The organism is Cupriavidus sp. 05N39 (assembly GCF_056397325.1).
In genome coordinates this window covers 1-221,167 of record NZ_JBFTNE010000001.1, presented here as the reverse complement: position 1 = coordinate 221,167, position 221,167 = coordinate 1, and the positions used below count along the sequence as shown (strand labels likewise).

General features: G+C 66.5%; 189 protein-coding genes. 107 read left to right on the top strand and 82 right to left on the bottom strand.

Annotated features, from left to right (window positions below; all coding sequences use genetic code 11):
* Nucleotides 1–240 precede the first annotated feature (240 nt).
* The 10 genes from AC1DN0_RS00945 to AC1DN0_RS00900 all read left to right on the top strand — a co-directional run bounded on the left by AC1DN0_RS00945 (nucleotide 241) and on the right by AC1DN0_RS00900 (nucleotide 11,730).
* Nucleotides 241–1,839, top strand: coding sequence for an exonuclease domain-containing protein (locus tag AC1DN0_RS00945; protein ID WP_441633318.1), 1,599 nt, complete (start codon nucleotides 241–243; stop codon nucleotides 1,837–1,839).
* 25 nt (nucleotides 1,840–1,864) lie between these two features.
* Entirely contained in the window at nucleotides 1,865–2,269 is a 405-nt protein-coding gene (locus tag AC1DN0_RS00940) for an SRPBCC family protein (RefSeq protein WP_441633316.1), read from the top strand.
* A gap of 285 nt (nucleotides 2,270–2,554) precedes the next feature.
* A complete protein-coding gene (locus AC1DN0_RS00935; protein WP_441633314.1) occupies nucleotides 2,555–4,072 on the top strand; it encodes an amidase in 1,518 nt (505 codons plus the stop codon).
* A 49-nt stretch (nucleotides 4,073–4,121) separates the two neighbouring features.
* The gene (locus AC1DN0_RS00930; RefSeq protein ID WP_035860456.1) at nucleotides 4,122–5,462 is read left to right on the top strand and encodes an MFS transporter; all 1,341 of its coding nucleotides are present in this window, start codon (nucleotides 4,122–4,124) and stop codon (nucleotides 5,460–5,462) included.
* A gap of 77 nt (nucleotides 5,463–5,539) precedes the next feature.
* Nucleotides 5,540–5,971 carry a hypothetical protein gene (locus tag AC1DN0_RS00925; RefSeq protein ID WP_441633312.1) on the top strand — a complete coding sequence of 144 codons (432 nt, stop codon included), beginning with the start codon at nucleotides 5,540–5,542 and terminating at the stop codon, nucleotides 5,969–5,971.
* A gap of 488 nt (nucleotides 5,972–6,459) precedes the next feature.
* Entirely contained in the window at nucleotides 6,460–7,455 is a 996-nt protein-coding gene (locus AC1DN0_RS00920) for an ABC transporter substrate-binding protein (RefSeq protein WP_441633310.1), read from the top strand.
* 75 nt (nucleotides 7,456–7,530) lie between these two features.
* Entirely contained in the window at nucleotides 7,531–8,568 is a 1,038-nt protein-coding gene (locus AC1DN0_RS00915) for an aromatic ring-hydroxylating dioxygenase subunit alpha (RefSeq protein WP_477145473.1), read from the top strand.
* Between the two features lie 62 nt (nucleotides 8,569–8,630).
* A complete protein-coding gene (locus AC1DN0_RS00910; RefSeq protein ID WP_441633323.1) occupies nucleotides 8,631–9,485 on the top strand; it encodes an ABC transporter ATP-binding protein in 855 nt (284 codons plus the stop codon).
* 14 nt (nucleotides 9,486–9,499) lie between these two features.
* Complete coding sequence (locus AC1DN0_RS00905; protein WP_441633306.1) at nucleotides 9,500–10,294, top strand: ABC transporter permease; 795 nt, start codon at nucleotides 9,500–9,502, stop codon at nucleotides 10,292–10,294.
* Nucleotides 10,291–11,730, top strand: a complete 1,440-nt coding sequence (locus AC1DN0_RS00900) for an amidohydrolase family protein (RefSeq protein WP_441633304.1) — start codon at nucleotides 10,291–10,293, stop codon at nucleotides 11,728–11,730. Before AC1DN0_RS00905 ends, AC1DN0_RS00900 begins: the two co-directional genes overlap by 4 nt.
* Before the next feature lie 13 nt (nucleotides 11,731–11,743).
* On the opposite strand, the gene AC1DN0_RS00895 is transcribed toward AC1DN0_RS00900, so the two are convergent.
* Nucleotides 11,744–12,931, bottom strand: a complete 1,188-nt coding sequence (locus tag AC1DN0_RS00895; RefSeq protein WP_441633302.1) for a citrate synthase family protein — start codon at nucleotides 12,929–12,931, stop codon at nucleotides 11,744–11,746.
* 125 nt (nucleotides 12,932–13,056) lie between these two features.
* Here AC1DN0_RS00895 and AC1DN0_RS00890 point away from each other — a divergent pair, with 125 nt between their 5' ends.
* Nucleotides 13,057–14,469 carry a CoA transferase gene (locus AC1DN0_RS00890; RefSeq protein WP_441633300.1) on the top strand — a complete coding sequence of 471 codons (1,413 nt, stop codon included), beginning with the start codon at nucleotides 13,057–13,059 and terminating at the stop codon, nucleotides 14,467–14,469.
* Nucleotides 14,470–14,479: 10 nt separating this feature from the next.
* On the opposite strand, the gene AC1DN0_RS00885 is transcribed toward AC1DN0_RS00890, so the two are convergent.
* Together AC1DN0_RS00885 and AC1DN0_RS00880 are read right to left on the bottom strand one after the other, a co-directional pair.
* Nucleotides 14,480–15,121, bottom strand: coding sequence for a LysE family translocator (locus tag AC1DN0_RS00885; RefSeq protein WP_441633298.1), 642 nt, complete (start codon nucleotides 15,119–15,121; stop codon nucleotides 14,480–14,482).
* A gap of 94 nt (nucleotides 15,122–15,215) precedes the next feature.
* Nucleotides 15,216–16,208, bottom strand: a complete 993-nt coding sequence (locus AC1DN0_RS00880; RefSeq protein WP_441633296.1) for a Bug family tripartite tricarboxylate transporter substrate binding protein — start codon at nucleotides 16,206–16,208, stop codon at nucleotides 15,216–15,218.
* A gap of 252 nt (nucleotides 16,209–16,460) precedes the next feature.
* Here AC1DN0_RS00880 and AC1DN0_RS00875 point away from each other — a divergent pair, with 252 nt between their 5' ends.
* Together AC1DN0_RS00875 and AC1DN0_RS00870 are read left to right on the top strand one after the other, a co-directional pair.
* Nucleotides 16,461–17,762 (top strand): MASE1 domain-containing protein, encoded by a 1,302-nt coding sequence (locus AC1DN0_RS00875; RefSeq protein WP_441633294.1) that lies wholly within the window; start codon nucleotides 16,461–16,463, stop codon nucleotides 17,760–17,762.
* Complete coding sequence (locus AC1DN0_RS00870; RefSeq protein WP_477101864.1) at nucleotides 17,759–18,985, top strand: alpha/beta fold hydrolase; 1,227 nt, start codon at nucleotides 17,759–17,761, stop codon at nucleotides 18,983–18,985. Before AC1DN0_RS00875 ends, AC1DN0_RS00870 begins: the two co-directional genes overlap by 4 nt.
* On the opposite strand, the gene AC1DN0_RS00865 is transcribed toward AC1DN0_RS00870, so the two are convergent.
* The 3 genes from AC1DN0_RS00865 to AC1DN0_RS00855 form a co-directional block, all read right to left on the bottom strand.
* Nucleotides 18,982–21,351 (bottom strand): patatin-like phospholipase family protein, encoded by a 2,370-nt coding sequence (locus AC1DN0_RS00865; protein WP_441633290.1) that lies wholly within the window; start codon nucleotides 21,349–21,351, stop codon nucleotides 18,982–18,984. The genes AC1DN0_RS00870 and AC1DN0_RS00865 overlap by 4 nt on opposite strands.
* Before the next feature lie 273 nt (nucleotides 21,352–21,624).
* Nucleotides 21,625–22,605 (bottom strand): pyridoxamine 5'-phosphate oxidase family protein, encoded by a 981-nt coding sequence (locus AC1DN0_RS00860; RefSeq protein ID WP_441633288.1) that lies wholly within the window; start codon nucleotides 22,603–22,605, stop codon nucleotides 21,625–21,627.
* A 65-nt stretch (nucleotides 22,606–22,670) separates the two neighbouring features.
* Entirely contained in the window at nucleotides 22,671–23,339 is a 669-nt protein-coding gene (locus AC1DN0_RS00855; protein WP_441633286.1) for a glutathione S-transferase family protein, read from the bottom strand.
* Nucleotides 23,340–23,450: 111 nt separating this feature from the next.
* Here AC1DN0_RS00855 and AC1DN0_RS00850 point away from each other — a divergent pair, with 111 nt between their 5' ends.
* Nucleotides 23,451–24,341: a LysR family transcriptional regulator gene (locus AC1DN0_RS00850; protein ID WP_441633284.1), complete on the top strand. Its 891-nt coding sequence runs from the start codon at nucleotides 23,451–23,453 to the stop codon at nucleotides 24,339–24,341.
* Between the two features lie 25 nt (nucleotides 24,342–24,366).
* Here AC1DN0_RS00850 and AC1DN0_RS00845 read toward each other — a convergent pair whose 3' ends face one another.
* The 6 genes from AC1DN0_RS00845 to AC1DN0_RS00820 all read right to left on the bottom strand — a co-directional run bounded on the left by AC1DN0_RS00845 (nucleotide 24,367) and on the right by AC1DN0_RS00820 (nucleotide 32,224).
* Nucleotides 24,367–25,287, bottom strand: coding sequence for a Bug family tripartite tricarboxylate transporter substrate binding protein (locus AC1DN0_RS00845; RefSeq protein WP_477143291.1), 921 nt, complete (start codon nucleotides 25,285–25,287; stop codon nucleotides 24,367–24,369).
* Between the two features lie 71 nt (nucleotides 25,288–25,358).
* Complete coding sequence (locus AC1DN0_RS00840) at nucleotides 25,359–26,708, bottom strand: DUF1254 domain-containing protein (RefSeq protein ID WP_441633283.1); 1,350 nt, start codon at nucleotides 26,706–26,708, stop codon at nucleotides 25,359–25,361.
* Between the two features lie 12 nt (nucleotides 26,709–26,720).
* Nucleotides 26,721–28,022, bottom strand: a complete 1,302-nt coding sequence (locus AC1DN0_RS00835) for a DUF1254 domain-containing protein (RefSeq protein ID WP_477111159.1) — start codon at nucleotides 28,020–28,022, stop codon at nucleotides 26,721–26,723.
* 26 nt (nucleotides 28,023–28,048) lie between these two features.
* Nucleotides 28,049–29,071, bottom strand: a complete 1,023-nt coding sequence (locus AC1DN0_RS00830; protein ID WP_441633281.1) for a Bug family tripartite tricarboxylate transporter substrate binding protein — start codon at nucleotides 29,069–29,071, stop codon at nucleotides 28,049–28,051.
* Between the two features lie 101 nt (nucleotides 29,072–29,172).
* The gene (locus AC1DN0_RS00825) at nucleotides 29,173–31,329 is read right to left on the bottom strand and encodes an acetate--CoA ligase family protein (protein WP_441633279.1); all 2,157 of its coding nucleotides are present in this window, start codon (nucleotides 31,327–31,329) and stop codon (nucleotides 29,173–29,175) included.
* An 88-nt stretch (nucleotides 31,330–31,417) separates the two neighbouring features.
* Nucleotides 31,418–32,224 carry an IclR family transcriptional regulator gene (locus AC1DN0_RS00820; RefSeq protein ID WP_441633277.1) on the bottom strand — a complete coding sequence of 269 codons (807 nt, stop codon included), beginning with the start codon at nucleotides 32,222–32,224 and terminating at the stop codon, nucleotides 31,418–31,420.
* A 157-nt stretch (nucleotides 32,225–32,381) separates the two neighbouring features.
* Here AC1DN0_RS00820 and AC1DN0_RS00815 point away from each other — a divergent pair, with 157 nt between their 5' ends.
* The 3 genes from AC1DN0_RS00815 to AC1DN0_RS00805 all read left to right on the top strand — a co-directional run bounded on the left by AC1DN0_RS00815 (nucleotide 32,382) and on the right by AC1DN0_RS00805 (nucleotide 35,078).
* Nucleotides 32,382–33,074 carry a TetR/AcrR family transcriptional regulator gene (locus AC1DN0_RS00815; protein WP_441633275.1) on the top strand — a complete coding sequence of 231 codons (693 nt, stop codon included), beginning with the start codon at nucleotides 32,382–32,384 and terminating at the stop codon, nucleotides 33,072–33,074.
* 119 nt (nucleotides 33,075–33,193) lie between these two features.
* Nucleotides 33,194–34,192: a Bug family tripartite tricarboxylate transporter substrate binding protein gene (locus AC1DN0_RS00810; RefSeq protein ID WP_477111157.1), complete on the top strand. Its 999-nt coding sequence runs from the start codon at nucleotides 33,194–33,196 to the stop codon at nucleotides 34,190–34,192.
* A 178-nt stretch (nucleotides 34,193–34,370) separates the two neighbouring features.
* Entirely contained in the window at nucleotides 34,371–35,078 is a 708-nt protein-coding gene (locus AC1DN0_RS00805; RefSeq protein ID WP_441633271.1) for a histidine phosphatase family protein, read from the top strand.
* 1,314 nt (nucleotides 35,079–36,392) lie between these two features.
* Here AC1DN0_RS00805 and AC1DN0_RS00800 read toward each other — a convergent pair.
* From AC1DN0_RS00800 to AC1DN0_RS00790, 3 genes are all read right to left on the bottom strand, one after another.
* A complete protein-coding gene (locus tag AC1DN0_RS00800; protein ID WP_477145472.1) occupies nucleotides 36,393–37,571 on the bottom strand; it encodes an acetyl-CoA C-acetyltransferase in 1,179 nt (392 codons plus the stop codon).
* Between the two features lie 174 nt (nucleotides 37,572–37,745).
* Nucleotides 37,746–38,207: a PaaI family thioesterase gene (locus tag AC1DN0_RS00795; RefSeq protein WP_477111156.1), complete on the bottom strand. Its 462-nt coding sequence runs from the start codon at nucleotides 38,205–38,207 to the stop codon at nucleotides 37,746–37,748.
* Nucleotides 38,208–38,222: 15 nt separating this feature from the next.
* Nucleotides 38,223–39,197: an NAD(P)H-dependent flavin oxidoreductase gene (locus tag AC1DN0_RS00790; protein WP_441633265.1), complete on the bottom strand. Its 975-nt coding sequence runs from the start codon at nucleotides 39,195–39,197 to the stop codon at nucleotides 38,223–38,225.
* Between the two features lie 183 nt (nucleotides 39,198–39,380).
* On the opposite strand from AC1DN0_RS00790, the gene AC1DN0_RS00785 reads away from it, so the two are divergent.
* The 10 genes from AC1DN0_RS00785 (at nucleotide 39,381) to AC1DN0_RS00740 (ending at nucleotide 49,719) form a co-directional block, all read left to right on the top strand.
* A complete protein-coding gene (locus AC1DN0_RS00785; protein ID WP_441633263.1) occupies nucleotides 39,381–40,268 on the top strand; it encodes a crotonase/enoyl-CoA hydratase family protein in 888 nt (295 codons plus the stop codon).
* A 37-nt stretch (nucleotides 40,269–40,305) separates the two neighbouring features.
* Entirely contained in the window at nucleotides 40,306–40,977 is a 672-nt protein-coding gene (locus AC1DN0_RS00780) for a nitroreductase (protein WP_441633261.1), read from the top strand.
* A 142-nt stretch (nucleotides 40,978–41,119) separates the two neighbouring features.
* The gene (locus tag AC1DN0_RS00775) at nucleotides 41,120–42,124 is read left to right on the top strand and encodes a 4-hydroxyproline epimerase (RefSeq protein WP_477101855.1); all 1,005 of its coding nucleotides are present in this window, start codon (nucleotides 41,120–41,122) and stop codon (nucleotides 42,122–42,124) included.
* The gene (locus AC1DN0_RS00770) at nucleotides 42,121–43,290 is read left to right on the top strand and encodes an NAD(P)/FAD-dependent oxidoreductase (protein ID WP_441637699.1); all 1,170 of its coding nucleotides are present in this window, start codon (nucleotides 42,121–42,123) and stop codon (nucleotides 43,288–43,290) included. The genes AC1DN0_RS00775 and AC1DN0_RS00770 overlap by 4 nt, the downstream gene beginning before the upstream one ends.
* Nucleotides 43,268–43,531 (top strand): (2Fe-2S)-binding protein, encoded by a 264-nt coding sequence (locus AC1DN0_RS00765; protein ID WP_477145471.1) that lies wholly within the window; start codon nucleotides 43,268–43,270, stop codon nucleotides 43,529–43,531. Before AC1DN0_RS00770 ends, AC1DN0_RS00765 begins: the two co-directional genes overlap by 23 nt.
* On the top strand, nucleotides 43,528–44,829 hold the full coding sequence (locus AC1DN0_RS00760) for an FAD-dependent oxidoreductase (protein ID WP_477111155.1): 1,302 nt from the start codon (nucleotides 43,528–43,530) through the stop codon (nucleotides 44,827–44,829). The genes AC1DN0_RS00765 and AC1DN0_RS00760 overlap by 4 nt, the downstream gene beginning before the upstream one ends.
* A 95-nt stretch (nucleotides 44,830–44,924) precedes the next feature.
* A complete protein-coding gene (locus AC1DN0_RS00755) occupies nucleotides 44,925–45,794 on the top strand; it encodes a helix-turn-helix domain-containing protein (RefSeq protein ID WP_441636155.1) in 870 nt (289 codons plus the stop codon).
* Between the two features lie 195 nt (nucleotides 45,795–45,989).
* On the top strand, nucleotides 45,990–46,916 hold the full coding sequence (locus tag AC1DN0_RS00750; RefSeq protein WP_441636153.1) for a dihydrodipicolinate synthase family protein: 927 nt from the start codon (nucleotides 45,990–45,992) through the stop codon (nucleotides 46,914–46,916).
* A gap of 109 nt (nucleotides 46,917–47,025) precedes the next feature.
* Nucleotides 47,026–48,600, top strand: coding sequence for an APC family permease (locus tag AC1DN0_RS00745; RefSeq protein ID WP_441636151.1), 1,575 nt, complete (start codon nucleotides 47,026–47,028; stop codon nucleotides 48,598–48,600).
* Between the two features lie 48 nt (nucleotides 48,601–48,648).
* Nucleotides 48,649–49,719, top strand: a complete 1,071-nt coding sequence (locus AC1DN0_RS00740) for an Ldh family oxidoreductase (RefSeq protein WP_441636149.1) — start codon at nucleotides 48,649–48,651, stop codon at nucleotides 49,717–49,719.
* Between the two features lie 6 nt (nucleotides 49,720–49,725).
* On the opposite strand, the gene AC1DN0_RS00735 is transcribed toward AC1DN0_RS00740, so the two are convergent.
* Entirely contained in the window at nucleotides 49,726–52,488 is a 2,763-nt protein-coding gene (locus AC1DN0_RS00735; RefSeq protein WP_477111154.1) for a winged helix-turn-helix domain-containing protein, read from the bottom strand.
* 171 nt (nucleotides 52,489–52,659) lie between these two features.
* On the bottom strand, nucleotides 52,660–54,204 hold the full coding sequence (locus AC1DN0_RS00730) for an AMP-binding protein (protein WP_441636145.1): 1,545 nt from the start codon (nucleotides 54,202–54,204) through the stop codon (nucleotides 52,660–52,662).
* A gap of 268 nt (nucleotides 54,205–54,472) precedes the next feature.
* Between AC1DN0_RS00730 and AC1DN0_RS00725 the strand changes: the two genes are divergently transcribed.
* Both AC1DN0_RS00725 and AC1DN0_RS00720 read left to right on the top strand, forming a co-directional pair.
* Nucleotides 54,473–55,618 (top strand): acyl-CoA dehydrogenase family protein, encoded by a 1,146-nt coding sequence (locus AC1DN0_RS00725; protein WP_477145470.1) that lies wholly within the window; start codon nucleotides 54,473–54,475, stop codon nucleotides 55,616–55,618.
* Between the two features lie 46 nt (nucleotides 55,619–55,664).
* Complete coding sequence (locus AC1DN0_RS00720) at nucleotides 55,665–56,900, top strand: acyl-CoA dehydrogenase family protein (protein WP_441636141.1); 1,236 nt, start codon at nucleotides 55,665–55,667, stop codon at nucleotides 56,898–56,900.
* A gap of 385 nt (nucleotides 56,901–57,285) precedes the next feature.
* Here the strand turns inward: AC1DN0_RS00720 and AC1DN0_RS00715 are convergent, their stop codons facing one another.
* The 4 genes from AC1DN0_RS00715 to AC1DN0_RS00700 form a co-directional block, all read right to left on the bottom strand.
* Entirely contained in the window at nucleotides 57,286–58,863 is a 1,578-nt protein-coding gene (locus AC1DN0_RS00715) for a fatty acid--CoA ligase (protein ID WP_441636158.1), read from the bottom strand.
* Between the two features lie 59 nt (nucleotides 58,864–58,922).
* Nucleotides 58,923–59,705, bottom strand: a complete 783-nt coding sequence (locus tag AC1DN0_RS00710; RefSeq protein WP_045235399.1) for an SDR family NAD(P)-dependent oxidoreductase — start codon at nucleotides 59,703–59,705, stop codon at nucleotides 58,923–58,925.
* Between the two features lie 321 nt (nucleotides 59,706–60,026).
* On the bottom strand, nucleotides 60,027–60,272 hold the full coding sequence (locus AC1DN0_RS00705; RefSeq protein ID WP_441636139.1) for a GlsB/YeaQ/YmgE family stress response membrane protein: 246 nt from the start codon (nucleotides 60,270–60,272) through the stop codon (nucleotides 60,027–60,029).
* A 30-nt stretch (nucleotides 60,273–60,302) separates the two neighbouring features.
* On the bottom strand, nucleotides 60,303–60,707 hold the full coding sequence (locus tag AC1DN0_RS00700) for a hypothetical protein (RefSeq protein WP_447431580.1): 405 nt from the start codon (nucleotides 60,705–60,707) through the stop codon (nucleotides 60,303–60,305).
* A gap of 325 nt (nucleotides 60,708–61,032) precedes the next feature.
* Here AC1DN0_RS00700 and AC1DN0_RS00695 point away from each other — a divergent pair, with 325 nt between their 5' ends.
* A complete protein-coding gene (locus AC1DN0_RS00695) occupies nucleotides 61,033–63,342 on the top strand; it encodes a mechanosensitive ion channel family protein (protein WP_477111153.1) in 2,310 nt (769 codons plus the stop codon).
* A gap of 327 nt (nucleotides 63,343–63,669) precedes the next feature.
* A complete protein-coding gene (locus tag AC1DN0_RS00690; RefSeq protein ID WP_441636867.1) occupies nucleotides 63,670–64,830 on the top strand; it encodes a helix-turn-helix transcriptional regulator in 1,161 nt (386 codons plus the stop codon).
* Nucleotides 64,831–64,849: 19 nt separating this feature from the next.
* On the opposite strand, the gene AC1DN0_RS00685 is transcribed toward AC1DN0_RS00690, so the two are convergent.
* Nucleotides 64,850–65,740 (bottom strand): LysR family transcriptional regulator, encoded by an 891-nt coding sequence (locus AC1DN0_RS00685; RefSeq protein ID WP_441636865.1) that lies wholly within the window; start codon nucleotides 65,738–65,740, stop codon nucleotides 64,850–64,852.
* Between the two features lie 146 nt (nucleotides 65,741–65,886).
* Here AC1DN0_RS00685 and AC1DN0_RS00680 point away from each other — a divergent pair, with 146 nt between their 5' ends.
* The 5 genes from AC1DN0_RS00680 to AC1DN0_RS00660 all read left to right on the top strand — a co-directional run bounded on the left by AC1DN0_RS00680 (nucleotide 65,887) and on the right by AC1DN0_RS00660 (nucleotide 70,932).
* Nucleotides 65,887–67,095: a CaiB/BaiF CoA transferase family protein gene (locus AC1DN0_RS00680; protein WP_441636863.1), complete on the top strand. Its 1,209-nt coding sequence runs from the start codon at nucleotides 65,887–65,889 to the stop codon at nucleotides 67,093–67,095.
* A 70-nt stretch (nucleotides 67,096–67,165) separates the two neighbouring features.
* Complete coding sequence (locus AC1DN0_RS00675) at nucleotides 67,166–67,627, top strand: MaoC family dehydratase (protein ID WP_035863165.1); 462 nt, start codon at nucleotides 67,166–67,168, stop codon at nucleotides 67,625–67,627.
* Between the two features lie 53 nt (nucleotides 67,628–67,680).
* Complete coding sequence (locus AC1DN0_RS00670) at nucleotides 67,681–68,718, top strand: Bug family tripartite tricarboxylate transporter substrate binding protein (protein ID WP_441636861.1); 1,038 nt, start codon at nucleotides 67,681–67,683, stop codon at nucleotides 68,716–68,718.
* 46 nt (nucleotides 68,719–68,764) lie between these two features.
* The gene (locus AC1DN0_RS00665; RefSeq protein WP_035863167.1) at nucleotides 68,765–69,925 is read left to right on the top strand and encodes an acyl-CoA dehydrogenase family protein; all 1,161 of its coding nucleotides are present in this window, start codon (nucleotides 68,765–68,767) and stop codon (nucleotides 69,923–69,925) included.
* A gap of 14 nt (nucleotides 69,926–69,939) precedes the next feature.
* Entirely contained in the window at nucleotides 69,940–70,932 is a 993-nt protein-coding gene (locus tag AC1DN0_RS00660; protein ID WP_477145469.1) for an acyl-CoA dehydrogenase family protein, read from the top strand.
* Between the two features lie 23 nt (nucleotides 70,933–70,955).
* Here AC1DN0_RS00660 and AC1DN0_RS00655 read toward each other — a convergent pair whose 3' ends face one another.
* Complete coding sequence (locus AC1DN0_RS00655) at nucleotides 70,956–71,630, bottom strand: TetR/AcrR family transcriptional regulator (RefSeq protein WP_441636856.1); 675 nt, start codon at nucleotides 71,628–71,630, stop codon at nucleotides 70,956–70,958.
* Between the two features lie 101 nt (nucleotides 71,631–71,731).
* Between AC1DN0_RS00655 and AC1DN0_RS00650 the strand changes: the two genes are divergently transcribed.
* Nucleotides 71,732–73,162, top strand: coding sequence for a protoporphyrinogen/coproporphyrinogen oxidase (locus tag AC1DN0_RS00650; protein WP_477111152.1), 1,431 nt, complete (start codon nucleotides 71,732–71,734; stop codon nucleotides 73,160–73,162).
* 49 nt (nucleotides 73,163–73,211) lie between these two features.
* Here the strand turns inward: AC1DN0_RS00650 and AC1DN0_RS00645 are convergent, their stop codons facing one another.
* The 8 genes from AC1DN0_RS00645 to AC1DN0_RS00610 all read right to left on the bottom strand — a co-directional run bounded on the left by AC1DN0_RS00645 (nucleotide 73,212) and on the right by AC1DN0_RS00610 (nucleotide 84,799).
* On the bottom strand, nucleotides 73,212–74,738 hold the full coding sequence (locus AC1DN0_RS00645; RefSeq protein WP_477145468.1) for a SpoVR family protein: 1,527 nt from the start codon (nucleotides 74,736–74,738) through the stop codon (nucleotides 73,212–73,214).
* Between the two features lie 187 nt (nucleotides 74,739–74,925).
* The gene (locus AC1DN0_RS00640; protein ID WP_477145467.1) at nucleotides 74,926–76,203 is read right to left on the bottom strand and encodes a YeaH/YhbH family protein; all 1,278 of its coding nucleotides are present in this window, start codon (nucleotides 76,201–76,203) and stop codon (nucleotides 74,926–74,928) included.
* Between the two features lie 37 nt (nucleotides 76,204–76,240).
* A complete protein-coding gene (locus AC1DN0_RS00635) occupies nucleotides 76,241–78,163 on the bottom strand; it encodes a PrkA family serine protein kinase (protein WP_477145466.1) in 1,923 nt (640 codons plus the stop codon).
* Nucleotides 78,164–78,589: 426 nt separating this feature from the next.
* The gene (locus tag AC1DN0_RS00630) at nucleotides 78,590–79,750 is read right to left on the bottom strand and encodes an acyl-CoA dehydrogenase family protein (protein WP_441630970.1); all 1,161 of its coding nucleotides are present in this window, start codon (nucleotides 79,748–79,750) and stop codon (nucleotides 78,590–78,592) included.
* Between the two features lie 194 nt (nucleotides 79,751–79,944).
* Nucleotides 79,945–80,931, bottom strand: coding sequence for a Bug family tripartite tricarboxylate transporter substrate binding protein (locus AC1DN0_RS00625; protein WP_441630949.1), 987 nt, complete (start codon nucleotides 80,929–80,931; stop codon nucleotides 79,945–79,947).
* A 20-nt stretch (nucleotides 80,932–80,951) separates the two neighbouring features.
* Nucleotides 80,952–82,706 (bottom strand): long-chain fatty acid--CoA ligase, encoded by a 1,755-nt coding sequence (locus AC1DN0_RS00620; protein WP_477145465.1) that lies wholly within the window; start codon nucleotides 82,704–82,706, stop codon nucleotides 80,952–80,954.
* A gap of 45 nt (nucleotides 82,707–82,751) precedes the next feature.
* Nucleotides 82,752–83,744 carry a tripartite tricarboxylate transporter substrate binding protein gene (locus tag AC1DN0_RS00615; RefSeq protein ID WP_441630945.1) on the bottom strand — a complete coding sequence of 331 codons (993 nt, stop codon included), beginning with the start codon at nucleotides 83,742–83,744 and terminating at the stop codon, nucleotides 82,752–82,754.
* A 50-nt stretch (nucleotides 83,745–83,794) separates the two neighbouring features.
* On the bottom strand, nucleotides 83,795–84,799 hold the full coding sequence (locus AC1DN0_RS00610; protein ID WP_477145464.1) for a tripartite tricarboxylate transporter substrate binding protein: 1,005 nt from the start codon (nucleotides 84,797–84,799) through the stop codon (nucleotides 83,795–83,797).
* A 324-nt stretch (nucleotides 84,800–85,123) separates the two neighbouring features.
* On the opposite strand from AC1DN0_RS00610, the gene AC1DN0_RS00605 reads away from it, so the two are divergent.
* The gene (locus AC1DN0_RS00605) at nucleotides 85,124–86,287 is read left to right on the top strand and encodes an AraC family transcriptional regulator (protein WP_477145475.1); all 1,164 of its coding nucleotides are present in this window, start codon (nucleotides 85,124–85,126) and stop codon (nucleotides 86,285–86,287) included.
* 185 nt (nucleotides 86,288–86,472) lie between these two features.
* On the opposite strand, the gene AC1DN0_RS00600 is transcribed toward AC1DN0_RS00605, so the two are convergent.
* From AC1DN0_RS00600 to AC1DN0_RS00570, 7 genes are all read right to left on the bottom strand, one after another.
* Nucleotides 86,473–86,907: a universal stress protein gene (locus tag AC1DN0_RS00600; protein WP_045235416.1), complete on the bottom strand. Its 435-nt coding sequence runs from the start codon at nucleotides 86,905–86,907 to the stop codon at nucleotides 86,473–86,475.
* 35 nt (nucleotides 86,908–86,942) lie between these two features.
* Entirely contained in the window at nucleotides 86,943–87,161 is a 219-nt protein-coding gene (locus tag AC1DN0_RS00595) for an HP1242/YdcH family protein (protein ID WP_441630966.1), read from the bottom strand.
* A gap of 133 nt (nucleotides 87,162–87,294) precedes the next feature.
* The gene (locus tag AC1DN0_RS00590) at nucleotides 87,295–88,539 is read right to left on the bottom strand and encodes a CaiB/BaiF CoA transferase family protein (RefSeq protein ID WP_441630941.1); all 1,245 of its coding nucleotides are present in this window, start codon (nucleotides 88,537–88,539) and stop codon (nucleotides 87,295–87,297) included.
* Complete coding sequence (locus AC1DN0_RS00585; protein WP_477111150.1) at nucleotides 88,536–89,399, bottom strand: MaoC/PaaZ C-terminal domain-containing protein; 864 nt, start codon at nucleotides 89,397–89,399, stop codon at nucleotides 88,536–88,538. The genes AC1DN0_RS00590 and AC1DN0_RS00585 overlap by 4 nt, the downstream gene beginning before the upstream one ends.
* A 4-nt stretch (nucleotides 89,400–89,403) precedes the next feature.
* On the bottom strand, nucleotides 89,404–90,318 hold the full coding sequence (locus AC1DN0_RS00580; protein ID WP_035863195.1) for an SDR family NAD(P)-dependent oxidoreductase: 915 nt from the start codon (nucleotides 90,316–90,318) through the stop codon (nucleotides 89,404–89,406).
* Nucleotides 90,319–90,400: 82 nt separating this feature from the next.
* Nucleotides 90,401–91,357: a tripartite tricarboxylate transporter substrate binding protein gene (locus AC1DN0_RS00575; RefSeq protein ID WP_441630936.1), complete on the bottom strand. Its 957-nt coding sequence runs from the start codon at nucleotides 91,355–91,357 to the stop codon at nucleotides 90,401–90,403.
* Between the two features lie 100 nt (nucleotides 91,358–91,457).
* Complete coding sequence (locus tag AC1DN0_RS00570; protein ID WP_477145463.1) at nucleotides 91,458–92,444, bottom strand: Bug family tripartite tricarboxylate transporter substrate binding protein; 987 nt, start codon at nucleotides 92,442–92,444, stop codon at nucleotides 91,458–91,460.
* Between the two features lie 192 nt (nucleotides 92,445–92,636).
* On the opposite strand from AC1DN0_RS00570, the gene AC1DN0_RS00565 reads away from it, so the two are divergent.
* Nucleotides 92,637–93,539 carry a LysR family transcriptional regulator gene (locus AC1DN0_RS00565; RefSeq protein WP_477145462.1) on the top strand — a complete coding sequence of 301 codons (903 nt, stop codon included), beginning with the start codon at nucleotides 92,637–92,639 and terminating at the stop codon, nucleotides 93,537–93,539.
* 55 nt (nucleotides 93,540–93,594) lie between these two features.
* Here AC1DN0_RS00565 and dinD read toward each other — a convergent pair whose 3' ends face one another.
* The 4 genes from dinD to AC1DN0_RS00545 form a co-directional block, all read right to left on the bottom strand.
* Nucleotides 93,595–94,149: a DNA damage-inducible protein D gene (gene dinD / locus AC1DN0_RS00560; protein ID WP_441630964.1), complete on the bottom strand. Its 555-nt coding sequence runs from the start codon at nucleotides 94,147–94,149 to the stop codon at nucleotides 93,595–93,597.
* A 204-nt stretch (nucleotides 94,150–94,353) separates the two neighbouring features.
* A complete protein-coding gene (locus AC1DN0_RS00555; RefSeq protein ID WP_441630962.1) occupies nucleotides 94,354–95,682 on the bottom strand; it encodes a TldD/PmbA family protein in 1,329 nt (442 codons plus the stop codon).
* The gene (locus AC1DN0_RS00550; RefSeq protein WP_441630932.1) at nucleotides 95,682–97,115 is read right to left on the bottom strand and encodes a TldD/PmbA family protein; all 1,434 of its coding nucleotides are present in this window, start codon (nucleotides 97,113–97,115) and stop codon (nucleotides 95,682–95,684) included. The genes AC1DN0_RS00555 and AC1DN0_RS00550 overlap by 1 nt, the downstream gene beginning before the upstream one ends.
* Before the next feature lie 195 nt (nucleotides 97,116–97,310).
* Nucleotides 97,311–98,282: a tripartite tricarboxylate transporter substrate-binding protein gene (locus AC1DN0_RS00545; protein WP_441630960.1), complete on the bottom strand. Its 972-nt coding sequence runs from the start codon at nucleotides 98,280–98,282 to the stop codon at nucleotides 97,311–97,313.
* Nucleotides 98,283–98,816: 534 nt separating this feature from the next.
* On the opposite strand from AC1DN0_RS00545, the gene AC1DN0_RS00540 reads away from it, so the two are divergent.
* The 7 genes from AC1DN0_RS00540 to AC1DN0_RS00510 all read left to right on the top strand — a co-directional run bounded on the left by AC1DN0_RS00540 (nucleotide 98,817) and on the right by AC1DN0_RS00510 (nucleotide 106,122).
* Nucleotides 98,817–99,986 carry an acyl-CoA dehydrogenase family protein gene (locus tag AC1DN0_RS00540; protein ID WP_477145461.1) on the top strand — a complete coding sequence of 390 codons (1,170 nt, stop codon included), beginning with the start codon at nucleotides 98,817–98,819 and terminating at the stop codon, nucleotides 99,984–99,986.
* Nucleotides 99,987–99,997: 11 nt separating this feature from the next.
* The gene (locus AC1DN0_RS00535; RefSeq protein WP_441630928.1) at nucleotides 99,998–101,197 is read left to right on the top strand and encodes a CaiB/BaiF CoA transferase family protein; all 1,200 of its coding nucleotides are present in this window, start codon (nucleotides 99,998–100,000) and stop codon (nucleotides 101,195–101,197) included.
* 128 nt (nucleotides 101,198–101,325) lie between these two features.
* Nucleotides 101,326–102,708, top strand: a complete 1,383-nt coding sequence (locus AC1DN0_RS00530; RefSeq protein ID WP_441630926.1) for an MmgE/PrpD family protein — start codon at nucleotides 101,326–101,328, stop codon at nucleotides 102,706–102,708.
* A gap of 26 nt (nucleotides 102,709–102,734) precedes the next feature.
* Entirely contained in the window at nucleotides 102,735–103,583 is an 849-nt protein-coding gene (locus AC1DN0_RS00525) for an HpcH/HpaI aldolase/citrate lyase family protein (protein WP_441630924.1), read from the top strand.
* Nucleotides 103,580–104,434 (top strand): HTD2 family dehydratase, encoded by an 855-nt coding sequence (locus AC1DN0_RS00520; protein ID WP_441630922.1) that lies wholly within the window; start codon nucleotides 103,580–103,582, stop codon nucleotides 104,432–104,434. Before AC1DN0_RS00525 ends, AC1DN0_RS00520 begins: the two co-directional genes overlap by 4 nt.
* A 76-nt stretch (nucleotides 104,435–104,510) precedes the next feature.
* The gene (locus tag AC1DN0_RS00515; protein ID WP_441630920.1) at nucleotides 104,511–105,518 is read left to right on the top strand and encodes a tripartite tricarboxylate transporter substrate binding protein; all 1,008 of its coding nucleotides are present in this window, start codon (nucleotides 104,511–104,513) and stop codon (nucleotides 105,516–105,518) included.
* An 88-nt stretch (nucleotides 105,519–105,606) separates the two neighbouring features.
* Nucleotides 105,607–106,122: a MaoC family dehydratase gene (locus tag AC1DN0_RS00510; RefSeq protein ID WP_477145460.1), complete on the top strand. Its 516-nt coding sequence runs from the start codon at nucleotides 105,607–105,609 to the stop codon at nucleotides 106,120–106,122.
* 82 nt (nucleotides 106,123–106,204) lie between these two features.
* Here AC1DN0_RS00510 and AC1DN0_RS00505 read toward each other — a convergent pair whose 3' ends face one another.
* The 3 genes from AC1DN0_RS00505 to AC1DN0_RS00495 all read right to left on the bottom strand — a co-directional run bounded on the left by AC1DN0_RS00505 (nucleotide 106,205) and on the right by AC1DN0_RS00495 (nucleotide 109,851).
* On the bottom strand, nucleotides 106,205–107,170 hold the full coding sequence (locus AC1DN0_RS00505; protein WP_441630917.1) for a Bug family tripartite tricarboxylate transporter substrate binding protein: 966 nt from the start codon (nucleotides 107,168–107,170) through the stop codon (nucleotides 106,205–106,207).
* A gap of 110 nt (nucleotides 107,171–107,280) precedes the next feature.
* On the bottom strand, nucleotides 107,281–108,825 hold the full coding sequence (locus AC1DN0_RS00500) for a class I adenylate-forming enzyme family protein (protein WP_441630915.1): 1,545 nt from the start codon (nucleotides 108,823–108,825) through the stop codon (nucleotides 107,281–107,283).
* Between the two features lie 57 nt (nucleotides 108,826–108,882).
* On the bottom strand, nucleotides 108,883–109,851 hold the full coding sequence (locus AC1DN0_RS00495) for a tripartite tricarboxylate transporter substrate binding protein (protein ID WP_477111149.1): 969 nt from the start codon (nucleotides 109,849–109,851) through the stop codon (nucleotides 108,883–108,885).
* 266 nt (nucleotides 109,852–110,117) lie between these two features.
* Between AC1DN0_RS00495 and AC1DN0_RS00490 the strand changes: the two genes are divergently transcribed.
* Nucleotides 110,118–111,326, top strand: coding sequence for an acyl-CoA dehydrogenase family protein (locus AC1DN0_RS00490; protein WP_441630911.1), 1,209 nt, complete (start codon nucleotides 110,118–110,120; stop codon nucleotides 111,324–111,326).
* A 58-nt stretch (nucleotides 111,327–111,384) separates the two neighbouring features.
* Complete coding sequence (locus tag AC1DN0_RS00485; RefSeq protein WP_441630909.1) at nucleotides 111,385–112,512, top strand: acyl-CoA dehydrogenase family protein; 1,128 nt, start codon at nucleotides 111,385–111,387, stop codon at nucleotides 112,510–112,512.
* Between the two features lie 570 nt (nucleotides 112,513–113,082).
* Here AC1DN0_RS00485 and AC1DN0_RS00480 read toward each other — a convergent pair.
* The 4 genes from AC1DN0_RS00480 to AC1DN0_RS00465 all read right to left on the bottom strand — a co-directional run bounded on the left by AC1DN0_RS00480 (nucleotide 113,083) and on the right by AC1DN0_RS00465 (nucleotide 118,707).
* Nucleotides 113,083–114,621: an acetolactate synthase large subunit gene (locus AC1DN0_RS00480; protein ID WP_477145474.1), complete on the bottom strand. Its 1,539-nt coding sequence runs from the start codon at nucleotides 114,619–114,621 to the stop codon at nucleotides 113,083–113,085.
* 100 nt (nucleotides 114,622–114,721) lie between these two features.
* Nucleotides 114,722–115,501: a GntR family transcriptional regulator gene (locus AC1DN0_RS00475; protein ID WP_441630907.1), complete on the bottom strand. Its 780-nt coding sequence runs from the start codon at nucleotides 115,499–115,501 to the stop codon at nucleotides 114,722–114,724.
* 187 nt (nucleotides 115,502–115,688) lie between these two features.
* Nucleotides 115,689–116,570, bottom strand: coding sequence for a DUF535 family protein (locus tag AC1DN0_RS00470; protein ID WP_441630956.1), 882 nt, complete (start codon nucleotides 116,568–116,570; stop codon nucleotides 115,689–115,691).
* Nucleotides 116,571–117,216: 646 nt separating this feature from the next.
* A complete protein-coding gene (locus AC1DN0_RS00465) occupies nucleotides 117,217–118,707 on the bottom strand; it encodes an SLC13 family permease (RefSeq protein ID WP_441630905.1) in 1,491 nt (496 codons plus the stop codon).
* Nucleotides 118,708–118,861: 154 nt separating this feature from the next.
* On the opposite strand from AC1DN0_RS00465, the gene AC1DN0_RS00460 reads away from it, so the two are divergent.
* Nucleotides 118,862–119,647: an AraC family transcriptional regulator gene (locus AC1DN0_RS00460; protein ID WP_441630903.1), complete on the top strand. Its 786-nt coding sequence runs from the start codon at nucleotides 118,862–118,864 to the stop codon at nucleotides 119,645–119,647.
* A 45-nt stretch (nucleotides 119,648–119,692) separates the two neighbouring features.
* Here AC1DN0_RS00460 and AC1DN0_RS00455 read toward each other — a convergent pair whose 3' ends face one another.
* Nucleotides 119,693–120,166: a MarR family winged helix-turn-helix transcriptional regulator gene (locus tag AC1DN0_RS00455; protein WP_441630901.1), complete on the bottom strand. Its 474-nt coding sequence runs from the start codon at nucleotides 120,164–120,166 to the stop codon at nucleotides 119,693–119,695.
* 1 nt (nucleotide 120,167) lies between these two features.
* Between AC1DN0_RS00455 and AC1DN0_RS00450 the strand changes: the two genes are divergently transcribed.
* From AC1DN0_RS00450 to AC1DN0_RS00440, 3 genes are read left to right on the top strand one after another with little or no spacing between them, the layout of a single operon-like run.
* The gene (locus tag AC1DN0_RS00450; RefSeq protein WP_441630899.1) at nucleotides 120,168–120,476 is read left to right on the top strand and encodes an FUSC family protein; all 309 of its coding nucleotides are present in this window, start codon (nucleotides 120,168–120,170) and stop codon (nucleotides 120,474–120,476) included.
* 28 nt (nucleotides 120,477–120,504) lie between these two features.
* A complete protein-coding gene (locus tag AC1DN0_RS00445) occupies nucleotides 120,505–121,020 on the top strand; it encodes a MarR family winged helix-turn-helix transcriptional regulator (RefSeq protein WP_441630898.1) in 516 nt (171 codons plus the stop codon).
* Nucleotides 121,017–121,790 (top strand): DNA alkylation repair protein, encoded by a 774-nt coding sequence (locus tag AC1DN0_RS00440; protein ID WP_441630896.1) that lies wholly within the window; start codon nucleotides 121,017–121,019, stop codon nucleotides 121,788–121,790. Before AC1DN0_RS00445 ends, AC1DN0_RS00440 begins: the two co-directional genes overlap by 4 nt.
* 200 nt (nucleotides 121,791–121,990) lie before the next feature.
* On the opposite strand, the gene AC1DN0_RS00435 is transcribed toward AC1DN0_RS00440, so the two are convergent.
* The 3 genes from AC1DN0_RS00435 to AC1DN0_RS00425 all read right to left on the bottom strand — a co-directional run bounded on the left by AC1DN0_RS00435 (nucleotide 121,991) and on the right by AC1DN0_RS00425 (nucleotide 127,662).
* Entirely contained in the window at nucleotides 121,991–125,113 is a 3,123-nt protein-coding gene (locus AC1DN0_RS00435) for an efflux RND transporter permease subunit (RefSeq protein ID WP_477145459.1), read from the bottom strand.
* 13 nt (nucleotides 125,114–125,126) lie between these two features.
* Nucleotides 125,127–126,338, bottom strand: coding sequence for an efflux RND transporter periplasmic adaptor subunit (locus tag AC1DN0_RS00430; RefSeq protein WP_441630954.1), 1,212 nt, complete (start codon nucleotides 126,336–126,338; stop codon nucleotides 125,127–125,129).
* Nucleotides 126,339–126,399: 61 nt separating this feature from the next.
* Nucleotides 126,400–127,662, bottom strand: a complete 1,263-nt coding sequence (locus tag AC1DN0_RS00425; protein ID WP_477101876.1) for a TolC family protein — start codon at nucleotides 127,660–127,662, stop codon at nucleotides 126,400–126,402.
* A gap of 509 nt (nucleotides 127,663–128,171) precedes the next feature.
* Here AC1DN0_RS00425 and AC1DN0_RS00420 point away from each other — a divergent pair.
* Nucleotides 128,172–128,936 (top strand): sulfite exporter TauE/SafE family protein, encoded by a 765-nt coding sequence (locus AC1DN0_RS00420; protein WP_441637219.1) that lies wholly within the window; start codon nucleotides 128,172–128,174, stop codon nucleotides 128,934–128,936.
* 23 nt (nucleotides 128,937–128,959) lie between these two features.
* On the opposite strand, the gene AC1DN0_RS00415 is transcribed toward AC1DN0_RS00420, so the two are convergent.
* On the bottom strand, nucleotides 128,960–129,445 hold the full coding sequence (locus AC1DN0_RS00415) for a GFA family protein (protein WP_441637221.1): 486 nt from the start codon (nucleotides 129,443–129,445) through the stop codon (nucleotides 128,960–128,962).
* Nucleotides 129,446–130,063: 618 nt separating this feature from the next.
* On the opposite strand from AC1DN0_RS00415, the gene AC1DN0_RS00410 reads away from it, so the two are divergent.
* From AC1DN0_RS00410 to AC1DN0_RS00400, 3 genes are all read left to right on the top strand, one after another.
* Nucleotides 130,064–130,936, top strand: coding sequence for a hypothetical protein (locus AC1DN0_RS00410; RefSeq protein ID WP_441637222.1), 873 nt, complete (start codon nucleotides 130,064–130,066; stop codon nucleotides 130,934–130,936).
* A gap of 243 nt (nucleotides 130,937–131,179) precedes the next feature.
* Nucleotides 131,180–131,800 carry an N-acetyltransferase gene (locus tag AC1DN0_RS00405; protein ID WP_441637224.1) on the top strand — a complete coding sequence of 207 codons (621 nt, stop codon included), beginning with the start codon at nucleotides 131,180–131,182 and terminating at the stop codon, nucleotides 131,798–131,800.
* Between the two features lie 222 nt (nucleotides 131,801–132,022).
* Complete coding sequence (locus tag AC1DN0_RS00400; protein ID WP_477145458.1) at nucleotides 132,023–132,673, top strand: HAD domain-containing protein; 651 nt, start codon at nucleotides 132,023–132,025, stop codon at nucleotides 132,671–132,673.
* A 77-nt stretch (nucleotides 132,674–132,750) separates the two neighbouring features.
* Here AC1DN0_RS00400 and AC1DN0_RS00395 read toward each other — a convergent pair whose 3' ends face one another.
* From AC1DN0_RS00395 to AC1DN0_RS00370, 6 genes are all read right to left on the bottom strand, one after another.
* Nucleotides 132,751–133,629: a DMT family transporter gene (locus AC1DN0_RS00395; RefSeq protein ID WP_441637228.1), complete on the bottom strand. Its 879-nt coding sequence runs from the start codon at nucleotides 133,627–133,629 to the stop codon at nucleotides 132,751–132,753.
* A 402-nt stretch (nucleotides 133,630–134,031) separates the two neighbouring features.
* The gene (locus tag AC1DN0_RS00390) at nucleotides 134,032–134,610 is read right to left on the bottom strand and encodes a hypothetical protein (protein WP_441637230.1); all 579 of its coding nucleotides are present in this window, start codon (nucleotides 134,608–134,610) and stop codon (nucleotides 134,032–134,034) included.
* Nucleotides 134,607–135,242, bottom strand: a complete 636-nt coding sequence (locus AC1DN0_RS00385; RefSeq protein ID WP_477111148.1) for an SCO family protein — start codon at nucleotides 135,240–135,242, stop codon at nucleotides 134,607–134,609. The genes AC1DN0_RS00390 and AC1DN0_RS00385 overlap by 4 nt, the downstream gene beginning before the upstream one ends.
* A complete protein-coding gene (locus AC1DN0_RS00380) occupies nucleotides 135,239–135,841 on the bottom strand; it encodes a c-type cytochrome (RefSeq protein WP_441637439.1) in 603 nt (200 codons plus the stop codon). The genes AC1DN0_RS00385 and AC1DN0_RS00380 overlap by 4 nt, the downstream gene beginning before the upstream one ends.
* Nucleotides 135,838–136,578: a cbb3-type cytochrome c oxidase subunit II gene (locus AC1DN0_RS00375; protein ID WP_441637441.1), complete on the bottom strand. Its 741-nt coding sequence runs from the start codon at nucleotides 136,576–136,578 to the stop codon at nucleotides 135,838–135,840. Before AC1DN0_RS00375 ends, AC1DN0_RS00380 begins: the two co-directional genes overlap by 4 nt.
* Nucleotides 136,579–136,580: 2 nt before the next feature.
* Nucleotides 136,581–138,227 carry a cbb3-type cytochrome c oxidase subunit I gene (locus tag AC1DN0_RS00370; RefSeq protein ID WP_441637443.1) on the bottom strand — a complete coding sequence of 549 codons (1,647 nt, stop codon included), beginning with the start codon at nucleotides 138,225–138,227 and terminating at the stop codon, nucleotides 136,581–136,583.
* Nucleotides 138,228–138,535: 308 nt separating this feature from the next.
* On the opposite strand from AC1DN0_RS00370, the gene AC1DN0_RS00365 reads away from it, so the two are divergent.
* The 4 genes from AC1DN0_RS00365 to AC1DN0_RS00350 all read left to right on the top strand — a co-directional run bounded on the left by AC1DN0_RS00365 (nucleotide 138,536) and on the right by AC1DN0_RS00350 (nucleotide 142,888).
* Nucleotides 138,536–139,969, top strand: coding sequence for an aminotransferase-like domain-containing protein (locus tag AC1DN0_RS00365; RefSeq protein WP_477143493.1), 1,434 nt, complete (start codon nucleotides 138,536–138,538; stop codon nucleotides 139,967–139,969).
* A gap of 1,300 nt (nucleotides 139,970–141,269) precedes the next feature.
* Nucleotides 141,270–141,473 carry a SlyX family protein gene (locus AC1DN0_RS00360; protein ID WP_045236516.1) on the top strand — a complete coding sequence of 68 codons (204 nt, stop codon included), beginning with the start codon at nucleotides 141,270–141,272 and terminating at the stop codon, nucleotides 141,471–141,473.
* Between the two features lie 120 nt (nucleotides 141,474–141,593).
* Nucleotides 141,594–142,187: a DUF1439 domain-containing protein gene (locus tag AC1DN0_RS00355; protein ID WP_441637445.1), complete on the top strand. Its 594-nt coding sequence runs from the start codon at nucleotides 141,594–141,596 to the stop codon at nucleotides 142,185–142,187.
* Nucleotides 142,188–142,357: 170 nt separating this feature from the next.
* Nucleotides 142,358–142,888, top strand: coding sequence for a fumarate hydratase (locus AC1DN0_RS00350; protein ID WP_441637447.1), 531 nt, complete (start codon nucleotides 142,358–142,360; stop codon nucleotides 142,886–142,888).
* Nucleotides 142,889–143,299: 411 nt separating this feature from the next.
* On the opposite strand, the gene AC1DN0_RS00345 is transcribed toward AC1DN0_RS00350, so the two are convergent.
* Together AC1DN0_RS00345 and AC1DN0_RS00340 are read right to left on the bottom strand one after the other, a co-directional pair.
* Nucleotides 143,300–143,917, bottom strand: coding sequence for a DUF938 domain-containing protein (locus tag AC1DN0_RS00345; protein ID WP_441637449.1), 618 nt, complete (start codon nucleotides 143,915–143,917; stop codon nucleotides 143,300–143,302).
* 277 nt (nucleotides 143,918–144,194) lie between these two features.
* Nucleotides 144,195–146,216, bottom strand: a complete 2,022-nt coding sequence (locus AC1DN0_RS00340) for a PhoX family protein (protein ID WP_441637451.1) — start codon at nucleotides 146,214–146,216, stop codon at nucleotides 144,195–144,197.
* Nucleotides 146,217–146,538: 322 nt separating this feature from the next.
* Between AC1DN0_RS00340 and AC1DN0_RS00335 the strand changes: the two genes are divergently transcribed.
* Both AC1DN0_RS00335 and AC1DN0_RS00330 read left to right on the top strand, forming a co-directional pair.
* A complete protein-coding gene (locus AC1DN0_RS00335; protein ID WP_477101874.1) occupies nucleotides 146,539–147,150 on the top strand; it encodes an IMPACT family protein in 612 nt (203 codons plus the stop codon).
* Nucleotides 147,147–147,524 carry a 2Fe-2S iron-sulfur cluster-binding protein gene (locus AC1DN0_RS00330; RefSeq protein ID WP_441637355.1) on the top strand — a complete coding sequence of 126 codons (378 nt, stop codon included), beginning with the start codon at nucleotides 147,147–147,149 and terminating at the stop codon, nucleotides 147,522–147,524. The genes AC1DN0_RS00335 and AC1DN0_RS00330 overlap by 4 nt, the downstream gene beginning before the upstream one ends.
* Here AC1DN0_RS00330 and AC1DN0_RS00325 read toward each other — a convergent pair.
* The 4 genes from AC1DN0_RS00325 to AC1DN0_RS00310 all read right to left on the bottom strand — a co-directional run bounded on the left by AC1DN0_RS00325 (nucleotide 147,521) and on the right by AC1DN0_RS00310 (nucleotide 151,121).
* The gene (locus tag AC1DN0_RS00325) at nucleotides 147,521–148,630 is read right to left on the bottom strand and encodes an extracellular catalytic domain type 1 short-chain-length polyhydroxyalkanoate depolymerase (protein WP_441637357.1); all 1,110 of its coding nucleotides are present in this window, start codon (nucleotides 148,628–148,630) and stop codon (nucleotides 147,521–147,523) included. The genes AC1DN0_RS00330 and AC1DN0_RS00325 overlap by 4 nt on opposite strands.
* A 142-nt stretch (nucleotides 148,631–148,772) precedes the next feature.
* Entirely contained in the window at nucleotides 148,773–149,528 is a 756-nt protein-coding gene (locus AC1DN0_RS00320; protein ID WP_441637359.1) for a sulfite exporter TauE/SafE family protein, read from the bottom strand.
* A 7-nt stretch (nucleotides 149,529–149,535) separates the two neighbouring features.
* Nucleotides 149,536–149,910: an antibiotic biosynthesis monooxygenase family protein gene (locus AC1DN0_RS00315; protein WP_441637361.1), complete on the bottom strand. Its 375-nt coding sequence runs from the start codon at nucleotides 149,908–149,910 to the stop codon at nucleotides 149,536–149,538.
* A gap of 53 nt (nucleotides 149,911–149,963) precedes the next feature.
* Nucleotides 149,964–151,121, bottom strand: coding sequence for a cytochrome P450 family protein (locus tag AC1DN0_RS00310; protein WP_441637363.1), 1,158 nt, complete (start codon nucleotides 151,119–151,121; stop codon nucleotides 149,964–149,966).
* A gap of 91 nt (nucleotides 151,122–151,212) precedes the next feature.
* On the opposite strand from AC1DN0_RS00310, the gene AC1DN0_RS00305 reads away from it, so the two are divergent.
* Together AC1DN0_RS00305 and AC1DN0_RS00300 are read left to right on the top strand one after the other, a co-directional pair.
* A complete protein-coding gene (locus tag AC1DN0_RS00305; RefSeq protein ID WP_441637365.1) occupies nucleotides 151,213–151,902 on the top strand; it encodes an ArsR/SmtB family transcription factor in 690 nt (229 codons plus the stop codon).
* A gap of 85 nt (nucleotides 151,903–151,987) precedes the next feature.
* Entirely contained in the window at nucleotides 151,988–152,497 is a 510-nt protein-coding gene (locus AC1DN0_RS00300; protein ID WP_441637367.1) for a DUF6630 family protein, read from the top strand.
* A 52-nt stretch (nucleotides 152,498–152,549) separates the two neighbouring features.
* Here the strand turns inward: AC1DN0_RS00300 and AC1DN0_RS00295 are convergent, their stop codons facing one another.
* Nucleotides 152,550–153,479: a LysR family transcriptional regulator gene (locus AC1DN0_RS00295; RefSeq protein ID WP_045236505.1), complete on the bottom strand. Its 930-nt coding sequence runs from the start codon at nucleotides 153,477–153,479 to the stop codon at nucleotides 152,550–152,552.
* Nucleotides 153,480–153,703: 224 nt separating this feature from the next.
* Here AC1DN0_RS00295 and AC1DN0_RS00290 point away from each other — a divergent pair, with 224 nt between their 5' ends.
* The 3 genes from AC1DN0_RS00290 (at nucleotide 153,704) to AC1DN0_RS00280 (ending at nucleotide 156,482) form a co-directional block, all read left to right on the top strand.
* Complete coding sequence (locus tag AC1DN0_RS00290; RefSeq protein WP_477101815.1) at nucleotides 153,704–154,330, top strand: TetR/AcrR family transcriptional regulator; 627 nt, start codon at nucleotides 153,704–153,706, stop codon at nucleotides 154,328–154,330.
* Nucleotides 154,331–154,422: 92 nt separating this feature from the next.
* Nucleotides 154,423–155,817, top strand: a complete 1,395-nt coding sequence (locus AC1DN0_RS00285) for a carotenoid oxygenase family protein (RefSeq protein WP_441634338.1) — start codon at nucleotides 154,423–154,425, stop codon at nucleotides 155,815–155,817.
* Between the two features lie 92 nt (nucleotides 155,818–155,909).
* Nucleotides 155,910–156,482 carry a hypothetical protein gene (locus AC1DN0_RS00280; protein WP_441634340.1) on the top strand — a complete coding sequence of 191 codons (573 nt, stop codon included), beginning with the start codon at nucleotides 155,910–155,912 and terminating at the stop codon, nucleotides 156,480–156,482.
* Between the two features lie 181 nt (nucleotides 156,483–156,663).
* Here the strand turns inward: AC1DN0_RS00280 and AC1DN0_RS00275 are convergent, their stop codons facing one another.
* On the bottom strand, nucleotides 156,664–159,705 hold the full coding sequence (locus AC1DN0_RS00275) for an ATP-binding protein (protein ID WP_441634342.1): 3,042 nt from the start codon (nucleotides 159,703–159,705) through the stop codon (nucleotides 156,664–156,666).
* Nucleotides 159,706–159,736: 31 nt separating this feature from the next.
* Nucleotides 159,737–160,402 (bottom strand): response regulator, encoded by a 666-nt coding sequence (locus AC1DN0_RS00270; RefSeq protein WP_441634383.1) that lies wholly within the window; start codon nucleotides 160,400–160,402, stop codon nucleotides 159,737–159,739.
* A gap of 427 nt (nucleotides 160,403–160,829) precedes the next feature.
* On the opposite strand from AC1DN0_RS00270, the gene AC1DN0_RS00265 reads away from it, so the two are divergent.
* The 12 genes from AC1DN0_RS00265 (at nucleotide 160,830) to AC1DN0_RS00210 (ending at nucleotide 176,882) form a co-directional block, all read left to right on the top strand.
* The gene (locus tag AC1DN0_RS00265) at nucleotides 160,830–162,017 is read left to right on the top strand and encodes an EAL domain-containing response regulator (protein WP_441634344.1); all 1,188 of its coding nucleotides are present in this window, start codon (nucleotides 160,830–160,832) and stop codon (nucleotides 162,015–162,017) included.
* 523 nt (nucleotides 162,018–162,540) lie between these two features.
* Nucleotides 162,541–163,191 carry a response regulator gene (locus AC1DN0_RS00260; RefSeq protein WP_441634346.1) on the top strand — a complete coding sequence of 217 codons (651 nt, stop codon included), beginning with the start codon at nucleotides 162,541–162,543 and terminating at the stop codon, nucleotides 163,189–163,191.
* Nucleotides 163,192–163,420: 229 nt separating this feature from the next.
* Complete coding sequence (locus AC1DN0_RS00255) at nucleotides 163,421–163,972, top strand: fimbrial protein (RefSeq protein WP_441634348.1); 552 nt, start codon at nucleotides 163,421–163,423, stop codon at nucleotides 163,970–163,972.
* A gap of 112 nt (nucleotides 163,973–164,084) precedes the next feature.
* The gene (locus AC1DN0_RS00250; protein WP_441634350.1) at nucleotides 164,085–164,861 is read left to right on the top strand and encodes a fimbria/pilus periplasmic chaperone; all 777 of its coding nucleotides are present in this window, start codon (nucleotides 164,085–164,087) and stop codon (nucleotides 164,859–164,861) included.
* Between the two features lie 219 nt (nucleotides 164,862–165,080).
* The gene (locus tag AC1DN0_RS00245; RefSeq protein WP_441634352.1) at nucleotides 165,081–167,657 is read left to right on the top strand and encodes a fimbria/pilus outer membrane usher protein; all 2,577 of its coding nucleotides are present in this window, start codon (nucleotides 165,081–165,083) and stop codon (nucleotides 167,655–167,657) included.
* 733 nt (nucleotides 167,658–168,390) lie between these two features.
* Entirely contained in the window at nucleotides 168,391–168,990 is a 600-nt protein-coding gene (locus AC1DN0_RS00240) for a fimbrial protein (RefSeq protein WP_477145457.1), read from the top strand.
* 82 nt (nucleotides 168,991–169,072) lie between these two features.
* Nucleotides 169,073–170,185, top strand: coding sequence for a fimbrial protein (locus AC1DN0_RS00235; protein WP_477145456.1), 1,113 nt, complete (start codon nucleotides 169,073–169,075; stop codon nucleotides 170,183–170,185).
* An 84-nt stretch (nucleotides 170,186–170,269) separates the two neighbouring features.
* Nucleotides 170,270–171,301, top strand: coding sequence for a fimbrial protein (locus AC1DN0_RS00230; protein ID WP_477145455.1), 1,032 nt, complete (start codon nucleotides 170,270–170,272; stop codon nucleotides 171,299–171,301).
* An 87-nt stretch (nucleotides 171,302–171,388) separates the two neighbouring features.
* On the top strand, nucleotides 171,389–171,754 hold the full coding sequence (locus AC1DN0_RS00225) for a hypothetical protein (RefSeq protein ID WP_441634360.1): 366 nt from the start codon (nucleotides 171,389–171,391) through the stop codon (nucleotides 171,752–171,754).
* Nucleotides 171,755–172,181: 427 nt separating this feature from the next.
* Nucleotides 172,182–173,867 (top strand): ShlB/FhaC/HecB family hemolysin secretion/activation protein, encoded by a 1,686-nt coding sequence (locus tag AC1DN0_RS00220; protein ID WP_441634362.1) that lies wholly within the window; start codon nucleotides 172,182–172,184, stop codon nucleotides 173,865–173,867.
* Between the two features lie 157 nt (nucleotides 173,868–174,024).
* On the top strand, nucleotides 174,025–176,118 hold the full coding sequence (locus AC1DN0_RS00215; protein WP_477145454.1) for a filamentous hemagglutinin N-terminal domain-containing protein: 2,094 nt from the start codon (nucleotides 174,025–174,027) through the stop codon (nucleotides 176,116–176,118).
* 176 nt (nucleotides 176,119–176,294) lie between these two features.
* Nucleotides 176,295–176,882, top strand: coding sequence for a DMP19 family protein (locus AC1DN0_RS00210; RefSeq protein WP_441634366.1), 588 nt, complete (start codon nucleotides 176,295–176,297; stop codon nucleotides 176,880–176,882).
* Between the two features lie 167 nt (nucleotides 176,883–177,049).
* Here the strand turns inward: AC1DN0_RS00210 and AC1DN0_RS00205 are convergent, their stop codons facing one another.
* The 3 genes from AC1DN0_RS00205 to AC1DN0_RS00195 all read right to left on the bottom strand — a co-directional run bounded on the left by AC1DN0_RS00205 (nucleotide 177,050) and on the right by AC1DN0_RS00195 (nucleotide 180,473).
* Nucleotides 177,050–177,397: a hypothetical protein gene (locus AC1DN0_RS00205; RefSeq protein ID WP_441634368.1), complete on the bottom strand. Its 348-nt coding sequence runs from the start codon at nucleotides 177,395–177,397 to the stop codon at nucleotides 177,050–177,052.
* Between the two features lie 955 nt (nucleotides 177,398–178,352).
* Nucleotides 178,353–179,438 (bottom strand): Zn-dependent alcohol dehydrogenase, encoded by a 1,086-nt coding sequence (locus tag AC1DN0_RS00200; protein ID WP_441634370.1) that lies wholly within the window; start codon nucleotides 179,436–179,438, stop codon nucleotides 178,353–178,355.
* A gap of 144 nt (nucleotides 179,439–179,582) precedes the next feature.
* Nucleotides 179,583–180,473 (bottom strand): mechanosensitive ion channel family protein, encoded by an 891-nt coding sequence (locus AC1DN0_RS00195; protein WP_441634372.1) that lies wholly within the window; start codon nucleotides 180,471–180,473, stop codon nucleotides 179,583–179,585.
* A 255-nt stretch (nucleotides 180,474–180,728) separates the two neighbouring features.
* Between AC1DN0_RS00195 and AC1DN0_RS00190 the strand changes: the two genes are divergently transcribed.
* Together AC1DN0_RS00190 and AC1DN0_RS00185 are read left to right on the top strand one after the other, a co-directional pair.
* On the top strand, nucleotides 180,729–182,261 hold the full coding sequence (locus AC1DN0_RS00190; protein ID WP_441634374.1) for an amino acid permease: 1,533 nt from the start codon (nucleotides 180,729–180,731) through the stop codon (nucleotides 182,259–182,261).
* An 82-nt stretch (nucleotides 182,262–182,343) separates the two neighbouring features.
* Nucleotides 182,344–184,014: an amidohydrolase gene (locus AC1DN0_RS00185; RefSeq protein WP_441634375.1), complete on the top strand. Its 1,671-nt coding sequence runs from the start codon at nucleotides 182,344–182,346 to the stop codon at nucleotides 184,012–184,014.
* Here AC1DN0_RS00185 and AC1DN0_RS00180 read toward each other — a convergent pair.
* The 3 genes from AC1DN0_RS00180 to AC1DN0_RS00170 are packed head-to-tail and all read right to left on the bottom strand — an operon-like array spanning nucleotide 183,923 to nucleotide 186,345.
* Nucleotides 183,923–184,741 (bottom strand): amino acid ABC transporter permease, encoded by an 819-nt coding sequence (locus AC1DN0_RS00180; RefSeq protein WP_477145453.1) that lies wholly within the window; start codon nucleotides 184,739–184,741, stop codon nucleotides 183,923–183,925. The two genes, AC1DN0_RS00185 and AC1DN0_RS00180, sit on opposite strands and share 92 nt — an antisense overlap.
* A complete protein-coding gene (locus tag AC1DN0_RS00175) occupies nucleotides 184,734–185,474 on the bottom strand; it encodes an amino acid ABC transporter permease (RefSeq protein ID WP_441634379.1) in 741 nt (246 codons plus the stop codon). Before AC1DN0_RS00175 ends, AC1DN0_RS00180 begins: the two co-directional genes overlap by 8 nt.
* 40 nt (nucleotides 185,475–185,514) lie before the next feature.
* Complete coding sequence (locus AC1DN0_RS00170) at nucleotides 185,515–186,345, bottom strand: ABC transporter substrate-binding protein (protein WP_441634381.1); 831 nt, start codon at nucleotides 186,343–186,345, stop codon at nucleotides 185,515–185,517.
* Between the two features lie 1,170 nt (nucleotides 186,346–187,515).
* Between AC1DN0_RS00170 and AC1DN0_RS00165 the strand changes: the two genes are divergently transcribed.
* From AC1DN0_RS00165 to trhA, 11 genes are all read left to right on the top strand, one after another.
* Nucleotides 187,516–189,999, top strand: coding sequence for a type VI secretion system Vgr family protein (locus tag AC1DN0_RS00165; protein ID WP_477111144.1), 2,484 nt, complete (start codon nucleotides 187,516–187,518; stop codon nucleotides 189,997–189,999).
* Between the two features lie 16 nt (nucleotides 190,000–190,015).
* Nucleotides 190,016–190,912, top strand: a complete 897-nt coding sequence (locus AC1DN0_RS00160; protein WP_477111143.1) for a DUF4123 domain-containing protein — start codon at nucleotides 190,016–190,018, stop codon at nucleotides 190,910–190,912.
* A gap of 175 nt (nucleotides 190,913–191,087) precedes the next feature.
* On the top strand, nucleotides 191,088–191,552 hold the full coding sequence (gene yiaA, locus AC1DN0_RS00155; protein ID WP_477145452.1) for an inner membrane protein YiaA: 465 nt from the start codon (nucleotides 191,088–191,090) through the stop codon (nucleotides 191,550–191,552).
* Between the two features lie 73 nt (nucleotides 191,553–191,625).
* A complete protein-coding gene (locus AC1DN0_RS00150) occupies nucleotides 191,626–192,372 on the top strand; it encodes a DUF3304 domain-containing protein (protein ID WP_441634290.1) in 747 nt (248 codons plus the stop codon).
* Complete coding sequence (locus AC1DN0_RS00145; protein ID WP_477145451.1) at nucleotides 192,369–193,313, top strand: DUF3304 domain-containing protein; 945 nt, start codon at nucleotides 192,369–192,371, stop codon at nucleotides 193,311–193,313. Before AC1DN0_RS00150 ends, AC1DN0_RS00145 begins: the two co-directional genes overlap by 4 nt.
* Nucleotides 193,310–194,245 (top strand): DUF3304 domain-containing protein, encoded by a 936-nt coding sequence (locus AC1DN0_RS00140; RefSeq protein ID WP_441634286.1) that lies wholly within the window; start codon nucleotides 193,310–193,312, stop codon nucleotides 194,243–194,245. Before AC1DN0_RS00145 ends, AC1DN0_RS00140 begins: the two co-directional genes overlap by 4 nt.
* Nucleotides 194,242–194,715: a phospholipase effector Tle1 domain-containing protein gene (locus tag AC1DN0_RS00135; RefSeq protein WP_441634284.1), complete on the top strand. Its 474-nt coding sequence runs from the start codon at nucleotides 194,242–194,244 to the stop codon at nucleotides 194,713–194,715. The genes AC1DN0_RS00140 and AC1DN0_RS00135 overlap by 4 nt, the downstream gene beginning before the upstream one ends.
* A gap of 96 nt (nucleotides 194,716–194,811) precedes the next feature.
* Nucleotides 194,812–196,659, top strand: coding sequence for a phospholipase effector Tle1 domain-containing protein (locus tag AC1DN0_RS00130; protein ID WP_441634282.1), 1,848 nt, complete (start codon nucleotides 194,812–194,814; stop codon nucleotides 196,657–196,659).
* Between the two features lie 70 nt (nucleotides 196,660–196,729).
* Nucleotides 196,730–197,011: a PAAR domain-containing protein gene (locus AC1DN0_RS00125; protein WP_441634280.1), complete on the top strand. Its 282-nt coding sequence runs from the start codon at nucleotides 196,730–196,732 to the stop codon at nucleotides 197,009–197,011.
* 1 nt (nucleotide 197,012) lies between these two features.
* A complete protein-coding gene (icmH, locus tag AC1DN0_RS00120; protein ID WP_441634278.1) occupies nucleotides 197,013–197,993 on the top strand; it encodes a type IVB secretion system protein IcmH/DotU in 981 nt (326 codons plus the stop codon).
* A gap of 136 nt (nucleotides 197,994–198,129) precedes the next feature.
* Nucleotides 198,130–198,747, top strand: a complete 618-nt coding sequence (gene trhA, locus AC1DN0_RS00115; protein WP_441634276.1) for a PAQR family membrane homeostasis protein TrhA — start codon at nucleotides 198,130–198,132, stop codon at nucleotides 198,745–198,747.
* On the opposite strand, the gene AC1DN0_RS00110 is transcribed toward trhA, so the two are convergent.
* Nucleotides 198,744–199,244 carry a GNAT family N-acetyltransferase gene (locus AC1DN0_RS00110; protein WP_441634274.1) on the bottom strand — a complete coding sequence of 167 codons (501 nt, stop codon included), beginning with the start codon at nucleotides 199,242–199,244 and terminating at the stop codon, nucleotides 198,744–198,746. The two genes, trhA and AC1DN0_RS00110, sit on opposite strands and share 4 nt — an antisense overlap.
* A gap of 406 nt (nucleotides 199,245–199,650) precedes the next feature.
* On the opposite strand from AC1DN0_RS00110, the gene AC1DN0_RS00105 reads away from it, so the two are divergent.
* Nucleotides 199,651–199,893 (top strand): antitoxin, encoded by a 243-nt coding sequence (locus tag AC1DN0_RS00105; RefSeq protein WP_441634272.1) that lies wholly within the window; start codon nucleotides 199,651–199,653, stop codon nucleotides 199,891–199,893.
* On the top strand, nucleotides 199,893–200,294 hold the full coding sequence (locus tag AC1DN0_RS00100; RefSeq protein ID WP_441634270.1) for a type II toxin-antitoxin system VapC family toxin: 402 nt from the start codon (nucleotides 199,893–199,895) through the stop codon (nucleotides 200,292–200,294). Before AC1DN0_RS00105 ends, AC1DN0_RS00100 begins: the two co-directional genes overlap by 1 nt.
* Before the next feature lie 40 nt (nucleotides 200,295–200,334).
* Here the strand turns inward: AC1DN0_RS00100 and AC1DN0_RS00095 are convergent, their stop codons facing one another.
* Nucleotides 200,335–202,779 (bottom strand): penicillin acylase family protein, encoded by a 2,445-nt coding sequence (locus tag AC1DN0_RS00095; RefSeq protein WP_477145450.1) that lies wholly within the window; start codon nucleotides 202,777–202,779, stop codon nucleotides 200,335–200,337.
* A gap of 298 nt (nucleotides 202,780–203,077) precedes the next feature.
* On the opposite strand from AC1DN0_RS00095, the gene AC1DN0_RS00090 reads away from it, so the two are divergent.
* From AC1DN0_RS00090 to AC1DN0_RS00065, 6 genes are all read left to right on the top strand, one after another.
* Nucleotides 203,078–203,941: an IclR family transcriptional regulator gene (locus tag AC1DN0_RS00090; RefSeq protein ID WP_477145449.1), complete on the top strand. Its 864-nt coding sequence runs from the start codon at nucleotides 203,078–203,080 to the stop codon at nucleotides 203,939–203,941.
* Nucleotides 203,942–203,944: 3 nt separating this feature from the next.
* A complete protein-coding gene (locus tag AC1DN0_RS00085) occupies nucleotides 203,945–205,000 on the top strand; it encodes a cyclase family protein (protein ID WP_441634262.1) in 1,056 nt (351 codons plus the stop codon).
* A 99-nt stretch (nucleotides 205,001–205,099) separates the two neighbouring features.
* The gene (locus AC1DN0_RS00080; RefSeq protein WP_441634260.1) at nucleotides 205,100–206,350 is read left to right on the top strand and encodes an ABC transporter substrate-binding protein; all 1,251 of its coding nucleotides are present in this window, start codon (nucleotides 205,100–205,102) and stop codon (nucleotides 206,348–206,350) included.
* 42 nt (nucleotides 206,351–206,392) lie between these two features.
* A complete protein-coding gene (locus tag AC1DN0_RS00075) occupies nucleotides 206,393–207,535 on the top strand; it encodes a thiolase family protein (RefSeq protein ID WP_477101794.1) in 1,143 nt (380 codons plus the stop codon).
* Nucleotides 207,536–207,683: 148 nt separating this feature from the next.
* Complete coding sequence (locus AC1DN0_RS00070) at nucleotides 207,684–208,043, top strand: Zn-ribbon domain-containing OB-fold protein (RefSeq protein WP_441634256.1); 360 nt, start codon at nucleotides 207,684–207,686, stop codon at nucleotides 208,041–208,043.
* A 97-nt stretch (nucleotides 208,044–208,140) separates the two neighbouring features.
* A complete protein-coding gene (locus AC1DN0_RS00065) occupies nucleotides 208,141–210,246 on the top strand; it encodes an acetate--CoA ligase family protein (RefSeq protein ID WP_441634254.1) in 2,106 nt (701 codons plus the stop codon).
* A 36-nt stretch (nucleotides 210,247–210,282) separates the two neighbouring features.
* On the opposite strand, the gene AC1DN0_RS00060 is transcribed toward AC1DN0_RS00065, so the two are convergent.
* The 5 genes from AC1DN0_RS00060 to AC1DN0_RS00040 form a co-directional block, all read right to left on the bottom strand.
* Entirely contained in the window at nucleotides 210,283–211,845 is a 1,563-nt protein-coding gene (locus tag AC1DN0_RS00060) for a sulfite reductase subunit alpha (RefSeq protein WP_441634298.1), read from the bottom strand.
* Between the two features lie 125 nt (nucleotides 211,846–211,970).
* Nucleotides 211,971–212,978 carry an FAD:protein FMN transferase gene (locus AC1DN0_RS00055; RefSeq protein WP_441634252.1) on the bottom strand — a complete coding sequence of 336 codons (1,008 nt, stop codon included), beginning with the start codon at nucleotides 212,976–212,978 and terminating at the stop codon, nucleotides 211,971–211,973.
* 122 nt (nucleotides 212,979–213,100) lie between these two features.
* Complete coding sequence (locus AC1DN0_RS00050) at nucleotides 213,101–213,925, bottom strand: DUF4198 domain-containing protein (RefSeq protein WP_441634250.1); 825 nt, start codon at nucleotides 213,923–213,925, stop codon at nucleotides 213,101–213,103.
* A gap of 26 nt (nucleotides 213,926–213,951) precedes the next feature.
* Nucleotides 213,952–214,476 carry a DUF2271 domain-containing protein gene (locus tag AC1DN0_RS00045; protein ID WP_441634248.1) on the bottom strand — a complete coding sequence of 175 codons (525 nt, stop codon included), beginning with the start codon at nucleotides 214,474–214,476 and terminating at the stop codon, nucleotides 213,952–213,954.
* Between the two features lie 73 nt (nucleotides 214,477–214,549).
* Complete coding sequence (locus AC1DN0_RS00040) at nucleotides 214,550–215,185, bottom strand: PepSY-associated TM helix domain-containing protein (protein ID WP_045236487.1); 636 nt, start codon at nucleotides 215,183–215,185, stop codon at nucleotides 214,550–214,552.
* Between the two features lie 284 nt (nucleotides 215,186–215,469).
* Between AC1DN0_RS00040 and AC1DN0_RS00035 the strand changes: the two genes are divergently transcribed.
* The 7 genes from AC1DN0_RS00035 (at nucleotide 215,470) to AC1DN0_RS00005 (ending at nucleotide 220,887) form a co-directional block, all read left to right on the top strand.
* Complete coding sequence (locus AC1DN0_RS00035; RefSeq protein ID WP_441634245.1) at nucleotides 215,470–215,793, top strand: metalloregulator ArsR/SmtB family transcription factor; 324 nt, start codon at nucleotides 215,470–215,472, stop codon at nucleotides 215,791–215,793.
* A gap of 8 nt (nucleotides 215,794–215,801) precedes the next feature.
* The gene (locus tag AC1DN0_RS00030) at nucleotides 215,802–216,236 is read left to right on the top strand and encodes a YeeE/YedE family protein (RefSeq protein WP_441634243.1); all 435 of its coding nucleotides are present in this window, start codon (nucleotides 215,802–215,804) and stop codon (nucleotides 216,234–216,236) included.
* A 1-nt stretch (nucleotide 216,237) separates the two neighbouring features.
* On the top strand, nucleotides 216,238–216,669 hold the full coding sequence (locus AC1DN0_RS00025) for a DUF6691 family protein (RefSeq protein WP_441634241.1): 432 nt from the start codon (nucleotides 216,238–216,240) through the stop codon (nucleotides 216,667–216,669).
* A gap of 148 nt (nucleotides 216,670–216,817) precedes the next feature.
* The gene (locus AC1DN0_RS00020; RefSeq protein ID WP_477101792.1) at nucleotides 216,818–217,636 is read left to right on the top strand and encodes a c-type cytochrome; all 819 of its coding nucleotides are present in this window, start codon (nucleotides 216,818–216,820) and stop codon (nucleotides 217,634–217,636) included.
* A 219-nt stretch (nucleotides 217,637–217,855) separates the two neighbouring features.
* Complete coding sequence (locus tag AC1DN0_RS00015) at nucleotides 217,856–219,412, top strand: methyl-accepting chemotaxis protein (RefSeq protein WP_477101791.1); 1,557 nt, start codon at nucleotides 217,856–217,858, stop codon at nucleotides 219,410–219,412.
* 664 nt (nucleotides 219,413–220,076) lie between these two features.
* Nucleotides 220,077–220,523, top strand: coding sequence for a ferric iron uptake transcriptional regulator (gene fur, locus AC1DN0_RS00010; protein ID WP_276286337.1), 447 nt, complete (start codon nucleotides 220,077–220,079; stop codon nucleotides 220,521–220,523).
* A 97-nt stretch (nucleotides 220,524–220,620) separates the two neighbouring features.
* Nucleotides 220,621–220,887 (top strand): hypothetical protein, encoded by a 267-nt coding sequence (locus AC1DN0_RS00005; protein ID WP_441634296.1) that lies wholly within the window; start codon nucleotides 220,621–220,623, stop codon nucleotides 220,885–220,887.
* Nucleotides 220,888–221,167: the final 280 nt, after the last annotated feature.

Sequence of the window (221,167 nt, the reverse complement as noted above, 5' to 3'; positions counted from 1 at the left end):
ACTTCAGTTCGCCGCGCCTTTCGCGCCGCCAACCACCCTGCCAACCCCGCAACCCTTGTCCCGCCTGCTTTGCAGCGCGGTAGTTGTGTTGCGAGGGGGCGAATCTTAAGGGAGCCCCTCGGCCATGGCAAGCGTTTTCTGAAATTTCTTCAGAGCGGTTTGTGACGCTGTGATGAAGCCGGCTGCCGAGCCCCGGCGCAGGGCAGCTTCCGCGTGGCTGCAATCTATTAGAATCAACGGATGCCTGACCTCTCCATCTACCAGCCCTCGCGCCAGCCGGCCAACACGCCCTGGCACCTGGATGCGCAAGCGCTGGCCGACGCACTCTCCCGCCCCATCGTCTTTGTCGACCTGGAAACAACCGGCGCCGACGCCACCCGGGACCGCATCACCGAGATCGGCGTGGTGGAAGTGGGGCCGGACGGTATTGTCGAATGGGATACCCTGGTCGATCCCGGGATCGGCATCCCACCCTTCATCCAGCAACTGACGGGTATCACCGATGCCATGGTGCGCGGCAAGCCAAGCTTCGAGTCGCTGGCGGAGAGCCTGGCGGAGCGGCTGCAGGGCAAGCTCTTCGTCGCCCATAACGCACGCTTCGACTATGGCTTTCTCAAGAATGAATTCCGCCGCGTTGGCGTGACGTTCCGCGCCGACGTATTGTGCACCGTGCGCCTCTCGCGCTCGCTGTTTCCGTCGGTGGCGCGGCACGGCCTGGATGCCTTGATCGCCCGGTTCGAATTGCAGCCCAAGGGCCGGCACCGGGCCCTGGCCGATGCCGAACTGCTGTGGCAGTTCTGGCAGAAGATCCACGAGCTCTATACGGTCGATCTGGTCGAATCGGCGGTGCGGTCCCTGGTCAAGCGCGCAAGCCTGCCCGCCGGCCTGGAGGAAACCGCCCTGGATGACGTGCCCGATACCGCCGGTGTGTATCTCTTCTACGGCGACCAGGATATGCCTCTCTATATAGGGAAGAGCATCCACCTGCGCCAGCGCATTGGCGCGCACTTTTCCAGCGATCATCGCGCCGCCCTGGAAATGCGGCTGGCGCGCGCCGTGCGCCGGGTGGAGTGGCGGGAGACTGGTGGCGAAGCGGGAGCGCTGCTGCTGGAAGCGCACCTGATCAAGACGCTGCAACCACTGCACAACCAGAAGCTGCGGCAGACTGCAGGGTTGTTTTCCTGGGAACTGGCGCCCGGGCTGAGCGCGCCTATGCTGCGCTCGGATCGCGACACGGATTTCAGCCGCCACCCTAACTTATATGGCGCCTTTCCCAGCCGGGCGAGCGCCGAGGCGCGCCTGGCCGAACTGGCGCAAGCCCATCAGCTTTGCCAAGCCGCGCTCGCCCTGGAAAAGACGGTGCGGCGGGGCCTGCCCTGCTTCGCCCGCCAGCTGCACCGTTGCCTGGGGGCATGCACGGGCGACGAATCGCTGGCGTCGCACCGCGAGCGTGCCGTGATGGCCCTGGCGGACCTGTCGCTGCGGCCCTGGCCTTTCGCGGGTGCCGTGGCGTGGCGCGAGCAGGATGGCGCCAAGGCGTGGTGGCATGTGCTCGAGGACTGGTGCTACCTGGGCACCGTGTCCACGCTGGATGAAGCAGCCGGCCTGTTGTGCGCGCCCGCACGCTTCGACCCGGACACCTACCAGATCCTGGCGCCCAGGCTGGCGGCTTTGCTGGCCAGCGCCGTGCCGCTGGAACACGTCCGGCAATTCGAGCTTCAGGCGCCCTCGATGCCGCGGCGCGAAACGCAGCGGACAGCCCCCGTATCCCCAACCGGCACACGCCGGCGCCGGCCATCCAGCCCGGACCAGCAAACCCTGTCSTTCTTCGAGCACTAGTAGTACCCCAAGGCGGAGCGAGACCATGGCCAAGCAAAGCGACTATCTCAGCCTCGGCATCGATATCGATCTGCCTGCCGCCACCGTCTCCGCCTTCCTTGCGGTCCCCGAGAACTATCCCCGCTGGGCCAGCGGGCTAGGGGAGCTGTCGCAGCAGGCGGATGGCACCTGGTCAACGCTCACGCCCCAAGGCCCGATGCAGGTCCGGTTCACGCCCCCCAACCCCTATGGCGTCGCCGACCACTATGTGCAGCCGGCGCAGGGCGAGGAAATCTATATCCCGATGCGCGTGATCGCCAATGGCGACGGGGCCACCCTGCTGTTTACCTTGCTGCGCAGTCCGGGCGTCAGCGATGCCCAACTGCAAGCGGACGCGGAGTGGGTCCGGCGCGACCTTGCCGCATTGAAGGCGTTGCTCGAACAGCGGTAGTGCTCCTGGCCGGCTATCCTCAAACCGCTCAAGCCAAAACGGTATACCAAAATCGCAAAAGACGCGCCCTATCAAGGTGCGCATCCTCCGCGCGGACTCGCTTTCCAGCGCCGAATTTGTGCCGCTTTCTGTTGCATTGCACCAGAAAGCGGCGGTTCGCGGCGGTCTGAATATTTGCCTTGCCCTCTGCAAATCAATGAATATAGTATACCGAATTCGCGGAATCCCGACAGCCCCCAATCCCGTGCCTCGTTGGCAAGGGACCCCACAAAACGGAGCGCCAGCGTGACGCGGCAAGATATTCCAACGACCGATGTCCAGCAGCCAGAAGGGTGTTTCCTGCCCTTGTGGGAAGCCGCCGAGCTACTGGCCAAAGGCCATGCCAGCGCGCAAGACCTAGTGAACTGGTGCGAAGCCGCCTATACCGCCTCGCACCACGAGATCAACGCCATCATCCTGGCGGATTTCCCCAACGCCCGCGCCGCGGCCAAGGCCAGCGACGAACGCCGCCGTCGTGGAGCGCCGCTTGGCGATCTGGACGGCATCCCCTTCTCCATCAAGGAGTCCTTCGACGTAGCCGGCTGGCCCACCACATGCGGCAGCCCGGCCCAGCGCGGCAACATCGCGGCCAACGACTCCGCTGTCGTCGAGCGTTTGCGCGCGGCCGGCGCCGTACTGCTGGGCAAGACCAATGTGCCGATCGGGCTGCGCGACTGGCAAAGCTACAACGCCGTCTACGGCACCACCCGCAACCCGCATGATCCGGGCCGCACCCCTGGTGGCTCGTCCGGCGGCAGCGCCGCGGCGGTCTGCGCTGGCATGAGCTTCTTCGACGTGGGCTCCGACATCGGCTCCTCGCTGCGCAACCCGGCGCATTACTGCGGCGTGTTCTCCCACAAGAGCAGCCACGGGCTGGTGCCGCTACGCGGCCACGGCATCGGCCACGGCTATGGTGAGCAGGAGATCAACGTGGCGGGCCCGGTCGCGCGCAGTGCGCGGGATCTCGAACTGCTGCTGCACGCACTCGCGGGGCCGGACGGCAGCGACGCACTGGCCTATCGCCTGGCGTTGCCGCCCTGTGACAAGCACACGCTGGCCGACTTCCGCGTCGCCGTGCTATCCAGCCATCCGCTTTGCGAGGCCGACACGGAAGTCAGCGACGAGATCGAAAGGCTGGGACGCTGGCTGGAGAGCCAGGGCGCGCAGGTACGGTGGAATGCCCGCCCGGACTTCGATGCCGCAGCCCTGTGGCACGCCTATGTGCTGATGCTGCGGGCGACGACGTCGATCCATATGGATGACACCAGCTTCGACACCGCGCTGGCCCATGCCGCCGGCGCCGCGCCCGAAGACCATAGCTATGCGACGCTGCAATTCACGGGCGCCGGCATCCGGCATCGGCAATGGCTTCAACTGCAGCAGGCTCGGGCCACCTTCGCGCAGTCCTGGCAACGTTTCTTCGGCGAGGTGGACGTGCTGCTTTGTCCGGCCGCCGCCACCACGGCCTTTGCCCTGGACGAGGCGGGCGAGCCGTGGCAGCGCACGCTCCAGGTCAACGGCCGGGCGCAACCGCTCACCAGCCAGTTGTTCTGGGCCGGGCACTCCGGCCTGTGCGGCCTGCCCTCGACGGTGGCACCGGTCGGCCCGGGCCGCGGCGGCCTGCCGGTGGGGGTGCAGATCGTCGCCGGACGCTTCGCCGACCTGACCTCGCTGCGTTTTGCCCAGTTGCTCGAAGCAGCGGGTTTTGCCTTCCGGCCACCGCCGGTCCAGTCCCTCAAGGTGCCACGCGCCCCGGCGCGATAACAAAACCAACGCACCGCCCCCCAATTCGAAACGATTCGAAGGAGAGATCATGTTCGCCTGGTTCAAGGATTTATCGACAATGGAGCGCAAGGGCTTTTACGGCGCGTTCCTCGGTCATGCGGTCGACGTGTTCGACTTCATGATCTACTCCTTCCTGATTTCGACCCTGCTGACCCAGTGGGGCATGAGCAAGTCGACCGCCGGCGCCATCGTCACGTGGACCCTGGTGTCTTCGCTGGTGGGCGCCATCGGTGCGGGCATCCTGGCCGACCGCTACGGCCGGGTGCGTGTGCTGCGCTGGACCATCGTGGTGTTCGCCGTGGCCTGCTTCCTGTGCGGACTGGCCAGCACGCCCGAGCAGTTGCTGGTCTTCCGGATGCTGCAGGGCCTGGGCTTTGGTGGCGAATCCTCTCTGTGCATGGTGCTGGTGACGGAGATGATCCGCAACCCCGCGCACCGCGGCAAGTATTCCGGCTTCACCGCCAGCAGCTATTCCTTCGGCTGGGGCGCGGCGGCGATTGCCTACGCCATCACCTTCAGCCTGTTCCCGGCTGAAACCGCCTGGCGCGTCTGTTTCTTCCTGGGCATCCTGCCGGCGCTGGTGGTGATCTACCTGCGCCGCAACCTGGAAGAGCCGGAGGTCTTCATCAAGAGCCAGGCCGAACGCGCCGCGGGCGGTGCGGCCGATGCCCCTTCCGCATGGCAGCAACTGGCGCGCCTGGGCCGCCGGCCGTTGCTGGGCAAGACGCTGTTGTGCAGCCTGTTGTCGGGCGGCATGCTCGGCGCCTACTATGCGATTGCCACCTGGCTGCCAACGTTCCTCAAGACCGAGCGCGGGCTTTCCGTGTTTGGCACGAGTTCCTACCTGGCGATGACCATCTTTGGCTCCCTGGTGGGTTATGTGGCGGGCGCCTATGCCACCGACCGCTGGGGCCGCCGCCTGACCTACATCGCCTTTGCCGCGGGCGCCTTCGTCATGGCGCTGGTCTATATGGTGATCCCGGTTTCAAACACGTCGATGCTGTTCCTGGGTTTCCCGCTCGGCGTGCTGATGCAAGGCGTGTTCGCCGGCATCGGCGCCACCATCTCGGAGTCTTATCCCAACGACATCCGCGCCACGGGCTATGGGGTGTCATACAACATAGGGCGCGTGATCGGTTCGCTCTTCCCGCTGACGGTGGGATGGCTGAGCACCGGCCGTACCTCGCTGCCGCTGGCCATCGCCATCGTCGCCGGCGTGGGCTACATGATGGTGATGGGCGCCGCCTTGCTGCTGCCGGAAACCAGGGGCATGGATCTCGGCCAGGCCGGAGGCGGCGACAACCCGCACGAGCCGTCCGCGGACGCGGACAAGATCGTGCTGGCGCCTTCTGTGGGCAAACCCGCATAAGCGGCGCCGGGTTGCTTGCGGCGGGGCGGGGCGCTGGGATAGTCTGCGCAGAGGGGGTTGCCCCCTCTGGAGCCGCCATGTCCGCTGTCCGCCGTCTCGCCGCCTCTCCTCGTTTCCTGCTGACACCATTGGCCGCCATCGCCCTGGGCGGCTGCGCGAGCGTCGAAGAATCCGCCATGCAGCGCGTGCTGGCTTCCTGGAAGTCGGCGCCGATCGAGCAGGCCAAGGCCCAGTGGGGCCCCCCGCAGGCGGTGCAGGCCGTGCCGGGCGGCACCGCTTACCTGTGGACCGAGGAAGTGCCGCCGGCTCGCGCGCCGGGCAGCGGCCCGCGCGATGCGCGCGCGCCCACGTCGCCCGAACCATTGCAGACGCCAGGCCAGTGCCAGCGCCGCCTGATCGCCGGCCCCAACGGCATGGTCATTGGCGGCGACTGGTCAGGCAACGCCTGCTGCCTCACCACCATGGTCGGCCGCTGCGGCGCGCTGGTCAGGAACAGTACCGGCAGCTGAGCAGCGGCCGCGCGCGGCGCACACCGATCTGGTGCATGCATCGCACCGCGCATGACCCAACATGCACCATGGCTATCCGGCGGCGCCAGCCAGCATGTGCAGTCTCTTGCCGTGGGTGTTGGCACAGCTCTTGCTGAACAACCTGTCGAGTAGAAGCGGTTAACGCCGACGCGTTCCCCAAGCGGGCAAATGCGTACCGGCGTGGGACATTGCTCTCGCGACCATTTGGTCGCACGCCCAGTTGCCTCGCCAGGCGAGACATCCGGGCGTTTGGATCCGGTCACAAGGCCGGGACGAGAGAAAAGAGAGCGCCCACGATGTCCCTCATCCTCAAGCCCTTATTCCATTGCGCAGGCGCATTGCGCGGCAATCCCTCCGCTCGCGTTGCGCCAGCGCATGACCATGCGCGGCGCACGCTCGCCGGTGCCACCCCGCCTGTTGCAGCCCTCGCCAGCATTTGCCCCACACCTGTCCGCCAAGGAGCCCCCATGAAGACGCCCTCCCCATTGCGCCGCCTGTTGATCGCCGGCGCTTGCGCCATGCTCACGTTCGCGGCCGTCCCCGCCACCGCGCTGGCCGCCGACAAGGTGACCTTCCTCACTTCCTGGTATGCCCAGGCCGAACACGGCGGCTTCTACCAGGCCGTGGCCAAGGGCATCTACAAGAAATACGACCTGGATGTCACCGTCCGCATGGGCGGCCCGCAGGTCAACGGCATGCAGATCCTCACCAGCGGGCAGGCCGATTTCCTGATGGGCTACGACTTGCAGGTGTTGAAGGGCGTGGAGCAAGGCGTGCCCGTGACCACCGTAGCAACCTCCTTCCAGACCGACCTGCAAGGCATGATGACCCATGAGGACGTCAAAAGCCTGGCAGACCTGAAAACCCGCACGGTGCTGGTTTCCACCTCCGGACGCACCACGTGGTGGCCGTGGCTCAAGGGCAAGTACAAGCTCGAAGAATCCCAGTCCCGCGTCTACACGTTCAATCTGCAGCCCTTCTTCGCCGACCCGCATTCGGCGCAGCAGGCCTATGCCTCGTCAGAGGTGTTCTCGGCCAGCAAGGCCGGCGCCAAGACGCGCTTCTTCCTGTTTGCCGACGATGGCTATCCGCCCTATGGCACCACCATTGTCACCATGCGGAAAACCGTCAAGGAGAAGCCGGACGTCATTGCCCGCTTCGTCAAGGCGACCATGGAAGGCTGGAAAAGCTACCTCGCGGACCCCGCCCCTGCCAATGCGCTGATCAAGCAGGAGAACCCGAACATGAAGGACGACCAGCTCGCCTGGGGCGTGGACAAGCTCAAGGAGTACCGCATGGTGAGCGGCGGCGACGCGGCCCGCTACGGCATCGGCGTGATGACCGATGCGCGCTGGCAGAAGACGCGCGACTTCATGGTCGGCGCCGGCCTGCTCAAAGCCGATACCGACTGGAAGCAAGCCTACACCACGCAGTTCGTGAAGGACCTGAAGATCATGCCCTGATGCCGTGATGCCGTAACGCACTGCGCGGCACCGCTGTCCGAGATCAAAGATCACCCCCCATACAAGGATTCTGCAATGCTGGTCACTCAACAACCCGTCCTGCGCCGCTTCTGGTACGCCCTGATGCCYATCGCCATGCTCGACGACGGCCCCAGGCCCTTCACCCTGCTGGGCGAAAACCTGGTGCTGTGGAAAGGTGCCGACGGCAAGCCCGCTGCCCTGCAGAACCGTTGCTGCCACCGCACCGCCCGTCTCTCCAAGGGCTGGGTCAACGACCGCGGCGACATCGTCTGCGGCTACCACGGCTGGGAATACAACTGCGCCGGCGCCTGCGTGCGGATTCCGCAGGCGCCGGATAACGCCATCCCGTCTGGCGCGAAGGTGCAGGCCTATCACGCGCAGGAAAAGTATGGCTACGTCTGGGTGGCGCTGGAAGATCCGCTGCAGCCCATCCCCGATTTTCCGGAGGATGGCGATCCCGCTTACCGCCGCATCTTCCAGTTCTACGAGAAATGGAACACCAGCCCGCTGCGCGTGATGGAGAACGCCTTCGACAACTCGCACTTCAGCTTCGTGCACCGCGCCAACTTCGGCCTGTCCGAACAGCCCAAGCCCGAGAAGTACGACTTGCAGGCACGCGAATGGGGCTTCGAGGCCGAGACGCTGGTGCCGATCCGCAACATCGATGCCGGCCACCGCGTTACCGGCACCACCGAGCCGATCACGCACCGGCATATGTTCAACCGCTGGGACCTGCCCTTCACGCGTCGCTTTGGTTGCATCTATCCGGCCAGCGGGCGCCACCACATCATCTACAACTGCGCCACGCCGATCGACGACAAGAGCGTGATGCTGTCGCAATGGCTGTACCGCAACGACAGCGAGGAAGACTGCTCGACCCAGGAACTGATCGACTGGGATGCGCCCATCGTCGGCGAGGACCGCGAGATCCTGGAAGCCACCGACTACGACGCCTGCGTCGACACGCGCCGCCGCGTTGAATTCCACATGGAGTCCGACAAGCCCGGCCTGTTGATGCGCAAGATGCTGATGGCGCTGTTCACGCAGCACGGTGAGAAGGAAGCGTTCCGCATTCCCGTGGTACGCGGCTGAACCGGGTAGCCCCGCACAGACTCAATACGGAGACCGTCATGAGCGCCCTCTTTCGCAGTGCCATGCAGACCCCAGGCCCGGGCCCCGGTGGCATCGTGTCCGGCATCGCCCGCGATGCCGGCGCGCCCCTGCTGCTCGCCAACCAGGTCGAGAAGACCTACCCCAACGGCACCGTGGCGCTGGAACGCGTCAGGCTGGCGATCAAGCCCGGCGAGTTCGTCTCGCTGCTGGGCCCGTCCGGCTGCGGCAAGAGCACCTTGCTCAAGCTGTTTGCCGGGCTGGAAACGCCCTCGGCGGGACATCTGCGCTGGTGGGGCAATCCTGCCCTGCCCACCGCCTCCGATGCCGCCGGGCGCACGCTGGCGATGGTGTTTCAGGAAGCCACCCTGATGCCGTGGGCGCGCGTGGCCGACAACGTGCGGCTGCCGCTGGACCTGGCACGCATGCCGCGCGCCGAGGCCGGCGAGCGCGTCCAGCGCGCACTGGCGCTGGTGGGACTGGGCCGCTTCGGCACGGTCTATCCGCGCGAATTGTCCGGCGGCATGCAGATGCGCGTGTCGATCGCGCGGGCACTGGCGACCAACCCCGATCTGCTGCTGATGGACGAACCCTTCGGCGCGCTCGACGAGTTCACCCGCAACAGGCTCGATGCAGACCTGCGCGCGCTGTGGGCAGAACGCGGCCTCACCGTGGTCTTCGTCACGCATAGCATCTACGAGGCGGTCTACCTGTCGAGCCGGGTGGTGGTCATGGCGGCGCGTCCGGGCCGGGTGATCGCCGATGTGACGATCGAAGGCCCCGAGACGCGCGACGAAGCCTTCCGCGTCTCGCCCGCCTTCATGCAGTACTGCGCGCAGTTGTCGGCGCTGCTCACGCAGGCCAACACCGGCATCGATCCGGACGCACACCCGCGATAACCAGGAGCCCCTCCATGAATCCCCCGCTACTGTCGCGCCCCGCCGTACAGCGCGTGGCCGCCCCGCTTGCCGTCGGCGCGCTGCTATTGCTGGCGTGGCAAGGCATCTGCACGGCGCTCGCCGTCCCCGCCTACCTGGTGCCCACGCCCGCCGCCATCGGCCATGCGCTGGTGGAAGACTGGAGCCTGCTGTCCGGCTCGCTGTGGGTGACGCTGCGCATCACGATGCTGGCGTTCGCGCTGGCGGTGGTGGCCGGTACCGCCGCGGCCTTTGTGTTCGTGCAAAGCCGGCTGATCGAGGCCAGCCTGTTTCCCTATGCCATCCTGCTGCAGGTAACACCGGTGGTGGCGATCGCGCCACTGATCATCATCTGGGTCAAGGAGCCGACGCTGGCGCTGGTGATCTGCGCCACCATGGTGGCGGTGTTCCCCATCATCTCCAACACGGTGCTGGGCCTGCGCAGTGTCAACCCCGGGCTGCTCAACCTGTTCCGCATCAACCGCGCGAGCCGCTGGGACACCCTGCGCCGGCTGCGCATCCCGAGCGCGCTGCCGTACTTCTTCGGCGGGCTGCGCATTTCGTGCGGGCTGGCATTGATCGGCGCGGTGGTGGCGGAATTCGTGGCGGGCACCGGGGGCACCGGCGCGGGCCTGGCTTACCAGATCCTGCAAGCGGGTTTCGCCCTCAATATCCCGCGCCTGTTCGCCGCCCTGTTCCTGATCACGGTGACGGGCGTCGCGCTGTTTGGCGCAATGGTGGTGATATCGCGCATGGCGCTGTCCCACTGGCACGAAAGCGAGCTCGCATGAAGCCGAACCCCACCATCCTGATCCGCAACGCCACCGCCATCCTCACCGGCCTTGCCGGCGCGGGCGAGCGCCATGCCGGGCCGGACCTGCGCGTGGCCGGCTGCACCATCGAAGCCATCGGCCGGCTCGACCCGCGCCCCGGCGAGCAGGTCATCGACGCCACGGATTGCGTGATCTACCCGGCTTGGGTCAACACCCATCATCATCTGTTCCAGTCGCTGCTCAAGGGGGATCCGCCGGGGCTGGACCTGACGCTCACGCCCTGGCTGGGCGCCACGCCCTACCGCTTCCGCGGCGCCTTCGACGAAGCGTCCTTCCGGCTTGCGGCCCGCATCGGCCTGGTGGAACTGGTGCGCAGCGGCTGCGGCACCGTCGCCGATCACAACTATCTCTACTATCCGGGCATGCCCTACGACAGCTCGGCCATCCTGTTCGAGGAGGCCGAGGCGCTGGGACTGCGCTTTGTCCTGTGCCGCGGCGGCGCAACCCGCACGAGGCAGCTCGAAATCGACCTGCCGCAGGCGCTCCGCCCCGAAACGCTCGACCAGTTCCTGGGCGATTGCGAGCGGCTCACCGCGCGCTACCACCAGGCCGCGCCGGACGCGATGCGCCGCGTGGTGATGGCACCCACCACGCCGCTCTACTCGATGTCGCCCAACGAATTGCGCACCAGCGCGCGCACCGCGCGCCAGCTGGGCATCCGCCTGCACAGCCATTTGTCGGAGACAGTGGAGTACCAGAACGCCGCGTGGGAAAAATACCAGACCACGCCGGTGGCCTTCTGCGGCGAGCACGAATGGCTGGGGCCCGATGTGTGGTTCGCCCATCTGGTCAAGCTGGGCGCCGGCGAAATCCGCCAGCTCGGTGCCACCGGCACGGGCATTGCGCACTGCCCGCAGAGCAATGGCCGGCTGGGCAGCGGCATCGCCGATATCCCGGCGCTGGAAGCCGCAGGCGTGCCAGTGTCGATCGGCGTGGACGGTGCCGCCTCCAACGAAGCGGCCGACATGATTTCGGAAACACATGCCGCCTGGCTGCTGCAGCGCGCGCGGCGTGGCCACGGCGCGCTGCCGCGCGCCGAAGGAGGCAGCCATGAGGGCGGCGCCGATGCCGCGCGCGTGGAGGACGTGGTGCGCTGGGGCACGGCCGGCGGTGCGGCCGTGCTTGGCCTGGATGCGGTCGGCACGCTGCAGCCGGGCAAGGCGGCCGACCTTGCCGTCTACCGCCTCGACGACCCGCGCTGCTTCGGCTTGCACGATCCGGCCATCGCGCCGGTGGCCAGCGGCGGGAGGCCGGCGCTGCGCGCGCTGCTGGTGGGCGGGCGCGTGGTGGCAGAGCACGACGCGATTCCGGGCCTCGACCTTGCGGAGCTTGGCGCGCAGGCGCGCGAGGCGGTGCGGCGCTTGCAACAGCGCGCGGCGGAGCTTGCCGCCTGACAGGAGGCGGCGTTCACGCCGGAGCCGGACGCGGGCCGACATAGGCCGCGCGCGGCCGGATCAGCTCGTCATCGGAGCGCTGCTCCAATCCGTGCGCGATCCAGCCGACCGAACGCCCGAGCGCAAACAGGCCGAAGGCCGCGCCGGGCGGAAGGCCCAGATGCCTGCGCAGCGCCACCAGCGCGAAATCGATCGATGGCCGCTGCCCCACCAGGGAAAAAGCGACGTCGATCAGTGCCTGCCATTCGGGATGATGCGGGAGTATCCGCGACAGCAGGCCAATGGCCCGGATATCGCCGGCAGGATAGAGGTGATGGCCAAAACCCGGCAGGCCCTCGCCGCGGGCGAGCCGCTCGCGCAGCTTTGCGGCGGGCCGGAGGTCGCCCAGCTCATCCCAGAGTGCCTCCACGCGCGCCGTTGCACCGCCGTGCCGGCCGCCGGTCAGCGCGGCCAGGCCAGCCACCACCGAAGCGCGCAGGCTGGCGCCGGTGGACGCCACGCAGCGGGCCGTGAAGCTCGACGCGTTCAGCTCATGGTCGGCGCATAGCACCAGCGCCATGCGGATCAGCGCCGCACCCTCGTCGTCCACCTGCCAGGCACTGGCGCACTGCCGGTGCACGGGGGTGCTGGCGGGCGCCGTGCCCAGCAGGCAGGCGGCCAGCAGCCGCACCAGGACGCCGCAGCCCGCGGCAAGCCGCTCCGGCGATGCCTGCCACTGCGCGGTGGGGTCGTCCTCGCTGGCGATGGTGAACAGGGGCAACAGCGCCTCCTCGCAGCGTTGGCCGGCGAAGGCCGCCTGCATCGCGGCAAGGTGCGCCGGCGGCGATGGCGGCACGGCGCCAAAGGCGGCCTCCACAGGACATTGCCAAAGCCGCGCCGCCACCGCTTCCACCGTGTCGGATGCGGCGAGCGCCACGGCATTGTTGCCGCGGTAGTAAAGCTGCCCGTCCTCGATCAGCGTGATCCGCGATTCCAGCACCGGCAAACCCCAGTTCAACGTGGCCTTGGCCACTTCGCGGGGCTTGCGGCCGCGCGTGCGCTGGCCCGCCAGGCGCTCCACGTCCTCCGCGAGATAGCGGCTTTCGCGATGGGTTTCCCCGTCGTGCGCGTGCAGCAGGCCGCGGCTGACATAGGCGTAGAGCGTCTGGCGGGACACGCCAAGCGCGGCGGCGGCTTCGCCGGAACTCAGGTAGCGGGACATGGCGGTCCAAGTGGAAAGGAGCAACTAGTTGATTAAGATAATCAATATTGACTATTAAGACAAGAAGCCTATCCTGCAAAGCACTTAGCCGCTGACCCACCACCGAACGACAAGCGAGAGCCGTCATGCCAAACCCCGAATACTCCCCGCCATCGGCCCCGAACACGGCGAAAGCAGGCACCAACTTCCTGGGCGAGATCTGGCAGGGCATGCACGGTGACGCCGCCTGGCCCGAGCACGTCGCCATGACCGGTACGGGCAACCTGCCGTCGGTCTTTCCGGTCACCCCCCTGGCCACGGCGGCCGTCGGCGCCGCCGGGCTCGCCGTTGCCGGATTGATCCACCAGGCGCACGGACGGATGCCGCGGGTCGAGGCGGACCAGCGGCTGGCATCGCTGTGGTTCGGCACTTCGCTGCGGCCGCAAGGCTGGGAACTGCCGCCGCAATGGGATGCCGTGGCCGGCGACTACAGGGCGGCCGACGGCTGGATCCGGCTGCACACCAACGCCCCGCATCACCGCGACGCCGCCCTCGCGGTGCTCGGCGTGCCGGCCGACAAGGCGGCGGTCGCTCGGGCCGTCGCGCAATGGGAAGCCAGCGCCCTGGAAACCGCCATCGTCGGCAACGGCGGGTGTTCGGCAGCGATGCGTACGCAGGCGGAATGGGTGGCACATCCGCAGGGAAGGGCCGTCAACAGCGAACCGCTCCTGCACTGGACGACCCACGCCACCGGCGACCGGCCGGACTGGGCCATTGCGCCGGACCGCCCCTTGCGCGGCATTCGCGTGCTGGACCTGACCCGGATCCTGGCCGGCCCCGTCGCCACCCGCTTCCTGGCCGGATTTGGCGCCGATGTTCTCCGCATCGATCCGCCCGGCTGGGAAGAGCCCGGCACGGTTCCGGAAGTCGTTCCCGGCAAGCGTTGTGCCCGGCTCGACCTGAAAAACGCGGCGGACCGGCATGTGCTTGAGCGGCTGCTAAGCCAGGCCGACGTACTCGTGCACGGCTACCGGCGCGAGGCTCTGGCGCGTCTTGGCCTGGACGCGCGGCGGCGCAGGGAGATCAATCCCGGACTGGTAGACGTGTCGCTCGATGCATATGGGTGGACCGGTCCGTGGACAGGCCGGCGCGGCTTCGACAGCCTGGTGCAGATGAGCACCGGCATTGCCGATGCGGGCATGCGCGCCGCGGGGCTGGACCGCCCCGGGCCGCTGCCCGTGCAGGCGATCGATCACGCGACTGGCTACCTGATGGCGGCAGCGGCAGTGCGCGGTCTGGCGCAGCGCATCGCCACAGGCGCCGGCTGCGAAGTGCGGGCATCGCTGGCGCGCACCGCGCATCTGCTGGTGTCGGGTAGCGCCACGCAGGGCGAAGCAGCGGCGCTGGCAGCCGAAACGCCTGCCGATCTGGCGAACACCGTGGAGGAAACCGCATGGGGACCGGCGCTACGCATCAAGCCGCCGGTCATGGTGCAGGGCGCACCGATGCACTGGGAGCGTCCGGCGGGGCGGCTGGGCACCTCGCCTGCGCAGTGGTAGCGGGCGTCTCTCAGGCAGCCTTGCTGCGCAGCCGGAGCATGCCCAGGCCAAGGGCGACAAAAGCGCCACCGGAAATACGGTTGAACAGCCGCACGCGGCGGACATCGGAAAAACCGCGCTTCATGCCGCGCGCCACCAGCACATAAAAGGTATGCGACAGCAAGGTGCAGACGGAGAAGGTCGCGGTCAGTACCAGGAACTGCTCCAGCACCGGTGCGTTGCGCGTCAGGAACTGCGGGAACAGTGCCGAGAAGAACAGGATGCTCTTCGGATTGGTCACGGCCACGAGCACGCCGTGGCCGAAGAGCCGCATCGACGCACGCAAGCCCGTGGCCTGGCCGGGCCGGTCGACCACGGCGAACGCATTCGCGCCGCTGCGCCACTGCTTCACGCCGAGATAGATGAGGTAAGCCGCGCCGAGCACTTTCAAGGCGATAAATGCCGCGGCGGAACTGGTCAGCACCACGCCGAGGCCGGCCATGGCGACCGCCGACACCATGAACACCCCGGCGGCATTGCCAAAGGAGCCGAGCATGGCTCGCGATGGTCCCACCGACACGGAATTGGACACCGCCAGCAGCACCGCCGGGCCAGGCGTAAACGCCATGAACAGCGAGACGCCGCAAAAGACAAGCCAGTTGGACAAATGCATTTCCGCTCCTTGAAAGAGCTCCGGATGTTAAACCGGAATTCGCGCAACCGCATTCACCCCGACCGGCGTAGTGTCTTGGAGCGGCCACCTGCGCTTAGTCGATCTTCGCGCCCGAAGTCTTGATCACCTGTCCCCAGCGCTTCTGCTCCGCGGCAATGGTCTGCCCGAATGCGTCCGGGCCCTGCCAGGCTGCCTCGGCGCCTTGCTGCTCCAGCTTGGCGCGGGTGTCGGCCTCGCCCAGTACCGTCTGCAGCGCGCCCGACAGCCTGGCCACCACGTCCTTGGGCGTGCCGGCCGGCGCCAGCATGCCGTAGAAACCCACCACCTCGAAGTTCTTCAGCCCGGCCTCTTCCATGGTCGGCACATCGGGCAACGCGGGAGAACGGTGCTTCGAGGTCACCGCCAGCGCCCGCACCTTGCCGGCCTTGATGTACTGCGTGAAAAGCGGGATCGAATCGGCCATCATCTGCGCCTGGCCGCCCATCACGTCGGTCAGGGCCGGGGCGCTGCCCTTGTAGGGAATGTGGACAATGAACGTGCCGGAGGCCTGCTTGAACATCTCCGGCATCAAATGCGAGATGCCGCCGTTGCCACCTGAGGCAAAATTGAGCTTGCCCGGATTGGCGCGCGCGTAGGCGATGAACTCCTTGAGGTTGCGCGCCGGCACATTGTTATTGACCACCATCACCAGCGGAATCAGCGCGGTGCGGGCCACGGGTGCGAAATCCTGGGGCATGGCGTACGGCAGCTTGGGATAAAGCGAGCCGTTGATGGCCATCTGGCCGGTATTTGCCAGCAATAGCGTGTAGCCATCCGGTGCCGCCTTGGCGACAGCGTCCGAGCCGATATTGCCGGCCGCGCCGGCTTTATAGTCCAGCACCACCGACTGGCCCAGGATAGGCTGGAGCTTTTCGGCCAGGATGCGCGCGTGGGTGTCGACCGGGCCGCCCGGCGGAAAGCCCACCACCAGGCGGATCGGCTTTTCCGGCCAGGCGGCGGCGGCGGGAGCCGCGCCCAGAGCCAGTGGCAATGCGGCGCAGGCCAGCAGGCCGGGCAGGAATCCCATATTTAGTGTGTACTTTGTCATTTCGTCATTTCTCCTCGTATATATTGCGGCCTTGCCTTGCACGGCATCGACCGCCGCCGGCGCCGGCCTGGCTCGTGACCGGACACCCGATATTGTGACGTTTTTATTACATCAGGCCATGCCAGAGACCCTTGCCCGGGCTTATGATGCCCCTGCCCAGCCGCACCGGCAGGTCAGCCAACGTGCAGCCGGCATACCAGCCGATGGCCTGGCGCCGCATCAGAGCCAGGGACTCAGCCAAGGAAAGCCAACGTGAATCCAACCAACCGAGCGACCAATCGGGCCGTCGTCCTGTTTTTGTGGGCGGCGCTTTACTTCTGCTCCGGCTATATCTCGCACAAGCTCAATGGCCCGTTCTCAGCCACCGGCTATATCTGGCTGCCGGCCGGCGTGACCGTGGCCGCATTCATGCTGACGCCGATGCCGCGCTGGCTGGCGGTGGGGCTGGCCTTCTTTGCCGCGCAGATGCTGCTGGGCTGGGTGGAGGGACGCGACACCTTGCGGCTGATCCTGTTCTCGCTCGACGAAATCGGCAGTGCCGCGCTGGCGGTGGCGCTGGTCAGGCGCACGCACTTCTCGCTGGAAGGGCTGGCCTTCGTGCGCGGGCTGCTGATCGCCGGGGTGGTCAGCAGCGCCGTCAGCGCCGCGATCGGCGCGGGCTGGTTCACGATCATGCAGGACGTGCCGTTCTGGCGCACCGCGCGCGTGTGGGGCGCCGCCGACCTGGTGGGCGTGCTGATCGTCACGCCGGTACTGGCCGGCTGGTCGCGTTTTCGCGCCATGCGCTCAGGCGGCATGAGCGGCGGCGATTTCCTGTTCGGCCTGGGCGCCTTTGCCGCGCTGGTGCTGACCACCTTCTTTATCTTCGACAGGGAGATCCTGGCGCCGGTACCGAGAGGCGTGCTCTTTGCGCTGACCTATATCCCGTTGTTCTTCGCCGCGGTGGTGACGCTGCTGTGGGGAGGCCGGGGCGGTTCGGTGGCGGTGGCGATCCTGGCGCTCTTCGTGCTGGTCAATACCGGCCAGGGCGATGGCCCGTTCGCGGAAAGCGCGGCTCACCACGGCCGCTCCCTGCTCGAAGCCCAGCTCTACCTGGCCGTGGCGGCGTTGCTGACGCTCCTGATCAGCACGCTGCGCACCAGCCGGGAGCAGCTGCACGCGCAATCGGCACGGCGCCAGAACGATGTCACGCTGGCCCTGGCAGCCAGCAACCAGTTGGTCTACTGCCTGGACCCGCGCAGCGGCACGCTGCGCTGGAGCGGCGACGTGGAACGCACGCTGGGGGTACGCGAGGATACCTTCGCCAGCCTCGACGACGTGCTGGCCCACGTGCACCCCGACGACCGTGCCCAGGTACGCAGCCGCTGGCTGCGCGAGAGCGACGGCGAGAACCGCACCGACCTGCAGTTTCGCCTGATGCTGCCGGCCGGCGACTGCACCATGGTGCTCGATATGAGCGGCCCGCTGCTGGACGGCGACGAGTCCGTGGCCGTCATCGCCGGCGCATGGCGCCTGCAGGGCGCGGCCATCTTCGAGGAGCGCGACGCAGCATGACGGCTCCCAAGAGCGGCGGCACCGGTGCCCTGCTCATCCACGGCCTGGGCGGCACGCAGTTCGACCTCGGCCCGATGCACAAGGCCCTGCGGCGCGCCGGGGTGGAAACCCACGCGGTGACGCTGCCCGGCCACGCCGGCCGACCCGAGGACCTGGTGCCGGTGCGCGCCGAGCAATGGCTCGACACGGTCACGCAGGCCTACGACGAACTGGCCGCGCAATACGAGACATTCCATGTCATGGGCATGTGCCTGGGCGGCCTGCTGGCCCTGGCACTGGCCGAGCGCCGCCAGCACCGCAAGGGCCGGCTGGTGGCACTGGCCGCGCCGGTATATATCGACGGCTGGTCTACCCCCTGGTACCGCGCGCTGCGGCACGTGGTCTACCACATCCCCACGCTGCCCGCGCGCATGCGGGTGGAGGAAGATGAACCGTTCGGCATCAAGAACGATCTGGTGCGCGCCATCGTCAAGGCCAAGTTCGAGCGCGGCGACAACTTCCACTACCGCTGGGTGCCGCTGGCCTGCATCCGCCAGGTCGACCGGCTGCGCGGCTGGGTGCTGCGCGGCGCCCACCGCATCGCCTGCCCCACGCTGGTGGTGAATGCCCGCGAGGACGAGCTGACCAGCCTGCGCTCCGCCGACTTCCTGGACTCGGCGGTCCCCGACGTGCGCAAGGTGGTGGTGGAAAACAGCTATCACATGATCTGCGTGGACAACGACCGCGAGCAGGTGGTCAGCAGCGTGCTGGAGTTCCTCGGGTTCGATCCGGCGCAGGCGCGCCGCCCCGCGCGCGCCAGGGTCGAAGTGCCGATGAGCGAGGAAGCCGTCGCCGCGGTGGTCAACGAATACCTGCAGGCCCTTACCAGCGGCCACTTCGAGGCCATCTTCCCGCTGCTGGAGCCCGGCGTGCGCTGGCGTCACCACGGCGAGCATCCGCTGGCAGGCAGCTACGACGACCGCGACGCGGTGATCGGCATGTTCGCCAGGCTGCAGGCGCTGGCCGGCAAGACGGTGCGCATCGCCGTCACCGCGCCGCCGCGCATCGAGGGCAGTACCGCGGAAATCGACCTGGAGGCCTCCTCGGTCATGGACGGCGAAGCGCGCCACAGCCAGGGCACGCAAACCCTGCGCATGCGCAATGGCCGCATTTCGGCGGTGACTTTCCGGCCAAGCGATAGCACCGTAGCCGCCGCCGAAGCGCTGCCCGCGCCCGCGGGCTAGAACACGCGGCCCAGCTGCAGGTAGAGGTTCCACACGCCCTGCGGCGCCGCGGCAAAGCCGAAGTACAGCGGGCCGATCACGCTATTGCCGCCGATAAACAGGCTGGCACTGGTCTTGAACGGCCCGTTGCCGAAATTCCGGCGCCGCAGCCAGACATCGCCCGCCTCTAGGCTGGCGCCCACCACGGTGGTGCGCAGGCCCGGCAGGATGAACTCCCGCAAGTCGTTCAGGTAGGTCACGCGGCCGTACAGCAGGTAGTTGCCGGAAAACTGGTCTTGCGCATAGGCGGAAAGATGCTGGAAACCGCCCAGCGTAAAGCCCAGGCCGCCGCTGAAGCTGCTGTCGCTGCGATGGTCGCCATAGGTAACCGCGGCCTCGGCTGCCAGGTTCAGGGTGTGGCGGCCATAGCTGGTGGCCCACAGTGCCTTCGCATGGGCATCGTTGAAACGGTTGTCGGCGCCGCCGAAAGCCAGCTCGTTGGTCGCCAGCAGGTAGTAGCCTGTGCGCGGGAAGAGCGGATCGTCGAGCTGGTCGATGGTGAGCTGGGCACGCACGGTGGGCTGGCGCACACGGGCGTAGGGGAACAGCCGGCTGTTGCCGATGGGCAGGTTATAGACGGGCGAGTAGTAGACCTGTTGGTAGTTCACGCCCGCCCGGAACTCGCCCAGCCGGCCCAGCGGCACGCCCAGGTCCAGGCCCGCGACGGCGGTCTCGATCTGGTAGGCGGTGATCGGCTGGGTATTGCGGTTGGGCGCGCTGTCGCCATAGAGATCGATGTGCTTGCGCCCGTATTCCGCGTAGGGAGCGAGATAGAAGCCGAGCCGGTCGAATACCGGCTGGCGCAACTCGGTGTGCCACCTGGCCTGCTTGCTGCCCAGCACGATGTCATTGCGCCACTCCAGCCCGCCTTGCGTGAGCCACGGATAGCGATGCCCCAGTTGCAGGTTGAACACGCCCTGGCCATTGAAGGTGGTGGACACGCCAAAGCCGAACAGCAGGAACTGCGGACCCCAGGATTTCTGCTGCGCGTCGACCTTCAGCACATTGCGGCCATCCTCGGTGACGAGCTCCTGCGTCACGCTTTCGAAATCGCCCGATGTGGAGAGCTGCGCCATCTCGCGGTTAAGCGTGACCCCGTCGTAGTTGTCGCCCTCGTTCACGCCCAGGTATTTGCGAATGAAACTTGGCGGGATGCGGCCTTGCGACTGGATCTGGATGGCATCGATACGCACCGGACCCGCCATCGTCCCGGCTCCCTTGCGGGCCGCCAGGTGGGCCTGCCAGGCGTCGGCCGGCATCGCCAGCGACGCCAGCCGGGGCTCGGCCGCCAGCACCGCGTTCCAGCCGCCCTGGATGCCATCGTTGGCGCGCGAGAAGTCGGTGAAGGAAAGGTCGCCCAGCTGGGGCTCGATCAGCACGTCGCCCCGCCTGAGCTGCCCCTTCTGCGCACCCACGTTCTGGTTCATCAGGATGGTGACCATCTGTTGCGTCACCGCCGCCGGCGAGTCCAGGCTGTCGGGGTCGTCCAGCGGCGAAGCGATATTGACCGCGATGACCACATCCGCGCCCATGTCGCGCGCCAGTTGCACCGGCAGGTTGCTGACCAGCCCGCCGTCGACCAGCGTGCGCCCGTTCACCTTGATCGGCGCGAACAATCCCGGCACCGCCACGCTGGCGCGGATGGCGCGCGGCAGCGAGCCATGGTCGAGCACCACCGGGGCCCCCGTGCCCAGGTCGGTGGCAATGGTGCGAAACGGCGTCGGCAGCTTGTCGAAGCTGGCTTCGGCCGGCACCTGCACCGTCCAGTTCTGCAGCAGCGCCAGCAGGCGGTTGCCCTGCACCAGGCCGGTGGGCAGCTTGATCTTGCCGTCGCCGTAGCCGGCCGAGATCCCGATCGGGTATTGCAGGTCGTCCTCGCGCTGCGATTGCGGCAGTTCGGCACGCTCGTTGCGGTCGAAAGCGATATCGCTCAGGTTGATATGCGACAACCGCGCCTCCAGCTCGTCGGCCGACAAGCCGCTGGCGTACAAGCCGCCCACCACCGCGCCCATGCTGGTGGCGGCGATGCAGTCGATCGGCACCTGCATCTTCTCGAGCGCCTTGATCACGCCGATATGCGCATAGCCGCGCGCGCCGCCCCCGGACAGCACCAGGCACACGCGCGGGCGATGGCCCGGCGCGGGCGCGTCGGCAACGCCGGGTATGGCGGCGGATTCGACGGCATGTTCGGCGACATGCCCGGCGGCCGGAGCGGACTGCGGCGCCACGGCGAGCGCCGCGGCCAGGGCCAGCAGCACCGGGAGCACCGGATAACCGCGCACCAGCGAGCGCAGGCGGCAGGCAACGCGTGAAAGATAGCGGGACATGGACAAACCGCGGCAAAACGGGACAAGACGGTGAAATCGCCGCGCAGATGTGGCGGGGAAGGACGTCACGATAGGGCAATTGCCCGAGCTTGAACAGCAGCGCATGCACCGGGAAAGTGCCGCGATTCCAACACTTGCGCCAGCACCCGCCTCGCTGCCGCGCGGCAGCAAGGCGGAGTGCGCCCCGGCGCACAGCCTGGCAAGGGCGTCAAATGTATGCCGGATACAACAAAAGGAGCCGCTGGCAAGCCCGCCAGGGCCCCGTGCGCCGCCTCAGTGCTCCGCCGCAGCCTCCCAGCTGCCGGTTTGCGCCACCCACGGCGACATAGCCTCGAACTGCCAGCGCAGCGGCAGCACCCCCGAGCGCCTCACCACGCGCTCCACATGCAGGCGCACCAGCCGCTCGGCACCGTCAAAGCGCTCGACCTCCGGGCCTTCCCAGACGATTTCGCTGTGCCCGCTCAGGTGCAGCAGGCCGCCGCGCTCGAAATCCGGTACCAGCAGCCCGGCGCGCGGGTTGGCCACAAGGTTGCCAACGGTATTGAAGTAGTTGTTGCCGTTGAAATCCGGAAAGGTCACGGTCCGGGCGCCGTCGACCCGGACAAAGCCCGGCTTGCCGCCCCGGTGCGACACGTCCGCCCCGCCGCTGTGGCCAGACGCGGCATCGTGATGATGGGTGGCGATAAAGATCGTGTCGGCAGCGCGCAGCGCCTCCACAGCCTTGGTATCCAGGGCGTCGCCGTGCCACACGGCAGCGGTCCCGCTCTCGTCCGCGCCGGCCTCGCGCCAGTGCCGCAGCTGGATGTAGCGCGGGCAATTGCCGAAGCTCTGCTCCACCGCCACCGTCAGGCCGGTCTCGTCCTCCGCCGCAATGCGGCCGTTCATGCGGTTGCGGCGGCGCGTATGCAGCTCGATGCCGAGCAGGCCGATGTGGGCGCCGGCGCCCAGGGCATGCGCCAGCGGATCGTCCGCCAGCGGCCGCGCGGCAATGCGCAGGTGGTCGGGATCCGGCGCCTGCATAAAGCCCGGCGCGCCGCTCAGCACGGTGGCCCAGGGCATGCCCGCGGCGTCCACGGCCCCCACCACCACGAACGGCAACTGGGCGAAGAACAGGCGATGCTGCTCGGGCATGGCGGGCCGGACCACTCGCCGTCCGGCCACCTCCATCTTCTCGCGGCTGCCGGCGCGCTGCTGCACGGCCTGCTCCCCGGCATGAAAAGGCGATTCGGCATGCGGCCATCCTTGCAGGTCCATTTCATCCTCCTTTGCGGTGCGGTGCGGTGCGGGGCGGGGCGGGGCGGGGCGGGGCGGGGCGGCGCCTAAGCGACAGCCGCGAGGCCCACCGCCGAAACAGGCATCGGCACGAACCCCGGCAGCGCCTCCATCCTGTGCAGCCAGGCGCCCAGCGCGGGATACGGCGCCAGCGAGACATTGCCCTCCTCGGCACGCGCGATATAACTGTAGGCGGCCACATCGGCCAGCGTGGGCGACGCGCCGGCGAGGAACGGCGCCGCGGCCAGGATCGGCTCCATCACCGCGAACAGCCGCTGCGCGCGCGCAATGGCGTCATCGGCCGCCACCGGGGCACCGAACAAGGTTGCCAGCCGTGCCCGGGCAGGCCCGAAGGCGATCTCGCCCGCCGCCACCGACAGCCAGCGCTGCACCGCTGCCGCGCCCACCGGATCGCGCGGCAGCCAGCGGCCGTCGTCGTAGCGCATGGCCAGGTAGACCAGGATGGCATTGGAGTCGGCCAGCACGGTACCGTTGTCGTCGAGCACCGGAACCTGGCCAAAGGGGTTGAGCTTGAGAAAGGGCTCGCGGCGATGCTCGCCGCCCCGCAGGTCAACCTCCACGAGGCGGTACGGCAGTCCCAGCAGCGACAGCAGCAGGCGCACCCGGTGTGCGTGGCCGGACAGAGACATGTGATAGAGCACCAGCGGCTCGGCGGGGGGAGCGATCGTGGTGCTATCTGGGGGCGTGGCGGACATCTCGGTTCCTGGTGGTTGGGGGGATGAAGGTCATTCTGGGCGCCTTCCAGGATGCAATAAATGGGGCAGAATGCAGTTGACTACTCCATAAACCGTAGTAATGTGACACGCATGGACAAACTCCGCGCCATGCAGACTTTCGTCAAGGTGGTCGACGAAGGCAGCCTCACCGCTGCCGCCAGCGCCCTGCACACTTCCCTGCCGGCGGTGGTGCGCACGCTCGCCGCGCTGGAGGCGGAACTGCAGGTCCGGCTGCTCAACCGCACCACGCGCCGCCAGTCGCTCACCGACGAAGGGCGCACCTACCTGGATAGCTGCCGCCGCATCCTCGCCACCATCGACGAAGCCGAGGCCGTGCTGAGCGCGCGCCATGTCGAGCCGACCGGACAACTGGTACTGACCGCGCCGGTGCTGTTCGGCCAGATGCACGTGGCGCCGGCGGTAACCCGCTTTGTGCAGCGCTACCCCGCGGTGCACTGCCGGATGGAGTTCAGCGATCGCGTGGTCAACCTGCTGGAGGAACAGATCGACGTGGGCGTGCGCATCGGCCCGCTCGCGGACTCGACGCTGGTGGCCCGGCAGGTCGGCCGCATCCGCCGCGTGGTGGTAGCCACCCCGGACTTCCTGCGCGAGCATGGCGTGCCCGCCCACCCCGACGCACTGAGCCATGCCAGTTGCGTGCGCTTCATCGGCAATGCGGCGCACTGGTGGACTTTCCAGCAGGAAGGCCGCCCCTTCTACGTCGCCGTCAGCGGCAATCTCGAATTCAACCAGACGGCGCCCGCGGTGGCGGCCTGCGCCGCCGGCGCGGGCTTCGGGAATTTCCTGTCTTACCAGGTGGCGCCGCTGGTGGCCGAGGGAAAGCTGCGCATCGTGCTGGAAGCATTCGAGCAGCCGCCCTGGCCGCTGTCGCTGATCTATCCGAACGCGCGGCTGCTGCCGGCGCGCACGCGCGTTTTCGTGGACTGGATGAAGGACGAGCTGAGCCCGCAGTTCGGCTGAGGCGACAGCGCGTCCACGCCACGCCTTATTCGAGCTTGATCCCCGCCGACCTGATCAGCGGCCCCCACTTCGCCACCTCGGCATCGATAAACCGCGCGAACGAAGCACTGTCGCCCGCCTCCGGCTGCAACCCCAACCCGAGCAGCTTGCTGCGCATCTGCGCATCGGCCAGCACCGCGTTGGCATCGCGGTTGAGTTGCTGCACCACGGCCGCCGGCGTGCCGGCGGGCGCCATCAGGCCGAACCAGCCGTATCCGACCACGCCGGGAAATCCCTGCTCGCCAAACGTGGGCGCGTCCGGATAGACCGGCGTGCGCTGCTCCGCGGACACCGCGATCACGCGCAGCTTGCCGGCCTTGATAAACGGCAGCGCGGTGGTGATGGCGGTCAGCGTGGCATCGACCCGGCCGGCCAGCAGCTCGGTGTAGGCGGTGGAGTCGCCCCGGTAATGTACGTTGAGGCTCTTGAATTTCGCCTGGGCCGCAAAGAGTTCGGCGGTCAGGTGCGGGCCCGAGCCGACGCCCGGCGAGGCGAAAGTCACGCCGTCCTTCTTCTCGCGCGCCATGCGCACAAAGTCGGCCACCGTGCGCACCGGCGAATCGGCGTTGACGATCAGGAAGACCGGCCCCAGCACGCGCGGCCCCACGGCGACGAAATCCTTGTGGATGTCGTAGTGCTGCGAGAGTCCCGCGGCGGCATTGATGGCAAACGGCGCCGCCACCCACAGCAGCGTGTAGCCGTCCGGCGTAGCGCGGGCGAGCTGCTCGTTGGCCACGCGCGTGCCGGCGGCGGGCTTGTTCTCCACCACGAACTGTTGCTTGTACTTCCGGCTGAGCCCTTCGCCGAGCAAACGCGCCGAGATGTCGTTGGAACCACCGGGGCCGTAGGGCGAAATCAGGCGCACCGGGCGCGACGGATAGTCCTCGGCATGCAGCGGCGTCAGCATGGTGCCGCCCGCCGCGAACACCAAGGCGTTGCACGCCGCCTTGAGCACGCGCCGCCTTTGCGGATCCGGCTTCATGATGGCTCCCCGGCCGAACCCGCGCCAGCCAGCGGACGGATTGGCGGATAGACGAAGGTCTTGTCGAGATGCGCGGGCTGCGGCACGTACAGCCGCAGCGTCACGTAGAACGGGCCCGCGGGCGCCGGCAGCCAGTTGCCCTCGGCTGCGGGATCGGCCGGCGGCGACGCCGACAGGCGCAGCCGCAGGCTGCCGTCGGCGTCGTAGCGCAGGCTCGGCGAGCGGTCGCCCAGCGAGTAGCGTCCGAGCGCGTTGTCCACCAGCATGCAGTCGGTCTTGTCGTACATGGTGAGCGACCAGAACGCGCCTACCTGTGGCAGCGCATCCGCGGCAAAGGCCAGTTCGTAGCCGGCGCGGCCATCCAGCGGTGCGCCCTCGCTGTCGCGATCGGCCATGACGTACATCGCCTCTTCCACGCCAAGCGCGCCAATATAGTTGCGCGCTACCAGCGCGCGCTCGGCAAAGCGCGCGCCGAACGATTCGCGGATTTCCACCGGCAGGGTCCAGCCACCGCCAAGCTCGGAGGGCAGCGGCGCCGCCAGTTCGGCGAGCACCTCCTTGATCGCGGTGCCCAAACGCGCCAGCACGGCGTCCCCAGGCGCGGACCCGCCGCAATCCGCGCCGATGCCGGACTGCGCGAAGCCTGCCACCAGCGCGGCTTCGGCCGCCGGCGGCGGACTCTCGCGCAACGCCTGGTTGACCACTTCAGCGTAGCGACGCGGATCGCCCAGGTGCTCGCCCGGCTGCATGCCGACATCGAAGGGCCGCGCGGCGGGCGCGCCTTCGAGCGTGCTCAGGCGAAACTGGTCCTGCAGCGCGTGCACGGCCGGCAGGTCGGCCTCGCCGTCCACCAGCACGCGGCCGAGCAGCCAGACCGCGTCGGTCGGGCAGGCGATTGCGGTGGCACCCGCCGGCACGTCGCCGTGCCAGCGCGGACCATGCAGCAGGAAGCGCCCGCGCCCGTTGCCGGTGGTGCGGGTGCCGATGTAGCCGAAGGGGTTGGTATAGAAGTCGAGCAGTCCGAGCACGTAGTAGCGCCCTGCGCTGTCGGGCACGTCCAGCAGCAGCGGCCCTTGCGACAGGTCGAGCCAGGCGTTGCTGTAAAGCGTGTCGTTGTTGGGCGTGACCACCTGGCGATGCTGCGGGCCGAGCAACTGGCGGGTGTGGATGAAATGATTGATCCAGCGCACCGTGGCATCGGGCTGCGGCGCGGCGAAGGCACCCGCGCTGTTGCGGCGCGGACAGGTGGCGGCACGCATGCGCGCCATCTCGTAGAGTGGCAGCGTGTAGCGCACCGCATCATGGGCGGGAGTGGCGGTTCCGGTACGGGTCATGGTGGCTTCCATTGCAGGCTCCTATCAGTCGATGCGGCGCACGGCCGGGATGGTGTACTGGCCGTCCAGGAACGACCGGGCCGGATGGTAGAGCCGCAGGATCAGGTAGAACGGCCCCGCGGGCGCGGGCAGCCAGTTGTCCTCCTGCAGCGGGCGCGCATGCGAGATGGGAAGCACCAGGCTGCCGTCCGCCTCCATGCGCAGGCCCGGCGTGCGATCCCCCACCGCGTAGCGCCCGATCTCGTTGGCGCTGAAATAGCGGTCCTCGCCATACAGCGATACCGACCAGAATGCCTGCGCGGGCGGCACCATGCCGGGTGCGAAGCGCAGTTCGTAGCGGTGACGGCCATCGAGCGGCTGGCCATCGGCGTCGAAATCGGCCATGGCGTAGATCGCCTCGTCGGCACGCAGGGCGCCGAGCCCCTTCATCGCGGTGCAGGCGCGCTGCAGCCAGTCGTCGCCGTACATGCCGAGCTTCAGGCTGTAGCCCCAGCTCTTGCGGCCCTGGCTGCGCGTATGCGCCTCGATCACCGCCATGGCCTGCGCGTAGGCGCTCTCCAGCCCGGCCACCACGGCCGGGCGCAATGCCGCCAGGTCGGTCTCGTCTTCCAGCCGGATGCCCGCTTTGCGCAGCAGGGTCAGCAGGCCGAGTTCCTCCGCCGCCGGCGGAAACTCGCGCAGCGCATTGAAAAGGTTGTGGAAGAAGTCCAGCGCGGGCCGGCCGCTGTCGCGCCATTGCGCCACGCAGCGCGGGCGCGCGGCGCCCGGCGTGCGGGTGAGCGCGAAGCCCTGCTCGAAAGCACGCGCCGCCGGCAGGTCCTGCGGCCCCTGCACCAGCACGCGGCCGAGCAGCCAGACCAGCGAGCTGGGGCATTGCACCGCGTGCTTGCCGCTGGCCTGCTCGCCCGGGCCGGTCAGCTCGATCTCGCCGCCTTCGGCAGCGACGTTACGCGGGCCCAGGTTCTCGAAGTTGTTGGTGTGGACGTCGAGCAGCTCGATCACGTAGTAGCGCCCCGCGTCGGGCAGCGGCGGAATGCGCAGCGTCACCGGGCCCTCGGCCAGGTTGATCCACCCGCAGAAGTACAGCAGGTCGTTGGCCGGGGTGACGATGTCGCGGTCCTCGTGCGTCCACTGGCGCTCGCTGGCCGACAGGGCATTCATCGGCGCGCGGCCGTAGCCCGTGGCCGCGTCGACCGAGGTCTGCAGGCGGCAGGTACGCAGCGTTTCGATCAGCGCGTAGCCATAGATCGCGAGCGGAAAGGCCGCGCCGGCGACGAGGGCCTGCTGCGGGCTGGCGTGGGTTGCCGGGGCGAGGGGCGGATTCATGTTCATGCGTTTGGCTCCTGACGATGTTATTCGAGCGCGGCACCGCTCGTCTTGACGAGGGCGGCCCAGGCGCGGATGTCTTGCTGCATTTGCGCGGCAAAGGCGGCGCGCGGCTGCTGGGTGAAGCGCATGCCCAGCGTTGCGGCCTGCGCCTGCATGGCGGGCTCGGCCATGATGGCGTCGACGGCGTGCTCCAGCCGGTCGACGATGGCCGCCGGCGTGCGGGCCGGCGCGAACAGCGCGAACCAGCTATCGATGCGGAACGGCACGCCGGACTCGGCGAAGGTCGGCACGTCGGGCAGCGCCACCGAGCGCTCCGATCCGGTGACCGCCAGCGCCCTGACCTTGCCGCTGCGGATCAGCGGCAAGGTGCCGGCCAGGTCGGACATGGCCACCGGCAGCGTGCCGCCCATCACGTCGGTCAGCATCGGGCTGACACCCTTGTACGGGATATGGCGCAGATGGATGCCGCTGCTCACGTTCAGGCTCTCGCCGGCCAGGTGGCCGCCAGAGCCGGGTCCCCAGGAGCCATAGGCCAGGTCCGCGCCGGGACGCCTGGCCTGCGCGATCAGCGCCGGCAGGTCCTTGCCCGTGAAGGCCGGGCCCGCCACCAGCACATTGCCGCCGTAGGCGAGGCGCCCCACCGGCACGAAATCGCGCACGGGATCGTAGGGCAGCCGGGGGAAGATCGCCGGCGCGATCGCATGCGTGGCGGAGATGCCCAGCAATAGCGTGTAGCCGTCCGGTGCGGCGCGCGCGACCTGCGCGGAGCCGATGGTGCCCGTGGCGCCCGCCACGTTCTCCACCAGCACGGTGCCGCCCAGCGCGGTCGAAAGCCTGGCGGCCACCAGCCGCCCGATCACGTCGGTGCCGCCGCCTGGCGGGAAAGGCACGACGAGGCGGATCGGCCGGTCGGGGAATTTGCCGGATTCCGCTGGCGCCGCATGCGCCGGTGCGGCGGTGAACGCGATCAGCATGGCGCAGGCGCCGATGGTGCGGGGAATGCTGGACGCCGGCGCGCATGCGGCCCTTGCTGCTTGCAAATGCATGATGGTTGTCTCCTGTTTTTGTCCGAGCCCATCCGCGCGCCCGGTCTGTGCCGGTCTGTGGTTGCGCGGTGGCGGTACGTTGCCTTGCTACGCCATCTCGCTCACGCCGGTGCGCCAGCCGGCAGCAAGGTGATCACGGCATCCGCCGCGACCGGCCCTTCGGCGCCGACGATGAAAGGATTGATTTCCAGCGTATCGAGCCGGGGCCCGAGCGCGGCGGCCAACTGCGATACCCGCACCAGCAAGCCGGCAGCCTGCGCCAGCGGCAGCACAGGGTTGCCGCGATGGCCCGCGAACAGCACCGCCGCGCGGCTTTGCTCCAGCATGGCAAGCGCGCGCTCCGGCGACAGCGGTGCGAGGCCGAAGGCCATCTGCCGGAAAATCTCCACGGCGGTGCCGCCGATGCCGGCCAGCACCACCAGCCCGAACACCGGATCGCGCCGCACGCCCACCATCAGCTCGCCCCAGCCGCGCACCATGCGCGCCACCAGCACGCCCTCGAAGGGCAAGGTGGCATCGGCCCGGGCCAGTGCCGCCTGCATCTGCGCAAAGGCCTGGCGCACGGCGCCGGCGTCCGTCAGGTTGAGGGCCACGCCGCCCACGTCGCTCTTGTGCAGCACCTGCGCCGAGCACAGCTTCACAACGACCGGGTAGCCGACGCGCTGCGCCAGGGCCACGGCCTCGTCGGCATTGCGGGCCAGGCCGTGCGGCGCCACCGGCACGCCGGCGTCCGCCAGCAGGCGCATGGATTCGAACTCGGACAGTGCGCTGGCGTCTTCCGGCACATCGCGCAACAGCGGAGCCATTGACACAACACGCTCGGTGGCCGACGGGCTTGCGGCCGCCGCCTCCAACGCCGCCGCGCGGGCCAGCGCGGCCACGGCCTCGATGGCGTGGGCCGGCTCGCGAAACACCAGGCAGCCGTGCGCTTCCAGCCAGGCGCGCTTGTCGTCGTCGACCACGCCGGACAGCAGCAGCGGCGCGGCGCGCTGGTCCTCGTGCAGCACGCCGATGGTGCGCTGGAGTTCTTCCCACAGGCGCGGTGCGTTGGCGCCGCCGGCCAGGAAAGCCACCACGCAGCCGTACTCGCCGCAGGTAGCCACGCCGGCCATCGCATCGAGCAGCACGGCGGGCTGGGCTACCACCTGGCCCGTGACATCGATCGGATTGGCGGTGCTGGCAAAGGGAATGCTCTTGCGCAGCGCCTGCGCGGCCGCCTCCGGCATGGGTGGCATCGGCATGCCGAGTTCCTCGGCGCGATCGGCCATCATGATGCCGACTCCGCCAGACACCGTGAGGATGGCCACCGGCGTCACGGCGTCCGCGACCAGGCCGCCCGGGCTGCTCCAGCGCGCCGGCCGCCGCCCGCGCGACAAGGTGTAGCCGAGCCGGAAGAAATCTTCCAGCGTATGGGCGCGGTGCACGCCGTATTCGTCGAACACGGCCTGGTAGACCGCATCCTCGCCGGCCAGGCTGGCCGTGTGCGATTGCGCCGAGCGCGCGCCGGCCTCGGTGGTGCCCACCTTGGTGATCACCACCGGCTTGCCGGCGGCGCGGGCGGCGGCCAGCGCCTGGCGCAGACGGTGGCCGTCGCGGCAGCCTTCCATATAGGCCAGGATCACGCGCGTGTCGTCGTCCTGCGCCATCCATTCGATCACGTCGGCCACTTGCAGCCCGGCCTCGTTGCCGGTGGTCACCCAGTGGCTCAGCCCCAGCCCGGCCTCGCGCGCCAGCGCGAAGGCATAGGCGCCGAACGCGCCGCTCTGGCTGACCAGGCCCACATCCCCCACCGGCGGCGCGCCGGTCAGCGGGATCGGCGAGAAGGTGGCGAACAGGCGCGCGCGCAGGTTCATCGCGCCCAGGCAATTGGGGCCCAGCAGTGCCACGCGGTGCCGGCGCGCGCTGTCGGCCAGCGCGAGCTGCATGGCCTGGCCTTCCTCGCCCACTTCGGCAAAGCCCGAGGTAAAGAAGATCGCGGCGCGCGTACCGTTCTGCGCCAGTTGCGCCATCACAGACTCCGTCGCCACGGCCGGCACGGCCACGATGGCAAGGTCGACGGGCTCGCCGATGGCGGCCATCGACGGGTACGCGGGCAAGCCCTGGATCTCGCCGGCGCTGGGGTGCACGGGATAGATGCGCCCGGCATAGCCAAGCTCGCGCAGCAGGCGGATGGGCATGCCGCCCACTTTGTCGGGCTGCGTGGACGCGCCGATGACCGCGACCGAACGCGGTTTCAGCAGGGAATCTAGATCGGGCATGGCTTAGTCTCCGGGTTGCCTTGAAGGCTTGATTCAGGATGGACGCCTGTACCGGCGCTGCCTGTGTGTCGTCTGGCGCGCGGCGCGGCTATTGCCGCAGCCCGGTCACCGATTCGATCGAACGCGTCATCTCCATCAGCATCGGCGCGATTTTTTTCTCCAGCATGCCGCGCCGCAATTGCGACGCCGCAACGGCGCAGTTGAACAGCAGCGGGCGGTTCAGGTAGACGATGCGCGAATACACGCCAACGCCATGCACGCCGCTGCCCGCGTCGCCTAAGTTGATGGCGAAGCCGCGCTTGGGGTAATGGGCTACGTTGTGGCAAACAGTGTCGTAGCAGGCCGCGTATTCCTCGGGACGCTCGCGCTGCGCGGCTTGCATCAGGGTTTCGAATTCCGCCTTGGACAAGGTGCTCAGGAAGGCGCGGCCCATGCCGGTGCTCAGCACCGAGCGCACCGCGCCCACGCCAGGGCGTGCGGGCGTGCCCTCGTTATGCGTGCAGGTCAGCAGGTAGGTCACGTCGAGCCGGTGCGCCACGCCCATCGACACCGCGCCCTCGATGCGGTCCGCCAGCGCCTGCATCAGCGGTCGCGCCACATGGCGCACCTGCAGGCCGGCCAGGTAGGGGTAGCCCAGCGCCAGCACCTGGGCGCCGACGAAGTACTTGTCCAGTTTGGGGTCCCAGTCCAGGTAGCCCAGTTCGAACAAGGTGCGGCAGATGCGCGACACCGTGGCGCGGGGCAGTTGCAGGCGTTCGGATAGTTCGCCGTTGCCCAGCGGCCGCGGCTCGTCGATGAAGCAGCGCAGCAGGGCAAACCCCTTGGCCAGCAGCCCGCCGAAAGAGGGGTCGTCTTTCCTGCGCTCGGCAATGAATTGTTCGACCGGCGTGTTCATCTTGTCTCCTTGCACTGTAGTGTGGGTGCGGTTTTTTTCTGTGTCAAAGATCGGAATTGATTTCCATATATTGGAAATATAGTCCTGCTCTTGACGAAACGCAGTGGTAACCATATGGTTCACAAAACCGAATCCGAATTCTCATACGGAATTTGCCATGCCTATCTCGTCCTCTGCAGCGTCCCCCGCCAAGCCCTCCAAGGGGACATCCGCGTTCCCCACCGTAGCCACCCCTTCGATCCTGCAGCCGCCGCGCCAGCGGCGTGCCCGCGAGACGGAACAAGCACTGCTCGATGCGGGCCGCGAGTTGCTGGCACAGCGGGATTTCACGGCGGTTTCCGTGGCGCAGATCGCCTCCGCCTGCGAAGTCTCCGTGGGCGCCTTCTACGGCCGCTTCCGCGACAAGCAAGCGTTCTTCGAGTCGCTGCGTACGCTGGTGATGCGGGAAACCGGAGAATCCGTGTCGCGTTACCTGCGCGTGGAGCGCTGGGAGGAAGTGTCCACCGACGTCATGCTCGAAAAAATCATGCGTTACGTGGTGCTGGGCTGCCACGCCAATCGCGGTGTGATCAAGGCTTCGCTCAAGCATGCCTCGATCCGTCCGGAGGAATGGCTGCCGCACCGGGAAAGCGGCCAGGCGGTGGTGGAGCGCATGGTGGCCCTGCTGGTGCCGCGCCTGCCGATGCCGCCCGAGCAGGCCGAACTGCGTGTGCGCTTTGCCATGCAGGCCGTGTTCAGCATCGTGGTCAATGCCATCCTCAACGATGCCGGCCCGCTGCCGCTCGACGACGAGCGCCTCCCTGGCGAAATGACCCGGCTCGTGGCCGGCTACCTGGCAATGCCCGGCTGACGCCACAACGCTCAGCTGGCATGCCGCCCCGCCCATGACTCCCGCCTGAAAGACTTCCACGGCGCGCGCACTCGCTCGGAGCGCGCGCCGGATCCAATAAAAACCCGAGGAGACAAACCATGACATTACGCAGCCCGTTCTGCGGGAAAGCTGCTGCCCTGCTCGCGTGCGCGTGCGCGGCACTGCTGCCGCTGGCCGCGCAAGCCCAGGCCGGCTACCCCAACAAACCCCTGCACCTGATCGTGCCCTACCCCGCCGGCGGCCTGACCGACACGCTCTCGCGCACGCTGGCGGAAGGCCTGGGCAAGCGGCTGGGTCAGACCGTGGTGGTAGTGAACAAAGGCGGCGCCGGCGGCATCATCGGCACCGACTATGTAGCCAAGTCCGCACCCGATGGCTACACGCTGCTGCTGACGATCCCCGGCCCCATCACCGCCAACCTGGCCCTTTACAAGAAGCTGCCCTACGATCCGCGCACCGACCTGCGGCAGGTATCCGACGTGGCGACGGCGCGCACGGTGCTGGCCGTCAACGGCGCGCTGCCGGTGAAGACGGTGGCCGAGCTGATCGCCTATGCCAGGAAGGAACCCGGCAAGCTGCGCATGGGCTCGTGGGGACCCGGCACCCAGCCGCACACCATCCAGGCCTACCTGGACAAGACCTACGGCATCGATATCCTGCACGTGCCCTATCGCGGCGAGGGTCCCATGGTGACGGACCTGCTGGCGGGCCAGGTCAATGTGACGGTCGGCTCGGTGACGTCGCTGAAGCAGCACTTCGCCAGCGGCAAGCTGCGCCCGCTGGCCGTCACCGGCAGCCGGCGCGCCAAGGCGCTGCCTGACGTGCCGACCTTTGCCGAGGCCGGCTACCCCGACGAGCCGTACAAGCTGGTCGGCCCCATCACGCTGCTGGCGCCCTCGCGCACGCCGAACGATATCGTCGAGCGCCTGGGCCGCGAGGTAAGCGCGCTGGTGAAATCGCCGGAGATCAGCCAGCGTATCGAGGACATGGGCGCCGAGCCGATCGGCAACCTGCCCGCCGAGGCCGTGAGCGCCTACAAGGCCTACCTGCCGGGGGTGCTCAAGCTGACCGCCGATACCGGGGTGACGCTGGATTAACGCCGGCCGGCGGCGGGATAATGCAGCGCGGAAATGGCCGCTATGAATCCGCCGGTGCTTCCCTTGGCCGCCATGCCCCGCGCCCATACAATGCCTGCTTCTCGCGCGGCGCCACCGCGCCGCGTGCCGATTCCCGCATTACCGCTTCCGGCGGTGCCTTCCGGCGCCGACATCACGCATGGCAACGCTCTTCCTGGTACGGCACGGTCAGGCCTCATTCGGCGCCGCCAACTACGACTGCCTCTCCGACACCGGACGGCAGCAAGCCCGCTGGCTGGGCGAGTATTTCCGCGAGCGCGGTATCTCGTTCAAGCGAGTGGTGGCCGGTTCGCTGGTGCGCCAGCAGGACACGGCGATGGAGATCCTGGCCGGCATGGGGGCTGGCGATGTGCCGGTCCAGACGGACCGGGGCGCGGTCACCACGGGCATCGAAACCCACCCCGGACTTAACGAATACGATGGCGAAGCGCTGTATCGCAGCCATACCGGTGGGGCGGATCATCGGACCCATCAGAATACGGATTACAACGACTACTGGCGGACGTTTCGCGCGGCGTATCAGGCGTGGACGATGGATCAGCTGGCGGGCATGCCGGAGTCGTGGGCTGAGTTTGGGCGGCGGATTCGCGATGGTTTGTTGCATGCGACGGACGGGGCTTCGCGAGAGGATGCGGTGTTGGTTGTTAGTTCTGGCGGGGCTATCGGGCGGGCTACCGCGGATTTGCTGGGTGCGCCGGCGCAGACTGCGATTGAGTTGAATCTGCAGTTTCGGAATACGGCTTTTTGCGAGATTATTTCTGGGCGTGGGATGCTGCGGTTGCTGAGTTTTAATGGTTTGCCGCATTTGGATCGGGTTGATCGGCGGGATGCCATTACGTTTGCTTGAGGGGTGGGTGGGGTGGTTTGCTGTTGGGGGTGGTGTTTTTTGAGCGGCGTTGGTTGTTGCACCCAACAGCGTACGACATCCCCCTGCGGGGGACGCCGGTCACTCTTCTTTGCCTCGGCAAAGAAGACTAACGAGAAGAAAGCACGACCCTGCCGGGGGCAGAGCAATCAGGCTTATGTGGGGCCGGTGGTTGCGTCGTACGGCCCTGAGTGTTGGCTAGTGTGTTCTACCGGCTTGAAGGGCAGCGCAATGGCCTGACCCATGGTTTTCGTGGTGAGGCCCCTGACCTCGTATGCGGTGCCCATTCCCGCATCTGCCGTTCGCGAGGCCAAAGGTCGCGATCCTGCCAGCCTTGCCGGTTTCGTGGTTTTGTCTCGGAGGGCGCGCGCGGTGACAGGCGAGCGCGGCCCTCGCGGACCTGGCCGTGGTGCATACCACGAATGATCAGGCGGCGATGTGGGCCTTCGCTGTTTCTTTTTGCGGCGTTGGTTGTTGCACCCAACAGCGTACGACATCCCCCTGCGGGGGACGCCGGTCACTCTTCTTTGCCTCGGCAAAGAAGACTAACGAGAAGAAAGCCGACCCTGCCGGGGGCAGAGCAATCAGGCTTATGTGGGCCGGTGGTTGCGTCGTACGGCCCTGAGTGTTGGCTAGCGTGTTCTACCGGCTTGAAGGGCATCGCAATGGCCTGACCCATGGGTTTCATGGTGGGGCCCCTGACCTCGTGCGCGGTGCCCACTCCCCCATCTGCCGTTCGCGAGGCCAAAGGTCGCGATCCTGCCAGCCCCGCTGGTTTCGTGGTTTTGTCTCTGGCGGCGAGCGCCCGGCCATTTGAGGCCCTGCCGTACCGGCGCTGACAGCTCCTTGCTATCAACTCCCTTGGTATCGTGGTGGGCATCGTGGCCCGGTTCGCGAGGGGGTGCTGCCATCAGGCGCTTGCCCTGTGAGACAAAACCACGAAACCAGCCACACCCGAAACGGCGCAGCCCCTCGCACCGCGAACGGCAGATGGGGGAATGGGCACCGCATACGAGGTCGGGGGCCCCACCACGAAACCCATGGGTCAGGCCATTGCGATACCCTGCAAGCCGGTACGGCAGATGCCAGCAGAACCGCTGGCCATACGACGAAACCAGCACCCTGCGCACCCGCGATTGCTCTGCCCCCGGCAGGGTCGGCTTTCTTCTCGTTAGTCTTCTTTGCCGAAGCAAAGAAGAGTGACCGGCGTCCCCCGCAGGGGGATGTCGTACGCTCTTGGGTGCAACAACCAACGCCGCAAAAAGAAGCAGCGAAGGCAACCCAACAGCCAACAACCTACAGCCGCTCAACAATAGTCACATTAGCCATCCCACCACCCTCACACATCGTCTGCAACCCATACCGCTTACCCTGCGCATGCAGCGCATGCACAAGCGTAGTCATCAGCTTCGCCCCCGACCCCCCAAGCGGATGCCCCAACGCAATCGCCCCGCCATTCACATTCATCCGCGCCGGATCCGCACCCGTGGTCCGCAGCCACGCCAGCGGCACCGGCGCAAACGCCTCATTGATCTCGAACAGATCGATATCACCGATCTTCATGCCGGCCTTCTCCAGCGCCCGCAACGTAGCCGGCAACGGCGCTTCCAGCATGATCACAGGATCATGGCCCAGCACCGACATATGGTGAATGCGTGCCAGCGGCTTGACGCCCAGCTTCTTCAGCCCCGCTTCGCTGACCACCATCAGCCCGGCCGCGCCATCGCAGATCTGGCTGGCGCTGGCGGCGGTAACGGTGCCGCCTTCCTCGATCAGCTTGACGCTGGAGATGGACTCCAGGCTCGCTTCAAAGCGGATGCCTTCATCCACCGTGTGCAACTCGCCATTGCTGCTGCCATCAGCGGCGCGCACCGCCACCGGCACGATTTCGTCCTTGAAGCGCCCCGCCTGCGTAGCGGCGATGGCACGGCGATGGCTTTCCAGCGCGTAGCGGTCGAGATCGTCGCGCGTGAGGCCGTACTTGCGCGACATCATCTCGGCGCCGGTGAACTGGCTGAACTTCACGCCGGGATAGCGCTCCTGCATGGCCGGGCTCATCGAACTGCCAAAGCCGTTCTTGAACGGCAGCGTGGACGGCAGGCCCATCGGCACGCGCGTCATGCTTTCCACGCCGGCGGCGATGACGATGTCCATGGTGCCCGACATCACCGCCTGCGCGGCGAAGTGCAGGGCTTGTTGCGACGAGCCGCACTGGCGGTCGACCGAGGTGCCGGGCACGCTTTCCRGCAGGCGCGAGGCCAGCACGGCATTGCGCGCCACATTGCCAGCCTGTTCGCCGGCCTGCCCCACGCAGCCCATGATCACGTCGTCGATCAGCGCCGGGTCCGCGCCGCTGCGTTCCACCAGCGCGTTCAGTACCTGCGCGGCGAGATCGGCCGGATGCCAGCCCGCCAGCTTGCCGCCCTTGCGCCCGCCCGCGGTCCGCGCGGCCGCTACGATGTATGCCTCTGCCATGTGTTCTCCTCTTATCGTTGCAGGCGGTTCCGCCCGTGGTGGCCGCGCGCCGGGAATGGCACGGCAAGCCTCGCTAACCTGTTGCGGATTCTGGCGCAGCAGCCGGGCGCCCGGCGTCGTCGGAAGCGACGATTGCGCGGTGCCGGCGATCGCGCCAGCGCCGGTTGCCGCTCTTCAGGTGCGGAGCGCCAGCACCGAGAAAATGGCCGTGGCGCGCAGCAGGCAGCGCTCGCCGGCCATCACGCGGCAATGGCCGAAGCGCAGCCGCGAACCCATCTTGTCGAACTCGACATGCGCCTCGATCCACTCGCCGAGGCGGGCGGCATCGAAATAGTCCAGGCTGAGATTGACGGTCACGGCGGGCGGCATGCGCTCGCCCTCCATCAGCATCATCATGCCGATGGCGGTATCGGCCAGCGTGGCCAGCATGCCGCCATGCGGGATGCCGAGCGGGTTGAGGTGATGCTTGCCGATGCGCACGCCCACCGCGCGCTGCCCGCTGTCCACGTAGAGCTGGCCGAGATGGGCAAGAAAGCCGCCACTGGGACGCATGGCCTTGAAGCCCGGCGGGACCGCGTCGGCAGCGTCGGCGGCATCGGCACCAGCGGCGCCGGAAGATTGGTTGGATTCAGCCATGCCAGTCCCGCCGCCTCACGCCGCGAAATAGCGCGACGCCACGCCGAGCTGCTCGCGGCATTCGGCCACCATGCGCTCGATCAGCTCGGCACAGGTCGGGATATCGTCGATCAGGCCCACGCACTGGCCGGCGCTGATGATGCCGCCATCGGTCTCGCCGGCGGCGAGCGCGGCCTTGCCGCGCACGCCCGCCACCAGGTGCTTGACGTCCTCGAACTGGGCGCCGCCGGGCTGGCGTTCGATGGTGACGACTTCATCGGAGACCGCGTTCTTGAGCACGCGCGCCGTGTTGTGCAGCGTGCGGAAGATCAGGTTGGTGTCGCGCTCGCTCGCGTCCACCAGCGCCTGCTTGACGTTGTAGTGGATCGGCGCCTCGCGGGTGGCGCAGAAGCGCGTGCCCATGTTGACGCCTTCGGCGCCCAGCACCAGTGCCGCGGCCATGCCCCGCCCGTCGGCGATGCCGCCGGAAGCGATCACCGGAATGCCCAGCCGGCGCGCCGCCAGCGGGATCAGCACCATGCCCGGCACGTCGTCCTCGCCGGGATGGCCCGCGCACTCGAAACCGTCGATCGACACCGCGTCCACACCCAGGCGCTCGGCCGACAGCGCATGGCGGATCGCCACGCATTTGTGGATCACCTTGATGCCGGCGGCCTTGGCGCGCGCGATATGCTCCCTGGGATTGTTGCCGGCGGTTTCCAGCACCTTGATGCCGCTTTCGATGATCACGTCGAGGTAGCGCGCGTACGGCGGCGGGTTGATCGAGGGCAGCAGCGTCAGGTTGACGCCGAAGGGCTGGTCGGTCAGCTCGCGGGTGCGGCGGATCTCGGCGGCCAGGGCCTCGGGCGTGGGCTGGGTCAGCGCGGTCAGCACGCCGAGCCCGCCGGCGTTGGATACCGCGGCGGCCATCTCGGCATAGCCTACCCACTGCATGCCGCCCTGGATGATCGGGTAACGGGTGCCCAGCAATTCGGTAATGCGCGTCTTCATGAGGTTCCTTCTCGCTTCTTGTCTTTCAGGTTCTTTGCCTTGCCTGCCATGCCTGCGCCGCCAGGCCTCCTGGCGCCAGTCTACGGCGGGGCGGTGGCGGCGACCTCGTCGGATTCGACGATTRCAGGCGCACGATTCTGCACTACCTTAACTACCAACCCTTTCGAGCAGCCAAGGCCAGCCATGAGCAATTCCAGTTCCACGACTCCTCCCAGCTTCGAAACCCTGCAATACGCCGTCGACCGGGGTGTCGCCACCATCACCCTGCACCGCCCGGACAAGCTCAATGCCTTCACCGCGCAGATGATGCAGGAGCTGATCGATGCCTTCGACGCCACCGACGCCGACGACAACGTCCGCGCGGTGATCGTTACCGGCTCCGGGCGCGCCTTCTGCGCCGGCGCCGACCTGTCCTCGGGCGGCTCCACCTTCGACTACGAAAAGCGCTACGGCGCCAGCAAGGAAGCGGCGCACCGCGACGGCGGCGGGCGCGTGGCGCTACGTATCTTCCGCAGCCTCAAGCCGGTGATCGCCGCGGTCAACGGGCCCGCGGTGGGCATCGGCGTGACCATGCAACTGCCGATGGATATCCGCCTGGCCTCCACCGACGCCAAGTTCGGCTTTGTGTTCGCGCGCCGCGGCATCACGCCGGAGGCGGCATCGTCGTGGTTCCTGTCGCGCGTGGTCGGCATCTCGACGGCGCTTGAGTGGTGCTATACCGGCCGCGTGTTCTCGGCGCAGGAAGCGCTGGAGCGCGGGCTGGTGCGCTCGCTGCACGCGCCCGAAGACCTGCTGCCGGCCGCGCAGGCGCTGGCCCGCGAGATCGCGGACAATGCCGCGCCGGTATCCGTCGCCATCTCGCGCCAGCTGATCTGGCGCATGGCGGGCGCCAGCCACCCGATGGAAGCGCACCGCCTGGACAGCCGCGCGATCCAGTCGCGCGGCCAGTCGGCGGACGTCAAGGAGGGCGTCAGCGCCTTCCTGGAGAAACGCCCGGCCAGCTTTCCGGAGCGCGTGTCGCAGGACATGCCGGACTTCTTCGACTGGGGCAGCGAACCGCCCTTTATCTGATGCCGTCGATCCACCGCCGAGCCCCAAGGAAAACAGCGTGAAAGTCAGCATGGCAGTCCAGACCCGCAAATCGGTACGCGGCTTCCTTCCCGCGCCGGTACCGCCGGAGATCATCCGCGACGTGCTGGAGCAGGCCGCGCGCGCGCCGTCGGGCGGCAACCTGCAACCCTGGCACCTGCACGTGGTGGGCGGCGAGCCGCTGGAGCGGCTCAAGGCCACCATGCGCGAGCGCATCGCCGGCATGCCCGGCGGCGAAGGGAGCGAGTACGACATCTACCCGCGCGAGCTGGTCTCGCCCTATCGCGAGCGCCGCTTCCAGGTGGGCGAGGACCTCTATCGCTGCCTGGGCATCCCGCGCGAGAACAAGCGGGCGCGCATGGCCCAGTTTGCCAATAATTTCACGTTCTTCGGCGCGCCGCTGGCCTTGTTCTGCACCGTGGACCGCCGCATGGGCCCGCCGCAATGGTCGGACCTGGGCATGTACCTGCAAACGGTGATGCTGCTGCTACGCGAGCATGGGCTGGACAGCTGCGCGCAGGAATGCTGGGCGATCTACCCGGAAACCATCTCGGGTTTTCTCGCCATTCCGCCCGAACGCATGCTGTTTACCGGCATGGCGATTGGCTATGAAGACACGGAAGCACCGGTCAACCAGCTGCGCGCCACGCGCGCGCCGCTCGCCGAGTTCACCGAGTTCATCGGTATCTGAGGCCCCTGCGGCAAGCAGTGGGCAGCGGCTTGCCACTATGCCGATTTCGTCATCGCCGCTGGGGAAAGGCGACAAGCCGGCAGGGGGCGGCCATGCCACGCTGTAGGGGTCATCCACACTTGGCCCCCTGGGCATTCCCGCCATGCATCCCAGCGCCCCGCCTTCCACCGCAAGCTCCACGGTGTCTTCACCGCCCGCTCCCCGCCAGATCAGGGTGATCGACTCCCACACCGGCGGCGAACCCACCCGGCTGGTCATCGACGGTTTCCCCGATCCGGGCAGCGGCGGCATGGCCGCGCGGCTGGAGCGGCTCGCGCGCGAGCACGACCGCTGGCGCGCCGCCACCGTGCTGGAGCCGCGCGGCAGCGACGTGATGGTCGGCGCGCTGCTGTGCCCGCCGGTTTCCGCCGGTGCCTGCGCGGGCGTGATCTTCTTCAACAACAGCGGCTACCTGGGCATGTGCGGCCACGGCACCATCGGGCTGGTGGCCTCGCTGGCGCATCTCGGGCGCATCGCGCCGGGCCGGCACAGCATCGATACGCCGGTGGGCACGGTGGAGGCCACGCTGCATGAGGACGGCACGGTCGGTGTGCGCAACGTGCCCGCCTGGCGCTACCGGCATGCGGTGGCCGTCGACGTGCCGGGCCACGGCCGTGTCTCCGGCGACATCGCCTGGGGCGGCAACTGGTTCTTCCTGATCGAAGCCCATGGCCAGCGCATCGAGCGCAACAACCTGGAGGCGCTGACCGCATTCGCATGGGCCGTGCGGCAGGCGCTCGAACAGGCGGGCATCGCGGCACCGGACGGCGCGCCGGTCGACCATATCGAACTGTTCTGCACGCCCGACGATGCCGATGAAGCCGACAGCCGCAATTTCGTGCTGTGCCCAGGCAAGGCGTACGACCGCTCTCCCTGCGGCACCGGCACCAGCGCCAAGCTCGCCTGCCTGGCAGCGGACGGCAAGCTCGCGCCCGGCGCACCCTGGCGCCAGGCCAGCGTGACCGGCAGCCGCTTCGTGGCGCACTATGCGCCCGCCGATGAACCCGGCCGCATCATCCCGACCATCCACGGCCGCGCGCATGTGTATGCCGAGACCACGCTGCTGATCGCGCACGACGATCCCTTCGCCTGGGGCATCGGCGCATGAGGCCCGCGCAGGCTTGCGGCGATGTCATCGTGATCGGCGCCGGGATCGTCGGCGCGGCCTGCGCCTTCGAACTGGCCGGGCACGGGCTGGATGTCTGCGTGCTGGACAGCCGCGCAGGCGGCGCCACCCACGCCGGCATGGGCCATCTGGTGATGATGGACGACACCGCCGCCGAGCGTGACCTGTGCGCCTGCTCGCTCAGGCTCTGGCGGGAGCTCGCCCGCGACATGCCGGCCAGCTGCGCCTATCGCCAGTGCGGCACGCTGTGGGTGGCCAGCGACGCCGCGGAAATGGACCTGGCCCGCCAGCGGCAAGACGCGCTGCTGGCGCAGGGCATCCCGTGCGCCACGCTGGATGCCGGCGAACTGGCGTGCCAGGAGCCGATGCTGAGCTCGGGCTTGGCGGGCGCGCTCAAGGTCGCGGGCGATGCCATCGTCTACGCCCCGGCCGTGGCGTCATGGCTGCTCGCGCAGAGGGCATCGCGGATAAACGTTCTGCACGCCACGGTGAGCGCGGTGGAGGCAAACCATGTCACCCTGGAAGACGGCAGGCGGCTGACCGCCACCGCGGTCGTCGTCGCCAACGGCATCCAGGCCACGCAACTGCTGCCCGCGCTGCCGATCCGCGCCAGGAAGGGACATCTCGTCATTACCGACCGCTACCCGGCCTGCGTGAACCATCAACTGGTCGAACTCGGCTATGCCGCGAGCGCGCACCACAGCGACGGGACCTCGGTTGCCTTCAATGTGCAGCCGCGCCCCACGGGCCAGTTGCTGATCGGCTCGTCGCGCCAGTTCGACAGCCTCGACACGGCCGTGGATAACCAGGTCATGGCCCGCATGCTCCAGCGCGCCGCCGCCTACCTGCCCGCCCTCGCCGGCATGAACGCGATCCGCTGCTGGACCGGCTTTCGCGCCGCCACGCCCGACGGGCTGCCCATCGTCGGCGCCCACCCCGGTCAGCCGGGCCTGTGGCTGGCGGTGGGCCACGAGGGGCTGGGCGTGACCACCGCGCCCGGCAGCGCGCGCCTGCTGGCGGCGCTGCTGCTAGGCCAGCGGGTCCCGATAGATCCGGCGCCATTTTCCTTCAGCCGCTTCGCCGCAGCCACGGAGACCGCTCCTGGCCCTGGCACGGAGAATACGCATGAAACGCAACCGGGCCGCTAACCCGACCGTGAACGTCCTCCTGGATGGCAGCGCGCTGCGGGTGCCGGCGGGCATCTCCGTGGCGGCGGCCATGGCCTATAGCGACCGTCCGTTCACCCGCCGCTCCTGTGGCTGCGAGCAGCGCGCGCCGTTTTGCGGCATGGGCGTTTGCCAGGAATGCCGCATGACCATCGACGGCCGGCGCCGGCTGGCGTGCCAGACCACGTGCCGGGATGGCATGGTGCTGGAGCGCACGCCATGAGCGCGCGGCACATGGGCACCGGGCAAGCACTTGCCGCTTGCCAGCGCCGCTACGACGTATTGATCGTCGGCGCCGGGCCCGCCGGCATGGCGGCGGCGCGCGCGGCGGCCGGGAGCGGCTGCAGCGTCGCGCTCATTGACGACAACCCGGCGCCCGGCGGGCAGATCTGGCGCGATGGGCCAGGCGTGCGGCTGCCATCGCAGGCGCGCAGCCTGCGCCACGCCATCGCCGCGCACGGCCGCATCGCGCTGTACGCCTCGACGCGCGTGATCGCGGCGCCTGCGTCCCACACGCTGCTGGTCGAGAACGACGAGCGCGCCATGCACCTGCAATTCCGCAACCTGATCCTGTGCACCGGGGCGCGCGAACTGCTGCTGCCTTTTCCCGGCTGGACCCTGCCCGGCGTGACCGGAGCGGGCGGGTTGCAGGCCCTGGTCAAGGCGGGCGCGCCGGTCAGGGGCGAGCGCATCGTCATTGCCGGCAGCGGGCCACTGCTGCTGGCGACGGCCGCCACGGCGCGACGGCACGGCGCGCATGTCGCGCGCGTCGCCGAGCAGGCACCGCTGTCACGCCTGACGCGCTTCGCCGGCGCGCTGTGGCGCTGGCCGTCCAAGGCGGCACAGGCCGTCGCCCTGCTGGATGGCCACTATCGGGCGGGCTCCCATGTGGTGGAGGCACTGGGCGACGAGCGCCTGCGCGCGGTGCGCATCCGCCAGGGCGGCCGTACCGTGGCGCTTGCCTGCGACCGGCTGGCGTGCGGCTTCGGGCTGGTGCCGAATACCGGGCTGGCCGCGCTGCTGGGCTGCCCGCTCGACCCCGTATCGGATGCGATTGCCGTCGATGCGCTCCAGCGCACCGGCATGCACCACGTCTATGCGGCGGGCGAATGCACTGGTATCGGCGGCGGCGAGCTGGCCCTGCTCGAAGGCAGGATCGCCGGCTACGCGGCAGCGGGCGCCGACGACCGGGCTGGCGCGCTGGCGGCAACGCGCGCCCGCTGGCATGCGTTCGCGGAACAGGTGCGGACCACGTTCGCGCTCGACCCCGCGCTCAAGACCCTGGCCCGCGCCGACACACCGCTGTGCCGCTGCGAGGATGTGCCGCTATCGGCCATCCAGGCGTATCCGGATGCCTGGATGGCCAGGATGCAGACCCGCTGCGGCATGGGCGCCTGCCAGGGACGCGTCTGCGCCACGGCCGGGCGGGTCCTGTTCGGCTGGACGCAGCCCACGCCGCGCCCGCCGCTGTCTCCCGCCCGGATCGGCACATTGATGCTGGACGAGAACGGGCGAAGCTGACAGGCTGTGCCAACGCGGCTTGGAGCGCCCACCGGTAGATCCGTGGATCGACGCACACGGAAGTCCGATGAAGTAAGAAGCCATCAGGAGACAATATGCCGCCATCGCCCACCCTCTCCGCCGCCCCCTTCCCGGCCCGGCAACCCTCGCCGGCACCGGCGAGCCAGCACGAGGCCGGCAACATCGCCCACCTCGCCGACATCTGCGCGGGCATATCGAAGCAGCGCCCGCGCGACATGGCCACCCTGCTCGATACCCTCTCGCTGATCACGCCGTTGCTGAACGCCATCCCCAACGTGGTGTTCTTCATCAAGGACCGCCAGGCGCGCTACCTGGTCGCCAACCTGACGCTGGCTACCCGCTGCGGCTTCAAGCGGATCGAACCCCTGCTTGGCAAGACGTCGGCCGAGGTCTTTCCCGCCCATCTTGGCCAGCGCTACACGGAGCAGGACCGGCGCGTCCTGGATACCGGCTGCGCCATTGCGCAGCAGCTTGAGCTCCATCTCTATCCCGCGCGCGATGCGGGCTGGTGCATGACCTGCAAGCACCCCCTGCTGGATCGCGACGGCCGCATCATCGGCATGGCCGGCATCTCCCACGACCTGCAGTGCGCCAGGGACACGCATCCGGCCTACCAGCGGCTGGCGGCGGTGGACACCTATATCCGCGAGCACTACATGCGCCCCATCCTGCTGTCCGAACTGACCGGGCTGACCGGCCTGTCGGCGGCGCAACTGGAGCGCTACTGCAAGCGCATCTTCCACCTGACGCCGCGTCAAATGATCCACAAGGCGAGGCTGGAGCGCGCGTCCGAGCTGCTGTCCACCGATATGCCGATCACCGACATCGCGCTCGAGTGCGGCTATACCGATCACAGCGCCTTCACCCGGCAGTTCAAGGCCCTGACCGGACTCACGCCGCGGCAGGTCAGGCCGCCGGCCGGCAAGCCCGGCGCGCACGATTGAACGGGGAGCGCGCAACGGGCCGCTCCCGTCAAGCCCGCTTGCGCGGCCTCGCCCGATGCGGGCTCGTATTGTGCCGATTTCGTCTACCTGCTTTGCGGAAAGTCTCAAGCCCGAACGGCGCGCAACTGCGAACCTGAAGGCTGGTGGCCAGGTGATGCCCTGCCGGCACACCCCACGCACACAAAAGGAGACGATATGAGCCGCAACGCCATCCACTGGACCGGTGTATTCCCCGCCGTCAGCACGCAGTTCAAGGCCGACTACTCGCTGGATATCGAAGCCACCCACAAGGTGATGCGCAACCTGGTCGCCGACGGGGTCTCCGGCCTGGTGGTGTGCGGCACCGTGGGCGAGAACACATCGATGTCCACCCTGGAAAAGCTTGCCGTCATCGAAGCGGCGAAAGACGCCGCCAGGGGCCGCATCCCGGTCATCGCGGGCATTGCCGAATTCACCACCGCCTTCGCCCGGGACATGGTGAACGAAGCGGCGCGGGTCGGCGTCGACGGCGTGATGGTAATGCCGGCGCTGGTCTACTCCGCCAAGCCGCACGAAGCCGCCGCGCACTTCCGCGACATCGCCACCGCCACGGACCTGCCGGTCATGCTCTACAACAACCCGCTGGTCTACCGCAGCGACATCACGCCGGACATCCTGGTCTCGCTCGCCGATTGCGAGAACATCGTCTGCTTCAAGGATTCCTCCGGCGATACGCGCCGCTTCATCGACCTGCGCAACGCCGTGGGCGACCGCTTCGTGCTGTTCGCCGGGCTGGACGACGTGGTGCTGGAGAGCATTGCCGTGGGGGCCGAGGGCTGGATCTCGGGCATGTCCAACGCCTTCCCGAAGGAAGGCGAGACGCTGTTCCGCCTGGCCCGCCAACGGCGCTTCGACGAGGCGCTGGCGCTGTACCGCTGGTTCATGCCGCTGCTGCACCTGGACTCGCGCCCGGACCTGGTCCAGTGCATCAAGCTGTGCGAGGAACTCGCCGGGCGCGGGAGCGCCGTCACGCGGCCTCCGCGCTTGCCGCTGCAAGGCGAGGCACTGGAACAGGTGATGACGGTGGTCGCGCAGGCCATGGCCACGCGCCCGGTGCTGCCGGACGTCGGCCTGCGGGCCTGAGACTGCGCCGCCGGCCCGCGCGGCCGCCATCCGCCCGCCCGCCGCCCGCGTTCGCGGGCGGATGGCCGCATCGTCCGGACGGCCATCACCCGATGACCAAGGAGTCCCCATGTCTCCAGTGCAAGGCAAGTTCAAGCGGCAGCTCACCCTGACCGATCTCACCTTTATCGGCCTGGGTGCGATCTTCGGGTCGGGATGGCTGTTCGCCGCCAGCCACGTATCCGCCATCGCCGGGCCGGCCGGCATCGTCTCCTGGCTGCTGGGCGGCTTTGCCGTGCTGCTGCTCGGCATCGTCTACTGCGAGCTGGGCGCGGCGCTGCCGCGCGCGGGCGGCATCATCCGCTACCCGGTTTTTTCCCACGGCGAGCTGATGGGCTATCTGATGGGCCTGATCACGCTGATCGCCTTCTCCAGCCTGATCGCCATCGAAGTCGTGGCCGCGCGCCAGTATGCGGCGGCCTGGTTCCCCTTCCTGAGCCAGCCGGGATCGAGCGATCCCACCCCGCTCGGCTGGGCGGCGCAGTTCGCGATGCTGTGCCTGTTCTTCGTGCTCAACTACTACAGCGTCAAGACCTTCGCGCGCGCCAACAACATCGTCAGCGTGTTCAAGTTCGTGGTGCCGCTGCTGGTCATCGTGGTGCTGTTCACGCATTTCAAGCCGGCCAACCTGCAGATGCATGGCTTCGCGCCGTTCGGGCTGTCCGGCATCCAGGCCGCCGTTTCCGCCGGGGGCATCATCTTTGCCTACCTCGGGCTGACGCCGATCATCTCGGTGGCCAGCGAAGTCCGCTCGCCACAGCGCACCATTCCCATCGCGCTGATCCTGTCGGTATTGCTGTCCACCCTGATCTACGTGCTGCTGCAGATCGCCTTCCTCGGCGGCGTGCCGACCGAGACGCTGTCGGATGGCTGGCGTGGCGTCGGCAAGGCGTTCGCGCTGCCTTACCGCGATATCGCGCTGGCGCTCGGCGTGGGCTGGCTGGCCTTCCTGGTGGTCTCGGACGCGGTGATCTCGCCCAGCGGCACCGGCAATATCTACATGAACGCCACGCCCCGCGTGGTCTACGGCTGGGCGCGCGGCGGCACCTTTTTCAAGCTGTTCTCCCGTATCGATGCGCCCTCGGGTATTCCGCGGCCGGCCTTGTGGCTGACCTTCGCGCTGTCCGTGTTCTGGACCCTGCCCTTTCCCTCGTGGGAGGCCATGATCAACGTGGTGTCGGCCGCGCTGGTGCTGAGCTATGCGGTCGCGCCCGTCACGGTGGCCGCATTGCGCCGCAACGCGCCCGGCCTGCACCGGCCGTTCCGGGTCCGGTGGCTGGCGGTGCTCGGCCCGCTCTCGTTCATCATCGCCGCGCTGATCGTGTACTGGTCCGGCTGGGGCACGGTGTCCTGGCTGCTGGGACTGCAGATCGCCATGTTCGTGGTCTACCTGCTTTGCAGGCGCGCGGTACCCACCCATCGCCTGAGCCTGGCGCAACAGGTGAAGTCCTCGCTGTGGCTGATCGCCTTTTATGTGCTGATCATCGTGGCCTCCTACCTGGGTTCCTTCGGCGGCATCGGCGCGATCGGCCATCCGTGGGACACCGCACTGGTGGCGCTTATCGCGCTGGGGATCTATGGCTGGGGAGCCCGCACCGGCATACCTTCCGCGCTGATGGATCTCGGCGCTGACGATGACGAATAGCGCTTGCCTCAACCTCAACCTCAACCCCCACCTCAACCCGGAGCCCCGATGAACGATCCCGTCGCCCCACCGCAGCACAGGCAGGCGCGCGGCACTGCCACCGAGCGCCTCTCCCTGCGCGAAGTCCGCGCGCTGGCCATCGCCGTGCTGCGGCATCACGGGTTCAGCGATCCGCATGTCGAGGCCGTGGCCGATACGCTGGTCGCCGGCGAGCGCGACGGCTGCGCTTCCCATGGCCTCTACCGGCTGCTCGGCTGCATCGCCACGCTCAAGGCCGGCAAGGTGTCGCCGGACGCCATGCCCAAGCTGCACGAGATGGCGCCCGCGCTGCTGCGGGCCGATGCCATGCGCGGCTTCTCGCAGGTGGCCTACAAGACGGCGCTGCCGCACCTGATCGGCAAGGCCCGCTCGCAGGGCATCGCGGCGCTGGGCATCAACCGCTGCGTGCATTTCTCCGCCTTGTGGGCGGACATCGAACCGCTGACCGACGCCGGCCTGGTCGCCCTGGCCTGCACGCCCAGCCATGCCTGGGTCACGCCCGCGGGCGGCAGCAAGCCGCTGTTCGGCACCAATCCGCTGGCCTTCGGCTGGCCGCGCGCCGGCCAGCCCGCTTTCATCTTCGACTTCGCCACCAGTGCGGTGGCGCGCGGCGAGATCGAACTGCATCGCCGCGCGGGCAAGCCGATCCCCGAGGGCTGGGGCATCGATGCCGACGGGAAATCCTGTACCGATGCCGCCACCGTGCTGGACCACGGCGCCATGCTGACCTTCGGCGGCCACAAGGGCGCAGCCCTCGCCGCCATGGTCGAACTGCTCGCCGGTCCGCTGATCGCCGACATGACCAGCATGGATTCGCTGGCCTACGATGCGGGCACGAAGTCGTCGCCGATGGGGGGCGAGCTGATCATCGCCATCGATCCCGCGCGCTTTCTAGGCGCGCAGTGCGAGGCGGAGCTGGCGCGGGCGGAAAGCCTGTTCGAGGCGATGCTCGGACAAGGGGCGCGGCTGCCTTCGCAGCGCCGCTATCGGGCGCGCGAAGCCAGCCTGCGCCATGGCGTGCTCATCCCGCGCGCGCTGTATGACGACGTCGTGGCCCTGCTTCCGCGCAGCGCGGCCTGAGGATCGCTACAGCAAACCCAGCTGCCGCGCGATAGCCACCGCCTGCGTGCGGTTGCTGGCGCGCAGCTTGGCGCTGATATTGCGCAGGTGGGTGCGCACTGTGGTCTCCGAGACAAAGAGCCGGTCAGCCATCGCCACATTGGAGAAGCCCTCGGCCAGCAGCTGCAGCACCTTCTGCTCCTTGGGCGTGAGCGGCTCCAGCAGGCCGTGGCGGGCCTGCATGGCGGCGGGGTCGGCTGGCTCCGGGGCGCCGCCGCAAGCCTGCAGCAACCGCTCGACGTAGCCCGCGGACAGCGCGCTGCCCTGGCGCACGCAGGCCTCGCCCACCAGCCGCCGGATCTCGGCGCTCTCGTCGGCGAAGATGCGGATAAAGCCTTCCGCCGCCCCGAAGCGCAGTGCCTCGCCCATCGTCAGCAGCGCTCGCGCGGCATCGCCGCTGCGCTGGCAGGCCAGCGCCAGCAGGATGCGCAGCTTGAGCGCGCGCCGCATCAGTTGCGCCCGCTCGGCGGCAGCGAGTTCTTTCTCGATCGCCTCGCGCGTGGCGGCCGAGGGCTCGGTGAACAGTGCCAGCCGCAGCCGCCCCATGGGCACGTCTTCCACGTCGTTGGCAAAGGAACTGACGGCGCTGACGCCGGGCCGCGCCCGCCACAGTGCCGGGTCCGCCGCATGCAGCAGCGCCTCCTCCGCCGCATGCTGGTTGCCCTGCAGCAGGGCCAGCCGGGCGCGCTCCAGCATGGCGCCCAGCACCAGCCGCGGCAGGCCGCGATGATGGCCGAGGTGCTCGAGCGCGGCCAGCCATTCGTGCGCGCCGTCCACGTCGCCACGATCGCAGGCGATGCGGGCCAGCACGGTATGGCCGGTGATGATCTGGTCGGGCAGGCCGAGGTCGCGCGCCAGCGGTACGTACACATTAAGCAGGCGCTCCGCGCGCTCGCGCTCGTTGATCTCGTAGAGCGCTTCGGCCAGCAGGATGCCGGCCATGGCGTTGCCGTTGGTGGGACCATAGCGGTTCGGCAGCATGGTGCTGGCGGCAATGCGGAAACGCGCCAGCGCTTGCTGCAGGCGCCCCTGGCGCAGGTCGATCAGCCCCTCCACCGATTCCGAGAAAATCTTGTTGAAATTGCTGTCGGAACCGCGCACCACCTGGCGGGCCACGCCCAGCAGCCGGCGCGCCTCGCGGTAGTCGCCGGTCACCGCGGCCATGCGCGCCATCGAGGTGGCAAGGATGGAATCCGGGAACGGGTAGCCCATCGGCAGCGGCAGGGGATCATCGCGGCTGTAGGCGCGCGCCTCGTCGAAGCGGTCCATCATGTTCAGCAGCATATGGCGCAGCGCGCGCACGTGGGCCAGCAGGTCGCCCTCGGCGCCGGCCAGCGGGATGGTCTGCAGCAGCGCGATGGCGTCCGCCGGTCCGCGCGTAAACGACAAGGCCCAGACATGGGCGATCTGCAGCTTGGGCCACGCCGCCAGCGCGTCGGCCGGCACGGCGTCCAGCCAGCGCGTCAGCAGGCGCATGCGCCCCTGCGCCAGCAGGTCGTCCACGGAGCCCGCCAGCAGCGGCAGCGCGTGGCCGACCGCGCCGGCCGCCAGCGCATGTTCGATGGCGGGCACAGGGCGGCCCTGCGCCTCGTACCAGCGCGAGGCGGCCATCTGCAGCGCCGGCACCTCGTCCGGCATGCCCTGCTGGAGTTGCGCGCGCAGGAAGCTGGAGAACAGGCTGTGATAACGGTACCAGCGCGCATTGGGTTGGGCGGGACGCTCGGCGCCGCCGTGGCGTTCGCCGTCCAGCGGCATCAGGAACAGGTTGGCCCGCTCCAGCCAGGCGAGGATTTCCTCGCTGTCGGCGGTGCCGCAGACGGCGTCGCACAGCGGCCCGCTGAGCTGGTCGAGGATGGAGGTGCGCAGCAGGAAAGCGCGCACCGCATCGGGCAGGTGCAGGTAGACGTCCTCGACGAGGTAATCGGCAACGGCTGCGTTGGAGCCGGAAAAGCCGGCGATGAAGGCGTCCGGCTGGCCGCGCCGCTCCAGCGCCACCGAGGCCAGCCACAGCGCCGTGGCCCAGCCTTCGGTACGGCGGTGCAGCGTGGAGATGGCCGCGGGTTGCAGCGCCAGGCCGCGCGCGCGGCGCAGGAAATGATCGGTTTCGTCGGCGGTAAAGCGCAGCTGGGCAGGCTCGATCTCCAGCAGTTCGCCGCGCGCGCGCAGGCGTGCCAGCCCGGAATCCGGCACCCAGCGCGTGCCGACCACCAGCCGGCCGCCAGGCGGCAATTGCTCCACCACCTGCCAGACCAGGCCGGCAACGGCGGGATTCTGCAAGGCCTCGAAGTCGTCCAGGAACAGGGTAAAGGGGCGGTCGTGGCCCGCCATGCGGTCGATCAGCGCCAGAGCCTGCTCGCCCACCGGCCGAGGCGCCGGCTGGCTGGCGGCGAGCGGCGCGCCCCCCTTGCGCAGCACCAGCTCGAAAGCGGCTTCCAGCGAGCCGAGAAACCGCGTGGCGTCGTTGTCCGCGCGGTCCAGCGTGAGCCAGGCGGTGGCAACGCCGTCGGCATCCAGCCGCGCGCGGCATTGCAGCATGGCGGTGGTCTTGCCGAAACCGGCCGGCGCGCGCACCAGCACCAGCTTGACGAAGCCGGCCGCGCACACCGCGTCGCAAATGGCGCGGCGTTCCACCTGGAACGGGGTCAGCATGGGCGGGCGCAGCTTTGCCACCAGCGTGGCCGCGCGGGCGGCGCCCCCGTGGCCCGCGCTGGTCTCCTCGATTATTGCCATTCGCCGTGTCTTCCTGTTGGCGGCGGCATCCGCGCCGGGCGGATGCCGCGCGATCGGCACCGGCTTATGGTTGCCGGCTGCTGGCGCCACATGCGCCAGGGATCGAACGGCTGATTATGGCGTAAACGACCGCCTGGCACCCGGCGCACCCATGCGCGCCGGTGCCGCTGCCTAGACGAGCTTGTTCTCCCGTCCCGCCCAGTAGCGCTCGCGCAGCAGCCGCTTGAGCAGCTTGCCGGTCGGCAGCCGCGGCAGTTCGTCGGCAAAGTCCACCGAGCGCGGGCACTTGATGGGCGAAAGGTGCGTGCGGCAAAAGGCAAGCAATTCGTCGGCCAGCGCCGGGCTGGCGTGCGCCATGTCGAGTGGCTGCACCACCGCTTTGACTTCCTCCCCGAAGTCCTCGTTGGGCACGCCGATCACCGCCACGTCCATCACCTTGGGATGGGTCATCAGCAGGTTCTCGGCCTCCTGCGGATAGATGTTGACGCCGCCGGAGATGATCATGTTGGCTTTGCGGTCGGTCAGGTAGAGATAGCCGTCCTCGTCCACGTAGCCGACATCGCCCAGCGTGGTCCAGCCCGCATGCACGGGGTGGCGCGACTGCACGGTCTTCTCGGGATCGTTGTGATAGACAAAGCTGCGCCCCTCGGCGAAGTAGATGATGCCCGGCTCGCCCGGCGGCAACACGGCGCCGCTGTCGTCGCAGATACGCAACTCGCCCACCGACGCGCGGCCCACCGTGCCCTTGTGGCTGAGCCAGTCGGCGGAACCGACCGCGGTGGACCCGTTGCCCTCCGTGCCGGCGTAGTACTCCCAGATGATCGGGCCCCACCATTCGATCATCTGCTCCTTGACGGCCACCGGACAGGGCGCGGCGGCATGCACGGCAAAGCGCAACGAGGAAACATCGTGGCGCTGGCGCACCGCCCCGGACAGCTTGAGCATGCGCGAGAACATCGTCGGCACGACCTGGGTGTGTGTGATGCGGTGCGCGGCCACCAGCCGCAGGAATGCTTCCGCGTCGAAATGCTCCATCACCACCGAGGTGCCGCCGAGTTGCTGCACCGCCATGTTGTAGCGCAGCGGCGCCGCATGATAGAGCGGTGCGGGCGAGAGGTAGCGCATGTCCGGGCCGAACTGGTAGAGCGACTGGCACATCAGCGCCAGCCTGCCCGGCACGTCGATCTGCGGGTTGGCCGGCGGCGTGAATACGCCCTTGGGGCGGCCGGTGGTGCCGGAGGAGTACAGCATGTCCGTGCCCGCGCATTCGTCCTCGATGCGCCAGCCGGGGTATTGCGCCAGGGTGGTCTCATAAGCGATGAAGCCGGGCACGGCGCCGTCCATCATCAGGCGCGCGCCCAGGCCCGGCGCTTTGGCCGCCAGCCCCTGCGCCACCGCGGCCTGCGCGTGGGAGGTGACGAGCATCCTGGCGCCGCTGTCGGCCACGATGTGCGCCGCGTCGTCCACATTGAGCCGCGTGCTGATACAGACGTAGATCAGCCCCGAGCGCTGCGCGCCCCAGCACAGCTCGAACAGGCGCGGATGGTTCTCCAGCAGGAAGGCCACGCGGTCGCCGGGCTGCAAGCCGTGATCGCGGAACAAGCGCGCCACCTGGTTGGAGCGCTCGTCAAGCTCGCGGTAGGTGACGACGGTGCCGCCCGCCATGATGATGGCCGGCTTGTCCGGGGTGCGCTGCGCGTGAACATGCGGGTGCATGACTGACCCTCCTGGAAGTGGGTGTGGCAGAACTGGCTGACTGGATGGATGCCGCGGAATCCGGCATGGAATACGACGACCCACATTGTCCGGACACGCGGCCGTCCCGGGCATCGTCCGAAGCGACGAACGCGCCTTGACGCGGTGCCGCAATCGATGCGCAGGCGCGCTTGCGCGCCGGGGACGATTCGTCGCATCGGACGATGCAGCGCCGCAGCCGCTTCGCATAATGGCAGGTGCCCTAAAGCAACCGCGCCGAGGACCCACAGTGGATTTCCAATTCAGCGAAGAACAATCAATGCTGCGCGACACGCTCGCGCGCTACCTGGCCGATCACTACGACTTCGAAACGCGCCAGGCGGCGCTCCGCTCGCCGGCCGGCTGGCGGCCCGCATGCTGGAAGGCGCTGGCGCAGGAACTGGGCCTGCTCGGCGCGGCGTTCCCGGAAYGCTTCGGCGGGCTGGGCGGCGGCGCCATCGAACACATGATCGTGATGGAGCAGTTTGGCCGCCACCTGGTGGTAGAGCCCTACCTGTCAACCGTAGTGCTTGGCGGCGGCGCCTTGCTGCATGGCAGCGAAACGCTGGCGGCCAACTGGCTGCCCGCCATCATCGGCGGCGAAGCCACGGTAGCCTGGGCGCACGGCGAACCGCGCAGCCGCTATTGCCTGCACGACGTCGCGACCAGCGCCACGCGTGGCGAAGGCGGCTGGCGCCTGAGCGGGCACAAGGCCGTGGCGGTGGCCGCGCCGTGGGCCACGCACCTGGTGGTCAGCGCGCGCACCGCCGGCCAGCGCCGCGACCGCGCCGGCATCAGCTTGTTCTGGATCGAACGCAACGCGCCGGGCGTGACGCTGCTGGAATACCCCACGGTGGACGGCTCGCGCGCCGCCGACATCCTGCTCGACAACGTCTTCGTGCCGGACAGCGCCCGGCTGGGCGCCGAGGGCGACGCGCTGGCGCTGATCGAGCGCCTGAGCGACGACGCCGCCGTGGCGCTGTGCGCCGAAGCCGGCGGCGCGATGAGCCGGATGCTCGCCGATACGGTCGACTACGCGCGCCAGCGCAAGCAGTTCGGCGTGCCGATCGCCACCTTCCAGGTGCTGCAGCACCGCATGGCCGACATGTATGTGCAGCTCGAACAAACCGTGGCGCTGACCCAGGTCGCCGCCATGCAGGCAGGCGCCGATCCCACACAGCGCGCGCTTGCCGCCAGCGCCGCCAAGGCGCAGGCCGGACAGGCCGGCAAGTTCGTGGGCCAGGCCGCGGTGCAGATCCACGGTGGCATGGGCGTGACCGAAGAGCTTGCCGTCGGGCATTACTTCAAGCGCGTCACCGCCATCGACCTGCAGTTTGGCTCGGCCGAACATCACCTGCGCCGCTACGCCGACCTGCTGTATCCGGCTGCCGCGTGAGCGCACGCATCCCTGCCCGCACCGACGAACATCCCGAGGCCCACCGATGAATCTCGATTTCTCCCCGCAAGAACTGCAGTTCCGCGACGAGGTCCGCGCCTGGATCACCGAGGCCTTCGACCCCGGCCTCAAGGCCCTGATGGCGCGCACCAAGAATGGCTACCTCGACAAGGAAGGCCAGGTGCGCTGGCAGAAGAAACTGTTCGAGCGCGGCTGGGCCGCGCCCAACTGGCCCGAGGAATACGGCGGCCCCGGCTGGACGCCGGCGCAGCGCTACCTGTTCCAGGCCGAGACCGCCGCCGCCGGCTGCCCGACCGTATCGCCGATGGGCCTGAAGATGGTGGCGCCGGTGATCATGAAATACGGCAGCCCCGAGCAGAAGGCGCGTTTCCTGCCGCCCATCCTGCGCTCCGACATCTGGTGGTGCCAGGGCTACTCCGAACCCAACTCCGGCTCCGACCTGGCCTCCCTGCAGATGCGCGCCGAGCGCGGGCGCGATCAGGACGGCGAGCACTATGTCCTCAACGGCTCCAAGATCTGGACCACGCACGCGCAATGGGCCGACTGGATGTTCTGCCTGGTACGCACCAGCCGCGACGCACGCCGCCAGGACGGCATCTCCTTCGTGCTGGTGGACATGCGCACGCCCGGCATCACCGTGGCGCCGCTGCCCACGCTGGACGGCCCGGTCGCGGGCCAGCAGGAAGTCAACCAGGTCTTCTTTGAAAACGTGCGCGTGCCGGTCGAAAACCGCATCGGCGAAGAAGGCCTCGGCTGGACCTACGCCAAGTACCTGCTCGAATTCGAACGCGGCGGCAGCTATGGTCCGATGCTGCGCCAGCAACTGACCAAGGTAGCGCGCATCGCGGCGAACGAACCCGGCGAAGATGGCGGCCGCCTGCTCGACGATCCCGGCTTCCGCCGCAAACTGGCCGAGCTGCATGTACGCGCCGCCGCGCTGGAAGCGAACGAGCTGCGGCTGTTCTCCAGCGTAGCGTCGGGCACCTCGATCGGCGCCGCCTCCAGCATGCTCAAGCTGGCAGGCACCGAAACCATCCAGGCCATCAGCGAACTGGCGGTGGAAGCCGCCGGACCTTACGCGCTGCCCTTCGTGCAGGACGGATGGGCGGAACAGCAGGGACGCCCCGCGGGGCCGCAGATAGGCCCCGACTACGCCGCACCGCTCGCGCCGCGCTACTTCAACTATCGCAAGGCATCGATCTACGCCGGCTCCAACGAAATCCAGCGCAACATCATCGCGAAGCTGGTGCTGGGGCTCTAAGGTTGAGAGCCTCGGCAGCAATCGCATGAACGGCGGACACGAGCCACCGGAAGCAAATCCGGTGGCCTCTCCAGCGCGACGACATAACGAGCGCCCGCCCTCTCCCCCGACCCCTCTCCCGCAGGCGGGAGAGGGGAGCGAACCGGCGGACCGATCGATATCACCACGCGAAAATTCGGTGTAGCCGTGCGGAGCGCCCCCAAGGGCGGGCCGCACCCCAGCGCGATGCGAAGCGAGCCGTGAAGGTGTACCAGGCCGTATGGGGCGCCTTGTTTGCCTACTTTCTTGGCAAGACAAGAAAGTAGGTCGCCCCCCGCAGGGGGGTGAAACCGCCTTTGACTTTAGGCTTTTAGGTTTTCAGGGCTTTTAAAGCTAACCCCCCCCCTCAATTAACCCTCCGCTCAAACCCCTCCCAATAAGGCTCCCTCAACTTCCTCCTCAACAACTTCCCCGACGGATTCCGCGGCAACGCATCCACAAACTCAATACTCTTGGGAATCTTGAACCCAGCCAACCGCTCCCGCGCCCAAGCCACAATGCCATCGCGGTCAGCAACCTGCCCCGCCTTTAGCACGACAATCGCCTTGACCGCCTCGCCCCACTTCTCGTCGGGCACCCCGATCACCGCCACGTCGGCCACCTGCGGGTGGCCATAGATGGCACTCTCCACCTCAGCCGGATAGACGTTCTCCCCCCCGCTGATGATCATGTCCTTGACCCGGTCGTGGATATAAACATAACCCTCGGCGTCGAGATAGCCCGCATCGCCGGTCCGCAACCACCCGTCCGCATCGATCGTCCGCGCAGTCTCATCAGGCTGCTTCCAGTACCCCGCCATATTCTGCGGCGACCGGATCATCAGTTCCCCGACTTCCCCGGGCGGCAACCGCCGGCCCTCCCAGTCCACCACCACTACCTCGACATCGGGCAAAGGCTTGCCCGCGGCCCGCATACGCGGCACATCCTCGGTCGTATGGTCCTCCGGTGGCAACGCCACCACCGTGCCGGTGGTTTCGGTCATCCCGTACTGTTGCGCGAAGCCGCACCCGAATACCTCGATGCCTTCACGCAGCAACGCCGCGGGAATCGGAGCAGCCCCGTACAGCAAGGTCTTCAGGCGGGAGTAATCGATGCTGCGCGCGCGCGGATCGCGCAATACGAACTGCATCGCGGCAGGCACCAGGAACAGCTTGCTGACACGCTCGCGCTCGAAGAAATCCAGCACCGCGGCAGGATCGAAATCGCGCGCGACCACGCCCTTGGCCCCCGCCAGCAAGCTGCGCAACCCCCAGCCGGACCCACCGATATGCGCGACCGGCATCGCCACCAGCGAGACATCGTCATCCGTCCAGCGCGACCAAGGGATATCCTCGCGCTCGCTCGCCTCGGTGCCGGCGGTGAGGTTGCGATGGGTCAGCATGGCGCCCTTGGGGCGGCCCGTGGTGCCGGAGGTGTAAAGCTGCAGCACCACGTCGTGCGCGGCAGGCTGGTGCGCCGGCGGCACGGGTGCATGCGCGTCGCGCCACGCGGCATAGGCGGGCCAGTCCGCCTGGCCGCCTTCCATGGCGATCACGCCGCGCACCAGCGGCAACGCCGGCAGCAGCTTGCGCACCAGTTCCACCGATTCCGGCCCGGCGAACAACAGCGCGGCATCGGAGTGGCCGACGATATAGCCGACCTCCGGGGGCGCCAGGCGCCAGCTTGCCGGCGCCATCACGGCGCCGATCTTGGCGGCGCCCAGCAGCAACTCGAAATAGTGATCGCAGTTCTTGCCGATATAGCCGATACGGTCCCCCGGCCCGATGCCCGCGGCCAGCAGCGCCTGGGCGACGCTGTCGGTGTGGCGGTCGAACTCGCGGTACGTCGTGAGCCTGCCCTCGAAGGCATAGGCCACGGCATCGGGCCGCCGCTGCGCGAAGTGACGCAACGCGTGCGGCAATGTCGTCAGGTAACTGAAATCCATCAGCGCCTCCTTCTCTCGGTCCTGCTGCATGCGCGCGTCCTTTTCCTTGGGGTGAGAGATCAGCGCGGCGCCATGCGGATGGCGCCGTCGAGCCTTACCGATTCGCCGTTGAAATAGCTGTTGCGGCACATCTCCAGCGCGAGCGAGGCAAACTCTTCCGGCGCGCCGAGCCGCTTCGGAAACGGCACCGAGGCGGCCAGCGCTGCCTTGACGTGCTCCTGCGCGCCTTGCAGCAGCGGCGTATTGAAGATGCCGGGCATGATGGTGTTGACGCGAATGCCTTCGCCGGACAGGTCGCGCGCAATGGGCAGGGTCATGCCGACCACGCCGGCCTTGGAGGCGGAGTACGCGGCCTGGCCCATCTGCCCGTCCTGCGCCGCCACCGAGGCGGTGTTGATGATGACGCCGCGATCGCCGTCGCGCGCGTCCAGTGTCAGCATGCCGGCGGCCGAACGCGCGAGGCAGCGGAAGGATCCGATCAGGTTGATCTGGATGATGCGCTCGAACGCATCCGAGGCAAAGAAGCGGATCTGGTCCGGCGCTTCCTTGGCCCGCGATGCGGTCTTGATGGCGTTGCCGGTGCCGGCGCAGTTGACCAGGATACGTTCCTGGCCCAGCGCCGCGCGTGCCTTGGCGAAGCCGGCTTCGACCTCGGCCTCCGAGGTCACGTTGACCTGGCAGAACACGCCGCCCAGTTCGCGTGCCACGGCTTCGCCCTTTTCCGCATTCATGTCGAACAGCGCGACGCGCACGCCGTGCGCCGCCAGCGCGCGCGCGGTGGCTTCGCCCAGGCCCGAGGCGCCACCCGTGATGACTGCCGTTACCGTTGCATCGAGTTCCATCTCTTCTCCACGTTTTCCCGTATCTGCTGAATCATTCCCGTCGGCGCGCGGCGATGCGCGGGCGGTGGAATGCCTGCGTCCGGCAGACCGCGAAGCGGCCCGGCCAGCGTGGTATGGAGATTCGGGGATGGCGGCGCGGCACGCATCGTCGGAAGCGACGAATGCATGAAAACACACCGGACGCCGCATGGCAGCGCCCATGCCGTCGCGCACGGGATGCTCCCGTGCGCAACGGCTTGCTGCGGCCTTGCGAATGGACGAACGGACGAATGGACGAGTTAATGAACTGACGAGCCGACGGACGCGCGTGTGCCCCGGAACCTAGCGCCTCGTCGCCAGGTGATACAGCAGCAACAGGATGACCGCGCCCACCACGGCACCGATAAAGCCGGCCGACTGTCCAGTCCGGTACCAGCCCAGCGCTTGCCCGAGGAACGTCGCGGCCAGCGAGCCGACAACGCCCAGGCCGGCGGTGAGGAAGAAGCCGCTCGGTCCGCGGCCCGGCGTTAGCATGCGCGCAACCAGCCCGGCGAGAAAGCCGATTAGAACGACCCAGATCAAGTGCATGTCATGCCCCCCGGCAGCGATGTTCGTTGCTCACTTGCATGCCTTGCCGTGATCCGCATGGAAGCCTTGCGCGGTAGCATCGGCTTCACTCATGTAGGCGCCGCTCTTGGTCTTGCCATAGTACTTCGTGCCGGGGCAGTGATAGACCTTGGAACTCTTGTTGACCCATACCTGACCGGGCCCGCCACCCGGTGCGGCGGCACCGGACGCGGCGGCAGCGGGCGCGGCCGGCTTGGCCATCGGTGCGGTGGTGGCGGGCGCGGCAGGCTTGGCCATCGGCGGGGCGGCCGCGGGAGCGGCCGGAGCCGCCGGCGCGGCCTGGGCACGCGCCAGGTGCGGGATCGAGACGAAGAGCGCGGCGGCCAGCAGCATGGGCAAGCCGACGCGCCGGCTGAACATGGCGGGCGAGACGGTGACGGCTTTCATAGCATTCATGACAGGCTCCTGCGGTAACAATGCCAATGGGACAAGGAAACGACAGGGCTGCAGACAGCCGCAACCCGACCGACACGCAATACCTCACTCAACGGCCCGCATCGCCACTGCGTTGACCGCGAGCCCGGCACCGCACGCGTGCCCCGGCTTTGGGAGGGATCGGCCACACGTACGATGTGCCTCTGAATGCCCATGACGGCAAAGCGCTGGCCGAACAGGGGTGCGGTATCCGCGATGCGCTACAGTGTCAGGCATTCCCCGGCTAGGACCGGCAGCCCTCTACGTGCATGCGATGACGCTCCTGAACAGGTCCCCGAAAACGCCAATGGCCACCACCCGCGCCAGTGGCGCCGCACTGGTTCCGCTGCTGCTTGGGCTGTGGCTCGCGCTGGCCGGCGCCTTGCTGGCGCGCCCGGCGCTCGCGGCGCCGCCCGGACTGGCCACGCTGGCGGCAGCCGTCAAGGCCGACGCCGCGCCGGCCTCGCACCCCGCCGCCAGCGAGCCGCTTGCCCAGTCGCTTGATCAGGTCATCACCACGTTGCAGAGCGACAAGGATCGCAAGGCCCTGGTGGAGCAGTTGCAGACGCTGCGCCAGGGTGTCGATGCGGCCAGCGCGGCGTCGGCGCCGCAGCCGGGCCTGCTCGGGGCGATTGCCGAGGCGGTGGACCACCTCGACGCGACACTGGGCAAGGACAAGGGGCCATGGCATTACTGGCGCTGGCGGATCGATTTCGCCGGCGAGGAGTGGCAGGCCGCGCTGACCGTCAACGGGACCCGCTCGCCGTGGCAATCGGCGCGGGAGTTCTGCACGGTGCTCTCGGCCTGGTTCCTGGCCGGATGGCTGCTGCTGGAGGTCGTCAGGCGGGTGCGCCACCGGCGCATCCGGCCGGCCGTGCGCCACGAGTTGCCGACAGTACCGTCCTGGATGGACGTCGGGCTGTACATGTTGCGCAGGGTGGCGCCGTGGGTCGCGGCCTTCGCCCTGGCGATGCTGCTCTCCAGCAGCATGTTCGAGCGCTCGCCCGCCAGCGTGGCCGGCATGGTGATCGCTTATTCGGTGGTGGCGGGAGCCGTGATGGGTGCGGTGTGCCAGGTCATCTTCGCGCTGTTCAGGTCCGCGCATCGCTCCCACGCGGTGCATGACCTGCTGCTGCACTCGCGCGGGCTGCTGTTCGCCACCGGCGTCCTGGCGGCACTGGGCGACGTCACCAACGACGCCCGGGTGATCGCCTCGCTCGGCACCAACCTCTCGGCGCTGATCTCCACCGTGGCCAATATCGCCGCGGCGCTGCTGATCGCCTGTTTCACGCTGCGCTTTCGCCGGCAGATCGGCCAGATCATCGGCAACCGGCCGCTCGCCTTCCGCCAGGAACATCCCGCCATCATGGATCTGTTGCGCCTGGTGGGCTCGACCTGGCACCTGCCGGTGCTGGCGGTGGTGGTGGCCTCGGTGGCCGGCACAGTGCTGGCCACCGGCCACGCCGACATCTTCCTGCGGCGCACGGTGGGCTCGGTAGCGTTGTTCGTCGCCGCGCTGCTGCTGACGCTCATCACCGGCCGCTCGCCCAAGGCCGCGCACCGCGCGCCACGCTTTCGCGACCGCCAGCGCTCGGCCTACCTGGCGCGTTTCGGGCGCTTCGCCGTGGCGCTGGTACGGGTGGTGATCTGGTTCGCCTACTTCGAACTGGCCAGCCGCATCTGGGGCATATCGCTGCTCTCGCTGATCGAGTCGACGCCGGTCGGCAAGCGCATCGGCGAGGCGGTGTTCAGCGTGACCAGCACGGTGCTGATGTCCTGGCTGCTGTGGCTGCTGATCGATACGGCCATCACGCAAACGCTGACGCCTGCCTATGGCCGCGGGCAGGCGCCCAGCCTGCGGGCCAAGACCATCCTGCCGCTGGTGCGCAATGCCTTGTTCGTGGCGCTGCTGGTCATCACGCTGATCGTGGTGCTGGCCAACCTCGGCGTCAATGTGACACCGCTGCTGGCCGGCGCCGGCGTGGTCGGCCTGGCGATCGGCTTCGGCGCGCAGAGCCTGGTGCAGGATCTGATCACCGGATTGTTTATCGTGGTGGAAGACTCCATCGCGATCGGCGATTCGGTGGAACTGCCCGACCATGCCGGCACGGTGGAGGCCATGACCATCCGCACCGTGAAGCTGCGCGACGGCAAGGGCGCGCTTCACGTGCTGCCGTACAGCCAGATCAAGGCCATCAAGAACATGTCGCGCGGCTATGCCTATGCCGTGTTCAACATCGGCGTGGCCTATGGCAGCGATCTCGATCGCGCCATCGAACTGATCCGCGAGACCGGCAACGAAGTAGCACGCGATTTCCGTTACGCCCGCAACCTGCTGTCCGGCCTCGATATCCTTGGCCTCGATCGCTTCGACCCCGGCGGGTCGGTGGTGCTGGCCCAGTTCAAGACCCGGCCGCTGACCCAGGCGGAAATCACGCGCGCCTTCAACCTCCGGCTCAAACGCAAGTTTGACCAGCACGGCATCAGCATGGCCACCCAACGGGTGACGGTGCAGGTCGAAGGCGGAACACTCGCCGCTGGCCAGGCAGTTCAGGCCGATGACCTGGCAGCTGGTGCCGCCGCCGCCCGCACGCCAGGCGCGCCCGCCGCCGGCTGAGCCTGCGACGGGATGCACAAGACGCACGCAGAAACGGGTACGCCTTGCCGGCCCGTGTGCCGGGCGGCGGTATTTCAGCGCTGAAATATTTTGAAATAATCGGCAAAACAACAGCTTATACAACACTGCCGTTTGCGAAGTTATGCTCGGATACGCATAATGCCGCCAGCGGTAACGCAGAGAAACGGCGCCCTGTAAAACGGGCGACCCGATCCTGTCCGGTGGCGCACGCCACATCGGAGCCGGCCATCGCGAGCCAGCCGTACCAGCTGGCCAGGAAAAAGCGCAAAGCGGAATCGGGCGAAAGCCACCGGGGAGAAAAACAATATGGGCTACCATCCATCGGCGGACGAAGACTTCCATCGTCTGATCGATTCGATCTATGAGTCGGCGCTTGATGTCACCGCCATGCCTGCCGCGCTCGGCCTCTTCTCCAGCTACACCGACACCGACAGCCCGCATTACCTGGTATGGGACAAGTTGTCCGGGCAGGCACGCCTCGGCGTCACCCCGCACGGCTGCTTCTCGGCGCAAGGCACGCATGTCCCGGAGGGCCTGCACGCGCTGGCGAACCTGCCGGCGCGCACGCTCGCCGTCGCCCACGCGGGCGAAGGCGAGGACGAAGCACCCTGGCGAGCGCCGGCGCATGGCGCCGACCTGGAGCAAGGCATCCGCCTGCTCGATACCGCCGAGGTCTGCGTGCTGATGGGCGGCACCGGCCGCGACGGCCGGCAGGGCGCCGGTTTCGGTGGCACGGACGCCTCGGCCTGCCGCAGCCGGCGTCTGGCGCGCGTGCTGCCGCACTGGGCACGCGCCGCGCGCATGCAGCAGCGCAACTTCGAACTGAGCGGCCTGGCCGCCCTTGGCCTGGCCGGGCTCGATTCGCTCGACTTCGGCGTGATGGTGCTGCAGGCCGACATGCGTGTGCGCTACGCCAATATCTGGGCCGAAGCGCTGGTGCAGGCCGACAGCCAGCTGGCGCTGGAAAGCGGCGTGCTCACCGCCCACGATCCCAACCTGCACGTCACGCTGCACAAGCTGCTGGAGCGCGCCATGCATCCCCGCAGTGGCGAGGCGGCGGCCGGCTCGTGGATGCATATCACTTCGGGCGGCCAGCCCGTGCCCATCATCGTGCTGCCGCTGGTGGCGCGCCAGCCGGTGGAAGGCCCGTGGCAACTGCCGTTCGCCATGGTGCTGATGGGCAATTCGGAATCGCGCTCGGTGCTCGACACCTCGGTGCTGACCTCGCTGTTCGGCCTGTCGCGCAAGGAAAGCATCGTCGCCATCCGCCTTGCGGCCGGCGAAACCCTCAACGAAATCGCCGAACGCGAGTTTGTTTCTCCGCATACGGTACGCGTGCATATCCGCGACATCCTGCGCAAGACCGGCACCCACCGCCAAAGCGAACTGGTGCGCCTGCTACACCTGCTGCCGGGCGTGGCGCTGGAACGCGCCGGCACGCCGCGTGGCGGCCGGGTGTCCATCTGATCCAGGCCACGAGCCCGGCCTAGCCGGCCGCGGCGCGGGCTACCTCCAGCAGGCGCTGCACCTGGCGATCGTCGCTGTCGGTGGGCGTGGCCAGCGCAATGCCGATGCGCGCGGCCGGCCGCGGACTGGTCAGCCGCAGGAAACGCACGCGTCGGTTGGTATAGCGCGCCGCCACGCTGGGCACCAGCGCCACCCCCAGGCCGCTCTCCACCAGGCTGACGATGGTCTGCACCTGCACCGCCTCTTGCGTCACACGCGGCACGAAGCCCGCTTGCTGGCAAAGCATCATGGCCACCGCCTGGAGGTTTGGCACATCCGCGATCGGATGCATGATGAAGGGCTCGCCAGCGAGTGCCTTGAGCGCGATCGCATCGCTCGCGGCAAAGCGGCTGTCGGCCGGCACCGCGGCCACGAATTCGTCGGTCTCCAGCGGCATGAGCGTATAGCCGCCACTGCTCAGGATGGGAAAGCGCACCAGCCCGGCATCGAGCTGATGGCGCTCCAGCCGGTCCAGGATCGCCGCCGAGGTGGATTCATGCAGGATCAGCTCGATGCCAGGGTGGGCCGCGCGGAACGCCGGGATCAGCCTGGGCAGCAAGGCATAGGTAGCCGATCCGACAAAGCCCACGCGCAACGCGCCGCGTTCGCCATGCGCCGCGGCCAGCGCCGCCGCACGCGCCTGGGCCACGTGGAACAGCGCGCGCCGGGCATCGTGCAGCGCGGCCTCGCCGGCCTGGGTCAGCCGCACCCCGCGCGAAGTGCGCACGAACAGCGGCGTGCCGAGCGAATCCTCCAGCTTGCGGATCGAAATGGATAGTGGCGGCTGCGCCATGTGCAGGCGCTCGGCCGCGCGATGGAAGTTCCCGGTCTCGGCCAGGGCAACGAACTGCTGAATTTGACGAAGGTCCACGTTGATATCCGCTGAATATCGGATCCTAAAAATCTAATATTAGACGCAAACCATTGCCCTGTTCTACCCTGTGACCATCGGCATTCGCACGGCCACACCCGGCCGCAAGCGGCAACCGGCACAAGAACAGACAGGAGACCCCAGGCATGTTGCCCCTCTCAGGCATCCGCGTGATCGACCTATCCACGGTCGTGATGGGCCCGTACGCCAGCCAGTGGCTGGCCGACCTCGGCGCCGAAGTGATCAAGGTGGAACCCCCCGAAGGCGATTCCACGCGGCGCACCGGCCCCGCCGCCGAAGACGGCATGTCGGCCATCTTCCTGGGCGTGAACCGCAGCAAGAAGAGCGTGGCGCTCAATCTCAAGCTGCCCGCGGCCCAGGCCGCGCTGGAGCGCCTGCTGGCGAGCGCCGATGTGTTCGTGCACAGCATGCGCCCGCAGAAGCTGGGCGGTCTGGGGCTGGAACCCGCCGCCGTGATGGCGCGCCATCCGCGCCTGGTCTACGTCAGCTTGCTGGGCTTTGCCGAGGAGGGTCCCTATGGCGGCCGCCCGGCCTACGACGACATCATCCAGGGCTTGTCCGGCAACGCCGCGCTGATGGCGGCGCAAACCGGCACTGTGCGCTATTTCCCCACCATCGCGGCCGACAAGACCAGTGGCCTGGTGGCGGCGCTGTCGATCTCGGCCGCCCTTGCCGGGCGCGAGCGCCAGGGCGGCAAGGGCACGCTGGTGGAAGTGCCGATGTTCGAGTCGATGGTGGCCTTCAACCTGGTCGAACATCTGTACGGCCAGCATTTCGAACCGCCGCGCGGGCCTGCCGGCTATCCGCGCGTGCTGGCGCCACTGCGCCGGCCGTACCAGACCGCCGACGGCCACGTCTGCATGATGCCGTACACCGATGCGCACTGGCGTGACTTCTTTACCGCCGCGGGCCGTCCCGACCTGGCGGCCGACGCGCGTTTCACCGGCATCGCCGCGCGCACGCAGCATATCGAAACGCTGTACGAACTGACCGGCGAAATCGTGCGCGCGCGCACCACCGACGCCTGGCTGGCGCTGTGCGAAACGCTGCAGATCCCGGTCGCGCGCGTCAACCAGCTCGCCGAACTGGTGGACGACCCGCACCTGCGCGCCACCGGCTTCTTCGACATGCTGGACGACCCGGCCATGGGCACGCTGCGCTTTCCCGGCGCACCGGTGCGGTTCGACGGTGAACGCGCGGCGCCGGCACTGCCGCCGCGCCTGGGGGAGCACACCCGCGGACTGCTCGGCGAGGCGGGCCTGACCACCCAGCAGATCGACGAGCTGGGACGGGACGGCGCAGCCTATTGCGCGCCCCCGGCCGCCGACGCCTAACCCCTGCCCCATTCCCGCTCCTAACATAAAGGAAGCCGGCCGCCGATGGCGGCCCTCACCAGGAGACGCCGTGCCCCATACCCAACTTCCCCGCCTCGGCCAGGGCTTTTATTGGCAGGACATCAAGGAAGGCCAGGCCTTCCAGACCTTTCGCCGCACCGTGACCGAGACCGACCTGGTCAACTTCATCTCGGTCACCGGCATGCTGGAGGCCATCTTTATCGAAGCGGGCTACGACGGCGGCGCCATTCATGGCCGGCCCGTGCCCGCCGCGCTGACCTACGCGATGATCGAGGGCTTCATCCTGCAGACCATGATCCAGGGCACCGGGCTGGCCATGCTGGAGCTGACCCAGAAAATCCTGGCCCCGGTGGTGGTAGGCGACACGATCTGGGCCACCGTCACCGTGACGGGCATCCGCCCGACCTCGCGCAACGGCCGCGCCGTGGTGGACTCGGACATCGAGGTCTTTAACCAGCGCCATGAACGCGTCATGACCTATTCCGCCCGGCGCCTGCTGGCCGGCCGCTAGCCCGTTGGCCCAGTTAGCCCGCGGCGCGAGCCGCCAACACCGGAGGAGACTGCATGCCAGGACAAGGCAAGAAGAAAAACGACAAGACGGATAAAGGGACCAGCGCGGCGATTCGCCGCCGCAGCCGCAGGCTCGCCCTGCTGGCCCCAGCGATCCTGGTGCTCGGCGCATTCGCAACCCCTGCCCGCGCCGCCGGCTATCCCGCCCACCCCGTCAAGCTGGTGGTGCCGTTTCCGCCGGGCGGGCCCACCGACCTGGTGTCGCGCGTCATCGCCAGGAAGATGTCGGAGGAACTGGGCCAGCAGGTGATCGTGGACAACCGGCCCGGCGCCAATGGCAATATCGCCGCGGAGCTGGTCGCCAAATCGCCGGCGGATGGCTACACGGTGCTCTACAACACCTCGTCGATCGCGCTAAGCCCGGCGTTGTACAAGCATCTGTCCTACGACGTGCGGCGCGACTTCGCCCCGGTGGCGATGACGGCGATGGTGCCGCTGGTGCTGGAGGTCAACGCCCAGGTACCGGCCACCAACCTGGCCGAGTTCATCCAGTACCTGAAAGCCAACCCCGGCAAGCTGACCTACGGCTCGGCCGGCAACGGCAACGTGACCCACCTCGCGGCTTTCCTGTTCCTGCAGGCCAACGGCCTGTCGGCGGTGCACGCGCCCTACAAGGGCAGCGCGCCGGCGCTGACCGACCTGGCCGGCGGCCAGGTGCAGTTCATGACCGACACCATCAACTCCTCGCTGCCGTTTATCCGCGACAAGCGCATGAAGGCGCTCGCGGTGACCAGCATCACGCGCAGCGCGCAACTGCCCGATGTGCCGACCGTGGCCGAGACCGTGATGCCTGGCTTTGAGGTGGGCGCCTGGCAAGGCATGCTGGTGCCGGCCAGGACGCCGCCCGAGATCGTGCAAAAACTCAACGCCGCCACGCTCAAGGCGCTGGCCGCGCCGGACGTGCGCGCCAGCCTGGCCGCGCAGGGCGCCGAGCCGCGCGGCAACAGCCCCGAAGCCTACGGGAAGTACCTGGCGCAGGAAATCACGCGCTGGCAAAAGGTGGTGAAGGACTCCGGCGTGACGCTGGAATGATCCGCCCCTTCCCCATCGCGCGCACCGCCTGTCACGGAGAACCGTCTTGACTTCCCTGCTGAGTACCTTCCAACTCACCGCCCTGCCACCGGCGGCTGCCGCCTTCCGGCGCGAGGTGAAAGCCTTCCTCGCCGAACATCTGCCCGAACTGCCGCCCGAGAAGCGCGCGCGCTCCTGGATGGGCTTCAACGCCGGTTTCAGCCGCGCGCTCGCGGGCCGCGGCTGGGTGGGCATCACCTTGCCCGCGCAATACGGCGGCGCCGGACTCGATCCGTTCTCGCGCTTCGTGCTGGTGGAGGAACTGCTGGCCTGCGGCGCCCCGGTTTCGGCCCACTGGATTGCCGACCGCCAAAGCGGGCCGCTGATCCTGCGCTACGGCAGCGACGAGCAGAAAGCCTTCTACCTGCCCCGCATCTGCAAGGGCGAGGCCTTCTTCTGCATCGGCATGAGCGAGCCCAACTCCGGCTCCGACCTCGCCAGCGTGGCCACCCGCGCCGTGCCCGAGCCGGACGGCGGCTGGCGCCTGAACGGCCGCAAGATCTGGACGACCAATGCCGACCGCTGCCACTACATGCTGGCGCTGGTGCGCACCTCCGGCAATGCCGAGGACCGCCAGCGCGGTTTGTCGCAGGTCATCGTCGACCTGTCCGCGCCAGGCGTCACGGTGCGCCCGATTCATGACCTGGCGGGCGATGCGCACTTCTCCGAAGTCAGCTTCGAGGACGTGATGCTGCCCGCGCAGGCACTGGTCGGCCGCGAAGGCAGCGGCTGGGAACAGGTCAACGCGGAGCTGGCCTTCGAGCGCAGCGGGCCGGAACGGCTGTATTCCAGCGTGGTGCTGCTCGATACCTGGATCGCGGCGCTGCGGCGCGTGCCGGAGGCGCGGCGCGACACCGTCACCATCGGCCGGCTGGCGGCCAGGCTGGCGGTGCTGCGCGCCATGTCGCTGGCGGTCACGGCCCGGCTCGCCGCTGGCGAAAGCCCGGTGGTGGAAGCCGCGCTGGTCAAGGACCTTGGCACGGAGTTCGAACAGTCCATCCCCGCGCTGGCCGAAGCCGCGCTGGGCGCCGACCCGCAACTCGCCGCCGATCCCGGCCTGTACCGCACCCTGGCCTATGTCAGCCAGGTCGCACCATCCTATTCGCTGCGCGGTGGCACGCGCGAGATCCTGCGCGGCATGATCGCCCGGGGCCTTGGCCTGCGCTGAACCGGAGTTCCAACATGCATAACGCTTACTCGGACGCGCTCGATACCGTGCTGCGCGACTGCTGCACGCCCGCCGCAGTCCGCGCCGTGGAACGCGGCGAAGATCACCAGCCGCTATGGCAGGCGCTGCAAGACAGCGGCTTTGCCGACTGCCTGCTGCCGGAGGACGCCGGCGGCGCCGGCCTGCCGCTGGACGACCTGGCGCCGGTGTTGTTTACGCTGGGCCGTCATGCGGTGCCCTTGCCGCTGGGCCAGACGCTGTTCGCCCGCGCGCTGCTGCATGCCGCCGGGCTGGCGGTGCCGCCCGAGCCCATCGCGCTCGCGAGCTTCGACAGCGGCGCGGATACCGCGCTGGTACCCGGGGGCGCGCAGGCGGCGTGGTTCCTGGTGCAGGAAGACACGCACTGCGTGCTGCTGCCGCGCGCCCAGGCACAGGCCAGCGCGACCGGCGTCCATGCGGACCTCGCCGTGAGCCTGCCGCGCCCCCCGCGCGATGGCTTGCCCGCCTTCACGCTGCCGGCCGGTGCCCTGCGCCAGACCGGCGCCTGCCTGCATGCCGCGCAACTGGCTGGCGCGATGTCGCATGTATTCGAGATGACGCTGCAATATGCCAACGACCGCCAGCAGTTCGGCCGCGCCATTGGCAAGTTCCAGGCCATCCAGCACCAGATCAGCATCATGGCCGAGCACGTCACCGCCGCGCGCATGGCCGCGCAGATCGCCTGCGCCGCCGGTGGCTGGCGGCCGGACCCGCTGCGCGCGGCCATCGGCAAGCTCAACGCCAGCGAGGCCGTCACGCCGGTGGCTGCCATCGCGCACGCCGTGCAYGGCGCCATCGGCATCACCGAKGAATACGACCTGCAACTCTATACGCGCCGCCTGCATGCCTGGCGGCTGGCAGACGGGTCGGAAACGTACTGGGCGCGGGTGGTGGGTGAACTGGTGTGCGGCCAGGCCGGGCCAGGGGTGGTGGATACGGTGCGTGGCTGGAGTACCGACGCGGCCTGAACCGCAGAGCCGGCCAGGCCGGCCTAGCCGGCTTCCGGCTCGCGCTGCAGCAGGCCCCAGCACTGGCGAACGAGTTCGTCCTCCAGCGCAGGGCTGCCGAGCAGGGGCGAGCGCTCCAGCGAGGCCGCCCGCACCACGCCGAACAAGGCGCGGGTCAGCGCAAACATCTGGGCCGGGGCAGGCACCCGCAGCGCGCCCATGCCGAGCGCCTGCAGTTGCGCGCCAATCCGTTCGCTGGCCATGCGCAGCGCCGCCACGGCGTCTTCGTCGCGGTCGTGGCGCCAGGCCAGGCGGGCCAGCGCGCGGGTGTGGTCATCGTACCCGCCGAAACTGAGCACATAAGCCTGTACATAGGCGCGCAGCGCGGCGCGGGCGGCTTCCTTCCCGGACATGCCCGCCGTGGCCGGCACCGCCGCCATGCGCTCGGCCAGCATCGTTTCCAGCGCGATCATGGCGGCGTCGCGCTGTTGCTCGATCAAGGCCCGGAGGATGGCCGCGCGGTCGGCGAAGTACTGGTAGAGCGAGCCGACCGATACGCCCGCCAGGGCGGCGATCTGCTCGGTGGTAGGTTCGGGCTGGCCACGCATCTCGTGTTCCGCGAACAATTTCGCCGCGGCCTGCAAGATGGCTTGCACGGTATGTTGCGCGCGCTGCTGCGAGGGCTGGCGGCGCTTGGGCGGTTCGGTGGCGGCGGGCATGATGGAATCTGAGCGGAAAGCGAATTGGCCGGCATGCGGTAAGCCGCTAGATTGTCGCACGCTGCCCGTCACGCACGGGCCATCGAGACAGGTCCCAGATCATGCATGCCGCTTCCTCGCCGTCACCCGTTCCACCAACATCGACAGAGCCGGCTTACGCCCCCGGCGTGCACCGCGCGCCTACCGCGATCGTAGCCGGCGCCGGCATTGCCGGCCTGTGCGCGGCGGATGCACTCGCGCGTGCCGGCGTGCAGGTGCGCGTGTTCGAAGCCGCCCAGGAGGCTGGCGGCCGCATGCGCACTGAAACCTTCGGACGGCATGTGATCGAATGCGGCGCGCAGTTCCTGTCCACTGGCTATACGGTGCTAGCGGCACTGGCGCGGCAGCTAGGCCTGGCTGGCGGYCTGCGCGCAGCCAGCCAGGTCAACGCGGTGATACGGCAAGGCCGCCCGTGCCGCGTGCGCGCGCAGAGCATGCTGGACCCGCTGCGCAGCGGCCTGCTGGGACTGCCAGCCTGGCTGCGCCTGGGGCTGGCGCTGGGCCGTGAAGGCCGCGCACTGCGCACGCTGCCGCTCAACGACCTGGGCCAATGGGCTCGCTACGACGAGGAATCCGCCAGCGAGTGGCTTGACCGCCGTGGCTGCGGCGAAGCGCTCGCCTACGTCACGGAGCCGTTGCTGCAAGGCTTCTATTTCCTCACGCCGGAAACATCGTCCGCGGCGCTGATGCTGCTGGCCAGCGGCTTCGGCGCGCGCCGCTGCAGCACCACCTCGCTGGCCGGCGGCATGCAGAGCCTGCCGCGCGCGCTGGCGGGCCCGCTACGTGTGGAAACAGGACGGCGTGTCGATGCCATCCGCCAGCAAGACACCGGCGTGGTAGTGAGCGGTGCGGGCTTCGAAGCCCGCGCCGACTTTGTCGTGTGCGCGTTACCGGCACCATTCGCCCGGCAAGCCTGGCCGGGCGCGGACGCGCTGGAGCGCCGCCTGCTCGCCACCGGCTACAGCCGCACCATCAACCTGTCGCTGCTCGCGCGGCCTGATTTCCGTGTGCCGCGGGCCCTGGCGGGCACCTATGGCGTGCTGGTGCCGCGTGCCGAGCGCCGCCATGTGGCCGCACTGGCACTGGATGCGGGAAAGCACCACCTTGGCGACCCCGCCAACGGACACGGACAGGTGATCCAGGTCATGCTGGAAGACCGCCCCGCCGCCGACCGGCTGGGCGCAAGCGATGCGCAAATCCTCGCCGACGTGCTGCCCGAGGTCGAGCGCCACCTGCCGGGGATTTCACGTCAGATAGAGGACTGCCTGGTCACGCGCTGGGCGCAGGCGATGCCCGCCGTGCCGGTCGGCCGCGCCGCCGATGTGCGGGCGTACCGCAGCCGTCCGCCTGCACCACGGCAACGGGTCTTCCTGGCGGGGGACTATATGAACGCGCCCTTCACGGAGGCTGCCGCGGCGACCGGGCACTGGGCCGCGGAGGCCATCATGCGGACGCTTCAGGCGGCGGCACGGGCCGGCGCGCGGCCGGCGTGACGCCGCGCGCGGACAACCGACAGCAGCCGCCCGCGCGGTAACGAAGCGATCAAGCGGCCTTGCGATGCCGGCGTTCCGGCTTGCATTCGTACTTGGATTCGCGGCGGCCGTCTTCGTAGGCCACCTCCAGCCGCACCGTGAAACCCCACAGCCGCGTGACGTGGCGGATCACCTCATCGAAGTTCTGCGCCAGCGGACGGCGGTCGTTCTGCAGGTGGCGCAGCGTCAGCGAGCGGTCGCCGCCCACATCCACGTTGGTGATCTGGATATTGGGCTCCATGTTCGACAAGTCGTACTGGTTGGCCAGCAACTGCCGGATATTCCGGTAGCCCTCGTCGTCATGGATGGCGGTCACGCGCAGCTTGCCTTCGCGGTCGTCGTCGAGCACGGAGAACAGCTTGAGCTCACGGATCACGCGCGGCGACAGGAACTGCAGCAGGAAGCTCTCGTCCTTGAAGTTGCGCATGGCGAAATCGAGCGTCTTGCGCCAGTCGCTGCCGGCGAATTCCGGAGCCCAGCGATAGTCTTCCTCGGTCGGGTTCTCGCACATGCGGCGCAGGTCCTGGAACATCAGGAAACCCACGGTGTRCGGGTTGAGGCCGCTGTAGTACGGGCTGTTGTACGGCGGCTGGTAAATCACGTTGGTGTGCGCCTGCAGCAATTCCATCATGAAGGCGTCGTTGACCAGGCCTTCTTCATATAGCTGGTGCAGGATGGTGTAGTGCCAGAACGTGGCCCAGCCTTCGTTCATGACCTTGGTCTGGCGCTGCGGATAGAAGTACTGCGCGATCTTGCGCACGATGCGCACGATCTCGCGCTGCCAGGGCGCGAGCTTGGGCGCATTCTTCTCGATGAAGTAGAGCAGGTTTTCCTGCGGCTCCGGCGGGAAGGGCACATCGCGCTCCAGCCCTTCATCGTCTTCGAGCGCGTGCGCGCGGTGCTTGGGCAGGGTGCGCCACAGGTCGTTGACCTGCGTCTGCAGGTAATTCTCCCGCTCGGTCTGGCGCGCCTGCTCCTCGGCAATGGATAGCTTCTTGGGGCGCTTGTAGCGATCCACGCCGTAGTTCTGCAGCGCGTGGCAGGAATCCAGCAACTGTTCCACTTCCTGCTCGCCGTAACGCTGCTCGCATTCGGCTACATAGTTCTTGGCGAACAGCAGGTAGTCGATGATGGCGTCCGCATTGGTCCAGGTGCGGAACAGGTAGTTGCCCTTGAAGAAGGAGTTGTGGCCATAGCAGGCGTGCGCGATTGTCAGCGCCTGCATTGGCATGGTGTTCTCCTCCATCAGGTAGGCAATGCAGGGATTCGAGTTGATCACGATCTCGTAGGCCAGCCCCATATGCCCGCGCTGGTAGCTGCGCTCCGACGCCAGGAAATGCTTGCCATACGACCAGTGGTTGTAGCCGACGGGCAGCCCGGACGACGCGTACGCGTCGAGCATCTGCTCGGCGGTAATGATCTCGACCTGATTGGGATAGGTGTCCAGGCCGAAATCGCCGGCAATGCGGGCGATTTCGCGGTCATAGCGCTGGATCAGCTCGAAGGTCCACTCCGAGCCGGTGGAGAGATATGCCATTTACGACCCCCGTTGCGGGTGAAGCCCATGCCCGCGTGTCAGTCTCAAAACGACCTTGGGTTGTTCCCCTCTCCCGCGAGCGGGAGAGGGGCCGGGGAAGAGGGCGGGTGCATCGACGAAGCGTCCGCGCCTGAAAACCATCCCTCTCCCCTACCTCTCCCCAGAGGGGAGAGGGGGAAAACCTGCCTCAGCGGCTCRACGGCCAGGCCGCTTTCTTCTGGAACAGGTCATGCAGCACGGGATAGATCTCGTCCGGCCCGATGATGCGCTGCATGGCGAAGTTCTCGTAGCGCTCCTTCACCGCCAGATACTCTTCCCAGAGATTCTGCGGTTCCTCCGAAGCCACCTCCACATAGGCGTAATACTGCACCAGCGGCAGGATGGACTCGCGCAGCAAGCGCCCGCACAACTCCGAATCGCCCGCCCAGTTGTCGCCGTCCGACGCCTGGGCGCAGTAGATATTCCACTGGCTGGCGGGGTAGCGGTCGTGGATCACCTCGACCATCAGCTTGAGCGCGCTGGATACAACCGTACCACCGGATTCGCGCGAATGGAAGAAATCCTCCTCGTTGACTTCCTTCGCCACCGTGTGATGGCGAATGAACACCACGTCGATGCGATCGTAGTTGCGCTTSAGGAAYAGRTACAGMAGCATGAAGAAGCGCTTGGCSAGRTCCTTGCGGCTCTCGTCCATSGARCCSGASACGTCCATCAGGCAGAACATCACCGCCTGCGCCTGCGGCCGCTTCTTCAGCACGCGGTTGTTGTACCGCAGGTCGAGCTTCTCGATAAAGGGCACGCGTTCCACGCAGGAGCGCAGGTGGCGCATCTCCTTCATCAGTTCCAGCGCGCGTGCCGAATAAGGGCCGTCCTGCTCCAGCACCTCGCCATATTCCTGCTCCAGCAGCACGAGTTTTTTCTGGTAGGGGCTCGACAAGGCGATGCGCCGCCCGAGCGAGCTTCGCATCGTGCGCAGGATGGACAGATTGGAAGGGGTACCGTCGATGGAGAAGCCAGCCCTGACCTTGCGGACCTCGGCGATCTTGGCGAGGTGGCGCTTGGCCATGTCCGGCAGCGCCATGTCCTCGAAAAAGAAGTTGAGGAAATCCTCGCGCGACAGGGTGAAGACGAAATCATCCTCGCCTTCGCCCGAATCGCTCGCCTTGGAGCCGCCTCCACCGCCGCCTTGCTGCTGGCGGTCGAAGCTATCCCCCCGGACAAATTTCTTGTTGCCCGGATGGATCCACTCCCGCCGGCCGCCCTGGCCGTGGTGGAAGGCAGGTTCGGAGATGTCCTTGACCGGAATGGACACCTGCCCGCTTTGCTCGATGTCCATGATCTTCCGGCCGGACACCGCCTTCGCTACCGCCTGGCGTATCTGCTCGCGGTAGCGTTTGATGAAGCGTTGCTGGTTGACGGCACTCTTGTTGCCGCCGTTCTCGCGCCGATCGATGACCGTGGCCATATGCTTGCCCTCTTGGAGAGGCCTCGTCCAGGCGCCGTTACGATGATTTTCTTACGCGCAAATACCACTCCACAAGTAAGCGGACCTGCTTCGCCGTGTAGCCTTTCTCAACCATGCGGTTGACGAAATTCGCGTGCTTGTCCTGGTCCTCGCGAGAGGACTTGGCGTTGAACGAGATCACGGGCAGCAAGTCTTCGGTGGTGGAGAACATGCGCTTCTCGATCACCATGCGCAACTTCTCGTAGCTGGTCCACGCGGGGTTCTTGCCCGCGTTGTTGGCCCGCGCCCGCAGCACGAAGTTGACGATCTCGTTGCGGAAGTCCTTGGGGTTGGATATCCCCGCGGGTTTTTCCACTTTCTCCAGCTCGTCGTTCAGCGCATTGCGGTCGAGAATCTCGCCGGTGTTCGGGTCGCGATATTCCTGGTCCTGGATCCACAGGTCGGCAAACACCACGTAGCGGTCGAAGATGTTCTGGCCGTATTCGGAGTACGACTCCAGGTAAGCAGTCTGGATCTCCTTGCCGATGAAATCCACGAACGGCGCGGTCAGATACTCCTTGATGTAAGACCGCAGCTTGGCCTCCTGTTCCGGCGGGAACTGCTCGCGCTCGATCTGTTGCTCGAGCACATAGAGCAGGTGCACCGGATTGGCGGCCACCTCGGTGTTGTCGAAATTGAAGACCTTGGACAAGACCTTGAAGGCAAAGCGCGTGGACAAGCCGTTCATGCCTTCGTCGATGCCGGCGTAGTCGCGGTACTCCTGGTACGACTTGGCCTTTGGGTCGACGTCCTTCAGGCTCTCGCCGTCATAGACGCGCATCTTGGAGAAGATGTTCGAATTCTCCGGCTCCTTGATGCGGGTGAGCACGGCGAACTGTCCCATCATCTTCAAGGTGTTGGGCGCGCAGGGCGCGGCCGACAGCGAACTGCTGCGCAGCAGCTTGTCATAGATCTTCACCTCGTCCGACACGCGCAGGCAGTACGGCACCTTGACGATGTAGATCCGGTCGAGGAAAGCCTCGTTGTTCTTGTCCGCCTTGAAGGTCGTCCACTCGGCCTCGTTCGAGTGCGCCAGGATGACGCCGTCGAAGGGGATCGCGCCGAAGCCTTCGGTACCCTTGTAGTTTCCTTCCTGGGTGGCGGTCAGCAACGGGTGCAGGACCTTGATAGGCGCCTTGAACATTTCGAYGAACTCGAGCAACCCGCGGTTGGCCAGGCAGAGGCCTCCGGAGTACGAGTAAGCATCTGGATCGTCCTGCGGGAAATCTTCCAGCTTGCGGATATCGACCTTACCGACCAGCGAGGAGATGTCCTGGTTGTTTTCATCGCCGGGCTCCGTCTTCGAGATCGCGATCTGCGAGAGCACCGAGGGACGCAGCTTGACCACACGGAAGCGCGTGATGTCACCGTTGAACTCGTGCAGGCGCTTGACGGCCCATGGCGAGGCGATGGTGTTGAGATAACGCACCGGGATGCCATAGTCCTCTTCCAGAATCTTGCCGTCCTCCTCGGGCGAGAACAGCCCGAGCGGCGATTCATGGATCGGCGAGCCCTTCAATGCGTAGATGGGAACCTGCTCCATCAGCGCCTTGAGTTTTTCCGCCAGCGAGGACTTGCCACCGCCCGGAGGCCCGAGCAGGTAGAGGATCTGCTTGCGTTCCTCGAGACCCTGGGCGGCATGCTTGAAGAACGCGACGATCTGCTCGATCGTGTCTTCCATGCCGTAGAACTCGCGGAAGGCCGGATAGATCCTGATGACCTTGTTGAAGAACAGGCGGGACAGCCGAGGATCGTGGTGGGTGTCCACCAGTTCAGGCTGACCGATGGCGGCGAGCATGCGCTCGGCCGCGGTCGCATAGGCGGAAGGATCCTTCTTGCAGATATCCAGATACTCCTGGATGCTGTATTCCTCTTCCTTGCGAGCTTCGAAGCGTGTGGCGTAGTGGCCGAAAATGTCCATACCTCACTCCCGTCAGAGTCCCGTCCGAGGCGATGGTAGATCTACTACATCTACTACAACTCAAGATTCCGCGGCAGCGCTTGCGGCTCCGCCACCCCGGCTTGGCGGTGCTGCCATGTTGCGAAATCTTTACTTAATCATAGTCAAATAACGGCAGGAACTGAGACTCGGTTGACGAACTTTGCAACTGTGCAACGGATCCGCTCGACTCACCGTACCACCACCCCAGGCCCCGCTCGCGACGGGCATTTGAACCATGTCTTGTGACACACATTACACCTTTCCTGTACTCCCTGCACAGTTGGTTTTGTAACGAGAAGCACGCATCGATACCTCCAACCCTCGCTGCGCCGGGCTTTGCGGGCAGCCTACTTCCAACGTCCTACGGCATTGGCATGAGTGGCTGCCCGCATGGCCCCTCGCGCATCAAAGCGTGCGCGCCACCAGCTCCTTCATGATCTCGTTGGAGCCGCCGTAAATCTTGCTGACCCGCGCGTTCGCATACATGCGGGCGATCGGGTATTCGAGCATATAGCCGTACCCGCCATGCAGCTGCAGGCATTCGTCGATGATTTCGCAGTTCTTCTGCGAGCACCACCACTTCGCCATCGCCGCGGTGGGGGCATCGAGTTCGCCGGCGAGCAACCGCACCATGCAATCATCGACGAAGGTTGCGGCGATGGTTGCCTCGGTCTTGCACTCCGCGAGCTTGAAGCGCGTGTTTTGCATATCGATCAGCGGTTTTCCGAACACCTGCCGCTCGCGTACGTAGTCGGTCGTGAGTTCGATGGCGCGCTGCATGCTCGCCACCGCACCGAGCGCGATGATCATGCGCTCCTGCGGCAGTTGCTGCATCAATTGATAAAAACCCTGCCCCTCCACTTCGCCCAGCAGGTTATCCACCGGCACGCAGACATCGTCGAAGAACAGCTCGGCGGTGTCCTGGCCCTTCTGTCCGATTTTTTCAAGGATACGTCCACGCCTGAAGCCGGGCAGGTCCCGGGTCTCGACCATGATGAGAGAGACGCCGCGCGCGCCGGCTTCGGGATCCGTCTTGGCCACCACGCAGATCAGGTCGGCGTGGTAGCCGTTGGTGATAAAGGTTTTTGCACCGTTGATGCGATAGATGTCTCCGTTCTGGGTCTTTTCACGCACCGCTCGGGTGCGTACCGACTTCAGATCGGAGCCCGCGCCGGGCTCCGACATGGCGATGGCGGCCACCATGGCGCCTGACGCCATCTGGGGCAGCCATTTGCGCTTCTGCGCCTCGGTACCGTAGTTGAGCAAGTAATGGGCCACGATGCCACTGTGCACGCCGTTGCCCAGGCTGGTGGCGATGGCACGCGCCATTTCGATACAGATCACCGCCTCGTGCGCAAAGTTCCCACCGCCGCCGCCGTACTCTTCCGGAATGCTGGCGCACAGCAGGCCGACTTCGCCCGCGCGGTTCCAGACTTCGCGGTCGATGTAGCCGCGTTCGGCCCAGCGGGCTTCGTTCGGCACCAGCTCGCGCTCGACGAAGCGGCGCACGGTGTCCTGGAACATGCCCAGCTCTTCATTCATCCAGGGCACCTTGCGGGCTGCCATCGCCATGTTCTTGTCGGTATTTCCCATGATGTCTCCTTGATGGATATTGCGTTGCGCGGCACGAACGAGGGTCCGCGCTGCCTGTTGCCTTCCTTTCTTCAAGCCGGTACGAGCCGTGTTGCGTTGCAGTTCCGCCTGCCCGGTCTCGCGGTCAATCAGCGCATATGTGTTGAAGGCGGCATAAATCCGCTGCCTCAGTCGAGCTGGATGTGCGCGTCGCGCACGATGCGGGCCCACTTGGGGGTATCCGTCGCGACCAACGCCGCCAGCTCTTCGGAAGAGGACCCGACCGGCTGCAGCCCCATCGCCGAGAGCTTCTGCGAGACTTCGGGCAGGCGCACAATGCGGCCGATCTCGGTCGAGAGCCGATTGACCACGTCGCGCGGCGTATTGGCCGGCAGGAACACCGAGAACCAGCCGCTTGGCTCAAACCCGGCGAAACCGGCCTCCGCGAAGGTCGGCACGGCCGCCAGCGATTTGTAGCGCTGGGTGCCGGTGATGGCGAGAATCCTGAACTTCCCGCTATTCAGATGGCTGTTGGCGGAGGTCACGTCGACGAAGGCCGAATCCACCTGCCCGCCAAGCACGTCGCTCATCAGCGGCGCGGCGCCCTTGTATGGAATGTGCGTCAGCTCCAGCCCCGCCTGCATCTTCAACAGCTCGCCGTGCAGGTGCGAGGAAGTGCCGTTGCCGTAGGAGCCGTAGCTGAGCTTGCCGGATTTGGCCAGGGCGACGAACTCGGCCAATGTATTGGCCGGCACCCGGTTGGGCACCACGAACAGGTCGGAGGACCTGGCAATCAGCGAGACCGGCGCGAAATCGCGCGTCACGTCATAGGGAATGCGCTTGTACAGGCTGGGCGACTGGATCATGGCGGTAATGCCGAGCAGCACCGTGTAGCCGTCTGGTGGCGCCTTGGCCACGATGTCGTTGCCGAGCATGCCGCTGGCGCCGGGCTTGTTGTCGACCACGACCGGCTGGCCCCAGGCCTCGGTCAGGCGCTGGCCGATCATGCGCGCGATAGTGTCGGTGCCGCCGCCGGCGGGATAAGGCACCACCATGCGAATGGGCCGTGCCGGATAGTTGCCCTGCGCCAGTGCCGGCCATTGCCATCCGGCCAGCAGCACGCCGCTGCCCAGTGCTGCCGCYTGGCCCAGCCAGTTGCGTCTCGTTGCTTTCATGCTGTCTCCTCTTGTAGCGTTCAGGCCGCGCGTCCGGCGGCTTCCGGTTGCGGCGGCGGGTCCTGATCTTGTCCCTGCTCCTGCTCCTGCTCCTGCAGCGCCCGCCACTGGATCTTGCCGGTGGCGGACTTGGGCAGGGCATCGACGAAAGTGACGATGCGCGGCACCTTGTAGGCGGCCAGGCGCTCGCGGCACCACGCCATGATCTGCTCGGCGCTGGCCTCGGGCGTGCCGCGCGCGCCCGGCTTGAGCGCCACCACCGCCTTCACGGTCTCGCCCCGGCGCGCATCGCGCGCGGCGATCACGCAGGCTTCGTGGATGGCTGGATGCCCGTAGAGCAGGTTCTCCACCTCGGCCGGCCAGACCTTGAAGCCGGACGCATTGATCATGCGCTTGAGCCGGTCGCGCATGAAGAAGTAGCCTTCGGCATCCATGAAACCCAGGTCACCGGTGCGCAGGAAGCGCTTGCCATCGATCTCGACGAACGATTCGGCATCGGCCTGCGGGTTGCGCCAGTAGCCGCGCATCACCTGCGCGCMGTGGGTCACGATCTCGCCCAGTTCGCCCTGCGGCAACTCGGCCAGCGTGTGTGGGTCGATCACGCGCGCGTCCACGCCGAAGGTGGCGATGCCCAGGCATTCGCGCTTGGGCCGGTGGCGCGGGTTGGACAGCAGGAAGGCGGCGGTTTCGGTCAGGCCGTAAGCCTCCACGTAGGGCAGCCCGAAGCGCTCCTGCAGCATGGTCGCCACGGCGTCGGGCATGGCGGCGCCGCCGCCGCCCAGGTAGGCGAGGCTGGAAAGATCGCGCTCGGCGATGCCGGGCTGCGCGAAGAAGTCCACCAGCATGGCGGGTGGGGCGCCCCACGTGGAAACCTGGTAGCGCTCGATCAGGTCTGCTGCCAGCGCGCGATCCCAGCGCGGCAGCAGCACAATGGTGGCGCCCAGGTAAAGCGGTGCATGGATGCCGTTCTGCATCCCGAGCAGGTGGAACATCGGCGCGACCGACAGTGACACGCCTTCCGGGCTGGCGCCACGCCACAACTGCGAGCCCACCGCAGCGCTCATCAGCGATCCGTGCGTATGCATGCAGCCCTTCGGGTTGCCGGTGGTGCCGGATGTATAGGCCAGCATGCACAGGGTGTCGTAGCCAGCCTGGTGCTCGCGCGGGACATGGCCCGCGGCGTCGGCCTGCGTCCACTGCGCCAGCGTGGCGTTTTCCGGCACGGATGCGGGCAGCGGGGCGCGCTCGTAAAGCCAGGCGGGTATGCCGTCGGTGCCGCAGGCGCTGTCGAGCATGTCGCCGTACTGGTGCACGATCACATGCGGCAGCCTGGCGCCATGCAGCGGCGCGATGCGCGGATACAGCTCGGCCGCGACGAAGGCCGCCACCGCGCCGCTGTCCTCCACCACATGCTCCAGTTCGCCGGTCAGCCACATCGGGTTGGCAGGCACCACCACGGCCTCGGCGCGCAGGATGGCGTAGTACGCCACGATGAACTGGGGGCAGTTCTGGCTGAACAGCACCACCCGGTCGCCCGGCGCCACTCCAACTTGCTGCAGGTAGCCGGCCATGCGTTCGATCTGCGTGTGCAGGCTGGCGTAGGTGATGGGGGTATGGAGGTACTGGATCGCGGTCTTGCCGGGATAGCGCCGGGCGGCGACCTCGACGTTATAAACCAGGCTGGTGCGTGGAACGCGCACCTCGGCCGGCATGCCGGGCGGCCAGAAGGGAGAGCGGTAGGCCGGGGAGGGAGAAGCGCAAGCAACTTGATTCATGGCGAACACAAAGTAAGGAAATCGCCGGCCGCCGCCGGCGCGGCTCTAGTCAAGGCGGATATTCCGGGTGCGGATGACCTTGCCCCAGCGCGCGTAGTCGCTGCGCATGGTGTCGCCGAAGGCGTCCGGCGTGCTGCCCATGAGCACCACGCCCATCTCGCTCATGCGGCCGCGCACGGCGGGCATCGCCAGCACGCGGTTGACGTCGGCGGAGAACTTCTCCACCACCGGGCGCGGCGCGGCGGCCGGCAGCAACAGCCCGAACCAGCCCATCGCATCCATGCCCGCGATGCCGCACTCGCGGAAGGTCGGCACGTCTGGCAATTGCGGTGCGCGCGCCGGCCCGGTCACCGCGAGCGCGCGCAGCCGTCCGGTGGCGGTGTGCGGGCGGGCGCCCATGACGGAGATGATGGCGGCAGGCACCTGGCCGCCAAGCAGGTCGTTCAGCTCGGGCGCCTCGCCTTTGTAGGACACATGGGTCATGTCGAGCCCGGCGGCGTCGTTGAAGACTTCCCCGAAGAGATGGCCGCTGGAGCCGGTGCCGAAGGAGCCGTAGTTGAATTGCTTCGGCCTGGACTTCACCAGCGCGATGAACTCGGCCAGCGTGGTGGCGGGCACCGAGTTGTGCACCGCGAATACCAGGCTGGTAGTGCCAAGGTTGGACACCGGCGCAAAATCGCGCACCGGGTCGAAAGGCGCCTTGGCGTACAGGCTCGGCGCCTGGACCAGGGTGGTGATGGTCAGCAGCGCGGTATGGCCGTCGGCATCGGCCTTGGCCACCGCGTCGGCACCAATCATGCCGCTGGCGCCGGGGCGGTTTTCCACCACGATGGGACGCTGCCACATCTTGCCGAGCGGCTCGGCAATGGCGCGCGCCAGCACATCGGTGGCACCGCCCGCCGGATAGGGCACGACCAGCCGCACCGGCTTGGCCGGGAAGCTATCTGCGCGGGCCGGGCGCAAGCCTAGCCCGAGGCCACCGGCGGCGAGGGCGCCGGCTCCGATCTGCTGCAATGCCTTGCGGCGCTTGTGCTGCATCGCTGCTCCTGTCAGGTCGGTTCCAGAGGGGACCGGAGAATGCCGCCGGCTCAGTCGAGCCGGATATTGAGTTTGCGGATCACGCCGGCCCAGTAAGCCTGGTCGGCACGCGCCACCTCGGTGAACTCCTGCGGCCGCGACCCTTTCACGATCAAGCCGAGGTCGGTCATGCGCTGCTGGATATCGGGGCTGGCCAGGATGGCGTTCACATCCGCCGAAACCTTGTCCACGATGGGCCGGGGCGTGCCGGCCGGGGCGAACAGGCCGAACCAGCCGGGGCCGTCGAGGCCGCGGTAGCCCAGTTCCTGGAAGGTCGGCACATCCGGCAGCAGGGGCGCGCGAGTGTTGCCCACCACCGCCAGCGCGCGCAGTTTGCCGGTCCGCAAGTGCGGCTTGATTCCCATCACGGAAATCGTGCCCAGCGACACCTGGCCACCCAGCAGATCGTTGAGCAGCGGCGCCTCGCCTTTGTATGGCACATGGACCATGTCCAGGCCGGCCGTGCCGGTGAACACCTCCATATAGAGATGGGCACCGCTGCCGGTGCCGTAGGTGCCGTAGGAATAAGCCTTGGGACGGCTCTTCGCCAACTGCACCATCTCGGCAAGGTTGCCTGGCATGGACGAGTTGGCAGCCACCACGAGGTGCGTGGTCGCCAGTTCCGACACGGCGGTCAGGTCGCGCACGGGGTCGAAGGGCGGCTTGGCGTACTGGCTGGGCAATTGCACCACGCTGGTCAGCGTCAGCAACAGCGTGTAGCCGTCGGGAGCGGCCTTGACCACCGCGTCGGCGCCGATCATGCCGCTGGCGCCGGGGCGGTTCTCCACCACCACCGTGCGTTGCCACTGCTGGCCGAGCGGAGCGGCAATGGCGCGCGCGAGCACATCGGTGGCGCCACCGGCCGGATACGGCACGACCAGACGCACGGGCCGGGCCGGATAGCCGGACGCCCCGGTGCCTTGCGCGAGCGCGCTGGCCAGCCCGGYGAAGCCGCCACCCGCGGCCAGCGAGGCCGCGCCAAACCGCAACAGGGTCCTGCGACGTTCTGACTGCATCCTGCCTCCCATCGTTGAAGCGCCCGCCACGCCCCAATGGCCTGGTGCCGGCAAGAGATGAGATTGCGCGATGCTGCACTGCGTGGACAATGACCATTCGGCCCAAAATGATTGGCCGAATCGCTCAGGAAAAAGCCTGCCTTTGGTAAATCCGGATTGTGCAGGTGCGCCGCTTCGGGCTAACTGGCGAGCATGGCCGGCAGAGAACCGGCACCGAACCGGTACATGACGGGCAACGATCCGTCCGTGCGCCTGGCGCGCTGCGGTGCAGCGAAGGCGCGGATGGCCGGACTGACCGGGGCGTCCAACGAGGACAAGGAGACCATGCATATCGCCGTACTCAGAGCGCCCGCGCCGTCATCGATGCCGGTGCCGCTCGGCTCCCGCCCGGCCGGCGCGATGGCCGCGCGACTGCCGCGCGTGCACGAGGCGCCGCGCGCCGGCCAGCCGCCCGCACGCCATACCATCGCGGTCCTGCAAGTGCACCAGATCATTCAGGGGGCAAGGCGCCTGGGCTGCGACATCGACGCCTTGCTGCGCCGCGCGGCCATCTCGCCGGCCTTGCTGCAATCGCCCAGCGCGCGCGTGACCCAGGGCCAGTTTGCCGCGCTGATGCGATCCATGCGCCGCGTCATGCGCGACGAATTCTGGGGATTGCTCAGCCGACCGGTGGCGCCGGGCGTGTTCGCGCAGGCCTGCCAGGCACTGATCCATTGCGCCACGCTGGAAGACGCCCTGCACGCCGGCCTGCACCAGTACCGCCTGCACCTGGACGATTTCGTCCCGCGGTTGCAGCAGCGCGGCGGCGTCGCCACCCTGCTGCTGCTGCCGCGCGCGCCCGCCACGCCCTGCCGGCACTACGCGGAATCCACGTTTGCCTTCCAGGCCTACGGCGTGGCCAACTGGCTGGCGGCGCAGCGCATCCCGCTCGCCGGCGTGGACATGGCCGCGTCAGCCACGGGCCAGACTGGCGGACAGTCCCGCCTGACGGACACCGAACGGGTCTTCAACACGCGGGTCCGCTACGGCCAGCCGTACACCGCACTGCACTTCGATGCCGGCCGGCTGCGCCTGCCGGTAGTACAGGACGCGGGCAGCCTGCGGGAGTTCCTCCATGACACGCCGCGCAACCTGCTGACCCGCTACCGCGACGACTCCTGCCTGGCCGAGCGTATCCGCCGCCACCTGCGCTGCCACCTGGACGGCGAGTTGCCCTCGCTGGAGCAGATGGCCGAGACGCTGCGCCTGACGCCGCAAACGCTGCGCCGCCGCCTGCGCGACGAAGGCCGCGGCTACCAGAGCATTAAGGACAGCCTGCGCCGCGATGCCGCCATTGCCTTCCTGGAACACACGGACTTGCCGCTGCAGCAGGTGGCGCTGCGCGTAGGATTCTCCGAGCCCAGCACCTTCCACCGGGCATTCAAGAAATGGACCGGCGTGGCGCCGGGGGAATACCGGCAGCGGCAGATGATGGAATGCGCGGCCTGAGCCGCCGGGAGATGGCCTTATGGCGGAGCGCCCGATGGTCCGCGCAGGGGGATAGCGTGAACGAGGGGGAGGTGGTGGCGGTGGTGGGGGGAGTAGCGGCGCCAGGTTGCACAAGGGCGGTCCGCTGGCATTGACCTTCCGATACGCTGCGTCTCACCCGCAAGCGGGCGAGACGCAAGCCGCCCTCAGCGGAACACCACCACCGGGATATCGCTATGTGTCAGCACTTTCTGGGTCTCGCTGCCGAGCAGCAGGCCGCTGATGCCGCGCCGTCCATGCGAGGCCATGAAGATAACGTCGCAACCCAGCTCCGTCGCCGTGGCGATGATGCCCCGATAGGGCGCGGCCGCAATGGAGGTGGCACCTGTACACGGTACGCCCGCCTGCGCCGCGGCGGCTTCGATCTTCGCCAGTTCCTCGCGCGCTGCCGCCTCGATGCGATGCTCGAAAACCGATCTCTTCTCATGGCCCGCGTCGCTGGACTGCAGGAAGGGATATTCCTCCAGGCAAATGTAGGGCGTCAGTTTGGCGCCGGTCGTCCGTGCAAACTCGATGGCCGCCGGGGTTGCCTTTTGCGAGAGTTCCGACCCGTCAACGGGAAGCAGGATGTGTTTGAACATGTGATGGCCTTTGGTTGGCGGAGATGGAATTGGCGTCAGGAAGCCGAAGCTTTGCGCAGTATGACGTAGAGCTGGTCCTTCAAGTGTAGCTTCTCCTTCTTGAGGACTTCGATGGCGACGCCGTCGGCGGGCACCACGCCCGCCTCCATGTTCTTGATCTCCTGGTCCAGCTCGTTGTGGCGGGAAAACAGCCGCGCGAAGTGGGCGTCTTGTGTTTTGAGGATGGATATCTGGTCGCGGAATTCCGGGAACATGGGCCTCACCTTGGGTGGGAGTTGGAAGGCTTGCAATTCAGGAACATTCTGCCGGGAACCGGGCACGCCCGGCTTGATATGGATCATGTCCGGTGGACAAGCAACCGGCGGCAACGCCGGCCCGCGCTGCCCCTCAAACCACGCCTTTCCCCCGCAACGCCTTGATCCTCTCGGCCGACATCCCGAGAATCTCGCCTAGCACCGCCTCGGTATGCTCTCCCAGCCGCGGCGGCGCCGAGTCGTACCGCACCGGGGTAGCCGACAGCCGTAGCGGGCTCTTCACCGTGGGGCACACACCGCCGTCGCTGCGCAGCATATCCACCTGCAGTTCGCGATACCGGACCTGCGGATCTTCAAGCACCTGCGCATAGTCGTTGATCGGCCCGCAAGGAATCCCCTCGCGCTCCAGTGCTTCCACCCATTGCGCGGTAGTGCCCGTGCGCATATGGGCCTCCAGCAGCGGCACCAGCATGTCGCGATTGACGATGCGGCCCGTACCGGTGGTGAAGCGTTCGTCCTGGGCCAGGTCCGGGCGCCGCACACCGCGGCAATATCCCTGCCACTGCCCGTCGTTGCCGGCCGCCACGATCATGTACCCGTCGGCAGTGGCAAACACGTGATACGGCACCATGTTGGCGTGCGCGTTGCCGAAGCGCTGCGGCGTCTTGCCGGTGATCTTCTGCGCAAGGATGGGCGTGGCGCCGACCGCGACCACCGCATCGAGCAGCGCCATGTCGATACGCTGGCCTTCGCCGGTACGCTCCGCATGGCGCAGTGCGGCCAGCACGGCCACGGTGGCATACATGCCGGTGAGCATATCCACCACCGCCACGCCAACCTTCTGCGGCCCGCCGCCGGGCAGGTCGTCGCGTTCGCCGGTAATGCTCATCAGCCCGCCGATGCCCTGGAAGATGAAGTCGTAGCCCGGCTTGTGCGCGCTCGGGCCTTCCTGCCCGTAGCCGGTGATGGAGCAATAGACCAGCGACGGGTTGATGGCCTTGAGGCTGTCGTAGTCGAGCCCGTAGCGCTTCAGGTCGCCGACCTTGTAGTTCTCCAGCACGATCTGCGATTTCGCCGCCAGCTCGCGCACGATGGCCTGCCCTTCGGCGCTGGCGATATCGAGCGTGACCGAGCGCTTGCCGCGGTTGGCGCCGGCGTAATAGCTCGCATCGCGCGAGGGTTTTCCCTCCCCATCCGGCAGCCAGGGCGGGCCCCAGGAACGGGTGTCGTCGCCCACGCCGGGGCGCTCCACCTTGATCACCTCGGCGCCGAGATCCGCCAGGTTCTGCGCGCACCACGGGCCGGCCAGGATGCGGGAGAGGTCCAGCACGCGCACGCCGTCAAGCGCGCTCTTCATTGTTGTTGTCGTTGTCGTCATGCACGGAACTCCGCTACGCCGTTGCTGAGCACGGTGACGTCGCGCGCGGGCACCCGAGCGTCGAACAGCACGCGGCCGGCGCCTTCGCGCCACATGCGCACTTCGAGGGTTTCGCCGGGGAATACCGGCCGGGAGAAGCGCACGTTGAGCTCGAGCAGGCGGTCGCCATCGCCATCGGCAAGGGTATCGACCAGCGCACGGGCGGCAACGCCATAGGTGCACAGCCCATGCAGGATGGGCTTGTCGAAGCCGGCGGCGCGCGCCACTTCGGGATCGGCGTGCAGCGGGTTGGGATCGGCATTGAGGCGGTAGAGCAGCGCGGCTTGCGGCAGGATCGCCAGGCTGCGCTGCGCGTCCGGTGCGCGTGCCGGCGCCGCAGGAAGCGCCTCGGGCGCGGTATCGCCCTGGCCGAAGCCGCCATCGGCGCGGCAGAACGTGGTGTGGTTCACGGTAGCCAGTTCGGCACCGGTGGCGTCGTCCACCAGCGTGCGTTCCACGATCACCAGCGCGCCCTTGTCGGCGCCCTTGTCGATCACATGCGTCACCCGTGCGCGGGCGCGCACGGTACCGGCCGCCGGCAGCGGACGATGCAGGCGCAGGCGCTGTTCGCCGTGCACGATGCGGACCCAGTCGATGCCGCTCTTCGGGTCCTGCATCCAGAAGCCAGGGTAGGCCAGCACCACGGCCTGCGTGGGAAACGCCTTGAGCCGCGCCTCGTAGACGTAGCGCAACTGGCGCGGATCGGTGGGTTGTTCGCCCAGGCCAAGGCCCAGCGCGTAGAGGATGGAATCCTTCTCGCCGTAGGTCTGCCTGACCTCCGGAAAGTCCCAGTTCTTGATGCGTTCGTAGTCGAGCGGCATGGCGTCAGATCGGGTCCCAGTTGATCACGTCGGGCGAGCGTTCGAGCTTGAAAAAGCTGTTGCGCATGGCGGGGATGGCGATCTCGGCGATGGATTCCGGGGTCCAGCCTTCGCTCATATGCACCGAGCGCACCGGACGCGGCTGRCTCATCAGCATGATCTCGTTGGCGCGCACGGCAAAGATCTGCGCATTGACTTCATGCGCGGCATCGCTGGCGAGAAAGGCGGCCATCGGCGCGACCTTGTTGGCTTCCATCTTTTGCAGCTTGAGCACGCGGGCTTTCTCTTCCGGGGTCTCGGAAGGAATCGAGCTGGTCATGCGGCTCCACGCAAACGGCGCGATGCAGTTCGAGCGCACGTTGAAGCGGGCCATATCCAGCGCGATCGACTTGGACAGCGCGGCAATGCCAAGCTTGGCGGCCGAATAATTGGCCTGGCCCAGGTTGCCGATCAGGCCGGAGGTGGAGGTCATGTGCACGTAGGCGCCACTTTCCTGGTCCTTGAAGTGGTTGGCGGCGGCGCGGCTGACAAAGAAAGTGCCGTTGAGGTGGACGTCGATCACCGAGCGCCATTCCTCTTCGTTCATCTTGAAGAACATGCGGTCGCGCAGGTTGCCGGCGTTGTTGACCACGGCGTCGATGCGGCCGAAGTTGTCGATCGCGCATTGCACGATGGCGTTGGCGCCCTGCCAGCTCGACACGCTGTCGGTATTGGCCACCGCGATGCCGCCGGCGGCAACGATCTCGTCGACCACGCGCTGCGCGGGTCCGGCATCGCCGCCTTCGCCGGTGAGCGATACGCCGATGTCGTTGACCACCACCTTGGCGCCCGCCTTGGCCAGTTCCAGCGCGACGCCGCGCCCGATGCCACCGCCCGCGCCGGTCACCAGCGCTACCTTGCCTGCCATCATTCCACTCATGCTTTGACTCCTGTCTACAGATTTGTACGGATTTGCTCGGCGGCCTGGCGCTCGCCAGGCCGGGTATTCAGTAGCTCACGTTTCACTCCAGCCGCGCGCCGGACTCCTTCACCACCTTGCTCCAGCGCGCGATCTCGGCATCGATATGCGCGCCCAGCGCGGCCGGCGTGGAGCCCACCGGCTCGTAGCCGTTGGCCGCCAGGTTGGCGCGCAGTTCGGGCTGGGCCAGCACCGCCGCGATCTCCTGGCTGAGCCGGTCGATAATCGCTGGCGGCGTGCCGGCCGGCGCCAGCACTGCGTACCAGCCGTTGATGTCGAAGCCCGGCACGCCGGCCTCCGCCAGCGTGGGCACCTCGGGCGCCAGCGTGGCGCGCCTGGCGCTGGTCACGGCCAGCGCTTTCAGGCGCCCGCTGCGGATATGCGGCATCGAGGTGGAGATGCTGTCGAAAGTCAGCTGCACCTCGCCCGCCAGCATGGCGTTGACCACCTGGGCGCTGCCCTTGTACGGCACATGGGTCATCTTGACGCCGGCCAGGCTGTCGAACAGTTCGCCGGCCAGGTGGCCGGTGTTGCCGTTGCCGGCGGAAGCAAAGGTGAGCTGTCCCGGCGCCGCCCTGGCCGCGGCGATCAGCTCCGGTACCGTCCTGGCTTTCAAGGAGGGGCTGCCGGCCAGGATCAGCGGCAGGTTGGCCACCAGCGACACCGGCGCGAAATCCTTGCGCGTGTCGTACGGCAGCTTGGGATAGAGGCTGGCGTTGATGGCATGCGCGGCCAGCACCAGGATCAGCGTATTGCCATCCGGCCTGGCGCGCGCGAGTTGCTGGCTGGCGATGGTGCCGCCGGCGCCCGGCCGGTAGTCGAGCACCACCGGCTGCCCGAGGCGCTCCTGCAGCTTGGCCGCCACCGGGCGCGCCAGCAGGTCGGCGCTGCCGCCCGGCGGATAGGGGATCAGCAGCTGGATCGGCTTGCTGGGCCAGGTGTCGGCGAGGGCAGCCGCGCTGGCGCCCAGCAGGGCCGCCGCGAAGGGGGCGATCAGCATGCCCCGGAGCCATGACCTGCGGTGGCGCGCTTTCGATGTTTCCATCATGCCTTGTCCCCTTGTTGTGTCGTGATCATGCGCGCCGTTCCGCGGCACGCCTTCATTGCTGCGGAATGCCCGTATCCTTGACCACCTTGGCCCAGCGCACCCGCTCCGCGTCGATAAACTTGCCGAAATGCTCGGGTGTGTCGCCGCCCGRCACACCGCCCAGTTCGGCCAGGCGGGTCTTGACTTCGGGCTCGGCCAGGATGCCGGCCACCATCTTCTGCAAGCGCGTGACAACTGCCGGCGGCGTGCCGGCCGGCGCCACCAGCCCGAACCATGCGGTCACCTGGAAATCGTCCAGCCCGGCCTCCTTCATGGTCGGCACGTCGGGCAACTCGGCCACGCGGGTGGCGCTGGTTACGGCCAGCGCGCGCAGCTTGCCGGACTGGATATGCGGCAGGGAGCTGGGCAGGTTGTCCACCATCATGGTCACCTGGCCGGCGATCAGGTCGGCCACGGCCGGAGCGGCACCCTTGTACGGCACATGGATGATGTCGATGCCGGTGCGTTTCTTGAACAGCTCGCCGGACAGATGCACCGACTGGCCGGTGCCCGAAGAGGCGAACGACAACTTGCCCGGCTGGGACTTCGCCAGCGCCACCAGCTCGGCCACGTTGCGGGCGGGCACCTTGGCGTTGACCACCAGCACATTGGGCACCGATACCACCATGGTGACCGGCGTGAAGTCCTCGGCACGGTAGGGAAGTTGCTTGTACAGGCCGTAGTTGATGGCATTGGGGCCGATATTGCCCATCATCAGGGTGTAGCCGTCCGGCGCGGCCTGGCGCAGCGCCTGCACGCCGACGATGCCGGCGGCGCCGGCCCGGTTCTCCACCACCACGGGCTGGCCCAGGATCTCGCCCAGCCGCTTGCCGACGAGGCGCGAGGCGATATCGGTGGTGCCGCCCGCCGCCGCGGGCACGATCAGGCGCACGGGCTTGTCGGGATACTCGGCGGCGGCAACGCCGGCGCTCATGAATGCCAGGCCCAGCATGGCGGCCAGGGCCGCCCGCCTGCGTGCGCTGTAGCGCCGAACTGTCATTTGTCGTCCTCCTGGGCGGCTTGCGGCGGCGCGGGAATTCCGCCCCGCTCGTACGGGCCTATCCGGTATTCGCCCGCGCAATACGGACGAAGCGGCCTTTCTGGTTCTATTGCCACCGCGAATACGATAAATTGATGGCGGGGACATTGCTATTCACGATTCACAATAGAGGCCTTTGGCCCAGCGAAACACATGCATTACGACCTGACCGACCTGCGCCTCTTCCTCAACGTAGGTGAGACCGACAACCTGACSCGSGCSGCCGACCGCAGCTTCCTTTCCCTGCCYGCCGCCAGCACSCGCATCAAGCAGCTGGAAGAAGCCTTTCAGACCCAGTTGCTGATCCGCCAGGTCAAGGGCGTGCGGCTGACGCCCGCCGGCGACGCGTTGCTGCGCCATGCGCGGGAAGTGTTCCGCGAACTGGAATGCCTGCACTCGGACCTGCGCCCCTACGCCAAGGGCGTCAAGGGCCGCGTGCGCCTGCTGGCCAACACCACCGCCACCAACTCCTTCCTCGCCACCGCGCTGTCGCGCTTCCTGGCCGAGAACCCGGACGTGGACATCGAACTGGAAGAGCAGCTTTCCCAGGCCATCGTCTCGTCCATCAGCGCCGGTGCGGCGGACCTTGGCATCGTCGCCGGCGAGGTAGCCACCAATGACCTCGAAGTCATGCAGCTATGCAGCGACGAGCTGATCGTGATCGCGCCGGTCAACCACCCGCTGCCGCAATTCACCAGCCTGCATTTCGCCGACCTGCTGGATACCTGCCGCTTTGTCGGCCTCAACCAGTTCAGCGCGATCCAGTCTTTCCTGGACCGGATCGCCAGCGGCATGGGCAAGCGCATCAGCCTGCGGATCCAGTTGGGCAGCTTCGACGCGGTGTGCCGGATGGTGGAAGCGGGCGCTGGGATCGCCATCGTGCCCAACAGCTGCGCGCGACGCTATGCAAGCCGCAAGGTGCTGCGGTTTATCCCGCTGGAAGATGAATGGGCGAAGCGCGACCTGCGCCTGGTGCGGCGGCCGGGAAGGGAACTGCCGCAGTTTGCGGAGACGCTGATCCAGTATTTGACGGAGGCGGCGCGGGAGCCGGTTTGACAAAGGAGCGGCCAGCCTGGGACGGTCCCGTCATATCGGGCATCGATACCTCAGATCATTCTTTGACCTTCTTCTTCCTGTCGCGCTCTAGCTGCTTGATGCTTTCCTTGGGTGTCGGCAGGGCTTCCGGCATGGTGCCACCCAACTCGGCAATGGTCTGGCGCACTTTCTTGCCAACCTCGAAATGCGTCTGCTTGGCCTGTTGCTTGCCACGCACCAGGTCTCGCCGCAGCTTGTCATCAGTCTGCGTGGCGCGGAATAGATTCGCCGCAAGTTCGGTGCTACCCATGTGGTCGAGAATCTTCTGGCTCTTCTTCAAGCCCTTGATGGCGTGAATGTCCTTGGCCGCTTTGCCACCATACAGCCCCTTGTGGCCATGATCCTGAAAGATCGCGTAGTCCAGGGGCGTCTCGACACCCGCGTCCCTGGCCGCCGCCGCCAAGTGCTTGTTGTGAGCGGCTAGCTCGTTACGGATCGCCAGCCGCTTCTCATCTTCAGTCAGCCGCGCGAAGGCCTCGTCGTCGCGAAGTTCCTGGCGACGGGTCTGCAAGGCAAAATAGGTCTGGCCATTCGCGATGACCGGCTTGCCGGGGTCACCGTTCTGGACGATCAGGTAGCAGGCATAGCGCGAGAGGCGGATGTCGGCGATCTGTCGCCTGGCCCCCAGCCGATCCCGACCATTTCGAGGACATCCTCGAAATGGTTCGCCACCGGCTGGCCGCTGTTGCGGCAGGCCTCTGTGTCAGCGACTTACCACGCCATGGTGAATCGGCCCTTCTAACGCTGAGCAGCCAGCACGCCGGCTCCCACTCGCTCAGAGCGTCAACGTTAGTTTTCCAGTCAGTGCGCCAGGGAGCAGGGCGGAGTCGGTTTGCCGCTCACCATACGTACTGCTCGACACCCGCAACTGCCGCTCGCTCGTCAGCGCCTCCAGATGCTCGCCCAGGAAGCTGTAGATGCTGTCGTCGAACCGCATCGTGCCCAGCGGCGCCTGGATGCGGCCATCCTCCACCCAGAACGTCGCGAAGCGTGTCATGCCGGTCATGCGGCCCGCCGGCGCATCGGACCAGTTCAGGTACCAGAGATTGCCGATATAAAGACCCGTGCCCAGGGCCGCCAGCACGTCGGCCTGGGCCAGTTCGCCAGCGTCCATCGCAAGGGATAGCGGCGTTTCGCGGGCACTGGCGCAATTGGCAGCCAGATCGTACTCGCGCGCGCTGCGCGGATAGACCAGCCGGCCGGCAGGTTGTCCCGCGCGTACCAGCGTGACATCGCTGCGCGGAATGCCTTCTGGCCCGAAGGCGGGCGCCAGCATGCCACTCGCCCGCTCGTCCAGATCCAGCAGCCGGCTAAGTTGGGCGCCGCCGTCGTACAGGCGTTGCAGCGGACTTTCCTTCTGCGCCAGCGCGCGGGCCGAGAAGCCGCCCCAGGAGAGCATGCCCACCACCTCCTCGAGCGCGGCGGGGGCCAGATAAGCGCGGTAGTCGCCCGGCGACAGGACGCGCCGCGGCTTGCCCAGGTGTTCCAGTTGCCGGCGCGCATCCGCAAAGCGGCTGGCAAACTCCGCCGCGTCCCAGCGCGCGCCCGCGTAGTCGGCCTTTACCGCCTGACCGTTGGCATGGAACAGGCTCCAGTCGAAATGGAAGCCCTGCGCGGCATGCCAGCCGAAGGCGCCGAAGCTGTTGGCAAAGCCCCGGTACAGCGGGCCGGCGGCATAGATGCCCACCAGGTCGAGCCCATGCGCGGCTGCCTCGATCTGCGCCAGTACCTCCGAACTGTCTGGCGGCGCTGCCGCATTGGCCAGCACGCGCTGCCACGGGTCGCGCTCCAGCAGCAGGTAGGGGTCGGGCTGCAACTGGGCAATTGCCTCGCGCAGTTGCAGCAGCCCATCGGCAAGGCGCTGGCGATCGGTCGCCGGCTCGCCGGACAGCGCGATGCCGATGTCGGCATGACGGCCATCGCGAACCAGCTTGAGGCTCGCCGTGGCTTGCCGCACCTGCCCGGCCTGGCGCACCCGCGCCCGGTTGAAGCGAATGAACTCGGACGCCTCGGCGCTGTACCACAGGGTGAAGGCTTCACCCTCGCCCAGCGCGGCGCGCACATCTTCGGCAAGCGCCGCGAACAACGATTCCGCATCCGCCATCACGCGGCCCCTCCAAAGACTTCCACTTGCCGGAACACGCAGGCCGGCGATGCATGACCGACGCGCACCACCTGGTTGGGCTCGCCCTTGCCGCAGTAAGGCGTGCCATGCACCTCGAAGGTACTGGCGTCGCCCACGGCGGCCAGGCTGCGCCAGAAGTTGGCGGAAACGCCACGATAGTTCGGGTTCTTGACCACGCCCTTGAGCTCGCCGTCTTCGATCAGGCGCCCCCATTCGCAGCCGAACTGGAACTTGTTGCGCGCATCGTCGATGGACCATGAGCGGTTGGACGACATCAGGATGCCGCGCTCGATGCCGCCGACCAGTTGCGCCATGGTGCGGTCGCCCGGCTCCAGGTTGAGGTTGGCCATGCGGTCGATGGGCGGCCGGTTCCAGTTGCAGGCCCGGCTGTTGGCCACGCCCGGCAACCCGCTGCGCCACTGCGACAGCGCGCCGCCGAGCGGACGCAGCAGCAAGCCATCGCGGATCAGGAATTCCTTTTGCGCGGGCTGGCCCTCGTCGTCGTGGCCGTAGCTGGCCAGTTCCTCGGGGATGCCGGGGTCGAAGCTGATATTGAGCAGGGGCGAGCCATATTGATAACGGCCGAAGTCCTCCAGCCCGATAAAGCTGGCGCCGGCATAGTTGCGCTCGTCCCCGAGGATGCGGTCCAGTTCCAGCGGATGGCCGATGGATTCGTGGATCTGCAGCATCATCTGGTCCGGCATCAGCAACAGGTCGGTGGCGCCGCTGGGGGCGTTGGGTGCCAGCAGCAACTGCAGCGCCTCGTCCGCTACACGAGATGCGGCGCCGGCAAAGCCGAGACGCGCCATGACCTCGGCGCCGCCCTGCTGGCCGCTGCCGAAGCCGCCGAAGCTGCGGGTCTGGCTGTCGCCGCCGTCGAAAGCGGTCACGCTGATACCGGGATAGACAAAGCGCAGCGCCTGCCATTGCTCGGCGCCCGCGCTATTGAGGTAAAGCTGCTCGTGGCGCTGGTGATCGAGATAAACGATCCAGTTCACCAGGCGCGAATCGGCGGGCACGGTAGCGGAGACCTCCGCCAGCAGCGCGAAGCGCTCGGCGAGACCGGGGAATTGGCCGTGCAGGCCGGGGGATTCGTAGCGGGCGTGGCCTGTCGGCGGTTCCAGTCCGCGCAGGTCGACCAGGCCGTGCGCGGCGATTCGCCGGGCGAGCGCTTCGGCGCTGTCGAGCGCGCCCTGCAGCCCGGCCAGGCTGAGATCGCTGGTGGCGGCGTAGGCTTCCACGCCATCCAGGCGCACGCTGAGCATGGCGCCCATGTCCTGCGTCAAGGAGGGCGGTTCGGCGATCCCGCGCCGCAGCATGCAATGCTCGCCGGTCTGCCTGACAAGGCGCAGCGAGTGAAACCCGGCGCGGGTGGTCAGCGCGGCGAAGTTCTGTCTGGCGCGTTCGAACAAAGAGGGCTCCGGGAACGGTTGCGGGCGAGCCAGTACTGGCCTGATCTGCTTCCAGACCGCAGCAAACGCTGACTCAGGGATCGGGAAATATTACTACCTTTGCACCGATCCGCCCCCCCCCCGCCTGCACTCGGCAACCCCATCACGATGCACGCGCCCAGCGCGATGGTCGGTCGCGCACACCGCCTCGTCTTGTCAATCCGCCTTCACCCCCGCCGCCTTGATAATCGGCGACCATTTCTCGATCTCCGACTTCAGCCACGTACGCAGCCCTTCCGGCGTTTGCTTATCCTCCGGCACGATCTCGGCCCCCAGATCGGCGAGCCGCGCGGCCACCGCCGGGTCCTTCAACGCGGTGCGCAGCGCCCCGTTGAGCCGGTCGATGACCGCCGGCGGCGTGCCGCGCGGCGCGTAGATGCCGTGCCAGACCTTGACCTCGAAGCCCTTGATCCCGCTTTCCGCCAGCGTCGCGGTGTCAGGCAATGCCTTGATGCGCGAGGTGGTGGTGACGCCGTAGAGCCTGACCTTGTCGGCCTTGATTTGCGGCAGCGTCTGGGTGGTCTGGTCGCACAGGATATCGACCTGGCTGCCCAGCAGGGCCGTCATCGCTGGCGCGGTGCCCTGGTAGGGAATCGCGGTGAGCTCAACCCCGATGGCTTTCTGGAACAGCATGCCGCAAAGCTGCGAGACGGCGCCAAGCCCGGCATTGGCCAGGTTGACCTTGCCCTGGTTCTGGCGGATGTACGTGATCAGTTCCGGCAGCGTCCTGGCCGGCAGGTCATGACGGCCAAGCAGGGTCATGGGCACGTCGGCCACCTGGCCGACGAAGCTGAAATCCGTCAACGGCTTGTAGGATAGCTTGCTGTACAGCGCCGGCGCGGTGGCCATGCCATTGTGGTGGATCAGGATGGTGTAGCCGTCCGGCGCGGCCTTGGCCACGTAGGCGGCGGACACGGTGCCGCCCGCGCCAAGGCGGTTCTCCACCACCACGCTCTGGCCCAGGGTCTTCGACATGGCCGCGGCCATGGTGCGCGCCACCACGTCGGTGGGGCCGCCCGCCGCAAAGGGCACCACCATGGTAATTGGCTTGGCGGGATAGGCATCGGTGGCGCGCGCCGGGGAAGGCAGCGTGAGCGTGACCGCCGCGCCCAGCGCGGCCAGCGCCATCCAGCGCCAGGGCGCCACTTTTGCGCGGGTCCGCAATGCATTCCCGCCACCAGCCTGCCACGCTTGACCCTGTTTCTTGCTACCTGCCATGGTTTTTGTCTCCTTGGACTAAGTTGGCCGGCTGATGCCGGCTCGCGCTCGCCTGCGTCGGCCCGAGGGCGGGCACGCGCGGCGTTGTGTTTGCAGGCAAGCGTGGCGACAAAGCGATGCGCACGCAATACGGATTTGCCTAAGGGTGGGCAAGGCAGGCCGGAAGGCGCCGGCGCCGTGGCGCCGCCGGGCAAGCGCGGGTGCCAGAAAGCGCACACAGCGGCTTATCCCCGCGCCCTCCTGTCGCTGTCCTGCCCCTTTATGACCCCCTGGCCATCCGCTTCCGGGGGCGCTAAGCCGCTCTTTCGCAAATCCGAATTACCGCGCGGCAGGCCCTCGGGAATAATGGCCGCAAGCTGAATCCAGTATCGTCCGTCGTCCGTCGCGTCCGTCGCGTCCGTCATTCCGCTGACTTCCATCATTTCCACAACGGGGCCCCATTTCATGTTCGCAGAACAATCGCACGACCAGCCGTATCCCGACATCCGCGAGGCCGTGCGCGCACTGTGCGCCGGCTTCGACTCCGCCTACTGGCAACGCGTGGAGGAGCAGAATGCCTTCCCTGAAGAATTCGTCATCGCGCTGACCAAGGCCGGCTGGCTGTCGGCGCTGATCCCCGAGGAATTCGGCGGCTCGGGCCTGCCGCTGACCGCGGCGTCCGTCATCATGGAAGAAATCAACCGCAACGGCGGCAATTCCGGCGCCTGCCACGGCCAGATGTATGTGATGGGTTGCCTGCTGCGCCACGGCTCAGAGGCGCAGAAGCAGCGCTGGCTGCCCGGCATCGCTTCGGGCGAGCTGCGCATGCAGTCGATGGCGGTGACCGAGCCCACCACCGGCACCGACACCACCAAGCYCAAGACCACCGCTGTCAAGAAAGGCGACCGCTACGTCATCAACGGCCAGAAGGTGTGGATCTCGCGGGTGCAACATTCGGACCTGATGCTGCTGCTGGCGCGCACCACGCCGCTGGACCAGGTCAAGCGCAAGTCGGAAGGGCTGTCGGTGTTCGTGGTGGACCTGCGTGAAGCCATCGGCAAGGGCCTGACCGTGCGGCCCATCCGCAATATGGTCAACCACGAGACCAACGAACTGTTCTTCGACAACCTGGAGATCCCCGCCGAGAACCTGATCGGCGAGGAAGGCAAGGGGCTCAAGTACATCCTTGACGGCCTGAACGCCGAGCGCATCCTGATCGCTTCCGAATGCGTGGGCGACGGCTACTGGTTTATCGAGCGCGCCAGCGGCTATGCGCGCGAGCGCATCGTGTTCGACCGCCCCATCGGCCAGAACCAGGGCATCCAGTTCCCCATCGCGCGTGCCTATGTCAACGTGGAGGCCGCCAGCCTGATGCGCTACAAGGCCGCCGCGCTGTTCGACGCCGGCAAGGCCTGCGGCAAGGAGGCCAATATCTCCAAGCTGCTGGCGGCCGATGCCTCGTGGGAAGCGGCCAACGTCTGCCTGCAGACGCACGGCGGCTTCGGCTTCGCCGCCGAATACGATATCGAGCGCAAGTTCCGCGAGACGCGCCTGTACCAGGTGGCGCCGATCTCCACCAACCTGATCCTGTCGTATGTGGCCGAGCACGTGCTCGACCTGCCGCGTTCGTTCTGAGGCCCACGCATATGCTCGCTTCGCACCAGGGCATCCGCCCGCTGGACGGCATTCGCGTCGTCTCCCTCGAACATGCCGTGGCCGCGCCCTTTGCCACGCGCCAGCTGGCCGATCTCGGCGCGCGCGTGGTCAAGGTGGAGCGCCCCGGCGTGGGTGATTTCGCGCGCGGCTACGACGAGACCGTCAATGGCCAGGCTTCGCACTTCGTCTGGCTCAACCGCGGCAAGGAGAGCCTGACGCTCGACCTCAAGCAGGACGAGGCGCAATCCGTGCTGCACCGCCTGCTGGCCGATGCCGACGTGCTGGTGCAGAACCTGGCTCCCGGCGCGGCAGCGCGCATGGGACTGGATTTCGATACGCTGCACCCGCGCTACGGCAAGCTGATCGTCTGCGATATCTCGGGCTACGGCGATGCCGGGCCCTATCGCGACAAGAAGGCGTACGACCTGCTGATCCAGGCCGCCGCCGGGCTGATCGGCATCACGGGCAGCGCGGACGAACCATCGCGCGCGGGCATTTCGATTGCCGACATCGCGGCCGGCATGTACGCCTACAGCGGCATCCTCTCCGCGCTGCTGCAGCGCGGGCGCACGGGCCAGGGCCTGCGCGTGGAAGTAACCATGCTGGAGGCGCTGACCGAGTGGATGAACTACGCGCTGTACTTCGGCCACTACGGCGGCAACGCTCCGGCGCGCTTCGGCGCCTCGCATCCGGCCATCGCGCCTTACGGCGTGCACCGCACCGGCGACGGCGGCAGCGTGATCTTCGGGCTGCAGAACGAGCGCGAATGGCAGGCCTTCTGCAACAAGGTGCTGGCGCAGCCCGAATTGCTAAAGGACGAGCGTTTCTCCTCCAACTCGGGGCGCGTGAAGAATCGCGGCGAACTGACCGCGCTGATCGAGGCACGCTTCGCGCCAATGACGGTGACGCAGGTGGAAGCGCTGCTCGACGAAGCGCAGATCGCCAACGCGCCGATGAACGACATCGAGGCCGTGTGGAACCACCCGCAACTGGCGGCACGCGGGCGCTGGCGCGAAGTGGCCAGCCCCGGCGGCCCCATCGGCGCGCTGCTGCCGCCGGCCAACCTGTCGGGTGTGGAACCGGTGATGGGCGACGTGCCGGCGCTCGGCGCGCATAGCGCGGTCATCCTGGCGGAGCTGGGCTACGGCGCGGACGAAATCGCCAGGATGGCGGACAGCAAGACGATTTGAGCCTCGGAACCAGGCCATGACGTCTGCGCACAATTTCGCGCAGGCGTGGCTCCCCTCTCCCGCTGGTGTGGGAAAGGGGAGGAAAACAGAAAGACGAACAACCACCCCGAACACCGTCCGGAGCCGGCATGAGCCAAGCCACTGACCACCCCTACCCTACCCGCCAGCTGTGCGAGTTCCTGGCCCGCTTCACGCTGGCCGACGTGCCCGCCGAAGTGGTGGAGCGCACCAAGGACCTCTTCCTCGACTGGATTGCCTCGGCCATCGCCGGCAAGGACGCTCCCGCCGTGCGCAAGCTGCAGGAGTTCGTCGCCGCCATGGGCCCGCAGCAGGGCCCGGCCGAAGTGCTGGTGGACCGCCGCCGCACTTCGCCCTACTTCGCCGCGCTGATCAACGGCGCGTCCTCGCACGTGGTGGAGCAGGACGACGTGCACAACAGCTCGGTGCTGCATCCCGCCGCCGTGGTGTTCCCCGCGGTGATCGCCGCCGCCCAGACTGAAGGCAAGAGCGGCGCGGACGTGCTGCTGGCCTCCATCGCCGGCTACGAAGCGGGCATCCGCATCGGCGAATTCATGGGCCGTTCGCACTATCGCGTGTTCCACACCACCGGCACCGTCGGCACGCTGGCGGCGGCCGCGGCCGTGGCCAAGCTCTACGGCATGGATGCCGAGGGCATCAACCAGGCGCTCGGCTCGGCCGGCACCCAGGCCGCCGGCCTGTGGGAATTCCTGCGCGACGCCGCGGACTCAAAGCAACTGCACACCGCCAAGGCCGCCGCCGACGGCCTGATGTCCGCGTGGATCGCGCGCGCGGGCTTCACCGGCGCCAGGCGTATCCTGGAAGGCCCGCAGGGCATGGCCGCCGGGATGTCCAGCGACGCCAACCCGGCCGCGCTGACCGACGGCCTGGGCAAGCGCTGGGCCACCGCCGAAACCTCCTTCAAGTTCTTCGCCTCGTGCCGCCACACGCACCCGGCGGCCGATGCCCTCAAGGACCTGATGCTGCGCGAGGCACTCCGCGCGGACCAGATCGCCGGCGTGACCGCGCACGTGCACCAGGGCGCCATCGACGTGCTTGGCCCGGTGACCGATCCCAAGACCATCCACCAGGCCAAGTTCTCCATGGGTACGGTACTGGGACTGGTGGCGGTGCACGCGCACGCCGGCCTGGGCGAATTCGAGGACCATGCGCTGCAGGACGCAAAGGTAGCCGCCTTCCGCGACAAGGTGGAGATGGTGCTGGACGACGAGATCAATGCCGCTTACCCGCGCCAGTGGATCGGCCGCGTTACGGTGAAGACCACCGACGGCCGCACGCTGGCGGGCCGCGTGGATGTGCCGAAGGGCGATCCGGGCAATACGCTGTCGCGCCCGGAACTCGAAGCCAAGGCGCTGCAGCTGGGCGCCTTCCGCCACGGCGCGGGCGAGGCCGAGATGCGTGCGATCATTGCCCGCGTGTGGGCGCTGGAAAAACAGGCGAACGTCAACGACTGGCTGCCCGTCACCAAGTAACGCCCCATCCTGACGAGACCCGCTTCATGTCCACCGCCATCACCTACCTGTTCGTGCCGGGCGACCGGCCCGAACGCTTCGACAAAGCGGCCGCCGCCGCGCCAGACGCGCTGATCCTCGATCTCGAGGATGCCGTGCATCCGGACGCCAAGCCAGCCGCGCGCACGGCCATTACCTCGTGGTTGCTTGAACGTGGCGCACAGGCGCAGGCCTATGTGCGCATCAACGACACCAGCTCCGCCGCCTTCGCCGCCGATATGGACTGGCTGCGCGCGCTGCCGTCCGACGCGCCGCTGGCGGGCCTGCTGGTGCCCAAGGCCGAAGACCCGGCCGCGCTTGGCGAGATCGCCCGGGCGCTGGCGCAGGTCAACCCGCAAGGCCGCATCGTGGCGATCATCGAAAGCGCGCGCGGGCTGCACGGCATCGACGCGGTCGCCACCGCGCGCGGCGTGTCGCGGCTGGCTTTCGGCTCCCTGGACTTCGCCGTGGACCTCGGCTGCGCCCATACGCGTGAAGCCTTGCTGATGGCGCGCTCGCGCATCGTGCTGGCCTCGCGCGTGGCGGCACTGCCGCCGCCCGTGGACGGCGTCACCACCGCGCTCAAGGACGAAGCCGTGCTGGCCGACGACGTGGCGCACGCGCGCGCGCTCGGCTTTGCCGCCAAGCTGTGCATCCACCCCGCCCAGCTTGCCGCGGTGCGCGCTGGCTTCCTGCCCACGGCGGAGCAACTGGACTGGGCGCAGCGCGTGCTGGCCGCCACCGCCAGTGGCAGCCACGCGGTACAGGTCGACGGCAAGATGGTCGACCGCCCCGTCATCGAACAGGCCCGGCGCATCCTCGCGCTGGCAAACCACCCCGCAGCGAACCAGCCATGACCCAACTCGAAACCCTGCGCGCCTGGATCGGCCGCAGTGAAAGCCGCACCGAGACCCTTGCCCCCGAGCCCGTGATCGGCCTCGCGGCCACCCTGGACCTCGATGGCGAAGCGCTGGTACGCGGCCCGTTGTCGCCGCTGTGGCACTGGCTCTACTTCCTGCCGCGCGCGCCGCAGCGCGAGCTCGGGCGGGACGGCCACCCGGCGCTGGGCGGCTTTATGCCGCCGGTGCCGCTGCCGCGCCGCATGTGGGCCGGCGGCGAGCTGGATTTCCACAAGCCGCTGCGGGTGGGCGATACCGTCACCCGCACGTCCACTGTGCGCAATGTCGAGCACAAGAGCGGGCGCAGCGGCGAGCTGTGGTTCGTCACCGTGGAACATGCGCTGACGGTCGACGGCGAGACCGCGCTGAGCGAGCGTCACGACCTGGTCTACCGCGCCATGCCGGAACCGGGACAGCCGCTGCCGCCGCGCCCGCGCCTGGCGCATCAGGCCCAGTGGCAGCGCCAGTTGCGCGCCGACCCGGTCATGCTGTTCCGCTTCTCGGCGCTCACCTTCAACGGCCACCGCATCCACTACGACCACGACTATGTGCGCGACGTGGAAGGCTACCCCGGCCTGGTCGTGCACGGCCCGCTGCAGGCCATGCTCACGCTGGACCTGCTGGCGCGCGAGATGCCCGGCGCCACGGTGCGCCGCTTCGGCTTCCGCGGGCTGGCGCCGATGTTCGATCACGACCTGGTGACCGTAGGCGGCACGCTCGATGCCGCCACACCTGGCAAGGTCACGCTGTGGACCGGCGACGATGCCGGCGGCCAGTCGATGGAGGCATGGGCCGTGGTGGAGAACTGACCGGCACGCAGGCGAAGGACAGCAGGACATCTACAACATCGGGGTAACGGGGAACCACATCAACAGGAGAATTCCGATGCATGCAGTCCGCAACACCCGGTCCCACATCCGGCGCAGAATCCGGCACATCGCCAGCGCCGCCCTCGTCCTGTGCGGCGCCACGCCTGCGCTCGCGCAGCCAGCGCAGCAAGCCCAGTCCTACCCCACCCGCCCGGTGACGCTGATCGTGCCCTACGCGCCCGGCGGCACCACCGACGTGGTGGTGCGCCAGTTCGCCGTGGCCTTGCAAAAGGCGCTGGGCCAGACCGTGGTGGTCGACAACAAGCCCGGCGTGGCCGGCACCATGGGCGCGCTCGCGCTCAGGCAGGCGAAGCCCGACGGCTATACGCTCTCGATGATGCCGGTGACCGTATTCCGCCAGCCCTTCATCCAGAAGACCGCCTTCGATCCGGCACACGATTTCACCTACCTCTCGCGCATCACCGGCTACACCTTCGGCGTGGTGGTGCGGGCCGATTCACCGTGGAAGAACTGGAGCGATTTCCTGCGCGACGCGCGCGCCCGGCCGGGCACCGTCAGCTACGGCTCGCCGGGCCAGTTCAGCTCGCCGCATATCACCATGATCGAGCTGGTCACCAAGGAGAAGCTGACGGTCAACCACGTCCCGTTCAAGGGCGATGCCGATTGCCTGAACTCTCTGATGGGCAACCATGTGCAGCTTTGCGCAGCCGGCAGTTCCGCCGGCACGCTGGTCGATGCGGGCAAGCTGCGCTGGATCAACCTGTGGACGGCGCAACGCTCGCCGCGCTGGCCCGACGCCCCTACGCTGCGCGAGCTGGGCTACGACATCGTCTCCAACTCGCCCTACGGCGTGGCCGGCCCGAAAGGCATGGACCCGAAAGTGGTCGGCATCCTGCAGGATGCGCTGCGGCGGGCTGCCGAAGACCCGCAGCACCTTGCCGCGCTAAAGCGGCAGGATCAGGACCTGATGTACCTGGACAGCGCCGGCTACACCCGCTTTGCCATGCAGCAGATCGCACAGGAGAAAGCGCTGGTGGAACGGCTGGGCATCAAGCCCGATTGATCCATCGCCCTCGCCGCGCCAGGCCGTGGCGCAGCGCGGGTTCTTCTGCTTGCGCGCTTCTTCGCGCCACCAACCCCGACACCAACCGATGACCATCAAGCCCTCCGCAGCGAACCCCGAAGCTGCCAGCTTCGACCCGCGCAGCCACCGCATGTGCGAACAACGCTATTTCGAAGATTTCGTGCCCGGCGAACGCTTTGTGCTTCCCTCGCGCACCATGACCGAGGCGCTGTTCGCCGCCTTCCAGCTGGCTAGCGGCGACAACCATCCCGTGCATTACGACGCGGAGTACTGCCGCGCCCACGGCATGCCGCACATGCTGGCGCACGGCTACCAGGTACTGATCCAGACCGCGGCGGGCGCCGGGCTGTTCCCGCACATGGTGGAAGAGTCGTTGAAGGGCTTTCTCGACCAGAGCAGCCGCTTCCTGCATCCGGTCTACGCGGGAGACACGCTGTACAGCACGCTGGAAGTCAGCGAACTCGCGCCGAACCGCCCCACTGGCGTGCTGACCTTGCGCTCGACGGTACACAACCAGCACGGCGTGCTGGTGCTCGACGGCGTGCAGCGCTACCTGCTGCGCAAGCGCGCACCGGCCGCCTGAACGGCGCCGGGAAAAAAAGGGTTCATTCGACCGCTGCCGTAGCTCCCCTCTCCCACAATTCGGGGAGGGGAACCATCCGGCCTCAATCCACCTGGATATTCGCCGTCTTCACCACCCCGCCCCACAGCTTCAGTTCGCGCTGGATACGATCGGCCAGCGGCTTCGGCCCGGTGATATTGAGGTCATAGCCGCCCTGCGTCATGCGCTGCTGAAAGGCAGGATCATCGCCGATGGCCTTTTGCGCCTTGACCAGCTTGTCCACCACGTCGGCGGGCATTTTCTGCGGGCCGATCAGCGCGTACCAGCCGGTCAGGTCGTAATTCTTCATGCCGGACTCGACCATCGTCGGCACCGTCGGCAGCGCCGCGTTGCGCGTCTTCGACGTCACCGCCAGCGCGCGCACCTTGCCGCCCTGGATATAGCCGATGGCGGTGCCCGTGATATCGAACATGAACGTGACCTTGCCGCCGATCACATCGGCCATCGCAGGCGAATTGCCCTTGTACGGCACATGCAGCATCTTGACCCCGCTCATCTGCGCCAGCCACTCGGCCGACAAGTGGTTCGAGGCGCCGACACCGGCCGAGCCGAAGCTCACGCCCTCGGGATGCTTGCGCGCGTACTCGACCAGCTCGCCTACGTCCTTCGCCGGGAAGTCCTTGTTGATCAGCAATACGTTGGTGTAATCGGTGATCAGGCCGATGTAGGTGAAATCCTTGTTCGGGTTGAAGTTCACCGACTTCTGGATCAGCGGCGTCATGGTCATGGTCGGGCTGGCCACGAAGTAGAGCGTGTAGCCGTCCGGCGTCGCGCGCGCGGTCAGGTCCGCGGCGATGGCGCCGCTGGCGCCGGCGCGGTTGTCCACCACCACCGGCTGCTTGAGCGCGCGGCCCAGGTAATCGGCATAGATGCGCGCGGCGGTATCGACCGGACCGCCAGGGGCGTAGCCCACGATCAGCTTCACGGGCCGCGTGGGATAGCTGTCCGCCATTGCCGTGCCTTGCACCAGCGCCAGCAGCGCGCCAGCCATCATCATCCATCGTTTCATCTGTCTCCTCCTTGTTGTGTGTTCTGCCAGCCCCCGGTTTGCCGGGGCGCTGGCGGCTAGTACGCTTCGACCCGCGGCGAAGCGGTGGCGGCGGCACCGGCCGCCGCAGGTCATGCCGCTACGGCGCCGCCGTCCAGCATGGCGCGCAGCGGCTGCTTCAGGAGCTTGCCGCTGGCGGTGGTGGGAATGGTCTCGATCACGCGGATCTGCGCGGGCCGCTTGTACGGCGCCAGGCTTTCCCGCAGGTAGGCTTCCAGGGCGGCGAGGTCCAGTTTCACGCCCGGTTGCGTTTCAACAAAGGCCACGACTTCTTCGTTGCCGTCGGCTGCCGCGCGCCCGACCACGGCGGACTGGCGCACGCCGGGGAAGGCATTGATGACGGACTCCACCTCGATCGGGTAGACGTTGAAGCCCGAGCGGATGATCAGGTCCTTGGAGCGGCCCACGATAAACAACGCGCCGTCTTCACCGAGGAAACCGAGATCTCCGGTGTTGAGCCAGCCGCCCGGCAGCAGCGCCTCGGCGGTCTGCTCCGCGTTGCGGAAATAGCCGCGCATCACGCCGGGGCCGCGCACGCGGATCTGGCCGCGTTCGCCGGCGGGCATCGGCTCGCCCTGCTCGTTGGTGATGTTGATCTCCACGCCTTCGACGATGTAGCCGGCCGAGCAATCGGCGCGCGGCGCATCCATGCGGGTGATGAACAGCGAACCGGCGTATTCGGTGATGCCGTAGCCGTGATGCAGCGGCTGGCCGAACCATGCCTCGGTGTCGCGCTTGAGGGTCGGGTCCAGCGGCGCGCCGCCGGTATAGAGATAGCGCAGGCGGGGAAACGCCGCGGCGCCGCTCTCCAGCGACGACTCCCGCGCCACCGCCATGATGCGCGTGAACATGGTCGGCACGCCTTGCAGCATGGTGACACCGGGCGATGCCAGCGCGGCGAAGACATCGGCGGCATCGAAGCGGGGGCGCATCACCAGGCTGGCGCCGGCGTACAGCGTGGCCATCAGCACGGTGGCGATGCCGAAGATGTGCGACAGCGGCAGCGCGCAGTAGGCGATATCGTCCGGCCCCAGGTTGCGCGAGGTTGCCGAGATCCGCGCGAAGACCGTCAGGCCGGCGTGCGGCACCATCACGCCCTTGGGCGCGCCGGTAGTGCCGGAGGTGTAGATCAGCGTGGCAACGTCGCGCGCCTGGGCGGCATCCACGCGCGCGGGCACCTGTTCGGCGCGCAGGCTGGCGAAGTCCGGATCGAGCGCGGCGCAACCGGTGGGCTGCGCCCCAAGCCGCCTGCCGTGGGCGGCGGCCACATCGGAGACATGGTTGGTAAAGAACGTCAGCAGCGGCTCGGCATGAGCGCGGATGCCGTCGATCTCGCGCGGCGAAAGCCGCGCGTTGACCTGGATCGGCCAGGCGTGCAGTGCGCTGCAGGCGAACAGCATCACCACCATCTCGGCGCAGTTCTCGCCCACCACCATCACGCGGTCGCCCTGCCCTACGCCTTGCGCGGCGAGCCAGTCGCGCGTGGCCGTGATGCGCTCCCACAGCGCGCCGTAGCTGAGCACGCCGCCGGTCTCGTACAGGCAGGGAGCCTGGGGCGATTGCTCGGCCCAGTGCCGGGGGATGTCATGGATGAACTCGGGACGGAAGGAGGACATGATGCGAGTGATGATGAGGTTGGAACCGGACGGACCCGGAAGAGACGCAGAGCAAGCTCACTGATCCAGGTGGATGTGAGCCGACTTGATCAGGCCGTCCCACTTCTGGTACTGGGTGCGCATATACGTACCGAACTGCGCCGGCGTGGAAGGAAAGGGCACGGTGCCCTGGCTTGCCAGCCGCGCCGCCAGCTCGGGCTGCGCGAGCGCAGCCACGATCTCGGCGTTGAGGCGGTCGACCACGGCCGCCGGCGTATTGGCGGGCGCCACCACACCGAACCACGCGGTCAGCTCGTAGCCGGGCACGCCGGCCGCCGCCAGCGTCGGCACGCCGGGCAACTGCCCGGACGGCGTGGCGGCGGTGACCGCCAGCGCCCGCACGCGGCCATCGCGCACATAGGGCAAGGCGGTGGAAATGCTGTCGAACATCATGGTGAGGCGCCCGCCGATGAGGTCGGTCATGGCCGGTGCGCTGCCCTTGTACGGCACATGCTCGATGCGCACGCCCGCCAGGTGGGTGAACAGTTCACCGGCGAGGTGCGAGGACGAACCGTTGCCGAAGGAGCCGTAGCTCAGCTTGCCGGGCTCGCGCCGCGCCAGCGCCAGCAGTTCGGCCACATTGCGCGCGGGCACCGCGGGGTGCACCACCAGTACGTTGGGCAGGTAGGCCACCGAGGCCACCGGCGCGAAATCCTTGAGCGGGTCGTAGCCGGGCTTGTCGTAGAGGCTCTTGTTCACGGCCAGCGAGCCGAAGGTGCCGAACAGCAGGGTGTAGCCGTCGGCCGGCGCGCGCGCCACCGCCACGGCGGCGATATTGCCGCCCGCGCCAGGCCGGTTCTCGATGACCACCGGCTGGCCCAGCCGTACTGAAAGTGCGTGGCTGACCTCGCGAGCCAGCAGGTCCGTGGCGCCACCCGGCGGGAAGGGCACGACCAGCCGCACCGGTTTGTCCGGATAGGCCGCAAACGCGCTCGCGGTGGCGGCAAGCCATCCGCAGAGCACGAACCATTTTGTCCAGCGTGACATCGCCCGTCTCCTCGGCGTTGATTGTGTTTTTGCTGCGATGGAACTGCGCCAGTGTGAGCCAGGCGCCGGTGGCGTGCTATTTGGATTTGGCTAAGGCCGTGTTCTGCCCGGCACGTGCGCCTGCGCAGGGCCGGCATCGGTTAGGAAGCGCAAAAGGACGGCTTTGTCATTCCGGAAGAAGCGAACGTCCGCCCCCCCATAGAATCGCAGCATCGTATCGAAGTGGCGGCCGGCGGCCAGCCTTTCCCAACCGAGGGGACAAGCAGATGGATTTGCGTTTCAACGCGGCGGAACAAGCGTTCCGCGAAGAGGTTCGGGGTTTTGTGCAGGGCAGCCTGCCCGCGGATATCCGGGACAAGGTGCTGGCCCACCAGCGCGTCGAGAAGGACGACTACGTGCGCTGGCACCGCATCCTGCACGCGCAGGGCTGGGGCGCGCCGACCTGGCCCACGGAATGGGGCGGCACGGGCTGGAACGCGCTGCAGCGTCTGATCTTCGAGATTGAGGCCTTCCGCGCGGGGGCGCCGCGCCTGCTGCCCTTCGGCCTGACCATGATCGGGCCGGTGCTGATGAAATATGCCAGCCAGGAACATAAGGAACGCTTCCTGCCGCGCATCCCCACGGTCGAGGATTTCTGGTGCCAGGGCTACTCCGAGCCCGGCTCCGGTTCCGACCTGGCCTCGCTCAAGACCCGCGCCGTGCGCCAGGGCGACCGCTACATCGTCAACGGCCAGAAAACCTGGACCACGATGGCGCACTTTGCCGACTGGATCTTCTGCCTGGTACGCACCGACACCGAAGCCAAGCCGCAGGAAGGCATCTCGATGCTGCTGATCGACATGAAGACGCCGGGCGTGACGGTGCGCCCGATCGTCACGCTCGACGGCGGCCACGACGTCAACGAAGTCTGGTTCGAGGACGTGGAAGTGCCCGTGGGCAACCTGCTGGGCGAGGAAAACCGCGGCTGGACCTACGCCAAATACCTGCTGGGCCACGAGCGCACCGGCATTGCCGGCATCGGCCACTGCAACCGCGAACTGCGCCAGCTCAAGCATTACGCCGCGCAAGCCACCGATGGCGCCGGCCGCCCGCTGATCGACGATGTACGCATGCGCGACAAGATCGCCCGCATCGAGATGGACATCATGGCGCTGGAAATGCTGCTGCTGCGCGTCGCCACGCAAGACGCGGGCCGCGGCCCCGGCCCGGAAGCCTCCATCGTCAAGATCCGCGGCTCCGAGATCCAGCAGGACCTGGCCATGCTGCAGATGGAAGTAGCCGGCCCCAATGCCTGGCCGTATTCGCCGCGCTGGCTCGAAGCCGGCGAAGCGCCGCCGGCCGATGCGCCGCTGCACGCCCCGGCGTGGGCCGCGCCCGCCGCCTCGACGTACTTCGACATGCGCAAGACATCGATCTACGGCGGCACCACGGAAGTACAAAAGAACATCATCTCCAAGATGATCCTGGGCTTCTGAAGCCACGGAAGACGTCAGAGACTCCGCAAAACCCGGGATTCAAGGAACAGGCACAGCCATGGACTTTAACTACAGCGAAGAGCAGCAGATGCTGGCGGACAGCCTGCGCCGCTTCATCGACACCGAATACACCTTCGACAAACGCCGCAAGAACGCCCGCGGCGGCGGCAGCTTCGACCGCGCCACCTGGGCACAGCTTGCCGAGATGGGTGTGCTGGGCCTGACCGTGCCCGGCGAGTACGGCGGCTTTGGCGAAAGCGCCGCAAGCCAGCTCGTGGTGCAGCGCGAACTCGGGCGCGGCCTGGTGCTGGAACCAGTCACGCCCACTGCCGTGATGTCCGCCGCCGTGCTGAACGCCTACGGCAGCCAAGCCCAGAAAGACGAATGGCTGCCCGCGATCGCCACCGGCGAACGCGTCGTCACCCTCGCCTACCTGGAGCCCACCACCCGCTACCGCCCCGAGACCGCGCGCGCCGGCGCCGAGCGCAAGGGCGACGGCTATGTACTCAACGGCAACAAGAGCCTGGCCTGGCACGGCGAAGCCGCCGACGCCTTCCTGCTCACCGCGCGCATCGCCGGCAGCAACGAACTGGCGCTGTTCCTGGTCCCGCGCGACGCCACCGGACTCACGGTGCGCGGCTACCCCACCATGGACGGCCTGCGCGCCGCCGACCTTGCCTTGCAGAACGTCGCGGTAGACGCCACCGCGCTGGTAGGAGACGCGGCCGACGGCCTGGCCGCCCTGCTCCACGGCATCGACCACGGCATTGCCGCGCTCTGCGCGGAAGCCGCCGGCGCGATGGAAAAACTGATCGAAATCACCGGCGAATACCTGCGCACGCGGCAGCAGTTCGGCAAACCGCTGGCGGCGTTCCAGGCCCTGCAGCACCGGATGGCCGACATGCTGGTACAGAAAGAACTGGCGCTGTCGATGGCGTATGTGGCAGCGCAAGCGCTGGACGAAAGCGACCCCGCGCAACGGCGGCGAATGCTGAGCGCCGCGAAGGTAACTGTGGCCAAGGCCGGGAGAATTGTCGGCCAGCAAGCGGTGCAGCTACACGGCGGCATGGGGATGACGGATGAGCTGGAGGTAGGGGATTACTTCAAGCGATTGACGATGATCGATCCGCTGCTGGGAGACAGTGATTACCACGTGCAGCGATATGGAGAAGTAATGACAGCATGAGGAATTGAACTGGATTTCATTAAAAAAATCCAGTTCAACTGCCCAGAAAAAAATGCAGGCCAAACGGCGCAACGATTATCCGTCCGGCCCTGCGGCAATCACGTCTCCGGCAGAAAAACGCATCAAAGCCTCGCAAGCCCCCCTCATCCCCGCAACGGGAAACAGGACCCAACGGGCGCGAATAAAGGCGAGGAAGCCAGGTCACAAGTCGGTGTAGCCGTGTGGAGCGCCCCCAAGGGCGGGCCACACCCCAACGCGATGCGAAGCGAGCCGTCAAGGTGTCCAGGCCGTATGGGGCGCCTCGTCGGCAGGCAAAAAGAGYGGAAAAGAGGGACCCATGTTTGAGTATCGCCTTAAGGCGATGCGAGTTTGGGTCCCGGCCGCTCTTTTTGTCTGCCGACGAGGGGGGGGTCGCCCCATCCGGCGCGCTTCTTTGCCTACTTTCTTGGCAAGACAAGAAAGTAGGTCGCCTCCCCGAAGGGGAGGTGAAACTGCCTTTGACTTTAAGCCTTTAAGCCTTTAAGCCTTTAAGCCTTTGAACTTAATCAGTTGAATTTGAATTTCAAACCCTCAAATCACCAACTCAATCAAAAACGGCCCCGACCGCGCATTCGCCATACTAAACAACTCCGCAAACCGCCCCATATCCTCAGCCCGCGCAGCCTCCACCCCCATCCCATTAGCCAACTGCACCCAGTTCAGATCCGGATTCCCGATATCCAGCATATCGAGCGCAGTCTTCCCCGGACTAGCCCCGACCCCGGCCAGCYCCCCCAGCAAAATCGCATACTTCCGGTTAGCCAGGATCACCACGGTAACGTCGAGCTTCTCGCGCGCCATGGTCCACAGCGATTGCAGCGTATACATGCCGGAACCGTCAGCCTGCAACGCAACCACCCGGCGTCCGGGCGCCGCCACCGCGGCACCGGTGGCCAACGGCAGGCCATCGCCGATCGCACCGCCGGTGAGCTGCAACCAGTCATGGGGCGCGGCATGCACGGTGCCCGGATAGAAAGCACGCCCAAAGCTGACGCTCTCTTCCACCACGATGGCTTGCTCGGGCAACAACGCAGTCAATGTCTGCGCCACGGCTTCGGAAGTCACCGCGCCCTTGGCGATCTCGTGCGAGGACACGGAGGCCGGCAGCGAAACCGCCGGCGCACCCAGTTCGTCGGCAAGGCGCGCGAGCGCTTCCGCCAGGTCTTGTTCCGGACGCGCCAGCACATGGATTTCCGCATCTTCCGGGTAGGGCCGCGGCGACTTGCCCGGGTAAGCGAAGAAGGTAACCGGCGGCGGCGCGCCTACCAGGATCACATTGCGGATGCCGGCCAGCTTGGCGAGCGATGCGTCGCCGGAGTACGGCACCCGGTCCACATTGAAGCGGCCGCGGCCGCGCGTCACGCGCGCGTTGGACATCGGCGTGATCAGGCGGGCGTCGGTGGCGGCGGCAATGCGGTGCGCGTCGGCCAGCGCGGCTTCGCGCAGCGCGGTGCCGGCCAGCACGATCAGCGTGGGCTGGCCCGAGCGCAACACGCGCGCGGCTTGCCCGATGGCATCCGGGGAGACCTTGGGCAGGGGAATCGGCGCCAGCGGCGCGGCCACCTTGCCGCCGGCATCCCAGCAGACGTCGGACGGCAGGATCAGGCTGGCCACCCCGCCCGGCGCGGCGCATGCGGCCTGTACCGCAGTGGCGGCATCCGCACCTACCGAAGCGGCATGCGTGGCAGTACGGGTCCAGACCGAGACGGGACGCGCCCAGCCTTCGGTGTCGGCGGTCAGCGGCGCGTCGAGCGGGCGATGGTAGGTGGCCTGGTCGCCAACGATATTGATCACCGGCGTCTGCGCGCGGCGCGCGTTGTGCAGGTTGGCCAGGCCATTGGCCAGGCCCGGGCCGCAATGCAGCAGCGTGGCGGCCGGCTTGTCCGCCATGCGGGCGTAGCCGTCGGCCGCGCCCGTCACCACGCCTTCGAACAGGCCCAGCACACAACGCATGCCGGGAATCCGGTCGAGCGCGGCGACGAAATGCATCTCGCTGGTGCCTGGATTGGCAAAGCAGGTGTCCACGCCGCAGGCCAGCAGCGTCCTGACCAGGCTCTCGGCGCCGTTCATCTCGCCCTGCCCGTTGTCTGCCTGGCGGGCATGGTTCCCTTGGTTGCGGTCGGTAGTCTGCATCTTGTTGATTTCCAGTTGGCAGGTAATTGAGTTGGCATCAGCATTGCGCGCCCGGCGCAAGCAGGTCGAAATCCAGGCACACGAACTCGCTCGGGAATTCGATGCGCGCGTAGTAGACGATCACGCTGTCGACGCAGGCGTAGCGCCGCAGCTCGGCCACCGGCGCGCCAACCGGCAAGGCCAGCCGGGCGGCCGATTCCGCGCCCGCCGCGATGATTGACAGGCGCTGCCTGGCGGCTGTGACCTTCAGTTGCGGGAAGCGGTCGAGCACCGGCACCGATGGGCCGTGGCGGAAGGCTTCGGGGTTACGCGCGAACACGCTGGCTTCGATGAAAACCTCGCCCAGCGCAAAGGGGCGCTGCTCGATCCGGTGCAGCCGGCGCAGGAAGTGATAGCCCGGCGCACGCGCCGCGCGGCAGGGCATGCCGAGGTCTTCCGGCAACGGCACGGTGCCGACGGATTCCGACAGCGCTTCGGTATCGAGCTGCTCGCCAACCGCAACCACCTGGTCCCAGCTGACTGGCAGCTTCAGCGCGCGGCGCTCACGGCAGCTTGCCTTGACGAAGGTGCCACGCCCGCGCTCGCGGGTCAGAAGGCCTTCCTCGTCCAGCAGCGAGAGTGCGTGGTGCATGGTCATGCGCGCCACGCCAAACTCGCGGCAGAGTTGTTCAAGCGACGGAATGCGCGCGCCCTGGCGCCATTCGCCGCTTTCGATATGGCGGCGGAAGATAGTGGCAAGCTGCAGGTAGACCGGCTGACGGCTGCGGGAAAGGAGATCGCTGTTGACAGGCAAGGCGGTGAAAGCTGGGTTCGGCATCTGCGGTGACGGCGGGCATGGCGCCAGCGCGCCGCCGCTATATGGAAGCGACCTACTTTAATAAGGTCTATAAACCTAGACTACTGGGGTTTACTGCAAGACGGACGAAAAAAAAGCGCGGGACGAAATCCCGCGCTGCCTGCATTTTTCTGGTTTGCATCCCCGGCGGGCCTGTCGCCCCCCTCTTTTACGCCGCGAGCGCCTCGGGGCCTGCCGGCGCAATGACTTGCGTCAGGACCGGCGCCGGCGTCATGGCCGGTACCGCGCCGGGCGCCGCGAGCCAGTCGCGCACCGTCGCCTGGATGGACTCGACCTGTGCCAGCTTGCGCCTGTAGGCCGAGCGCTTCTTGGACGGCAGCTCCATCACATCGCGGCGCGGCTGGCTGACCGGCATCGCGACATTGCCGCAGGCCAGCGGCTCGCCGCCCGACTCCATCCAGAACCCTTCGTAGTCGCAGAGGATCTCGCGTGGGGTATGGCGCTGGCGCCCCACATGGTTGTTCCTGCAAACGCCCACGATGCGTTGCACGTCCAGCGCGGCGGCAAAGGCGAGCAGTGCCTCCATCACCACATCCTTGGGACGCAGGCCTTCGCAGGCCTTGGTCGCTTCGCGGATCAGGTCGCGGCTGTTTTCGCCCATGGGCCCTTGCAGCCCGCCCACGAAGATCTCCGGCCCGGTCTTGCCTTGCACCAGATAGAAACTAAGCTGGCTCAGGCAGACGCCAGTGGCCGTATCGCGCCAGTAGAAAGCCAGTTCGCCTTCCTTGGGATTGGGCCCGGAGTCGGCCAGGTGCAGTGCGTACCGCCCTTCGCCCACCGGGCATTCGAGGCCGCCGCCCAGGTAGATCCGCTCGTTAAGCGCCAATGGCACCAGCGTATTCAAAATCCGGTAGTGCTCCAGCACGATACGCATGCGCTCGCGGAAACGCAGCCCATATGCGCCGAGCGGACGATATGGACGCTCCAGCAGTGCGGGCCTGGCGAGGGCGACGCGCTGCATCAGCGCGCAGGAACTCACCGCTTGTAGCCAGCTGCGTACCGCCTTATGGCGGAATGCCGAGCTTCCAATCAGCTTGATACGCCTGAGCCACCACTTTCTGCCGCCCGGCGGGTGGCAGAAAGCCGACAGCGCAGCGAGAGCCCCCAGATAACGAAAATAGAAAAAAGGTCCGAGATCCAGAAAGAATCCCTTGGCACTAAGCCCCGATAGCCATTGAAGGCTCGAGATTGGTCCTTGCACGACTTGACGCTCTCCTGTTACCCAATGCAGCAAAGCCGGTGCCCGGTCTTGTGGTGCGCTGCCCTTGCGATCGACACGTCCGCGCTTGCCAGGCGGCAAGCTGCGGCCCTGCCGGGCCCGGATCACGAGGCATGGCCGGCGGCCTGGCAGAGCCTCCGGGTAAACGTATCGCCTCGTAATACTTCGTAACGAATAGTAATACTTCCGGTTGACATGAACACAAGTCATTACCGGCAGAGAGCAAAAAAAACCAGCCGACGCCGGCCGGCCATGCCCTGGGGAATGGCATAGGTCGGGCGTTCGGCGCACCGGCCGGCGTTCCGCGGCGAATTACGAGCGAGCGGCTACGGACAGGCCGACGCGCGGCCGGCCCCCGTGGGCAAAGGCCCGAATCCCGGCTTGCCCGGCGATCCGGGTTAACCAGATGTCGAAGGGCGGAATCATGTCTCAGAGGGCACAAGCTTGCTGGCGGCGCTCACGGCAGGTAGCCCAGCACCCGCCACCAGAAATAGTCCAGYGGCAACAGCACCAGCAAGGTCAGCGCGGCCAGTGCCAGGCACAGCCGGGTGCCCTCGCGCAGCCCTACCCCGCCGAGCTGCATCGCAATCACGATGGGCGGCGACTGGTAGGGGAAAAACACCGTCGAAAACACCGGTACCTGCAGCATCAGCACTGCTTCGAGCGACAAACCCGTGGCCTGCGCCAGTTGCCTGGCCAGCGGCGTCAGCACCGCCGGCAAGCCGGGCAGCGTCGTCATCAGGCCCAGRCTCGCCCCGACCGCGCCCAGCGCGGCCACGTTGGCAGCGGTATGTCCCGGCGAGAGCGGCAGCCAGCGCAGCAGCGCCGCGCTGATGGCCGTCCCCAGCCCGGTCGACTCCACCACGGCGCCCAGGCCAAGGAAGCCTGCTACATAGATGAGGGGCGTGAGATGCACCTGCTCGGCCAGCATGCGCGAGGACACCAGGCCCACGCCAGGCAGCAGGCAGACGATGCATGCAGCCAGCGAGATCCAGGCAGGCGAGATGCCGTGCAGGGTATCCGTGGCAAACCCCGCCACGGCCAGCGCCAGGATCGCCGCCAGCAGCTTTTCCTGGCGGCTCGGCGCGCCCGCTTCCTGGTGGGGCAGTGCCGCGATCGGCCCGTGCTCCGGAAACATCCGGCATACCAGCCAGACCAGCATGAAGGTCTTCAGCACGCCAAGGATGGGAAAATGCAGCAACAGGTAGCTGCCGTAGCTTAGGTTGACGCCATACAGCGAACTCGCCGCGCCGAGCAGCACGCTATTCGGGATATTGGCCGGCAGGATGGTGGTGGGCGGCATATAGCTGGCCGCCGCCACGGTCAGCACCATGCCGATGCGGCCGTTGGAGCCCGGCGCGAAGCCGAGCCGGTCAGCCAGCGCCAGCACGATCGGCATCAGAAGCAGGACACGCCCGGTGGTCGATGGCATCAGGAATGCCAGCCCCACCGCGCTCAGCGCCACGGTGCCGATCACCTGCCGGTAGCTGCCCACCCGGCCGCGGAAAATAATAGCCGCCAGCCGCTGCGCCAGCCCGGTCTGGCGCAAGGCCACCCCGGTTACGGCGCCGCCGAACATCAGCCACCACGCGGTGGAGGCGAAGCCCGAGAACACGACGGAAGCCGGCGCCACATGCAGCAGGATGGCGCACAGGAAGAACAGCAGGGTGGTGGCCGGCTCCGGCAACACGCCAAGCGCCCAGCAGCACACCGTCGACAGCACCAGCGCGGCCGCCAGCACGAGCGCGTCGGGTGCGCCGGTGGCGCGTCCCGCCAGCCACACCGCCGCCACGCACAGGGCAATGACCGTGGCGGCGCGCACGCTGTCCGATAGCTTGCCGGCCGGCGCGGTACCGGCGCCCGCCTTTGGCGCGGAAGCCGCCTGCCCGGCGAGACTGGCGGGAAGAGTGGCGGGGGGCGACAAGCCAGGCCGGCTGCTATTGCTCATGCTAAGGAACTCCGTGGTGCCGATGCGATGAGCGTCATCGTAGGGCGGCACGAAGTGGCTGGGTTACACTTCTCGGGCAATTTCTTACGAATTTCAGCCACCGCCGCGAAGCGCGGCCAATGCGGACATCGGCGGCGACAAGGAGCAACACCGGATGCCACGCACCACCTACCAGCCTGTCCCGCTGACAGAGCCCACCGCCGGGCAGCCGGTCATCGTGCACCTGCGCCTGCCACCACCCAACGCGATCATTCGCCGCCACCGGCATTCGTGGGGGCAGGTCTCCTGTCCCCTGCGCGGCAGCATGCGCGTGACCGCGGCGGGGACCACCTGGGTGGTGCCGACCATGCGCGCGGTATGGATACCGCCGGACGTGGAACATGAAGTGGTCACGCTGGGCGAGGCCGCGCTCCACGCCTGCTATGTGCTGCCGGCGGCGTCGCCGCTGTCGCTCGCCACGTGCTCAGTCCTGGAAGTGTCGCCACTGATGCGCCACCTGATGATGGCCCTGACCGAAGCCGCCAGCCTGTCCGAGCGGCGGCGCCATCTGAGCGCCGCCCTGCTGATCGAGGAACTGCGTGCCGCCCCCACCCTCTGGCCGGGGCTCGCGCTGCCGACCGACCGCCGCCTCAAGGCACTGTGCGACGCCCTGATGGAGCAGCCCGGTTCGGCATTGAGCCTGGCGCAATGGGCAGAACTGACGGGCGCCAGCGAACGTACCCTGGCGCGCCTGTTCCGCACCGAGCTGCGCACCAGCTTTGCCGCGTGGCGCCAGCAGCTGCGGCTTGCGCACGCCGTCGACCTGATGAGCCGGGGCAAGCCGCTGGCGCATGTGGCATCCGAGACCGGCTATGCCAATGCCGGTGCGTTCTCCACCATGTTCCGGCGCGCGCTGGGCAAGGCGCCCCGGGACTTCATGGCGCGCAGGTCCGGCGAGTAGCACGCGGCGAAGCCACCCTGAGCACCTCGCTGGCTGCCCGGCCGCTCAGGAACCGCCCCGCTCCTCCCCCGCATCCGGGGCTGGCACCGTGGCATCGTGCGCGGCCAGCTTGAGCATGGCGTGCGCCGCCTTGCCCAGTGCATCACGCTCGCCGTCATCCAGCGCGGCGGCCAGGGCCTCCTCCAGCCACACGGTGCGGGCGTGCATATCGTTGGCCAGCACATCGCCGCCCTTGGGCGTCAGCGAGATCAGGATTTCCCTCCGGTCGGCTTCATTCCTCTCGCGCTGGATCCAGCCCGCCTGTTCCAGCTCGGCGATCAGCCGGGTGAGGGACTGGGGCGCAAGGCGCTCTTCAGCGGCCAGGCGCGACACGGGGACCGAGCCCGTCCGTTTCAGCGTACGCAGCAGGCTGATTGCCGCGAGGCTTGCCGATCCGTCCGGGCGCTCCGCGCGCAACCGGCGGCCGAGCGCCAGGACGCCGCGCACGATCAGGCCAACTTGCTGGTTTTTCTCCGTCAAGATGACGCAGCGCGTGGCCGGAACCATCCTCGGCGTGATCGGCGCGGCCCTGCTGCTGGGCCATCAGCTCCCTTCCCGGGTCGTCGCTTTCAACGCTGGATGGCTGGCGGGCATCCGGCCGTTGCTGCGGCTGCGCAACTACCTCGTCTATTCGGCCGCGATGACCCCGCTGATGGTCATGATCATGGGGGCAAGCCGGCCCGCCGATGGCGGAATGCTGACGGACCGCGTGGCGGCCACGGTGATCGGCGCCGGCATTGTGCTGCTGGTCGACCGGATGGCAGCCAAGGCAAGCGCACTTGTCACTTAGTTAGGCGCCATAATAATATGGCGCCACTATGAATACGCTCGAACAGAAATACCTGGCCCTGCTGGACGCAGCCAGACGACGCCAACTACCCGATCTGGACAGCATCCGGCTGTGCTTCCAGGCACTGTCGCTGGCGTCCGCGATCGACCGCGACTGCGCGGCGCTGCTGGCACCGCATGGGCTGTCCGAAGGCCGTTTCGTGCTGTTGTTCTTGCTGGACGCGGCCAAGGACGGACTGGCGCCCAACGTGCTCGCCGGGCAGGCTGGCGTGACTCGCGCCACCATCACCGGCCTGCTCGATGGGCTGGAGCGCGAGGCGCTGATCGAACGCCACGCCGACAGCATGGACAGGCGCGCGCTGACCATCCGGCTGACCCCCAGGGGCAAGCAAGTCGCCAGGAACGTGTTCGACGAACACGGCCGCTGGATCGCCAGCCTGTTTGGCGACTTGTCCGCACAGGAGCGCAAGCTGCTCGCCGGGCTGCTGAACAAGGTCTCCGCGGGCATTGCCAGCCGCAGCGCCATGCCGGGGGATCCTGCATGACGCAACCGACAACACGCAAGGGCGCCAGCCGGGCGGCGGACATTCCACCCGACATCCTGGCCGCGCTGGAGCGTGGCGAACTGCAAAGCGCCACGCTGGCCGAAGGCCTGGCGTTGAATCAGGCCACGCTGTTGCGAGCCGTGCTTCCAGAGCTCTCGCCACCCGCCATCCGGCAGGCCGAAGCCGCCTGCCAGCTTGGCATCCTCAAGCGCATGGCCAGCATCGGCACCGTTTTGTTCGAAGAGCTTGGCCCCGTGGGCATCGCACGCTGCCAGGCGCATCCATCGGACACCGTGCGCGGCTGGGCCTGCTTCATGGCCGGCATGCAGCCGGGACCGGACTTGAGCCAGCGGCTCGCGGCCATCCGGCCGCTGGCCGACGACCCGCATTTCGGCGTGCGCGAATGGGCCTGGATGGCCATGCGGCCGCATCTCGCCGCTGACCTCGATGCCAGCATCGCCCTGCTGGCCGCCTGGACCGCCGCACCGTCGGAAAGGCTGCGCCGTTTTGCCAGCGAAGCGTTGCGCCCGCGCGGCGTGTGGTGCGCGCACATCGCCGCGCTGAAGAAGAATCCGGCGCAAGCCCTGCCGCTCCTGGAACCGTTGAAGGCCGACACCTCGGCCTATGTACAGGACTCGGTGGCCAACTGGCTCAACGACGCTGCCAAGGATAGTCCAGACTGGGTCCGCGCACTGTGCCTGCACTGGCAGCAAGGCGAACCGGCGGCCGCCACCCGCCGCATTTGCAGCCGCGCGATGCGCAACCTGTAATGGCAGCAAGCGCCTGTCCGGCCATCTGATTGAACGCTCCGCGCCAACACCAGCCCGGCTGGCCATTGAACGCCTTCACCACGCGAGCGGCTTGCGGAGCGTCTCGCGGGCAGCATCGGCCGAGCGAAAGCCGATAAAAAAAACCCGCCACCAGGGTGACGGGTTTTTCGAGGCCGCGGGCGGCCGGAGCCGCCCGTCGATCAGGCCGGCATCGAATCCGAAAGCCGGTTATCGCTCCCGTTGCCGTTTTCTTCATCCGGCCAGGTGCGTCCCACCATCCACTCATACAGCGTGGGCAGCACGATCAGCGTCAGCATGGTGGCAGTGATCAGCCCGCCAATGATGACGATGGCGAGCGGGCGCTGGGTTTCCGAGCCGATGGCGCGCGAGATGGCCATCGGGAACAAGCCCAGCATGGCCAGCAACGCGGTCATCAGCACCGTGCGCAGGCGGTCCATCGAACCGGTCAGCACGGCCTGGCGCACCGGCATGCCTTCGTCGCGCAACTGGTTGAAGTAGGTCACCATCACCACGCCGTTGAGCACGGCCTGGCCGAACAGCGCGATAAAGCCGATCGCCGCCGACACCGACAGCGGAATGCCGGTGAGGAACAGTGCGAACACGCCGCCGATCAGCGCGAACGGGATGTTCGAGATGATCAGCGTGGCGCTCTTGAACGACTTGAAGGCGTTGAACAGCAGCAGGAAGATCACCAGCACCGACAGCGGCACCACGATCGACAGGCGCGCCATGGCGCGTTCCTGGTTTTCGAACTCGCCGGACCAGCTGATCTTGACGTCGTCGGCCTTGACGTTCTTGGCCACCAGCGCCTGCATGTCCTTCACCACGCTGCCCATGTCGCGGTCGTGGATGAAGATGCCGATGGAGGTGGTGCGCTGGCCGTTCTCGCGGCTGATGTTCATCGCGCCGGAAGCGGCACGGAAGTGCACCAGCTGCGACAGCGGCACCTGCGCGCCGTCGGCGGTCTGCATGAAGATATTCGGCAGGTTGGGCAGCTCGCGCTCGTTCGGCTTGAGGCGCACCGCCACGCTGAAGTGCTTCTCGCCTTCCCACAGCTCGGTGGCTGCCTTGCCGGCCAGCGCGGTTTCCATCAGGTCCTGCACGTCGGCCACGTTGATGCCGTAGCGCGCGGCCTGGGCGCGGTCGAAGTCCAGCACGTACTGCGGCAGCTCGCCGTCACGGTCGATAAAGGCGCGCATCACACCCTTGACCGACTGCACATTGGCGAGGATCTGGTCGGCCACGCGCTTGTTCTGCTGCAGGCTGTCGCTCTGCACCTTGATCACGATCTGGCCCTTGATCTGGGAGATGCTCTCAAGAATGTTGTCGCGCACCGGCTGCGAGAAATTGGGCTCGATGCCGGGCAGCTGGCGCAGATTGTGGTTGATCTCGTTGATGATCTTGCGCTTGTCGTAGCCCGCGCGCCATTGCTTGTCGTTCTTCAGGTCGACCAGGATTTCAACGGTGTTGATCAGCTTGGGATCGGTGCCATCGTCGGGGCGGCCCACCTTGGAGATGGTGGTATTCACCTCGGGCGTCTGGCGAATGACGCCGCGCAACCGCTTGGCCTGTTCGCGCGCTTCGTTGGTCGAAACCGAAGCCGGCAGGTCGAAGCTGACCCACATCGAGCCTTCGTCCAACTCGGGCAGGAACTCGCTGCCGAGGAACTTGCCCACGCCGACGGTAGCCACCAGCAAACCCAGGGCAACGCCCACCACGGTGCGCTTGTGGTCCAGCGCCCAGGCCAGCATCGGCTCGTAGAGACGCTTGCTGTGGCGCACCATGAAGTTGTCTTCGTGGGCGATGTTCTTCGTGAGCAGCAGGTGGCACAGCAGCGGCACCAGCGTCAGCGAGATGATCAGCGAGCCGACCAGCGCCCCCGTGACGGTGTAGGCCATGGGCGCGAAAATCTTGCCCTCGTGGCGCTGCAGGGTAAAGATCGGGATGTGCGCGGCGATGATGATGATCATCGAGAACACTGTCGGGCGGCCCACTTCGGTGGTGGCTTGCAGGATCGCGTGCAGGCGCGCGCGGCTGTCCTTGATCTGCGCTTCCTTCAACTCGCCCAGCCGCTTGAAGATGTTCTCCACCACGATCACCGCGCCGTCGACGATGATACCGAAGTCCATCGCGCCGAGCGAAAGCAGGTTGGCCGGGATGCCCACCCAGGTCAGGCCGATGAAGGTGGACAGCATCGCCAGCGGGATCACGATTGCCACGATGGCCGCGGCGCGCACATTGGCCAGGAACAGGTACAGCACCGCCATCACCAGCAGCGCGCCTTCGACCAGGTTGCCGAACACGGTGTGCAAGGTCTTGTCGATCAGCGTGGAGCGGTCGTAGTAGGGCACGATCTTCACGCCCTTGGGCAGGATCGTGCTGTCGAGCAGGTCGATCTTCTTTTTGAGCGCTTCCAGCACCAGCGAGGGGTTCTCGCCCTTGCGCATCACCACGATGCCCGAGACGATGTCATCTTCGTCGTCCTGGCCCATCAGGCCCTGGGGCGGCGCGGAGCCGATGCGCACATCGGCGATGTCCTTGACCAGGATCGGCGTGCCGTTCACTTCCGACACCACCACGTTGGCAATATCGGCCGAGGTGTAGAAGCTGCCCAGCGAGCGCAGCAGGTACTGCTGTCGGCCGTGCGCGACGGCGCCGCCGCCGGCGTTGGAGTTGGCGCGCTGCAGGGCGGTGAAGAGCTGCGACAGCGAGATCTTCGCGTCGCGCATCCTCGCCAGGTTGGGGTTCACCTCGTACTGCTTGATGGTGCCGCCAATGGTGACCAGATCCGCCACGCCGGGAACCTGGCGCAGATTTTTCTCCACCACCCAGTCCTGCAGCGTGCGCAGTTCCTGCGCGGTGTAGCCCTTGCCGGTCAGGCGGAAACGGAAGATTTCGCCGATGGCGGTGGACAGCGGCGCCAGGTCGGGCTGCACGCCGTCTGGCAGGTCGACCCCGCGCAGGCGCTCGATCACCTGCTGGCGGGCCACCACGTCGGTGGCCTTGTCGTTGAAGGTGACCATCAGGAAGGACAGGCCGAACTGGGTGTGCGAAAACACCCGCACGGAATTCGGCGTGCCGGCCAGCGCGGTTTCGATCGGGATCGTGACCTGGCGTTCGACTTCCTCGGCGGCACGGCCCGGGTACAGCGTGATGACGTTGACCTGGATGTCGGAGACATCCGGGAAGGCTTCGATCGGCAGGTTCTTGAAGGCCGCCAGGCCACCCCCGATGAAGATGGCAAGGCCGARCCAGACGAACAGCTTCTGGTGCAGCGCGAAATGGACGATACGCGAAATCATGTGGCGGTCTTCCTCACTGCTTCGCGCTGGCGCTGCTGGCTTCGCTGGCGCGGGCCGCGTTGACCGCGGTGGCGTCGCGCAAGATGTCCTGCAGGTACAGGTTGCCTTCGATCACCACCATGTCGCCATCCTTGAGGCCTTCGACCACTTCGGTGATGCCGGGCAACGACACGCCCAGCTTGACGAGACGGCGCTCGAAATGGTTCTGCGCGGTGCGCACGAACACGTAGCTGCGGTTGTCGGCCAGGAACACGGCCTTCGACGGCACGCTGATGCCCTGGAACGAGGCAGCCTGCAGCTTGGCGGTGACGAACATCTCGGCCTTCAGGCGGCGGTCCTGGTTGGGCACTGACAGTCGCACCTTGATGCTGCGCGCGGCGGGGTCGACGTAGTCGGCCACCTTGATCACCTTGCCGGCGAAGGTCTCGCCGGGGTAAGCGCTGGAGACGAGCTGCACGGTCACGCCGGGCTTGAACAGCGCCAGGTCGGACTCGGCGGCATCGACCTGCGCCCACAGCTCGCTGGGATCGGTCACCAGGAACAGCGGCGCGGTGGGCTGCTGGTCGGGACGCAGTTCCATGCCGACATTGATATTGCGCTCGACCAGCAGGCCATCGATGGGCGTGCGCAAGGCAAAGCGGTTGCTCGCGCCCTCGCCCTGCGCAGCGGCGCCGTACTGGCGCAGCGCGGCCTGGGTGCGCTGCAGGTCAGCGCTGGCACGGGCGGCGTCGGCCTGGGTCTGCTCCAGTTCCTTCTGCGCCACGATGCCGGCGTTGTACAACTCGCGCTGGCGCGCCAGCGCCTTGCCGGCGTAGGCGGAATCGGCGGCGGCCTTGCGGGCATCGGCCTGGGCGATGCCGAAGTCGGTCGAAGTCAGCGTGGCCAGCGACTGCCCGGCCTTCACATTGCTTCCCGGCTGCACCAGTACCTCGGTCACGCGGCCGGCAAACGGCGTCGTCACGCGCACGGTGCGGTCCTCGTTCCACACCAGGCGGCCGGGCAGGCTCAGCATGCGCTCGCCGCCGCTCTTGACGGCCTGGCCCGTAATGCCGGGCAGCGTCCTGACCGTGGCGGGGAATTCAATCGTATTGCCGCTGACCTTGGGCTCGTCGTTGGGGGGCGGGGCTTCCTGCTTGCCGCAGGCGGCCAGTGCCAGGGCAACCAGCGAAAACGCGGCCAGCCGCGCGGCAACGCCGTGGCGGGCCGTGGCACGGGCGGGGGACATCGAGGCAGGCGTAGCGGTCATCGAGGCGGACATCGAAGCGGACATCGGAACAGACACGGAATTAAGGACGCGGCACATCGGTACGAACCTGGGAATTGGGTGAGGACTGCAGGGCGGCGCGATAAGCCGCCAGGGATTTGGCGAATTCGCCTTGGGCGGTGACGGCATCCAGGCGCGTCTGGCGCAGCGCCCGGCGCGAATCGAGCAGGTCGAGCACGCTGCTGGCGCCCTTGGAGTAAGCGAACTCGGCACTGCCGGCAACGCTTTCCGCGGTCGGGACCACGCCTTCCATCATCTGCTTGAGCGACAGGCGCGCGGCTTCGAGCTGGTTTCGCGAGCGCTCCAGTTCGTTCTGCGCTTCGAGCAGCACGCGGTTGCGATCGTCCAGCGCGGCGTAGTAATCCACCTCCGCGCGGCGGGCTTCACCGCCAAAGCTGTGGCGCACGTAGAGCGGGATCGACACGAACACGCCGAAGCTGTTACCGCTGCCGGTCTGGTTGGAGGGCGAGGTGGGGTAGTGCTCAGCCTGCGCGCCAACGGTAACGTCGGGCACGCGGCCGGCGCGGGCCAGATCGCGCGCGCTGGCGGCGGCGGCCAGGCGGGCCTCGGCCGCGGTCACGTCGGGGCGGCGCTGCACGGTATCGGCATCGGGTTCCGGCACCGGCACATCGAGGGCAGGCCAATCGGCCACCAGGCGGTTGCTGGCCAGCGTGCCGGGCACGCCGATCGCCTGCGCCAGCGCAGCCTTGTCGCTCGCATGGTCGGCCATGGCGCTGCGCATGTCGGTCTGGGCGCGCATCACATCAAGCTGCAGCTTGCTGACATCCGCGCGCGAGACGTCGCCCGCCTTCAGCCGCGACTCATTGGCTTGCTGGGTGCGGCCATAGAGGGCCAGGGTCTCGGTGAGTACGGCGACGCGTTCCTGGCTCACCAGCGCTTCATAGAATGCCTGCTCGACAGCGCTGGTTTGCTGGGTGATCACGGCCTGCAGCACTTCGCCGGCAGCGCGGTTGTTGGCGCGCGCGGTATCCGCGCGCAATCCGCCCTTGTTGGCCGTCTCGATGGTCTGGTCCACGCGCAGGGTCGAATCGACCGTCTTGCTGCGCGGGCTGCCCGCGCCGACGCCGAGGTGGGGGTTGATATTGGCCACACCCAGGCTGAGCACCGGGTTCGGCCGCTGCGAGGCAATCTGGATATCGGCCTGGCTGGCCTCCTCGCCGCGCCGCGCCGCGATGATGTCGCGGTTGCAGCGCATCGCATCCAGGCGCACCTGGGCAATGGTCAGCGCTGCCTTGGACGGCGGCGCAACGCAGGGGCCATCCATTGGCAGGGGCGCACTTTGCGGCACATCCGAGCCGGCCATGGCAGCGCCCGCTGCGGCACTGAAGAGGCTGATCAGCAGGAAACGAGGAATGGAAAAAGACACGATCAATCTGGCTCGGTTCGACTTTAGTGTGCGGTAAACGACCATGCCCGCCGATCGGTGCACCGAGATAGCGAATATTCACGTATCTCCGTGGAACCGGCCGCGTTCTTGCCGGTATCCGGCGGTGGCAAAAGATCTTCCGAGCGCATTCAAACTGAACTGCATTACAAACGGCTTTCACGGAAGCAAATAAAACTGACGAAAGCACCGGAACATGGCAATTTCGAGGGAAAACCCTGACAAAGCCGTCGTATAGAGCACAAATCCAGCCACACCGCCGACGCTCGCCAAACCCACGTATCATTGCGCGCTTTCCGCTGCTCTTTTCCCTGTTCCGGCGGCCCGGCGGACGTTATCACGCCCCCATGCAGTGCACGCTCTTTGCGCCCCCCCAGCTTTCCATCCTCATGCCTGACCATTCCCTGCTGTCTTCCGCACTGATCTTTGGCCTCGGTGGCTTGCTGGGCGCCGTCGGCGGGCTATTCGGCATCGGCGGCGGCCTGATCGCCATTCCTGCGCTGGGGCTGCTCTACGGCATGGACCAGCAACTGGCGCAGGGCACCGCGCTGGTCATGATCGCGCCCAATGTGGTGATCGGCTTCTGGCAATACCGCCGGCGCGCGGACATCGCCCTGCGCACGGCGGCCGTACTCGGGCTGTCGGCGGTCGTGGCCACTTATGCCTCCGCGCGCCTCGCCACCGCCATCGATGCCGTGCTGCTGCGCCGCATCTTTGCCTGCTTCATGATCGGGCTGGCGCTTTATTTCCTGTGGCGCCTGCTGCCGGGGCGCGCTGCCACGGTGCAGCAAAGCCGCCTGTCACCGCGCTGGATTCCGGCGCTCGGCGCGGTGGGCGGCGCATTTTCCGGGTTCTTCAGTGTCGGCGGCGGCGTGGTGGCCGCACCTGCCCTGGTGGGACTGTTCGGCTACCGGCAGGCGGCGGCGCAAGGCCTTGCGCTGGCGCTGGTCACGCCCGGCGCGGTGGTGGCACTGGCCACCTACGCCCACGCCGGCCATGTCGACTGGGCCAGCGGCATGCCGCTCTCCCTCGGCGGCATGCTGACCATCTCGTGGGGCGTGGCGCTGGCCCACCGCATGCCGGAACGGCGGCTGCGCGCGCTGTTCGCCGTGTGCCTGATCGCCACCGCCGCAATCATGCTGGCGCGCGGCTGACAGCCGCCCGGTCAAGCGCCCGTCTAGCCTTGCAACCCCTTGCGCCGGTGCCACTCCGCCAGCGACTCGGCAGGCCAGGTACCGCAATGCACATGGCCCCTCCCCTTGGGCACATCAACCCAGGGCGCGGCATAGTCCAGCGCGGCTTCCACCACCTCCGGCGGCCTGGGCAGCGGCGTGTCGATCGCCGACGCGTGCGGATGCACAAGTTCCGGCCAGCGCGGATCCCACAGCCATAGTGCGCTGCCGCATTTCAGGCAAAAATGCCGCCCCGCCTGCGAGCGCCGCGCACGCTGGCCCGGCTCGCGTATCACGGCGTGATAGATACCGATATGCTTCTTGCCGCGAACCTTCAGGGTGCTCGCGTCGCCGCCCAGATTGATGGCATAGCCGCCGCTGCCAGCCGTCTTGCGGCAGATCGAACAGTGACAGTGCATGAAGGGATAGGGCGAGTCCGACTCCAGGCTGAAGCTGACCGCGCCGCAATGACAGGAACCTTCGAGATGCATGAGATCTCCCGTGAGTTCGGGGAGCATTCATTCTAGGCGGCAGGCGCCGGTCCGGAAGCGATGCGCAGGGCGGCTGGCTGGACAAGGCCGTCCCGATATGGCATAAGAGATGTTGCTGCCTGTAAACACACAGCGCTCCTGGCAGAATTTCCTACCCTTCATCCGAGACCACATGCTCCTCGTCCCGCACCTCAACGCAATCCGCCGGCATGCCATGCATGCCGCGGCCCTGCGTGCGTGCTCGGCACGGGGCGGCGTGCGCTCGTGCCGCGCCACAACGGCCGCGGCCTACTTCCATGGTTTCGCCGCCGTGCTTCTCTTGGCCGTGCGGGGAAACCAGGACTCACCAGCCCGGTCCTGACTTTCCCCGCACGGCACTTTGCCTGAGGGCGCCATCGTGCCCCTTGTCCAACGTGCAACCTGGGAGAAAGCCAATGTCTTCGTCTTCGATCTATCACAAGACCCTTTGTGCGATAGGCACCGTCGTCGCCGTCTACCTTCTCATCAATCTCTGATTGAGCACGGGGCACCGGCAAAGCCGTTGCCCCGTCATGGCCTTGCACGCCATTCCACTGCCGCGGCACGTCCGCGGCATTCATCACGCACGCCCATATCGCCATGGAGCTCACGAAGAATTTTGTCAAAGCCAAGCGCCCCTGCGCCGATGGCTACCGCTGGTTCGTCCGTAACCGCCAGGACGGCAGCGACTACCAGCGCCTGCTCGACGCCCTCGTCGAAGCCGGCCGCGTCGACGACGCCTGCTGGCTGCTGACGCAGTTCGGCCCCACCGATGCCGTACTGGCCGTGGATGCCATCGACGCAGAGGCCGTGGTCTTTGCCGGCTCGCTGCTGGTGCGCGGCGGCATCGACGTGGAGACCACGGTCAGGGCAGGCGGTGCCATCCAGGCCGGCGGCGGCATCCGCGCGGGCCGCGCCATCGTGGCCGGCGCGGACATCGTGGCCGCGGGTGGCATCCATTGCGGCGGCGTGCTGGAAACCGCCGGCGATATCAAGGCCGCATGGGGCATCGACGTGCTCGACGCCATCACTGGCGGCGGCAACCTGAAGGCGGGCTGGGATGTGCTTTGCGGCGGCAAGATCTCGCTGTCCGGCTGCGCGCTGGTTGGCCACGACCTGATTGCGCAGGCCGCCATCCATTGCGGCAAGAGCATTCGCGCCGGCGGCACGCTCGATGCGCGCCACACCATTCGCGCCGGCCACGGCATCGAGTGCGGCGCCTCGATCCGCTCCGGGATGCATCTCGAAGCGGGCTGGGGCATCAAGGCGCAAGAGGCCATCCTCGCCGAATGCGCCATCAAGGCCGGCGAGGGCCTGCAGGCGCGGGACGAAATCCGCGCGGGCGCGGGCTATGGCGTGTACGCCGGACTGGATGTGAGGGTCGATGCCTGGCCGGCGAGCGCGAAGGTGCTTGCCGCGGCGAAGCCCGAGGGTCTGGTGAGCGGCTGGTGGGAGGAACCCGCCATGCGCTGAGATGCCGCCGCGCGCGCACGGCCCTGCGTGACGCGGCGTCCCGCCTGAATCCCTTCCTTGATCCTTTCTCCGGAGGTAAAGCGATGTTCTACAAAGTCTTGCTGATCCTGGTCTTCTTCATGGTCGTGGTGTTTGCCCTGGCACGGGGCTTCCAGCACATGCCCGTTTAGCGCCTGCGCTACCTGGACCGATGATGAACCCCCATGCACCCCGCCCGGGGCGCATGGCAGCGAGGAGATTGCCATGGCCATCATGGCCCCAGTCATGACCTTCCCGTGGCTCGCGCGCAAGCTGGAACTGCGCATCGATGTCAGCCACCGTCCCGCCGAGCTCAACCAGGAGTTCGGCTCCATCTACGGCCGCCTCCACCGGCCGGGCGACCGCCTGCACGATATCCCGGAGGTCGCCACGGACTCGCCCGGACTCGTGATCCGCTATCGCGAGGCCGACGGCGAGTACTACGTCTATGTGGAAGACGTCGCACGCAAGCGGCTGGCCGGCTACACCGTCTTCAACCGGCTGATCGAGGTAGGCCGGAGCGCCGATCCCCACCTGCGCGCACCGCACTCCAAATACGAGACGGCCTACCAGCGGCGCGGGCTGGCCACCGCAATCTACCGGTGGGGACTCGATGCGGGCCTCTGCCTGATGAGCGGCGCGCGGCAGTCGCCCGGCGCCAACGCGCTGTGGCACGCGCTGTCCCGGCACTATGAGCTGGGCTATGTGGATTTGCGCTGCAAGACCCTGACCTATCTCGGGCGCACGGTCAGCAGCCAGGTTCACGACGACCTGCACACGCGCATGATCCTGCTGGGCAAGGGCTGGAGCGTCGAGCGGCTGTCCGCGGCCACCGGCATGCTGTAGCGCAAGGTGTGCGGCTTCGTGAAAACCGGCTGCCGGAAGTGGATCGCCCCGCCAAGTTGTTTCTTGCCGAAACATATCGGTCGGGCGAATCGCTGATTTTTACCAAGTCGCATCTCAAGTTACAGATATGTTGCAACTTAGGCATTCCGTGCCTCTCCAGATTTCCGTGGTTGCGTCGTAATCTTCAAACGTGCCAACCAGGCGCTGCAACCAAAGGAAATCATGTCAGAACGCCTCATCATGCTCGACGTCCCCGGTGTCCTCTATTCGAGCCGCTCCGAGGCTCGGCTGGGCGGAATCCCCGATACGGGTACCCTGCGCGACGTCCGCTTCTTCGATCCCGTCGCCCTCGGTTTTGTGCGGCGGCTGTTCGGCCTGGCCGGTGCCCGCGTGGTGATCTCCGAGGCATGGCGCCGCGGCGTTCCCGCCGCCATCCTGCAGCAACTGGATCTCCAGGTCGAGGGCATGACGCCCGATGTGCCCGGCGGCCACGCCGCGCGCATCGCGGCTTACTTTGCGCACCGCCCGGCACCGCCGGCCTTCGCCATCCTGACCTGCGACACCGCATCGATGCAAGGCGAGCAATACGCGCACCTGCGTCCCCACGCGGTAGCGGTGAACCCCGCCGAGGGACTGACGCCCGCCAACTTCAGGCAGGCGCTCGATATCCTCGGTGTGGCGTGCCCGTCCACCCTCTGCCTCGACACACAGCCCGACGCTGGCCTGGAAGCCCGGCTGCAACGGCTGCGCCGCCTGGCCCGCGAAGCGCCCGCGCGTTTCGAGGTGGGCACCGTCGCCGGACCGCTGTTCCAGGCCGTGCCCGAGCTGGTCTTGCCAACGCAACGCCCGGAGACGATGCTGGCGCACGCCTGATACGCTGCCCCGCTTCGCAAAGCCGGCCCCGGCCCGCTGCGCGCCTTCAGGCGCGTTTGCGGCCGGGGCCGGTTTCGTTACCGGGCGCGCGCTTGTTCGCCGGCTTGTTCGCTGAACACCAGCACCAGCCCGAGCACGATCGCCACCATGCCCCCCATGCTCAACGCGGCAAGGCGATTACCCAGGAACAGGTAATCCATCAGCGCGGTCACGGCCGGCACCAGGTAGAACAGGCTGGTGACGTTGACCAGGCTGCCCGCCTGGATCAGCTTGTAGAGCAGCAGCGTGGCGCCTACCGAAATCACCAGCGCCAGCCACGCGAGCGACAACACAAAGCCGGCCGCCGGCATCACGTCCATCGGCTGGAACGGCACGAACAACAGGCACAGCGCCAACCCCGCGCAGTACTGCAAGGGCAGCACGTCGAGCGGCGCCTGCCGGATGGTCTTCTGCAGGATGGCGCCGATCGTCATGCAGGCCAGTGCCGCCAGCGCGAAGCCCATGCCCGGCGCCGAAAAACGCGCCATGCCGATGCCCTGCCAGACCACCAGCACCAGTCCGCCCAGCGCCACGGCAAGGCCGGCCAGGCGGCGCGCTGAAAAGCGCCGCTCCACCAGCAGCAGGGTCAGGATCGGCTGCACGCCCAGCACCGTTGCCAGCACGCCAGGCGTAATGCCGCGCGCCAGCGCCAGCAGGTAGCAGATCGAGTACGCACCGGTCAGCAGCAGCCCCGCCGCTATCACTTGCAGCCGCGTGCCCGCCGCGGGCAACCAGCGGCGGCGCCATGCCGCGAGTACCAGAAGAACGGCCAGCGCGAGCGCGAAGCGCGCGACCAGCAGGGCAAAAGCGGAAGCATATTCAAGCCCCAGGCGCGCGAAGATCGCGCCGCTGCTCCATAACAGCACGAAGAGCGTGGTCGAGCCATACGCGCTCAGGGCGGTTTTGTTCAAAGCCATGAAATTCACCTGTCACGGGAAATCGATCGGCTCCGGCGCGCCCCGGCGTCACGCAGGCGCGAATTGCGCCCTGGCGCCAGTCAGGGAAAAGGCCGGAGCAGGATAAGACCGGAAAAAGCCGGAAAAGACAGGGCTGCGGATCAGCCCAGCACGGCAACGGGCGGCGGCGCAAGGCCAGCCCCCGCGCGCGGCGGCGAGGTGACAGGAGGAGCGAAAGCGGCGGCACACGGCCGGACCGCACCCGGAAGGGTGGCGATGGCGGCAAAAGCGTTGTGCGCGGCGTGGATCATGATGGTCCGTTGAAGATGGGATACCTGGCCCGCAGGCCGAAGGATGCCGCAACATTACACCATGCCAAAGCGCAAGACAACGCCGCCTGCTTGCCGGTTGCCGGTTGCCGGGCTATGCGGCTGGCTCGGGATCCACCGCCAGCCGGCTGGCGATCGCGAACAGCCACACCGCCAGCAAGGCCAGCGCCCACAGCACCAGCGCCCGGCCCGCAACCAGTTGCTCGTCGATCAGGTAGGTGCTGCATAGTTGCGCATCCGCCTCCTGGTACAGCAAGCCGGCAGTCAGCATCATCCACACGCCGTTGATGACAAAGAAGCCCTGCAGCACGGGGCCGGCAGCCTGCCAGGAAGCGCGCGCCAGCAAACCCGCGAGCACCATGCCCGCGACCTTGGCCATGCCAGCCGGGGCCGACAGCGTGGCCTCGTCAAGCGCCACCGGCAGCATCCAGTAGCTGGCGATGCACCACGCTGCCAGCAGGCCCGGCAGGCCGGCGGCATTCCATGGAGCCAGCCAATCCGCCAGCCGCCGGCCGGCGCAGCGCGCGGCCCACCAGCCCAGCAGCGCGAGCAAGGGCAATTCCAGCCCCATATGCCTGGCCATGGTGGCCTCAAGCCACGGCCGGAACAACGCGGCCAGCGCCAGCAGCACGCCGGGCAGGCAGGGTAGCCAGCCGCGCGCCGGCGCCTTCACAGCCAGCTCCGCAGTACGTCGGCCAGCGCCAGGTCCGGCCGCTCCACATCGTAGGCGGCAGCCAGCCGGCCGTCCCCGTCGACCAGGAACAGCGCGGCATTGTGCGAGTAGCCGCCCAGGCCATCGGGCAGCACGACGATGCCGAAGGCGTCGAGCAGGCTGCGCAGGCGCGCAGGTTCGGCCACCGTGGCAAAGGTCCAGAGCGCCGGATCTGCACGCAGGGTGCGTGCATAGGCGCGCAGCACAGCGGGCTGGTCATGCACCGGGTCGAAGCTCAGCGTCAGCAGGCGCACGCTGTCCTGCAAGCGGCGCTCGCGCAATTGCTGCTGCAGCCACGCCTGCCCCGAAGCACTGGTGCGGCAAACCGCCGTGCACTGCGTATAGACGAAGGTCACCAGCGTGAGCGGAGCACCGCCCTTGGCCGCCGCCGCGCCGCCGAATGCGTGGCGCGCGCCGGCCTGGTCGAGCAGCACCAGCGCCGGCAGTTCGCGCGGTGCGCGGGCAAGATCAAGGCGGCGCGCGCCATCGGCGCTGACCGTGCGCAAGCCGCGCGTGGTGGCGAACACCGCCGCGCCGGCCGCCGCCAGCACCAGCGCCACCATCAGCAGCGTCTTGCCCCACGCGCGCGTCATGGCTTGGCGGCACCTCCCGCCCGGATGAATGCCTGCAGCGCCTCGCCGCCGTGCCAGGGCTCCTTTTGCGCGGTGGAAGCGGCGCGCGCCGCCGCTACCTGCGCGGCCTCCACCGGCGCGGCGCCGTTGCCCCACTGGCCGCGGATATGCGTGGCCAGCGCCGCGATCTCCGCGTCGGAGAACTGTTCGCCGAAGGCGGGCATGGCGCCGTTATAGGTGGTACCGAGCACGTCCAGCGGGCCGGTCATGCCGTGCAGCAGGATCTGCGCGAGCTGGTCCGGCTCGCCCGTGACCCAGGGCGAGCCGGCCAGCGGCGGGAACACGCCGGGAATGCCTTGCCCGCTGGCCTGGTGGCAAGCCTGGCAATTGGCCGCGAACAACTGCTTGCCGTCGGCCACGGTGCCCTGCCCTGCCGGCGCCGCCAGCGCGGCGACGTCGCGCCGGTCGCCCAGCGCGGCGCTGCCGTCGGCCCGCTCGATGGCGATGTAGCTGACGGCCCAGACCAGCAGGCCGCACACCAGTGCCAGCACTACCTTGGGCACCGGATTGTGCTGCTCGTGCGGATCGGCGTTCTCTGTCTTGTGGGCGGGTGGTTTCATCGGAGCGGAGCCACGCCGGCGGCGGAAGGTGCCGGCGAGCTGGAAGTGGATTGGGTGGAAGCGGCCGCACCGCGCGGGATGGACGGTGCGACCGGAAGGGCGGCAAGCGTGGCGCTGCCGGGTGCTTGCGCGGGAACGGCGGCCGCGGCGGACTGGTCCACCACAGGGTACGTGTGGCGCATGCCGATCAGGTAGGCCACCAGGTCCAGCGCCTGGGGCGTGGCCACCACCACCTTGCCGGGCGGCACCGTGCCGCCGGGCAGCGCGACAACCTTGTCGCTCTTGCTCACCGCGCCTTCCGGCTTCAGCTCGAACAGGAACGGATAACCCGGCATGATGCTGTCCGCCACGTAGGCGCGCGGCTGGTAAAGATGGCCGAGGTGCCAGTCGGCGCTGGGCTGGCGCACGCCGATATTGAACAGGTCCGGGCCGGTGCGCATGGTGCCGAGCAAGGGCGGGCTGTCGTAGTGATAGTCGGCCGCCACCGATGGGCGGCCCCAGCCGCGCTGCCCGTCGGCGCGCCCGGCGCCGGTGGAACTGGGCTGCTGGGTGTGGCAGGCAATGCAGCCGTTGGCGAGATAGACCTCGCGGCCGCGCAACTGCTCGCTGGTATAGGGCGCCAGCGCAGCGGGCGCGGGCACATCCTTGAGTTGCAGGAAGGGCACCACGATCATGGCCGAGGTGGCGAGCGAGAGCGTGACCATGGCCCCGCCCACAAGTTTGAGTTCGTTTTCCATGTTCAGGCAGCCGCTTGGGAAACCATGCGATCGGTCTGCGCAAGCGCGGAAGGACGCAAGACCATCAAGGCAAAGTGGAAGGCAAAGACAAGGTGCCCCAGCGTCATCAGCGCGCCGCCGAGCGAGCGTCCCTGCAGCCAGGGCAGCGTGACCGCCACCGAGTCCATGAAGGGGCGCGCCGGGTCCAGCAACGCCAGGCCCTGCAGTACGCCGCCGATGCTCAGCGTGATGAGGTAGGTGAGGAAGCCCGCCACCACCAGCCAGAAATGCAGCGAGATCAGCGCCGGCCGGGGCCACGGCGCATCGACCATGCGCGGCAGGGCAAAGTAGATGCCGCCGAAGATCACCATCGACACGAAGCCGTACATGCCAAGGTGCGCGTGCGCTACCGTGAAGTGCGTGAAGTGCGTCACCGCGTTGAGCGAGCGCAGCGCCTCGAACGAGCCCTGCACCGATGCCAGCGTGTACATGATGGCGCCGAACACGATGAAGCGCAGCGTGGCCGAGTGGCGCAGCGCGCCAAAATGCCCCTTGAGCGTCAGGTGCTGGTTCACCGAGAACGCAGTCACCGGGATGATCATCATCACGCTCTGCACGATCGACAGCGTGATCAGCCACGGGGGAATCGGCCCGCCGATCAGGTGGTGCGCGCCGACCTGGCCGTAGAAGAACGCCAGCGTCCAGAAGCCCAGCAGCGACAGGTTGTACGAGCGCACCGGGCGCCCGATCACCTTGGGCAGGAAGTAATACACGGCGGCAAGCGACAGCGGCGTATAGAACAGCCCCAGCACGTTGTGGCCGAACCACCAGTTCATCGTGGCCTGCTCCACGCCGAAGTGCACGCCGGGGATCTTGGCAACCACATACAGCACCGGAAACCAGAACAGCGCCGCGCCGATATACCAGACCGACACGTACAGATGGTGCACCCGGCGCTTCTGCAGCATGAACGCCAGCGGCAAGCCGATCAGCATCCCGCCCAGTGCGAACAGCAGGCCCACCTGCCATGGGATCTCCAGCCATTCCATGCCGGCATTGATGCCCACGGCAATGGCACCCAGCCCCGCCACCAGCCCGGCATTCCAGACCAGCGCGCCGATCATGGCGAAGCGCCCGCCCAGCAGCGGCGTGCGCAACAGCCTGGGCAGCATCCACAGCGTCAGCCCGAGCAGCCCCATCGGCGCCCAGCCGTAGGCCACCGCGTTCAGGTGCAGTGTGCGCAGGCGGCCAAAGGTCAGCCAGGCCTGCCCGGTCAGCAGGTCGGGCATGTGCAGCTTGAGCGAACTGAGCAGCCCGGCGGCGGAAGCCACCACCAGCCAGACCACGGCACAGCTCAGCATCAGCAGGGCCGGCAGGGAACTGGAGCGATCGGCCTCATGGCGCGCGGCCAGTTCGGCTTCTAGATCGGCTCGGGCCGCCGCGGCGACGGATGCGGTCTGCCGGTTGGACGCAGCGCCGGTCCACAGCGCCTGCTGCTGCGCGGCATCGCTCGACGGCTCTTCCGGATGGCCGATTTCGCCAGACGCGAAGATGGTGCGCGCACCAGCCGACTCGAGATCGAACAGGCCCTTGCGCAGCGACCAGATAAAGGCAAACAGCCCACCTACGGACAGCAGGAAGGTAGCTAACAACAGACTCGTGGGATCCATGTTTTTCCTTGCACTCCCCACGACGGCGCCACGGCCGCCGCAGTCAACGGACAGCGCTGAATGCTAAGCAGACAAGACAGGACCGAACAGAAGCAGATCAACACGAATCGACCGGATCAGGGGGATTGGCACGCGACAAGTTGCCGCAGTGCACATATCCCGGCTGATTCGTTGCCGGCGCGGCATCGCCACTGCACCGTGCCCTTTGCTGATACGGTACAGTCATCAGAATCCGGCCATGTGCCAAACAGCGAATTCCCGAACCGCCGATGCCGCGCAGCAAACCACCCACCTCCCGCCAGCCCCAGATGGAACCGCCCATCGGCACGCTCTATGAATTGCTGGCCGACGACATCGCGCAATCCATCCAGGCCGGCACGCTGCGGCCCGGCGACCGCCTGCCTTCGGTGCGGCAGGCCAGCGCCAGCCGCTGCCTGAGTCCCTCCACGGTGTTCCAGGCGTATTACCTGCTAGAGGCGCGCGGCCTGATCGTCGCGCGCCAGCGCTCGGGGTACTTCGTGGCGAGCACCACCCGCGTGCTGCCGCCGGAGCCCGAGGTGGCATCGCAGCCGGGAGAAGGCTCGACCGAGCTGAATGTGAGCGACCTGGTCTTCGACGTGCTGGCGTCGGCCAAGCAGCGCGACCTGGTGCCGCTGGGCTCCGCGTTCCCGAGCCCGCTGCTGTTCCCGCTGGAACGCCTGGCCAAGTCGATGTCCGGGGTGATCCAGCACCTGGACCCGTGGAGCTCGGTGGACGACATGACGCCGGGCAATGCCGGCCTGCGCCGCCAGATCGCGCTGCGCTACCTGATCGACGGGCTCACCGTGCACACCGATGAGATCGTCATCACCAACGGCGCGCTGGAAGCGCTGAACCTCTGCCTGGCGGCAGTCACGCGGCCGGGCGACGCGGTCATCATCGAGTCGCCCACCTTCTATGGTGCGCTGCAGGCGCTGGAGCGCCACGGACTGCGCGCCATCGAAGTGCCCACGCATCCGCGCGAAGGCATCGAACTCGACGCCCTCGCCCGCGCGCTGGAGCGCCATCGCCCGAGCGCATGCTGGCTGATGACCAATTTCCAGAACCCGCTGGGCAGCCTGATGCCCGACGCCAAGAAGCGCGAACTGGTGAAGCTGCTGGCGCGCTTCGCGGTGCCGCTGATCGAGGACGATGTGTACGGCGAACTGTACTTCGGCAACAAGCGGCCGACGCCGGCGAAGGCGTTCGACACGCAGGGCCTGGTGATGCATTGCGGCTCATTTTCCAAGTGCCTGGCGCCGGGATACCGGATCGGCTGGGCCGCGCCGGGACGCTTCGCGCGCGAGGTGGCACGGGCCAAGCTCACCAGCACGTTGACGGTGGCCGCGCCGACGCAGGCGGCCATTCTCAATTATCTGGAAAAGGGCGGGTATGACCGTCACCTGCGTCAGTTGCGGCAGGCGCTGGCGCAGCGGCAGGACGCGTTCGCGCAGGCCATCGCGCGGCATTTTCCGGCGGGTACCCGGGCTACGCGGCCCGCTGGCGGGTATTTCCTGTGGATTGAAATGCCGGTGGGGACCGATAGCCTTGCATTGCATCGTTTCGCGCTTTCCCATGGGATCAGTATTGCGCCCGGGCCGATTTTCTCCGCGCATGGGGGGTTTCGGCATTGCTTGCGGATTAATTGCGGGCATGATTTTGATGAGCGGAGTGACGCTGCGCTGGCTACGTTGGGGAGGTTGGCCAGGTTGACGATGGAGTAGGAGTTTGATGCATGGGGTGGCGTCGTCTTGCGCTCGGTTGTGGTTTTTTTTTGGTGGCGGTGCGGGTTGGTGGACGATTGGATTTCTGCGCTGGTGGTGTTGCTTGATCGGTGTTGGTTTTTGCACCCAACAGCCATACGACATCCCCCCTGCGGGGGGCTGCCGGTGCGGGTTGGTGGACGATTGGATTTCTGCGCTGGCGGTGTTGCTTGATCGGCGTTGGTCTTTGCACCCAACAGCCATACGACATCCCCCCTGCGGGGGGCTGCCGGTCACTTTTCTTTGCGTTCGGCAAAGAAAACTAACGAAAAGAAAGCCGACCCTGCCGGGGGCAGAGCAATCAGGCTGTTCGGCGGTAGTGATTGCGTCGTACGGGCAGCGGCTTCGGCTGGCGTGCCCTACCGGCTTGAAGGGCCGCGCCACTGCGGATGGCACCGGTTTCGTGGTGCGGCCCCTGATGGCGGGCGCGGCGCCCATTCGGCCATCTGCCGTTCGCGGTGCAAGGGGCCGCTGCATTTCATACCTTGCTGGTCTCGTGGTTTTGTCTCCGACGGCAGATACCCTGCCATTTGACACCCTGCCGTACCGGCGCAAGCCGCGGCTGGAAATCGGCCATCTTCGTTTCGTGGTGGGCGCAGTGGCCCCGGGYGAACGCGGTAGGGTGTAGCGATGATGTTGTGCGGTTCAGCTGCCAATTCGTGAGCGAGGCCGCAGGCGACTGAATGCAGGCCACCGCGCCCACCACGAAACCCATTATTGCGAAGTTGCGCGGCGCCCAACCCTGCGAACGGCAGGGACCGAACAATCGCCGCGCTTGCCGTCGGAGACAAAACCACGGAACCAGTAAGTCCCGAAGAATCGTGGCCCGTTGCACCGCGAACGGCAGATGGTCGAATGGGCGCTGCGCCCGCCATCGGGGGCCGCACCACGAAACCGCTGGGGCATGCGGTAGTGCTGCCATTGAAGCCGGTAGGACATGCCAGCCGAAGCCGCTGCCCGTTCGACGCAATCACTACCGCCGAACAGCCTGATTGCTCTGCCCCCGGCAGGGTCGGCTTTCTTTTCGTTAGTTTTCTTTGCCGAACGCAAAGAAAAGTGACCGGCAGCCCCCCGCAGGGGGGATGTCGTATGGCTGTTGGGTGCAAAAACCAACACCGATCAAATAACACCACCAGCAAAGAAACCTCACCAAGCCCTTGAGTCCAACAGCCGACACCGCCCACTCACACCATCAACCCCCATCAAAAAGCCACCCAACCATTAAGCCTTACAATTCCCCACCCCCCAGGAAAACACAAAAATGGATTCCCGCCTGACCGAACTCGAAATCAAGGTTGCCTTCCAGGACGACCTCCTCGACAGCCTCAACCTCGCCGTAGCACGGCAACAACGCCAGATCGACCTGCTGCAAGAGCAGTTGCAGGCGCTCTACCAGCAAATGCGCTCCAGCGGCACCGGCGGCGCCGAAGGCGGCCCACAGCACGAAATCCCGCCGCATTATTGAGAACGCATGGCGGCACTCCGCAACAACAAAATCCGCCTCGATTGAACAAAGCCATCACCACCGCGGTCAGACCGGGTAACGCGCAAAACGCCAACCTGGAGGCACCGCAGCATGCCGACCATGCAACCCCGCACCCGGCTCCTGCCCGCACGGTCCATCCGCGCCAGGACCTTGAAAGCCGTCACAGCACTCACCATGCTTGGCGCCGCCACCGCCTGGGCCGGCTATAACGTCTGGACCGGCGAATACACATTCACCCGCGAGGAATTGCAGGCTGCCGTGGAAAAACGCTTTCCCGCAACGCTGCGTTATGGCCAGGTAATCGACGTGCAACTGACGCATCCGCGCCTGGTATTCGACGGCGCCAATAATCGCGTGACCACCCAGATGGACGCGCAACTCGGCAATACCTTGCTGCCGGCACCGCCGATCAACGGCACGCTTTCGCTCAGCAGCGCACTCAAATACGATCCGGCAAAACGCGCCGTGCTGCTCGACAATCCATCCGTCGAGCGGGTCCAGGTAAACGGCATGCCGGCGCAATATGGGGAGCAACTGAACGCGATCGGCGCCGTGGTGGCGCAGCAGTTGCTACGCGATTACCCGCTTTACACCTTCACGCCGGAGCAATTGCGCATCGCCGGCAAAGATGTGGAACCAGGCGCCATTACTGTGCTGCCCGATGGCATCAAGGTTCAGGTCAATACGCGTTAAACGCAATACGTATTGCGTATTCGCATCGATTGCCCCTGCCATTGCCGTGCAGGAAATGTTGTATCCGCGCACGCATTCAGCCAGGAACCACACCGATTAATATCACGGCGCGCGAGTAATGCCGCGCGACCGGTTATACTCCGCGCTCCTACAACTAACGGGTAAATACAATGGCCGTAGCTAAGAAAGTCGCACAAACCAGCGCAGCAGCAAAGACCAAGCCGGCAGCCGCCAAGAAGGCAGCAGCACCGGCAAAGAAGGCCAGCGTGCTGGCTCGCGAACTGGCAGCTGCAAAGAAGGGCCTGCTGAAGCTGCGCGCTGACGCGAAGAAGGCGATCGAAGCCGCCAAGCGCGAAATCAAGGTGGCTGCCGAAGCCGCCAAGCAAGCCGTGCTGGCAGAGCGCCAGGCCGCCAAGGAAAAGCTGGCAGCACAAAAGGCAAAGGCCAAGCCCGCTGCCAAGAAGCCGGTGGTGAAGGCCGCCGTGGCAAAGAAGGCTGCAGCCAAGCCGGCCGCCGCCAAGAAGGCCGCTGCACCGAAGGCAGCAGCTCCGAAGGCCGCCAAGCCGGCCGCCGCTCCCAAGGCAGCAGCTCCGAAGGCTCCCAGGAAGGCCGTCGCGAAGAGCGCCGCCAAGAAGCCGGCAGCACCGAAGAAGGCCGTGGCCGTCAAGGTCGAGGCAGAAGCGCCTGTCGCCGCGAAGTAAATCGCGCGAGGGCCAGCGCGGCGGGCGGCCCGGACATGCGCGCGGCAATCCGCGCCATGCTTCGACCCCCTTTCGCGCACCACTTTTGTGCGAACCGGCTGGCGCCTGGCAGGGCCAGCCGGACATCTCCTTTCGAAATTCCCCGTCTTTCCAGCAGTCCTGACCGATCGGCCAATTCGGCACGATCGCGTGAACACGCGCCCCGGCCCCCCCGCATTCCCGGCATCATTTCTGCCAGATCTCAAGCCAATACTTGAGCCAATACTTCAGCCGATGCGTCAGCCAAGAGTTAAGCGGACACCCGGCCGGAAAACCCAAATCGCCCTTTCCGCGATTACCTGCCCCCGGCATTAGCCAGCATCCATCCAGGCAAATCGGGCCGCGATCCGCCAGCATTCGGCCGGCAGTTTCCTATTTTCGGAATACCAGGCTGAAGTTATTGGCTGGCATCGGGATTGGCTCATCCATGCGGAAACCCTCGGCCTGGCCCAGCACCGCCACGTCCTCCATATTGCGCACGCCCCATTCCGGGTCGGCATTGCGCAACTGCGCATCGAACGCGGCATTGCTCGGCGCGGTGTGTTCGCCGTTGCGCCGGTAGGGGCCGTACAGGTAAAGCACGCCGCCGGCCGGCAACAGGCGCCCGGCGCCGGTGAACAGCGCCTGGGCCGCCGCCCACGGCGCGATGTGGATCATATTGATGCAGACCACCGCCTGTGCCGCTTCGATGCCCCAGGATGGCTGGCGCACGTCCAGCACCAGCGGCGCAAGCACGTTGGCCACGCCGGCATGCGCGGCCCAGCCTTCGATCGACGCGCACGCCGCCGCGTCGGGATCGCTCGGTTGCCAAGTCAGGTCCGGCAGCGCGGCGGAAAAATACGCCGCGTGCTGGCCGGTACCGCTGGCGACTTCCAGCACCAGGCCGCTCTGCGGCAATACCCAGCGCAACACGGCCAGGATGGCGTCGCGATTGCGGTCGGTGGCCGGCGCGATCCGGCGTGCGTCAAGTTGGCCATCTTGGTTCGGCATGTCGTTTCTCCTGTTATGGGGACGGAATAGGGCGCGGAACATCGAGCCACCGCCAATGTGCTGCCGCAAGCGTAGCAGGCATGCCCCACCCCCCGCCACCGGGGCCGCCTTCGGCCTGTCCGGTTGCTCACGCCGCCAAACCCAGGGGGCACAAAGCAAAACGCCCCCGACGACGTTGTCATCGGGGGCGTTCAGCCACGCGGGCCTGGACCGTCCCGCGGCCAGGATTACCGTTGCTTGCGCACCGGCTTCAACCTCCGCGTGGTCCAGTCCGCACTCAGGCCTTGCTCGTCTTGACGCTGGTGACATCGGCTGTCAGGTAGCCGACTGCCGCGCCAAAGCGGTCCTTGTAGTTGGCACGGACCAGCGGATCCAGCGCGGCCTTCACGGTGTTATGCAGGCTGCTCCAGTCGCCGGCGTGCTGGAAGTTGCTCATGATGTAGGTCCAGCCGTTGAGCTCGTCGACCGCATGCAGGCCGGTCGATTCGCCACCCGACGGCACCGACAGCAAGCGCGACAGCTTCTTGGTGTCGACGTTGTAGGCCCACAGGAAGTTGTTGACGTGCTGGCCGCTGTCTTCGCCGATAAACAGGGTGCGCAGCTTCTCCGAGAACTTGAGGTTGTCCGGATTGGCGATCGTCTCGGGGTCGCCGGTGTTGCCCAGCGCATCCGCGCCGATGTCCTTGCCGACGATCAGGGCCTTGGTATGCACCGGCACCCATTCGCTGTTGATCGCGGCGCCGTCCAGGTCCTTCTGGCCGCCGGCGAGGTTGTGCTGCATCACGCCGCCAGCCTTGAGCGCGGCGGGCAGCGAGATGCCGCTTTGCGCATTCCAGCCCTTGGCGTTGTTCGTGACCATCGAGTCCTGGATGTTCTGCAGCGCGGAGTAGGCCACCTTGTCCTTGATATTGACGGTGGTGCCTTCCATCTTGGTGAAGCCCATGCTGCCGCCCTTCAGGTAGGCGTAGCGGTGGGTTTCCAGGAAGGCGGCGGCCTTGTCCTTGCCCTGCAGGATCTTGACCCATTGCGCCTTGCCGCCGGAGAAGATCTTGGTGTATGCCGAATCGCTGGGATCGGCCCACTTGACGTCCATGACGTCGACCGGGCGGTTTGACTTGGCCATCGCCTCGACTTCTGCGCTGGTGGCATGGCCGAGCTTGACCCAGGACAGGTCCGCGCCGGAAGCCGCCGGATCGATGGAGAAGCCTGCACCGATCTTGGCAACGTACAGCGTGCCGGCGGAGAGGTCCTTCTCCTTGTCGGCCACGAACATGAACAGCCCGCTGTTGGTGGCGTCGTCACCCATCAGCACGGTGCGGTTGTCGGGCATCACCTGCACGAGTTCGTGCGAGATGCGGCCCAGGCAATAGTGCTTCCTGATGGAACCGGTGCCGTCGGGATTGACAGTCACTTCGGGCAGATGGCCATACAGATAGGGGTTGAACGCGATGTTCGCATTGCCGTACAGGTTCTTGGCGAACTTCGTGTACTGATCCGTCTGGTCGGTGTAGGTCGGAACATCCGCCGCATTGGGGAACGTTTCCGGCTCGTACTCTTCGCTGGACAGGTGGGTGTTCCACGGCGACAGGCTGGCGCCGCAGGTGATCCACAGGCCGTTGACGCCCGAGGTGTCGACGTTGTGGTACTTGACCAGCGCCAGCTTGCCGGTGGCCGGGTCCTGATCCAGCGTGAGCACGGCGATCGGCGACGGCAGGCGGCCGTAGGTGTCGGTGCCGAGCTGGTCGCGCGTGGTGTATTCGAACTGCACGACGGCGAATACGGTGTTGCCCTTCACGCCGGCCACCTTGGCGCCGTCGATCTTGAGCAGCGAGGTGCCATCCGGCGAGTCCGAGAAGAACTGGCGTTCCTTGCCGGCCACCGACGTGTCGATGATGGGCTGGTTGTTGATGTCGACATAGCCGCCCGCCAGGATGGTGCCGCCCTGGCCGTCCGGGACCATGTCGCCGGTGACGAAGAAGGGCTGGTAGGCCAGCTTGAAGGTCTGGCTGCTGCCATCGCTGAACGATACCTTCAGGCTCGAACCCACCGTGGTGGTCGCCATCGCTGCCGGGTTGGCCAGCGTGGGGGCCGCCATGCCGGTGAACTCGGCGGTGGTGAAGGTGGCGGCGGCGGGTGTGCCGGGTGCCGGTGCCGGCGCCGGCACCGGCGCGGCTACCGCGTCGCCGTCTCCGCCGCAACCAACCAGGAAGGCGGAAGCGCCAAGGCCCAGCGGCAGCATGGGTGCGCCGGCCAGGAATTTAAGCGCCTTGCGGCGGGATGCGTCCGGTTTGTCGAGCATTCTTCTTTCCCGTTTCGTTATGTGAGTGATTGGGCGGCGCGCGCTGCGCCGCCTTGCCGCGCGCTTGTGGGGAGCCGCGCGGCGTTCAGGCCGATTCGCATCCTATGAATGATTTGTTACAACTTGTTGAAAGTGTCTTAAATCGCAGACATCCAGGGACCGCCCGCGAAATCAGCCTAACCAGCGTAATCAGGGCAATCCGCGCATCCCGGACGGCCGCGGCCGCTGTTGTACACTGGCGCACGCTCCCTGCCAGGAGCTGATTCCCTTAGCTCTCAGCCCGCCGGCGCCGCTTATGGCCCGCCGTGACGCGGCCCCACCCGTGCCGACTTACACCCTCGCTTCTCCCGTCCAGGCGGACCTGGAAATCCGCAAAAGCCGTTTCATCGGCTACGCGATGCCCGTGCAGGACCGCGCAGCGGCCATGGCCGAACTACAGCGCCTGCGCGAAGCGCACGCCACCGCCACCCATGTCTGCTGGGCCTTGCTGGCAGGCGGCCAGTCCGGCATGTCGGACGATGGCGAGCCTTCCGGCACAGCCGGCCGGCCCATGCTGGAGGTATTGCGCCACCATGAACTGGAAGGCGTGCTGGCGGCCGTGGTGCGCTACTACGGCGGCATCAAGCTGGGCGCGGGCGGGCTGGTGCGGGCCTATACGGATGCCATCGCCGCGGCGCTGAAGGATGCGCAGCGCATCGAGCGCATCGCCTATGCCGAACTGGTTGCGGAGGTGGACTACGCCGACGAGGCGCGCGTGCGCCGCTGGATCGAGCAGGAGGGCCACGTGCTGGCGCATGGCGAGCATGGCGCCGCCGCCCGGCTGACGATCCGCCTGCCGGCCAGCGCGCTGGACGCGGCGCGGGCCGCGCTGCGCGACGCCACGCATGGCCGCGCCCGCTTTCCCGGCGCGGACGATGGCGAGGCGCAGCCATGAACAACGGCCCACACGCGCCCGGTTCGGGTTCCGGCGGCGCGGCCGATGCCGCCACGCCCCCCTCGCCACCTTCGCCGGCCTTTGCCGCGCGCGTCGAACCACTGGGCAGCAGCTTTCCCGCCTTGCCCACGCAGACGCTGCTGGAAGCCGCGCTGCTCGCCGGCGTGCAACTCCCCAGTTCCTGCCGCAATGGCACCTGCCGCACCTGCCTGTGCCGGCTGTCCGCAGGGCGGATTGCCTATCGCATCGAGTGGCCGGGCGTGAGCTTCGACGAACGCGACGAGGGCTATATCCTGCCCTGCGTGGCGTATCCCGAGAGCGATGTGGTGATAGAGGCGCCGCTGGCGCGCCTGCCGGACGCTTCCCGCGCTTAAGCCACACTGACCAACTTGCGCCTTCGCGCCGGCACGGCCCGCGCAGCGAGGCACTGCATGAAGAACTGCCACGCGATGCGCAGCGCATCCGGGCCGGAAGGATCGGCAAAGGCCTGGCTGGACGGGCCGCCGCTCCACGCATGCCCGAGCCCTTCGATCCGCACCAGGCGGACATAGGGCTGCCGCTCGCTCGACCATGCGTAGACGCTGAAGGGCCGCCGCTGCCCGCGCTGCCCCCGGCGTGGTGCGGCCAGCACGGGTGCTTGCGGCAACAACTGCTGCCACAACGCGGCCGAAGCCAGCGCGTTGTCGAAGTGCACCACGTGATCGGCATCCCCGTGCACCAGCAGCAAGGGCGGCGGGCGGCGCCCCGCCAGCAGCAGCCGCGCGGCCGCCACGTCGGGGTGGCCCTTGCCTTGCATGACGCGCGCCGCCTGCGCGGCGTTGGACGCGCTCAGCGGCACCGCGCCGGAATGCGAACCCACCGCGGCGAAGCGGTCCGGATAGCGCAGCCCCAGTATCTGCGCCATGGCGCCGCCGGCCGACAGGCCAAGCGCGAACACGCGGTCGCGGCGAATCGGGCGCTGCTGGCACACATGCTCGACGATGGCCATCAGCAGGCTCGCCTCGGCCGCCACGCGCGCGGAAGCGCCGAACCAGTTCCAGCACCGCTGCGCGTTCGCGTGGGAGGATTGCTCGGGCATCAGGACCACGCAGCCCGCGCTGCGCGCCACCACCGCGGCGCGGGTACATGTGGCAAAGCTGGCCGTGTCCTGGCCGCAACCATGCAGCAGCACCAGCATAGGCGCCGGACGCGAAGCGCTCACCCCTGGCGGAATAAACAGCCGGTAACGGCGCTGCACGAGCGGCCCCAGCCCCCAGCTTCCTTCTTCCCAGCGCCCCCCGCCACGGCCTGCCGGCGCCGGCACCGGGGACACGACACCGCTCAACACGCGTTGCGTGGCCTTGCTCATGGCCTCGCCCTGCCTCACCGCCGTTTTGATTGCGGACTTCGTGACCGTGCGCTGCGCGCGCCGCATGTTGCGGGCGGCGATCTTGCCGAGGGTGCTCCAGAGTTTGCTGCCACTGCTCTTGCGACGCGTCATCGGCGGCATCTCCTGCGCGGGGTGATGGAATGCGCCGTCAGGGCGCATGGCTGGCATGGACGCGCAGCGTTTCGCTGCAGCGCACCACCAGTATGCCGTGCAGCGGGAAGTTCTGTCAGGCTTTCCCTCGCCTTCAGCAAGCCTAGAAGACCCCACGCAGCGCCAGTTCGGCGCCGAGCAGCAGCAGCCCGCAAAAGAACACCTTGCGAAACCGCGCCGGGCTGATGCGATGGCGCAGCCATTGGCCGACGAACATGCCGCCCAGCGCGGGCAACAGCGCCAGCACCGAAGCGCCCAGGACGGGCGTATGCAGCAACGCGCCATTCATCGCCAGGCTCACCGCAAGCGCGATGGTGGACACCGTGAACGACAAACCCAGTGCCTGCACCAGCGTCTCCCTGTCCAGGTCCAGGCCCTGGATGTAGGGCACCGCCGGAATCACGAACACGCCCGTGACGGCGGTGATGACACCGGTGATCACGCCGGCCAGCGGTCCCAGCCAGGGTTCGGCGGCAGCCGGCACTTTCGGGTGGAAGGCGGCCAGGCCCAGCACCGCGTACAGCACCAGCGCCACGCCCAGCCAGGACGTGGCATGCGCCATCAGGCTGGCCGGCAGCAGCGCCGCCGCCAGCCATGTGCCCACGCAGATGGCCGCCAGCATGGGCCACATCCGTCGCATCAGCTGGCCCAGCCGCGGGCCGCTGTAGAGTTGCACCACATTGGTCACCATGGATGGCGCGACCAGCAGCGCCGCAGCCTGCGCGGGTGGCATCGCCAGGCCGAGCAGCCCCATCGCCACGGTCGGCAGGCCCAGCCCCACCACGCCCTTGACCAGCCCGGCGAGCAGGAAGGTAAAGCCGATCAGCGCCATCTGCGCGCTCAGGAACGTCGAGTCCATGGCCCGCTCACTCCGCCCGCGACGCAGGCGCCGCGATGGGCTGGTGCACCGCGCGGCTATCCGCCGGCGCCTGCTCGCGCTCGTTCAGGCCATAGTCGCGCAGCACGTGCGCCACCCGCAGGCGATAGCCCGCGAACACGCCGCCGCGCCCGGCCGACTGCGCGTGGCGGTGCTCCATCGTGTTGCGCCAGGCCATGACCGCGGCCTCGTCACGGAAGAACGAGAGCGACAGCAGCTTGCCCGGGTTGGTCAGGCTCTGGAAGCGTTCCACCGAGATAAAGCCGTCGATGGCTTCCAGCGTGGGCCGCAACTGTGCCGCGAGGCTCAGATACGTCTCCATCCGCCCCTCGGCGGGTTCGACTTCGAAGATGACTGCGATCATGGTGATTGTCCTTTTGTGATTGCGGTGTTTCAGGTGCCTGGCCGTTCAGGCACTCAGAGGAAATGCGGAATGCGCGTATTGAGCGAGGGCCGGTAGCGGAATGCCCGCACCAGCGCAGCGGGATCCGCGCCGCGTGCCAGCAGCGCGGCAACCACCGCCTGTGCCACCGAGGCGGCCAGCGCATCGCCGGGACACGCATGACGGCCGGCACCGAAGGTCCACGGCCGAGAGGCCTTGTCCGCGCACTCGCCCGGCATGCGCTCGTCGAACGAAGCGGCCGCCAGCACCAGCAGCACCCCATCGCCGGCCTTCAGGTCCGCGCCGCACAGGCGTGCATCGGTGGCCAGGAAGCGCCGTGTGTTCTGCACCGGCGGATCTTCGCGCAGCACCAGCGCGGCGACATCGCGCAACGCGCCGGATTCGTCCGGGCGCCGGCCTTGCGCCATCTCCCTGCCAAGCCGCACCAGCATGTTGCCGACCAGTCCGGCGGTGGCCTCGCACGCTTGTATCAGCAGGCCAATCGCATTGGTGGCGATCACCGCTTTCGCCACGCCGGCGGCAAGGGCTTCGCGTTGCAGCGCATCCAGCGGCCGGCCTGGCGCGGAGGCCGGCGCGCCCGCCGATAAGCTCTCGCGCATCCACGCCTGCAGCCAGGTGGCCGCCTCGCTCCCGGCGGCAATCTCCTGCGCGGTTGCCAACGGCGACATGGCCCGCGCGAATGCCGTCACCTGCGCAGCGGCCTGCATCGCCACACCGGGCTGGCCTGCTACGGCCAGGCCGAGCGCATCGGCCACGGCCAGCACCGGCAGAGAGAACATCCAGTGATTGACCGCAGCACCAGGCTGCGTCAGGTCGAAGGGCAGACCCTGCGCCAGCGCCGACACGCGCTGCCGCATGCCGCCCAGTTCCAGGGCCGCCATGCGTTTGAGCAGCACGCCCTTGAGCGGCGCGTTCCACGCGCCATCGTTCATGCGGATCAAGCCGCCAAACAGCGCGCCGGCAGGGCTGCCGGCCAGCCCGGGAGGCACTGGCTGCGCGGGCGGCCTCACGCGGCTGGCGGGATGCGCCARCACCGCCGCGACCTCGGCAGCGCCGGCGGCAACCCACAGTCCGAGCGCCTCGTCGCGATAGAAAGGCCGGCGCGCGGCGAGGCCGCGGTAGTAGGGCGCCGGGTCGGCATGGGTGACGGCGGCAAGCGGATCTGACGGCATCGGGATCGRCATGGGCATCGGTGTGGGAACGCGGTTGATATTGGTGAGTATGCGTCTATACTGCGATCGTTGTTTCACCGCGAGATGAACTATGGAATACGCGCCCAGCATCAGCCAGATGGCCGGCCTGCTTGCCGACCCCGGACGGGCCGCCATGTTGTGGGCGCTGATGGACGGCAGCGCGCGCCCGGCTGGCGAGCTTGCTGTCATCGCCGGTTTGTCGGCATCGTCCACCAGCGGCCACCTTGCGCGGCTCAGCGAAGGGGGGCTGCTCGCGGTGCAGACGCGCGGGCGCAATCGCTACTACCGGCTTGCCACGCCCGAGATCGGCGTTGCCATCGAGGCGCTGGCCAGTGCGTCGCTGGCGAGCCAGCCGCCGCGCGTGCGCGCGGTACCCGCCTCGCGCACCGCGCCGGCGGCGCTGCGCCAGGCCCGCACCTGCTATGACCATCTCGCGGGAGAGCTTGCGGTTGCACTGTTCGAGCGCATGTCGCACGCCAACTGGATCGTGGTGGCCGGCACGGCCGTCGACCTGACCGAGAGCGGCACGCAAGGCATGGCGCAACTCGGCGTGGATCTCGACGTCGCGCGGCGCAAGCGGCGGCAGTTCGCCTGCACCTGTCCCGACTGGAGCGAACGCAAGCCGCACCTGGGCGGCGCGCTCGGCGCGGCGCTGCTCGAAAGCCTGATGGCCCGCAAATGGATAGAGCACACGTCCACCTCGCGCGCGCTGCGCGTGACGCCGCGCGGGCAACGCGAGATCTTGCGCATCGCCACTTGAGCGGCTGGCGCGCTTGCCCGGTTGGAATCCCCGTTTTCAAATGCGCCGGAACGTCATGGCGCCGCACCCATGGAGGGCTGATGCGATGAGCGATGAACTGGATGACGAAACGCACCGCGCGCTCTGGCGCCTGATCGAGCTGATCAACTTCGACGATCCCGTCATGATCGAGAAGCAGCAGACGCTGTTCGACGAGGCACTGGCCAGCTCGGACGACGCGGATGCGGTCGAGGGCCAGGAGCTGCTGTGGGTCCTCAAGGACGTCATCGACTGGGAGTCCGGCTTCTATGTGGACTGGAAAGACGCGCCGTCTTTCATCAGCTGCATGGACGAGCTTTGCGACCGCCTCGACATCGAACTCGACTGGGGCGTGGAAGATCCCGAAGACGAGGCGTTCCTGGAAAAAACCAGCGTGCCCGAGCTGATGGAACTGGCGCACGAGCAATTGCGCGTGGCCGGCATCACGCTATGGAACTGGGACACCGAGAGCGACGCCTATGCCGGCTGGCTGGCGCGCGGCGAGGACGATGAGGAGATGATCGGCCTGGGCGAAACACTGGGGCTGGAGATCAGGCCCGGCGACCAGCCGTATTGAGAGCGAGCGGATGCGGGTCCGCCTCCTCCGGGCCGGGGACGTTCCCTGTTAGTCAGTTGAAGTTGGGCTCTGTGTCGACAATTTCCGCGCCCCCAGGCCCCAACGTCTCCTCCAGCACATCGAGAAACACCCTCACGCTGGCCGGCATCAGCTTGCGCGCAGGCATCAGCACATAGACCTTGAGCGGCGCAGACGAATAAGCAGGCAACACCCGCACCAGCCGCCCCTGGTCCAGTTCGTCCTGCACATAGCGCGGCGACAGCCGCGCCACGCCCAGCCCGTCCAGGGCGGCCTTGAGCCGGATCTCCGCGTTCTGCGTGCGCATGCGCGGCTCCACCGCCAGGCTCGCCACCTCCACGCCATCGCGCAGGAACTCCCAGCGCCGGTCGTCGGCATTGCCCAGCGTCGGCCAGCTCGCCAGATCCTGCGGCGTGCGCGGCAATCCGCGCGCGCGTATCAGCGCCGGCGAGGCAAAGAATCCGCGATCGATCAGCACCACGCGTTTGCTGGCGAAGGAGCTGTCGAGCAAGCCGGTGTGGGTCATCACGAACACCAGGTCGTAGCCCCGCTCGACCAGGTCGGGCTGCTCCCAGCTCACATCCACCTCGACGCGCAACTCGGGATGCAGCCGCAGCAGCCGCGTGAGGCTGGGCGACAGATGCAGCGAGCCAACCTCGTACGGAGTGGAAATGCGCAGGGTGCCGCTGACCTGCTCGCTAACGGACACCGCCTCGGCGCTGATTTCGCGCAGTTCGTTAAAGAGCGGGGCGACCCGGTCGTAGAGTTGCTGGCCCCGTTCGGTCACCCGCACGCGGCGCGTGGTGCGCTCGAACAGCCGCACACCGAGTTGCACCTCAAGCCGGGACACCGCCGCGCTGGCCGACGACTTCGGCACATCGGCCAGGTCGGCCCCTTTGGTAAAGCTCGCGCCTTCCACCACCCGGCAAAAAATCTCCCAGTCCTTCCATTCGATCGTCTTCATGCGCCAATCCCTTTTGCCGCCTTGGGCCGCCTTACGCGCGCCATCGGTCGTGCGCGTCAATGCGGGCGATTGTCCCATATGGCGAACAATGGTGCGCCGATGTCTCCTGCAAAAGCTTTCCTTGACAATTTACATCGTAAATATACACTGTAAAACATCATCGCCAGACCATCTGACGATATGCCTCAAAAGGCATACGACATCCATCGCAGCACAACTGACAAATGGCAAAGAACCTTACCCAGGATGAAATCGAAACCTTCAAGGCGCGCCTGTGCGCGGTGGCCGAACGCCGCTTTGCCGAAGGCGGCGTAGCCAGCGTGAGCATGCGCCAGCTCGCCGAGGAAATGGGCTGCAGCCCGATGACGCCCTACCGCTACTTCAAGGACAAGGAAGACATCCTGGCGGCCGTGCGCACGGCGGCGTTCGACCGCTTCGCCGCCGCGCTGGAAGCCGCCGGCGCCAGCGTCGGCGAGCCGCGCGAGCGGGCGCGCGCGGTGGGCGAGGCCTACCTCGCCTTTGCCTTTGCCGAGCCCAACGCCTACCGGCTCATGTTCGACATGACGCAGCCGGGCGGCGACCGCTATCCCGAGCTGGAACGCGCCGGCTCCCGCGCGCACCGCACCATGAGCGCGCACCTGGAGACCATGGTGGAGCGCGGCCTGATCCACGGCGACCCGCAGGTGCTGAGCTATGTGATCTGGGCCTCGATCCACGGCCTGGTGATGCTGCACCTGGCCGGCAAGCTGCCCGGCGGGCCCGGTTTCCGGGCCATCCATGCCGAGATGATGCGGCTGCTGGCGCAAGGCATGCGCGCGCCCATCCCCGAAACCGGCGTCGAAAACGAATAAGCGAATAACGCAACAAGTAACGAAGCCAGCAACGAACCCGGCCCCCCGGCTACGCTGGAGCCAACCCCGCAGCAGACAACAAGGAGCACGAGATGAGCCAGCCGTTCCCGTCATCCCCCTATCTCAGCGGCAACTTCGCCCCCATCCTGATGGAGTGCGACGCGCCCGATCTGCCGGTGCTGGGCGAGCTGCCGCGCGCGCTGCGCGGCACGCTCTACCGCAACGGCCCGAACCCGCAATACGCGCCGCGCGACGCGCAGTACCACTGGTTTATCGGCGATGGCATGGTGCACGCCTTCCACATCGAGAATGGCCGCGCGCGCTACCGCAACCGCTGGGTGCGCACCAACAAATTCCAGCGCGAGCAGGCTGCCGGTCATGCGCTGTTCGGCAGCTGGGGCAACCCCGCCACCACCGACCCTTCGGTGCTTGGCCAGAACGACGGCGTGGCCAACACCAATATCCTCTGGCACGCTGGCCGGCTGCTGGCGCTGGAAGAAGCCGACCCGCCGGTCGAAATGGACAGCGAGAGCCTGGCCACGCGCGGCGACGTCGACTACGGCGGCAAGCTCAAGGGCGCCATGACCGCGCACCCCAAGGTGGACCCGGTCACCGGCGAGATGGTGTTCTTCGCCTATTCCGTCGATGGCCCTTTCACGCCCGGCATGCGCTACGGCGTGGTGGACCGCAACGGCCAGTTGCAGCGCCTCGAACGCTTCGAAGCGCCGTTCCCCAGCATGGTCCACGATTTCATGGTGACGCAGAACCATGTGCTGTTTCCCATCCTGCCGCTCACCGGCAGCATGGACCGCGCCATGCGCGGCGAGCCGGCCTATGCGTGGGAGCCGGAGAAGGGTTCGCACATCGGCATCATGCCGCGCAACGGCGGCACCGCGCAGATGCGCTGGTTCCGCGGCGCCGCCTGCTATGTGTTCCACGTCATGAACGCCTGGGAAGCCGGCAACAAGATCATCGCCGACGTGATGCAGTACGAGAGCGCGCCCCTGTTCAATCCGGGCGCCAATGGCGAAGGTGCGCGCCTGTGCCGCTGGACCTTTGACATGGCCGGGAAGTCCGACAGTTTCACGCGCGAGTACCTGGACGACATGCCGGGGGAATTCCCTCGCTTCGATGAGCGCTTCGCCACGCTGCCCTACCGTCACGGCTACTTCGCGTTCCGCCAGCACGAGAGCAGCGCGCGCGGCAGCTATGACAGCCTGGCGCACATCGACCTGCGCAGCGGCAAGCGCGCGGTCCATGTGCTGCCGCAAGGCGACGCCATCTCCGAGCCGGTGTTCGTGCCGCGCGCGGCCGACAGCGCCGAAGGCGACGGCTGGCTGCTGGCCACGGTCTACCGCGGCGCGCAGGCGCGCAGCGACCTGGTGGTGCTGGACGCCGGCGCGGTGGCCGACGGCCCGATCGCCACGGTACAGCTTTCGCACCGCGTGCCATTCGGCTTCCACGGCAACTGGCACGGCGCGGACTGAGCCGGCGCCTTGGCGCTTCTTTGCCTCACTGTTCATTCACGCAAGACGGCACGACACGCATCGTGCCGCATCACGACACCAAGGAGACCAGCATGGGAATGCTGACCGGCTTTGCCCCCTTCATCGCCTTCTTCATCGCCATGCGGCTGGCATCCCCGCTGGCTGGCCTGGCCTCGGCCTGCGCGGTCTCGCTGTTCATGTGCCTGCGCATGTGGCGGCGCGGCGAATCGCTAAAGGTGCTGGAAATAGGGAGCCTTGCCTTGTTCGCACTGCTGCTGCTCTATACCTTCATGGCGTCGCCCCAATGGACAGTGGCCACGGTGCGGCTCGCGGTGGATGCCGGCCTGTTTGCCATCGTGGCGATCTCGCTGGCGATCGGACGCCCGTTCACGCTGCAATATGCGCGCGAGCGCGTGCCACAGGAATACTGGAATGCGCCGCGCTTCCTGGCGGTGAACCGCCACATCACGCTGGCGTGGGCCGTCGCGCTGGCGATCATGGTGGCCGCCGACGCGTCGGCGGAATATGTCAGCGCGATCCCGTTGTGGATCGACATCGCGGCCACCGTGGCCGCCTTCGCCGGCGCCGTGATCTTTACCGTGCGCTACCCGGCGGCGGTACGGCGCGCGGCGGAGGCCGCCGCGGCGGGGCAGACACGGGCGTAGGAACAAGCGCTAGCTTCGGATTCCGTCGTGCCGGGCAAAACCGTTGGCTTCGCTTCCCGTGGCTCCTGGCCAGACCGCCCCTCACTCCAACCCTCTCCCCATGAGGGGAGAGGGCGTGAAGGCCTTCGTCATCGCGGGCGGCTTTGGCGCATCCTGGCCGCTTCGTTCGGTGCGTTGTGCATCAGGTTTCCTGACTTCCGGCTTTCAAGGCGCCCAGCCCGTCTTCTATCTCCTGCTGGAATGCTGGCCATAGCACCTGGAAGCTATCGAGTCCCTCGCTGCGAACCACTTGCCGCATGCCGTTACAGAGTTCTGCCAGGGTCGCATTTCCCACCAGTGCGAAGCCACCGCTCAGCGAGTGCAGTGCATTGAGGACTGCGCCGGCGTCGCCCGCATGCAAGGCATCCGCAATCGCCGCCGTTGCCTCCCGCGTAGCGGAATGCATCGCCTCGCACACCTGCGGGGTGATCGGCAATTCCGCCGGCGTCTTGTCGCTATCCGGTTCTCTTCTAGGGCTTCTACCGGCACGCGCCCGCAGGACACGCTCCAGCACCGCGAGCGGCAAAGGCTTGTTCAGCACGGTGGAAATGGACGCTTCCAGACGGCGAGCCGCGTCTTCCGGCATGCTATGCGCGCTCATCGCTACAACCGGCAAGCCTGGGTACTGCTGCCGGATGGCAGATGCCAGTGCATAGCCATCCATCACCGGCATGCCGATGTCCGTCAGCACGATGTCATATTGACTGTGCGCAAGCGTCTCCAGTGCCTTCGCGCCATGTTCGACAATCGTCGCGTCAAAGCCGAGCTGTTCGAGCTGGTCGGCCAGCATGGCACGGGTTGCCGGGTGGTCTTCCGCGACAAGCACCCGGATGGGCGGCTCGCCGGCATCGGACTCCACCGCACTTGCGGCATCCGATGCCTTGGCCGACGTTGCGCCGCCGTCCTGTGACCCGTGCGAAGGCGCCTCCGTCCGTTGCAATGGCCACCTGACCGTGAACGTGGTGCCCCGCCCCGGCGTGGTGTCGACGGAAATATGGCCTTGCACTGCCTCCACGATGCGCCGGCACAGCGGCAGCCCGAGGCCAGTACCTCCGTAACGTCTGTGGATAGAGCTGTCAGCCTGCGTATAGAGCGCAAACAGCGTTGGTACAACGGCCGGATCCATCCCGATACCGGTATCCGCAATCTCGAATTGCACTTCGGATACCTCGTTGTCTTGCACGAAGCCGGCGCGAATTGCCACATGGCCTGATTCCGTAAACTTGATCGCGTTGCTGACCAGGTTGGCGATCACTTGCCGGATCCGGGTCGGATCGCCGAGGAAGTGGCCGGCGGCGCCCGGCGCGATTTCGCAAGTCAGCGCCAGGCCCTTGGCCTCCGCCAGCGGCGCGAACGTGTCGCGCACGTCTTGCAGCAACTGGTCGCAACGGAAAGGAATGGATTCGAAGGTCAGCTGCCCCGCTTCGACCTTGGAAACGTCCAGCACGTCATTGATGATGCGAAGCAGCGAAGCGGACGAAGACTCGACAATCTCCAGCCTACGCCGCTGGCCGGCAGGCAACGGTGAGCGCCCCATCAGTTCCAGGCTGCCGATCATCGCATTCAGCGGCGTACGGATCTCGTGGCTCATGGTGGCAAGGAACGTGGATTTCGCCTTGTTGGCCTGGTCGGCCGCCTGGCGCGCCTCCCTGAGCTTCTGCTCCGTTTTCTTCTGCGCGCTGATGTCAAGCAGCGCGCAAAGCACTGCCGCTTCCCCTCGATACTTGACATGGGTGAAATTCACCAGCAGATGCGTCAAGGCCTGTGTGTCCGCCCCAAGGGTCAACTCCTGGCCAATCAACGGCCGGATCCGGTTTGGACGCTCTTCCGACGCACGGCGATAGAGTTCCCACAGCCGCTGGTTCAGCGGCGGCGCGCTGACCTGCTCGGCATATCGGGCCATCACGTTGTTGTCCACGATCACGCGGCCATCGCCATGCGCAAGCAGGCTAAGGCCCACGGGCGCCGTATGGATCAGCGCGCGGTTGAGCTTCTGGCTCTCCTTCAGGCGCACTGCGCGCTCGTAGGCCGGCATGAGGATCTTGCGGCGATAGATGGCAATGCGGATCCACAGCAACAGCCATCCCACCACGGCAAGGGCGCCGATCGTCAGCAGGCGATACTTGAGGCCGGCCAGGATTGCGTAAGGGCTATAAGCGTAAATGAGGGTCCAGTCCGTCCCCGGAATGCGCTCACTGACCTTGAAGATGCCATCCCTGAAGGTCTGTTGCACGCCCGGCCGCGCCGCAGCGACATGCGCGGCTGCCACACGGTTGATGAAGGCGCTCCGATCGCCGTCGGGCGTCAACAGTACCTTGCCGCGCCGGTCGAGAATGGCGAACTCGCCCCCATGGAACGGATTCTGCAGGCCATTCAGGAACCGGCCCGGACGCCTGCTGGCAACGACGATGCCGAGCGGCCTGCGATCGCTGTCGAACAGGAACTGTGCGAAGCGGACCATCAGCTCACCCGATAGCGGATCAAATTGCGGCGCCATCCAGACCACGTCCGCCGGCGCGGCTTCGGGATGCGCTACAGCAGCCTGCGTGAGGCTGACGACGTCCGGCCAGGCCTCCCTGAACAACCGGAGCGCATCGGGCAGCCGTGACGACGGTACAGCRTAGCCGCTTCCCGACCGGAGCAGCGTAGCCAGGAAATCCCCCTGTACTGAATAGAAATAGGTGTTCGCGGAAAGCTCGGGAGTCCGCGTCAGCACGATACTGGACTTGAGCTGTTTCTCCACCATTGCCAGCAGTGGCAGGAAGCTCGATGCTGGCCGGACGTCGGTGACCTCGGTGGCCACGGCATAGATGCGGCGGCCCGAATCCTGGCTGATCCACARTTGACCGTTATGCGAAAGGTACTGTTCGCGCAAGGCTGCCGACGGTTGCCCCTGGCTATCCCACACGCCTTCTGCATAGCCCGTGCCCCGCTTCAGGACCGCGCCGGCCCCTGTCATGCTGACAAGGAGCCTGGATTCCTGCGTCAGAAAGCTGGCGCGTGCGGCCGCATTGTAGTCACTGGCCGCCATCCACACGGCCAACACCGAGCACAGCAGGATAAAAGCCGATAATGCGGCACCACCTCCGTACAGCAGGGCAAGCTGACGCCGCTTCATCAACTCGGGATTGAAGTCGCGGCGGCTGCGCATGCTGCGGTGCCTGACAAGGCGTTTCAGTTTCATGGCGAAATTGACATCACGTGGCGCGCTCGCATCACGCTTGCTCCGGGCCGTCTTCCGGCTCCTGCTGCGTTTCGTTGCCGGCGTAACGGATCAGGTCCGCATCGCGCGTGACCCCAAGCTTTTTCATGGCCGCGACCTTCTGCGCGCTGATGGTCTGCTTGCTGCGATGCAGTTGGGCGGCGATCTCGCCCACTTTGTAGCCCGCGCGGAACAATCTCACGATTTCCGCCTCGCGGACACTCAGCTTGCGAGTACCGTCCGGGGACTCCTGATCTTCGAGCAAGGACACAACGGTGGGCGACAAGTACTGCCCACCGGTATGGGCGGCATGCACAGCGGTGACGATATGCGCCATTGCATCGGATTTGCTCAGGATGCAAGTCACGCCAAGCTTCTGGATGGCACGCAGCACCGCGGGATCATCCACCATGGTGATGGTCACGATGCGGACCTCGGGATACCGCCGCAGGATCATCGAGATAAGTGCCTGTCCGTCGCCGTACTTGCCATCCGGCATGACATAGTCGAGAACCAGGACGTCGCACTGCTGCTGACTCAGGGCGTCAATCAGCTCCGTGGAACTTGAGGCTGTCCCCGCCACCTGGATTCCGCTGACCCCCTGCAGCGAATGGGCAATGCCAAGCAACGTGACAGGGTGGTCGTCCGCGACCACGACACGCAAATGAAAGTCATCCATCGAGCCCACGCTTGTAGAAAGTTGCACAAGACCCCCGGGGTGCGAATGGCAAATAGCGCAAGCTCACCACAAACAACAGTTGTCAGGCCGCACAGCGGCAGCGCTTAAATCCAACACAAAATGATACTTATAGATCACTATTAGTCCGCCGATGTGCGAATAGGGTCATACCAATGGTATCCGATCCCCGTCAATGGCCACTTCCTCGCGACGAGGGGTAAGGTTAGCGCTTCGCTCGTTCATTCATTCGGTAAGTAAGTACCTAGTCACCCCCTCAATTCAGACTCGTCCTATTCTGAAATGCCGGCCATCCTCGTATCCTGTCGGTATGAAAGGATCTCTCAATTCCCTCGCGCTTCATCAAGCCCAGGTTCATGGCAACCCAATGCACGGTTGTGGCGCACGCACCCACGCCAGGCCTTGCGGTATGGGCGGCGCGAGCCGTCATCGCATCCTGGTCGTGGAAGAGAGTCCGCAGCACCTTTCCGCCACGATGCAAATGTTCGCCTGCCAGGGCCGGCATCATGTCGAAGGCTACATTGACGGAGCCAAAGCCTTGCAGCGCCTGGGCGAGTGCGCCTTCGACCTGATTGTCACCGGCCTCAATGTAGCCGGCGTCGACGGCATCCAGATCATCCAGAGCCTGCCTACGTCGCCGTTCGCACCGGCCCTGGTGGTCACCAGTGCCGCATCGGAGCCGATACTGGTCGGCGCCCGCAAGGTCGCCGAATCGCGGGGCATAGCGGTGATGGCTACGTTGCCGAAGCCGCTCGCCCAGGATGCCGTGAATGCAGCCCTCGACACATATATCGGGAGTGTCAAGCATGCACATCCCGTCCGTTCCGGCAACATCCCGGATTTTCAGCGCGATACCCTGATCTCCGCGATGGAAAACGGCGAAATGCAGGCCTGGTTCCAGCCAAAATACGCGCTGGCCGAAAACCTGGGCCACGCCGCGGAGGCGTTGGTGCGTTGGGAGCATCCGGAATTCGGGCTGCTGCTGCCCGGCGCCTTCATGCCCGACATTGAGCGTGAAGGGCTTGAGGCCCACCTGCTGCAAACCATGCTGGCACAGACACTCGCCGCACAAAGGCAGTGGAGCGCATCCGGCCACGATATTGCCGTCTCCGTGAACCTCACGACAAAGCTGCTCGACGACCCGGATCTTCCCGATCGATTGCACGCGCAGGTGAAAGCATGCAACGGCAACCCGCGTCTTATCGGTTTCGAGTTGACCGAAGACACCATGGAAGCGCAGGAAAGCAACTACTACGCTGGCGCATGCAGACTGCGCATGCACGGCTTTGGCCTGGCGCAGGATGATTTCAGCAGCGGTTTCAGTTCGTTCTACAGACTGGTGGCGACGCCCTTCACGGAACTGAAGCTGGATCGGTCCATGGTGAAAGACGCCATCATGATCGATGCCTTTCGTGCCGCCCTTTCGAGCGTAGTGCGGCTTGGACGCGAAATGGGCCTGACCGTCGTCGCCGAAGGCGTGGAAACCGAAGCCGAACTGCGCATTGTCCAGGAGGCCGGCTGTCACAGAGCCCAGGGCTTTCTGATATCGCCCGCGATCCGGCAGGATGCAATAGTCCGCTTCTTCTCCGCAGGCTGATGGCCGCCCGCCGTCCTGTCGTCCTGCGCCACTTTGCAATTTGACCTGAAGCGGATCGCCGTGATTCGCGACGAAACATGGTGTGGCCCCTCTCTCAGCGCCTTCGCTTTCGCATAGGCAACCGCGCTCCCCTGCCCCCCTTCCCCGCCCCCGGGCACGAGGCTCTGCGGCATGCGCCGCCCCCCCCAGCAGGCGAGCTCGGCGCACCCTCATTGACATGGCAAGTGGCGTGTCCCAAGCCCCCAAATGCTCCCGCTTCGACCTTGATCCGCTCCTGTTTCCCGCGAGCTCGCGCCGGCATCGCCGGGCATGCCTGCGCGGCCTGCCCAGGCTGGGATGCCGCAAGATCCAAAGTGTGAACAATTCTTAAAATTAGGACTCGTCCTATTAAGTAGCGTGAATTTCGTACTTGTCCCATATTTTTGGGATCGAAAATCGGACATCATATACATATTGCAAGCCCACCCACCTACACCGTTACAGGGGATGACTATTTAATCTGCAGAAAGGCGCCAAGGTTAATATGCGTAAATTTAATATAAGCGTTGTTCTGGCTGACGACACTCCATTGATGCTGAGTGGCCTGAAATGCGCGCTGAATTCAATTTCGAAGATATCCATCTTGGCTTCGTGTGAAACGTCGCAAGAACTATTTAATACACTATCCGACATCCAGTGTGATGTTGTTATTACGAATTACGCGATTCGCGGAAGCGAATCTGGCGATGGGCTGGCTTACCTCTCTCGTCTTCGGCGTCTTCACCCAAATGTGAAAATTGTCGTCCTGACGAGCTACAAGCAGCCCGCCATTATCAAGTCTGTATTGTCCCTTGGCGTCTCCGCAATTGTAGGGTGGCAAGACGATGCAGCAGAGATAATCACCGCAATTCTTGTCAGTTCATCTGGCGGCGAATATGTTTCTTCGCAGATCCGTGCGGCGTTATCTTGTTTTGAGTCCGATATCGAACAATCGCAACCGCTTTCTCCCCGCGAATCGGAGGTGATGCGCCTCTATATCTCCGGGATGACCGTCGGTGAAATCGCAGCCCTGCTCAAGAAGGGCAAGCAGACAATAAGCTGCCAGAAGATGAGCGCCATGCGAAAGCTCGGAATAAAGAGCAATGTCGATCTCATCAGATATGGCATTGACAGCAGTGTCGGCCAGCAGCATTGATGAATCGTAGTCGCAGAAGCCAATCATCATCTTCTGGCTGACTTCCCTGATACGGGGTCGCCCACGGTACCGGCTGTGAGCCACTCTGTACCGAGGCACGTCTCATAACAGAGTGCGTAGTCTCGACCATGCCTGAATGCAAAGCCATTCACTCGCAGCACCGCTGACTGGCTCCGCATATCAAGCGTTATTTGCAACCATTTTTTGCAACCTCCGAAAGGAAACCTAAATGAAAACGAAAATCCTGGCAATCACCCTGGCAACCGCTGGCCTGATGACCGCAGCCGGTTCGGCGCAAGCTGCCGATGGCACGATCAACTTCACCGGCAGCGTGATCGCTTCCACCTGCAAGATCAATGGCGGCACCAACGACCTGACCGTGGCGCTGCCGCGCGTGGGTACCAACACCCTGTCCAAGGCGGGCGCCACTGCCGGCCGTACGCCGTTCGTCCTCACGCTGACGGGCTGCAGCGTCGCCAAGGATGCACCCACCAAGGTCTCGGTTTCCTTCGAACCCGGCACGACCGTCAACGCCGACACGGGCCGTCTGAAGCTGCAAGGTACCGACGCCGCTACCAACGTGGAAATCGGCCTGCTGAACGATCAGTCCGCGCCGATCAAGGTGGGTGCAGCCAGCGCCGACCAGAACTCGCAGGTCGTGAACATCGATTCCACCAGCGGTGGCGCGAAGATGAGCTACGCCGCCGAATACACGGCGACCGGCGTGTCGACGGCGGGTACCGCGAACTCGTTCGTGCAATACACCCTGATGTATCCCTAAGCGCGAAGACGGATCCCTGATTTCCGGGGATTGATCGTACCAGCTTTGCAAGCCGCCCGACCCGAACGGGTCGGCGGCTTGCGACAGGAGGTATAACTCAAAGGACAGTCATATGAGACACAGCATTCCGAAGTTACTGACGGCGATGGCGATTGCGTCCGCATCGATTGTTTCCGCATCGATTGCGACATCGGCCAATGCCACGGTCGTCGTGTCTGGAACCCGCCTGATCTTTCCCGCGGAAGAGCGGGAGATGACCATCAAGCTCACGAACGATGGCAAGCTCCCTTCGCTGGTTCAGGCCTGGATCGATAAGGGAAACGGCAATGAAAATGAAACGCCGGACAAGATCGATGTGCCGTTCACGCTCACACCGACCATGTTCCGGGTCGAGCCAGGCAAAGGCCAGACCCTGCGTGTGATCCATACCAACGAGCCGATGGCGACTGACAAGGAAACGCTGTTTTGGCTCAACGTACTGGACGTTCCCCCGAAACCGAGCGCCGAAGATGAGCGCAACCTGCTCCAGGTCGCCTTTCGCACACGGATCAAACTGATGTACCGGCCGACCGGCTTGCCCGGCAAAGCCGAGGAAGCCCCCGCCCAGCTCAAATGGCAGCTCACCAGGGGCGCAAGCGATCAGCAGTATGTCTTGAAAACCGTCAACCCAACCCCTTATGTCGTCAGCCTCGGCAGCGTCCAGTTGAAGATGGGTGGGAAGACACTCGATGCCGGCATGGGCCATGTGCTGCCCGGCGCGTCGCAGACCTTCCCGGTCAAGGGGCTGGAATCGATGCCCACCACGGAAGCGACAGTCGAGTTCAGCAGCATCGACGATTGGGGCGGCAGCAGGAATGCCCAAATGCCCGTCGTCACCGACCTCCGGTAGTAGCCTGGCCGGTCAGCACGTCATCACCAGCCCCACTGCTGGGGCACCAGAAATCTCTCACAAGTAGCCGTTGCGCATCCGTGTGCCACGTACGCATGTCGGGCGGCAAGATCGGACCCTAGCTCTGATGTCGTGGTCCGATCCATGATCGCCTGAAGTTTTCCTCCCGGAGTGTTTTGTATGCCGCCGATTCAGCGTCCGAATTCCGATATTGGTCACATGCCGCAGCTGCGGCCAATATGCGCGTTGCTGCTGACCAGCCTGGCCGGCTGGCAGAGCAACGCGCACGCGGACGGCGGAACTCCGGAGGCGCTGCAGGTCGCGCAAGTCGAGTTCGAGGGCGGCTTTCTCAACAACAGCGCCGGCACCGTTGACCTGTCGAAGTTCCAGCGCGCCAATGTCGTCCAGCCGGGCACGTACAGTGTCGACCTCTATGTCGAGCAGAACTGGGTGGGGCGCGCGAGCGTTCCGTTCAAGGCCGTGCCCGGTACGGCGGATGCCCAGCCTTGCTTCAACGAAGCGCTGCTGAAGCAGGCCGGTGTCAATCTCGGCAAGTTGCCTCACCATGTGAAGGTCTCGCTCGCCGAGCCCGATGCATGCATTCGTCTCGGGCAAGCCATTCCGGACGCGAGCACCAGTTTCGATTTCAGCGAACAACGGCTCACGCTCAGCATTCCGCAGGTTTCGCTCGTGCGTAACCCGCGCGGGTACGTGAGCCCGGATCAATGGGATCAGGGCGTTCCCGTCGGGATGCTCGGCTACAACCTCAACGTCTACAGCACCAAGAACCAGGGCAGCAACACCCAGACACAGGGATATCTCGGCCTGAACACAGGCATCAACCTGGGGCCCTGGCATTTCCGTCACGACGGGTCGTACAACTGGGATGACAAAGGACGCCAGAAGTACCAGAACGTTGCAACCTATGTGCAGCGGAGTCTGCCGTCGCTGTCGTCGCAGCTCGTCATCGGCGAATCCTATACCTCGGGCGAGCTGTTCGATTCCACCCAGTTCCGCGGGGTGCGCGTCTACTCGGACGACCGGATGCTGCCGGATTCGTTGCGCGGCTACGCGCCGGTCGTGCGCGGCGTGGCCAAGAGCAACGCGCGGGTCACGATTTCGCAGAACGGCGTCAAGCTCTACGAAACCACGGTCGCACCGGGCGCGTTCGAAATCGACGATCTTTACCCGACCGGGTACGGCGGCGACCTGAACGTTTCCGTCACGGAAGCGGACGGCGTCGTGCATTCGTTCTCCGTGCCGTACGCGGCGGTGCCGCTTTCGCTGCGTCCCGGCACCAACCGCTACAGCGTGGTGGCGGGAACGGTGCGCAATCAGCAGAGCTCGAAGAATCCCCTCTTCACCCAGGCCACCTGGCAGCGCGGCTTCACCAACCTGCTGACCGGCTATGGCGGTATCACCGTGGCCGAAGGCTACGTGTCCGTGATGGGCGGCGGCGTGCTGAACACCTCGTTCGGCGCAATGGGGGCCGACATCACGCAGGCACGCACCTTGATTCCGGGCGTGAAGCGGTTCGACGGCTCCAGTGTGCGGGTGAGCTATGCGAAGAACGTGGTGCAAACCGGCACCAACGTTTCGATTGCGGCTTACCGCTATTCGACAGCCGGGTATTTCGGCCTCAATGACGCCATGCTCGCACGCGAGCAGGCCGAACGCGGCAACTCGATCGACACGGTATGGCGGCAGCGCAATCGCGCATCGCTGACGCTCAACCAGCGCCTAGGCGAGCGCGGCGGTAACCTCAGCGCGACCGCCTCCACGGCAACGTACTGGAACCGCAGCGGTTCGGACGTGAATTATTCGGTGGGCTACAGCAATGCCTACAAGAATATTTCCTACAGCGTTTCGGCAACGCGCCAGCGCAGCCCGAGCGGCGGCATGAGCACGCAGTACTACGTCGGCGTGACGATTCCGCTGGGCCGCAAGACCCCCGTGACGGTGTCGGGCAACATGGTGCACGACAGCAACGGGAGAACCCAGCTGCAATCGTCGCTCTCCGGTTCGGCCGGCCTGGACAACAATTTCTCCTACGGCCTGAACGCCAATCACTCGTCCGGAGACGGCAGCTCGACGACCAATGGCGGCGCCAACGTGATGTATCGCGCGCCGGTCGCCGAGCTCAGCGCCAGTGTCAGCGGCGGCGCGGATTACCAGCAGGCCTCCGTGTCGGCGCGCGGCGCCATGGTCGCGCATAGCGGCGGGATCACGCTGTCGCAGCCGCTGTCGGAGACGTTCGCGATCATCGAAGCGCCGGAAGCGGCCGGTGCGCGCGTGACCAATGCATCGGGCGTGCGGGTGGACAGCCGGGGCTACGCGATCGTGCCGTACCTCACGCCGTTCAATATGAACATGATCGAGCTGGATCCGAAGGGCTTGTCGACCGACGTCGAGCTCAAGGAGACCAGCCAGCGCGTAGCGCCGCTGGCGGGATCCGTCCCGCTGCTGAAATTTGCCACGGAGTCCGGGCGTTCCGCCCTGATCCGGTCCCGGCGGCCGGACGGCTCGCCGCTGCCCTTTGGCGCAACCGTGCTCAACGAGCAAGGGAAAGAGGTCGGCTCGGTCGGCCAGATGGGCAAGATCTTCGCGCGCGGCCTGGAGTCGCAGGGCGAGCTGACCGTCAAATGGGGCAAGGACAAATCGGCGGTGTGCCATGTCCCCTACAAGCTGCCGGAGCGGAAGAAGCAGAAGGGGCTGCAGCCGCTGCAGCGCATCGATGCGGCATGCGCGGACGGAGCAGAAAAGCCGTCCTATGCGGTGAACCGGCCGAATCGCTAAGAAAGAGGTTTGGATGTGCAGGACGCTGCGCGATGTGGGGGCTACGCGCGCAGCGAGATCTTAGGGATCCATCAATATTCAAAGACATACGATATCGACCCTGATGAATTGGTGGAATTGGCCTCGCTGGGCCGCATCTGCATTTGATGCAGCGCGAAAAAATTAAATTAGCAATTAAAAAACCAATTGCGAAATACAAACAACATATCACGTTGGAACAGCGATGAAAAATCTTACCAGCTATATCAATAAACATATCAATAGCCATATCAATATACCGATCTTGCGTCGGTATTTGATGGCATGCCTTGGCACCCTGACGCTAGGTGCGACACTTCTGCCAAACTCCGCGCACGCCGCCTCCTGCAGGACAAACCCCTCTGGCTACCTGATCCGTCCCTCCTATCCAAGTTCCATCAGTACTTCGCGAGATGCTGTCGTCCCGGGCATTTTGCTGCCGTCAAGTGCAATGGGAGCGGAAATAACTGGCTGGTTTAAGGGTTGTACCGTAGATACGCTAACGTCGACGCCCCTGGGAATTTTGGTCCCCGGCGTTACGTTCCGAAAGGGGGAATTCACCTATCCCGTTTATGAAACGGGAATTCCCGGCATCGGCTACGCAATGGAGGCGATCCGAGGCAATTGGGCGCCTCTGTCTAATTTAAGGCCCGTAGGCCCGGGACCTACGGTACTCCTTCCAAACGTCATTACGGAAACGGATCCCACTCACAGAGTGTACCTGGTCGCGACCGGTTCGCTTGTCACCGGCACCTACAGCGTTCCTTCGCAAAGGATAGCGCAATTGCGGGCGACGACCCAAGGGGTCCCAGTCGACTTCGACCCTCCGTTGTACGCACAGTTGGGGCCGCTGAATATCAATGTGACGGCACGGGCGTGCGCTGTGACCTCCGGCGCGAACAATGCTGTCACGATGCCCACCTTGCTGGTACATAGCCTGAAAACGGTCGGCGCCGTGTCGGATGCATCGGCCTCTTTCTCCATCGCGGTGAAATGCGACGCCAACCTGGGGTTGTACGCGACGGTCACTGATGCCTCCGATCCTACCAATACCAGCAATACGCTGACGTTAGCCAGCAATTCCACCGCATCCGGCGTGGGCATTCAGATGTTTCGGTCGGGCAAGACGACGCYGCTGTTGTTCGGCCCGGATTCGTCGAAAAAGGGAAACACCAACCAATGGTTCATCGGCAACGCGTCGGCTTCGGGCAGCACCTTCACCATTCCCATGGTTGCCAAGTATGTGAAGACCCTTCCGGTCATCAAGCCTGGCTCGGTCAGCGCGCGCAGCACGATTACGTTCTCGTATCAGTAGTGCAAACCAGATTTCGAAAGAGATGCGATGGATTTTTCGGCCGCACAGGCGGCCCGCACGGTGAGATGGAAACATGCACCCGATGACGTATTCCGATGTTCGGCTGGCATTGGAATACTTTGGTGGATCCACCGCGCATCTGGCAAAGGGATTTATTATGCTATTTAAAATGACTTCGCGCGCTCTAATCCTGGGCGTCATGTTTTTTTCTGAATCAGCGTTTGCTGATTGTTGGATCTCTACACCGACCAGTCAGGCACAGGCAAAACTTCCGCCCTCGCTCAGCACTGTTCGAGATTCGGTAGCCTCGGGGATTCAGTTTCCGTCATCGACTGCCGGATACGCCGGTCACAGTGTCAGCAGAACCAGCGATTGCAATTTCGATGAAATCATCGTAACGCCGCTCGGGAAAGTGGTTCCGGGTGCGACGTTTAAAGGCGAGAGGGGCAGCGCTGCTGTATTTGAAACCGGAATTCCCGGAATAGGTTATGCACTGGAAACGAAAAATGCCAACACGCCTTATGACCCTATTGGATCTGGGCCAACTGTACTTCCACCCGGCCCCCCCGGCTCTGGCGCTTGGGGTTACTACCACCGGGTGACTCTCGTCGTAACTGGTGCTATCGAAACGGGAACCTATAGTGTCCCGGCTAAAAACATCCTGACCATCAGCGCCATGCTGGGTGGAGCTGTCGTATCGAATACGCCGGCGGCAAGTATGGCCGCATTGAGCATTGCCGTTACGGCAAGAACATGCAAGATCACGTCCGKCGCGACCAACACGGTCGTTATGCCGCAGTTGGTGACGTATAGCCTGAAAGCGGTAGGCGATGTCTCTGCCGCCAAATCGACGCCGTTTTCGTTGGGACTCCAATGCGATGCGAACCTCAGTGTCTATGCAACGTTGACGGATGCGACCAATCCCGCGAATACCGGCAATGTCCTTAGCCTTGCAAAGAATTCGACGGCATCTGGCTTGGGTATTCAAATCATGAAGCAAGGCACGACCAGTCCATTGAATTTTGGGCCGGATTCATCGGCCAAAGGCAATACCAATCAGTGGCTGGTCGGTAAATCCGGGACATCCGCTAGTGTCATCAAGGTGCCCTTCGAAGCGCGCTATATCAAGACGGAAGAGACGATCAAGCCGGGTACCGTGAGTGCGCTCAGCACGATTACGTTCTCGTACCAGTAGCGCCAGCCGATTGCCTCGCACTTCATGCCATGCCCGGCCGCCCTCCCGGCTGGCCGTTAGCAAAACGTCATAAGGAGAATCAAGATGCCACGACAGCAACGCGTTGTTCAGAAGAGCGCCGTGCGGTGTCGCCGGGCAATACTTGGAATTGGCTGCACCGCAGCGTTTGCCCTTCCTGTTTCGGAGGCACTGGCGAGCTGCACGCTCGTCACCAGGGCCGGACCTGTCGAGTATCTCGAGGTCAGGCTCCCCGCCTGGTCGCCCTCCTCGTTTGACCCCACGGTTCCAGACGGGACGGTTCTTTTTTCCGAAGAGGGGAYGGCAACCGGGCCCAGTGGCGACCTTAACTGTACATCCCTGATTGGCACGGTCAAATACGAGGGAAAAGGGGCTCCAGGGGCCTTTAATACTTATGCCACCGGTATTCCCGGTGTCGGTGTGCGCATCCAAGGAGGATGGCCCGGATGGTGGCCGCAACAGCCCTATTTCCCAAAGAACGCGAGCACGTTCGTGGGAGGCGGGGAGTTCAAGGTGGAACTGGTCAAGACCGGCCCGATCACGGTGGCCGGGTCAATGTCGGGGGAAATCGGCACGACTACCGCGGCCGATCACGGCTTCGTCGTCCGGCGTGTCTTCATCAACGGTTCGCTCCCCATCAGGCCGCAAATCCCCGCATGCAGGGTGATGACGCCGTCCATCTCGGTGCCGCTCGGCCAGATTCCGATCCGCGCGTTCAAGGGCGTTGGCACGACCACCGACGCGCAGCCGTTCGAGATTCGGCTGCAGTGCTCAGGGGGGACTCAAGGAACGTCCACGCGGATGTATTTCACGATGACGGACGGCACCAACTGGTCGAACCGAAGCAACCTGCTGTCCCTGTCGCGTGACTCCAAAGCAACTGGCGTCGGCATTCAGGTGCTGCGCGGCACCGATAACAGCCTGGTCAGTTATGGCCCCGACTCCTCACAGAGCAACAATCCGAACCAGTGGTTCATCGGGCAGTTCGGCAATGTCCCGGTGACGATCCCGTTCAAGGCGCGCTACATCCAGACCGCCTCTACTGTGACACCCGGAGAGGCAAAAGGCTACGCCACGTTCACGATGAGCTACCAGTAATTGCGCGGCAGGCGGGCACGCTGCCGCGCCCTCCCGATTTCCGATTTCCGGTTCGCAACAACTTCACAACGACTTAAGGACTTTCAGATGCATTCGTCGAACACATGGCAGTTGTGGCAGCTCGCATCGAAGGGCAGCGGGTACTGCGCGCTGGCTACCGCGTCCCTGGCAAGCCTGCCGCCACAAATGCAGGCAATGGCGCAAGGCATAGCGGCCAGCCTCGTGCCGCGCGACCGCTACTCCGCCCTCAAGACCGCGCTTTTGGTCCATGTCACATTGGAGCTAAGAGATGAAGAACGCCCCGAAGCTGAACGCAGTGCCGTCGGCCGCGCGTTGCACTATCTGTACGCGCCCTGGAGTTCGCGAGTGCCCAAGTATCGCCATGTCGACTACACCAATCCCGTTGGCTATCGAAAGTCCGTGGCACAGGGATCGGCTGGCAGGCCCGCTTGATCCGTCTGGTTGCGCAGCTTCAACAGTTTATTGCGACAGCGGTCGACAGATGGCGCTCCGGCGACGCCACTGGTGGCGATCGCGCGCGTGGCCGTCCCGGCAGCCGTGCCCCGGCCCTCTGCAACCTGGCTTCATCAGATCGGCGGAGTCGTTCCCGGCGGCCCCATCGAGCTGCCCGCCAGACGCCGACGACGAAATGCTCGTCTTCGTCTTCGTCCTACATTGCATCGCATTTTCTAACTTGTCCGATTGTGTTCTCTTCCTAGGACACTCAGAATATTCCTGCTTCGCTTACGACAGCAGCGACACAACACACAAGACACAGCGACTGCCACCGGGCCCACCAAGCGGCTTCGGCATCGGCGGCTGGCATTTCCGCAACAGATCCGCGTCCATGTTCCAGACATGGACGCGCAGCATTGGCAGCATGACATCCTTCCGTAAGATCGGCGGCGCAGCAGCACTGCTCCTGCTTCAGATCTCTCCCGGCATCGCACAGTCCCTGACACCGCACGCGGCGGCCGAGACCAGCGAAGCGACACGCCGACAGGCGCAGCAGGTCGACGAGGCGCTCACACGCGCCGCGGCCGCGGCGCCCGTCCTGTCCGGTGGCGAGACTTCCCCGCACGCGATACTCGCCTTTCCCGCCGAGTCGCCGTGCTTCGGCATCTCGCGCCTTGAATGGAAGAACGCCGAGGCGTTCGCATGGCTCGTGCGCGCCGTGCAGGTGCAGGACGTGTGCATCGGATCCGAAGGGATCACGCGCCTGCGCGACCATCTGCGCTACCAGCTTATCGAGCGCGGCTACCTCACCACGCAAGTGCTGATTGGCCAGCAAGACGTGCGCACCGGCACGCTGGTGATCGAACTCGTGCCCGGCCGCATCGGCAGCATCGCCGAAACCGGCGACGCCCCGGGCCGCCGCCAGGCGGCGATGCCGATGGCCGAAGGCGATGTGCTCAACCTGCGCGATCTCGACCAGACACTGGAGAACATCCGCACCGTGGCCGGCGACGCATCGGTACGGATGGAGCTATCGCCCGGCAAGGAATTTGGCCAGACCGATCTCGCCATTCACCATGCGCCCGAGGTGCGCCGCTGGCGGGCCATCGTCACCGCCGACAACTCCGGCATCGACGCGACCGGCAAGAACCAGCTCGGCGGCGTACTGGTGGTGGATTCACCCCTGGGACTGTACGACCAGCTCATCGCTACCTACAACAATGACGCGCACTTCGGCAACCATGCCGTCGGCTCCCGCTCGATGGGCCTGCAATGGACGGTGCCGTATGGATATGGCTCCTTCTGGCTGGGCGCGAACCAGTACGATTTCCTGCAGACGGTGGCCACGAATGCCGGCGGCCTGCCCTACACGGGCCGCACGCGCACGTTCGAGGTGGGCGCCAGCCGCGTGGCTTACCGTACCGGCACGATGAAGGGCACGGTGCGCGCCAAGCTGTCGCGGCGATCGGACGATGTCTGGCTCAGCGATTGGCCGATCGGTGTGCAGACGCGCGACATCACCGGCTACACCCTCAGCTACTCCCACTATCAACGCTTGAGCCGCATGACGTTCACTGGCGGGCTCGGCCTGCGCGGGAGCATTCCCGCGTGGTCGGCCAACAGCGGCTATGTGAGCGGAAGAACGCAATGGAACGGCCGCTACAGCATCCTCAGCGCCAACGCGAGCGTCGACGCGCCCTTCTCTCTCGGCGGGCAGCGCCTGGGCTATCGCGCCAGCGTGAATGCGCAGGCCGCGCCGAATGCGATTCCAGCAACCGAAATGCTTTCGATCGGCAGCCGGTATACCGTGCGCGGCTTCGATGGCTCGCGCACCCTGGTGGGGCAAAGCGGATGGGTGCTGCGCAATGAAATCGCGGTGGCGATCGGGCGCACCGGGCAGGAAGCCTATATCGCGGCCGACACGGGCGCCGTGGGCGGCAGCGTGACGCGCGAACTGGCCGGGCGAACACTCGTTGGCGCCGCGCTCGGGGTCCGGGGCGCATACGGCAGGCTCGGCTACGACGTGTCGGTCGGCAAGCCGGTGGCCAAGCCCGCCGGGTTCGAGGCCGCCCGGACGACCGTGGCCGTGCAGATATCCATCACGCTCTGAATCCCGCATTGAAATTGATCCACAACCTGAAGGAGGAAGCCAACCACAGCCATCACTGAATCTCCCAAGCCCTGACCCGGCATGCCTGCACCGAACCCGGCACGGATCTCCGTATGCCGGTGGCTGCCGTCTCTCCTTACTTACCATGGTCCAAACGATGAAAAAGACATCCATGATTACCCGCGCGCCCCGCTGCAGCACCCTGCTGCGCGCTCTGTTGCTGGCCGCCCCCGCGCTGCACGCCTCCGTCGCTTCCGCGCAGATCAGCGCTGCGCCCGGCGGTCCGGCTATCGGCTCGACGTCCAACGGCGTACCGCTCGTGCAGATCAACGCGCCGAACGCCGCCGGCGTATCGCACAACCAGTTCCAGAACTACAACGTGGGCGCCAATGGCCTGGTGCTCAACAACAGCGCCAACGGCGCCGCCACGCAGATCGGCGGCAATGTCGCGGGCAATGCCGCACTCGCCAATGGCGCCGCCGGCGTCATCCTGAACGAGGTGGTCGGCAACTCCCGCACCATGCTGAACGGCACGACGGAAATTGCCGGGCAGCGCGCCGCGCTGATCGTCGCCAACCCGAACGGCATCTCCGTCGATGGCGGCAGCGTGCTGAACGCCTCCCGCGTCACGCTGACCACGGGCACGCCGACGCTCACCAGCGGCGGCTCCGTGTCCGGCTTCACGGTGGCCGGCGGCGACATCGCCATCACCGGCAGGGGGTTCGATGCCAGCACGGTGGACAAGGTCGACCTGCTGTCGCGCTCCATGAAGATCGACGCGGCGGTCCGTGCCAAGGACCTGATCCGCGCCGTGGCGGGCCGCAACGATATCGCCTATGACGGCGACCGTATCGATGCCGAGCAAACCAAGGGGACCGATCACGTGCCCGTGCACGCGATCGACGTGGCCGCGCTCGGCGGCATGTACGCGAACGCCATTTCGCTGCGCAGCACCGAAGGTGGCGCCGGCGTGAACATCGCCGGCAAGGTGCAGGCGCTCACGGGCGACCTGAAGATCGAGAAGACCGGCCTGATCATCACGACGGCGGATCAGGGCGGTGGGAAGGTCAGCGACGACAAGGCCGGCGGCGAAACGGTCGGCACCGAAGTCGCGCCTGGCTTCGTCGTAGCCGAGAAGGCCACCGAGGACAAGATCAGCGTACGGGCCGGCGCGCAACTGCTGGCGGCGGGCGCCACCGATATCCGCTCGAACAGCGTGAACAATGCCGGCGCAATCAGCGGCAAATCCGGCGTCAAGTTCAAGTCGGCGGTGTTGTCCAATGACGGGACCATCTCGTCGGACGGTGACATCACGCTGAACACGGCCACGTTGCAGAACACGAAGACCATCAAGGCCGGCGGCGCGCTGTCGGCCGATACTTCCACCATGGGCAATGGCGCTGGCGGCACGATGGAATCGGAGCGGGACCTTTCGGTAAAGGCGGCAACCCTGACTARCGATGGCGTGATCCGCTCCAACACCGGGAACCTCAACGTAGATGGCACAGCCACCAATAACAAGGGTACGCTCGCCAGCGTGACCGGCACCACCAAGGTGAAGGCGACCACGTTTACGAACTCCGGCAAGATCACCGCGAGCCAGAATCTTTCGGTCAATACAACGACCGGCAGGAACGAAGGCACGCTGTCCAGCGAGCACGGCAACGTTGRCGTCTCCAGCCTCACGTTCGCCAACGTGGACCGCTTGTCCGCCAAGGAAGGCAAGGTGAAGGTGCAGTCGATGATCTATTCCAACTCCGGGACCATTGAGCAGGCCCCGCTGGTGGCGCAGGTCAAGCCCACGGAGCCGGCCAAGCCCGTGGAACCAGCGAAGCCGGTAGAGCAGGCCAAGCCCGTTGAGCCGACCAAGCCGGTAGAGCAGGCCAAGCCCGTTGAGCCGACCAAGCCGGTGGAGCAGGCCAAGCCCGTTGAGCCGACCAAGCCGGTGGAGCAGGTCAAGCCCGTTGAACCGGCCAAGCCGGTGGAGCAGGCCAAGCCCGTTGAACCGGCCAAGCCGGTGGAGCAGGCCAAGCCCGTTGCACCGACCAAGCCGGTAGAGCAGGCCAAGCCCGTGCAGCAAGCCAAGCCCGTGCAGGTCTGGCCCGGGCAGCAGGCCTGGCAGGCGCAGCAGGTCTGGCCGATGCAGCAGGTCTGGCCCGTGCAGCAGACCTGGGCCGTGCAGGCGCCCGTAGTCAACCCCTGGTGGCAAACGATGTACACCGGCTGGAATATGAATAGGGGCTGGTACTGAAGCGCTGAAGACATCCGGCCGCATTGTGCGGCCTGAATGAGCCAAGGCGAGGCGGGCGCCTTCCCGGCGCCCGCCTTTGGAATGGCGGCGAGCCCTTCCTATGTGATTCCTTATGTCGCCATTGCCGGTTGGTTATTCCCGCGTGGCATACATACTCAATACCTTCAGGCTTTCCCATGAACGAACGACTGCCTTGCACAGCTTGCAGCGAATTCATTCTTGCAGACACCGCAGCGAGAACCGGCGGCTTGTGCATGCCGTGTAAAGGCGGCTATCGGCAACAGATTGACGACGGCAGGAAGCGCCGTCAACTCGAGCGCCAATACGAGGAGAGCGCCGAGCGGAAATACCGGATCGACCTGGTCAGCCGTGTTCACGGCGAAGGTGGCGGATTTCAGTCCCTTGTGGCACGTGAGAGAACATATTTCGCCGTGATCTGCCTCATAGGCGAGGTTTATGGCGGCGGATTCCATCAGTTCTTCTCCAACAGCGCCGGAGAACTTTACGATTGCGCTTTCGATGGCCTCCTGGAGATGGAGGCGAGCCAGTCGCCGGCGCTCCTGCTGCGCGCCAAAGAGTTGCTCTTTGGGCAACAGGCTGTGCCTCTGGAGCGCAGACGCCGCAATGAACTGCTGCCCAACCTTGAGACGTTCGACACAACGGAACTTGATGCGCTGGAGAAGGATTTCTGGGCTGACCCGGATAAGCTTGGCGATCGATGTGCGCGGTTCGCACATCGGCATGGACTGTATTCGCGCGACTGAAGTGAATAACCGGGCAGCGGCCGGTCATTCCGGTTCGCCATACGCGCTATTGCCGCCCCGCATTTTCCATTATTTTGCGCGCACTTTATCACCCGATGAGCTGATGAATGAGCGCACCACTCGTTGCACCTTGTGCGTTCGCACCCCATCAACATCGCGGCGATGGATCAGAAAGGTACCGGGCCGGTGTGATTGAGCTGGCGATAGGCAAATTGCAGACTCCAGGGCGCGTAAACGTAGTGCAGCGCTCGCCCCACAGCTGTGCCGGCGGCTTGCGGGCGGCCCTCATCGCCCACCTTATCGCCCAACTCCAGCGTGACATGGACCAATAGCGCTGCCTTGACGTCGGAGTATCGGTCGCGTGGCAAGAGCCTGGCTGCGATGTTCTGGGCAATGTCCTGCTTTTGCGGCGGCAGGCTTGCCAGGGACACGGTGGCCAACGCGCAGTATCCGCTGCCCTTCAAGGCAAGCTGCCACAATTGCCATTTTCTTGAGGCATTCATCTTCATCTTCATTTGAGAGTCCTTATGTCTTCAAGTCGTTGTCAGCGGGGGCGGCGGGGCAGACCGAACCGAAACCGGCCGACGCTACGGATACGAGAACGTAATCGTGCTGCGCGGGCTAACCGTGGCTGGCTTGATGGTCGGTTCGGTCTTCACGTATTTTGCAGCCAGGGGAATGTTGAGGTTGCCCCGCCGACGCCGACGAGCGGCCGACATGCCATGGGTTGGTGTTTCCCTTAGCCGCCGGATCCGGCAAGGCGGGCAACACGATGGCATTGCTCGCTCCGGATGTCACCTTGATCGTCCCTGGGGCTGAAAGATGGAGGCTATTTTCGCTGCGCCGCTTGCCGTCTGCATCCCGCGGCCTTACGACGGCCATAGTCTGCAGCGGAATGGTGCAAATGCCGGCGACAGGGTGTCCTGAAGCAATCAGGATATCGAAATTGCAGGTCGTTCAGAATAGGACGAGTACTAAAATGCGTGCCGTCGACGAGGATACGCTTCGTCGCTGGCGTATCGCGGGCAGGTCGATGCCACGGTCGGTGAGCATCATGGTGTCTCCTTGCCATGCGGTGAGGATTCGCGCGGCCTTCCCCGGAGCTTGGTGAGAAACCCCAAAAAAAAGCCCAGGCTGTCAAGGGGAGAACAGCCTGGGGTGCGAGCGCGGGCAGGAGGGGGTCACCCACTATGCAAAGGTGGATCGGCACACGCGGGCGTGCYGACCGACGAAGTCTAACGAGACTTCATCGTGCAGGGAATCGGATAAGTCCGAAATCGCAGGGGCATTCGGCGAAAATATTCAGCGCGCCGTGGCGGCGCCAACCGGGCTGATGGTGAGCGGCCAGACCAGCGCGGTGATGTGTGTGGTCGCGATGTGGGAGAGCGTTGCGGCGGCGCGGCCGGCATGCCGTGGCGGACGGGACGACGGTGGCCTGGGCGGAGCACGCCCGGGCCACGCCTGCGGCGCTCAGTGCTCGAACATGATCACCGAGCGTGCCAGTTCACCCCGGCGCAGTTCGTCGAACGCTTCGTTGATGTTTTCCAGCGGCATGCGGCGCGAGATCAGCTCGTCCAGCTTGAGCTTGCCCGACAGGTAGAAATCCACCAGGCGCGGCATATCCACCGGGAAGCGGTTGGAGCCCATCATCGAGCCCTGGATGCGCTTTTCAGCCAGGAAGTCGGTGCCCTTGATCTCGATCTTCACGCCCGGCGCGATCATGCCGATCACCGTGGCGGTGCCGCCGCGCCGCAGCATGGAGAAAGCCTGCTCGGCGGTCTGCTTCAGGCCGATGGCTTCGAAAGCGTGATGCACGCCGCCGCGCGTGAGTTCGCGCACGGCTTCCACCGCGTCCACGTCGGCGGCGTTGATCACATCGGTTGCGCCGAATTTTCTGGCCAGCTCCAGCTTGCCGGGCACGCGGTCGATGGCGATGATGCGGCCGGCGCCGGCAATGGCGGCGCCGTTGATGGTCGCCAGGCCGATGCCGCCGCAGCCGATCACCGCCACGGTTTCGCCGGGGCTCACGCGCGCGGTGTGCACCACGGCGCCGACGCCAGTGGTCACGGCGCAGCCGATCAGCGCCGCGCGGTCCAGCGGCATCTCGCGGCGGATCGCCACCAGCGCGTGCTCGTGGATCAGCATCTGCTCGGCGAACGCCGACAGGTTCAGGAACTGGTTCATCGGCGCGCCCTTGGCCAGCAGGCGCGGCTCCTCGCCTTCGCGGCGCCTGGTGTCCGGCTCGACGCACAGCGACAGGTGCCCCGTCAGGCAGTGTTCGCAATGGCCGCAATAGGCCGACAGGCAGGTGATCACATGATCGCCGGGCTTGACCGTGCGCACTTCCGAGCCCACCTGCTCCACCACCCCGGCGGCTTCATGGCCCAGCACCACCGGCATCGGAAAAGGATAGGCGCCGTCGAGAAAATGCAGGTCCGAATGGCAAACGCCCACCGCCGCCGTACGCAGCAGCACCTCGTGCGGCCCCGGCTTGCCGATGGCGACGTCTTCGATCACAAGCGGGGTCTTGGGATGATGCAGGACAGCGGCTTTCATAGGTCTCCTCGTTGTTCGATATCGTTCGACACAGTTCGCTACGATTCCCGTCCCCGGCAAGGGCGGCGGCACGGCTACCATACAACCGAAACGCGGTTCAGTGAAGCCATAAAACGGTTCCCTCCCTGGCCAAACGCTTAAGCATCAGGAATGCGGCGCCGCCTTGTCCTGCTGTGCAGGCGCGGGCTCGGCGCTGGCCGCCACCATTGCCGACGCCAGCGTCGCGTTCCGTTGCTGGTGGTACTTGCGCAGGATCTGCTGCGCGGTCGACAGCCTCGAGGCCACCGGCACCGGGAACCGCACCAGCACATCGAGCCGGTCCGCCGCCATGGCTTCGAACATCACGCGCGGCTCGAACTGCGAGAGATCGAGAAAGCGCGAGCCGCCGTATTCCTGCAGGCTGTGCCGGGCCTCGGCCAGGAACGGCGCGCACACTTGCTCGGTGATCGCGATCAGGTCGGCCTCGACACGGTCCGGGTCGCTTTTCTCGGGCAGCGGGATGCGCAGCGTGTCCAGCGTGTACTTGCCGGACTGCGAGTGGTTGCGCACGGCCACGGTCAGCAACATGCTGTTGGGAATCTGCACCGTGGAGCCGGTGAACTGGCGCGCGCCGGCGATCTCCACCAGCGTGGTGGTCAGCGCATCCATGTCCACCACTTCGCCCGAATGCGGGCCGATTTCCACGATGTCGCCAAGCTGGAAGGGGCGCGCCATCATGCGCAGGAAGGCGCCGAGGAAACACATCACCAGTTCCTTGCCACCGATCACCAGCGCCACCGCGAAGGCGGTCAGCGAGATCGCCACGCTCTTGAGTTCGGACACCCAGATACCCAGCAGCAGCAGGAACACCACCGCGGCAACCGCGTTGCGCGAGGCCACGGTCCAGGTGCGATAGCTGCCGCGATTGTCCTTGTCCCCTTGCTGGCGGGCCTGGAAGAAGCGGTTGATGAACTTCACGGCCAGCATGCCGGCCAGCACGATGCCGGCGCTCAGTGCGATGTGTAGGAGATAGCTGTCGTTGAAGGGCAGGTTCATGAGGTTCGGTCCGAATACCGCGAGGATGCAAACCCTCGATTCTAGCCATGCCGCAGTGCAACGAACGCAAAACCGGCCGCACGCGCCGCGCCGCCTTTCCCCACGCGGCGTTTTCTCTTATGATGCCGCCCAATGTACCGGCCGGTGAATGTATTCCATGTATCCCCGTTTGCCCAGGCCGGGCACGGCCGGATGCGGACGACACCGGTGAATGCGGGCGCGTCCGGCCCGGGCGCCCCAATCCTTTTCTTCTCTATGACCCGCCAGCCATCCACTCCCCACGCTCCGCCGCCCGCCCTGCGCCGCACCCTGCGCGCGCGCCATCTCACCATGATCGCCATCGGCGGCTCGATCGGCACGGGGTTGTTCGTGGCCTCGGGCGCCACCATCGCGCAAGCCGGGCCGGGCGGCGCGCTGGTGGCCTATGTGCTGATCGGGGCCATGGTGTATTTCCTGATGACCAGCCTGGGCGAACTGGCTGCGTATATGCCGGTGTCGGGCTCGTTCGCCACCTACGGCGCGCTGTATGTCGATGAAGGATTCGGCTTCGCGCTGGGCTGGAACTACTGGTACAACTGGGCGGTGACCATCGCCGTGGAGCTGGCGGCGGCGCAACTGGTGATGCAGTACTGGTTCCCCGACACGCCCGGCTTGCTGTGGAGCGCGTTGTTTCTCGGATTGATGTTCCTGCTCAACGCCATCTCCGTGCGGGGCTTCGGCGAGGCCGAGTACTGGTTCGCGCTGGTCAAGGTGGTGACGGTGGTCGCCTTTATCGTCATTGGCGTGCTGATGATCTTCGGCATCCTGCGCGGCGATACGGGCGGGGTGCCGGCGGGACTGGTGAACCTGACCGCGGGCGACGCGCCCTTCGTCGGCGGCCTGCCGGCGATGATCGGCGTGGCCATGATCGCCGGTTTTTCCTTCCAGGGGACCGAGCTGATCGGCGTGGCCGCCGGCGAATCGGCCGATCCCGCCAAGAACATCCCGCGCGCCGTGAGGCAGGTGTTCTGGCGCATCCTGCTGTTCTATGTGCTGGCGATCCTGATCATTGGCATCCTGATTCCCTACACCGATCCCAGCCTGCTCAAGAGCGATGTGGAAACGGTTGGCGTAAGCCCGTTTACGCTGGTGTTCCGCCATGCGGGACTAGCATTCGCCGCCGGCGTGATGAACGCGGTGATCCTGACGGCGGTGCTGTCCGCCGGCAACTCCGGCATGTACGCCTCCACCCGCATGCTCTACAACCTGGCGACCGAGGGCCGCGCGCCGCGCCTCTTCGCCCGCCTGACGCGCAACGGCGTGCCGATGGCGGCGCTGCTGGCTACCACCGCGGTGGGCGCGCTGTGCTTCCTGACCTCGATGTTCGAGAGCAAGTCGGTCTACCTGTGGCTGCTCAACCTGTCGGGCATGACGGGCTTTATCGCCTGGCTCGGCATTGCCATCAGCCACTACCGCTTCCGCCGCGGCTTCGTCGTGCAGGGCCTGGACCTGTCGCGCCTGCCCTATCGCTCGCCCTTCTTCCCGTACGGCCCGATCTTCGCGTTCGCGCTGTGCCTGATCGTCACGCTGGGGCAGAACTACCAGGCTTTCATGGACGGCAAGATCGACTGGGTGGCAGTGACCGCCACCTATGTCGGCATCCCCATCTTCCTGCTGATCTGGCTGGGCTACCGCATCTTGCGCAAGACGCGTTTCGTGCGCTATGCCGACATGAAATTCCCGCCGCTGCCGCCGGCGCGCAGCGAGGCAGGCGGCGCCGCCTTTCCCGCCACGGCGACGGGCGAATAAAGAGCAGTCCGCAGCAAGCAGTCAATCCTGAGAGCAAATAAGAAAACCAAAGCGCTGTACCACAACAACAAGGAGAGTTGATTTGAAACACGCGATCCGCAAGAGCCTGCTGGCCCTGGCCGCCGGCACCGCCCTGTCCGCGCACGCCGCGCCCACCCTGATCGAGTCCGTGCAGGGCTACACCCTGAAGAACGACCAGGTCGCCAGCTTCACCGGCCTGGTGTTCGACCAGGGCAAGGTGCTGGCCACCGGCGACGCCGCCGCGCTGCGCGCGCAATACCCGCAGGCCAAGCGCATCGACGGGCAGGGCAAGACCCTGCTGCCGGGCCTGATCGACGCCCACGGCCACGTGTTCCGCCTGGGCTTCAAGACCACCGAGATCTCGCTGTCGGGCACCAAGGACCTGGCTGAAGCACAAGGCATGATCCGCGCCTACGGCGACAAGAATCCGCAGCGCAAATGGCTGCTCGGCTACGGCTGGAACCAGGTCAACTGGAAGCTGGGCCGCTTCCCCACGGCGGCTGAGCTGGACGCCGCCGTATCGGACCGCCCGGTGCGCCTGGTGCGCGTGGACGGCCACGCCGCCTGGCTCAACACCAAGGCCATGCAGGCCGCCGGCATCACGCGCGACACCAAGGACCCGGCAGGCGGGCGCATCGAGCGCGACGCCAGCGGCAACCCCACCGGCGTGCTGGTCGACAAGGCGATGGCGCTGGTCAACAACGTGATCCCGCCGTATTCCGACGACGACCGCCGCGCCGCGCTGGCCGCCGCGCTGGCGCACATGAACGCGCTCGGCCTGACCGGCGCGGGCGACGCCGGCGTGACCGCGCAGGAAGACCGTATCTACCGCGAGTTCGCCGACCAGGGCAAGCTGACCACGCGCATCTACGGCATGATCCGCGACACCGGCGACGACTTCAAGGCGCTCTCCGCCAAGGGCCCGCTCTCCGGCTACGGCAACGACCGCTACTACCTGCGCGCGGTCAAGCTGTACGGCGATGGCGCGCTGGGCAGCCGAGGCGCCGCGCTGATGGCGCCGTACTCCGACGACCACGTGCACAGCGGCCTGCTGTTCATGAGCGACGCCGCCATGCAGGCCAGCGTCAAGATGGCCATCAAGGCCGGCTACCAAGTCAACGTCCACGCCATCGGCGACGCCACCAACCACCAGGTGCTGGACGCGATCGAAGTCGCCTACAAGGAAGTCGGCGGCCGCGAACTGCGCAACCGCATCGAGCACGCGCAAGTGGTGGCGCTGCCCGACATCCCGCGCTTCAAGCAGCTCGACCTGATCGCCTCGATGCAGCCCACCCATGCCACCAGCGACATGAACATGGCGGAAGACCGCATCGGCAAGGAACGCATCAAGGGCGCCTACGCCTGGCAGACCATGCTCAAGCAAGGCACCGTGATCGCCGGCGGCTCGGACTTCCCGGTGGAATCGGCCAACCCTTTCTACGGCCTGCACGCGGCGGTGACGCGTACCGACCACGAAGGACGCCCGATCAAGGGCTGGCATCCGGAAGAGGCCATGACGCTGACCCAGGCCTTTCGCGCCTTCACACTGGACGCCGCCTACGCGGAGCACCAGGAGAAGACGCTGGGGTCGCTGGAGCCGGGCAAGTGGGCCGACTTCATCCTGGTCGACCAGGACCTGTTCAAGGTGGCGCCGGCCGAGATCTGGAAGACCCGCGTGACGCAGACGTGGGTGGCGGGCGAGCGGGTGTACGCGCAAGGCGAAAGGCAGTAAGCGTTACGTAGCGCCACAGGGGCCGGCGCTGCCGGCTCCGCGTGGCGGCAAGCAGCAGCACCGCCACGCTTTCAATCCCCACGCAGATGAAGAAGTAAAGCAGCGCCACCGCGGCAAACACCTGCGCCGCATACCCCACGCTGCGCCCGTTGACCTGCGTCGCCACGGTAGACAATTCCACCACGCCCACGATATAGGCCAKCGACGTATCCTTGGCCAGCGACACCCAGACATTGCCCAGCGACGGCAGCATGGCGCGCAGCGTGCGCGGCAGCACCACCAGCCACAGCGCCTGCAACGGCGTCATCCCGAGCGCCAGCGCCGCATTGCGCTGGCCCTGCCCGATCGCGGCGAAGCCGGCTTCCATCACCTGCGCGATGTAGGCCGCGCCGATCAGTGCGAGCGCCAGCACCACGGTCTGCACCTCGCCCACATGGACGCCGGCCAGCATCGGCAGCAGGAAGTAAGCCCAGAAGATCAGCATCAGCACGGGGATCGCCCGCAGGCCGGCCAGCAGCGCACGTATCGCGCGCGCCAGCGGCGCTGGCGCCTGGTCCAGCAGCACGGCAACGCCGATGCCCAGCACGGTGGCACCGGCGCAGGCCAGCACCGCCATCCACAAGGTCAGCGCGGCGCCCGCCAAGGGGCCGTCCGGAAAGGCGCCCGAGAGCAGGTAAGGCAACTGCCCGAGCACCACGGCCCAGCCGGAGATCGCGTGATCAGGCACGTGCCGCCTCCGTCCATCCCAGCCACCGCAGCAGCAGCGGCGCGGCCGCCTGCAACAGCAGAATCAGCGCCATGTATAGCAAGGTGGCCAGGCCAAACGCCTGGAAAGTCATCAGGCTGTCCGTCTCCACCTGCCGCGCGGCGTAGGACATCTCGGCAAAGCCGATCGCCATCGCCAGCGAAGTGTTCTTGATGGTCTGGCAGAACTGCCCCGCCATCGGGCGCGCGGCAATACGCAGCGCCTGCGGCAGCACCACGCGCCAGAACGCGGCGGCGGGCGTGAAGCCCAGCGCCAGCGCTGCCGCGCTTTGGCCCGCGGGCACATTGGCCAGCCCCGCCTCCAGCTCACGCGCATAGAAGGCGCTGGCATAGAGGCCGATGCCAACCAGGCTGGCGAGCGCTTCGAGCGAAGGCGCGGGCAGGTGCAAGCCACCCAGGTGGATGCCCCGCCAGCTGTAGAGAACGCCGATCGCGTCCTCGCCGAGCAGTTGTGCCGCACCGAAATACCAGAAGAACAACTGCACCAGCAATGGCGTGCGGCGCAGGAAGCCAACCGCGCCGCGCGCTGCCACGCGCAGCGGCGCCAGCGGGCTACGCGCGAGCGCCAGCCAGAATGCGGCAAGCACGCAGCCGAGCACGAACACCGCGAGAGACAGCGCTACCGTCAGGCCGAAGCCGGCGGCAATCCAGCCGACGTACCTGGCAGGCAGCGGCTGCAGCAGGATGGCTTGCATCCCCACGGCTAGCGTTGCCCGTCGGCAAGAGGCAACGCGCTCATTTCACCGCGCTGCCAATCGTGAAATCGCGCGCCAGCGGCGCCGCGCTCTTCGGGCCGAACCACTTGTCATAGATGCGCGCGGCGGTGCCATTCTTCTCCAGGTCCGCCAGGATGCGGTCGATCTCGGCCGTCAGGCGGTCCTCGCCCTTGGGAATGCCCACGCCCATGTATTCGCGCGTCAGCGTGAACGAAGAAATCTCGAACTGATCCTTGTTCGGCAGCGTAGCCAGCAGGGCACCCAGCTTCGCCCCGTCCTGCGCGAATGCCTGGATCGCGCCGCTGCGCAGCGCGGTCAGCGCCAGCGGGGAGTCGTCATAAGCGATCACGCGCGCGTCCGGATACTTCTGCCGCAGCGTGGTCTCCTGCGTGGTGCCCTTATCCACGCCCAGGCGCCACGCCCTGAGGTCATCCGGCTGCCTGAGCGTGCCCTTCTTCGCGATAAACTGCAGGCCGCTGGCGAAATACGGGGTAGAGAAGCCGATCTGCTGGCGGCGCTCATCCGTAATGGTGAAGTTCGCGGCAACGATATCCACCTTCTGCGAAGCCAGCAGCGGAATGCGGTTAGCCGGATTGGTAGCGCGGAACTCCGGCTTCACGCCCAGCCGTTTGGCGATCTCGGCGGCGTAGTCCACATCGAGGCCCACCGGCGTGGCGCTGCCCGCCTCGACAAAGCCGAACGGCGGGTTCGCATCGAACACGCCCACGCGGAGCACGCCGGCCTTCCTGATGTCATCGAGGCGGTCCGCCATGGCGGGGCTCGAAGCAAGCGCGGTGAGGCCGGTGAGCAGCGTCAAGGCAGCCTTGAACAGCGGCGAAGGGATACGCATGGGGAGTCTCGCTAAGGGTTGGATGGCGAGACAATAGCGGTGGGCACTCAGGCCGGGAACGAATGGTTTTGCAGATGGTTATGCCATCCCGGGAGCCCCATCGGCAGGCCTCCACCCAAGTTAAGCCTCAAAAGCCGCCATTGATCGACGCAAGTTATTGACAGGCAGGGAGATCTGAGCTGCCGCCGCCCTGCTTGCGCAGGCTTTTTGCGCAAGCAGGGCGGCGGCCAATAGAGGATCCGACGACTTGCTCTTGCTCGACCGCGGCTACCCCGCAGACCGTCCGGCTGATCCGGCGGATCTCGCCAGCCGGTAAGGTGCGCGTGCTCATCACCAATCCGCTCGACATGCACCGCTATCCGGCTGCCACCTTTCGCGATCTCTATCACCGGCGCTGACACCTGGAGGAGGGTTTAAACGTCTCAAACACCGCATGGCACTCGAACACCTGTCCGGCCTCTTACAGATGGCCGCCAAGCAGGACTTCGGTGCCAAAATCCTGAGCGACTACCTCCACGCCCTCTGCTGCCTTGGCGCCGCGCAGGAACGGTTGATCCGAACCATCGGATCAACCGTTCCTGCGCCATCACCGCCTTCAAACCTGTCCTGTCAGCGGCGCTGCTCGGCTTGCGCTGGGCCAAGGCTGCTCTGAATGAGACCTTGCACTTGATTGCAACACGTACCCATCGCAGGCGACCGGATCGCGCTAAGCCACGTCCGTCTCGCCACAAGCTTCATCGACATGCCGCCTACAAGGCTTTCTGAGGTTTAACTTGGGCGGATTGCCCAACAAGATTGACAATGTGAAAAATTGCCCCCCATTTTCCCGCAATGATTAAACTTGATCAATCGGACTTGTCCTAATTTGATGTGAATATTTTTGTTCTCTGTGATACACAATTTATCTACCGTAATTTTTCGAAATCTCAGAACCGGCGCGGCCATTTTATTACGCTCCGGGAAAGACGGTGTAACACATAGGAACAGGAGTTATGAATTAGGAATGATGACTAGGAATAGTAAGAAAAATCTGAATTTACCCAATTATTTTAATTAGTTAACAATCATGAGAAACTCTTTGCGTATAAGATCGCGTTCTCCCCGCAACGAGTGTCTTGTCTGTATCGCGGTCACCTTGCGGCAATCCTTACTGCCAGGAGGCCACCCCGCATGGGTATTCGCGACAACCTGCCATTCCTCTCCAACCGGACGGTCACTGTAAAAGGAGCAAGCCTGCCGCAGGTGCTGGGCGAGCCCGTGCTGGTCTTCTCGCGCCTCACTGGCACCGATGGCCTGAATGGCCTGTTCGAGTATCAGCTTGAACTCAGAACGCCCGATGCGCGCAACGCATCCTTTGGGCCGGCAGCCGACCTCGACAAGAAAGCACTGGAGGGCCGGGAGCTGACCGTCGAGATCGAACTCGATGGCAGCGGGATGGGCCTCGATGGTGGCGTCGGGGCCGGCAAGCGTGAAATCACCGGGCTGGTGACAGAGGTGCGTGGTCCCATCCAGGCCGATCGCCATCTCATCTATCGACTGACGCTGCGGCCATGGTTGTGGCTGGCCACACTGAACGCCGGCTTCAAGATCTATCAGAACCTCACCGTCGTCGAGATCCTGGACCAACTACTGTCCAAGTACATCTTTCCAGTGGAGATGCGCCTGAACGTAGCGCAGTACCCGAAGCGCGTGTTCCAGCAGCAGTTCGGCGAGACGGATTTCGACTACTTCCAGCGGCTGACCCAGGAATGGGGGATTTCGTGGTTTCACGAGCATTCCGATGGGCACCACCGTCTCGTGCTCACCGACGGTAACGGCGCCTTCCGCAAATTCACCAGTCCCGCCTACCACACGATTCGATGGCACCACTCAGCGGACCGCGTCGATGAAGAGCATATCTATGACTTCGAGGTCATCGATCGTCTGGTGGCCGGAAAGTGGCGCAGCAACGATTACGATTTCGTGAAGACGCGGGCGGACCTCACGGTAGCCGCCGGAGATCCGCGCGACACCGCGCACTCTACGCAGGAAATCTATGAGTATCCGGGCGACCATGCCCAGCCCTCCACCGACAATGACCCATGGGAGGAGGGCGTGCTCATTGCCCGCATCCGGATGGAAGCGTTGCGCCAGCATGGGCTACGTGGCCGCGGCAAGGGCAACCTGCGCGGTGTGGTGCCGGGATGCACGTTCACCCTGGCCAAGTATCTGATGCTTGACGCCAACTGCGAATACCTCGCCTACGCGACCAGGCTTTTGATCGAGGAGGTCCCGCAGGCCTCGGGGCAGAGGCAATCATGGCGCTGCGAGGTCGAGTTCGAGGTCCAGCCTACCAGTGAGGTCTTCCGCCCGGTACGCACCCAGAAGAAACCATGCACGCAAGGCCCCATTTCCGCAACGGTGGTTGGCCCGAGCGGCCACGAAATTCACACCGACCAGTACGGGCGCATCAAGATCCAACTGCCCTATGACATGTACGGCAGCAACGACGAGCATAGCTCTTGCTGGGTGCGCGTCTCCAATGCCTGGTCTGGCGATCGCTTCGGCTCCACCCATGTTCCCCGGATTGGACAGGAGGTGCTGGTCGAGGGGCTGCACGGTGACCCGGATTGCCTGATCGTCACCAACCGTGTGCCAAACCGGCTCAATCTGCCACCGTGGGAGCTACCCGGCCAGCAAGCCATCTCCGGCTTTCGCAGTCAGGAGTTGACCGGCGGCAATGGCAAAGGCGGCGGGCGGCACAACAAGATGCTGGCCGACGACACGGCCGGCGAGCCGCAGGTGCAGATCGGCTCGGACTACCAGGCCTCCGAGCTGGCACTGGGCCACAACGTCAGCATTCACGACTTTACCGGCCGCAAAGGCAAGCGCGGCGAAGGCTTCGAATTGCGCACCGACGCCTGGGGCGCGCTGCGCAGTGCCATGGGCATGTTGCTGACGACCCACAAGCGATCATCTGGCGGCGACTATGCCATGAGCATGGGTGACATGGTCGACGCGCTGCAGCACGCCGAGAGCCAGACCGAACAACTGGCCGAAGCGGCGCAGACGGCCGGGGCACAGGACGGCGAGCAAAAGGCGGTGGCCAGGGCCATAGCCCAGCAGCATATGGCGCTCAAGGGCGACGGGCCACTCAAGGAATTCACCGCGCCGCACCTGGCGCTCACCAGCCCGGTCGGCATTGCCACGGCCACGCCAGGGCTGACACATCTGCAAAGCGGAACCCACGTTGCCATCACCGCCGGCGAGCACATGTCGGTGACCACGGGCGGCGGGTTCCTCGCCAGCATCCGCAAGGCGTGGCGTGTCTTTGTCTACGAAGCCGGCATGCGCTTTGTCGCGGCCGTCGGCGACATCGACGTGCAGGCGCTGAAGAACTCCATCCACCTGCTGGCCATGCTGGAAATCACCGCCACCGCTAACCGCATCGTCATCAAGGCTAAGGAAGAGTTGCTGCTCGATGGGGGCGGCAGCTATATCAAGCTGATCGGCGGGCGGATCGAACACGGCACCGACGGCGCCTGGATCGTGCATGCCGCGAGCAAGAACATGACCGGGCCGAGCAGTATCCCGGTCGACCTCAAGCCAAAGCAGGTCTGCATTGAATGCCTGCTGAAAGCTGCCGCACGAAACACAGCGCTGGTGCCACGCTAGCCGATGGAGACCCATCATGACCGAAGAGAGCAACCCGATTCATATCTATGCGCTGGTCGACGGCGCGCAGCATCCCCTTCCTATCCGGGATGCCCTCCAGGGGGCGCCGGATATTCGCAATGTCTACGCCGGCCTACCCGAGGAAGCCGCGGGAAACGCCTCGCTATTCCTGGCCCGCATTGACAACGCGAAGGCGCAATGGCTGTCAACGCTCGACAGGCTGGATCACCTTGCCCCCTGCCTGACGCTGATATGGAGCCGCGCCGGCATCGGCGAGCTGGCCGTACACCTGCAATCCTTCCTGCTGGCCGACATCGGCGACGGGATGACCGCCCTGGTCCGGTATTTCGATCCACGCAATCTGGCCTTTGTGCTGGAGGTCTGGGGCAAGGACATCACAGAAGAACTGATGAAACCGATCCAGCAATGGAAGTACCGCGGCTATGCGGAGGATTGGCAGCGCATCGACGGCCTGCTGGATGGCACCCAAACCGTGGTGGGTCCCGTCAAGATCCCGCTTAGTCAGGAACAGGTCGACTTGATCACCACGCATTGCGAGGCGGACCAGCTTCTCGCGGCGCTCATTGAAAACGGTGACGTCAACGGGGATGGGGCCTACTTGCCGCGCTTCGAGGCGTTCGAGGCACGCTATCTGCGTGCGATCCAATGGGGCCTGGAGGAGCCGGCCGACCGCCTGTTGTATTGCCAGTACAGCTACCTGTATGGCGCGGATTTCGATAGCCATCCCGACGTGCGATCCGCATTTGAGCGGAGCACGCCAGACCAGTCCTTCGGAGAGCGTCTTGCCAGCGTATGGCCGACCGTCTGGGAGTCGTTGCTGGCCAAACAGCGAAAAAAAGCGTCCCGAGACCCGACCCAGCCCACGCCTAACAAACCGCTACACGGTACCTAAGCGGCCATTTCAAAAAGCTTCTGGCGTCGTTGCGCGGCCTTGGCCGATCCACTTGTACTGTCTGCGGCCGCGCGCCTGGCCAGAACCGCTTCGCTTCATTTTGAAACAGCCCCTAAACATCAACCACCAACGCTCCACCAACGCACCTCCAACGCAACTATCAATGCAACCATTCATGAACCAGCAATCTCAACAGCCATCCTTCGCCTTCGTCGCCGCTTCGTGGTCCGCACTTCTTGCAGGCTTTCTCGCCTTCCTGGTGGGACYCTTCAACGCCGACATGCAGCTCAATGAGCGTGGCTACTACTTTACGGTACTGGTCTACGGCCTGTTCGCCGCGGTTTCTGTCCAGAAGAGCGTGCGCGACCGGCTGGAAGGCATTCCGGTGACCGGCATCTACTACGGCTTGAGCTGGGTGTCAGTGATCCTGTCCGTGCTGCTGCTTTGCGTGGGGCTGTTCAACGCCACCCTGGCCTTGAGCGAGAAGGGATTCTATGGGATGTCCTTCGCGCTCGCGCTGTTTGGTGCCATCGCGGTACAAAAGAACACCCGCGACACGCAGGCAGCCCGACCGCAGGTGATCGAGCCCCAGTTTGTTCAGATCCAGGAAAGCGACGCCGCGACGCGCCAGGGCGACTAGCCCTTCCCGCCGGCGGCTTACACGATCAGGCGCCGGCTTCAGCGATCGCAACTATGCAGCCTTGCGGATCCATATGCACAACAACACCAGTGTTGCTCGACACCTCTGGCGACTCTGCGCCAGCCTCTCCCTGGTCGCGGCACTGGGCGCCTGCTCCGATCGGCTGTCGGCTTGGTTCTCGCCGTTGTTTTCCGATGCAGAAGTGGAGGCAGCGCCCACGCCTGGTCGCATGCTTGGCGCCGGAGTGAGCGGGCTCAATTACACGCCGCACTTCATCGGCTGGTTCCGCATTACCGGCCCGGATGGCATGCGCGGAGGCGGTCCCAATATCATGCCGGCGCCTCCAGGAGGGCGCTCCGGCGGTGGTGCGCAAAACTGCTGCATCAGTATTCCTGAGGTCTGGCGTCCCGGCATTGAGGTCACGGTCCACTGGTATGCAGGGAAGATCCATGACGGAAAAACACCGGACGTGGTTTATCGCGCCAAGACCGAAGTGCCGCAATACGATGGTGCTAACTCCGGGGAAATGTGGGCAATATTCCTGCCGGATGATCGGGTCAAGATCATGGTTGCGGATGGGAATGCTAATGGCCGAAACAGCGTCGATGCGCGTCCTGCCGACGACGATCCCTTTATCGCTCATGGTGTGCTTGACGAAGGGGAGAGCAAGCGTGTGCGCGCCCGTGGCCGTTCGACCTATTGCGCTAGCGACGAGAGCAGCTGTCCGCCACGACTGCAGGAGAAGAACTACGCACCAGGTGGCCCATGTACTGCGGGCCTGCCATGTCCCCCGACAGCTGAAAAGGAGAAAGAACGATGAATATTCTGCGCTGGCCGGCCAAGATRCCGGAACAAGAAAGGGGGCGTTTTCCGGAAGGGCTCAATGCCTATTCTCTTGGTAGGCCAAAGGTGATCGATCCATTAGGTGCATGCGAACAGACGATCCATGTCAACCTCTTTTTCGACGGCACCGATAACAACGATGACAAGCAAACGCATCGACGGAATGCCGCCAAGCATGACAACGGCGGTGTTGCGCGAATGCTCTGGCGAGTCTGCGCCAGCCTTTTCCTGATCGCGGCATTGGGCGCTTGCTCCGATCGGCTGTCGGCTTGGTTTTCGCCGTTGTTTTCCGATGCAGAAGTGGAGGCAGCGCCCACGCCAGGCCCCAGGGTTGGCGCCAGCGTGAGCGGATTCAACTATACGCCGGACTTCATCGGCTGGTTCCGCATCACCGGCCCGGATGGCATGCGCGGCGGCGGACCCAATATCATGCCGGCTCCGCCGGGAGAGCGCTCCGGCGGCGGTGCGGAAAACTGTTGCATCAGCATTCCTAGGATCTGGCGTCCCGGCATCCAGGTCACGGTCCACTGGCACGTGGAGAAGGTTCAGGACGGAAAAACGCCGGGCGTGGTTTACCGGGCTACAACCGAAGTGCCGCAATACAACGGAGAGAATACGGCCGGCATGTGGGCCATCTTTTTGCCGGGCGACCGGGTCAAGATCATGGTAGCGGATGGGAATGCTAATGGCCGAAACAGCGTCGATGTGCGTCCTGCCGACGACGATCCCTTTGTCGCTCATGGCGTGCTGGATGAAGAGGAATCCAAGGGTGTACGCGCCGGCGGTCGCTTGGCGTACTGCGCCGATGACGAGCGCAATTGTCCACCACGACTGCAGGAGAAGAGCTACGCGCCGGGTGGTCCATGTACTGCAGGCTTGCCATGCCCTCCGACAGTTGAAAAGGAGAAAACACGATGAATATTCTGCGCTGGCCGGCCAAGATACCGGAACGAGACAGCGGGAGATTGCCAGAAGGGCTCGACACACATCCGCTTGGCAAGGCAAAAGTGATCGATCCATTAGGTGCATGCGAACAGACGATCCATGTCAACCTCTTTTTCGACGGCGCCGATAACAACGATGACAAGCAAACTCATCGACGGAATGCCGCCAAGCACGACAACGGCGGTGTTGCGCGAATGCTCTGGCGACTCTGCGTCAGCCTGTCTCTGGTGGCGGCGCTGGGCGCCTGCTCTGATCGGTTGTCGGCTTGGCTTTCGCCGTTGTTTTCTGATGCAGAAGTGGAGGCAGCATCCACACCTGATCGTATGCTTAGTGCTGGCGTAAGCGGATTCAACTACACGCCATACTACATTGATGGCTTTGGCATCACTGGCCCAGATGGCTCGGGCGGCGGTGGCCCTACCATCATGCCTGCTCCTCCCGGAGAGCGCACCGGCGGAGGCGCGGAGAACTGCTGCATCAGCATCCCTGCAGTCTGGCGTCCCGGCATGAGCGTTTCAATTCGATGGACAGTGAACAAGGTCTTGGACGGCAAGACGCCAGGCCTCGTTTACCGTGCCACGTCCACGTTGCCCGAGTACGGCGAACTATCCGGCAGCATGTGGGCCATCTTCTTGCCCGGCGATCGAGTCAAAGTGATGGTGAGTGATAGCACTAACGGGCGTCGGGCGGATATCCGCCCTGGCGACGACGACCCCTTTATCGCTCATGGCGTGCTGGACGAAGAGGAAACCAAGGGTGTGCGCGCTCGTAGCCGTTTGGCGTACTGCGCCGATGACGAGCGCAATTGTCCGCCGCGATTGCAAGAGAAGAACTACGCCCCGGGCGGTCCATGCACCGCAGGCCTGCCATGCCCCCCGACATCCAAAAAGGAGAAGAACCGATGAATATTCTGCGCTGGCCGGCCAAGATGCCGGAGCGAGACAGCGGGCGTTTGCCGGAAGGGCAAGATGCATATTCGCTCGGCAAGGCAAAGGTGACCGATCCGCTTGGAGCATGCGAACAGACGATCCATGTCAATCTCTTTTTCGACGGCACCAATAACAACGACGACGAAAGGAATCCCTGGCGGGATTCAAGGGATAAAGCCCACACCAATGTGGCGCGCCTCTATAACGTGACAAAGGAAGAGCCAGCAGAAGGGCACTTCAAATACTATATCGTCGGAGTCGGTACGCCGTTCCCGGAGGTCGGCGAGCATACCTACTCATCAACTGGCAAGGCATTTGCCACCGGCTTCGGCACGCGCTGTGTCTGGGGCTATACGCGCTTACTGCGGGCAGTCCATCAGGCCATCTCCGGAGGGATTGATGATGGCTACATGGGGAATGCAATAGCCGCCAAAATCTGCGAATAGTTAAACCCAACCGTCACCGCGACCGTGTTCGGCGCAAGGCCGTCATCTCCACTGCTTGAGCAAAAGCTGAACGCCCTGGCCGGCCTGCAGCGCGCCATGGAGAGGGATTGCCAGCGCAACAAGGTGATCAAGAAGGTGTGGATCAACGTCTTCGGCTTCTCGCGCGGGGCGGCGTCGGCGCGCGTTTTCGTCAGCAAGCTGGTCAATGAGTGGGCCAAGGATGGCAAGCTCGCCGGGCTGATCCCCTACCAGGTGAACTTCCTTGGCCTCTTCGACACCGTGGCCTCGGTGGGGCCGCCCGACTCCACCGCGAGCGCCCTCGATTTCGATACCTTCGATGGCCACTTCGACTGGGCAGGGAGCGGCCGGCTCAATATCCCGAAGTCCGTCAGGCGCTGCGTGCACTTCTTCTCGATCCACGAGCAGCGCATGAGCTTTCCGCTAGACACGATCCGTAAGGGCCGCAGCTATCCGGCCGGCCCGGACCGGCTCCTCGAAGTGCCCTATCCCGGTGTGCACTCGGACGTGGGTGGCAGCTATCCTCCCGGAGACCAGGGCAAGTCGCTGGTGAGCGATGCGCACAAGCTCGGTAAGATTCCGCTGCACGATATGTACATCGAGGCACTCAAGGCGGGGGTGCCTTTGCTTCTGGAAACAGATATTCGGAATCCGCCAGGGCGCGTGGACGACTTCGCAATCGCCCTTCCCGTCATCCAGGCCTTCAACGCCTGGCGCGACAGGCTGCCACAAGTGGCGAGCGTGGAAGAGGCCATGGACCTCGGCCTGCGCCAGAACCTGATGTGGCGGACGCTGCGGGCGCGCATTGGCTCCGGTGAGTACGTCTGTTTTCAGCCGTTCTACAGAGCCTGCGAGAGCCGCGAAGGCAAACTGACGCCGCATCAGATCGAGTCGAGGATCGAAGCCGAGCAGGCCAATGACCCGGCGACGCAACGGATGCGGGCCGAGCTGGAGGCGCTAGAACGGCAATCCAGACAGCTTGGCAGCCGGGCCGCATCGATGGGAATCGGCGGCGGCGGCACCGCGGCGCAGCGCCAGGCATTGCTGAAGGAAGACGCCCTGCTGAGAGCCAGCATTGCAGCGAAGAAGGCGGAGATCCAGCGCCGCAAGGAGGAGCTGTATGCCAAGATCGCGGGCAAGAAGCCGGAAGACGCGCGTCCCGGCGAGGGCGCGGATGAAATCGTTGCCAATGACCAGCGCGACCTGCGTGAAGCCGCGGAGGAGTTTCGGCTGCTGTTGGGCTTTCTTCACCCGGATCAGCGTGAGGCACTGGGTGTGCAGACGCATTTTGTCAGGCGTCCGCCCATGCCTGGCGATGTCTTCGGCACCCTGCGCGGCATCGTGGGCCGCGTTCTCGCTGGGCCTATCGGCAACGCGGGCAGCCTGCTCTGCGTGCGGCGGGACAAGAACCCCGACTCGGAGGTGGTCACGCTGGTCCAGCGCGATCTGATGGTGTCGACCGCCGCGGTGCGGCCCTTCAATGCGGGGGACGACGTGCTGGTCCGGCCCGCCGATGAAATGATCGACTACCTGCGCAAATGGACCTCGCCGGCAGCCGTCGATCGTTTCGCCGTTCAGGAGCGGGCAGCCATTGCCCTGTTCGACGATTTTATCCATGACAGCCGGGCGTGGTTCCGAGTCCCGCACTTCCACGAGTACTCGCTGGGCGGCTATGGTTGGGCACGTACGCTCTATATTGGCGACAACACACGTGTGCGGCACCTCGGCATGACCAAGCTCAGCACCTTCGATGCCATGATCGGCGTCAGCAAGGCGGCGGTCCAGTTGGCCAGGAAGGCGGCGCTCGATACGGCGGCCGAGGCAGCAGGCCGCGCCGCGGATGCCATGCTGGACGCCACCAAGTCACGTGGGAAGTCGTTGCTTGACGACATGATCCCCAAGGGGCCGCCATGGCCCCGCCTGTGATGGCGCTGCCCGCGTCCCCTCACTTTCCATGCCTTTCCATTTCATTCAATTTCCACTTGAGGAGACTGCAATGCCCCAATCCATTATCGTGGTCGGCGACAAAACCTCGCATGGTGGCCGAGTGATCACCGGCTCGCCAAGCGATAGGATCGACGGTCAGCCGATTGCCCGCAAAGGCGATCTGGTCGACTGTCCGATGCGGTATCCGGACGGGCGGCTGCACGGCGTCAATCCGATCATCGAGGGTGACGATTCCCATATGCTGGATGGCCGGCCGATTGCTCTGCATGGGCACCGCTCCGAATGTGGCTGCACGCTGATCGGCAGTACCGGCAGCTTTGTCGGGGGCTGACATGGGCGCTTCGGCAAAAGCGGAAAATCATTCGCGCTCTCAAAGGGTGCCGCGGCAAAAGACCCGGGCACGGGTGAAGCCTGTCGCGAAGACGAAATCCGAGGCGACCGCGGCAGTCGCGGTCGAGGGGGGCACCGAGCCGCTACCGACACTTGGACCGGTGCCGGAGGAGGTACTGGCGAAGCGGTTGGCCGAGATGAAAAAAACGCGGAATCCGCTGCTGACGGCCGCTGACCCACTCATGCTTTTCTTGGCAAATATTCCACTGGGCATCATCAGCTTCAGCCAGCGTGGCAAGATCGACTTGTTTCGGGCGCAGCTCGAGCAAGAGATAGGGGCCTTCGAGGCGTTGTGCTTCCAGGCAAATATCCCGCCCGCGCATGTCGTCGGTGCCAGCTATTGCCTCTGTACGGCGCTGGATGAGGCGGTTCACGATACGAAATGGGGTGGCGACACGGCACAGGGCCTGGGCGCCTGGTCGCAAAACGCATTGTCCGTCCGGTTTCATGGAGACCGGGATGGCGGCACAAAGGTCTTCCAGCTGGTTGGCCGGCTTGTCAAGGATCCCGACGGCAATCGCGATCTGCTTGAACTGATTTTTCAGGTCATGAGCCTCGGTTTCATGGGGCGTTACCGCGTCGACAGCGATGGTCGTCGCAACCACGAACACATCCGCCAACGCCTCTATAGGCTGGTGCAGGCTGGCCGCCCGCCAGTGCCAAAAGAACTATCCCCGCATTGGCGGGGCGAGCCGGCTGGCAAGATGAAGCCGTTATGGCATATCCCCGTGTGGATGGCGGCTCTCACCTACAGTCTGATCTTGCTGGTCATTTACGTCTGCTTTGCCTACCAGCTATCCGTCCGGACAGAGGAGGTCAGACAGGCGATTCTTGCGATTGGGGAGATGCGCCCCCCAATCGAATCCGACCCCGAATCCGAGCCGCCGCCCGCCGCGCCCGGTGAGGCGGGGCCGGTACGGTAATGGAAAGTGTGGGCGCGCCCGTGATGAATGGATGCCACGCCCCCTCGAAATCCATGCAAAAATACCCCGATAACACACCGCAACAAAGCCCCCTGCAATCGCCCCAACCAGCGACCACTACAGGAGAATGAACAACATGTACCGTGGAGAACGTTTCAACGGCTACAGCCATTTGGCGGGCGCCGTCCTGGCCGCCGCCGGCACCGCCGTCCTGATCACCACCTCTGCCCTTTACCATGACGCGTGGAAGGTCGTCAGCTCGGTCGTCTACGGCACCACGCTCGTCTTCCTCTACACCATCTCCACCCTCTACCACAGCCTGCGCGGCCGCCCGAAAGACATCCTGCGCCGGCTCGACTACTGCGCCATCTACCTTCTGATCGCGGGGAGCTATACGCCCTTCGCGCTGGTCACGCTGCGCGGGCCCTGGGGCTGGACGCTGTTCGGGGTGAACTGGGGGCTGGCCGTCATCGGCATCGCGCAGGAACTATGGATCGGCCACCGCACGCGCGTGTTCTCGCTGCTGATCTATGTCCTGATGGGCTGGCTGGTGCTGTTCGCCTTCGGCCCGCTGGTGGCTGCGTTGCCGGCCGCCGGCCTGTACTGGCTGGTGGCAGGCGGCGTGCTCTATACGGCCGGCATCGTGTTCTTCCTGTTCGACGAGAAGGTGCGGCATTTTCACGGCATCTGGCACCTGTTCGTGCTGGCCGGCAGCGCCTGCCAGTTCGTCAGCATCCTCTGGTACGTGGGCTAGGGCTTGCCGGGTCCGGGTGTGCTTCCTGTCTCCTCCACGGCCAGGCGCATGGGCACATAGGCGATGCCCTTTGTCTGCGCGCGGGGGCCGGCGGACCGGAAGCCGAAACGTTCATACACAACCGTAGCGAACGGGCTCGAATTCACGGTGAATTCGCGAACCCCGCCAGACGCCATCGCCGTACGGCTGGCCACCCCCCAGAGTTGCGCGGCAACGCCTGTCCGATGCATATGCGGCGCGACGAACAGGTGGAAGAGGTGGCTACCGTCTCGCATGGCAATGACACCAGCCAGCTGCTGGCCACGAAAGGCAACCTGATAATCGAAGCGCGGACTGCAGACATAGCCCGCGATCGAGTCTGGCGAGAGGCTGGCAAGGAATGATTCCGCACCCTCCCCCGACGCCTTGATGGTGAAGTAGTGTGCAACGCTCGTTGCCAGCGCGCTGATTGCGGCAGCGTCCTTGATATCGGCCCGGCGAATGATCAACGTATCCATGGTGGTAAATAATCGACTCGGTGTAGCCGTATTTCCCGCCCAAAAAGGCCGGAAGCACCCCGGCGCGATGCGAAGCGAACCGTGAAGGTGTACCTGACCGTATGGGCGCCTCGTCGGCTGACAGGTCCTTTCATTTAACTAGACCAGCTGAACTTGGTTCAACCGAAGGATCGGCTGGAGGCACTGTATCGCCAGGTGTCAGCGGACGGCGCGACGGAGAGGTGGGCGAATTTTATAGGGTGCGCCCCACAGCCATGCCATGGCGACTAAGTCCCATCGATAGCTGCTTTCAAGCGCCTCTTTCTCCACTCCGCTTCCTTGCCGATGACTGCTTTCGCGGGCAGTGCCGGCGCTTGCGTTGCGATTGAAAGCGGCATATGCTTTGGCATATGCCAGGAGAGTAATCGTGACTACCAATACCGAAAGCCGGCATGTCCGGCTATTCCGCAATGGCCGCAACCAGGCCATCCGTATCCCGCGCGAATTCGAACTGCCGGGAGACGAGGCCATCTTGCGCAAGGAGGGGACCAAACTAGTGATCGAACCCGTGCTGACGTCACCGCTGCGCGCTTTGCTAGCGCAATGGGCACCCTTGGAGGAAGGCTGGCCGGACATCGACAATTTGCCCGCCGAAGCCGTGGACTTGTGATGCCAGTGTATCTGCTCGACACTAACATCATTTCCGATGCTATCCGCAACACCCGTGGGGCCTCTGCCGCCCGCATCGGTGTGGTCGATCCCGATTCGTTGTGCACGTCAATCATCGTGGCGGCGGAACTGCGCTTCGGCGTGGCCAAGAAGGGCTCCGCAGCATTGGCTCAGCGCGTCGACCAAGCCCTGGGCGGCCTGCGGGTTCTGCCGCTTGATAGCGACGCTGACCGGCACTATGGTCAACTGCGCTCCGACTTGGAGCGCCGAGGCCAATTGATCGGCGCCAATGACATGCTGATCGCGGCGCACGCGATGGCATTGGACGCGGTGCTGGTGACGGACAATACCGGGGAGTTTTCTCGCATCGGTGGTCTACGGTTCGAGAACTGGATCGCCTGAACGGAAAGCACCGCCAAGCAATCCCCGATCGTCCAATCCCTCACTGCGGCACCAGTTCCACCCTCTCCCGGCTTTCCTTCTCCACCGCCTTGCGTGTATAGAGCAGCGGAAAATACTCGCCCCTCGCCCATAGCGGCGCAAGATCCCGGTAGTGCGGGCTGGCCGGATTCCCGGACTGCCCCGGCGCATTGATCGCCCGCGAAGCATCCCAGTTGCCCACATCCAGCACCATGCGAAACGACGCACCCGCGGTAAGCTGGTAGTCATTGTTCCGGTAGCTGGTATTCATCGGCGTAAACGCGGAGCCTCCAATCGGTCCGGCATTCACGTCATATCGCTGCCGTGCCGCGCCGTCCAGGATCGGATCCAGCGGATGACTGAACACCGCCGTATGCAGCTTGCCCCATTGCCAGGCCTTGGGGTCCGGTCCGAGCTTGCGCTCCACCTCCGCCATGGCGCTCTTGAGCGAAGCGACAATGACTTCGTTGCGGCGCTCCGGCGGCATCCATGGCTCGGGCTTCTCCAGTACCGCCAGCACGCGGCTGGCGTCGCCGTAACCCGCGAGCCTGGCGCCTTCGGCCGATAACGCCGCGCGCACTACGGCCGGACGCAGGTATTTGCTGAACCACACTTCGAACAGCGCCGCCTGCGCGCTGTCGGCGCGCTCGTTGCCATCCCAGCCGCGCAGCAGGTCCAGGGCGCGCCGCGCCTGCGGATCGTCGGTGCGCACACTGGCCAGCAACGCCACCGCGCGCAGCGCCGGCAGCGAGGTGGTGTCGTTCTGCCAGGCCATGCTGTCGGCCACCGACGAGTGCGGGTTGCCCGCGACCAGGCTCTTCAGGCGGCGCGCGCGAGCGGTGTCGCTCCATTCGTAGCCCACGCCCATCCTGGCGGCGGGGTGGTTCGGCGGGATGTTGTTCTCGTTGGCGGTCACCACGAAGCCGGCGGCCGGGTTGTAGGCCCAGGGCAGTTCGTCCATGTTGCGATAGCCCGACCACTCGTAGCGGCCGTCGCCCGGTACCGGCGTAAGGCCGTCCCAGTTGGGCCGGATCACGGTCAGCCCGCCGGGAATCCAGYCGATATTGCCGTCACGGTCGGCATAGACCTGATTCTCGCCGGGCGCGCCCCAGCGGTTCATGGCGGCGCGGAACTGGTCCCAGTTCTGGGCGCGCATATAGTCCATCGAGCCGAAGTATGGCGCCATGCCCAGGTCCAGCCACGCCGCGCGCAGCGCGTAGGCGCGGTTGCCCTTGGCGTCGGCAACCAGCACCGGGCCATGGCGCGTGAAGTCGATGCTGACCTTGCGCGGCACCGGCTCGCCCTTGACGGCGATCTCCTCGGTCACCGTTTCCATCGGTTCCCAGCGGCCGCGATACTTGTATTCGTGCRCCTGCGCCGGGTTGGTCTCGTAGACGTAGAGATCTTCCTGATCCATATAGAAGCGCGTCAGGCCGAACCCGATGATGCCGTTGTGCCCGATCGAAATGCCCGGCAGGAAGGGCTCGCCGGCGCCGATCACCGACATCCCCGGCGCGTTCAGGTGGCTGATATAGCGCAGGCTGGGCGCGCCATGCGCCCGGTGCGGGTCGTTGGCCAGGATCGGGCGGCCGGTGCTGGTGCGCGAACCGGCGATGACCCAGTTGTTGGAGCCGAGGCTGCGCGCCGTGTCGCTGTTGACGTCGAGCGTGGCATAGAGCGCTTCGTGCGCGATGCCGTCCGCCTGGGCGGAGGGCCACCATTCCTTCGGGAAGCGCGGCGCGGCGGTGGCCAGCTCGTAGGCGCGGCGCAGTTCGGCCGCGGGCAGCGCGCAGGGATCCAGGCCGTCCGGCAGCTTGGGCTGGACCGGTGGATCCAGTTCGCGCTGCACCCAGTCGGTGCGGGCGGCATCGGGCTTGACCTGGCAGTAGACCTGCGCGCGATTGACCTCGCCCATGGCATTGAGCGTGAGCCCGTGATGGCGGATGCGCACGATATCTTCGGCGCGCCAGCGCGCCGGCTTGTAGTTCAGCAGGCGAAACTCGGGCGGCAGCAGTTCCGGCTTGCTCTCCGTCTGGGCCACGTAGGCGTTCACCCCCGCCACGAAGGCCTCGGCCACGCGCTTGGCGTCCGAGCCATAGGCCAGCCATTCGCGGTACATGTCGCCGCGGAACAGCACGGCGCGCGCCATGCGGTCGCCTTCCACATAGGCCGGCCCGAAGTCCCTGGCCATCTCGCCCAGGCCACGCTTGCGCCAAAGGTCGATCTGCCACAGGCGGTCGCGCGCGGCCATGAAGCCCTGCACATAGAAGGCGTCGTACAGCGTATTGGCGTAGATGTGCGGCACGCCCCAGCGGTCGACCAGGATGCTGGCGGGCTTTTCCAGGCCAGCCACCTTAAAGGTTTCGGTGGCGGGGGCCTCGGAAGCGGCGGGCGGTGCGGCCTGGGCGGCGGTTGCCGCGGTGCTCAGGACGAGCAGGGCGGCAAGGCGGCGGGCTCGGCAAACCATGATGTCTCCTTTGGGACTTGGGGATCGCATTATCGAAGCCGCGCCGGGGCCGGCACGGCGAATCGCGCCAAGGATAGCGGAAGACGCATGGGCCAGCCTGATCGGACGGCGCTTTTTTGCCGGAAGCGCGCCAGGCGCGGGCGTCCCCGGCGGCCGCCAAAGCCCGTCCGGCGCGCGTTGCAGGGAATTTCAGCCGGCAAAACTTTGATGCACTGCAAAATGACGGACCGCAAATAGGAGCCTATAACCCCATAACCGGTTTCATTCAACGAAACCTGTCTATCCGGAGTGCGCGCGCGTGACGGTTCCGACCAMCTCCCTACAGAAGGCCTGCAGGCTGCTGCGCGCGCTGTCGGATGCGCGCAATACGCGCCTGACCGACCTCGCCGTCGCCGCGGGCGTCGACAAGGCCTCGGCGCTGCGCCTGCTGGACACGCTGGCCGCGGAAGGCTTTATCGCCCGCGACGCCGACACCAAGGCTTTCTCGCTGGGCCCCGAATGGCTGGCGCTACGCGCGGCCAGCGTGCGCCGCATCGACCCGCGCGCCAGCGTGCGGCCCGCGCTGATCCGCCTTGCCCACGCCTTCGAGGACACCGCGATGCTGTCGGTACCGAGCGGCTGGGAATCCGTCTGCCTGGAACTGCGCCCCGGTACCTTTCCCATCCGGGCCAACTATCTGGACGTGGGCAGCCGGCGACCGCTCGGCGTCGGCGCGGGCAGCCTGGCGCTGCTGGCGGCGCTGCCCGATGCCGAGGTGGAGGCCACCTTGCAATGCATCGCGCCCGCGCTCAAGCGCTACCCGCGCATCAACGCGGCGCTGCTGCTGCGCGAGGTGGAGGCCACCCGCACGCGGGGCTATGCGGTGCTGCTGGATGTGGTGGTGGAGCGCATGGGCGGGATCGCCATCGCGCTGCCGGACCCCGACGGCTATCCGCTCGGCGCCATCAGCATCGCCGCGCTCAACGAACGCATCAGCGAGCGCGAGCCCGCGCTGGCACGCGCGCTGCGGCGCGAGGCCGAGACCGTCTGCGCGGCCTGGACGCCGCCGGCACCCAATTCGACGGCGGCACGGCGCCGCGGCGGCGCGATGGCAAGGACATCGCCCGCGCGGAAGACGCCACGAACATCCACCGCGATTACCGACCTACAACCGGAGACATAGAGCATGCGCTGGAAGCAACGACCGCAGGGTTCCAACTGGGGCGATTTCGGCCCCGACGACCAGCTTGGCCGCGTCAACCTGATCGGCCCCGAGCAGGTCCGCAAGGGCGCGCGCGAGATTCAGGCCGGGCTGTCGTTCTGCCTGTCGCTGCCGCTGGACTATCCCGGCGGCAACAAGCTCAACCCGCGTCGCCATCCGCCGGTGCTGCGCCCCACGTTCCGCGACGACATCCCGTATGTGAACTTCCCGCTGGCCAAGGTGGACCCCACCGCCACCGACGTGATCAGCGACGACCAGGTGCTGCTGTCGCTGCAGTACTCCACGCAATGGGACTCCCTGGCCCACGTGGGCGCGCTGTTCGACGCCGACGGCGACGGGCGGCCGGAGCGCGTCTACTACAACGGCTATCGCGCCAACGAGCATATCGTGGGCCCGGTGGACTACGCTGAGGACGACCACTTCGCCGCCCACGCGTGCGGCCACGACCATAGCGAGGCGCGCGCGCTCGGCATCGAGAACTTCGCCGTAAAGGGCATGCAGGGGCGCGGCGTGCTGGTCGACCTGGCCCATGCCTTCGGCCAGGATTTCCGCAACGTCGGCTACGACGACCTGATGCGCGCGCTGGAGGCCGACCGCATCGAGGTGGAGACGGGCGACATGCTGTTGCTGCGTACCGGCTTTGCCGAAGTGGTGCTGTCGATGCAGCGCGAGCCGGATGAAACCGTGCTGCATCACAGCTGCTGCGCGCTGGACGGCCGCGACGACCGCCTGCTGAACTGGATCACAGACTCCGGCATCGCCGCGCTGATTGCCGACAACTACGCGGTGGAGCGCTACCCCGCGCGGCCCGCGCCGGCGGACCAGCCCAACCACCCGCTGCTGCCGCTGCACCACCACTGCCTGTTCAAGCTCGGCCTGCCGCTGGGCGAGCTTTGGTACATGAAGGAACTGGCGCAGTGGCTGCGCGCCAACCAGCGCTCGCGTTTCATGCTGACGGCGCCGCCGCTGCGGCTGCCGGGCGCGGTGGGCTCGCCTGCCACGCCGATCGCCACGGTCTAGCTAGACAAGCCGGCGCCGACGGCGCCGTGCCGTTCCCCGCTGTTTCGCCGAAGCACCATAAAGAAGCAGGCCCGAGAGGCCGCGCTGGAGGAGATCACCATGAAACGAAGCCATTCGCTGCTGCGCCGTCCATTGGGCGCACTGACCATTGCGGCCGCGCTGCTGTGCGGCGCCGGGCAGGCCAGCGCGCAAGCCGCCAAGGCCGGCATTTCCGATGACGAGGTCAAGATCGGGCTGATCCTCGACATGAGCGGCCTGTACGCCGACGTCACCGGGCGCGGCAGCGCCGCCGCCGCGCAGATGGCCATCGACGACTTCGGCGGCAAGGTGCTGGGCAAGAAGATCGAGCTGGTGGTGGCCGATCACCAGAACAAGGCCGACATCGCCGCCAGCAAGGCGCGCGAGTGGTTCGATACGGGCCACGTCGACGCCATCCTCGACGTCGCCGCCTCCGCTCCCGCGCTGGCGGTGCTGGAAGTCGCCAAGCAGAAGAACCGCATCGTGGTGTTCTCCGGCCCCGGTACCGAGCGCATTACCAACGACCTGTGCACGCCGATCTCGGTGCACTACGCGTACGACACCTACGCGCTCGCCAACTCCACCGCGCGCGCAGTGGTGCAGCGCGGCGGCAAGACCTGGTTCTTCCTGACCGCGGACTACGCCTTCGGCCACACGCTGCAGGAATCGGCCACGGCGGTGATCAACGAAACCGGCGGCAAGGTGCTGGGCGCGGCGCGCCATCCCATCGGCGCCAGCGATTTCGCCTCCTACCTGCTGCAAGCGCAGTCCAGCAAGGCGCAGGTGGTGGGCCTGGCCAACGCCGGCGGCGACGCCGTCAACGCCATCAAGGCGGCCAGCGAATTCGGCCTGACCAAGGGCGGCAACCAGCGCATGGCGGGGCTGCTGCTGTACATCAACGACATCCACGCCATCGGCCTGAAGACCGCGTCCGGGCTGCTGCTCACCGAAGGCTTCTACTGGGACATGAACGACGCCACGCGCGCATGGTCGCGCCGGTACTTCGAGAAGCTGAAGAAGATGCCGAACATGAGCCAGGCCGGGACTTACTCATCGGTGATGCATTACCTCAAGGCGATCCAGGCCGCGGGCACCGACGAGACCGTAGCGGTGATGAAGCAGATGAAGGCCATGCCGATCAACGATTTCTTCGCCAGGAACGGCCGCATCCGCGAAGACGGCCGCATGATCCACGACATGTACCTGTTCGAGGTCAAGACGCCGGCGGAGTCGAAGTACCCGTGGGACTACTACAAGCTGCTGGCCACGGTGCCGGGCGACCAGGCCTTCATGCCGGTGTCCAAGTCCCAGTGCCCGCTGCTGAAACGTTGAAATCCTGAAGCGTCGAAATCATGAAGCACTGAGCGAGGCATCATGCAACACGCAGCCTACCTGCGCGGCGCGGGCAATACGCGCTTTGGCCGTATCGAGGGCAGCACGCCGCTGACGCTGATGGCGGCCGCCACCGACGCCGCGCTGGCCGATGCGGGCCTGGCCCGCACCGATATCGACGGCGTGCTGTGCGGCTACGCCACCACCCTGCCCCACCTGATGCTGGCCACGCGCTTTTGCGAGTACGCGTCGCTCGATCCCGCTTACGCGCATGGCGTGGCCTCGGGCGGCGCGACCGGCGGCGTCATGGCGATGCTGGCGCGCGAGCTGGTGGGTGCGGGCCGCTGCCGCCATGTGCTGGTGGTGGCCGGCGAGAACCGGCTCTCCGGCCAGAGCCGCGACCAGTCGATCCAGACGCTGGCACAGGTCGGCGAGCCGGAGATGGAAGTGCCAAATGGCGCCTCCGTGCCGGCGTACTACGCCTTGCTGGCTTCGCGCTATCTTGCCGAGACCGGCATGCACGCCGACGCGCTCAGCGGCTTCGCGGTGCTGATGCGCGAGCACGCCGCGAGCCATCCCGACGCCCACCTGCGCGAGCCCATGACGCTGGACGCCGCGCGCGCCGCCAGGCCCATCGCCACGCCGCTGCGGCTGTCGGACTGCTGCCCGATCTCCGATGGCGCGGTGGCGCTGGTGGTGTCCGCCGGGCCGGGCAGCGGCACCCCGGTGCGCGTGACCGGCGCGGGCCAGGCGCATCGCCACCAGCACCTGTGCGCGCTGGAAAGCGTGCTGGCCACGGGCGCGGCCGATGCCGCGCGGCGCGCGCTGGCGGAAGCCGGCAACACGGTGGCGCAGATCGATTACCTGGCGATCTACGACTCATTCACCATCACGCTGGCGATGCTGCTGGAGGAACTTGGCGTGGCCGGGCGCGGTGCGTCCCCGGCGCGGCTGGCGGCGGGAGATTTCGGCCGCGATGGCGCGCTGCCGCTCAACACGCATGGCGGCTTGCTGGCGTTCGGACATTCGGGCGTCGCGGGCGGGCTGATGCATCTGGCGGAAGCCATGCGGCAGCTTGCGGGGAAGGCGGGCGCGCGACAGGTGCCGGCGCGCAAACGCGCGCTGTTTCACGCGGACGGGGGCGTGCTCTCGTCGCATGTGAGCCTGGTGCTGGAGGCGGGATGAGAGCGCATGCAATGCCTGATGCCTGGCTCGCTGGCAGTGAGCATCTTTGCTCTTGCGCACGCCCGCCCTCTCCCCCGCCCCCTCTCCCGCAAGCGGGAGAGGGGAACGAACCAGCGCTGCATTTGGTGCACTCGCCAAGGACATTGTCATGAGCACAGACCATCCCTACCAGGCAGGCCTGGACGCCGGCCTCGTGCGTTACCAGGCGTGCGAGGATTGCGGCGCGTGGCAGCCGCTGCAGCGCCACGCGTGCCGCGCCTGCGGCAGCACGCGGCTGGCCTGGCGCGATGCGGGCGGCGGCGCCACCATCCATTCCGTCACCGAAGTCTCACGCGCCCCTACTGAAGAATTCCGCGCGCTGGCGCCTTACACACTGGTGCTGGCCACACTCGACGAAGGCCCGCGCGTCATGGCCCATGCCGAGCCTGGCGTGACCATCGGCGAGCGCGTGCGGGCCGCCTTCATGCGCCACGGCGAACGCACGCTGCTGCGCTTCCGGCGCGAGTAGCCGCATCGCATGACGTAGCCGCCCTGCTGGCGGGCACGATCGCGCTTGCCGCCGTGCTGCCGGCGCCGCCCGGCCTTAGCTTTTGGATCGCATCATCATGAACCAGACCTTGCAAGCCTTGCTGGCACCGCGCTCGATCGCGGTGATCGGCGCTTCCGACCATATCCACAAGATCGGCGGCCGTCCCATCCACTACATGCGCGAGCATGGCTACGCCGGCAAGCTCTACCCGGTGAACCCGCAGCGCGACACCATCCAGGGACTGCAGGCCTTTGCCTCGCTCGATGCGCTGCCCGAGGTGCCCGAACTGGCCATCGTCGTAGTGAGCGGCGATGCGGCGGTATCCGCGGTGCGCGATTGCGCTCGCCTTGGTGTGGCCGCCGCCATCGTGATTGCCTCGGGCTTCGGCGAAGCCGGCGAGGAGGGCCGCCGCCAGCAGGACGAAATGGTGCGCGTCGCGGCGGCTGCCGGACTGCGCCTGGTGGGGCCGAACAGCCAGGGCCTGGCCAACTTCGGCACCGGCACCATTGCCAGCTTCTCCACCATGTTTATCGAAGTGCCGCCGCAGGATGGCCCGGTGGCCGTGTTGAGCCAGAGCGGCGGCGTCGGCGCCATGGTCTACGGCCTGCTGCGCGGACAAGGCATCGGCGTGCGGCATATGCACGCCACCGGCAACGAGGCCGACATCACGGTGAGCGAACTGGCGCTGGCCGTGGCGCACGATCCCGATGTGCGGCTGGTCCTGCTCTACCTGGAAGGCCTGACCGACCCCGCGGTGCTGGCCGAAGCCGCCGCGGTGGCGCGCCGGCGCGGCGTGCCCATCGTGGCGGTCAAGGCAGGCCGCTCCAGCGCGGGGCAGCGCGCGGCGGCATCGCATACCGGCGCCATCGCCAACGAGGACCGCGCGGTGGGGGCATTCCTGGCGCGGCACGGCATCTGGCGCGTGGACGACGCGCACGCGCTGGTGCGCTGCGCGCCGCTGTACCTGCGCGGCTGGCAGGCCAGCGGGCGGGGGCTGGTGGTGGTGAGCAATTCCGGCGCGAGCTGCGTCATGGCCGCCGATGCCGCCGAGCCGCTCGGCCTGTCGCTGGCACCGCTGGCGCAGGCCACGCAGGCGGCGCTGGGCGCGCGGCTGCCGGGGTTCGCGTCCACCGCCAATCCGGTCGACGTCACCGCTGCCCTGCTGACCAACAGCGGACTGTTTGGCGACGTGCTCCCCGTGGTGGCGGCGGACCCCTCGGCCGACCTGCTGCTGCTCGATATCCCTGTGGCCGGGATGGGCTACGACCTGCCGCGCTTCGCCCGCGATGCCGCCAGCTTTGCCGACAGCGCCGGCAAGCCGATTGCCGTCGCGGCATGGCAGGCCCCGGTGGCGGCCGCCTTCCGCGCCGTCAACGTGCCCGTGTACACGAGCGGGGCCGAGGCGCTGGCGGCCTTCGCGCAACTGGTCACGCACCAGCAGCGGCTGCGCGACATCGCCACGGAAGACACGCTGTTGCAGGCGCGCCAGCCGCCGGCTGCGGGGGCCGTATCGCGTGTTGCCGGCCACACGCTGAGCGAGGCGGCGAGCCTCGCGCGGCTGGCGTCGGCCGGCTTCCCGGTGGTGGCGCACCAGCTGTGCCACAGCGTGGACGAGGCCGTCGCGGCGTGGCGCGCGCTGCAGGGGCCGGTGGCCGTCAAGGCTAGCTCCCCACAGGTGCCGCACAAGAGCGAACATGGCCTGGTGGCGCTGAACTGCAATGACGAGCACGCGGTGGCGCATGCCTATCTCGCGCAGACCGGCATCCTGGAAACGCTCGGCGCGGCTTGCGAAGGCGTGGTCGTGGCGCGCATGGAGCGCGGCCAGCGCGAATGCATGGTGGGCGCGCACTGGGACCCGGTATTCGGGCCGGTGGTGCTGGTGGGCGACGGGGGCAAATACGTGGAGGTGCTGCGCGACACGGCGGTACTGCTGGCACCCTGCACCGAAGCCGCGGTGGAGCGCGCCGTGGCCGGCTTGCGCATCGCGCCGCTGCTGGCGGGCGTGCGCGGCGAACCTGCCGTGGACGTGGCCGCGCTGTGCCGGATCGCGGTACGCGTGGGCAACCTGATGCATGAGGCGAACGGCGCGATCCGCTCGGTCGATCTCAACCCGGTGATGGTGAGCGCGGGCGGGGCGGTGGTGGTGGATGCGCTGATGGAGGTGACGGCGGACACCGCCTGACAGGCCGRCATGGCGCTGCCGTGGCCCGATCCGCCTTCAGTAAACGTCGCGCCGGTAGCGCCCTTGCTCCCCCAGTTGCAGCAGCGCCTCTTCGCCCAGCACCTCGGCGAGCGCCTCGTTGACGCCGCCCGCCATGCCCTGCAGGCTGCCGCAAACGTAGATGGCCGCGCCCGCCCCGACCCAATCCCGCACTGCGCCGGCCAACGCGCGCACCGCGTCCTGCACGTAATGCAGGGCACCGCCGTCGCGCGAGAACACCAGATCCATCCGCTGCAAGACCCCTTCGGCCTGCCATGCGGCAAGTTCATCGCGGTGGAACGCGTCGTGCTGCGCGGTGCGCTCGCCGAACAGCAGCCAGTTGCGATGATGGCCAGCCGCTGCGCGCGCCTTGAGATGCGCGCGCAGGCCAGCCAGGCCGGTGCCATTGCCGATCAGGATCAGCGGACGGCCGTCGGCGGGCGGATGAAAGCCGCGGTTGGTGCGGATACGCAGCGCAATGCCGGCGCCCGGCTGCGCATGCGCGGTCAGCCAGCCGGAGGCCAGCCCGAGGCGGCCATCGTCATGGCGCTGCTGGCGCACCAGCAGTTCCAGCCGCCCGTCCTGCGGGATCGAGGCAATCGAATACTCGCGGTGCGGCAGCAGCGGCAACGTATCCACCAGCCGCTGCGGCGTCACCCCGGCAAGTGCGGCAAGATGCGGCTCGGGCAGGACGATGCGCGTGGCCAGCGCTTGCGCCAGCGTGGCCGACACACCGTCGCAGCGCACCGGCGTGGCGCCGTCCAGCGACAGCCTTGCCAGCATGCGTTCCACTTCGGCCGGCGCGTGGCAGGGGCCGATCTCGGCGATGTCGCCGGCTTGCCATGACGGCGCCTCGCCCGCCGGCGGCACCAGCGCCAGGTGGAAGGCCGGCGAGCCGGGGCTGCCCGGGTTGAGCAGGCGGCGCTCGTGCAGCAGCCATTCGGCGTAGCGTGGCTTTTCCCAGTCGGCGATCTCCGCGCCGCCACTGAGTGCGCTGAGGTGGTTCTGCCAGTGGCGCAGCGCGCCGGCGTCGCCGTTGTCGACCTCCACCATGTCGAAGAGCGCTTGCGCGTGCTGCCGCTGCAGCCATGCCGACAGCGTGTGGCCAAAGGCACAGAAATGGGCATAGCTGCGGTCGCCGAGCGCGAGAATGCCGTAGCGCAGTTCGCGCAGGCCGCCGGGGCCGGCCGCCGCCGTCAGCCGGCGCGCGAAGCCCGACGCGCTGTCGGGCGCATCGCCCTCACCGGTGGTGCTGACCACGAACAGGGCCTGGCGGCAGTTGCCAAGCCGGCCGGCGTCCAGCTCGGCGAAGGACAGCAACTGCGCGGGCACGCCGGCATCCTGCAGCGCCTGCGCGGTCTGCAGCGCAAGCCGCCCGGCAAACCCGCTCTGGCTGGCGTAGGCCACCAGCGTGGCACCATCCCTGGCTTGCGCCAGCAGACCGGCGCGCGCGTGCCGGCGGCGATGCCGGGCGATCACGGCCGCGCAGAACCCGGCGTAGGCGATGACCACGCCGGCGGCCATGCCCGCGCGGGTCGGCGCGAAGAAGGCGAGGGCCAGACCGGCGAGGCCTGCCAGCATGCCGAGCGCGGTTGCGATGCGGATGGCGCGCATGTGCCGCTCGGCGCGGCTGACGTGGTTCTGCGTGCGCGCGCTCTGCGCGGCGGGCGCTTCGGCCGGTAGCGAGGCAGCGGTATCCGGCGGACTCATGACAGCATGGCCTCGAAAGCCGGTGACAGGCGTTCGTCGAAGCCACCGCTATGGCGGATCAGGAAGCGCGCGGCCAGCGCATGGCGGCGCGCGAACACCATGCCGGCCTCCGGCCCCAGCACGGTCAGCGCGGTGGAGAACGCATCGGCCAGCATGCATTGCGGGTGCAGCACCGTGACCGAGGCTAGCGCATGGCTGGCCGGATACCCGGTGCGCGGGTCCAGCGTGTGGGCGTAGCGGCGCCCTTCGCTGTCGAAGTAGCGGCGGTAGTCGCCCGAGGTGGCGACCGACAGGCCATGCAGCGCGACCAGCGTCTCGTGGCCTGCCGCGCCGCCGCCGGGCGGCGTTTCCAGCGCCACCCACCACGGCAGCCCGTCGGGCTTGACGCCGCGGCCGCGCAACTCGCCGCCAATCTCGACCAGGTGGCTGCCGATGCCCTGCCCGGTCAGGTAGCGCGACACGGCGTCCACCCCGAAGCCCTTGGCGATGGCGCAGAAATCCAGCCGGAGGCCGCCCGGCTGCCGCACGCGGCAGCCGGCCTCGTCGAACGCGATACGCTGCCACCCGCACAGCGCGTGCGCCTGTTCGATCTCGGCCAGCGCCGGCGCTTCGCTGCGCCGAGGCGCCGGGCCGAAGCCCCAAAGGTCCACCAGCGGCCCCGCGCTGGGATCGTAGGCACCGCCGCTATCGCGCGCGACTTGCAGCGCGGCTTGCAGCACGTTAAAGCAGTCGGCCGGCAGCACCTGCCAGTCGCCCGCCGCGGCGCGGTTGAAGCGGCTGAGGTCCGAGGTTTCGTCCCAGTTGCTCATCTGCGCGATCACGCCGGCCAGCACGGCACGGATGCCGGCGTCGAGCGCGTCTTCGCCGATGGCGCCAGGCGGCGCGGCCCATGCTACCGACCATGTGGTGCCCATGGTCTCGCCCTGCCGCCGGCAAACGCGCGCCGCCGCATCGGGCGTGGGCGGGGCGGCGCCAAGCGAAAGGGGAACGAGGACACGCTGCATGCGGGTGAACCTGGAAAGACGATGAAAGCGAAACTACGGGAACACAAAAAGCGCACCGGCGGCCCGGGGCTTGCGCCGCCAGCCGGACGAAGGTCCGGCTGGCGGCCTGCTGTCGACAGCGATTACTGCGGCAGCACCTCGACCGTGGCCGCGTAGCTGGCGCGGCGTGTCTTGGCTTCCTTGACCGCGACCTTGTCGTCGCGGACCTCGGCTTCCATCCAGTACATGCCCGGCGCCGGCCACTTGACGCTGAACTTGCCGTCGGCGTCGGTGGTGAACGACATCTCCTGCAACTGGTCGCGATAGCGGATGCCGCCCGGCACCACCGCCACCTTGACGTTGCCGGCGGGCTTGCCGTCGAGCAGCAGGCGGAAGCTGGCGGCATCGCCCGCGACCAGGTCGTTCGGGTGCGTCACCGGCGCCAGTTCCAGCCCGCGGCCCGTAGTCTGCAGCACCTTGGCGGTCGGCTTGCCCGCCGTGACGAAGGCTTCCAGGCGGCTGTCGGCCTGCGTCACCTGCAGGTCCTGCGCGCCGGCCGGCACCTCCCTGGCGAAGGCTTCCGCCGAACCGCGCCAGCGCTTGGCCTGGCCATCCACCTTGTAGCTGGCGAACAGGCCGTGGCTGACCATGGCTACCTTGTAGGTGCCCGGCTGGGTCAGGTGCACGTCGAAGGTGCTGCGGTAGCGGCCCGTGCTGGCGTTCTCGACTTTCGCCGCGGCGCCGTCCGGCGCGGTCACGGCGAGGTTGTCCAGGCGCAGCGGGACGTGTTCGAAGTAGAACAGGTCGTTCGACACGGCTGCGTCGACCGTCACCCACGGGTCGCTGCCCGAGAGCACGGTGGCCGACGGCAACAGCCACTGGCGGTGTGCGTGAGCGGCCAGCGGCATCAGCGCGGCGAGAGCCAGCACGGCGGCCCGGACGGGCAGTTTGGTGGCGAAAGTCTTCATCGTCATGCTCCTAGGGAATGGGGGGCTCAGGGCTTCAGGTCGACCGAAACGCCACCGAGTTCATGCTCGCCTTTTGCCTTGGCCGAGGCGGCGGCCTTCGGCGGCCATGCAAAGGGCACGCGCAGCAGTTCGCGACCACCGACCTCGCGGGCGGCTTCCACCACGAGCTGGTAGTCGCCAGCGGGCAGCTTGCCCAGCGGTGCCTTGGCATCGGTGAAAGTGAGCGTGTGCTCCCCGGCTGCGCGCGTGGCGCCGGAGATGCCATCGGCGGGCATCTGCATATCGCGCCCGGCCTTGCGCCACCACTGGCGCATGTCCTTGAGCCACTTGGTGCCTTCGCCATCCTTGTGCTTGACGTCGTACCAGACCGCCAGCGTGGCGGCCGGGCTCTGGTCGGCCCGCTCGATCCACATCGAGACGTAGGGCCGGTGGTACTCCGCCACGTTCAGCCGCGGAATCTCTACCTTGACGTTCATTTCGGCCGCCACGGCCGGGCCGGCGAACGGAACCGCGGCCATGCCGGTAAGGGTGACGGTAAGCAATCGGCGCATAAACGGGTCCTCGTCTGTGAACTGTGAAACTGTGAAAGCGATCGTTAGAGGCACGGCTCGCTGGCGGTGCCGCTCAGTGGATGTACAGCAGGGCCAGCAGCAGCGGCACCACCAGGCCCAGCCCGACCAGCGGCCAGGTTGCCATGCGGCCACCGGCGTGCAGCTTGAGCAGGAACAGCCCGGTGATGCTGAAGATCAGGCAGGCCGCGGCGAACACGTCCAGGAACAGACTCCAGGCGCGGCCGGTGTTGCGGCCCTTGTGCAGGTCGTTCAGGTAGGAGATCCAGCCGCGCGTGGTCTTCTCGTACTGCACCTCGCCGCTGTCCAGCGCCAGGCTGACCCAGGCGTCGCCACCCGGCCGGGGCAGCGCGACGTAAATCTCATCGCCCGACCACTCGGCCTCGCGGCCGCCTGCGTCGATATCGAATTCCCGCGTGAGCCAGTCGCCGAGCGCCGCGGGCACCGGACCCTTGTCGGCATGCCGGGCCTGGCGCAAGGCAGCCGTCAGGCTGGCCGGCGCGGTCGCAGTGCGAGTGACCACTTGCGGGCGAGCCTCTATCTGGCCGGCGTGATTCAACGTAAAGCCGGTGACAGCAAACAGCAGCATGCCGATCAGGCAAAGCGCCGAGCTGATCCAGTGCCACTGATGCAGGTGCTTGAGCCAGAAGGCCCGCTGCTGCTGGCCTGCCCCCAGCGATGTTTCGGTCATGTCGATTTTCCGGCGCCCGGCAGCCTGTTTTTTCCTGGCGCCACACTTGTCAGCCTGCCTCAGCCGCCATGTTCCCCGGTCTCGGGTGGCGGCTTAAGCAAATAGGCGAAAGGATAATGGTTCTCATTTGAAACCGCAATGACGTGACGCATGGCAGGTGGTTACGTTCCATTACAGGCGCCTGCGATGGTGTGGTGGTCGCCTGCACGTTTGGACGCCACACACTCTATTCACAAACATTATATTTATCAATATAATATCAACATTGAAATTGATGGCAGACCATGAGCGAGAACCATCCCGCCATTGACCTTGGCACCATGCAAGCCGCTGCCGCGCAAGCCTGCGCGCTGCTCAAGGTGCTCGCCAATCAAGACCGCCTGCTGCTCATGTGCCAGTTGTCCCGGGGCGAGTTGTCCGTCGGCGAGTTGGAAGAACAGCTCGGCATCCGGCAACCGACGCTTTCCCAGCAGCTCGCCGTGCTACGCGAAAGCGGTCTGGTGACAACGCGCCGCGAGGGGAAGAGCATCTTCTATTCCATTGCCAGCCAGGAGGCGCTTGCCGTCATGGCTGTGCTGTATGAGCAGTTTTGCGCCAACACCAAGTAGGAGGCGGTATGTTGATTGACCTGGGTAATTTCACGCCTGCCTTATCGCTGGCCGGAGGGCTCATCATCGGCGCGGCTGCTGCCGTGCTCGTCCTGTTCAACGGCCGGATTGCGGGCATCAGCGGCATCGTCGGGGGTCTGCTCAGCTCGCCGCGCAATGACATGGCGTGGCGCGTGGCCTTCCTCGCCGGGTTGGTCGGGACTCCTGTCCTCGCCAGCCTGCTTGGCAAGCCGGCGACTCCCGACATTCAGGCCAGCTGGGGCGAAATCCTGGTCGCCGGCTTCCTGGTCGGCATCGGCACCCGCTACGCAAGCGGCTGCACGAGCGGCCATGGCGTGTGCGGTATCTCGCGCGGGTCCATGCGTTCGCTGGTCGCGACCATGACCTTCATGGCGGCGGGCTTCCTGACCGTCCTGGTGGGACGACACATGATTGGAGGCTGACATGAGCGCCGTCACTGCATTGCTGGCCGGCCTGCTCTTCGGCATCGGCCTGATGGTTTCCGGCATGGCCAATCCGGCCAAGGTGCTGGGCTTCCTCGACCTGGCGGGACGCTGGGACCCCTCCCTGGCCTTTGTGATGGCCGGAGCGATAGTCCTCGGCTCGCTCGCTTTTTTCATTGCCAAGCGCCGCAAGCGCTCGTTGCTGGGACTGCCGGTCCAACTCCCGGCCAGCACCGGGATAACGCCGAGGCTTGTCCTGGGCAGCACCGCGTTCGGCATCGGCTGGGGCCTGGCGGGCTTCTGCCCGGGTCCCGCGCTGGTTGCAATGGGTGCGGGCTATCCGAAGGCCGTGGGCTTTGTTGTCGCCATGGTGGCCGGCATGGTCGTCTTCGAGGTGGTTGAGCGAATGAAATCGGACATGCAACGGGCTTAGGCCCCGGGGCTCGCTGCAGCCTGGAGCCACCTGGGCTTGTTGATGACAACACTAGGCAAGTCATGAACAGATGGAGAGCACGCCAAGTGCAGATCCACAAAAATACAAACACAAACCCGTCGGCACACCCTTCCCGGAGGAGACACTCGTGAACACCATCAAACTTGGCATTGCGGCCATGGCCTTGCTGGCGGCAGTCAGCGCGCCAGCACTTTCGCAGCCGGCGACCGTGGCCATGCCCGTGCCTGATGAAGCATCGATTCCCAAGGGACCGATGGGCGATGCCATCAAGCGCGGCAAGGTGTTGCTGACGGACACCCATAAACAACTTCCCCGCAATGTCGGCAATGGCCTGAATTGCTCAAGCTGTCACCTCAATGCCGGGACAACGGCCTATGCGTCGCCCTGGGTGGGCCTCACCGGCGTCTTTCCGGAATACCGGTCCCGCAGCGCCAAGGTCAACTCCCTTCAGGAACGCATTAACGACTGCTTCCAGCGCTCGATGAATGGCAAGCCGCTTCCATTCGACTCGGCTGAGATGAATGCCATCCTGTCCTACATGAAGTGGCTCTCCACCGGCGTCCCGACTGGCACGAACGTGACTGGCAGAGGATTCGAAAAAATGGATACCTCGCTGGTGCCGGACCGTGTGCATGGCAAGGCGGTGTACGCAGCGCAATGTGCCTCCTGCCATGGGGCGGAAGGCCAAGGTACCAGGAACCCGCAAGGCGGCTACATTTTCCCGCCAGTCTGGGGCAAGGACTCGTTCAATGTCGGGGCCGGCATGGCACGCATGTACACGGCAGCCGCCTTCGTCAAACACAATATGCCGCTCGGCCAGGGCGGAACGCTATCGGCGCAGGATGCCGTGGATGTCGCGGCCTACTTCACCCAGCAGCCGCGTCCAGATTATGCGGGCAGGGCAAAGGACTGGCCCAAGGGCGACCGGCCGAAGGACGCCCGCTAAACGCGCCAGGCAATTGGCCCGTCCAACCGGGTCAAGTGCGCGAATATCCACGACGTGAAAGGGATTGTGCGGCGACGCGCACGTGAGACATCCGATCGCCCTGAATCCCTTTCCACACCTGAGGAAATCCCCTAGCGCCATAGCGTCAAGTTTGCCTTCCGGTGCGCCGTTATCGCGGAGGAGTGGAGTCAATCCATATCTAAGAACCGGGGAGAAAAGATGCTGGAACGCCTGAGCCTGAGGAAGAAATTACTGTTGCCATTGCTCCTGAGCTGGGTCTGCCTGCTCGGGCTGACGCTGTGGGATGCCTGGCAGATGCGCGAGTTGCGGCTCGAAGAGAGGAAACTCGACCTGGCCCACGTCACGGATACCGCGCTGTCCGTCGTGCAGTCGTACGAGGCGCTGGCGCGCGGCGGCAAGATGCCGATGGAGGAAGCCCGGCAGCAGGCCATGGAGCGCGTGCGCGCCATGCGCTTTGGCGAAGACGGCTACTTCACGCTAATGCGCTCCGACGCGGTCGTGGTGATGCATCCATTCAAGCCCGAAATGAACGGCAAGAACATGGAGGACACCAAGGATCCGAACGGGACCTACCTGTTCCGGGAAATCGCCGCGATCGGCAAGAGCGTGGGACGCGGCTATGTGCACTACCTGTGGGCCAAACCCGGCGCCGAGGCGCCGCAGCCCAAGCTGAGCTACGTGGCGAACTTCAAGCCGTGGGACTGGAATTTCATCGCCGGCGTCTACCTGGACGATATCAATGCGGCATTCCGCCAAGCGCTGTTCAAATCCCTCGCCCTGCTGCTGGGGATCGGCACGCTCATGACCGTGGTGGTGCTGCGCATTGCCAGCGGCCTGCAGAAACAGCTTGGCGGAGAGCCTGCGCTGACTTCGCGCATCGCGGCGCGTATCGCGGAAGGCGACCTGGCCAGCGAAGTGCACACCGCCCCTGGCGACCAGCAGAGCGTGTTGTTCGCCATGCAGCAAATGCAAACCCGGCTGACCGGCGCGATCGGCAGCATCCGCGGCTCGGCCGATTCCATCGCCGGGGCGGCAAGGGAGATCGCCACCGGCAACGCCGACCTCTCGCGCCGCAGCGAGGAACAGGCGGCGTCGCTGGAGCAGACCGCGGCCAGCATGGAGCAACTCACCGGCACCGTGCGCCAGAGCGCGGATAACGCGCGCCAGGCCAGCCGGCTGGCCGAGGGCGCCTCGGAGATCGCGGTGCGCGGCGGCGCCATCGTGAGCAAGGTGGTCAACACCATGGGCGAAATCAAGACGGCCTCGGGCAAGGTCGTCGACATCATCGGCGTGATCGAAGGCATCGCGTTCCAGACCAATATCCTCGCGCTCAACGCCGCGGTGGAAGCCGCCCGGGCCGGCGACCAGGGCCGCGGCTTCGCGGTGGTGGCCGGCGAGGTGCGCAGCCTGGCCCAGCGCAGCGCCACCGCCGCCAAGGAGATCAAGGCCTTGATCGGCAACTCCGCGCAGCGGGTGGACGATGGCTCGGCACTGGTGGAAACCGCGGGCCAGGCCATGGACGAGATCGTGGAAGCCGTCAAACGCGTTACCGACCTGATGGGCGAAATGCGGGCCGCCACCGAAGAGCAGACCGGCGGCATCGAGCAGGTCAACCAGGCTGTCACGCAGATGGACCAGATGGCGCAGCAGAACGCCGCGCTGGTGGAGCAGGCGGCGGCCGCGGCGGCCTCGCTTGAAGACCAGGCCGATGCGTTGCACCGCGCAGTTGGCGCGTTCCGGCTCGCAGGCGCCTGAGGCCCGCGGGCCGTCACAAGGCAGTAGATAGCGGCGCCAGGAGCCAGCAAGCCCGGCGCCGCTAGCCGCGCATGCGTTATCGCGCGCTTCTCGTGCGCCGGGGACTTTCCCGCTGCCCGGTGCACGATTTTTTGGCTCCCGCGCCCAGCCAGGGCTCACCCTGCCGCGCCCCGCCTGCTTTCGAAACAAGATGAAAATTTTCCTTGTAATGAGATTAATTCCCATTTACCATAGGTTCACTGTCTGACGCGGGGCAAGCAAAACGCTCCCCGGCGCGAGACAAGAAGGATACGAGCAAGGCCGGCGGCAAGTCCGCGGCAACCGAAATTTTGTGGTGTCGCAACGCGGCATCCATCACCGTCTTTTGTGGGGACCGCTCCGTACCGCGGAGCGTTTGGCAGTAGCCAGTCACCGGAGGATCGGGAAAGCAACCAGACCCCGCTTTCCCGATCGCCTCTTCGGCTGACAAGCCAAGCCATTTTTTTATTCCGCGAGCCGTGCCAGCACGGCTTGCAGCCGCGGGTGGCCTTCCTGCCGGGAAGCCGCCCGCCGCACTCTTACGGCACGCAATGGCGTACGTCAGCGCAAAGCGCGAGGCGGCGCGGCCGCGCCGGAGCACCTTCCTTTCCGATAGATGCGTCCGTTCCGGGCGCGAAGCCGCAGTATGCTGATGCCTCCCGACAGTATCGAACCCATTGACCTCAAGCGCGCCGGACTCAAGGCAACATCACCGCGCGTTCGCGTGCTTGAAGTCTTCCGCGCCAGCCCGCGCCGGCATCTCAGTGCCGAAGACGTCTACCGCATCCTGCTGGCGCAGGAAGTCGATGCAGGCTTGTCGACGATCTACCGCGTGCTTAACCAACTCGTGCAAGCCAATATCCTGCTACGCCACAGCTTCGAAGCCGATCATGCGGTATTCGAGCTCAATGAGGGCGGTCATCACGACCACCTCATCTGCGTAGCCTGCGGGCGCGTGGAAGAGTTTCGGGACGAAGCCATCGAAGCCCGCCAGCGTGAAGTGGCCACCGCCAATTCCTTTGTGCTGCGTGAACACATGCTGGTGCTATACGGCCTTTGCCCGGGATGCCGGGCCGACAAGGCGATCAACTGATACGGCCATCGGTTCCCCTGCTTCCGCCCCCGGAACCTCGGCCCCGCCCGGCCCCGCCCAGTCTGCTGTGAGCGCCGGCGAGCAACCGGAGTCCATGATGGATCGCCAGACCAAACCACTGCCCGAACTCAAACGCTTGCTTAACGACTGCCTGCGGGAGCAGCCTGGATGCCAAGGTTGCCAGTTGCACGCGGTGTGCTTGCACCGGCCTGACCATACCGGGTGCAACTGGAGCGCGGAAGTGGACTTTCCCGGGCGGAGCGAGGAGGAAGCCGTCAGGAGTTTGCCGCTGGCGCGGCGGGTGGTGGTGATGGTCAGGGAGAGGTTTAATGTTGAGGGGATCGGGGCGTTGGGGCTGGTTTGATGTTTTTTTGGTTCGGCTTCGATTTCGACTTCGACTTCGGCTGCATGACGTCAAAATCAACTTCAAAGGCTCAAAGTCAAAGGCAGTTTCACCACCCCTGCGGGGCGGCGACCTACTTTTTTGTCTTGCCCTCCATGTCAGGATACTTGTCGCCTCCGTTTCCTTAGTGAAGCAAAATGGAGGGCGGTGTGCGAATAGGTGATGACACGATATGCAACCGAGCATCGGGAATGGGTGGTTGAGCAGATGATGCCGCCGCTGAACGAACCGGTCGATAGTG

What these genes read in the sequence shown, in the direction of transcription:
- AC1DN0_RS00940 (WP_441633316.1), top strand. Translation starts at nt 1,865, where the DNA reads ATGGCCAAGCAAAGCGACTATCTCAGCCTCGGCATCGATATCGATCTG.
- AC1DN0_RS00930 (WP_035860456.1), top strand. Translation starts at nt 4,122, where the DNA reads ATGTTCGCCTGGTTCAAGGATTTATCGACAATGGAGCGCAAGGGCTTT.
- AC1DN0_RS00925 (WP_441633312.1), top strand. Translation starts at nt 5,540, where the DNA reads ATGTCCGCTGTCCGCCGTCTCGCCGCCTCTCCTCGTTTCCTGCTGACA.
- AC1DN0_RS00920 (WP_441633310.1), top strand. Translation starts at nt 6,460, where the DNA reads ATGAAGACGCCCTCCCCATTGCGCCGCCTGTTGATCGCCGGCGCTTGC.
- AC1DN0_RS00910 (WP_441633323.1), top strand. Translation starts at nt 8,631, where the DNA reads ATGCAGACCCCAGGCCCGGGCCCCGGTGGCATCGTGTCCGGCATCGCC.
- AC1DN0_RS00905 (WP_441633306.1), top strand. Translation starts at nt 9,500, where the DNA reads ATGAATCCCCCGCTACTGTCGCGCCCCGCCGTACAGCGCGTGGCCGCC.
- AC1DN0_RS00900 (WP_441633304.1), top strand. Translation starts at nt 10,291, where the DNA reads ATGAAGCCGAACCCCACCATCCTGATCCGCAACGCCACCGCCATCCTC.
- AC1DN0_RS00895 (WP_441633302.1), bottom strand. Translation starts at nt 12,931, where the DNA reads ATGTCCCGCTACCTGAGTTCCGGCGAAGCCGCCGCCGCGCTTGGCGTG.
- AC1DN0_RS00890 (WP_441633300.1), top strand. Translation starts at nt 13,057, where the DNA reads ATGCCAAACCCCGAATACTCCCCGCCATCGGCCCCGAACACGGCGAAA.
- AC1DN0_RS00885 (WP_441633298.1), bottom strand. Translation starts at nt 15,121, where the DNA reads ATGCATTTGTCCAACTGGCTTGTCTTTTGCGGCGTCTCGCTGTTCATG.
- AC1DN0_RS00880 (WP_441633296.1), bottom strand. Translation starts at nt 16,208, where the DNA reads ATGACAAAGTACACACTAAATATGGGATTCCTGCCCGGCCTGCTGGCC.
- AC1DN0_RS00870 (WP_477101864.1), top strand. Translation starts at nt 17,759, where the DNA reads ATGACGGCTCCCAAGAGCGGCGGCACCGGTGCCCTGCTCATCCACGGC.
- AC1DN0_RS00865 (WP_441633290.1), bottom strand. Translation starts at nt 21,351, where the DNA reads ATGTCCCGCTATCTTTCACGCGTTGCCTGCCGCCTGCGCTCGCTGGTG.
- AC1DN0_RS00860 (WP_441633288.1), bottom strand. Translation starts at nt 22,605, where the DNA reads ATGGACCTGCAAGGATGGCCGCATGCCGAATCGCCTTTTCATGCCGGG.
- AC1DN0_RS00855 (WP_441633286.1), bottom strand. Translation starts at nt 23,339, where the DNA reads ATGTCCGCCACGCCCCCAGATAGCACCACGATCGCTCCCCCCGCCGAG.
- AC1DN0_RS00850 (WP_441633284.1), top strand. Translation starts at nt 23,451, where the DNA reads ATGGACAAACTCCGCGCCATGCAGACTTTCGTCAAGGTGGTCGACGAA.
- AC1DN0_RS00845 (WP_477143291.1), bottom strand. Translation starts at nt 25,287, where the DNA reads ATGCTGACGCCGCTGCATGCCGAGGACTATCCGTCGCGCCCGGTGCGC.
- AC1DN0_RS00840 (WP_441633283.1), bottom strand. Translation starts at nt 26,708, where the DNA reads ATGGAAGCCACCATGACCCGTACCGGAACCGCCACTCCCGCCCATGAT.
- AC1DN0_RS00835 (WP_477111159.1), bottom strand. Translation starts at nt 28,022, where the DNA reads ATGAATCCGCCCCTCGCCCCGGCAACCCACGCCAGCCCGCAGCAGGCC.
- AC1DN0_RS00830 (WP_441633281.1), bottom strand. Translation starts at nt 29,071, where the DNA reads ATGCATTTGCAAGCAGCAAGGGCCGCATGCGCGCCGGCGTCCAGCATT.
- AC1DN0_RS00825 (WP_441633279.1), bottom strand. Translation starts at nt 31,329, where the DNA reads ATGCCCGATCTAGATTCCCTGCTGAAACCGCGTTCGGTCGCGGTCATC.
- AC1DN0_RS00820 (WP_441633277.1), bottom strand. Translation starts at nt 32,224, where the DNA reads ATGAACACGCCGGTCGAACAATTCATTGCCGAGCGCAGGAAAGACGAC.
- AC1DN0_RS00815 (WP_441633275.1), top strand. Translation starts at nt 32,382, where the DNA reads ATGCCTATCTCGTCCTCTGCAGCGTCCCCCGCCAAGCCCTCCAAGGGG.
- AC1DN0_RS00810 (WP_477111157.1), top strand. Translation starts at nt 33,194, where the DNA reads ATGACATTACGCAGCCCGTTCTGCGGGAAAGCTGCTGCCCTGCTCGCG.
- AC1DN0_RS00805 (WP_441633271.1), top strand. Translation starts at nt 34,371, where the DNA reads ATGGCAACGCTCTTCCTGGTACGGCACGGTCAGGCCTCATTCGGCGCC.
- AC1DN0_RS00795 (WP_477111156.1), bottom strand. Translation starts at nt 38,207, where the DNA reads ATGGCTGAATCCAACCAATCTTCCGGCGCCGCTGGTGCCGATGCCGCC.
- AC1DN0_RS00790 (WP_441633265.1), bottom strand. Translation starts at nt 39,197, where the DNA reads ATGAAGACGCGCATTACCGAATTGCTGGGCACCCGTTACCCGATCATC.
- AC1DN0_RS00785 (WP_441633263.1), top strand. Translation starts at nt 39,381, where the DNA reads ATGAGCAATTCCAGTTCCACGACTCCTCCCAGCTTCGAAACCCTGCAA.
- AC1DN0_RS00775 (WP_477101855.1), top strand. Translation starts at nt 41,120, where the DNA reads ATGCATCCCAGCGCCCCGCCTTCCACCGCAAGCTCCACGGTGTCTTCA.
- AC1DN0_RS00770 (WP_441637699.1), top strand. Translation starts at nt 42,121, where the DNA reads ATGAGGCCCGCGCAGGCTTGCGGCGATGTCATCGTGATCGGCGCCGGG.
- AC1DN0_RS00765 (WP_477145471.1), top strand. Translation starts at nt 43,268, where the DNA reads ATGAAACGCAACCGGGCCGCTAACCCGACCGTGAACGTCCTCCTGGAT.
- AC1DN0_RS00760 (WP_477111155.1), top strand. Translation starts at nt 43,528, where the DNA reads ATGAGCGCGCGGCACATGGGCACCGGGCAAGCACTTGCCGCTTGCCAG.
- AC1DN0_RS00755 (WP_441636155.1), top strand. Translation starts at nt 44,925, where the DNA reads ATGCCGCCATCGCCCACCCTCTCCGCCGCCCCCTTCCCGGCCCGGCAA.
- AC1DN0_RS00750 (WP_441636153.1), top strand. Translation starts at nt 45,990, where the DNA reads ATGAGCCGCAACGCCATCCACTGGACCGGTGTATTCCCCGCCGTCAGC.
- AC1DN0_RS00745 (WP_441636151.1), top strand. Translation starts at nt 47,026, where the DNA reads ATGTCTCCAGTGCAAGGCAAGTTCAAGCGGCAGCTCACCCTGACCGAT.
- AC1DN0_RS00740 (WP_441636149.1), top strand. Translation starts at nt 48,649, where the DNA reads ATGAACGATCCCGTCGCCCCACCGCAGCACAGGCAGGCGCGCGGCACT.
- AC1DN0_RS00735 (WP_477111154.1), bottom strand. Translation starts at nt 52,488, where the DNA reads ATGGCAATAATCGAGGAGACCAGCGCGGGCCACGGGGGCGCCGCCCGC.
- AC1DN0_RS00730 (WP_441636145.1), bottom strand. Translation starts at nt 54,204, where the DNA reads ATGCACCCGCATGTTCACGCGCAGCGCACCCCGGACAAGCCGGCCATC.
- AC1DN0_RS00720 (WP_441636141.1), top strand. Translation starts at nt 55,665, where the DNA reads ATGAATCTCGATTTCTCCCCGCAAGAACTGCAGTTCCGCGACGAGGTC.
- AC1DN0_RS00715 (WP_441636158.1), bottom strand. Translation starts at nt 58,863, where the DNA reads ATGGATTTCAGTTACCTGACGACATTGCCGCACGCGTTGCGTCACTTC.
- AC1DN0_RS00710 (WP_045235399.1), bottom strand. Translation starts at nt 59,705, where the DNA reads ATGGAACTCGATGCAACGGTAACGGCAGTCATCACGGGTGGCGCCTCG.
- AC1DN0_RS00705 (WP_441636139.1), bottom strand. Translation starts at nt 60,272, where the DNA reads ATGCACTTGATCTGGGTCGTTCTAATCGGCTTTCTCGCCGGGCTGGTT.
- AC1DN0_RS00700 (WP_447431580.1), bottom strand. Translation starts at nt 60,707, where the DNA reads ATGAATGCTATGAAAGCCGTCACCGTCTCGCCCGCCATGTTCAGCCGG.
- AC1DN0_RS00695 (WP_477111153.1), top strand. Translation starts at nt 61,033, where the DNA reads ATGGCCACCACCCGCGCCAGTGGCGCCGCACTGGTTCCGCTGCTGCTT.
- AC1DN0_RS00690 (WP_441636867.1), top strand. Translation starts at nt 63,670, where the DNA reads ATGGGCTACCATCCATCGGCGGACGAAGACTTCCATCGTCTGATCGAT.
- AC1DN0_RS00680 (WP_441636863.1), top strand. Translation starts at nt 65,887, where the DNA reads ATGTTGCCCCTCTCAGGCATCCGCGTGATCGACCTATCCACGGTCGTG.
- AC1DN0_RS00670 (WP_441636861.1), top strand. Translation starts at nt 67,681, where the DNA reads ATGCCAGGACAAGGCAAGAAGAAAAACGACAAGACGGATAAAGGGACC.
- AC1DN0_RS00655 (WP_441636856.1), bottom strand. Translation starts at nt 71,630, where the DNA reads ATGCCCGCCGCCACCGAACCGCCCAAGCGCCGCCAGCCCTCGCAGCAG.
- AC1DN0_RS00630 (WP_441630970.1), bottom strand. Translation starts at nt 79,750, where the DNA reads ATGGCAGCCCGCAAGGTGCCCTGGATGAATGAAGAGCTGGGCATGTTC.
- AC1DN0_RS00615 (WP_441630945.1), bottom strand. Translation starts at nt 83,744, where the DNA reads ATGCAGCACAAGCGCCGCAAGGCATTGCAGCAGATCGGAGCCGGCGCC.
- AC1DN0_RS00605 (WP_477145475.1), top strand. Translation starts at nt 85,124, where the DNA reads ATGCATATCGCCGTACTCAGAGCGCCCGCGCCGTCATCGATGCCGGTG.
- AC1DN0_RS00600 (WP_045235416.1), bottom strand. Translation starts at nt 86,907, where the DNA reads ATGTTCAAACACATCCTGCTTCCCGTTGACGGGTCGGAACTCTCGCAA.
- AC1DN0_RS00595 (WP_441630966.1), bottom strand. Translation starts at nt 87,161, where the DNA reads ATGTTCCCGGAATTCCGCGACCAGATATCCATCCTCAAAACACAAGAC.
- AC1DN0_RS00590 (WP_441630941.1), bottom strand. Translation starts at nt 88,539, where the DNA reads ATGACGACAACGACAACAACAATGAAGAGCGCGCTTGACGGCGTGCGC.
- AC1DN0_RS00585 (WP_477111150.1), bottom strand. Translation starts at nt 89,399, where the DNA reads ATGCCGCTCGACTACGAACGCATCAAGAACTGGGACTTTCCGGAGGTC.
- AC1DN0_RS00575 (WP_441630936.1), bottom strand. Translation starts at nt 91,357, where the DNA reads ATGCTGATCGCCCCCTTCGCGGCGGCCCTGCTGGGCGCCAGCGCGGCT.
- AC1DN0_RS00555 (WP_441630962.1), bottom strand. Translation starts at nt 95,682, where the DNA reads ATGGCGGATGCGGAATCGTTGTTCGCGGCGCTTGCCGAAGATGTGCGC.
- AC1DN0_RS00545 (WP_441630960.1), bottom strand. Translation starts at nt 98,282, where the DNA reads ATGGCGCTGGCCGCGCTGGGCGCGGCGGTCACGCTCACGCTGCCTTCC.
- AC1DN0_RS00535 (WP_441630928.1), top strand. Translation starts at nt 99,998, where the DNA reads ATGCTCGCTTCGCACCAGGGCATCCGCCCGCTGGACGGCATTCGCGTC.
- AC1DN0_RS00530 (WP_441630926.1), top strand. Translation starts at nt 101,326, where the DNA reads ATGAGCCAAGCCACTGACCACCCCTACCCTACCCGCCAGCTGTGCGAG.
- AC1DN0_RS00525 (WP_441630924.1), top strand. Translation starts at nt 102,735, where the DNA reads ATGTCCACCGCCATCACCTACCTGTTCGTGCCGGGCGACCGGCCCGAA.
- AC1DN0_RS00520 (WP_441630922.1), top strand. Translation starts at nt 103,580, where the DNA reads ATGACCCAACTCGAAACCCTGCGCGCCTGGATCGGCCGCAGTGAAAGC.
- AC1DN0_RS00515 (WP_441630920.1), top strand. Translation starts at nt 104,511, where the DNA reads ATGCATGCAGTCCGCAACACCCGGTCCCACATCCGGCGCAGAATCCGG.
- AC1DN0_RS00510 (WP_477145460.1), top strand. Translation starts at nt 105,607, where the DNA reads ATGACCATCAAGCCCTCCGCAGCGAACCCCGAAGCTGCCAGCTTCGAC.
- AC1DN0_RS00505 (WP_441630917.1), bottom strand. Translation starts at nt 107,170, where the DNA reads ATGAAACGATGGATGATGATGGCTGGCGCGCTGCTGGCGCTGGTGCAA.
- AC1DN0_RS00500 (WP_441630915.1), bottom strand. Translation starts at nt 108,825, where the DNA reads ATGTCCTCCTTCCGTCCCGAGTTCATCCATGACATCCCCCGGCACTGG.
- AC1DN0_RS00495 (WP_477111149.1), bottom strand. Translation starts at nt 109,851, where the DNA reads ATGTCACGCTGGACAAAATGGTTCGTGCTCTGCGGATGGCTTGCCGCC.
- AC1DN0_RS00490 (WP_441630911.1), top strand. Translation starts at nt 110,118, where the DNA reads ATGGATTTGCGTTTCAACGCGGCGGAACAAGCGTTCCGCGAAGAGGTT.
- AC1DN0_RS00485 (WP_441630909.1), top strand. Translation starts at nt 111,385, where the DNA reads ATGGACTTTAACTACAGCGAAGAGCAGCAGATGCTGGCGGACAGCCTG.
- AC1DN0_RS00475 (WP_441630907.1), bottom strand. Translation starts at nt 115,501, where the DNA reads ATGCCGAACCCAGCTTTCACCGCCTTGCCTGTCAACAGCGATCTCCTT.
- AC1DN0_RS00460 (WP_441630903.1), top strand. Translation starts at nt 118,862, where the DNA reads ATGCCACGCACCACCTACCAGCCTGTCCCGCTGACAGAGCCCACCGCC.
- AC1DN0_RS00450 (WP_441630899.1), top strand. Translation starts at nt 120,168, where the DNA reads ATGACGCAGCGCGTGGCCGGAACCATCCTCGGCGTGATCGGCGCGGCC.
- AC1DN0_RS00445 (WP_441630898.1), top strand. Translation starts at nt 120,505, where the DNA reads ATGAATACGCTCGAACAGAAATACCTGGCCCTGCTGGACGCAGCCAGA.
- AC1DN0_RS00440 (WP_441630896.1), top strand. Translation starts at nt 121,017, where the DNA reads ATGACGCAACCGACAACACGCAAGGGCGCCAGCCGGGCGGCGGACATT.
- AC1DN0_RS00430 (WP_441630954.1), bottom strand. Translation starts at nt 126,338, where the DNA reads ATGTCCCCCGCCCGTGCCACGGCCCGCCACGGCGTTGCCGCGCGGCTG.
- AC1DN0_RS00425 (WP_477101876.1), bottom strand. Translation starts at nt 127,662, where the DNA reads ATGGATGGCCCCTGCGTTGCGCCGCCGTCCAAGGCAGCGCTGACCATT.
- AC1DN0_RS00420 (WP_441637219.1), top strand. Translation starts at nt 128,172, where the DNA reads ATGCCTGACCATTCCCTGCTGTCTTCCGCACTGATCTTTGGCCTCGGT.
- AC1DN0_RS00415 (WP_441637221.1), bottom strand. Translation starts at nt 129,445, where the DNA reads ATGCATCTCGAAGGTTCCTGTCATTGCGGCGCGGTCAGCTTCAGCCTG.
- AC1DN0_RS00410 (WP_441637222.1), top strand. Translation starts at nt 130,064, where the DNA reads ATGGAGCTCACGAAGAATTTTGTCAAAGCCAAGCGCCCCTGCGCCGAT.
- AC1DN0_RS00405 (WP_441637224.1), top strand. Translation starts at nt 131,180, where the DNA reads ATGGCCATCATGGCCCCAGTCATGACCTTCCCGTGGCTCGCGCGCAAG.
- AC1DN0_RS00400 (WP_477145458.1), top strand. Translation starts at nt 132,023, where the DNA reads ATGTCAGAACGCCTCATCATGCTCGACGTCCCCGGTGTCCTCTATTCG.
- AC1DN0_RS00395 (WP_441637228.1), bottom strand. Translation starts at nt 133,629, where the DNA reads ATGGCTTTGAACAAAACCGCCCTGAGCGCGTATGGCTCGACCACGCTC.
- AC1DN0_RS00385 (WP_477111148.1), bottom strand. Translation starts at nt 135,242, where the DNA reads ATGACGCGCGCGTGGGGCAAGACGCTGCTGATGGTGGCGCTGGTGCTG.
- AC1DN0_RS00380 (WP_441637439.1), bottom strand. Translation starts at nt 135,841, where the DNA reads ATGAAACCACCCGCCCACAAGACAGAGAACGCCGATCCGCACGAGCAG.
- AC1DN0_RS00375 (WP_441637441.1), bottom strand. Translation starts at nt 136,578, where the DNA reads ATGGAAAACGAACTCAAACTTGTGGGCGGGGCCATGGTCACGCTCTCG.
- AC1DN0_RS00370 (WP_441637443.1), bottom strand. Translation starts at nt 138,227, where the DNA reads ATGGATCCCACGAGTCTGTTGTTAGCTACCTTCCTGCTGTCCGTAGGT.
- AC1DN0_RS00365 (WP_477143493.1), top strand. Translation starts at nt 138,536, where the DNA reads ATGGAACCGCCCATCGGCACGCTCTATGAATTGCTGGCCGACGACATC.
- AC1DN0_RS00360 (WP_045236516.1), top strand. Translation starts at nt 141,270, where the DNA reads ATGGATTCCCGCCTGACCGAACTCGAAATCAAGGTTGCCTTCCAGGAC.
- AC1DN0_RS00355 (WP_441637445.1), top strand. Translation starts at nt 141,594, where the DNA reads ATGCAACCCCGCACCCGGCTCCTGCCCGCACGGTCCATCCGCGCCAGG.
- AC1DN0_RS00350 (WP_441637447.1), top strand. Translation starts at nt 142,358, where the DNA reads ATGGCCGTAGCTAAGAAAGTCGCACAAACCAGCGCAGCAGCAAAGACC.
- AC1DN0_RS00345 (WP_441637449.1), bottom strand. Translation starts at nt 143,917, where the DNA reads ATGCCGAACCAAGATGGCCAACTTGACGCACGCCGGATCGCGCCGGCC.
- AC1DN0_RS00340 (WP_441637451.1), bottom strand. Translation starts at nt 146,216, where the DNA reads ATGCTCGACAAACCGGACGCATCCCGCCGCAAGGCGCTTAAATTCCTG.
- AC1DN0_RS00330 (WP_441637355.1), top strand. Translation starts at nt 147,147, where the DNA reads ATGAACAACGGCCCACACGCGCCCGGTTCGGGTTCCGGCGGCGCGGCC.
- AC1DN0_RS00325 (WP_441637357.1), bottom strand. Translation starts at nt 148,630, where the DNA reads ATGACGCGTCGCAAGAGCAGTGGCAGCAAACTCTGGAGCACCCTCGGC.
- AC1DN0_RS00320 (WP_441637359.1), bottom strand. Translation starts at nt 149,528, where the DNA reads ATGGACTCGACGTTCCTGAGCGCGCAGATGGCGCTGATCGGCTTTACC.
- AC1DN0_RS00315 (WP_441637361.1), bottom strand. Translation starts at nt 149,910, where the DNA reads ATGATCGCAGTCATCTTCGAAGTCGAACCCGCCGAGGGGCGGATGGAG.
- AC1DN0_RS00305 (WP_441637365.1), top strand. Translation starts at nt 151,213, where the DNA reads ATGGAATACGCGCCCAGCATCAGCCAGATGGCCGGCCTGCTTGCCGAC.
- AC1DN0_RS00300 (WP_441637367.1), top strand. Translation starts at nt 151,988, where the DNA reads ATGAGCGATGAACTGGATGACGAAACGCACCGCGCGCTCTGGCGCCTG.
- AC1DN0_RS00295 (WP_045236505.1), bottom strand. Translation starts at nt 153,479, where the DNA reads ATGAAGACGATCGAATGGAAGGACTGGGAGATTTTTTGCCGGGTGGTG.
- AC1DN0_RS00290 (WP_477101815.1), top strand. Translation starts at nt 153,704, where the DNA reads ATGGCAAAGAACCTTACCCAGGATGAAATCGAAACCTTCAAGGCGCGC.
- AC1DN0_RS00285 (WP_441634338.1), top strand. Translation starts at nt 154,423, where the DNA reads ATGAGCCAGCCGTTCCCGTCATCCCCCTATCTCAGCGGCAACTTCGCC.
- AC1DN0_RS00280 (WP_441634340.1), top strand. Translation starts at nt 155,910, where the DNA reads ATGGGAATGCTGACCGGCTTTGCCCCCTTCATCGCCTTCTTCATCGCC.
- AC1DN0_RS00270 (WP_441634383.1), bottom strand. Translation starts at nt 160,402, where the DNA reads ATGGATGACTTTCATTTGCGTGTCGTGGTCGCGGACGACCACCCTGTC.
- AC1DN0_RS00265 (WP_441634344.1), top strand. Translation starts at nt 160,830, where the DNA reads ATGGGCGGCGCGAGCCGTCATCGCATCCTGGTCGTGGAAGAGAGTCCG.
- AC1DN0_RS00260 (WP_441634346.1), top strand. Translation starts at nt 162,541, where the DNA reads ATGCGTAAATTTAATATAAGCGTTGTTCTGGCTGACGACACTCCATTG.
- AC1DN0_RS00255 (WP_441634348.1), top strand. Translation starts at nt 163,421, where the DNA reads ATGAAAACGAAAATCCTGGCAATCACCCTGGCAACCGCTGGCCTGATG.
- AC1DN0_RS00250 (WP_441634350.1), top strand. Translation starts at nt 164,085, where the DNA reads ATGAGACACAGCATTCCGAAGTTACTGACGGCGATGGCGATTGCGTCC.
- AC1DN0_RS00245 (WP_441634352.1), top strand. Translation starts at nt 165,081, where the DNA reads ATGCCGCAGCTGCGGCCAATATGCGCGTTGCTGCTGACCAGCCTGGCC.
- AC1DN0_RS00225 (WP_441634360.1), top strand. Translation starts at nt 171,389, where the DNA reads ATGCATTCGTCGAACACATGGCAGTTGTGGCAGCTCGCATCGAAGGGC.
- AC1DN0_RS00220 (WP_441634362.1), top strand. Translation starts at nt 172,182, where the DNA reads ATGACATCCTTCCGTAAGATCGGCGGCGCAGCAGCACTGCTCCTGCTT.
- AC1DN0_RS00210 (WP_441634366.1), top strand. Translation starts at nt 176,295, where the DNA reads ATGAACGAACGACTGCCTTGCACAGCTTGCAGCGAATTCATTCTTGCA.
- AC1DN0_RS00205 (WP_441634368.1), bottom strand. Translation starts at nt 177,397, where the DNA reads ATGAAGATGAAGATGAATGCCTCAAGAAAATGGCAATTGTGGCAGCTT.
- AC1DN0_RS00200 (WP_441634370.1), bottom strand. Translation starts at nt 179,438, where the DNA reads ATGAAAGCCGCTGTCCTGCATCATCCCAAGACCCCGCTTGTGATCGAA.
- AC1DN0_RS00195 (WP_441634372.1), bottom strand. Translation starts at nt 180,473, where the DNA reads ATGAACCTGCCCTTCAACGACAGCTATCTCCTACACATCGCACTGAGC.
- AC1DN0_RS00190 (WP_441634374.1), top strand. Translation starts at nt 180,729, where the DNA reads ATGACCCGCCAGCCATCCACTCCCCACGCTCCGCCGCCCGCCCTGCGC.
- AC1DN0_RS00175 (WP_441634379.1), bottom strand. Translation starts at nt 185,474, where the DNA reads ATGCAAGCCATCCTGCTGCAGCCGCTGCCTGCCAGGTACGTCGGCTGG.
- AC1DN0_RS00170 (WP_441634381.1), bottom strand. Translation starts at nt 186,345, where the DNA reads ATGCGTATCCCTTCGCCGCTGTTCAAGGCTGCCTTGACGCTGCTCACC.
- AC1DN0_RS00165 (WP_477111144.1), top strand. Translation starts at nt 187,516, where the DNA reads ATGGGTATTCGCGACAACCTGCCATTCCTCTCCAACCGGACGGTCACT.
- AC1DN0_RS00160 (WP_477111143.1), top strand. Translation starts at nt 190,016, where the DNA reads ATGACCGAAGAGAGCAACCCGATTCATATCTATGCGCTGGTCGACGGC.
- AC1DN0_RS00150 (WP_441634290.1), top strand. Translation starts at nt 191,626, where the DNA reads ATGCACAACAACACCAGTGTTGCTCGACACCTCTGGCGACTCTGCGCC.
- AC1DN0_RS00140 (WP_441634286.1), top strand. Translation starts at nt 193,310, where the DNA reads ATGAATATTCTGCGCTGGCCGGCCAAGATACCGGAACGAGACAGCGGG.
- AC1DN0_RS00135 (WP_441634284.1), top strand. Translation starts at nt 194,242, where the DNA reads ATGAATATTCTGCGCTGGCCGGCCAAGATGCCGGAGCGAGACAGCGGG.
- AC1DN0_RS00130 (WP_441634282.1), top strand. Translation starts at nt 194,812, where the DNA reads ATGGAGAGGGATTGCCAGCGCAACAAGGTGATCAAGAAGGTGTGGATC.
- AC1DN0_RS00125 (WP_441634280.1), top strand. Translation starts at nt 196,730, where the DNA reads ATGCCCCAATCCATTATCGTGGTCGGCGACAAAACCTCGCATGGTGGC.
- icmH (WP_441634278.1), top strand. Translation starts at nt 197,013, where the DNA reads ATGGGCGCTTCGGCAAAAGCGGAAAATCATTCGCGCTCTCAAAGGGTG.
- trhA (WP_441634276.1), top strand. Translation starts at nt 198,130, where the DNA reads ATGTACCGTGGAGAACGTTTCAACGGCTACAGCCATTTGGCGGGCGCC.
- AC1DN0_RS00110 (WP_441634274.1), bottom strand. Translation starts at nt 199,244, where the DNA reads ATGGATACGTTGATCATTCGCCGGGCCGATATCAAGGACGCTGCCGCA.
- AC1DN0_RS00100 (WP_441634270.1), top strand. Translation starts at nt 199,893, where the DNA reads ATGCCAGTGTATCTGCTCGACACTAACATCATTTCCGATGCTATCCGC.
- AC1DN0_RS00085 (WP_441634262.1), top strand. Translation starts at nt 203,945, where the DNA reads ATGCGCTGGAAGCAACGACCGCAGGGTTCCAACTGGGGCGATTTCGGC.
- AC1DN0_RS00080 (WP_441634260.1), top strand. Translation starts at nt 205,100, where the DNA reads ATGAAACGAAGCCATTCGCTGCTGCGCCGTCCATTGGGCGCACTGACC.
- AC1DN0_RS00075 (WP_477101794.1), top strand. Translation starts at nt 206,393, where the DNA reads ATGCAACACGCAGCCTACCTGCGCGGCGCGGGCAATACGCGCTTTGGC.
- AC1DN0_RS00070 (WP_441634256.1), top strand. Translation starts at nt 207,684, where the DNA reads ATGAGCACAGACCATCCCTACCAGGCAGGCCTGGACGCCGGCCTCGTG.
- AC1DN0_RS00065 (WP_441634254.1), top strand. Translation starts at nt 208,141, where the DNA reads ATGAACCAGACCTTGCAAGCCTTGCTGGCACCGCGCTCGATCGCGGTG.
- AC1DN0_RS00060 (WP_441634298.1), bottom strand. Translation starts at nt 211,845, where the DNA reads ATGCTGGCAGGCCTCGCCGGTCTGGCCCTCGCCTTCTTCGCGCCGACC.
- AC1DN0_RS00055 (WP_441634252.1), bottom strand. Translation starts at nt 212,978, where the DNA reads ATGCAGCGTGTCCTCGTTCCCCTTTCGCTTGGCGCCGCCCCGCCCACG.
- AC1DN0_RS00050 (WP_441634250.1), bottom strand. Translation starts at nt 213,925, where the DNA reads ATGAAGACTTTCGCCACCAAACTGCCCGTCCGGGCCGCCGTGCTGGCT.
- AC1DN0_RS00045 (WP_441634248.1), bottom strand. Translation starts at nt 214,476, where the DNA reads ATGCGCCGATTGCTTACCGTCACCCTTACCGGCATGGCCGCGGTTCCG.
- AC1DN0_RS00040 (WP_045236487.1), bottom strand. Translation starts at nt 215,185, where the DNA reads ATGACCGAAACATCGCTGGGGGCAGGCCAGCAGCAGCGGGCCTTCTGG.
- AC1DN0_RS00035 (WP_441634245.1), top strand. Translation starts at nt 215,470, where the DNA reads ATGAGCGAGAACCATCCCGCCATTGACCTTGGCACCATGCAAGCCGCT.
- AC1DN0_RS00030 (WP_441634243.1), top strand. Translation starts at nt 215,802, where the DNA reads ATGTTGATTGACCTGGGTAATTTCACGCCTGCCTTATCGCTGGCCGGA.
- AC1DN0_RS00025 (WP_441634241.1), top strand. Translation starts at nt 216,238, where the DNA reads ATGAGCGCCGTCACTGCATTGCTGGCCGGCCTGCTCTTCGGCATCGGC.
- AC1DN0_RS00015 (WP_477101791.1), top strand. Translation starts at nt 217,856, where the DNA reads ATGCTGGAACGCCTGAGCCTGAGGAAGAAATTACTGTTGCCATTGCTC.
- fur (WP_276286337.1), top strand. Translation starts at nt 220,077, where the DNA reads ATGCTGATGCCTCCCGACAGTATCGAACCCATTGACCTCAAGCGCGCC.
- AC1DN0_RS00005 (WP_441634296.1), top strand. Translation starts at nt 220,621, where the DNA reads ATGGATCGCCAGACCAAACCACTGCCCGAACTCAAACGCTTGCTTAAC.